General features: G+C 48.3%; 207 protein-coding genes and 1 tRNA gene (2 of these 208 running past the window's edge). 84 read left to right on the top strand and 124 right to left on the bottom strand.

All coding sequences use genetic code 11. From position 1 onward, the window contains the following. Window positions 1–437 carry the final stretch of an alpha/beta hydrolase gene (locus tag WBJ53_RS20785; protein ID WP_338869686.1) on the top strand. It extends 493 nt beyond the left edge of the window, so 437 of the gene's 930 nt are visible here — the last part of the coding sequence; the start codon falls outside the window, past its left edge; the stop codon is at window positions 435–437. 42 nt (window positions 438–479) lie between these two features. Here the strand turns inward: WBJ53_RS20785 and WBJ53_RS20780 are convergent, their stop codons facing one another. Further along, window positions 480–1229 carry a hypothetical protein gene (locus WBJ53_RS20780; protein ID WP_338869684.1) on the bottom strand — a complete coding sequence of 250 codons (750 nt, stop codon included), beginning with the start codon at window positions 1227–1229 and terminating at the stop codon, window positions 480–482. A 222-nt stretch (window positions 1230–1451) separates the two neighbouring features. On the opposite strand from WBJ53_RS20780, the gene WBJ53_RS20775 reads away from it, so the two are divergent. From WBJ53_RS20775 to WBJ53_RS20760, 4 genes are all read left to right on the top strand, one after another. Continuing rightward, window positions 1452–2594, top strand: coding sequence for a TlpA disulfide reductase family protein (locus WBJ53_RS20775; RefSeq protein WP_338869683.1), 1143 nt, complete (start codon window positions 1452–1454; stop codon window positions 2592–2594). A 95-nt stretch (window positions 2595–2689) separates the two neighbouring features. Continuing rightward, on the top strand, window positions 2690–3277 hold the full coding sequence (locus WBJ53_RS20770; protein WP_338869682.1) for a Crp/Fnr family transcriptional regulator: 588 nt from the start codon (window positions 2690–2692) through the stop codon (window positions 3275–3277). A gap of 156 nt (window positions 3278–3433) precedes the next feature. Beyond that, window positions 3434–4222 carry an alpha/beta hydrolase gene (locus tag WBJ53_RS20765; RefSeq protein ID WP_338869680.1) on the top strand — a complete coding sequence of 263 codons (789 nt, stop codon included), beginning with the start codon at window positions 3434–3436 and terminating at the stop codon, window positions 4220–4222. Between the two features lie 137 nt (window positions 4223–4359). Then, on the top strand, window positions 4360–5076 hold the full coding sequence (locus WBJ53_RS20760; RefSeq protein WP_338869678.1) for an SDR family oxidoreductase: 717 nt from the start codon (window positions 4360–4362) through the stop codon (window positions 5074–5076). A gap of 55 nt (window positions 5077–5131) precedes the next feature. Here WBJ53_RS20760 and WBJ53_RS20755 read toward each other — a convergent pair whose 3' ends face one another. Further along, a complete protein-coding gene (locus tag WBJ53_RS20755) occupies window positions 5132–5611 on the bottom strand; it encodes an ankyrin repeat domain-containing protein (RefSeq protein WP_338869676.1) in 480 nt (159 codons plus the stop codon). 122 nt (window positions 5612–5733) lie between these two features. Continuing rightward, entirely contained in the window at window positions 5734–6543 is an 810-nt protein-coding gene (locus WBJ53_RS20750; RefSeq protein ID WP_338869674.1) for a GNAT family N-acetyltransferase, read from the bottom strand. Window positions 6544–6626: 83 nt separating this feature from the next. Between WBJ53_RS20750 and WBJ53_RS20745 the strand changes: the two genes are divergently transcribed. Beyond that, a complete protein-coding gene (locus WBJ53_RS20745; RefSeq protein WP_338869672.1) occupies window positions 6627–7622 on the top strand; it encodes a hypothetical protein in 996 nt (331 codons plus the stop codon). 76 nt (window positions 7623–7698) lie between these two features. Next, a complete protein-coding gene (locus tag WBJ53_RS20740; protein ID WP_338869670.1) occupies window positions 7699–9069 on the top strand; it encodes a glycoside hydrolase family 88 protein in 1371 nt (456 codons plus the stop codon). 2 nt (window positions 9070–9071) lie between these two features. Here the strand turns inward: WBJ53_RS20740 and WBJ53_RS20735 are convergent, their stop codons facing one another. Both WBJ53_RS20735 and WBJ53_RS20730 read right to left on the bottom strand, forming a co-directional pair. Then, entirely contained in the window at window positions 9072–9839 is a 768-nt protein-coding gene (locus WBJ53_RS20735; protein ID WP_338869669.1) for a cupin domain-containing protein, read from the bottom strand. Window positions 9840–9935: 96 nt separating this feature from the next. Next, a complete protein-coding gene (locus WBJ53_RS20730; RefSeq protein WP_338869667.1) occupies window positions 9936–10730 on the bottom strand; it encodes an SDR family oxidoreductase in 795 nt (264 codons plus the stop codon). Window positions 10731–10974: 244 nt separating this feature from the next. Here WBJ53_RS20730 and WBJ53_RS20725 point away from each other — a divergent pair, with 244 nt between their 5' ends. Beyond that, complete coding sequence (locus tag WBJ53_RS20725) at window positions 10975–12060, top strand: winged helix DNA-binding domain-containing protein (RefSeq protein ID WP_338869665.1); 1086 nt, start codon at window positions 10975–10977, stop codon at window positions 12058–12060. 67 nt (window positions 12061–12127) lie between these two features. Here WBJ53_RS20725 and WBJ53_RS20720 read toward each other — a convergent pair whose 3' ends face one another. Further along, window positions 12128–13408, bottom strand: coding sequence for a hypothetical protein (locus WBJ53_RS20720; RefSeq protein ID WP_338869663.1), 1281 nt, complete (start codon window positions 13406–13408; stop codon window positions 12128–12130). Window positions 13409–13587: 179 nt separating this feature from the next. On the opposite strand from WBJ53_RS20720, the gene WBJ53_RS20715 reads away from it, so the two are divergent. Both WBJ53_RS20715 and WBJ53_RS20710 read left to right on the top strand, forming a co-directional pair. Next, the gene (locus tag WBJ53_RS20715) at window positions 13588–14127 is read left to right on the top strand and encodes a GNAT family N-acetyltransferase (RefSeq protein ID WP_338869661.1); all 540 of its coding nucleotides are present in this window, start codon (window positions 13588–13590) and stop codon (window positions 14125–14127) included. 63 nt (window positions 14128–14190) lie between these two features. Continuing rightward, entirely contained in the window at window positions 14191–14712 is a 522-nt protein-coding gene (locus WBJ53_RS20710; protein ID WP_338869659.1) for a RidA family protein, read from the top strand. A gap of 71 nt (window positions 14713–14783) precedes the next feature. Here WBJ53_RS20710 and WBJ53_RS20705 read toward each other — a convergent pair whose 3' ends face one another. Both WBJ53_RS20705 and WBJ53_RS20700 read right to left on the bottom strand, forming a co-directional pair. Next, window positions 14784–15095: a 2Fe-2S iron-sulfur cluster-binding protein gene (locus WBJ53_RS20705; protein WP_338869658.1), complete on the bottom strand. Its 312-nt coding sequence runs from the start codon at window positions 15093–15095 to the stop codon at window positions 14784–14786. A 24-nt stretch (window positions 15096–15119) separates the two neighbouring features. Then, entirely contained in the window at window positions 15120–16124 is a 1005-nt protein-coding gene (locus WBJ53_RS20700; protein ID WP_338869657.1) for an NAD(P)/FAD-dependent oxidoreductase, read from the bottom strand. Window positions 16125–16429: 305 nt separating this feature from the next. Between WBJ53_RS20700 and WBJ53_RS20695 the strand changes: the two genes are divergently transcribed. Beyond that, window positions 16430–17542 (top strand): glycoside hydrolase family 43 protein, encoded by a 1113-nt coding sequence (locus WBJ53_RS20695; RefSeq protein ID WP_338869655.1) that lies wholly within the window; start codon window positions 16430–16432, stop codon window positions 17540–17542. An 82-nt stretch (window positions 17543–17624) separates the two neighbouring features. On the opposite strand, the gene WBJ53_RS20690 is transcribed toward WBJ53_RS20695, so the two are convergent. Both WBJ53_RS20690 and WBJ53_RS20685 read right to left on the bottom strand, forming a co-directional pair. After that, entirely contained in the window at window positions 17625–18785 is a 1161-nt protein-coding gene (locus tag WBJ53_RS20690; RefSeq protein WP_338869653.1) for a heparan-alpha-glucosaminide N-acetyltransferase domain-containing protein, read from the bottom strand. A gap of 96 nt (window positions 18786–18881) precedes the next feature. Further along, the gene (locus WBJ53_RS20685; RefSeq protein WP_338869651.1) at window positions 18882–20156 is read right to left on the bottom strand and encodes a M20/M25/M40 family metallo-hydrolase; all 1275 of its coding nucleotides are present in this window, start codon (window positions 20154–20156) and stop codon (window positions 18882–18884) included. Between the two features lie 119 nt (window positions 20157–20275). Here WBJ53_RS20685 and WBJ53_RS20680 point away from each other — a divergent pair, with 119 nt between their 5' ends. Both WBJ53_RS20680 and WBJ53_RS20675 read left to right on the top strand, forming a co-directional pair. Continuing rightward, window positions 20276–21049, top strand: coding sequence for a hypothetical protein (locus WBJ53_RS20680; RefSeq protein WP_338869649.1), 774 nt, complete (start codon window positions 20276–20278; stop codon window positions 21047–21049). 136 nt (window positions 21050–21185) lie between these two features. Then, window positions 21186–21392, top strand: a complete 207-nt coding sequence (locus WBJ53_RS20675) for a hypothetical protein (RefSeq protein WP_338869648.1) — start codon at window positions 21186–21188, stop codon at window positions 21390–21392. A 91-nt stretch (window positions 21393–21483) separates the two neighbouring features. Here WBJ53_RS20675 and WBJ53_RS20670 read toward each other — a convergent pair whose 3' ends face one another. From WBJ53_RS20670 to WBJ53_RS20660, 3 genes are read right to left on the bottom strand one after another with little or no spacing between them, the layout of a single operon-like run. Continuing rightward, a complete protein-coding gene (locus WBJ53_RS20670; protein WP_338869646.1) occupies window positions 21484–24666 on the bottom strand; it encodes a CusA/CzcA family heavy metal efflux RND transporter in 3183 nt (1060 codons plus the stop codon). A 38-nt stretch (window positions 24667–24704) separates the two neighbouring features. Then, a complete protein-coding gene (locus WBJ53_RS20665; protein ID WP_338869644.1) occupies window positions 24705–25664 on the bottom strand; it encodes an efflux RND transporter periplasmic adaptor subunit in 960 nt (319 codons plus the stop codon). A gap of 2 nt (window positions 25665–25666) precedes the next feature. Beyond that, a complete protein-coding gene (locus WBJ53_RS20660; protein WP_338869642.1) occupies window positions 25667–26950 on the bottom strand; it encodes a TolC family protein in 1284 nt (427 codons plus the stop codon). Window positions 26951–27186: 236 nt separating this feature from the next. Between WBJ53_RS20660 and WBJ53_RS20655 the strand changes: the two genes are divergently transcribed. After that, window positions 27187–28254, top strand: coding sequence for a PLP-dependent cysteine synthase family protein (locus WBJ53_RS20655; protein ID WP_338869640.1), 1068 nt, complete (start codon window positions 27187–27189; stop codon window positions 28252–28254). A gap of 114 nt (window positions 28255–28368) precedes the next feature. Here the strand turns inward: WBJ53_RS20655 and WBJ53_RS20650 are convergent, their stop codons facing one another. Beyond that, window positions 28369–28764: a T9SS type A sorting domain-containing protein gene (locus WBJ53_RS20650; RefSeq protein ID WP_338869639.1), complete on the bottom strand. Its 396-nt coding sequence runs from the start codon at window positions 28762–28764 to the stop codon at window positions 28369–28371. A 314-nt stretch (window positions 28765–29078) separates the two neighbouring features. On the opposite strand from WBJ53_RS20650, the gene WBJ53_RS20645 reads away from it, so the two are divergent. Next, entirely contained in the window at window positions 29079–30674 is a 1596-nt protein-coding gene (locus WBJ53_RS20645; RefSeq protein WP_338869638.1) for a DUF1800 domain-containing protein, read from the top strand. Window positions 30675–30738: 64 nt separating this feature from the next. Next, entirely contained in the window at window positions 30739–32025 is a 1287-nt protein-coding gene (locus WBJ53_RS20640) for a DUF1501 domain-containing protein (RefSeq protein WP_338869636.1), read from the top strand. 72 nt (window positions 32026–32097) lie between these two features. Here the strand turns inward: WBJ53_RS20640 and WBJ53_RS20635 are convergent, their stop codons facing one another. Both WBJ53_RS20635 and WBJ53_RS20630 read right to left on the bottom strand, forming a co-directional pair. After that, window positions 32098–32679 carry a sigma-70 family RNA polymerase sigma factor gene (locus tag WBJ53_RS20635; protein ID WP_338869634.1) on the bottom strand — a complete coding sequence of 194 codons (582 nt, stop codon included), beginning with the start codon at window positions 32677–32679 and terminating at the stop codon, window positions 32098–32100. Between the two features lie 377 nt (window positions 32680–33056). After that, window positions 33057–37025: an ATP-binding protein gene (locus WBJ53_RS20630; protein ID WP_338877214.1), complete on the bottom strand. Its 3969-nt coding sequence runs from the start codon at window positions 37023–37025 to the stop codon at window positions 33057–33059. Window positions 37026–37760: 735 nt separating this feature from the next. Here WBJ53_RS20630 and WBJ53_RS20625 point away from each other — a divergent pair. Further along, entirely contained in the window at window positions 37761–37937 is a 177-nt protein-coding gene (locus WBJ53_RS20625; protein ID WP_338869632.1) for a hypothetical protein, read from the top strand. A gap of 735 nt (window positions 37938–38672) precedes the next feature. On the opposite strand, the gene WBJ53_RS20620 is transcribed toward WBJ53_RS20625, so the two are convergent. After that, window positions 38673–39356 carry a response regulator transcription factor gene (locus WBJ53_RS20620; protein WP_338869630.1) on the bottom strand — a complete coding sequence of 228 codons (684 nt, stop codon included), beginning with the start codon at window positions 39354–39356 and terminating at the stop codon, window positions 38673–38675. Between the two features lie 78 nt (window positions 39357–39434). Continuing rightward, window positions 39435–40907, bottom strand: a complete 1473-nt coding sequence (locus tag WBJ53_RS20615; protein WP_338869628.1) for an ATP-binding protein — start codon at window positions 40905–40907, stop codon at window positions 39435–39437. Between the two features lie 121 nt (window positions 40908–41028). Between WBJ53_RS20615 and WBJ53_RS20610 the strand changes: the two genes are divergently transcribed. The 3 genes from WBJ53_RS20610 (at window position 41029) to WBJ53_RS20600 (ending at window position 45746) form a co-directional block, all read left to right on the top strand. Next, on the top strand, window positions 41029–41841 hold the full coding sequence (locus tag WBJ53_RS20610) for a GLPGLI family protein (protein ID WP_338869626.1): 813 nt from the start codon (window positions 41029–41031) through the stop codon (window positions 41839–41841). A 23-nt stretch (window positions 41842–41864) separates the two neighbouring features. Next, complete coding sequence (locus WBJ53_RS20605) at window positions 41865–44636, top strand: TonB-dependent receptor (RefSeq protein WP_338869624.1); 2772 nt, start codon at window positions 41865–41867, stop codon at window positions 44634–44636. Between the two features lie 111 nt (window positions 44637–44747). Further along, window positions 44748–45746: an alpha/beta fold hydrolase gene (locus WBJ53_RS20600; protein WP_338869622.1), complete on the top strand. Its 999-nt coding sequence runs from the start codon at window positions 44748–44750 to the stop codon at window positions 45744–45746. Here WBJ53_RS20600 and WBJ53_RS20595 read toward each other — a convergent pair. Next, window positions 45743–46669 (bottom strand): cation diffusion facilitator family transporter, encoded by a 927-nt coding sequence (locus WBJ53_RS20595; RefSeq protein ID WP_338869620.1) that lies wholly within the window; start codon window positions 46667–46669, stop codon window positions 45743–45745. The genes WBJ53_RS20600 and WBJ53_RS20595 overlap by 4 nt on opposite strands. 136 nt (window positions 46670–46805) lie before the next feature. After that, window positions 46806–47063: a DUF6582 domain-containing protein gene (locus WBJ53_RS20590; RefSeq protein WP_338869619.1), complete on the bottom strand. Its 258-nt coding sequence runs from the start codon at window positions 47061–47063 to the stop codon at window positions 46806–46808. 145 nt (window positions 47064–47208) lie between these two features. On the opposite strand from WBJ53_RS20590, the gene namA reads away from it, so the two are divergent. The 3 genes from namA to WBJ53_RS20575 all read left to right on the top strand — a co-directional run bounded on the left by namA (window position 47209) and on the right by WBJ53_RS20575 (window position 50117). Beyond that, window positions 47209–48279, top strand: a complete 1071-nt coding sequence (gene namA, locus WBJ53_RS20585) for an NADPH dehydrogenase NamA (RefSeq protein WP_338869617.1) — start codon at window positions 47209–47211, stop codon at window positions 48277–48279. Window positions 48280–48390: 111 nt separating this feature from the next. Then, window positions 48391–49248, top strand: coding sequence for a neutral zinc metallopeptidase (locus tag WBJ53_RS20580; RefSeq protein WP_338869615.1), 858 nt, complete (start codon window positions 48391–48393; stop codon window positions 49246–49248). Window positions 49249–49475: 227 nt separating this feature from the next. Continuing rightward, window positions 49476–50117, top strand: coding sequence for a Bax inhibitor-1/YccA family protein (locus WBJ53_RS20575; protein WP_338877213.1), 642 nt, complete (start codon window positions 49476–49478; stop codon window positions 50115–50117). Between the two features lie 78 nt (window positions 50118–50195). Here the strand turns inward: WBJ53_RS20575 and WBJ53_RS20570 are convergent, their stop codons facing one another. From WBJ53_RS20570 to WBJ53_RS20545, 6 genes are all read right to left on the bottom strand, one after another. Next, on the bottom strand, window positions 50196–50549 hold the full coding sequence (locus WBJ53_RS20570) for a DUF5615 family PIN-like protein (RefSeq protein WP_338869613.1): 354 nt from the start codon (window positions 50547–50549) through the stop codon (window positions 50196–50198). A gap of 8 nt (window positions 50550–50557) precedes the next feature. Then, a complete protein-coding gene (locus WBJ53_RS20565; protein ID WP_338869611.1) occupies window positions 50558–50767 on the bottom strand; it encodes a DUF433 domain-containing protein in 210 nt (69 codons plus the stop codon). 117 nt (window positions 50768–50884) lie between these two features. Further along, window positions 50885–53506, bottom strand: coding sequence for an ATP-dependent chaperone ClpB (clpB, locus tag WBJ53_RS20560; RefSeq protein WP_338869609.1), 2622 nt, complete (start codon window positions 53504–53506; stop codon window positions 50885–50887). A gap of 250 nt (window positions 53507–53756) precedes the next feature. After that, window positions 53757–55007, bottom strand: a complete 1251-nt coding sequence (locus WBJ53_RS20555) for a DUF418 domain-containing protein (RefSeq protein ID WP_338869607.1) — start codon at window positions 55005–55007, stop codon at window positions 53757–53759. Window positions 55008–55177: 170 nt separating this feature from the next. After that, window positions 55178–56128 carry a TspO/MBR family protein gene (locus WBJ53_RS20550; protein WP_338869604.1) on the bottom strand — a complete coding sequence of 317 codons (951 nt, stop codon included), beginning with the start codon at window positions 56126–56128 and terminating at the stop codon, window positions 55178–55180. 49 nt (window positions 56129–56177) lie between these two features. After that, the gene (locus tag WBJ53_RS20545) at window positions 56178–57260 is read right to left on the bottom strand and encodes an SDR family oxidoreductase (protein WP_338869602.1); all 1083 of its coding nucleotides are present in this window, start codon (window positions 57258–57260) and stop codon (window positions 56178–56180) included. Window positions 57261–57482: 222 nt separating this feature from the next. On the opposite strand from WBJ53_RS20545, the gene WBJ53_RS20540 reads away from it, so the two are divergent. After that, a complete protein-coding gene (locus tag WBJ53_RS20540; protein WP_338869600.1) occupies window positions 57483–58031 on the top strand; it encodes a DUF4136 domain-containing protein in 549 nt (182 codons plus the stop codon). A gap of 54 nt (window positions 58032–58085) precedes the next feature. Here WBJ53_RS20540 and WBJ53_RS20535 read toward each other — a convergent pair whose 3' ends face one another. From WBJ53_RS20535 to pheS, 5 genes are all read right to left on the bottom strand, one after another. Then, complete coding sequence (locus tag WBJ53_RS20535) at window positions 58086–59156, bottom strand: SDR family oxidoreductase (RefSeq protein ID WP_338869597.1); 1071 nt, start codon at window positions 59154–59156, stop codon at window positions 58086–58088. A gap of 164 nt (window positions 59157–59320) precedes the next feature. Continuing rightward, window positions 59321–60685 (bottom strand): DUF937 domain-containing protein, encoded by a 1365-nt coding sequence (locus WBJ53_RS20530; RefSeq protein ID WP_338869595.1) that lies wholly within the window; start codon window positions 60683–60685, stop codon window positions 59321–59323. Window positions 60686–60839: 154 nt separating this feature from the next. Continuing rightward, window positions 60840–61028, bottom strand: coding sequence for an exodeoxyribonuclease VII small subunit (gene xseB, locus WBJ53_RS20525; RefSeq protein ID WP_338869593.1), 189 nt, complete (start codon window positions 61026–61028; stop codon window positions 60840–60842). Between the two features lie 54 nt (window positions 61029–61082). Continuing rightward, complete coding sequence (locus WBJ53_RS20520) at window positions 61083–62288, bottom strand: exodeoxyribonuclease VII large subunit (RefSeq protein WP_338869591.1); 1206 nt, start codon at window positions 62286–62288, stop codon at window positions 61083–61085. A gap of 91 nt (window positions 62289–62379) precedes the next feature. Then, the gene (gene pheS, locus WBJ53_RS20515; protein WP_338869589.1) at window positions 62380–63420 is read right to left on the bottom strand and encodes a phenylalanine--tRNA ligase subunit alpha; all 1041 of its coding nucleotides are present in this window, start codon (window positions 63418–63420) and stop codon (window positions 62380–62382) included. A gap of 368 nt (window positions 63421–63788) precedes the next feature. Here pheS and WBJ53_RS20510 point away from each other — a divergent pair, with 368 nt between their 5' ends. Next, window positions 63789–64220 carry a LytTR family DNA-binding domain-containing protein gene (locus tag WBJ53_RS20510; RefSeq protein ID WP_338869587.1) on the top strand — a complete coding sequence of 144 codons (432 nt, stop codon included), beginning with the start codon at window positions 63789–63791 and terminating at the stop codon, window positions 64218–64220. A 256-nt stretch (window positions 64221–64476) separates the two neighbouring features. Then, complete coding sequence (locus WBJ53_RS20505; RefSeq protein ID WP_338869585.1) at window positions 64477–64896, top strand: LytTR family DNA-binding domain-containing protein; 420 nt, start codon at window positions 64477–64479, stop codon at window positions 64894–64896. Between the two features lie 158 nt (window positions 64897–65054). Here the strand turns inward: WBJ53_RS20505 and WBJ53_RS20500 are convergent, their stop codons facing one another. After that, entirely contained in the window at window positions 65055–65729 is a 675-nt protein-coding gene (locus tag WBJ53_RS20500) for a porin family protein (protein ID WP_338869583.1), read from the bottom strand. A 212-nt stretch (window positions 65730–65941) separates the two neighbouring features. On the opposite strand from WBJ53_RS20500, the gene radA reads away from it, so the two are divergent. Together radA and WBJ53_RS20490 are read left to right on the top strand one after the other, a co-directional pair. Then, window positions 65942–67327: a DNA repair protein RadA gene (radA, locus tag WBJ53_RS20495; RefSeq protein ID WP_338869581.1), complete on the top strand. Its 1386-nt coding sequence runs from the start codon at window positions 65942–65944 to the stop codon at window positions 67325–67327. 64 nt (window positions 67328–67391) lie between these two features. After that, entirely contained in the window at window positions 67392–67949 is a 558-nt protein-coding gene (locus tag WBJ53_RS20490; RefSeq protein ID WP_338869579.1) for a GNAT family N-acetyltransferase, read from the top strand. On the opposite strand, the gene WBJ53_RS20485 is transcribed toward WBJ53_RS20490, so the two are convergent. Continuing rightward, window positions 67916–68416 carry a DinB family protein gene (locus tag WBJ53_RS20485; RefSeq protein WP_338869577.1) on the bottom strand — a complete coding sequence of 167 codons (501 nt, stop codon included), beginning with the start codon at window positions 68414–68416 and terminating at the stop codon, window positions 67916–67918. The two genes, WBJ53_RS20490 and WBJ53_RS20485, sit on opposite strands and share 34 nt — an antisense overlap. A gap of 122 nt (window positions 68417–68538) precedes the next feature. Between WBJ53_RS20485 and WBJ53_RS20480 the strand changes: the two genes are divergently transcribed. After that, window positions 68539–69426 carry an alpha/beta hydrolase gene (locus WBJ53_RS20480; protein ID WP_338869575.1) on the top strand — a complete coding sequence of 296 codons (888 nt, stop codon included), beginning with the start codon at window positions 68539–68541 and terminating at the stop codon, window positions 69424–69426. A gap of 619 nt (window positions 69427–70045) precedes the next feature. On the opposite strand, the gene WBJ53_RS20475 is transcribed toward WBJ53_RS20480, so the two are convergent. Together WBJ53_RS20475 and WBJ53_RS20470 are read right to left on the bottom strand one after the other, a co-directional pair. Then, on the bottom strand, window positions 70046–70309 hold the full coding sequence (locus tag WBJ53_RS20475) for a hypothetical protein (RefSeq protein WP_338869573.1): 264 nt from the start codon (window positions 70307–70309) through the stop codon (window positions 70046–70048). A 52-nt stretch (window positions 70310–70361) separates the two neighbouring features. Then, window positions 70362–71234, bottom strand: a complete 873-nt coding sequence (locus WBJ53_RS20470; protein WP_338869571.1) for an AraC family transcriptional regulator — start codon at window positions 71232–71234, stop codon at window positions 70362–70364. A 136-nt stretch (window positions 71235–71370) separates the two neighbouring features. Here WBJ53_RS20470 and WBJ53_RS20465 point away from each other — a divergent pair, with 136 nt between their 5' ends. The 3 genes from WBJ53_RS20465 (at window position 71371) to WBJ53_RS20455 (ending at window position 77292) form a co-directional block, all read left to right on the top strand. Continuing rightward, on the top strand, window positions 71371–72249 hold the full coding sequence (locus tag WBJ53_RS20465; RefSeq protein WP_338869569.1) for a sugar phosphate isomerase/epimerase: 879 nt from the start codon (window positions 71371–71373) through the stop codon (window positions 72247–72249). Window positions 72250–72304: 55 nt separating this feature from the next. Beyond that, a complete protein-coding gene (locus WBJ53_RS20460; protein ID WP_338869567.1) occupies window positions 72305–73417 on the top strand; it encodes a Gfo/Idh/MocA family oxidoreductase in 1113 nt (370 codons plus the stop codon). A 101-nt stretch (window positions 73418–73518) separates the two neighbouring features. Continuing rightward, window positions 73519–77292 carry a PVC-type heme-binding CxxCH protein gene (locus tag WBJ53_RS20455; protein ID WP_338869565.1) on the top strand — a complete coding sequence of 1258 codons (3774 nt, stop codon included), beginning with the start codon at window positions 73519–73521 and terminating at the stop codon, window positions 77290–77292. Between the two features lie 66 nt (window positions 77293–77358). Here the strand turns inward: WBJ53_RS20455 and WBJ53_RS20450 are convergent, their stop codons facing one another. The 3 genes from WBJ53_RS20450 to WBJ53_RS20440 form a co-directional block, all read right to left on the bottom strand. Beyond that, a complete protein-coding gene (locus WBJ53_RS20450; RefSeq protein WP_338869563.1) occupies window positions 77359–78291 on the bottom strand; it encodes a HAMP domain-containing sensor histidine kinase in 933 nt (310 codons plus the stop codon). 166 nt (window positions 78292–78457) lie between these two features. Beyond that, a complete protein-coding gene (locus tag WBJ53_RS20445; protein WP_338869561.1) occupies window positions 78458–78916 on the bottom strand; it encodes a hypothetical protein in 459 nt (152 codons plus the stop codon). Between the two features lie 74 nt (window positions 78917–78990). Beyond that, complete coding sequence (locus WBJ53_RS20440) at window positions 78991–79521, bottom strand: TrmH family RNA methyltransferase (RefSeq protein WP_338869559.1); 531 nt, start codon at window positions 79519–79521, stop codon at window positions 78991–78993. Between the two features lie 254 nt (window positions 79522–79775). Here WBJ53_RS20440 and WBJ53_RS20435 point away from each other — a divergent pair, with 254 nt between their 5' ends. Continuing rightward, window positions 79776–80390, top strand: coding sequence for a 3'-5' exonuclease (locus WBJ53_RS20435; RefSeq protein WP_338869557.1), 615 nt, complete (start codon window positions 79776–79778; stop codon window positions 80388–80390). Window positions 80391–80393: 3 nt separating this feature from the next. On the opposite strand, the gene WBJ53_RS20430 is transcribed toward WBJ53_RS20435, so the two are convergent. From WBJ53_RS20430 to WBJ53_RS20385, 10 genes are all read right to left on the bottom strand, one after another. Beyond that, complete coding sequence (locus WBJ53_RS20430; RefSeq protein ID WP_338869555.1) at window positions 80394–81035, bottom strand: hypothetical protein; 642 nt, start codon at window positions 81033–81035, stop codon at window positions 80394–80396. 45 nt (window positions 81036–81080) lie between these two features. Further along, on the bottom strand, window positions 81081–83891 hold the full coding sequence (locus WBJ53_RS20425) for a CHAT domain-containing protein (protein WP_338869553.1): 2811 nt from the start codon (window positions 83889–83891) through the stop codon (window positions 81081–81083). Next, complete coding sequence (locus tag WBJ53_RS20420; protein WP_338869551.1) at window positions 83833–85248, bottom strand: S8 family serine peptidase; 1416 nt, start codon at window positions 85246–85248, stop codon at window positions 83833–83835. The genes WBJ53_RS20425 and WBJ53_RS20420 overlap by 59 nt, the downstream gene beginning before the upstream one ends. A gap of 59 nt (window positions 85249–85307) precedes the next feature. Beyond that, entirely contained in the window at window positions 85308–86051 is a 744-nt protein-coding gene (locus WBJ53_RS20415) for a tetratricopeptide repeat protein (RefSeq protein WP_338869549.1), read from the bottom strand. Further along, entirely contained in the window at window positions 86048–86638 is a 591-nt protein-coding gene (locus WBJ53_RS20410) for an RNA polymerase sigma factor (RefSeq protein ID WP_338869547.1), read from the bottom strand. Before WBJ53_RS20410 ends, WBJ53_RS20415 begins: the two co-directional genes overlap by 4 nt. A 159-nt stretch (window positions 86639–86797) precedes the next feature. Beyond that, window positions 86798–87379 (bottom strand): pseudouridine synthase, encoded by a 582-nt coding sequence (locus WBJ53_RS20405; protein WP_338869545.1) that lies wholly within the window; start codon window positions 87377–87379, stop codon window positions 86798–86800. A 57-nt stretch (window positions 87380–87436) separates the two neighbouring features. After that, window positions 87437–88207, bottom strand: a complete 771-nt coding sequence (locus tag WBJ53_RS20400; RefSeq protein ID WP_338869543.1) for an exodeoxyribonuclease III — start codon at window positions 88205–88207, stop codon at window positions 87437–87439. Window positions 88208–88235: 28 nt separating this feature from the next. Beyond that, window positions 88236–88724 (bottom strand): DUF6036 family nucleotidyltransferase, encoded by a 489-nt coding sequence (locus WBJ53_RS20395; protein WP_338869541.1) that lies wholly within the window; start codon window positions 88722–88724, stop codon window positions 88236–88238. Then, window positions 88715–88912, bottom strand: a complete 198-nt coding sequence (locus WBJ53_RS20390; protein ID WP_338869539.1) for a hypothetical protein — start codon at window positions 88910–88912, stop codon at window positions 88715–88717. The genes WBJ53_RS20395 and WBJ53_RS20390 overlap by 10 nt, the downstream gene beginning before the upstream one ends. Window positions 88913–88966: 54 nt before the next feature. After that, on the bottom strand, window positions 88967–90190 hold the full coding sequence (locus WBJ53_RS20385; RefSeq protein WP_338869537.1) for a nucleoside permease: 1224 nt from the start codon (window positions 90188–90190) through the stop codon (window positions 88967–88969). Window positions 90191–90384: 194 nt separating this feature from the next. Here WBJ53_RS20385 and WBJ53_RS20380 point away from each other — a divergent pair, with 194 nt between their 5' ends. Beyond that, the gene (locus WBJ53_RS20380) at window positions 90385–91104 is read left to right on the top strand and encodes a DUF4292 domain-containing protein (RefSeq protein ID WP_338869535.1); all 720 of its coding nucleotides are present in this window, start codon (window positions 90385–90387) and stop codon (window positions 91102–91104) included. Window positions 91105–91284: 180 nt separating this feature from the next. Further along, the gene (locus WBJ53_RS20375; RefSeq protein WP_338869533.1) at window positions 91285–93483 is read left to right on the top strand and encodes a M28 family peptidase; all 2199 of its coding nucleotides are present in this window, start codon (window positions 91285–91287) and stop codon (window positions 93481–93483) included. A gap of 37 nt (window positions 93484–93520) precedes the next feature. Here the strand turns inward: WBJ53_RS20375 and WBJ53_RS20370 are convergent, their stop codons facing one another. The 3 genes from WBJ53_RS20370 to WBJ53_RS20360 all read right to left on the bottom strand — a co-directional run bounded on the left by WBJ53_RS20370 (window position 93521) and on the right by WBJ53_RS20360 (window position 97994). After that, window positions 93521–94030: a Rad52/Rad22 family DNA repair protein gene (locus WBJ53_RS20370; RefSeq protein ID WP_338869531.1), complete on the bottom strand. Its 510-nt coding sequence runs from the start codon at window positions 94028–94030 to the stop codon at window positions 93521–93523. 277 nt (window positions 94031–94307) lie between these two features. Further along, a complete protein-coding gene (mutS, locus tag WBJ53_RS20365) occupies window positions 94308–97022 on the bottom strand; it encodes a DNA mismatch repair protein MutS (protein ID WP_338869529.1) in 2715 nt (904 codons plus the stop codon). Window positions 97023–97160: 138 nt separating this feature from the next. Further along, a complete protein-coding gene (locus WBJ53_RS20360; protein ID WP_338869527.1) occupies window positions 97161–97994 on the bottom strand; it encodes a universal stress protein in 834 nt (277 codons plus the stop codon). A 175-nt stretch (window positions 97995–98169) separates the two neighbouring features. Between WBJ53_RS20360 and WBJ53_RS20355 the strand changes: the two genes are divergently transcribed. Continuing rightward, window positions 98170–99012, top strand: a complete 843-nt coding sequence (locus tag WBJ53_RS20355; protein ID WP_338869525.1) for a S1-like domain-containing RNA-binding protein — start codon at window positions 98170–98172, stop codon at window positions 99010–99012. A 29-nt stretch (window positions 99013–99041) separates the two neighbouring features. On the opposite strand, the gene WBJ53_RS20350 is transcribed toward WBJ53_RS20355, so the two are convergent. Genes WBJ53_RS20350 through rpiB form a run of 3 tightly spaced genes read right to left on the bottom strand, consistent with a single transcriptional unit; the run spans window position 99042 to window position 103426 of the window. Beyond that, window positions 99042–101186, bottom strand: a complete 2145-nt coding sequence (locus WBJ53_RS20350) for an FUSC family membrane protein (protein ID WP_338869523.1) — start codon at window positions 101184–101186, stop codon at window positions 99042–99044. A 36-nt stretch (window positions 101187–101222) separates the two neighbouring features. Beyond that, window positions 101223–102983 (bottom strand): ABC transporter ATP-binding protein, encoded by a 1761-nt coding sequence (locus tag WBJ53_RS20345; RefSeq protein ID WP_338869521.1) that lies wholly within the window; start codon window positions 102981–102983, stop codon window positions 101223–101225. A gap of 11 nt (window positions 102984–102994) precedes the next feature. Further along, window positions 102995–103426 (bottom strand): ribose 5-phosphate isomerase B, encoded by a 432-nt coding sequence (gene rpiB, locus WBJ53_RS20340; RefSeq protein ID WP_338869519.1) that lies wholly within the window; start codon window positions 103424–103426, stop codon window positions 102995–102997. 143 nt (window positions 103427–103569) lie between these two features. On the opposite strand from rpiB, the gene zwf reads away from it, so the two are divergent. Continuing rightward, window positions 103570–105063, top strand: coding sequence for a glucose-6-phosphate dehydrogenase (gene zwf, locus WBJ53_RS20335; RefSeq protein ID WP_338869517.1), 1494 nt, complete (start codon window positions 103570–103572; stop codon window positions 105061–105063). A 96-nt stretch (window positions 105064–105159) separates the two neighbouring features. Further along, window positions 105160–105894, top strand: coding sequence for a 6-phosphogluconolactonase (pgl, locus tag WBJ53_RS20330; RefSeq protein WP_338869515.1), 735 nt, complete (start codon window positions 105160–105162; stop codon window positions 105892–105894). Window positions 105895–105959: 65 nt separating this feature from the next. Here the strand turns inward: pgl and trpS are convergent, their stop codons facing one another. Both trpS and WBJ53_RS20320 read right to left on the bottom strand, forming a co-directional pair. Then, window positions 105960–106940 carry a tryptophan--tRNA ligase gene (trpS, locus tag WBJ53_RS20325; protein ID WP_338869513.1) on the bottom strand — a complete coding sequence of 327 codons (981 nt, stop codon included), beginning with the start codon at window positions 106938–106940 and terminating at the stop codon, window positions 105960–105962. Window positions 106941–107023: 83 nt separating this feature from the next. Continuing rightward, window positions 107024–109291 carry an NADP-dependent malic enzyme gene (locus tag WBJ53_RS20320; protein WP_338869511.1) on the bottom strand — a complete coding sequence of 756 codons (2268 nt, stop codon included), beginning with the start codon at window positions 109289–109291 and terminating at the stop codon, window positions 107024–107026. A 153-nt stretch (window positions 109292–109444) separates the two neighbouring features. On the opposite strand from WBJ53_RS20320, the gene WBJ53_RS20315 reads away from it, so the two are divergent. Beyond that, the gene (locus tag WBJ53_RS20315; RefSeq protein WP_338869509.1) at window positions 109445–110020 is read left to right on the top strand and encodes a hypothetical protein; all 576 of its coding nucleotides are present in this window, start codon (window positions 109445–109447) and stop codon (window positions 110018–110020) included. Here WBJ53_RS20315 and WBJ53_RS20310 read toward each other — a convergent pair. The 20 genes from WBJ53_RS20310 to hisG form a co-directional block, all read right to left on the bottom strand. Then, window positions 110009–110938, bottom strand: a complete 930-nt coding sequence (locus WBJ53_RS20310) for a bifunctional riboflavin kinase/FAD synthetase (protein WP_338869507.1) — start codon at window positions 110936–110938, stop codon at window positions 110009–110011. The genes WBJ53_RS20315 and WBJ53_RS20310 overlap by 12 nt on opposite strands. Continuing rightward, window positions 110935–111654 (bottom strand): tRNA pseudouridine(55) synthase TruB, encoded by a 720-nt coding sequence (gene truB / locus WBJ53_RS20305; protein ID WP_338869505.1) that lies wholly within the window; start codon window positions 111652–111654, stop codon window positions 110935–110937. Before truB ends, WBJ53_RS20310 begins: the two co-directional genes overlap by 4 nt. Before the next feature lie 127 nt (window positions 111655–111781). Beyond that, window positions 111782–112627, bottom strand: coding sequence for an undecaprenyl-diphosphate phosphatase (locus tag WBJ53_RS20300; protein WP_338869503.1), 846 nt, complete (start codon window positions 112625–112627; stop codon window positions 111782–111784). Window positions 112628–112737: 110 nt separating this feature from the next. Further along, window positions 112738–113076, bottom strand: a complete 339-nt coding sequence (locus WBJ53_RS20295) for a DUF3098 domain-containing protein (RefSeq protein WP_338869501.1) — start codon at window positions 113074–113076, stop codon at window positions 112738–112740. Between the two features lie 104 nt (window positions 113077–113180). Next, window positions 113181–114062 carry a permease-like cell division protein FtsX gene (locus WBJ53_RS20290; RefSeq protein ID WP_338869499.1) on the bottom strand — a complete coding sequence of 294 codons (882 nt, stop codon included), beginning with the start codon at window positions 114060–114062 and terminating at the stop codon, window positions 113181–113183. Between the two features lie 152 nt (window positions 114063–114214). Then, a complete protein-coding gene (locus WBJ53_RS20285; RefSeq protein WP_338869497.1) occupies window positions 114215–115759 on the bottom strand; it encodes a glycoside hydrolase family 32 protein in 1545 nt (514 codons plus the stop codon). A gap of 98 nt (window positions 115760–115857) precedes the next feature. Beyond that, window positions 115858–116817: a methylenetetrahydrofolate reductase [NAD(P)H] gene (gene metF, locus WBJ53_RS20280; RefSeq protein ID WP_338869495.1), complete on the bottom strand. Its 960-nt coding sequence runs from the start codon at window positions 116815–116817 to the stop codon at window positions 115858–115860. 38 nt (window positions 116818–116855) lie between these two features. Continuing rightward, on the bottom strand, window positions 116856–117680 hold the full coding sequence (locus WBJ53_RS20275; RefSeq protein ID WP_338869493.1) for a phosphatase PAP2 family protein: 825 nt from the start codon (window positions 117678–117680) through the stop codon (window positions 116856–116858). A gap of 60 nt (window positions 117681–117740) precedes the next feature. Next, complete coding sequence (locus tag WBJ53_RS20270; protein ID WP_338869491.1) at window positions 117741–118589, bottom strand: phosphatase PAP2 family protein; 849 nt, start codon at window positions 118587–118589, stop codon at window positions 117741–117743. 39 nt (window positions 118590–118628) lie between these two features. Further along, a complete protein-coding gene (locus WBJ53_RS20265) occupies window positions 118629–121964 on the bottom strand; it encodes a UvrD-helicase domain-containing protein (protein ID WP_338869489.1) in 3336 nt (1111 codons plus the stop codon). Between the two features lie 55 nt (window positions 121965–122019). Continuing rightward, complete coding sequence (locus tag WBJ53_RS20260) at window positions 122020–122550, bottom strand: hypothetical protein (RefSeq protein ID WP_338869487.1); 531 nt, start codon at window positions 122548–122550, stop codon at window positions 122020–122022. Window positions 122551–122565: 15 nt separating this feature from the next. Continuing rightward, window positions 122566–123699 (bottom strand): histidinol-phosphate transaminase, encoded by a 1134-nt coding sequence (gene hisC, locus WBJ53_RS20255; RefSeq protein ID WP_338869485.1) that lies wholly within the window; start codon window positions 123697–123699, stop codon window positions 122566–122568. A 4-nt stretch (window positions 123700–123703) separates the two neighbouring features. Next, complete coding sequence (locus WBJ53_RS20250; protein ID WP_338869483.1) at window positions 123704–124078, bottom strand: RES family NAD+ phosphorylase; 375 nt, start codon at window positions 124076–124078, stop codon at window positions 123704–123706. Continuing rightward, complete coding sequence (locus WBJ53_RS20245; protein WP_338869481.1) at window positions 124038–124358, bottom strand: hypothetical protein; 321 nt, start codon at window positions 124356–124358, stop codon at window positions 124038–124040. The genes WBJ53_RS20250 and WBJ53_RS20245 overlap by 41 nt, the downstream gene beginning before the upstream one ends. A gap of 63 nt (window positions 124359–124421) precedes the next feature. Continuing rightward, on the bottom strand, window positions 124422–124928 hold the full coding sequence (locus tag WBJ53_RS20240; RefSeq protein WP_338869480.1) for a peptide deformylase: 507 nt from the start codon (window positions 124926–124928) through the stop codon (window positions 124422–124424). Window positions 124929–124952: 24 nt separating this feature from the next. Then, window positions 124953–126137 carry an aminotransferase class V-fold PLP-dependent enzyme gene (locus tag WBJ53_RS20235; RefSeq protein ID WP_338869478.1) on the bottom strand — a complete coding sequence of 395 codons (1185 nt, stop codon included), beginning with the start codon at window positions 126135–126137 and terminating at the stop codon, window positions 124953–124955. A gap of 47 nt (window positions 126138–126184) precedes the next feature. Continuing rightward, a complete protein-coding gene (locus tag WBJ53_RS20230) occupies window positions 126185–126493 on the bottom strand; it encodes a hypothetical protein (protein WP_338869477.1) in 309 nt (102 codons plus the stop codon). Then, the gene (locus WBJ53_RS20225) at window positions 126490–126732 is read right to left on the bottom strand and encodes a hypothetical protein (protein ID WP_338869475.1); all 243 of its coding nucleotides are present in this window, start codon (window positions 126730–126732) and stop codon (window positions 126490–126492) included. The genes WBJ53_RS20230 and WBJ53_RS20225 overlap by 4 nt, the downstream gene beginning before the upstream one ends. 30 nt (window positions 126733–126762) lie before the next feature. Next, window positions 126763–128052, bottom strand: coding sequence for a histidinol dehydrogenase (gene hisD / locus WBJ53_RS20220; protein WP_338869473.1), 1290 nt, complete (start codon window positions 128050–128052; stop codon window positions 126763–126765). A gap of 1 nt (window position 128053) precedes the next feature. Continuing rightward, the gene (gene hisG, locus WBJ53_RS20215; RefSeq protein ID WP_338869471.1) at window positions 128054–128914 is read right to left on the bottom strand and encodes an ATP phosphoribosyltransferase; all 861 of its coding nucleotides are present in this window, start codon (window positions 128912–128914) and stop codon (window positions 128054–128056) included. Window positions 128915–129359: 445 nt separating this feature from the next. Here hisG and WBJ53_RS20210 point away from each other — a divergent pair, with 445 nt between their 5' ends. Both WBJ53_RS20210 and WBJ53_RS20205 read left to right on the top strand, forming a co-directional pair. Further along, window positions 129360–130886: a DEAD/DEAH box helicase gene (locus WBJ53_RS20210; protein ID WP_338877212.1), complete on the top strand. Its 1527-nt coding sequence runs from the start codon at window positions 129360–129362 to the stop codon at window positions 130884–130886. Window positions 130887–130893: 7 nt separating this feature from the next. Continuing rightward, a complete protein-coding gene (locus tag WBJ53_RS20205) occupies window positions 130894–132000 on the top strand; it encodes a Gfo/Idh/MocA family oxidoreductase (protein ID WP_338869469.1) in 1107 nt (368 codons plus the stop codon). Between the two features lie 10 nt (window positions 132001–132010). On the opposite strand, the gene WBJ53_RS20200 is transcribed toward WBJ53_RS20205, so the two are convergent. The 3 genes from WBJ53_RS20200 to WBJ53_RS20190 form a co-directional block, all read right to left on the bottom strand. Further along, window positions 132011–132598, bottom strand: coding sequence for a hypothetical protein (locus WBJ53_RS20200; protein ID WP_338869467.1), 588 nt, complete (start codon window positions 132596–132598; stop codon window positions 132011–132013). A 141-nt stretch (window positions 132599–132739) separates the two neighbouring features. Further along, window positions 132740–133984: a BamA/TamA family outer membrane protein gene (locus tag WBJ53_RS20195; RefSeq protein WP_338869465.1), complete on the bottom strand. Its 1245-nt coding sequence runs from the start codon at window positions 133982–133984 to the stop codon at window positions 132740–132742. A gap of 135 nt (window positions 133985–134119) precedes the next feature. Continuing rightward, a complete protein-coding gene (locus tag WBJ53_RS20190) occupies window positions 134120–134860 on the bottom strand; it encodes a hypothetical protein (protein ID WP_338869463.1) in 741 nt (246 codons plus the stop codon). 166 nt (window positions 134861–135026) lie between these two features. Between WBJ53_RS20190 and WBJ53_RS20185 the strand changes: the two genes are divergently transcribed. The 4 genes from WBJ53_RS20185 to WBJ53_RS20170 all read left to right on the top strand — a co-directional run bounded on the left by WBJ53_RS20185 (window position 135027) and on the right by WBJ53_RS20170 (window position 141464). Continuing rightward, window positions 135027–138080: an amidohydrolase family protein gene (locus tag WBJ53_RS20185; protein WP_338869461.1), complete on the top strand. Its 3054-nt coding sequence runs from the start codon at window positions 135027–135029 to the stop codon at window positions 138078–138080. 115 nt (window positions 138081–138195) lie between these two features. Continuing rightward, window positions 138196–139488, top strand: a complete 1293-nt coding sequence (locus WBJ53_RS20180) for an amidohydrolase family protein (protein ID WP_338869459.1) — start codon at window positions 138196–138198, stop codon at window positions 139486–139488. A 110-nt stretch (window positions 139489–139598) separates the two neighbouring features. Then, the gene (gene corA / locus WBJ53_RS20175; RefSeq protein WP_338869457.1) at window positions 139599–140549 is read left to right on the top strand and encodes a magnesium/cobalt transporter CorA; all 951 of its coding nucleotides are present in this window, start codon (window positions 139599–139601) and stop codon (window positions 140547–140549) included. 90 nt (window positions 140550–140639) lie between these two features. Then, window positions 140640–141464: a mechanosensitive ion channel domain-containing protein gene (locus WBJ53_RS20170; RefSeq protein ID WP_338869455.1), complete on the top strand. Its 825-nt coding sequence runs from the start codon at window positions 140640–140642 to the stop codon at window positions 141462–141464. 66 nt (window positions 141465–141530) lie between these two features. Here the strand turns inward: WBJ53_RS20170 and WBJ53_RS20165 are convergent, their stop codons facing one another. The 4 genes from WBJ53_RS20165 to WBJ53_RS20150 all read right to left on the bottom strand — a co-directional run bounded on the left by WBJ53_RS20165 (window position 141531) and on the right by WBJ53_RS20150 (window position 144529). After that, window positions 141531–142178: an NAD(P)-binding domain-containing protein gene (locus WBJ53_RS20165; protein WP_338869453.1), complete on the bottom strand. Its 648-nt coding sequence runs from the start codon at window positions 142176–142178 to the stop codon at window positions 141531–141533. A 205-nt stretch (window positions 142179–142383) separates the two neighbouring features. Next, a complete protein-coding gene (locus WBJ53_RS20160) occupies window positions 142384–142950 on the bottom strand; it encodes an NADPH-dependent FMN reductase (protein ID WP_338869451.1) in 567 nt (188 codons plus the stop codon). 57 nt (window positions 142951–143007) lie between these two features. Further along, on the bottom strand, window positions 143008–143859 hold the full coding sequence (locus WBJ53_RS20155) for a pirin family protein (RefSeq protein ID WP_338869449.1): 852 nt from the start codon (window positions 143857–143859) through the stop codon (window positions 143008–143010). Window positions 143860–143926: 67 nt separating this feature from the next. Next, window positions 143927–144529, bottom strand: coding sequence for a TetR/AcrR family transcriptional regulator (locus WBJ53_RS20150; protein ID WP_338869447.1), 603 nt, complete (start codon window positions 144527–144529; stop codon window positions 143927–143929). 185 nt (window positions 144530–144714) lie between these two features. Between WBJ53_RS20150 and WBJ53_RS20145 the strand changes: the two genes are divergently transcribed. The 3 genes from WBJ53_RS20145 to truA all read left to right on the top strand — a co-directional run bounded on the left by WBJ53_RS20145 (window position 144715) and on the right by truA (window position 147448). Further along, window positions 144715–145167 carry a hypothetical protein gene (locus WBJ53_RS20145; RefSeq protein WP_338869445.1) on the top strand — a complete coding sequence of 151 codons (453 nt, stop codon included), beginning with the start codon at window positions 144715–144717 and terminating at the stop codon, window positions 145165–145167. A 100-nt stretch (window positions 145168–145267) separates the two neighbouring features. Next, the gene (locus tag WBJ53_RS20140) at window positions 145268–146590 is read left to right on the top strand and encodes a DUF6600 domain-containing protein (RefSeq protein ID WP_338869443.1); all 1323 of its coding nucleotides are present in this window, start codon (window positions 145268–145270) and stop codon (window positions 146588–146590) included. A gap of 87 nt (window positions 146591–146677) precedes the next feature. Next, entirely contained in the window at window positions 146678–147448 is a 771-nt protein-coding gene (truA, locus tag WBJ53_RS20135) for a tRNA pseudouridine(38-40) synthase TruA (protein WP_338869441.1), read from the top strand. Between the two features lie 91 nt (window positions 147449–147539). Here truA and WBJ53_RS20130 read toward each other — a convergent pair whose 3' ends face one another. Next, window positions 147540–148103 (bottom strand): type 1 glutamine amidotransferase domain-containing protein, encoded by a 564-nt coding sequence (locus WBJ53_RS20130; protein ID WP_338869439.1) that lies wholly within the window; start codon window positions 148101–148103, stop codon window positions 147540–147542. Window positions 148104–148283: 180 nt separating this feature from the next. Between WBJ53_RS20130 and WBJ53_RS20125 the strand changes: the two genes are divergently transcribed. Beyond that, on the top strand, window positions 148284–149306 hold the full coding sequence (locus tag WBJ53_RS20125) for an SDR family oxidoreductase (RefSeq protein WP_338869437.1): 1023 nt from the start codon (window positions 148284–148286) through the stop codon (window positions 149304–149306). 128 nt (window positions 149307–149434) lie between these two features. Here the strand turns inward: WBJ53_RS20125 and WBJ53_RS20120 are convergent, their stop codons facing one another. Both WBJ53_RS20120 and WBJ53_RS20115 read right to left on the bottom strand, forming a co-directional pair. Further along, window positions 149435–151807, bottom strand: a complete 2373-nt coding sequence (locus WBJ53_RS20120) for an ABC transporter permease (RefSeq protein ID WP_338869435.1) — start codon at window positions 151805–151807, stop codon at window positions 149435–149437. Between the two features lie 419 nt (window positions 151808–152226). Then, window positions 152227–153552, bottom strand: a complete 1326-nt coding sequence (locus WBJ53_RS20115) for a M20/M25/M40 family metallo-hydrolase (RefSeq protein WP_338869433.1) — start codon at window positions 153550–153552, stop codon at window positions 152227–152229. Between the two features lie 179 nt (window positions 153553–153731). On the opposite strand from WBJ53_RS20115, the gene WBJ53_RS20110 reads away from it, so the two are divergent. From WBJ53_RS20110 to WBJ53_RS20100, 3 genes are all read left to right on the top strand, one after another. Next, window positions 153732–155309, top strand: coding sequence for an amidase family protein (locus WBJ53_RS20110; protein WP_338869431.1), 1578 nt, complete (start codon window positions 153732–153734; stop codon window positions 155307–155309). A 160-nt stretch (window positions 155310–155469) separates the two neighbouring features. Continuing rightward, window positions 155470–157143 (top strand): M14 family metallopeptidase, encoded by a 1674-nt coding sequence (locus WBJ53_RS20105; RefSeq protein ID WP_338877211.1) that lies wholly within the window; start codon window positions 155470–155472, stop codon window positions 157141–157143. A gap of 7 nt (window positions 157144–157150) precedes the next feature. Then, window positions 157151–157636 (top strand): nuclear transport factor 2 family protein, encoded by a 486-nt coding sequence (locus WBJ53_RS20100; protein ID WP_338869429.1) that lies wholly within the window; start codon window positions 157151–157153, stop codon window positions 157634–157636. Window positions 157637–157649: 13 nt separating this feature from the next. On the opposite strand, the gene WBJ53_RS20095 is transcribed toward WBJ53_RS20100, so the two are convergent. From WBJ53_RS20095 to WBJ53_RS20085, 3 genes are all read right to left on the bottom strand, one after another. Then, window positions 157650–157880, bottom strand: a complete 231-nt coding sequence (locus WBJ53_RS20095) for a hypothetical protein (protein WP_338869427.1) — start codon at window positions 157878–157880, stop codon at window positions 157650–157652. 7 nt (window positions 157881–157887) lie between these two features. After that, window positions 157888–159585: a DUF262 domain-containing HNH endonuclease family protein gene (locus tag WBJ53_RS20090; RefSeq protein ID WP_338869425.1), complete on the bottom strand. Its 1698-nt coding sequence runs from the start codon at window positions 159583–159585 to the stop codon at window positions 157888–157890. Between the two features lie 89 nt (window positions 159586–159674). Next, entirely contained in the window at window positions 159675–161372 is a 1698-nt protein-coding gene (locus WBJ53_RS20085; RefSeq protein ID WP_338869423.1) for a glutamine--tRNA ligase/YqeY domain fusion protein, read from the bottom strand. 192 nt (window positions 161373–161564) lie between these two features. On the opposite strand from WBJ53_RS20085, the gene WBJ53_RS20080 reads away from it, so the two are divergent. From WBJ53_RS20080 to WBJ53_RS20070, 3 genes are all read left to right on the top strand, one after another. After that, the gene (locus WBJ53_RS20080) at window positions 161565–162908 is read left to right on the top strand and encodes a TolC family protein (protein ID WP_338869421.1); all 1344 of its coding nucleotides are present in this window, start codon (window positions 161565–161567) and stop codon (window positions 162906–162908) included. 96 nt (window positions 162909–163004) lie between these two features. Further along, entirely contained in the window at window positions 163005–164117 is a 1113-nt protein-coding gene (locus tag WBJ53_RS20075; RefSeq protein WP_338869419.1) for an efflux RND transporter periplasmic adaptor subunit, read from the top strand. 81 nt (window positions 164118–164198) lie between these two features. Continuing rightward, window positions 164199–167438, top strand: coding sequence for an efflux RND transporter permease subunit (locus tag WBJ53_RS20070; RefSeq protein ID WP_338869417.1), 3240 nt, complete (start codon window positions 164199–164201; stop codon window positions 167436–167438). A gap of 58 nt (window positions 167439–167496) precedes the next feature. Here WBJ53_RS20070 and WBJ53_RS20065 read toward each other — a convergent pair whose 3' ends face one another. Continuing rightward, on the bottom strand, window positions 167497–168597 hold the full coding sequence (locus tag WBJ53_RS20065) for a hypothetical protein (protein ID WP_338869415.1): 1101 nt from the start codon (window positions 168595–168597) through the stop codon (window positions 167497–167499). Window positions 168598–168845: 248 nt separating this feature from the next. On the opposite strand from WBJ53_RS20065, the gene WBJ53_RS20060 reads away from it, so the two are divergent. Beyond that, window positions 168846–169883, top strand: a complete 1038-nt coding sequence (locus WBJ53_RS20060; RefSeq protein WP_338869413.1) for a spore photoproduct lyase family protein — start codon at window positions 168846–168848, stop codon at window positions 169881–169883. 33 nt (window positions 169884–169916) lie between these two features. Here WBJ53_RS20060 and WBJ53_RS20055 read toward each other — a convergent pair whose 3' ends face one another. Together WBJ53_RS20055 and WBJ53_RS20050 are read right to left on the bottom strand one after the other, a co-directional pair. Further along, entirely contained in the window at window positions 169917–170114 is a 198-nt protein-coding gene (locus WBJ53_RS20055; RefSeq protein ID WP_338869411.1) for a hypothetical protein, read from the bottom strand. Window positions 170115–170148: 34 nt separating this feature from the next. Next, window positions 170149–170583 carry a DoxX family protein gene (locus WBJ53_RS20050; protein WP_338869409.1) on the bottom strand — a complete coding sequence of 145 codons (435 nt, stop codon included), beginning with the start codon at window positions 170581–170583 and terminating at the stop codon, window positions 170149–170151. A 262-nt stretch (window positions 170584–170845) separates the two neighbouring features. Between WBJ53_RS20050 and WBJ53_RS20045 the strand changes: the two genes are divergently transcribed. Then, window positions 170846–171556 (top strand): DUF2461 domain-containing protein, encoded by a 711-nt coding sequence (locus WBJ53_RS20045; protein WP_338869407.1) that lies wholly within the window; start codon window positions 170846–170848, stop codon window positions 171554–171556. A 14-nt stretch (window positions 171557–171570) separates the two neighbouring features. After that, on the top strand, window positions 171571–172014 hold the full coding sequence (locus tag WBJ53_RS20040) for a RidA family protein (RefSeq protein WP_338869405.1): 444 nt from the start codon (window positions 171571–171573) through the stop codon (window positions 172012–172014). Between the two features lie 96 nt (window positions 172015–172110). Here the strand turns inward: WBJ53_RS20040 and WBJ53_RS20035 are convergent, their stop codons facing one another. From WBJ53_RS20035 to folP, 7 genes are all read right to left on the bottom strand, one after another. Then, complete coding sequence (locus tag WBJ53_RS20035) at window positions 172111–173601, bottom strand: glutamate synthase subunit beta (RefSeq protein ID WP_338869403.1); 1491 nt, start codon at window positions 173599–173601, stop codon at window positions 172111–172113. A gap of 12 nt (window positions 173602–173613) precedes the next feature. Next, the gene (gene gltB / locus WBJ53_RS20030) at window positions 173614–178227 is read right to left on the bottom strand and encodes a glutamate synthase large subunit (RefSeq protein WP_338869401.1); all 4614 of its coding nucleotides are present in this window, start codon (window positions 178225–178227) and stop codon (window positions 173614–173616) included. A gap of 425 nt (window positions 178228–178652) precedes the next feature. Continuing rightward, window positions 178653–179033, bottom strand: a complete 381-nt coding sequence (locus WBJ53_RS20025; protein ID WP_338869399.1) for an SxtJ family membrane protein — start codon at window positions 179031–179033, stop codon at window positions 178653–178655. A gap of 59 nt (window positions 179034–179092) precedes the next feature. Beyond that, window positions 179093–179242 carry a DUF5989 family protein gene (locus WBJ53_RS20020; protein ID WP_338869397.1) on the bottom strand — a complete coding sequence of 50 codons (150 nt, stop codon included), beginning with the start codon at window positions 179240–179242 and terminating at the stop codon, window positions 179093–179095. A gap of 91 nt (window positions 179243–179333) precedes the next feature. Then, window positions 179334–181196: a carbamoyltransferase gene (locus tag WBJ53_RS20015; RefSeq protein ID WP_338869395.1), complete on the bottom strand. Its 1863-nt coding sequence runs from the start codon at window positions 181194–181196 to the stop codon at window positions 179334–179336. A gap of 273 nt (window positions 181197–181469) precedes the next feature. Then, window positions 181470–181542, bottom strand: a tRNA-Lys gene (locus WBJ53_RS20010). 75 nt (window positions 181543–181617) lie between these two features. Then, entirely contained in the window at window positions 181618–182460 is an 843-nt protein-coding gene (gene folP, locus WBJ53_RS20005) for a dihydropteroate synthase (protein WP_338869393.1), read from the bottom strand. A gap of 93 nt (window positions 182461–182553) precedes the next feature. Here folP and WBJ53_RS20000 point away from each other — a divergent pair, with 93 nt between their 5' ends. The 3 genes from WBJ53_RS20000 to WBJ53_RS19990 all read left to right on the top strand — a co-directional run bounded on the left by WBJ53_RS20000 (window position 182554) and on the right by WBJ53_RS19990 (window position 184883). Continuing rightward, a complete protein-coding gene (locus WBJ53_RS20000; protein ID WP_338869391.1) occupies window positions 182554–183108 on the top strand; it encodes a DUF1599 domain-containing protein in 555 nt (184 codons plus the stop codon). Between the two features lie 37 nt (window positions 183109–183145). Further along, window positions 183146–184288 (top strand): BT_3928 family protein, encoded by a 1143-nt coding sequence (locus WBJ53_RS19995; protein WP_338869389.1) that lies wholly within the window; start codon window positions 183146–183148, stop codon window positions 184286–184288. Between the two features lie 88 nt (window positions 184289–184376). Continuing rightward, window positions 184377–184883, top strand: a complete 507-nt coding sequence (locus tag WBJ53_RS19990) for a shikimate kinase (protein ID WP_338869387.1) — start codon at window positions 184377–184379, stop codon at window positions 184881–184883. A gap of 78 nt (window positions 184884–184961) precedes the next feature. Here the strand turns inward: WBJ53_RS19990 and WBJ53_RS19985 are convergent, their stop codons facing one another. Both WBJ53_RS19985 and WBJ53_RS19980 read right to left on the bottom strand, forming a co-directional pair. After that, window positions 184962–186530: a hypothetical protein gene (locus WBJ53_RS19985; protein ID WP_338869385.1), complete on the bottom strand. Its 1569-nt coding sequence runs from the start codon at window positions 186528–186530 to the stop codon at window positions 184962–184964. 170 nt (window positions 186531–186700) lie between these two features. Continuing rightward, window positions 186701–187969, bottom strand: coding sequence for a hypothetical protein (locus tag WBJ53_RS19980; RefSeq protein ID WP_338869383.1), 1269 nt, complete (start codon window positions 187967–187969; stop codon window positions 186701–186703). A 226-nt stretch (window positions 187970–188195) separates the two neighbouring features. Between WBJ53_RS19980 and proS the strand changes: the two genes are divergently transcribed. Beyond that, the gene (gene proS / locus WBJ53_RS19975; protein WP_338877210.1) at window positions 188196–189668 is read left to right on the top strand and encodes a proline--tRNA ligase; all 1473 of its coding nucleotides are present in this window, start codon (window positions 188196–188198) and stop codon (window positions 189666–189668) included. A gap of 143 nt (window positions 189669–189811) precedes the next feature. Then, entirely contained in the window at window positions 189812–190303 is a 492-nt protein-coding gene (locus WBJ53_RS19970) for an NUDIX domain-containing protein (RefSeq protein ID WP_338869381.1), read from the top strand. On the opposite strand, the gene WBJ53_RS19965 is transcribed toward WBJ53_RS19970, so the two are convergent. Next, the gene (locus WBJ53_RS19965) at window positions 190294–190839 is read right to left on the bottom strand and encodes a hypothetical protein (protein ID WP_338869379.1); all 546 of its coding nucleotides are present in this window, start codon (window positions 190837–190839) and stop codon (window positions 190294–190296) included. The two genes, WBJ53_RS19970 and WBJ53_RS19965, sit on opposite strands and share 10 nt — an antisense overlap. 41 nt (window positions 190840–190880) lie before the next feature. Continuing rightward, the gene (locus WBJ53_RS19960; RefSeq protein WP_338869376.1) at window positions 190881–191252 is read right to left on the bottom strand and encodes a PadR family transcriptional regulator; all 372 of its coding nucleotides are present in this window, start codon (window positions 191250–191252) and stop codon (window positions 190881–190883) included. 266 nt (window positions 191253–191518) lie between these two features. Between WBJ53_RS19960 and WBJ53_RS19955 the strand changes: the two genes are divergently transcribed. Further along, entirely contained in the window at window positions 191519–192154 is a 636-nt protein-coding gene (locus WBJ53_RS19955) for a thioredoxin family protein (RefSeq protein WP_338869374.1), read from the top strand. Between the two features lie 60 nt (window positions 192155–192214). Next, complete coding sequence (locus WBJ53_RS19950) at window positions 192215–192667, top strand: peptidylprolyl isomerase (protein ID WP_338869372.1); 453 nt, start codon at window positions 192215–192217, stop codon at window positions 192665–192667. 73 nt (window positions 192668–192740) lie between these two features. On the opposite strand, the gene WBJ53_RS19945 is transcribed toward WBJ53_RS19950, so the two are convergent. After that, window positions 192741–193154, bottom strand: coding sequence for a hypothetical protein (locus WBJ53_RS19945; protein ID WP_338869370.1), 414 nt, complete (start codon window positions 193152–193154; stop codon window positions 192741–192743). Window positions 193155–193550: 396 nt separating this feature from the next. Between WBJ53_RS19945 and uvsE the strand changes: the two genes are divergently transcribed. After that, window positions 193551–194447, top strand: a complete 897-nt coding sequence (gene uvsE, locus WBJ53_RS19940) for a UV DNA damage repair endonuclease UvsE (RefSeq protein ID WP_338869368.1) — start codon at window positions 193551–193553, stop codon at window positions 194445–194447. 147 nt (window positions 194448–194594) lie between these two features. Here the strand turns inward: uvsE and WBJ53_RS19935 are convergent, their stop codons facing one another. Together WBJ53_RS19935 and WBJ53_RS19930 are read right to left on the bottom strand one after the other, a co-directional pair. Next, on the bottom strand, window positions 194595–195200 hold the full coding sequence (locus tag WBJ53_RS19935) for a T9SS C-terminal target domain-containing protein (protein WP_338869366.1): 606 nt from the start codon (window positions 195198–195200) through the stop codon (window positions 194595–194597). Window positions 195201–195529: 329 nt separating this feature from the next. Then, window positions 195530–196546 (bottom strand): bestrophin family ion channel, encoded by a 1017-nt coding sequence (locus WBJ53_RS19930; RefSeq protein WP_338869364.1) that lies wholly within the window; start codon window positions 196544–196546, stop codon window positions 195530–195532. 158 nt (window positions 196547–196704) lie between these two features. Here WBJ53_RS19930 and WBJ53_RS19925 point away from each other — a divergent pair, with 158 nt between their 5' ends. The 3 genes from WBJ53_RS19925 to solA all read left to right on the top strand — a co-directional run bounded on the left by WBJ53_RS19925 (window position 196705) and on the right by solA (window position 201471). Continuing rightward, entirely contained in the window at window positions 196705–197514 is an 810-nt protein-coding gene (locus tag WBJ53_RS19925; RefSeq protein WP_338869361.1) for a glucose 1-dehydrogenase, read from the top strand. Between the two features lie 127 nt (window positions 197515–197641). Next, entirely contained in the window at window positions 197642–200281 is a 2640-nt protein-coding gene (locus WBJ53_RS19920; RefSeq protein WP_338869359.1) for a glucosidase, read from the top strand. A gap of 20 nt (window positions 200282–200301) precedes the next feature. Then, window positions 200302–201471: an N-methyl-L-tryptophan oxidase gene (gene solA, locus WBJ53_RS19915; protein WP_338869357.1), complete on the top strand. Its 1170-nt coding sequence runs from the start codon at window positions 200302–200304 to the stop codon at window positions 201469–201471. Here solA and WBJ53_RS19910 read toward each other — a convergent pair. The 10 genes from WBJ53_RS19910 to aroQ form a co-directional block, all read right to left on the bottom strand. After that, window positions 201452–201817 carry a DUF1304 domain-containing protein gene (locus WBJ53_RS19910; RefSeq protein ID WP_338869355.1) on the bottom strand — a complete coding sequence of 122 codons (366 nt, stop codon included), beginning with the start codon at window positions 201815–201817 and terminating at the stop codon, window positions 201452–201454. The two genes, solA and WBJ53_RS19910, sit on opposite strands and share 20 nt — an antisense overlap. A 57-nt stretch (window positions 201818–201874) precedes the next feature. After that, on the bottom strand, window positions 201875–202423 hold the full coding sequence (locus WBJ53_RS19905) for a GNAT family protein (RefSeq protein WP_338869353.1): 549 nt from the start codon (window positions 202421–202423) through the stop codon (window positions 201875–201877). A 201-nt stretch (window positions 202424–202624) separates the two neighbouring features. Next, window positions 202625–203167, bottom strand: coding sequence for a DUF6580 family putative transport protein (locus WBJ53_RS19900; RefSeq protein ID WP_338869351.1), 543 nt, complete (start codon window positions 203165–203167; stop codon window positions 202625–202627). A gap of 8 nt (window positions 203168–203175) precedes the next feature. Then, the gene (locus tag WBJ53_RS19895) at window positions 203176–203817 is read right to left on the bottom strand and encodes a histidine phosphatase family protein (RefSeq protein ID WP_338869349.1); all 642 of its coding nucleotides are present in this window, start codon (window positions 203815–203817) and stop codon (window positions 203176–203178) included. A gap of 90 nt (window positions 203818–203907) precedes the next feature. Beyond that, window positions 203908–204690, bottom strand: coding sequence for an adenosylcobinamide-GDP ribazoletransferase (locus WBJ53_RS19890; protein WP_338869348.1), 783 nt, complete (start codon window positions 204688–204690; stop codon window positions 203908–203910). A gap of 94 nt (window positions 204691–204784) precedes the next feature. After that, entirely contained in the window at window positions 204785–205792 is a 1008-nt protein-coding gene (gene cobT / locus WBJ53_RS19885) for a nicotinate-nucleotide--dimethylbenzimidazole phosphoribosyltransferase (RefSeq protein WP_338869347.1), read from the bottom strand. Window positions 205793–205878: 86 nt separating this feature from the next. Further along, complete coding sequence (locus WBJ53_RS19880) at window positions 205879–206343, bottom strand: nucleoside triphosphate pyrophosphohydrolase family protein (RefSeq protein WP_338869345.1); 465 nt, start codon at window positions 206341–206343, stop codon at window positions 205879–205881. Between the two features lie 5 nt (window positions 206344–206348). Next, complete coding sequence (locus tag WBJ53_RS19875) at window positions 206349–206927, bottom strand: MarC family protein (protein WP_338869343.1); 579 nt, start codon at window positions 206925–206927, stop codon at window positions 206349–206351. Window positions 206928–206954: 27 nt separating this feature from the next. Further along, the gene (locus tag WBJ53_RS19870) at window positions 206955–207986 is read right to left on the bottom strand and encodes an aminotransferase class V-fold PLP-dependent enzyme (protein ID WP_338869341.1); all 1032 of its coding nucleotides are present in this window, start codon (window positions 207984–207986) and stop codon (window positions 206955–206957) included. A gap of 92 nt (window positions 207987–208078) precedes the next feature. Next, the gene (aroQ, locus tag WBJ53_RS19865) at window positions 208079–208501 is read right to left on the bottom strand and encodes a type II 3-dehydroquinate dehydratase (protein WP_338869339.1); all 423 of its coding nucleotides are present in this window, start codon (window positions 208499–208501) and stop codon (window positions 208079–208081) included. Window positions 208502–208604: 103 nt separating this feature from the next. Between aroQ and xerD the strand changes: the two genes are divergently transcribed. The 5 genes from xerD to WBJ53_RS19840 all read left to right on the top strand — a co-directional run bounded on the left by xerD (window position 208605) and on the right by WBJ53_RS19840 (window position 213721). Beyond that, a complete protein-coding gene (gene xerD, locus WBJ53_RS19860; RefSeq protein ID WP_338869337.1) occupies window positions 208605–209513 on the top strand; it encodes a site-specific tyrosine recombinase XerD in 909 nt (302 codons plus the stop codon). A 163-nt stretch (window positions 209514–209676) separates the two neighbouring features. Further along, on the top strand, window positions 209677–210015 hold the full coding sequence (locus tag WBJ53_RS19855; RefSeq protein WP_338869335.1) for a PadR family transcriptional regulator: 339 nt from the start codon (window positions 209677–209679) through the stop codon (window positions 210013–210015). Continuing rightward, entirely contained in the window at window positions 210012–212651 is a 2640-nt protein-coding gene (locus tag WBJ53_RS19850) for an ABC transporter permease (protein WP_338869332.1), read from the top strand. The genes WBJ53_RS19855 and WBJ53_RS19850 overlap by 4 nt, the downstream gene beginning before the upstream one ends. Window positions 212652–212791: 140 nt before the next feature. Next, on the top strand, window positions 212792–213196 hold the full coding sequence (locus WBJ53_RS19845) for a glyoxalase superfamily protein (RefSeq protein WP_338869330.1): 405 nt from the start codon (window positions 212792–212794) through the stop codon (window positions 213194–213196). A 126-nt stretch (window positions 213197–213322) separates the two neighbouring features. Continuing rightward, window positions 213323–213721, top strand: coding sequence for a VOC family protein (locus tag WBJ53_RS19840; RefSeq protein WP_338869328.1), 399 nt, complete (start codon window positions 213323–213325; stop codon window positions 213719–213721). Between the two features lie 89 nt (window positions 213722–213810). On the opposite strand, the gene WBJ53_RS19835 is transcribed toward WBJ53_RS19840, so the two are convergent. Beyond that, window positions 213811–214347, bottom strand: a complete 537-nt coding sequence (locus WBJ53_RS19835; protein WP_338869326.1) for a hypothetical protein — start codon at window positions 214345–214347, stop codon at window positions 213811–213813. 97 nt (window positions 214348–214444) lie between these two features. On the opposite strand from WBJ53_RS19835, the gene WBJ53_RS19830 reads away from it, so the two are divergent. Further along, window positions 214445–215638: an aminotransferase class V-fold PLP-dependent enzyme gene (locus WBJ53_RS19830; protein WP_338869324.1), complete on the top strand. Its 1194-nt coding sequence runs from the start codon at window positions 214445–214447 to the stop codon at window positions 215636–215638. A gap of 64 nt (window positions 215639–215702) precedes the next feature. Here WBJ53_RS19830 and WBJ53_RS19825 read toward each other — a convergent pair whose 3' ends face one another. The 4 genes from WBJ53_RS19825 to WBJ53_RS19810 form a co-directional block, all read right to left on the bottom strand. Further along, window positions 215703–216092 carry a VOC family protein gene (locus WBJ53_RS19825; protein WP_338869322.1) on the bottom strand — a complete coding sequence of 130 codons (390 nt, stop codon included), beginning with the start codon at window positions 216090–216092 and terminating at the stop codon, window positions 215703–215705. Window positions 216093–216094: 2 nt separating this feature from the next. Continuing rightward, window positions 216095–216298: a hypothetical protein gene (locus tag WBJ53_RS19820; RefSeq protein ID WP_338869320.1), complete on the bottom strand. Its 204-nt coding sequence runs from the start codon at window positions 216296–216298 to the stop codon at window positions 216095–216097. Window positions 216299–216359: 61 nt separating this feature from the next. Then, the gene (locus WBJ53_RS19815; RefSeq protein ID WP_338869318.1) at window positions 216360–216866 is read right to left on the bottom strand and encodes a histidine phosphatase family protein; all 507 of its coding nucleotides are present in this window, start codon (window positions 216864–216866) and stop codon (window positions 216360–216362) included. 373 nt (window positions 216867–217239) lie between these two features. Beyond that, window positions 217240–217686: a hypothetical protein gene (locus tag WBJ53_RS19810; RefSeq protein ID WP_338869316.1), complete on the bottom strand. Its 447-nt coding sequence runs from the start codon at window positions 217684–217686 to the stop codon at window positions 217240–217242. Window positions 217687–218085: 399 nt separating this feature from the next. Here WBJ53_RS19810 and asnS point away from each other — a divergent pair, with 399 nt between their 5' ends. From asnS to WBJ53_RS19795, 3 genes are all read left to right on the top strand, one after another. Further along, on the top strand, window positions 218086–219525 hold the full coding sequence (gene asnS, locus WBJ53_RS19805; RefSeq protein ID WP_338869314.1) for an asparagine--tRNA ligase: 1440 nt from the start codon (window positions 218086–218088) through the stop codon (window positions 219523–219525). An 80-nt stretch (window positions 219526–219605) separates the two neighbouring features. Continuing rightward, a complete protein-coding gene (locus WBJ53_RS19800) occupies window positions 219606–220688 on the top strand; it encodes a complex I subunit 1 family protein (protein ID WP_338869312.1) in 1083 nt (360 codons plus the stop codon). A 163-nt stretch (window positions 220689–220851) separates the two neighbouring features. Beyond that, complete coding sequence (locus WBJ53_RS19795; protein ID WP_338869310.1) at window positions 220852–221538, top strand: phosphatase PAP2-related protein; 687 nt, start codon at window positions 220852–220854, stop codon at window positions 221536–221538. Here the strand turns inward: WBJ53_RS19795 and WBJ53_RS19790 are convergent. Beyond that, complete coding sequence (locus tag WBJ53_RS19790; protein WP_338869308.1) at window positions 221517–222656, bottom strand: BamA/TamA family outer membrane protein; 1140 nt, start codon at window positions 222654–222656, stop codon at window positions 221517–221519. The two genes, WBJ53_RS19795 and WBJ53_RS19790, sit on opposite strands and share 22 nt — an antisense overlap. Window positions 222657–222834: 178 nt before the next feature. Between WBJ53_RS19790 and WBJ53_RS19785 the strand changes: the two genes are divergently transcribed. The 6 genes from WBJ53_RS19785 (at window position 222835) to WBJ53_RS19760 (ending at window position 227937) form a co-directional block, all read left to right on the top strand. Then, a complete protein-coding gene (locus WBJ53_RS19785; RefSeq protein WP_338869306.1) occupies window positions 222835–223650 on the top strand; it encodes a phytanoyl-CoA dioxygenase family protein in 816 nt (271 codons plus the stop codon). A 96-nt stretch (window positions 223651–223746) separates the two neighbouring features. Beyond that, a complete protein-coding gene (locus WBJ53_RS19780) occupies window positions 223747–224520 on the top strand; it encodes an SDR family oxidoreductase (protein WP_338869304.1) in 774 nt (257 codons plus the stop codon). A 202-nt stretch (window positions 224521–224722) separates the two neighbouring features. Then, on the top strand, window positions 224723–226078 hold the full coding sequence (locus tag WBJ53_RS19775) for a DEAD/DEAH box helicase (RefSeq protein WP_338869302.1): 1356 nt from the start codon (window positions 224723–224725) through the stop codon (window positions 226076–226078). 96 nt (window positions 226079–226174) lie between these two features. Then, complete coding sequence (locus tag WBJ53_RS19770) at window positions 226175–227071, top strand: helix-turn-helix domain-containing protein (protein WP_338869299.1); 897 nt, start codon at window positions 226175–226177, stop codon at window positions 227069–227071. 72 nt (window positions 227072–227143) lie between these two features. Beyond that, window positions 227144–227563 (top strand): ester cyclase, encoded by a 420-nt coding sequence (locus tag WBJ53_RS19765; RefSeq protein WP_338869297.1) that lies wholly within the window; start codon window positions 227144–227146, stop codon window positions 227561–227563. A 29-nt stretch (window positions 227564–227592) separates the two neighbouring features. Next, on the top strand, window positions 227593–227937 hold the full coding sequence (locus WBJ53_RS19760) for a YciI family protein (RefSeq protein WP_338869295.1): 345 nt from the start codon (window positions 227593–227595) through the stop codon (window positions 227935–227937). Window positions 227938–227988: 51 nt separating this feature from the next. Here WBJ53_RS19760 and WBJ53_RS19755 read toward each other — a convergent pair whose 3' ends face one another. Together WBJ53_RS19755 and WBJ53_RS19750 are read right to left on the bottom strand one after the other, a co-directional pair. Then, window positions 227989–229299 carry a hypothetical protein gene (locus WBJ53_RS19755; protein WP_338869293.1) on the bottom strand — a complete coding sequence of 437 codons (1311 nt, stop codon included), beginning with the start codon at window positions 229297–229299 and terminating at the stop codon, window positions 227989–227991. A 169-nt stretch (window positions 229300–229468) separates the two neighbouring features. After that, window positions 229469–230686 carry the 3' portion of a DUF5009 domain-containing protein gene (locus WBJ53_RS19750; RefSeq protein ID WP_338869291.1) on the bottom strand. It continues 9 nt past the right edge of the window, so 1218 of the gene's 1227 nt are visible here — the last part of the coding sequence; the start codon falls outside the window, past its right edge — the gene reads right to left on this strand; the stop codon is at window positions 229469–229471.

Below are 230686 nucleotides of genomic sequence, written 5' to 3'. Positions count from 1 at the left end.
GCGGTGGGCTGGCAGCGTTGCTGGCTACTGATGAGTTGTTATTTGCAAAACTCGGATTGACAAAAAACCCGATCAGGGGTGCTATTCTGGACGATCCTGCCGGATTGGATATGTTTGATTATCTGACGAAAATGGAGTATCCCGGCGATGAACAATACCTCATTCCGTGGGGTAACGATCCGGCTATCTGGCGGGCAAATTCGGCTTTGTATCATCTGGACGCTGGTAGTCCACCTATGTTGTTATTTGTTGGTGAGCGAACGTACCCGAGTATCATTGGAAGTAGCCGCCGATTCAACCAGCGGCTACAGGAGCTTAAAATTGCGCATTCGTTCACTATTTTGCCCGGCAAAAAGCACGTGGCAATGGTAACGCAGTTGTTCTGGAAGTCAAACATTATTTACCGCGACCTGCAGAAATTTATTAGGGGGAATTAATCACCGGAAACCAACGGTCGGGAAATACGCACGAGCAACCCACTAAAACAGCTTGACTTTGTAGCGGTATCGTCCCCGAAAATATTCTTTCATTTTGAGCACCTCGCGGGCCTGGTCCGAAATCCAGAACGTAGCGTAGGCCCCTTGTCCGTAGTCTATTTTCAGAAGCCAGCAATTAATTTTTGTGTTACCGCTAATGAGCAGATCGTTCCGACCCGTAACGGTCAGATGGTAATAATTGGCCGAAGGCGAGCCGGGTTCATAAAAGGCTATCGCAAACTCCTGGCCAACTTTTCTGAACGGAAGCAACGGGAAAATCTCCAGATCCATCGGAAATTCGAATGCAGGCGGATTCATGACTACCCGGAACGTGCTGTCCTGGCTGGTTTTTCGACTGTCGATCGGAACCGTCACCGTTGTTCCGGTAAAAATGAAGTTTCGGCTTCCTCGTCTGGTATAGGTAGCCTGGTGGGTCAGGGGCGCAAGCGAAGGGAGTAGCCCCGTTGCCTTAACATCGGCAAGCAACGAATCCCGACGAAACCACTGCCAGCCAAATTCGTAGGTTTTCTGACCGCCAGATGATTCGGAAATGCGAATGGTACGATCCCAGATGTCGGCCGATGTGAGCCGGTTGCCAAGGCTGTCTTCAAAAAATACGGCGTACGAACGCTTTCCTTCTGTAAACGCGGCTATATTCAATTTTTGGGTTGTGGTGTTGATCGTATCGATCTGGGCTTTGGCCGACAGGTTGGTGCCAAACAGCAGGAAGGTTGCAAGTAAATACCGTTTCATTGATGAATCTGTGATGGTAATTGGTTGGTTGTTACCGCAAATTATGCGTTGCCCACTTGTCCGTTCCTACTTTTTCTTTCGTCGAACGCAACATCGGATAAAACCGGAAATTTGCAGGATAAGCGGTTTTAATTGGATTGCCTTGCCCTCGGGTGAAAAAAAAGCCCGATCGTGTTTGAAACCGCGTTTTTATCCCTTATTTCGTTAAAACGACTTATCAACATGAAAACCATTAGTTGGGTGGCGATAGTAAGTCTGTCGCCATTGCTGGTATGGGCTCAGGGGGGCTCATACACAATTCAGGGGAAACTGAATGCGGTGCAGGCGCCTGCCAAAGCCTACCTGCGCTACCCGGTGAACGGAACGGTAAAAATGGATTCGGCCACCATTCAAAATGGCAGTTTTGCCTTTAAGGGTACTACCGAAACCCCGGTAAAAGGCACATTGCTGGTCGATAAACAAGGGCAGGGCTTTAGCAATCGGAGGCCCATTCCGGCTATTTCCATCTATCTCGAACCCGGCGTTATTACGGTTTCCAGCCCCGATTCGTTGAAAAATGCTGAAATAAGCGGTACTCCGCTCAATGTCGACAATCAGAAACTGGAACTGGCGCTGAAACCATCGCAGGAAAAAATGGACCTGTTGATGAAAGAATACCGTTCGGCAACACCGGCGCAGCGGAGCAGAAAAGAATTTGAAGAGTCGATCGACAAACGTTATGAAGCTATTGAGGCCGAGAAAAAGGGCCTTTATGAGCAATTTATTAAATCGATGCCGCAGAGCCTGGTAAGCCTCGATGCACTAAAACAATTTGGTGGTTATACACCCGAGTATAACGAGGTGAAACCGATATTCGACGGCCTGAGCGATGCCGTTAAAACGAGTAGGGCAGGGGAGGAATATGCAGCCACACTCAACCGCATCAAAGCAACCTCCATTGGCGAACTGGCGCCCGACTTTATGCAGGCCGATACGGCAGGGAAAATGGTTGCACTGCACGATTTCAAAGGGAAATATGTGCTGGTCGATTTCTGGGCGAGCTGGTGCGGACCCTGCCGGGCCGAAAACCCGAATGTGGTGAAAAACTACAACGAATATAAAGGCCGAAATTTCACGGTTCTGGGCGTTTCGCTCGATCGCCCAACTGCAAAAGAGGCCTGGCTTCGGGCTATTCATAAGGATAATCTGACCTGGACGCACGTATCAGATCTGAAATTCTGGGATAATGAAGTGGCCCGGCAATATAACATCCGGGCAATTCCGCAGAATTTTCTGATTGGACCCGATGGGAAAATTGTGGCCAAAAACGTAAGGGGCGAAGCTCTCGGCAAAAAACTGGCTGAAGTGCTCGCCGGACAACCGTAATCGTTTAGAAAATCAGAGCAACGGTTTGTCAATGAGGTGAGTAGCGAACCTCTCCGCAAGTCGTTGCTCCTTGCCTGAATAGCTGGTTTTACGCTATGACCGATCTTGATATACTCCGGCAGGCCCTGCGCGTTTTTGCCGATATCGATGAGCAGGCTTTTGCCTTGTCGATACCGTTCTGGCAACCAAAACAGTATCGGAAAGGCGAGTTTTATAACGAGTATAAAAACGTCTGCAAACACCTTGGCTTTATACTGGATGGCATTTTCAGGGCTTACTGCGTAGATGGTGAAACGGGCGTTGAGAAAAACGTTTTTTTCTTCTCGAAACATCAGATTGTGGTATCGTACAAGAGTTTTATCAACCAGTCGCCCTGCAATTATTATACGGAAGCCATGCACGATTCGTCGGTTCTTTATATTCATATTAATCACCTGACGGAGCTTTATCAGCAGTCGCACCAGTGGGAACGCTTTGGTCGGCTGGTGGCCGAAAAGGCCTTTAATACGACTATGGGCCGGATGGAGGATTTTTTGTTCCAAACTCCCGAACAACGGTATCTGGACCTGATCGAACAGCATCCCGATATTTACAATGCCATTCCGTTATATCACCTCTCTTCTTATCTGGGTATTCAGGGGCCCTCGCTAAGCCGAATCCGAAAAAGATTATCGGCCCGGTGAACGATTTTAACCTGGGTTAAAATTGTTCTCGACGGCTTTGCTGACTTTTGTATTGTTCAACGCGTAAACGACTCAACAGCAGTGGTATGTGGCTGAGAGTTTCCAGCGCATACCGAAGTGTTGCGTTTCCTTTTTTCATCATAACACGTTACAAACATGGAAGTCAGTAAAACACAAACCGTCGTCTTCGTTACCGGAGCTTTTGTCTCAAACCTTAGCTGGAAGCCCTGGCAGGCGTATTTCGAAAGTAAAGGGTACAAAACCATTGCACCAGCCTGGCCCTACAAGGAGGGAACTCCTGCCGAACTGCGGGCCCGTAAACCGAATGATACCGACCTGGCCCGGCTAACCCTGGCCGAATTGGTCGATCATTATGCTACCATCGTCAAATCGCTACCCGAAAAACCAATTATCATTGGTCATTCGCTGGGTGGACTGGTCACTCAGATTCTGATCAATAATGATCTGGGTGTGGCAGGAGTCGCCATTCACTCGGTGCCACCGCAGGGTGTTTTCCCCTACGAATTCTCGTTTCTAAAAGCAGGCTGGAAAGCCCTCGGCCTGTTTACGGATCTGGACGAAACGTATCTGATGTCGTTTGAAGACTGGCAGTATGCGTTCGTGAACGATATGCCGCTGGAAGAGCAGCAGAAAGCTTACGACGAAAATACCATTCCCGAATCGAAAGTAGTAGCACGCGGTGGTTTAACCAGTGCTGCCCATGTCGATTTTGCCAAACCTCATGCTCCACTTCTCTTAACGTCGGGTAGTATCGACAACATTATACCCGCACACCTCAATCACCGTAACTACGAAGCCTACAAGCCAAGTGGCTCCGTGCTGGATTATAAAGAATTTGCCGGGCGGAACCATTTCGTGCTGGGACAGCCTACCTGGAAAGAAGACGCTGACTATATTCTGGACTGGCTCAAAAAGAATGCATAAATGGATTGTGAAGTAGTTAAGCAAACAGAAACCCTACCCAATGGGCAGGTTACGAGAACCGTTGACCGGCGAATTGGAAACCTTCAAACCTGCACCGGAGTTATGGGCTGGTAAGACATTATTAATCCCATTGATTCATGGCAGATACTAGTAAAGTGGCCCTCGTTACGGGTGGGTCGAAAGGAATTGGATACGGCATTGCCGAAGCTCTTGTTCAACAGGGAGTTCATGTAGCCATTACGGGCCGCTCGGCCGACGGGGTTCAGGCGGCTGCTGAAGCACTTAACAAAATCAGACCCGCTAGTGCGCTGGGGATCATGGCCGACGTGCGGGATCTGGTTTCGCAGCAGCAGGCGGTCGATACGTTGTTGAAACAGTGGAACCGTCTGGATTATGTCATTGCCAACGCCGGTGTCGGACATTTTGCCTCTATTCAGGAATTAACCCCCGAAATGTGGCTCGAAACAATTGATACAAACCTTACGGGGGTGTTTTATTCGGCCAAAGCAACCATTGCGGCCCTGAAAGAAACGCAGGGGTATTTTATTACTATATCGAGTCTGGCCGGTACAAATTTTTTTGAAAAGGCATCGGCCTATAATGCCAGCAAATTCGGATTAGTTGGCTTTTCGCAGGCCATTATGCTCGATCTGCGGAGTGAAGGCATCAAGGTAACAACCATTATGCCGGGGTCGGTGGCCACGCATTTCAACAATCATGAACCTAATGAGAACGATGCCTGGAAAATTCAGCCAGAAGATATTGGCCAGTTGGTTATTGATCTGATCCGTATGCCTGCCCGAACCTTACCCAGTAAGATCGAAGTACGACCTTCGCGGCCGGGAGGTAAGTAGGAGACGAACAGGAGGGTATTTGGGTAATTGTCAGTGAATTACCCAAATACCGTTTTTACTGAAGCCAGGACAGCGCTTCTTCGTTGCCTTGTTGAATGGCCAGGTCAAGGGCCGTCAGGCCCCGTATATCGCGCAGGGTTGTATCGGCCCCGTAGTCGAGCAGAAGTTTTACCAGTTGATTGCGCCCAAACAGTGTAGCGAACATCAGAGCCGTACCACCATTACCATTCTGAATATCCAGTGCAGCTCCGTTGTCGATCAGCAACTGGGCAATATGGGCATAGCCTTTAAAACTAACACCCATCAGGGCCGTATTGCCACTTACATCCTGCCTATCGACATCGGCACCGGCTCCAATTAACGCCTGGGCAATGGCCAGGTTGCCGGTGTAGGTGGCAATAATCAGCGGAGTAAAGCCTTTGCTGTCCTGGAAATTTATGTCAGCACCAGCCGCAATCGATTGATTAAGGGAATCGAGATCACTCTTTCGGATGGCATCCAGAAGCCCATCTTGGGGATGAATAGAATAGGACATAGGTGTAAAAAAAACAAGTTGTATGCTTCCAATAACTCCTTTTGATCGCGTTTGCTGCCAGCACACTCAAAATCTTCCTGTGCGGCTCCATATCGCTGGAGAGTGCCAGGCTGGGAAACTTGCTATACAGCAGAAACGTGCCGATTGCCAAATACCCGAACCAGGCCCACTTCCAGAAAACCCGCCCGTTTATAAATGCCAAGTCCGTCGGCCGATGCCTGCAACACAACCTGGGTTGCTGAATGCTGCGTGGCTAACCAGATCAGGTGCTGAAATAGCTGAGAACCAAACCCACGTCCACGCCAGGCTGGCCGGGTAGCAAGGTCATAAATGCCTGCTGAGGTGTCGCTCAGAAACAATGTTCCTGTGGCAACTACGTTGCCATCGGCTATACCAATATGGAGTTTCATGGGTTGAGTAGCTGAATGAACGCGGCTGATTTTCTGATGGTACAGTCGAATCTGATCGGCTTCGGATGAGTCGCCAAAAAGTTCAGCGATTACGTCGGCAAACTGTTCATACTCCCCGGATGTTTGCACCGGATGGATCTGAAGCCCCTGGAGCGTCGGTTTGGCGATGGCAGCGTTTTGCAGATTGAGCCACATGGCTACATCGCTTTCTTCGCTATAGAGTCCATATTGCGTCAATAGATGGGCGAGTTCGGGGGAGAGGATGTCGTTCCAGCACCAGAGAGCAACCGGAAAATGCTTGCCGGTAAAGTGCTGCAACTGGTGGCAGAGCGGGCTTGCCAGGGCCTCGGTGGGCATTGGTTTCGGTACAATTACATTGAACGTATCAGTAGGCAGACCACTGTCTACAACGGCCAGAGCTTCCGTTTCAACGAAAGCTGTATCAGGCAAACCCAGTTGGGCATAATAAGAAACTTTAGCAATGAAGTTCTGGCGAACCAGGTCGATGTGAGACGCATTCATAATGGCGGCTATCGGGCAGTTTTGATTTTGATGCCAAACTGGGTAATTTTTCGGAAACGATGGCGTACTGACCTATGAACCGAATGCTTACTGTACCGTATCTGGCCAGTTTCCTGCTCATTTTTATGCTCGCTACCCCAATGTGGGCTCAACCGCAGAAACCCGATTCGCATCGGAGTGCGGTGGCGTTTCAACTCCCCGAAGCAGGATTGATAACCGAAGGCGTTGCTTACGATACAAAATCGGCAACCTTCTTCGTCGGCAGTGTTCATGAGCGTAAAATTAGCCAATACAATCGTCGTTCGGGAGCGAGAACGCTTTCTCAACCGGGCGATAGCTTATGGGGGATTTTCGGGCTCAAAGTCGATGAACAACGACGCTTGTTGTGGGCTTGTAGTTCGGCACTGCTTCAGGCAAAGGGGGTTACTACTACCCAGGACGGGCAGACCGAACTGGTTGCCTATGATTTGAAAACAAACCAGTTACTTGGGCATTACCCGATTCTGAAAGATGGTAAACCACATTTGCTAGGCGATCTGACAACGGCAAAAAATGGGACAGTTTATGCGACCGATAGCCGTACGCCCTGGCTCTATCGGCTTGTGCCCGGCAAACCCACCGTTGAGCCGTTCCTGACCGATAGTCTGTTTTACTCATTGCAGGGACTTGCCCTATCCGACGATGAACAGACCCTCTACCTTGCCGATTATCGACAGGGGCCACTGGCCATAAACCTATCGACCCAACACACAGCGCGGTTGTCGTGGCCTGAGGGAACCATCCTGAACGGAATCGACGGATTGTATTATTACCAAAACAGCCTGATTGGTATCCAGAACCGCACACCCCCCTTCCGGATCATCCGGATGTATTTGTCTCAATCGCACAAGGCAATTGAACGGGTCGAAACGCTGGAGACGAATCATCCGCTTATGGGTGAGCCAACTTTAGGTGTTATTGCTGGAAATCAGTTCTATTACATTGCCAATAGCCAATGGGATGCCTTCGATCGGGCAGGGAGGCCTGTGCCTGGATATACGGCCCGGCAACCTATGATTCTAGTCCTGAAGCTGAATTAAGTGCATTGTTACGAGTATCGACAAGCCTGGAGTGCCTTTTAGGGGAGTAAGCAAAATTACTTATCCTTGCCTTTTGATGATAACACTACGTAAGCGTTCGGCTGGCTATGCTGGAACCGCACTTTTGGTTTCTACGCTAGCACTGGGACAGGCTACGCCACCCAAAGCAAACGATTCGACTACCCCGCTGCATTTGTTGCAACCCGATTATCCAGTGCCCTATGGTCAGCCCCGCATTGCGGAGGTTACGAATGTTTTGCGCCGGGTATATGACTACCTCGACAGTTCGACCCCAACGCAGGTTATTGACCGCCAAACCAATCAGGAACTAACCGATTTTTCGACGTTTAACCCGAATGCAATCATTAAACCCGGCGATTTTCGCTTAACGAGTTACGAATGGGGAGTTACCTATGCGGGCATGCTACTGGCCAGCGATGCCACGGGCGATTCCCGTTTTGCCGACTATACCAACAAGCGACTGGCTTTTCTGGTAGGGCTTGTCCCGTATTTTCAGAATCAGGTCAGTGCCGATCCCAAAGCAACTACGTCGCTTCGGCCGCTGCTGGCTCCGCATGCTCTCGATGATGCCGGGGCTATGTGTGCCGCCATGATTAAAGCTACCCGCGCCGGGGGAGTTAAAGCCGATCTGCGCCCGCAAATCAACCGGTATATGGAGTATATTACCAAAAAAGAATACCGATTGGCCGATGGAACGCTGGCACGCAACCGCCCTCAGCCCAATACGCTTTGGCTTGACGATCTGTTCATGAGCGTTCCGGCCCTGGCGCAAATGGGTAAATTAACCGGCGATCGGGCCTATTTCGATGAAGCTGTGAAACAGGTGACGCAGTTTTCGAAGCGGATGTTTAACCGCCAAAAAGGACTTTATATGCATGGTTGGGTAGAGGGCATGAGCGTTCATCCGGAGTTTCACTGGGCAAGAGCCAATGGCTGGGCCATTATGACCAATGTCGAACTGCTCGACGTATTGCCCGAAAACCATCCGGGTCGTGCGGTCGTGCTGGATTTGCTGCGGGCACACGCAAAAGGATTGGCTGCCTGCCAGTCGGGAGCGGGTTTCTGGCATCAATTGCTCGACCGAAACGACTCCTATCTGGAAACGTCGGCAACGGCCATCTATGTTTATGCCATTGCCCGTGCCATTAACCGGGGGTGGCTCGATCCGCTGGCCTACGCGCCTATGGCCTTACTGGGCTGGAATGCCGTTTCGACGAAAGTGACCGATAAAGGGCAGGTCGATGGTACTTGTGTTGGCACTGGTATGGGCTTCGATCCGGCATTTTACTACCACCGGCCCATTAATTTGTATGCGGCCCATGGCTATGGGCCGGTGCTGCTGGCTGGAGCCGAAGTGATCAACCTGCTGAATAAGAAAACGTTTGAGATAAATGATAGTTCGCTGCAACTGACCCAGAAGCGATAAGGCTATTCGAACTGGAATGCGAAATACGTGCAATTACCCTGACTGGTGTTCTGGATGGCATGCGGTACGTTGGATTCCAGAAAAATCAGGTCGCCGGTCCGGGCCGGAAGGAGCGCACCATTGATGCTTTCCTGAGCGTTATTATGGATCATTAGCAGAATTTCGGCGGCTCGGTGGGTATGGGGCGGATGACTCCATAAGCCCTGTTTCAGGGTTGTAACGTGCATTTCGAATCGTTTGGTCATGGCAGTGGCCCGGTCGAACATACGTCGGATACCACCCTGAGCGTGTGCCTGAAACGGTACCTCTGCCCAGTCGACCCAAAACGACCCCCCGGCAGTTTTTCCGCGTTCCAGATCAACGGGTGCTCTGGCTGTGTATCGCATCACATAATAAGTAGTGGGCGTATCGCTCTTGTTTTCAAAACCGTGTTTATCGCCCGGCATCATCAGCGCAATGCTGCCAGTGCCCAGCGTTTTCGATTGTCCATTGATGGTTACGGTGAGCTGCCCCTCTTTAATGATGATGAGTTCTTCGTCGTCGTGGTTATGAGCAGGATGCGGAGCCTGATGGGGGAGGAGAGTTGTTGCGTGTATGTTGATATGACTAAAATCGGTCGAACTCCCTTCCAGGATAACCCGTTGTTCGCCCGTAGTTTTTTTCGTGACGCGCGCTTTATCCCATTCATACACAGCCGATGCAATGGGCCGAATGTCGACAAAGGCAGTAGCCAGATTCAGAAAAACGAACAAAAATAACAGGTGCTTCATCGGTTTGGTTAGTAGCCAGTTTCCCTATAAAGCGCCTGTTATCAGGTACTTACTCAAAGAGCTGCGTAATCATAGCAGGTACTATTGGCCAGGAAACTACACGATGGCTTTAACCACACCACCATCGACCCGAACAGCGGCACCGTTCGTAGCCGAAGCCAGCGGACTGCTCAGGTAGACGATCATATTGGCGACCTCGTCGGTTGTGGCAAATCGTTGCAGAAGCGAGGTTGGACGTGCCGATTGAAAAAACTCCTGTTCCACTTGTTCGCGGGATTTGTTTTGATGCTGAGCCAGTCCGCTCACAAAATCCTGCACGCCTTCCGACGCTGTTGGACCGGGCAGCACCGCATTGACAGTGATAGCCGTTCCTTTGGTGAGTTCGGCCAGACCTCGTGCTACGGCAAGCTGGGCCGTTTTGGTCATGCCATAATGAATCATTTCGTCTGGAATCTGCAACGCCGATTCACTGGAAATAAACAAAATACGGCCCCATCCGTTGGTGAGCATCGTTGGAAAATAGTGACGCGCCAGTCGGACACCGCTCATCACATTAACCTCGAAGAATCGGAACCAGTCTTCGTCGGGGATATCGACAAAAGCTTTAGGTTCAAAAATACCTGCATTATTGATCAGAATATCGACCGATGGGACCTGTTCGATCAGGTTGTCGACTTCGGCTTTTTGCCCAAAATCGACAGCAATACCTTCTACCGATGCATTGGGATGTTCTGCTTTCAGTTGTTGAACTACCGATTGAACACGGACGTTCGTACGACCCGTAATAATAACATGGGCTCCTTCTGCCAGTAGTTTGCGGGCTGTTGCCAGTCCAATTCCGGCTGTTGAGCCAGTAACTAAAGCCGTTTTGTTGTTGAGTTGTAGATTCATGGTTGTATTCGGGCGCTGATTGTAAGAAAAAACCAGGGCTTTTGAAGAACCGTCATTAAGAAAAGCAAGTTCGTTTTCGGCCGGGGAGGTTGCTAATCTGGAAATTCTTTCTGTTGGCAGGAAAGGGGCAACGCTATGAAACATTGCCAGAACTTTTTAAAATACACCGAACCTACTGACATAGGGCTGTCATTGAGTACGTGTTATTTTGTAAGAAGTTGTTTGAGTTAATCCTGTTTTGTTAATGACCGATTCCGTAATTGTCCGCCACCGGCTCGCCTATCAGATGATTCATCAGCCCCGATTGACCAATCCGGCCGATATGGTCAGGTGGCTTGGTGCAGTCCAGGCACAGGACTTTCTGGCCGCTAAATGGGCGCTGGGACTTCGGTTGCCCGGCTCGACCGAAGCCGATATTGAGCAGTGTATTGCCAATCGGTCGGTTGTCAGAACCTGGGCCATGCGCGGAACCCTACACCTGATTGCCGCCGACGATGTACGATGGATACTGGATTTGCTGAGGCCACGGCTACATCAGATTTCAAACGGCTACCTCCGTCGACATGATTTGTCGGCTACCGATGTAGCGAAAAGCTATGATGCGCTGAATCGGGTCCTGGAAGGGGGACAACAATTAACGCGACCAGAATTGAAAGTTGCTCTCGAACAGGCTGGTATCCGTATCTACGACATTCGTATGAATCTGTTGCTCAATCGGGCGGCTTTCGATGGGCTTATCGGTTGTGGAGTCAGGCGAGGAAGCGAAAATACGTACGCCCTGCTCGATGAATGGATTCCGTCGACCCGGCCTATGGAGCGGATCGAAGCGCTGGCTGAGCTGACAAAACGGTATTTCAGAGGGCATGGACCGGCCACACTTCAGGACTTTGTTTGGTGGTCGGGGCTTACCATAACGGAGGCCAAAGCCGGAATACACGCAGTTAAATCACAGCTTGCTCAGGAAACGATTCATGGACAACTCTACTGGATGGACCCATCGGGGTTCTATATGCACGATGCGTCGCTGGCGATTCATCTGCTGCCGGCTTTTGATGAGTATCTGGTGGGTTACAAAGATCGTAGTGCTGCACTCGGTCCGCTCGATTTTAAGCAGGTCATAAGTTCTGCCAATGGAATTTTTTATCCGGTTATTCTGATCGATGGAAAAGTTGTTGGCACCTGGAAACGAACTGTCAAAAATGATACCGTTCAAATCCAGCCCGAATTCTTTTACCCCTTAACCAGCCGGCAGCACGACGAAATTATAGAAGTCGGCCATCACTATGGCCACTTCAAACAGCTTCGTGCCAGTATGGTTGGAGGTCATTAGTTTATTGGTTGATTAGTCATTGGTGTATTGGCCGTTGGAAAGATCAATACACCAATGACTAACTAACTTAATGGGCGCAATCGAGGCATTTGACCCGGAAAACGCCCCGAATTGGGGCTGTGGCTATAACCGGGGGGAACGTAGTCTGATAAAGACCGGCGGGCTGAACATCAAACGACCCGACCAGATAGCCCTCCAGCATGCCATCAACCTTTAACGAGCCACCGCTAATGTCGGGTTTCTTGCCATACACGTGTTCATAAAGGGTGTAGGGATTTGTCCTATAGCTAAACGTGATAGTACTCAGGGTCCAGTTAAAAATGCCGAGCGCATTACGGATTCCAGAGCCGCCCTGCCAATGTAGATGAGCCGAAGCGCCATCGCTCTTTTCGGCATCTACGCCTTTGATACCCTGCGATAGATTGGCTCCTGAACTGGGCAGGGTGATCCAGTCGCCCCCGTCGACCTGTAGCGAAATGCCAACCGGCAGCACATAAATCCGGGCAATTAGCCAACCCACTGCCTGATCGACGGGCGAATGTAGTTTCACCGTAACCAGCGCCGGATTCGTTGCGGGTATGGAGGCCGGAGCCTGATAAACAGCAGTTTTTCCGTTTGCCTGCAAAGTCCCGGCTCCCTTCAACTCCCAACCGTCGATATAATCGATGCTTAAAAGTCGTGGAGCCGGTAATTCCCGATCAGTGCCTTTGGGAACTGCCTTTGCGGTTAATCCCAGGAGACCTAACGTATAAAATTTCAACTCGACCGACTTGCCCGGATCAATTATCGATAGCTCAGGATCGAGGTATGAATACTCAAAAAAGCTGAAATCTGTGAAATGATTAACGTCTATCGATACGCTTTTCCGGGCTGTATCCAGCGCTACTCCACCAACACCCATCCAGACACCTTTGCTGTTCTGGTAGGCAATGCCGAGGGCTTCGGGCATTGCCTGTCGGGTTTCGTCGTCGGTGTAGTTGACCGTTATAGAAATCGGTTTGGCAAATTTCTGGCCGTCGGGCAGCATCCGATAGGCTGCGCCAAGACCGCTGCCATTGGTATTCGTAATAGGCTGCAAAGAAATGGCTACGTCACTAGCCAACGCTCCCGCCGGAATCGATACCGTAAACCGGTCGTCGTCGGACTGGATAACACCCCCTGCCGGGCCAATGGTTTTGACGACAGCCGTACCGTTGGGCACACCAACCGGTTGCACGGCTCCGGGTTCTGGCGTATCGGTGGGTGGAGGGGTTATGTCGACATCGGGGTCAAGATTGCCCGGATGTTTACAATCCGTAAGGCATCCGGTAAGAATCAGGCTGAAAAAGAGGTAAGAAAGACGTTTCATGGATCGTAAAAGCGATTTTCGCATCGAAGATCCGACTCAATGAGTGGGTTTGGCCAGAGTCAGGTTTTTGAAGCGATAAACAAAGGCCATAAACCGGTAAAAAAAACGGCTGATCGGTAACCAAAAGGAACGGAAACAGACCGCTGCTCATCTCGCTAAACCTGATATATTTGCAGATTATGAAGAATACGCTTATTGCTACGGCCACCTTCGACGATATAACTACACTCAATATACTGGTCAATAGCGCCTACCGGGGCGACAGTTCGCGTAAAGGATGGACAACCGAAGCCGACCTTCTTGGCGGTATCCGAACCGACGAAGAGGGTATCCGGACTATGCTGGAGAATCCGGCCGCAAGAATACTGAAATACGAAGCGGATGGTGAACTGATCGGCTGTGTTTATCTGGAAAAGAAAGACGGCGATCTCTATTTGGGGATGCTTACGGTTTCGCCCGAATCGCAGGCTGCGGGCATTGGTAAACAACTGCTCGAAGCGGCCGAAACCTATGCGCAGCAGCAAAACTGCCGGGCTGTAACCATGACGGTCATCACACTTCGGCACGAACTGATTGCCTGGTATCAACGACGGGGTTATGCACCTACCGGCGAAACAAAACCGTTTCCTGACGATCCGCGTTTTGGCATTCAAAAACAACCGCTTGAGTTTATTGTGATGGAGAAGCGGTTACCCGTGTCAGCTACTCCGCTGGTTTAGATAATTGTGTAGGTTATTCGCTTAGTTATGAGTCTTTTATAAACCAAACGCCATCCTCTGTAAATGCGCTACACTGTTCTTACGTTCTTATTGCTTGTTGTGATCAGCCAGTCCTATGGTCAGGCGCTGGAAGAAACCCTGAAGAAAATGGGAATCGAGTTGTATCCGCCCACCAAATCGGCTGGAAACTATCTAAAAGCAGTGCGCACGGGTAATTTGCTGTTTCTGGCCGGACACGTATCGACCCGCGCCGATGGTACACCCATTACGGGCAAGCTGGGAAAAGATCTGACGATTGAGCAAGGGTATGAAGCCGCTCGGATAACGGGTATTTCGCTGCTGTCGACCATTAAAAACGAAGTTGGAGAGCTAGGTCGGGTTAAGCGCATTGTCAAGCTGACGGGTTTCGTAAACTCTACGCCTGAATTTACCGACCATCCGAAGGTTGTGAACGGCTGCTCCGACCTACTGGTAGCTCTTTGGGGCGACAAAGGTAAACATGCTCGCTCGGCAGTTGGTATGGCGGCCTTACCCTCCAACTACGCCGTCGAAATCGAAATGATTGTCGAACTGGAAGACCAGTGAGGGGAAGTTTTTGGTTTGTGGTTGCTCCGCCTGTTAGAATTCCACTCAGCGGAGAAACTACAAACCAAAAACTACCCTCTAATCCTGAAAACTGCACCTTCCAGCGTTTCGTCGACGCGGATCTGGCAGGCTAGTCGGCTGTCGGAATCGGCATCGGGCAGGGTGTCGAGCATGTCCAGTTCAGCATCGCGCATGGATGGCAGTGCGTCGGCTCCGTCGAGTACCTGAACGTGGCAGGTTGCGCAAAGGGCCATGCCACCACAAGTGGCCAGTATGTTATAATCTGATGCTTTCAACACTTCCATCAGGCTCAGGTTGATGCCTTCGGGGATTTCCAGATGTTGACGGACGCCGTCGCGGTCCTCGATCGTGAATTGAATCATGGTTGATTTAGTGCGGTGAGGTTATTAAAAAGCGGGTACACCGTTAACGGTGGTATACTTAAAGCTCAGTTTTTGATTTGGGTATACGTAGTTGAACGCGCTCTGACACATAAGGGCTGCTTCATGAAAGCCGCAAAGAATGAGCTTCAATTTACCCGGATAGGTGTTGATGTCGCCGATAGCATAAATCCGTTCGATATTGGTTGAATAATCGGTCGTATCGACATTGATTGCCGATTTGTCGATGGTTAGCCCCCAGTCGGCTATAGGGCCGAGCCTGGGTGTCAGGCCAAACAGCGGAATCAGATGATCGGTGGGCAGATTCAGGACCGTTTTGTCTTTGGCCGTAATACTGACTTCCTGCAAATGGCCATTGCCGCTGATGCTGGTAATGGTTGATTGAAGTGCCAGATTGATTCGGCCTTTTTGGGCTAGTTCCACCACTTTTCCGGCCGAATCGGGCGCTCCCCGAAAACTATCGCTCCGATGCACCAGCGTCACTTCCTTCGCTATATCGGCCAGAAAAATTGTCCAGTCGAGCGCTGAGTCGCCACCACCTGCCAGCACTACCCGCCGGTCGCGGAATTGTTCGGGATTTTTTACCATATACGAAACCCCTTTTCCTTCAAATCGCTCCAGATTCAGGATATCGGGCTTGCGCGGTTCAAAACAGCCCAGGCCACCGGCAATCACTACAACCTGGCAATGAACTGATGTTCCGTCGTTGGTGGTAACGACAAACGAATCGTCGGCTTGTTGATCGAGGGATTCAACCCGTTCGCCCAGGGTGAATGTTGGATGGAAAGGTGCGATCTGCTCCATCAGGTTATCGACCAACTCCTGTGCTTTTATTGCCGGATAGCCCGGAATATCGTAAATGGGCTTTTGAGGATAAATTTCGGAAAGCTGCCCACCCACCTGCGGCAGTGCATCGATGAGGTGACAACGCATTTTTAATAAGCCTGCTTCAAAAACGGCAAACAGCCCAACCGGGCCAGCGCCAATGATGCATATATCAGTCGAAATCATGGTTGTATTGTGTAAATCAAGTGAAGGATTAAGCAATTCGTTCAATCGCTAATAAGGGCAAAGGTAGATTCAGGGCGTTGATGAGAGGTCTCAAAACGTGATCACAAATTGTAATGAGCGATAACCAGGCGGAATGTAAAGTTGCCCGCCTTACTCACCGAAATATTAGCAATGTGGAAATAGAGCGAAGTAGGAAGAATGTTGGTTTTCTTTCTATTTTGCGAAAATTTTGAGGTATTATATAACGGAACTGCCGTTACGGCACCCCTCATCTAAATTCCTGAAACCAATAATAAACTCGCCCAATGCCAGCCTATTCTAAAACCAGCCTTTCATTATTCGCATTTGCTATGTTGGGTCTGTTGTTCGGAGCCTGTCAGAGTAGTTCTAAAAAAGATACTGCTGACACCGAAACAGCCGCAACAGACTCTGTTAAAGAGCATTCATTGTCTGAACCCCTGGTTCGTGATATATACACCGCTGATCCGTCGGCCCATGTTTTTGATGGCAAAATCTATATTTATCCGTCGCACGACATCGATGCGGGTGTAAAAGAAGACGATGAAGGGGCACACTTTGCCATGAACGACTACCATATTCTGTCGATGGATAGCATCAACGGGAACGTTACCGACCAGGGTATAGGGTTGTCGATTAAGGACATTCCATGGGCTGGACGACAATTGTGGGCGCCTGATGCGGCTTACAAAAACGGTACATACTATCTCTATTTTCCTGTTAAAGACAAGCAGGACATTTTCCGGATTGGCGTGGCAACCAGCAAATCGCCCAGTGGCCCATTCAAAGCCGAACCGAAGCCAATTGAAGGGAGCTATAGCATCGATCCGGCCGTTTTTACTGATTCGGATGGCAAGTCGTATATGTATTTTGGTGGAATCTGGGGCGGGCAATTACAGCGGTGGATTACCGGTAAATTTGATCCTAACGGTTCGAAAACGGATCTGAAAAAAGATAACGAACCCGCTTTGAGCGCCAAGGTTGCTCGTTTGAGTAACGATATGCTGCACTTCGACGAGCCCGCTCGGGATGTGAAAATTGTTGATAAAGATGGCAAACCATTGTTAGGTGGCGATCATGACCGACGTTTCTTCGAAGGAAGCTGGATGCACAAGTATAATGGGAAATATTATTTCTCGTACTCTACCGGCGACACGCACTACCTGGCCTATGCAGTGGGCGATTCGCCGTATGGTCCCTTCACCTATCAGGGTGTTATCATGAATCCTGTGAAAGGCTGGACAACGCACCACTCCATAGTAGACGTCAACGGCAAGTGGTACATTTTTTATCATGATACCGAACTGTCGGGTAAAACTCACCTGCGGAATATCAAAGTAACCGAACTGAAGCGCAACCCCGACGGCACAATTCAGACCATTGAGCCGTATAGCAACTAAGCGACAGATTGTTTTTCGACAGGATGGACAGGATGATCTAATAATAAATAATCATCCTGTTAATCCTGTCGAAAAAACTACATTAGATATATCGAAGTAAACCGTTTTCCGGATGGGCCGATTTGTAGCGGCCATACCAACGGCACAACGGGTATAGGGCCACAATCAGGCCAAACCAGATCAGATAAACAGTTACGAGATCAACACCAGCCTTCTCTGGCCGTCCAAAACTCAGGGTGCCAGCCTGTATGTCATTCCAGCTATAGCCCTGTAGCAATACCATGGCAATCATCAGCAGGTGGACAGAATACCAGTGAATGATGTAGTAGAACATCGGTACTTTTCCATAGACGGTAAGAATGCGGGTGAGCCAGTTGTCTACTCCGTCGGCAAGCCAAAGAAATTTCAGGGCAATTCCGAGCATCAATAAATCGTATTGCAGCGAGGGGGGATACTTTGTTACATTAAGGAACGACAGCACCGAAAATAATGGGCTTTTCTGAACCGACCAGGGTACCGGATCGCCGTAGATGTTGATAAAGCGAAGCACGACGAATAAGCTTAATGAGCTTACCGCAAGCCAGAAAAGTAACGGTTTTCGAACCTCAATCGGTCGCTCCATCAGCTTACCGCAACCATACCCAACCAGCAGAATGCCCAGCCACGGAATCAGTGGGTAGCCTACCAGCAGTGCAAAACCCGGCGTTAGCTGAAAAAAATTGACCTGAAACAGCAACGAGCTAATCAACCGACCAGTGGGATTCGTAATCGGCGGAACAAGCTGAAGCAGGTTATGACCGAAAATAATGACCAGCCCGATAATACCTATCGTTCTGGCGGGTAGCCGCGCCAGAAGCGACAGGATTACCAGTCCGCCCCCAATGGCATAGATAACCTGCAACAACATACTCCTGAACTGAAGATCGAACCAGAAGGCAAAGTTGACGATTGTGAGTTCCAGAATGATCAGAACCAACCCTCGTTTTAGCAAAAAACGACGTGCTTCGGCCGAATTATGCCCTTTTTTTAGCGACAAATAGGCCGACATGCCCGACAGAAACACGAATGTTGGCGCGCACAGGTGCGTTATCCAGCGCGTCAGAAATATAGGCGCGGTAGTGGTAGCCAGATCGGTTGGATTCTGAGTGAGAGCAGGCTGGTGAAGCAAGTCGCGGATATGGTCTAGTGCCATAATGACCATCACGAGTCCACGTGTTACATCAATTGTCGTTATTCGGTTCATAAGGAGAGGGGGGGGATGGTTTATAGTTTATAGTTGCTCCACTGATTTAGGTTCAGAACAGGCGGAGCAACCATACCCCATAAACGATAAACTAGTTTACCTCGTCAAACGGTAAATGAATAAGGCGGTACGCTGAATCAGGAGCGGGTATTCTTTGAGATTCATGGTTTCTTCAATACTGTGTGCGCCTTTTCCCGATGCACCCAGCCCATCGAGACAAGGCATATACTGGGCTACAAATGAAACGTCGCCCGCACCGCGTGCGCCCGGATCAAATGCCTCTACGGGACCTAAACCCATATCCTGGCTCAGTTTATCGACTTGTTTGCGCAGTTCATCGTTAGCCGCTGTTGGTTCCATGCCCGGTATGCCGTCGGTAAAGGAAATGGTGGCTTTGGTCAATGGTAAACTTTTATCGACAATTTCGCGCATTTTGGCGCGGGCGTTTTCTTTTTGCGTTTCGGTCAGGAATCGTAAATCGCCTTTTACGAGTGCCGTACCTGCCACAATGTTTGTTTTGCCAACGGTTTCGGCCTTAGCAGTTTTGTCGTCGTAATGTACTTCTGAACCGCCAACAATCAGGCCGGGGTTGAAGGTTAGGTATTTTTCCTGACCAAGTGTCCGACGAAATTCGGTCAGAATACGGGCGGCTTCGTAAATGGCACCGTACCCCAGATCGCTAAATACGCGGGATGAATGGCCCGAACGAGCCTTTACGTTTAGGGTCCAGCCGCTGGCTCCCCGTCGTCCGGTGGTTACGCTGCTGAGCTCCTGCGCGGTTTCGAAAGCCAGCGCAATGTCGCATTGTCTGGCGCGTTCGATGAAATCGCGCCGACTTTCGGGGCCACCCGAACTTTCTTCATCGCCGGTGAAATAGACCGTGATCGATGTGTCGTCGAGCAGTTTGTTTGTATGCAGTGCTTTAAGGGCCGCGATAACGAGCACATCGCCCCCCTTCATGTCGTTAACGCCCTGACCCGACGCCGTGGAATCATTAAGTCTTCTGAACGGCTCCATTGGCAATGCTTTCTCGAAAACGGTATCGAGATGGCCAATTAGAAATAGTTTTTTACCCTTTTTACCCTGGCGCGTTGCTACCAGATGCCCGGCGCGGTTTAGCGAATCGGGTAGGGTTACCCATTCGGTTTTGAAACCGAGTTTGTCCAGTTCATCGGCCATCAGTTTACCTACCGCACGAACGCCTTCGATGTTGAGTGTGCCGCTATTGATGTTGACAACTTTTTCCAGAAAAGCTTCAGTTTCCGGCAGTTGTTTCTGTACGGTGCCAATAATCGTTTTTTCGGGTTTCGAGAGCGACTGCGCAAATGCACCGTAGCTTCCTAACAGAAGAAGTAAAGCGATTTTTTTCATGAGAGGACTGCTAAATCAGGTTGTATAAAAAGCTAAAATATAAAAAGTTAGCTAGCATTGAATGACGGGAATTGCATAATTTAGTTGTAAGAACTAAGTTACGTTTATAGCCGATCCACATGCGAAGCCTTACTGTTCAGATTCCGAAACCCTGCCACGAAAACTGGGACCAAATGCCGCCTAACGAGCGTGGACGATTCTGTGCCAGTTGCCAGAAAACGGTTGTGGATTACAGCAATTTGTCCGACCAGGAACTGGTGCGGTTACTTAACAAAGTGCCCGAAGCCAGTTGTGGACGTCTACGACAAGAACAGCTTGATCGATTGCTGGTTGCCCCCGGTTCTAATTATGGTTTAGTCTGGCGCCGTTGGGTTAGTTTGCTGACAATGGGGTTGTTGGGTTGGCAATCTGCGCAGGCTCAAGTAAATCAGGGTAAAAAAACAATGGCTACCGAACCGGCCAGTCAACGTCCGGTATTATTGGAGTTGGCGGTTAAAAATCTGCCAATCCGGGCCGAACTTAACCCAACAAAGGAGTTGATCATCAGAGGACGGGTTATGCTTGCCGACTCGGTTAATAACCTGAGTCCTGTTTATAACGCCAATGTGATGACCATAGGCGGAGCCACGAAAACAGATAGTACTGGAGCTTTTACGCTACAGACGGTTGTAAAGGAAAACATCAAGGAGCTTCCTGTTCAAATGCATGCCTCCCATCGTATTTTGGAGAGGGTTACTATAACTCTTGAGCCAGCAACAAAATCAATTGAGTTAAATACTATTGTGCTGTATAAGCCTGCACCGATGAAAGAAATTATTGGGGGAGGGTTAGCTATTATAAAACCACCAACACGCTGGCAGAAACTGAAACGTAAGTTGTTTCATCATGGATGAAAACAACTCTGCTGTGCGGCTTTAAACGACGCTTTCTTAAAATTGAATTAAAAAAGTACAATTGATGCCGAGAGCAAAGGTTACCTATTGACTGGGAGAGTATTAACAGTAAAACCAATATTTACTGTACAATACCATGAAAAATACGATCAAAGGCGCTCTCTTTTTTGCCGCTATGCTTTCGTTTGCCGTTGCTTGCCAATCTAAGAAAAGTGAAACAGAAGAAACTGCTGCTACAACCGATACGGCTACTGTAGTTGAAAGTGAAACGATTGTTAGTGGCGATAGCGCTGAAATTATTACTGACTCTGCTAAAATTGCTATTCCAGATTCAGTGAAGTAATAAGGAGTGATAGAATGGATGGCGGCAACCGCCACCCTCAAAATAGCACGGCCGCTTACAGAATCTGTAAGCGGCCGTGCTATTTTGAGGGTTAAATTTCGGTTCCTTCTTCGATAGGTTGTGGCAAGTGCTTCCCCGTTGAGTCTAGTGGCGTGGGTCTGGGTCGGTTTCGATTGACGAGGTAAAACAACGGCGGTATAATAAGCGGAGTAAAGAATAGAGTAGTCGTTAATCCGCCAATGATCACCGTTGCCAGTGGACGCTGTACGTCGGAACCAATGCCACTTGATATGGCTGCCGGTACCAGGCCAATGATTGCCACAACCATAATGGCCATAATAGCCCGAAATTGCTCCTGAGCCGTTTCGATCGTAATGTCGAGTAGCGGTTTTGAACTAACCAGCAGATTTCGGTTCAGAGCCGACACCAGCAATACACCCGCCATTACCGAAATACCAAAGATAGACACGAACCCTACCCCCGCCGAAACATTGAAATTATAACCTCGCAGCAGCAACGACCCGATACCGCCCGCCAGGGCAAAGAGCAGGCAGGTCAGCGTCAGCAGTGTATCGCGGACATTGCCGTAGAGCATGAACAAGAACAGAAACACAACCACAATAGTCAGCGGAATCGAGATGACTAACTGGCCGCCTGCCCGTTCAAGGTTTTCGTACTGACCGCCATAAATAACGCTGTAGCCTTCCGGAATTTTGACGTGCTGACGAACTTTGCGGCTGATCTCCTTCACAAATCCACCCTGATCGCGCCCTCTAATATTGGTTCGGACCGTCACCATTCGTTTGCCATTAATTCGATAAATGTTCGTTTGGCCCTGTACATAGCGGATGTCGGCCAGTTCGCTCATTGGGATCAGTGCTCCCGACGCCGATGGTACCTGTAGTTGTCGAATGGCGTCGATACTGCCGCGACTTTCGGGCGTGAAACGTACTACAATGTCGTAGCGCTTGGCTTCGTCATAAATTGAACCAATGGCTTTGCCACCAATAGCGGCTTCGATCATATTCTCAATTTCGGCCACGTTGATACCGTATCGGGCCGCAGCCGGGCGATTGATCCGAATGGCTAACTGGTCCTGTGGCCCTTCCTGTTCGATGTTTACCGATACGGCACCGTTCATGCCACGTACCAGTGCCGCAATACTGTCGGCTTTTTCGCGCATCAGCGTCAAATCGTTACCTACAATAGAAATGGCGAGGTCGGCCGCGCTACCCGTCACAATTTCCATAACCTGATCGATGATCGGCTGGCCCGACGAAAAGAACGCTCCGGGAAAGGCTTCCTGAAGGTCGTTTTGCATGAGCCGAATCATTTCTTTTTTGGAAATGCTATCAGACCAGGTACTGTAATCTTTCAGACCAATCAGGATTTCGGTGCGGTCGGATGGAAACGGGTCAGTCCCATCGTCGTTGCGTCCCGATTGCGTAATGACAAAACTGACCGGTTTGTATTTAGCAATAATGTCGCGGATTTTAGGTGCAATTTTGGCGTTCTCCTGAATTGTGATACCCGATGGCATGAATGCCCGCATAAAAATCGAACCTTCGTCCAATTCGGGTAAAAATTCAGTGCCGAGCTTTGCGCCGAAGCCAATCAAAACGAGAACTATCGCCAATCCAACGCCAACTACCAGACGCGGACTACGGAACAGCACCGACCGCAGGAGCCATTGATAGCCTTTTTCGAGGGGCGATAAGAGTAGGTTTTTGTGCTCTTTGAGAGGCTTGCCATCGGGAGCCAGGGCTTTGCGGAAAGCAAATGATATCAGAACCGGAATGACTGTCAGGGCGCAGAGAAGCGATCCGATAACGGCAAAAGACAGCGTTAGTGCCATTGGACTGAACAGCTTGCCTTCAACCCGTTGCATAAGCAGAATAGGCATATAGGCCAGGATAATGATCGTGACCGAGAAGAAAATTTCCCGCGCTACTTCGCCTGCCGAATGGATCGTAACGTTCACAATCCCCTGATTCCGGTCGCCCGGCCCCGATGATCGGTATTTTCGAATCAGGTGTTCGGCCATCACGCTGGCACCATCGACAATAATGCCAAAGTCAATAGCGCCGAGCGACAGCAGGTTGGCCGGGATGCCCACCAGTTTCATCAGAATGAAGGCAAACAGCAAAGAAAACGGAATCGTAACCGTAACGACCAGAGCCGCCCGCAGGCTGCCCAGGAATAGAACCAGCAAAATGACAACAATCGATATACCTTCAATAAGGGTATGGGCAACCGTTTCGAGCGAGTGATTGATGAGGAAGCCCCGGTCGTAGAGAACCCGCAGATGAACACCCTTGGGAAGCTCGCGGGCTTCGAGGTCGGCAATTTTAGCTTTCAGCAACTCCAGTACTTCACTTGGGTTTTCGCCCCGCCGGAGGAGCACAATTCCCTCGGTTGCTCCAACGGCATCGAGCTTTTCGTCGGGAATTCGGTAGCCCAGAATACCCGAAGGAGAAGGAGGATTGATTTCAACACTGGCAACATCGCGGATAAGTACCGGAACTCCTTCGTTAGCTTTCAGAACGATATTCTGAACGTCTTCCGGCGTTTTCAGCGCTCCCAGCCCCCGAACCGCAAACCCCTGGCCTCCCCGCGCAATGATATTACCACCCGTGTTCTGGTTGTTGTCCTGTACGGCCTGAATGACATCCTGCAACGTAAGGTCGAACTTCCGAAGTTTGGCCGGGTCGGGAATTACCTGAAATTGCTTGATTGGTCCACCGAATGTGGTTACGTCGGCCAGGCCCGGCACCTGTAAAAGTTGCGGAATAATGGTCCAGTCCTGCAAATCGCGCAGTTGCATGGGCGTCATGCTAAGGGGCGCTTCGATCACGTATCGGTAAATTTCGCCCACGGCTGTTGTGAGCGGTGCCAGTTCGGGGACGACACCCGCCGGAAGTTGTGCGCTGCTCAGTCGTTCGATAATTTGCTGACGGGCAAAATAATCCGTTACGGTCTCGTCGAAATTGAGCTGTACGACCGATAAACCAAAAATGGTTCGCGACCGTCGATCGGTTACATGCGGTACGTTGTTTAGCACCCGTTCAATGGGTATGGTTACCTGTTGTTCGACCTCCTCAGCGGCTCGCCCGTCATATTTGGCAATAACAATGACGTTGGTGTCGGCAATATCGGGATAGGCTTCAATCTTGAGCAGTTTGAAGCACCAGAGCCCCAGGCCCATGACAACAATGGCCAGACCAACAACAAGCCAGCGATTTTTAAGCGAAAATGTGATTAATTTCTGAATCATACAGACAAGCGTCAGACGCCGGAGATTAAGTCAAACGTCTAATAGCCAAAGCTTAAGCCTTTCAATTGTAGCGTATTAGCTACCGTTACGGGGTCATTTTCTTTAAGGCCACTGAGTACCACAATGCGGTCGTCCCGCTGTTGTCCGAGCTGTACGGGTCGGCGCTCGATGGTCAATGGGCCGGTTTTAACAAAAACATAGTCGCGCCCCTGCACCGTAACGACCGCATTCCGCGAAACGGTCATGAACTTCCCTTCAACCACACCAAAACTTGCGGTAGCAAACATACCTGCTTTCAGCCGACCGTCGGGGTTTGGTACCGATATGCGGAGTTTGATCTGGCGGGTTGTATTGTCGACGTAATCGTTCACATTGTCGATCCGGCCCGCAAACCGTTCATTGGGAAAGGAGGTGAAATTGAGTGTACAGGGCAGCCCTTTTGTGATCATACCAAACTGGTTTTCGGGAATTTCGCAAACCACCAGAATGGTATTAGGTCGGGCACGACGCAATTCTTCGGGGTCGAAACCTGCGAGTTTGAGCGTTGCTTCGTCCGAAATAATGGCGGCTTCTTCGTTGGCTAACTGGGTTTGGGCTTCAATCACTTCTTTGCCCGATGCGGCTCCATGCGCCTGCAAATCCTTCACCCGGTCCAGGTTGCCGCGCTCCGTCTGGATATTGATTCGGTGCTGCAATATGGCCGTATAGTTATTCGAAAGGCCAGGATCATCGAAGAGGACCAGTCGTTCTGCCGGATTTTCGCTTGATTTCAACACCATAGCCGCTACATGACCCGGAGCTGCAAAATCGGTTCGAATGACCTCCGTCTGCGTAGGCTGGGTGGTAAATGAACTAATCATGGCCGGGTTCGGAAATGTGATGCGAAGGCCATCGGTGCTAACTGTAGGCCGTGGAACTGCCCGAACAACGGGCCTGGTTTTTTCTTTACAGCCAAAAGCCAATAAGGCCAGAAGAGCTAATGAATAGGCAAGTTTCATGATTAGTAGGAGTTGATAGCACCAGTTGCATAAAGCAGACGGACGTAATTCTGGCGATACGTATACAGGGTTTGGTAATAGGAGGTTTGGGTGTCGAACCAGGAACGCTGCGCTTCGAGCAGGTCGATGAGCGTTGTGGCCCCACGCAGGTAGGCATAGCGCACCGAAGCCAGCACCTGATCGGCATCGCGCCGGATAGACGCATAGCGATCAATATTCTGCCGACTCGTTACGAACGATTGGTAAGCTGTTTCGACTTCCGACCGGATGCGGGCCTGTAGCAGAACTGCTGCCTGACCTGTCTGTTCCTGCAATACGCGCGCTTTCTGAATCTCGCCCTGGTTGCGGTTATAGACCGGCAATTCAAGCGTTAGGAAAACTCCGGCATAGGGTATCGCATTCTGAGGGTTCCAGATAAGCCCCGCTTCGTTGCGGGGTTTGGCCGAAATCTGTTGTAAATCCAGATTCCGACGAGCTGCTTCCTGACTTGCTGCGGCTACCCGTACATCGGACCGGGTAGTGGTAGCTAATCGGAGCAGGCTATCGGCACTAACCGTGATGTTTGGAAAAAAATCCAGTGGGTGCATGACATTAGGACTAACGGCCGAGTCGTTAATAGCTACGTTGATGCTATCCGTAGTTCCCAACACTAATTTTAGTTCGTTTATCCGATTCCGTAAATCCTGCCGGGCCGTTCGGGTCTGAATATCATACTGGTCCGAAATGAGTTGCGTTCGCGTAAGATCGGTTGTGCTGATTACGAGGTTTTTCAGCCGTACCTGATTCAACTGTACCAGCGTATCGACATTGGCTTTCGCCCGTTGCAGCAACGTAAGCTGAACACGGGCATACCAGGCATCCAGAAACCGATTAGCTGCATCGAATAGCAGATTGCGCTCAGTTTCGGTTACGCTTTGCGTTGCCAGATTGGTATTAGCTTCGGCAAACCGATTGCGATACGAACGTTTATTGTAGATGTCGAATTCTTTGGTGGCCTGTAGCCAGAATTGTCGTCGCTGCCGACTGAAGGGGCCAACGGCTTCGGCTCCTGGGGTTGGAGTCAACTGAAATAAGGTCTGATTGTTCAGAACAGGATTTGGGCGTAGGTTAGCCGTTGTCTGATCGGCCTGAGCTACGTTTATGTTCATGCGTTCGACACGCAACGCCGGACTATTCGTGCGGACCTGTTGTAAAGCCTGTCGTAGTGTTAGCGTACTTTGCCCCGAGGCCGAAAGGCTTAAACTGCCTGCTAACAGCAAACAGTTCACTAATTTATTTACCTGCATTTGGTGCGAGAAAAACTCAACAAAATAACAGAGACCGGCTCCTAATGTTGTCAGGATCGCAATTAAAAGGTTGTTAAATGTACTTACTACTTACGTGCACCAATTGCTTAACAGATTGAGCGTCGACAAATGAGTGCTAAATTTCGTAATATTGTATTTTTATAATATCCGCCACTTGTTATAGCTGCCGGGGGCTGCTATCTGTTGTATTCATAGGAGATTTTTGGTTGAATTATATGCATTCATCAATCGAAACCGGCTTAAAACCGGCCATTCAGGAAAAATTTGAACACTTGTGGCATCTGGTTGGAAACACGCCCATGCTAGAGCTTTTTTACACCGATTGTGGTCAGCCACGATCGGTCTACGTAAAATGCGAGCATTATAATCTGACCGGGAGCATGAAAGATCGGATGGCTCTTCATGTGCTCCATCAGGCATATCGGCAGGGGAATATTCGACCGGGCGACCGCATTGTTGAAGCAACCAGTGGCAGTTCGGGTATTGCCTTTTCGGCGGTTGGTCGGGCGTTGGGGCATCCGGTCACGATCATTATGCCAGCTGGCATCAGCCAGGAGCGGATCGACATCATTCGGAGTCTGGGTGCCGATATTATTCTGTTTACGAAAGAAGAGGGTGGTTTTTTGGGGGCAATTCGGCGCTCGGAGGAAATGGCTGCTGCTGATCCAACGGTTTTTTTGCCTCGCCAATTTGCCAATCAATATAATGCTGAAGCACATCGGTTGACTACGGGGAAAGAAATCTGGCTGCAACTTCAGGGTGTTGATAGTACACCCGATGCATTTGTGGCTGGCGTGGGTACTGGCGGTACGGTTATGGGCGTGGGGAGGTACCTCAAATCGCGCAGACCCGATATTCGTATCCATCCTCTCGAACCGGCTGAGTCGCCAACGCTATCGGTTGGTTATAAAACCGGAACCCATCGGATTCAGGGCTTCTTCGACGAATTTATTCCCGACATACTCAAGTTGGACGAACTGGACCGGGTGGTTCAGGCCAGCGATGGCGATTCGATTCTGGTAGCGCAGAAACTGGCTATGCAACTGGGTGTGGCGGTGGGTATTTCGTCGGGTGCAAATTTGATTGGCGCTATTAATCTCCAACGGGAAATGGGGCCTGATGCACGGGTTGTGACGATTCTCTGCGATAGTAATAAAAAATACCTGAGTACCGATCTGGTAAAAGAAGAGCCTATTAAACCAGGCTACGTTGCCCCCGATATCGAATTTACGGACTACCGGCCTATCAGCCGGTTGTTGGTAGGTCGACCGGGAGTGTTCTGAGTTGGTCATTAGTTATTGACCATTGACCCTCACTTATCCAATGACTAAATGAAGAAAAGCCCTCGCTATTGGATATGCGAGGGCTTTTACTGCTATCAGGTGCAAACCAAATTATTAGTTCAGCGCAATCACACGACTGGGTGTTGTTGGTTTTTGGGTAGAAAGATTAACCATATGGGAGCTAGTCTCAGCGCCGTTTGTGATTTCTACCTGATAGGTGCCGTCGGGCAACTCGCTCAGGTTTAACCGAGTACGATATTTGGTGTCGTTTTTGCCAATGTGATGCGTGTAAAGTACCTCTCCGGTTGTGTCTTTCAGCCGAATGTCGACCGCACCTCCCGATTGCTTATCTAAAGCAATGTTTAACTTACCATCAGCGGTAGTGTAGATACCTGCTTTGTACGAAGCAACGTTGGCGGGGTGACCGGGTTTTGCCTCGGCGACTGAACCAAGAGTTGTAACAAGGGCCAGAGAGAAGGCTACTGCGAGAGATTTGATGAGCGTTTTCATGAGTATGTTGTTTTTTGTCTGTTTACTATTCGAGCCGGATTAGTTCCGATTGGTGAAACAAAGATATAGGTTGTGGATGGTACTATGCATTGCAAACTACCGGAACGGTTCGTTTGCTGGATGAATGGTTATTAATTAATGCGATTGATCGAACGGGAAACAGTGGGCAGTTAGCAATGGGGCAAACTTACTTCAAATCTGTACTGTACTAACTACAGTTAAATGTTTATTAAAAATTGGGTGGTGGTATAACACAGCTTGTTAATTATGAGTAAGTATAGTCGTAATTTGAAACAGCGCGATCCCTGACAGACATGGCTGTAAAAAAACGACTGGAACCCTTTCGGGCAAAATGGCGGGAAGAAGACGTCCGGCATTTGCTCAAGCGAATCATGTTTGGTGCCAAACCCGGTGATGTTGCTTATTGGCAGGAGATGTCGCTTCGAAAAGCATTGAATGAATTGTTGAGCGACCAACCTGCTCCGGCTCCACCCATCAATAACTACAACGACGATAAATTCACCGACGACGAAATTCTGCCTGGCGAAACCTGGGTAACATCGATCAATTATGACGGTATGAATAATAGTCGGCGTAAAAACTCCTTCAAAGCATGGTGGCTTGGGCTAATGCTGAACCAGAATCGAAACCTTCGTGAAAAGATGGTGCTGTTCTGGCACAATCATTTCGCTACCGAAACCAATACTATTGATCATGCGCTGATGTGTTATCGGCATAATGCCTTGCTTCGGCAACATGCATTAGGCAATTTCAAAGACCTGGTAAAAGCCGTAACCAAAGACCCAGCTATGCTCAAATACCTGAACGGTACGGCTAACAACAAAAAGGCACCCGACGAAAACTATGGCCGTGAGCTTCAGGAGCTATTTACGGTTGGTAAAGGATCGGGCTCGCACTATACGGAAGCCGACGTTAAGGCTGCGGCCAAAGTGCTGACGGGTTTTCGTAACGACACCACCACCTATGTGAGTATCTTCGATCCAGGGCGCCATGATAGTTCTGATAAAACGTTTTCTGAGTTCTACCAAAACACAATCATTAAGGGACGACGCGGCCCCGAAGGCGAGCAGGAACTCGACGATTTGCTCAACATGATTTTTGCTCAGGACGAAGTAGCTCGTTTTGTATGCCGCAAGCTTTACCGTTTTTTTGTGTATCATCAGATTGACGAAGCTACCGAAACGAACATTATCGCTCCGTTGGCCGACTTATTTAGAGCCAGCAATTATGAGCTGAAGCCTGTGATGCGAGAACTGCTGGGAAGTCAACATTTCTTCGAGGCAGCCAACCGAGGGGCAATCATCAAAAGTCCGGTCGATTTTACGGTTGGGCTGTGCCGGGAGTTTGGCATTGCGTTTCCCGATTCGGCCAGTGCTGCCGATCAGTATGCGTTATGGTTGAGTGTTCAGGTACAAACGGCGGGCATGCAACAGAATATCGGCGACCCGCCAAATGTAGCTGGCTGGCCAGCCTACTATCAGGAACCCATGTTCGATAAATTGTGGATAAACTCCGATACATTGCCGAAACGAAATGTATTTTCTGATGGCATGATCAACGGTAGTATTGGGCGGAATGGGAAGAAACTGATTATTGATGTGATAGCCTATACACGGACGTTACCAAATCCGGCCGATCCGCTTGCGTTGATCAATGATGCCGTTCAGCGGCTCTATATGATAGAGCTTTCAGATCCCGATAAACAGTACATTAAGAGTAGTATTTTGTTGTCTGGCTTGCAGGACACGATAGCAGATCACTATTGGACCCAGGCCTGGAATAATCTAACGGCCAGACCTGACGACACTGTTAATAAAAATAATGTAACTCGTAAACTTAAGAGCTTATACAAGTACCTTATGAATTTGCCTCAATATCAACTTGCCTGATTCGAGGTAGTTGAATATTGGGCCCTGTATAATTAGTCAGAATGTTGGCTTACAGCCCCCGATCATGAAACGCAGAGATTTTATTCGAAAGGCCGCCATCGGTGGTGTTGTGCTGCCTCAGTTCATAAATGGCTATTCGCTCAAAGCTACGGCCGATACGTCGCTCTTGCCTACTGTTAGTCACGATTTGCCGAACGACCGTGTACTGGTATTGATTCAACTGACTGGAGGAAACGATGGGCTGAATACCGTTGTTCCCGTTGATCAATATGGGGCTTATCAGGCGGCACGGCCTACGATTGCTTTACCGCAAAATAGTCTTCTTAAGCTTGCTGGATATGATGCAACAGCCCTTCACCCGGCTTTGTCAGAATTTCAGCAATTGTTTAACGAGGGCAAAGGGGGGCTTGTGCAGTCAGTGAGTTATCCCAAGCCTAATTTCTCCCATTTTCGGGCAACTGATATCTGGATGACGGCTTCAGATTCTGACAAAGTATTAAACACTGGTTGGGCCGGGCGCTACCTGAACGACCTGTTTCCGGGCTTTCCTGACAAGTATCCAAACGAAATTATGCCCGATCCGCTGGCCATTCAGATTGGATCGGTAGTAGCATCGGCTTTTCAGGGGCCTTCTTTTACAATGGGACTAGCCATTAGCAATCCATCTAATTTTTATAACCTGATTGAAGATAAAGTTGAGGTGGCTAGCAACACCCGGTGGGGCGAACAGCTTGCCTATCTCGAAAAAGTATCGCAGAAGACCGATCAATATGCGGGTGTGATTAAGAAAGCTGCGATGAAAATAACGAAGCAGTCTGACAAATACCCGGCTCCGGGCAAGAATCAGCTTGCTGATCAGTTAAAGATCGTTGCCCGATTGGTTGCCGGTGGGCTGCGCACAAAAGTTTATCTGGTAAGTATTGGCAGTTTCGATACGCATTCCAAACAAGCCGAAGCCGACGATACCACCACGGGTACACATGCTCAGCTATTACGAAAAGTATCGGAAGCGGTAGGGGCTTTTATGGATGATCTGACCAAATTGCAGGTAGCAGATCGAGTCGTTGGGATGACATTCTCGGAGTTTGGACGTCGGATTAAGTCGAATGCAAGTGGCGGAACAGATCATGGAACCGCAGCTCCTGTGCTATATTTCGGTAATTCGGTCAAAGCGGGTATTATTGGCACCAATCCTCAACTGCCTACAACTATAACAGTAAACGACAACGTGGCCATGCAATACGATTTTCGGTCGGTCTATGCTACGGTTCTGCAACAATGGCTCAATTTCTCTTCTGACCAAATCCGGCAGATACTCTTTGGGCAATATCCACTATTACCGATGGTATAATGGCCATTAAAAAGCCCTATCCGGCTTCTTGGAGGCCAGATAGGGATTACAAGCTGTGGTGGGTATGGTACGTTATGAGTATACAGGTTTTTTAAACTGTTGCTCTGTATCTGAGATAGCGGCCGAGCATAAGATACGCAGTTTATCGCGACTACGTTTGAGTCGCATTTTTACAGAGCTTTCGGAAAGATTGTATTGTTCGCTGATAAACTTTACCGACAGGCCCTGCTCGTATTTAAGCCGTAGCAGGTTCACTTCTTCTTCAGGTAAATTATTCAGAAAAAGGCTTAATGCTTTCCAGGGAGTTACTAAAGGTTCCGTTTGTTCGGGTTCGCAGATCTCCCGGATAACGGTATCGCTTAATGACTCGGTTCGCTTACACGACCGAAGGTAATCCAGGCAATAGTTATGCGAAATAGAGTAGAGCCAGGTTGAGAAAGTAGAGCGATTCTGGAACGTACTAAGTTTGGCATATACTTTAATAAAAATATCCTGCGTGAAATCTTTAGCCATTTCAGGATCGTTCGTCATGGCCAGGCATTTTTGATAGACTTTGCCTACATAGCGCTTGTAGATGTTTTCAAAACTATCGATAGTTTCAATGCCCGTATAAGCATGAAGAGTTTGTTCATTAGACAGAGGTAATTTTTCCATGATGAGGATTTGATTTAAGTTCGGTAGGGTACTACATTCCTTTTAAGTTACGGTACTGAGGAGGCCTCTGGTTCTGGTCTCTGACTTGCAACAGTAGATCAGGCGTCAAGGTATTTTCTTAAGAGGGTTCTTTCATAGACAATTCATTTGCGGTTAAAGATGACTGCGTTTTAGTTAGGTAAATATCTTACCAAAACCCATGGTCCATTCGTTATAAGAATTGCCTTTGGGTATTGTATAACGTCAGTTACAAATTTCCTTGAATCGCCCCAGATAGGCTGGTATTTTTATATCAAAAACCGGTACTTACGTACCATAGGCATGAAATTATACTAAAAAATATACTATAAGTACATTAAAATAATTTTTTTGTATATTCACTTGCTACTACTTGAAAATGCGGAGGGAGTCATCTGATACACCTTTCGGAACGATCGGGCGAAATAAGAAGGGTCTTCGAAGCCTACCATGTAAGCTGTTTCGGATACGGTATGCCCCTGGCGCAGTAGCTGCGCAGCACGTTTCAGCCGGTAATTACGAATAAATTCGCCCGTAGATGTACCCGTTAATGCTTTGAGCTTACGATGTAAATTCATTCGACTTAAGCCGCTTTCCTGAATAAGTTCTTCGGTGCCGAAGGCAGCCTCATCGAGATGTAATTCAATTAATTGATATAGTTTGTCCAGAAGGGGGTCTGCTTGGGCTGGGGTGTCCGAAACGGGTTCTGGATTCGTTGTGTTTTTCTGGGCCCACTCTCTTAACTGCCGCTGATGATCTAACAGGTTACGCACTCGTAGCTGAAGTTCCTGTACGTTAAAAGGTTTCGTAATATAATCGTCTGCGCCCATAGAAAGCCCTTCAATCCGGCTATCGACCGACGCTTTTGCGGTGAGCAGGATAACGGGTATATGGCTTGTGCGTACATCATTTTTCAGGTTGCTGCAAAGCGTATAACCGTCCATTATGGGCATCAGCACATCACTAATAACCAAATCAGGGATCAAGGCAAGTGCTTGCTCAAGGCCTTCAGCCCCGTTTCGGCATTGATGAATCTGATAGTGAGCAGGTAAGCTATCGGCTATGAATTTATTGAGTGCTTCATTGTCCTCAACAAGCAATATTACAGGCGCTTCGTCGGATGGTATGTCTTCCGGAATAATTGGTTGCTGGTCCTCAGCCTGGGTATTATCTATTAACTCAATTGGCTCCTCAGAATCTGCCGAACGATACGGAAGCATTAAGGTGAAGGTGGTACCAATGCTTACTTTACTGGTTACCTCTATGGTGCCTGACTGGATTTCTACCAGTTCTTTAACAAGAGCCAGGCCAATGCCACTCCCCTCGGCCTGGCCTGCACTGGACGTATCTACCTGGTAGAACCGGTCAAAGATATGCGGGAGTTGTTCGATAGGTACGCCTAAGCCATTATCGGATACAGTCAGTTTTATTCGGCTGGTTGATGTGGCTCTTTTGTTGTCTATACTGCTGAATAATAAACTATTAATAGCTTTTACTTCTATGCTAACTTTACCACCAAGAGGAGTGAATTTTATTGCATTGGCAAGCAGATTCGCAACAATTCGTTCCAACTTATCGGCATCGAACCAATATTCTGTGTGTATGTTTTCGGCTGTAAAAACCAATTGGATTCCTTTTGTGCTCGCTTGTGAGTCAAAGGAATGAACTAATTGGGTTAGAAAGTCGACTAAATCGCCTTTGCTTTCATTTATACGAAGTACGTGCGCTTCTGCTTTGGCTAATTCCATCAATTGATTGATTAAGCCCAGTAGCTGGTTTGCATTTTTTGTTATCAAATCGACCTGATGCTGATCGTCGGGGTTAGTCAAACGTTGTTTCAGTTTTTCGGCCGGCGCAAGAATAAGTGTCAGAGGGGTTCGGAAATCGTGGGTTATGTTCGTGAAAAAGCGTGCTTTTATCGAATCGATCTCTTTCAGTTGCTTCGATTCCTGCTGGGTCAAATACGTACGAACTAATCCGTAGATCAGCCCTATCCCGGCAACCACATAAAACAAGATAGCCCACCAGGTTGCCCACCAGGGCGGGCGTATGATGAGTGTCAGCGTACGAATATGCTTGCTCCATATCCCTGAGGTGTTTGACCCATTGAGCCTTAATGTATATGTTCCCCAGCGCAAATCCGTGTATTCGGCAATAGGTCGGTTGGTTTCAACCCATTGCTCATTAAGCCCTTCTAACTGATATCGGTAGCGGATAGAAGGTTGGTTGTTATATTGTAAAGCGGCAAAACCAATCGTTAAAAAGTTCTGGTCGTAGGGAAGCTTCAACTGGCTGAGCGCATGTACGGGCAAGGAATCGGTTAATGGGCCAGCCAGAAGCGGCTGATTATTAATTTTTATGGTTGTTATCTGAACAGCAGGCTGGTAATTGTCGTCCCGTAGTTGATTTGGGTAGAAAGACGTAATTCCTCCTAATCCCCCTAAAATGATTCGATCGTTGGGTAGATGGATAAAATGAAATCGATTAAACTCATCTTCCAGTAGCCCATCTTCATGTGTATACGTGCGCGTTTTGTAGGTTTTTCGGCTCATCCGGCAGACACCCTGGTTAGTGGCTATCCACAGAAAACCCTGCTTATCTGGAATTGCGGCATAAATAACATTGTTGGGCAGACCGTCTTTGGTGGTGAATCGACGGCACAGTCCTGTTCGTTTATCGAAACGGCAGAGGCCATTGCCAAATGTTCCAACCCATAGAATCGTATTGTCGATAGGATCTGTGAATACGCAAAACAACTGATTACTACTCAGCGACTCAGGATTATTGGGTTGGTTTTTGAACTGTTTAATTTCGCCACTTGCCTGATCGACCCGAAAAAGCCCATGAGTACTCGTTGCTACCCACAGTGCCTGCCTGTCGGTAACCATCTGAAGAATTTTGCCTTCAATTCCTTTCTGACCCCGGCTGCCAGATGAACGGATAGGATGCCTAAATGAATGCCATTGGTCTTTCTGGTACCACATGGCCAACGAATCGGTCAGTAACCATATTCGGTTTGAAGGATCTGTATCAAGACAAATTACAGGATCTGTCCAGGCATGTTGTAAGGCAACCGAAACGGGAAACGCAATTTCATTCAGGCTCTTCGTTTGCAAATCGGCCTGATAGAGCCGATTGTTACCCATATTGAACCAGAGTTTTCCCGATTGATCGTATGTATATCGAAAATTATACGCCAGAAGATCTTTAGCAATGTTTTTAATTTGGCTGGCAGGAAGCCCCAGATTATCGATCAGCAGGTCATGATAAAAGTCTTTTCGATACGGATTCGCGCTAAATCGATTTGTTCGTAGGTTATACTTCACCACGCCCGCCCGGCTGGTGCCTCCCCACAAAACATCCGATCGGTCAATCAGTAATCCGCGATATGCTGTCTGATTGTCTAACTCATCTAAGAGATCGACCGTATTGTTTTGATTAAGACGGAACAGTTGATTATATACGTTGAAATAGTTTGTTCCTTTGCTATCAGACACAATACAGCTATGATGCCACACGGCGTCGATGTTTGTATGTACTGATAGCTTAATCGTATGCATCTGGCCCGTTTGTGGATTCAGTAGCAAAATAGATTGAGGAAGCAGCAAAAGCAGTTCATTCGACGAACGGAAATGAATGGCCCGAACATCGTTTTTGGGAAGATTATATTTTACGAACTGGTCGGTATGCACATCGAGTCGGTATAATCCGGTTTTGTTCGACATCCATAGAGTTCCCTGCTGGTCTTGCAGAAAAGCGCTGAAGGTGGGGAAATAGCCCGGCGTTGGCTGTCGTTTGTATTGGCGCAGTCGTTTGCTGATGGGGTCGAAACAGAGAATTTTATCTGACAAAAAGCTTAACCATAAACGGCCCTGACGATCGATGTAGTGGGCATCGATAATATCTCGACTATACTGACTGGCAAAAAAAGGTTGCCGGGAGATGTTGGTAAAGCGTTCCTGAACGGGATCGATAATGTCAATATCGTTCTGATCGCTAAATATCCATATACGACCCTGAGGGTCGAGACTCAATCCAAACAAACTGGATGAGGTAATGCCGGGTCTACCATCGGCAGTAGGTTGAAAAACTTTGAAATTAGTACCATCATAACGACAAAGGCCATCGCGGGTTGCCATCCAGATAAACCCCTGACGATCCTGAATAATAGACGGAACAAAAGCCTGAGGGAGCCCTTGCCGATAGGTTATGGCTTCGGCTTGAGGTAAGGCTAGTGTCTGACCATGTACTGATCTGAGAAAGATGGAAACTATTAGCAGCGCTGATAACGCTTTCCACCAGTAATTGATCAAGTTTAGAGGGCGCACTACTTTCAAAATGTTACTTTGTTACGGGTGTTAAATCTACTCTTCAAAAAGTTGGTAAATATAAGGCTATCGTTAATAATATGCCTCAATAGAAAAGTAGTTTATTTATTAGTATATACAAAAAATGTATGATTTACTAATGCCTTCTTATTTTAAGGTAACACAATACCTGGAAATAGGCTTTCAACAGAATGCCCTGTTCTGACTTTGTCGTACACATTTCTGTTGTTATAGTAAGTAACGGCCAATTTTTATCATTGATTTACAGATAAGTTTACCCTACCCAAAAGAATGATATGAATTATTTATAGTCGCATTTTTAGTGCCACTTTTACTGGTTTTAATGAAAGAAAACAGTATCTAAGCCTATACATGGTGAAATGTAAATACACCTGATGGCTTTGTTTAATTTTTTTGTGTCTAATTAATTATTTTTGTCTATTTAATATTATTTCGTTTTAGTATTTACTAGCTTCCGCCTTTATATAAACACTTTTTTTTGGATAAATTAATCGCTTTTTTAGGTTACTTGTACTGCTGCGGAACGATTGTACTTCGGGGCTTTGTCGGCGATAGTTACAATCTGCTACTATGGGGGAATGTATTGTCAGAGACAATGACTATTTTTAATCGGCATTTTCAATAGAATGCGAATAAAGGATCATTTCCTGCCAATGACCTTATGTTTGTGTTGGAAACGCTTTTGTGACTCTGTACCTATTTTCTTAACCTACTATGAATAATCAATTTGATCACATTCGTCTTGCTATTACGCAGCGATATATTGAACTCGCCGAGTCGGGTTATGTCGACAACAAATGCCTGGAGCGTGCCCGTCAGGTTGCGGATGCACTGAAGCACGCAGCTAAACCTCTGAAATCGGAAAGCGTTCTGCTGAAAATAGAGAAGTAATGGGTTTTACGGTGCGTTTTGCCGCCTATATAAAAACGCCGAACGGAGTTAGTTCGGCGTTTAATCAATCTATCCACACCATAGTAGACTACCTGAGCTGAAGGGTCCACTATTCCCCATTAACTACGCAACGAGAGGGCTTACCGTTGCTGTTACACGAAAAAACGCCCAACTATCCGTGTAGGGCTGGGCGTTTACACTCTAATTGTCTTGTTACAAAGAGACAAAGGATAGACGTCAATTGTTTTAAATAAACAATAATTTAACGAAGGTTTAATTCCGTCAGATTTTTGCCGTCTATGAGCGGTTGTCTGGCTTGTAGAATGCGCAAACAAACGCCAGACTCATAAAAGGTCTGGCGTTTGCTCACTACTTACATTTACCCAACGGCATCTAGCGCCCTGGTATCGTCCTATACGCTGATAGGAGTTCTAAGGTTGCGTAGTATATATAAATTCGCTGATTTAATAGAGTACAAAAAACGCCGGATGCAAGCCGACCCGGCGTTTAGCCATCACACTCTACTTGAACAAAAACAGGATAAGTGGATGCTTTGGAAAGCGAGCGTTTTAAACGCTCAATGATATATCCTGAAATAGATCATCTACTCTCTTTACGCAGAGAGTAGGGTAAATCGTTTCAGTTTAATCGTAACTTAATTTGGATGTTTCTGAAAAACAGAAGCTTTAACGATCTGAGGTTGCCTTCGCTATAAAGGCTGGAAAAGGTAAACCGCTAAACAATAAGTTTGTAGCCAATACCCCGTACATTCACTATTTGTATCTGTGGATCATTGCGTAGATGCCGTCGGAGCCGGGTAATGAACACATCGAGGCTTCGACCATTAAAAAACGAATCGTCGCCCCAAATATCAATCAGAACCCGACTACGTTCGAGAACCTGGTTTCGTTGTTCATAAAGTCGCCGGAGGAGTTCGGCTTCACGATAGGAGAGCAGAACATCGTCGCCATCAAATGTTAGTTTCTGTTTCGGTGGATCGAACTGATAACGCCCAATGGTCAGGAATTGGGTAAGCGGAGGAGTTATTCGGGGGGCTACCGTACGCCGGAGAAGTGCATTGATGCGAACAATTAATTCGTCGAGACTAAACGGCTTTTTCAAATAATCGTTGCCACCTAGTTCAAAACCTTTCACAACATCGGCAGTTTGTGAGCGCGCTGTCAGAAACAGAACCGGAGTGTCAACATTGCTTTGGCGAATGTGCTCAACAAAGGTAAAACCGTCCATTTCGGGCATCATCACATCGGCCACAACAATATCGGGGCATTCTTGCTGAAACATGCTTAGACCTTCGGCACCGTTTGTGGCATAACGTACCGTAAAACCCCGTACTTCCAGACTGTCGCGAACGATCATGCCCAGCGCGGCTTCATCTTCAATCAGGAGTACAGTTGGCATAATGGAGCTGAACGGATTTCAGTATACGGTGATTATGAACAGATTTCATGAACTCAGTTGCTGAGGAGCAAACAATCGTTAGTCGGTAGTAAAAAACATAGTAAACTCGCTCCCTCGTTCGGGGTCGCTCTGAACGGCAATGCTTCCGCCGTGGCGTTCCACTACCTGCCTAACATAGGCCAGGCCGAGTCCAAAGCCTTTAACAGGGTGAAGATTGCCGGTAGGGACTCGAAAAAAACGGTCGAAAATAGCCGTCTGGTAACTTTTCTGGATGCCAATACCATTGTCGGCAACCGAAACGCTCCAGTCAGAAGAATGTCGATGAAAGGCCAGCCTGATGGTAACCTGCTCTCGCGAATACTTGATCGCATTGTCGATGAGGTTATTGAGCGCATTGCCAAAATGTACCCGATCGACCGTAACAATGGCATCGGCTGGAATATTGGTTTCGAAAGACACGGGTTTGAGCGCCCGGAGCCGATGGTTTGTAATCAGATCGTTGGCCAGTTCGTACAGGTCGACCGGCTCCGGGTGTAGTATCAGTTCATGCTTTTCTTCGACTGCCAGATTGAGAACTTTTTCGACCAGATCGGAGAGCCGCTGCAAGTTCGTTTGTGAAATGGCCAGATACGTTTGCGTGCGTTGCGGATCGTTCAATGCCCCAAAGTTCTGTAAGGCTTCGACGGCCGCTGTGACGGTAGCAATGGGCGTTTTTAGTTCGTGGGTCATGTTATTTATAAAATCATTCTTGACCTCCGACAATTTCTTTTGCCGCATTATTGTCGATAGCATAAACAGAAAGCAGCCCGTTGTCAGCACAAGTAACAGCAATGATGCGCCCAGCAGCCAGCCCATCCGACTGAGCAGGTAGAAGCCCGGAGCCGTAAAGGATGCCTGCACAAACAGGTTTTTGACGGGATTGACCGGTACCGGAGCGGTATGGATCGAACTGATAGCACTAGCCGACTTTATATTCCGGGAATCGGTTCGAACGATGAAAACGTTATTTTGGGCCTGTTTAGGTTGTATGGTAATGGTATCGAGCTGGAAATCAGCATCTATGCCTCTCTGTTTGAGCTCTGCCTGATAGAGTTTCTTAAGTTTTGGCAGGGCGATTTTGCTCCGATCAGTCCAGTCGAGCATAACCAGACTGGTTAGCCGCCGGGCTATGGAATCGGGATTTAGCGAGGAGTTGGTATTCAGCGCCGAATTCAACGTAACGATGACTCGTTTAGGTTGTTTATTTGCCGTTTGTTTCTGATTGGTCGTGTCGGGGTGATTTTGAAAGAATACACGCACCTGCCGACTACCGGGAGCGTCGAACTGACGGATAATGAGCTGCGAAGTGTCTTTTAGTTTCTGACCGAATAACTGTTTTGCTTCGCCAACCTGTTGCTGTTCCAATGCCTGAAACAACGCATCCTGAGCCGACGACGCAAATTGCTGACGGTCGATCTGGTAGGTTTTCCAGAGCCAGTATGCCTGAAACGCATTGATGCCAACAATGCAGGCGGTCATTAACCAGAAAATAGAACGAATTCGCCGATTCATAGACAAATCTACATTGGGTGGTTGGCCTTTGCTATACCGTTAACACTGTTTAACACTAAATAGCAGTGCCTTACAGAACGTTGCTGGAACTTTGACCCATCAAATTAAACCAGACATTTTTATGAAGACGTTCTCTTTCCTGATACTATTATTGGCCATGCTTGCTGGCGGTGTGGCTCCCATTTTTGCCCAAACATCATCTGCTGCTACCTGGTCAGGGCAAATTGCTTACGAAGTGGTTCGCAAAATTGATCCGAACAGTATGCGAATCGTGATCAATGGCGAACAGGTGAAACCTGGCGATCCTAACTTCCCCAGCGACATACCAGATACCCGTACCTTCGGGCAAAAGACACTGATTGCCGGGACTTTTGCCAAAGTGAATCGCGAAGGCGAAAACACGGCCGTTCGGACAATGGTAACGTTAGGGGCCGCAGGCCCAGGGCCGACCCAAACGTCAACGGCGGGCCGTCCGTTCGAAGAGCAGGTTTACGTCGATCTGGCTGCCCAAAAATCTATTACAGTTTTAACAATTGGGAAAGATAAAGAAGCCAGAACCTACCGGGCCGAAACATCAATTACGCGGGCTACTGACTGGAAACTGACCGATCAGACAAAAAAGATTGCTGGCTATGTTTGCCGCAAAGCAACAGTTCCGTTTCGCAAAGAAACCTATACGGTTTGGTACACAACAGATCTGCCCGTTACGTATTCGCCCATCAATGAACTAACGCCCGAGGCAGGTGTGGTGCTGCTAATTGAAAGTAGTCGCGAGCAGTTCCGGGCTACCAAAGTGAGCCAGGATGCCGTCGACATAAAAGATATACAGCCGACAACCGCAGCCGAAACCGTTTCGGCTGATCGATTAGCGGATCTGCGTCAGAAAGCACTGGCCGATTTTCGTCAACAACTGATGATGGGTGATCGGAATTAACCCCCAATCTCCAATCTCAATTCATGAAATCCTTCCTGCTTTTTATTACGCTCCTGGTTGGAGTGTTGACAAATGCTTTTGCCCAGAAATTGACCAGTAAACCAGAAATTCGGGGAACAGTTGTCGATTCGGTAAGCGGCAAACCGCTTCGGCTGGCATCGGTAGCACTACAAACCGCCCGCGATTCTGATTATGTGACAGCTACCGTAACGGATGGTGATGGTCGGTTTCGATTCCGCAACCTGGCTCCGGGTAAATATCGACTGCTCATTACCTTTCTGGGCTATCGGAATGCAGCGTATTTCATATCGGTCGATCGCAACAATCCGCTAATCGATGTTGGATCGTTGCTAATGACTGAGCAATCCAGTACACTCGATGAAGTGATTGTTCGGCAGGAGCGGGCACCCATTGCGGTGCGGGGCGATACGCTGGAATTTAATGCCGGTTCGTTCAAGACGCAGCCAAACGCACAGGTAGAAGAGTTGTTGCGTAAACTGCCGGGTGTAGACGTCAGTCGCGATGGTACAATCCGGGTGCAGGGGCAAACCATCAGCCGGGTGTTGGTCGATGGCAAGCCTTTCTTTGGTAATGACCCCAAAATGGCAACCCGGAATCTGCCCGCCGATATTGTCGATAAGGTGCAGTTATACGACCAGTCATCGGATCAGTCGCAGTTTTCGGGCATTGATGATGGTAATCGCGAGCGCACAATCAATCTGACCATCAAACGCGACAAACGTCGGGGCTATTTTGGTCAGAATGCCGTGGGTGCCGGACCGAATCGTGAGACTGGACCTGCTCGCTATCAGGGTCGGTTAAGCCTGAACCGATTCAACAATGGCCGTCAGTTATCGCTGATTGGGCAGGCTAATAATCTTAATCAGCAAAACTTCACGTTAGGCGATGGGGGGGCTACTGGACCCGTTATTGTGGGTGGGCCGGGTAGTTTTGTTGTGGCTGGAAATCAGTCGCCAACCAATATCATTGAAACAAAAGCGATTGGCACTAATTATCGCGATAAACTAGGGAAGAAAGCGGAGGTGTCGGCCAGTTATTTTGTCAACCAGGCCATTACGACCACCGATCAGCAAAACCATCGGCAGAGTATTCTGCCCGAGCAGTCGTTTACTACCGATCAGCATTCGTATTCGCAGAACCGGCAGACAACCCAGCGATTTAATGGACGCCTGGATTGGCAACTCGATTCTTTAACGAGTCTCCGGCTAACGCCCAATATCTCATGGCAGCATACGGGGTTTGAAAGTGCCCTGACCAGCCGGTCGGTTTTGCCCATTGGGCCGACTGCCGACTCTCAACTGCTCAACACGGGCGAAACTAGCTACAACTCATCCGGGAATGGGCATAATGGATATAGTAATCTGTTGCTGATGCGGAAATTTCGACGTGAGGGTCGGACATTTTCGGCCAATCTGAACACGATTCTGGCCAATGGCGAAACGGGAGCCTTAAACCAATCGATCAATAGGCTTTACGATTCAACAGGGAGCAATCCAACCCAGATTCGACTCAATCAACGAAACGATCAGCTAAGCCAGGGGCTACAAAACACCGTAACGCTATCGTATGTAGAACCCTTATCGCTGACTCGAAAGCTTGAGTTTAAGTATGCGTATGCCAATCACCAGAATCGGGCCGAGCGCAACACGGTTGATTTCGATGAAGCTACCGGTCTATATGACCGACCAAATTCGGCATTGACAAATCGCTTCAGGAGTATTTTTGCAACGCATCAGGCTGGCGCTACCATGCAGACGCGCCGATTGCGGTACACCTATGCGTTAGGCTTTGATGTGCAGCAGGCCCAACTCCGTGTCGAAAATCGCTCGATCGATACTAGTTCAAGTCACCGCTACCTGAATCTATTACCGAATGCACTGTTTTCGTATACCTTTCCGGGTAACCGTAGCCTGCGACTGCAATATCGGACGCGATTGACAGCCCCTACAATAACGCAATTGCAGCCGGTTGTCGATAACACCAATCCGCTCAATGTTCGTTTGGGCAACCCGGCGCTTCGTCCCGAGTATTATAACACAATTACGCTGACGTATAATGGTACGGGTACGGTGATGGGCAGGAGTCTATTTATGTTTGCCAGTTTAAACCAAAGTACTAACCGCATTGCTTCGGCCACAACCATCAACAGTGCTGGTGTGCAAACCACTCAACCGGTCAATGCAGGGGGCTATTGGTCGCTCAATGGTACAATGTCTATCAATCGACAGATTCAGCCCGTAAAACTAAATCTCATACTGACAACCAATGCAGGTTATACACGCGCCATGAGCTTCATTAACGACCAGATTAATGCCTCCCGAACTGGAAGTGTTGGACAGGGAATACGGTTGCAGTCGAACTACAACGGCAAACTGGAATATGGGATAAGTGGAACCGTAACGTATCAGACGGCTACGTATTCGTTGCTGAGTCAACAAAATACGTCTTACTGGGCGCAGTATGCAACGGCCGATCTGCACTGGCAATTGCCGTTCCGGTTTGTTCTGACCAGCGATCTGACCTATACGGCTACTTCTGGCCGGTCGGCGGGTTATAATCAGCAGTTTACACTCTGGAATATGGCGCTGGCCCGGCAGTTTTTTAAAGGTAATACGGGCGAGATACGTATTCAGGTTTTCGACCTGCTGAATCAGAACCGTAGTCTGGTTCGCAACACTACCGACTCATATATCGACGATGTACAAAGTCGTGTGCTGCGTCAATATGTGCTATTGAGCTTTGTATATAATCTGCGGAAATTCGGGGTGAAATAAATTCAGCGAACGATGGTATGCAACCAGCTTTAGGTTGAGCTTATGCTAAACAAAGGGGCGGCAAAGTAAGAAATCAGGAAAGCTCCCTTTCTTGCGGAAACGTAGCTTTCTATGCCTCGATATTCATTTGTCAACCTAATCGTATTCTTTCTTCTCCTGGTTTGCTCTGGCTATGCGCAGCAACGCTTTGCCGACCTGGGCGATTTTCAGCTCGAAAATGGTCAAACCATTCAGAACTGCCGTCTGGGCTATCGAACATTTGGTCGGTTAAATGCCAATCGGTCCAACGCAATTCTGGTGCCAACCTGGTTTGGTGGTACCTCGCAGGGGAAAGCCTTTGTAGCCAATCCGGGGGGCATTGCCGATAGCACACAGTATTTTACGATTGTGGTCGATGCGCTAGGCAATGGTGTGTCGTCGTCGCCATCGAACAGTACGGCGCAGGCCGGAGCTGAGTTTCCGCAGTTTACAATCCGCGATATGGTCCGCTCTGAATATGAGCTGGTTACGAAGTACCTGAATCTGACCCATCTGTATGCCGTGATGGGTATTTCGATGGGCGGTATGCAGTCGTTCGAATGGCTGGTGTCGTACCCAACCTTTATAGATAAGGTAGTTCCTATTGTTGGAACACCAAAACAAAGTAGCTACGATAAGCTAATGTGGGGCACGCAGCTTACTATTCTGGAACGGGGCAATTTTTCGCCCGAAGCCATGAAAACTACCGGTGATCTTCACGAACTAAATCTAACAACACCAACCTATTTTCTGACCCATCTGAAAGCCGACGATGAACCCGCTTTTGTACAGCAGAAAGAAAATGGCTATGCAAACACAAATCCGTATAACTGGGCTTCGCAGCTTCGAGCTATGATTGGTCAGGATATTTACCGGGGCCGAACGGTAGCTGAGCTGAAATCTACGATTAAAGCAAAGCTGTTGGTTGTCGTCGCTACGCAGGACCATATGGTTACCCCCGGAATGGCTACCGAACTGGCCAGATCGTTGCAGGTGCCGTTGGTTGAACTTACGGGCGATTGCGGCCATTTGGCCACATCCTGCGAAGAAGACAAAGTAAAGCAGGCTGTTCGGCAGTTTTTGCAGAATTAAGCACCATTCGCCTGGGCGTCCGAGGCTGCTACGCCCGGTTCAATAAAAACATGCCTGACAATCGGGAATTGCTGCTGAATGGTTGCCCGGATTCGACTGATGGCCAGATTAATGTCGGTAGTTGACAAGGTGCTCTGAAAAGCAACAACTAGCATGATGATGGTTTCTTCCGGACCCAAATACATAGATGGCGAGTTGAGAACCTGATCAACGGTTTTGTCCTGCTCTGTTAGTGCTATAATCTGGCTTAAGGTTGATTCTTCGAGGCTTTCACCCATCAGAAGGCTACGACTTTCGCGGGCCAGCACAATAGACACTGCGGTGAGCAGTAAGCCAATAATGATAGAAGCGGCTCCATCGAAATAGGGATTCTGGAGTTGATGACCCAGAAAAACGCCCAGGAAAGCCACAATTAGCCCTAATAGGTCCGATGCATCTTCAAACAGAACCACAAATGTAGATGGATCTTTGCTGCGCTTAACGGCCGACCAGAACGGTTGCTCACCGCGTTGCCGGTTAAATTCCTTGAAGGCTGTAATGAACGAAATACCATCGAAACAAAAGGCTACACCCAGCACGATATAGTTCCAGAGCGGATTTTCGATAACCTCAGGGTGTTGTAGGTGCGTAATGCCCTCATAAAATGATACACCACCACCCACCCCGAAAATCAGGATCGAGACAATAAAGGCCCAGAAATATTGCTCTTTCCCATACCCAAAAGGACGTTTTTTATCCGCAGGTTTTTGGCTGCGGGCAATTCCCAGGAGTAGCAGAACCTCATTTAGCGTGTCGACCATCGAATGGATTCCTTCCGAAACCATTGCCGAACTTCCCGTTATACTGGCCGCTATAAATTTGGTGATGGCAATGGCCAGATTAGCGGCTAAGGCACTGTAAATTGGTGTTTTAGAGGCTGGCATGGTCGATCGTGAACTAGGCGGAGGAGGTTAGGTAGTTAACTGAATTCATTCTGGAAAGGTTACTGCTTTTAGAAAACCAGTTAAGCAAAAACCCGCCATATCGACGGGTCTTTGGTAGCAGGAAGCTTGAACCGAACTACTCACTTTCTATAGCGACGTGATGTTTTTCTGCGGCTTTCTTAATGCGGTTTTTGATGACATCCACTTCATCGGCGTCATATTTGGCAGCATTGTCTTTATGATTTATATAGCTCCACGCTGCCCGAACGTGCTCAGGGGTGTCTATGGGATACTTTTTGTTTGTTCGGTCTGCAAACTCTACATCACCGTATTTGTGCTCTCCTTCGGTCGGTCTGACATCGTCGCGCCGATCAATTTTCGTGTCCTTTGTCATGATTGTTGAGTTTTATGATTGTATGCATAGCAACTGATTGATTCAGGAAATGTTTTTCGGGTGAATAATCGGCCAAAATGGAAACCTCACTGGCTTGCCCGCAGTTGGTACATACAGTGCTGGATTCTCAACAGCACGTTAGCCTATGTCTGTTCTTTTTTCTCCGATCACCATTCGTAGTGTTCAGCTAAAAAATCGCATTGTTGTTTCGCCCATGTGTCAGTATTCCAGCGAAAACGGGTTTGCCAACGACTGGCATCTGGTACACCTGGGCAGTCGGGCGGTAGGAGGGGCCGGATTAATCATTACCGAAGCCACTGCCGTTTCGCCCGAAGGCCGAATTTCGCCCCACGATCTGGGAATCTGGAGCGACGACCATATTGCCGGGTTGAAACGAATTACGCAGTTTATTAATCAGCAAGGCGCTGTTGCGGGTATTCAGTTAGCTCATGCCGGTCGTAAGGCCAGTCACCATCGGCCGTGGGACGGCGGTAAGGCTATTGCCTCTACCGAACCAAAAGGCTGGGAGACCGTGGGGCCGAGTGCCATCCCATTTTCAGAGGTCGATCCGCGCCCGCTGACCCTTACGGCTGAGGGAATCAAAAATGTACTGATCGATTTTCAGAATGCTGCCCGACGGGCAGTGGACGCCGGTTTTCAGGTTGCCGAAATCCATGCTGCTCATGGCTATCTGCTGCACGAGTTTTTATCGCCGTTGAGCAATCAGCGAACCGACGACTATGGGGGCTCGTTTGATAATCGGATTCGAATAGTGGTTGATGTAGTTGAACGAGTTCGGGCTGTCTGGCCCGAAGAGTATCCACTGTTTGTTCGGATTTCGGCCAGCGACTGGACCGAGGGAGGCTGGACTATTGACGATTCGGTTGCGCTGGCGGCTGTTCTGAAAACGAAGGGTGTCGATGTGATCGATTGTTCAAGCGGTGGCAACGTGGCTCATGCCAAAATACCACTCCGGCCGGGCTATCAGGTGCCGTTTGCCGAACGCATCAGGCAGGAAACCGGTATGCTGACCGGTGCCGTTGGGCTTATTACGAGCGTTGAGCAGGCCGAAGCTATTCTGGCCGATGGGCAGGCCGATCTGGTGTTGCTGGCACGGGAATTTTTGCGCGATCCGTATTTTCCACTTCATGCTGCTCAGGCATTAGGGGAGGAAATTGCATGGCCATTGCCGTATGAGCGGGCAAAGCCAAAATAAAAAAAATGAAGGTTCGCTAAGTAAAACTATCGTTGGTATAAGCCGATTTACTTACTTTGGAGTTATATCATCATCGTAACCATTGTTTTACTTAAAAATCAGTTAACAACCATGCGTTGGTTAGGACAAAGAGAAAGTGATAACGTCGACGATCGGCGCGGAGGTGGGGGTGGCGGTTTATTGGTTGGCGGGGGCATAGGCACCGTCGTCATAGCCGTCATTGTTATGCTTCTGGGCGGAGATCCATCCGATATTTTGAACCAGAGTGCTCCAACTCAGCAGGTGTCGGAAGCACCTACCGGCCCACAACCCGACGATGCCGCTGCTCATTTTACGCGGAAAGTACTGGGTAGTACCGAAGACGTCTGGACACAGTTATTTGCGAAAGAAGGCGCTCAGTATCGCAAGCCAACGCTGGTCATGTTCCGGGGAGTAACCTCGTCGGGCTGTGGTACGGCACAGCAGGCTATGGGGCCGTTCTACTGCCCGCTCGATGAGAAAGTATACATCGATCTGTCGTTTTATGATGAGTTAAGCCAGCGCTTCGGGGCTACTGGCGATTTTGCCAATGCCTATGTCGTTGCGCACGAAATTGGCCATCACGTTCAGAAACTGATGGGTATTATGGACAAAACCGATGCCCTTCGGGAACGACTCAGCCAGCGGGATTATAACAAAGTATCGGTTCGGTTAGAACTTCAGGCCGATTTTCTGGCCGGTGTTTGGGCACATTATGCACAGGGAAAAAGTTTTGACTTTGACCCTGGCGACATTGAAGAAGCGCTGACAGCCGCCAATGCCATTGGCGACGATAAAATTCAGGAAGAAACGCAGGGACGTGTAGTGCCCGATGCCTTCACCCATGGCACATCTGCCCAGCGCGTATACTGGTTTAAGAAAGGGCTTAAAACCGGCGATATTAACCAGGGCGATACCTTCAATAGCCGCGAAGATGCCAATTTGCAGTAACACATTGTTTCTTTTTTGTCAATTTTACGGCAAGCCGGAACCCAGAAGGTTTCGGCTTGCTGGCTTTACAGAAAAATGGTGTCGGAAACCTGCGAACTTTATTATATTCGTTTGTTTAATGCTCTTTCCTACCTAAATCAATGTCTTTTATGGAATCACAATCCTATCCTCAGCAACACCACCCTTCGCTAACTGCCGAACAAATTAGACAAGAGCAGGCTGCTTTTATGACCCAGGTATATGGCTGGATGTCTGTTGCGCTGCTTGTTACGGCTGCTGTTTCAATCTGGGTTGCCAGTTCGACCGCTGTGCTGGAAATTATTTTTGGTAATCGAATTGTCTTCTACGGGTTGCTGATTGGCGAATTTCTGATGGTTGTGTCACTGTCGGCGGCAATACAGCGGTTGTCAGCTCGTATGGCCACCATTCTGTTTATGGCTTATGCTGTAATGAATGGTCTGACACTGGCGTCGATTTTCCTGCTTTATACCGGTGGTTCGATTGCTTCTACCTTCTTCGTGACGGCCGGAACCTTCGGCGCTATGAGTGCTTACGGCTATTATACTAAGCGCGACCTGACTTCGCTGGGCGGTTTTCTGCTTATGGCGCTAATCGGATTGATTATTGCCTCGCTGGTCAATCTGTTCTGGCAAAATGAAACACTCTATTGGGTATCGACCTATGCGGGTGTGCTGATTTTTGTTGGACTGACGGCCTACGATACTCAGAAAATCAAGGAAATGAACATTATTGGCAACGCAGGCACCGACGAAGACCGGAAAGAGGCTATTATGGGGGCGTTGCGACTCTACCTGGACTTTATCAATATGTTTCTCTACCTGCTACGGTTGTTTGGCCGTCGGCGCTAGAAATTCACCTATTTTGTATTAAAAAAGCACTCCAGATGGGGTGCTTTTTGTTGCTTTTTGGAGGTTGGTCCTTTCCTGTTATTGATATAATTCCAGACAACCGTGTTCCCTTTCCAATTTCATAAATTCTTTAATCTGGTCGGCATGACTAATTAGCAACTTTGCTAAATCGTCAGTTGTAATGTTGCCTGTTCTGAGCCATATTACTTTTGGGGGAACGCCCCGTAAGGCGCTTAGTTCATCGTAATCCTCATCATGCGTCACGATAACATAGTTGTTATGTTTAGCATATTCCCAAATTATTCCATCCTTTTTGCTAAGTAATCCTAACCGTTTCACCTGTTCTCTATCTGGATAAAGGTGAGCTATTTTCCTGACTATCCGGTAGGGAATATTCTCATCAAACAGTAGTTTGAAAGCTGGGACGCTCATACGATCACTCAGATTTTGCGCTCTCGGTCGGCTGCGTAGAGTAAGCAGGCTCTAATCTGTTCTTCTGTTAATTCTGGAAAGTCGTCTATAATATCTGGAACGCTCATTCCTAATCCTAACCAGCCTAGAACGTCATAGACACTTATACGAGTGCCGGTGATACAAGGCCGCCCAAAACGGATTTCCGGATCGATGGAAATATAATTTTGATACGTCATAGTTATTGACTATTCATAAAGCGACTGTTTTTTTATAAATATACACAAAAACACCCGGCTACGAAGCAGTGCCGGGTGTTTCAACTTGTCTATCAGTAATTACAACTCTCTATGAACTTATAATTCGATTTCAGCATCCAGATTCGTGAATGCGATTTCGCCGTCGTGGTTCAACTCCATCAGCACCACCGAGTCTTTTTTGACTTCGCCCGAAAGAATTGCTTTCGAGAGTTCGTTCAGAACCCGGCGTTGCAATACCCGTTTCAGCGGCCGAGCCCCAAACTGCGGATCGAAACCTTCTTCGCCGAGTTTGTTCAGGGCTTCGTCGGTGGCGTCGAGCTGTATGCCGTTTTCGGCCAGCCGTTTCTTGATTTCGTTGAACTGAATGTCCACAATCTTGCGGATGTTTGCTTTCGTCAGTGGCTCGAACATCACAATCTCATCGATCCGGTTCAGAAACTCGGGCCGAATGGTTTGTTTCAGTAATTCCATTACGGCAGCTTTCGCTTCATCAAGTACCAGCGAGTGGTTCCAGCCTTCATCTTCGGCAAACTTCTCTTGTATCAGATGGCTACCGATGTTCGACGTCATGATGATGATCGTGTTCTTGAAGTTAGCCACGCGACCTTTGTTATCGGTCAACCGGCCTTCGTCGAGCACCTGCAACAAAATGTTCCAGACGTCGGGGTGCGCTTTTTCGATCTCATCGAGCAAAACGACTGAGTAAGGTTTCCGGCGAACGGCTTCGGTTAACTGACCACCTTCGTCATAACCAATGTATCCCGGAGGAGCACCAATCAGCCGACTTACGGCATGACGCTCCTGATATTCCGACATATCGATCCGCACCATCGAATTCTCATCATTGAACAGGTATTCGGCCAGCGTCCGCGCCACTTCGGTTTTCCCAACCCCCGTTGTGCCGAGGAAGATAAACGAACCGATGGGCCGTTTTGGGTCCTGCATACCGGCCCGGCTCCGCCGAACGGCATCCGACACCACTTCAATGGCTTCCTGCTGCCCGGCTACGCGTTTGCCTAATTCTTTTTCCAGATTCAGCAGTTTTTCGCGGTCGCTTTGCAGCATTTTCGATACTGGAATGCCCGTCCATTTAGCCACCACTTCGGCAATATCTTCGGCGGTTACTTCTTCCTGCATCATGCGGTCCGACGAATCGCTGTCGCCACCTTCTTTGGCTAAATCATTCAGTTTGGTTTCAATTTCAGGAATCCGGCCATAGCGAATTTCGGCTACTTTACCATAATCGCCACTACGCTCGGCCTGTTCGGCTTCAAAGCGTAGCTGGTCGAGCTGTTCTTTCAGCGTACGACCTTCGTTGACCGATGCTTTTTCGGTTTCCCACTTGGCTTTAAGGTTGTTGCGTTGTTCGCTCAGGTCTTCAATTTGTTTGTTGAGGACCGTTTCTTTCTCCTTGTCGTTTTCCCGACGAATGGCCTCGCGTTCAATTTCGAGCTGCATAATGCGCCGGTTCAATTCGTCGAGTTCTTCGGGAACCGAATCCATTTCCAGCCGTAGTTTAGCAGCCGCTTCATCCATCAAATCAATGGCTTTGTCGGGCAGGAAACGATCTGTAATGTAGCGCGTCGAGAGTTCAACGGCGGCAATCACCGCATCGTCTTTGATGCGAACGCCATGGTGTAATTCGTATTTTTCCTTGATACCGCGCAGAATCGAGATGGCATCGGGCATGTCGGGCTCATCGACCATAACGGCCTGGAACCGGCGTTCGAGTGCTTTGTCTTTCTCGATATACTTCTGGTATTCTTTCAGGGTGGTGGCACCAATGGTATGCAGTTCACCACGCGACAGGGCTGGTTTCAGCAAGTTAGCCGCATCCATAGCTCCTTCGCCACCGGCACCGGCACCAATCAGCGTATGGATCTCATCAATAAACAGAATGATCTGTCCATCGGAGTCGGTTACTTCTTTGATTACGGCTTTCAGCCGCTCCTCAAACTCACCTTTATACTTGGCGCCTGCAATGAGCAGGCCCATGTCGAGCGAGACAATAGTTTTGGTTTTCAGATTTTCGGGTACATCGCCCGAAACAATTCGCTGGGCTAGTCCTTCAACAATGGCGGTTTTACCAACGCCCGGTTCGCCCAGCAAAATTGGGTTGTTTTTGGTCCGACGGCTCAGAATCTGCAACACCCGCCGGATTTCTTCATCGCGGCCAATAACCGGGTCGATTTTGCCAGTGCGGGCGCGTTCGTTGAGATTAATACTGTACCGCTCCAGCGATTGATATTTAGCTTCTGCGTTTTGGTCTTTCACAGAGTTTCCTTTTCTAAGTTCGTTGATAGCCGCTTTCGTTTGTTTTTCGGTGAAACCGGCATCTTTCAATAACGTTGCAATTTGGTCTTTACCGGCCATAAGGCCAAGCAACATCAGTTCGACGCTCACAAATTCGTCGCCGAATTCTTTGGTATAACTGCTGGCTTTGGCAAATGCTGCGGCTGTATCGTTACTCAGGTACACACCACCATTGCCCCCCGAAACTTTTGGGTAAGTGCTCACGATGGCCTGTAATGCTCCCGTTGTATTTTTTAGATTGACTCCCAGTTTTTTCGCGATGAAGCCAATCACGTTTTCGTCTTCCGACAGAATCGCCTGAAGTAGGTGACCTGTTTCAATAGCTTGCTGGCCGTTGCCCAATGCAATTTCCGATGCTTTTTGAACGACCTCCTGCGCTTTTACGGTGTAATTCTTGAAATCCATGATCGTTAAGGAGTGAAGAGTGAAAAGTGTAGAGTGAAAAACATACGCTGGTCGATATAACCTATCTTTCACCGCTTCTTTACTCTTTAGTAACAAATCATGGGCCGGAGTGGTTTTTCGGACATTTTGGCTTGTTTTATAAGCCCGGATTAACGAATCAGGAAATTATGGCATAGGTAAGATAAAACGGTGCTTTGGACCTAACAAAACGACAGATTATTTTAGACGAGCGGGCTTTACGAGCCAGTCTTTATAACCGCATCGGTTGCATTTTAAAATACGTCAACGAACGCCAGAGCCATTCGAGTGGGCCATATCTGAACTGCGCAAGCCAGATGCGGCTGAATAAAACCTGAGCCATAAAGATTGGTATGGCAGTTAAAGCCGCTATCCATAAATCAACTTCGGCCAGCAGGCTTAGCCCGAATCCGAAGAAGAGCGCAGTGCCAATGGCCGTTTGCAGGATGTAGCTCGTAAGCGCCATTTTCCCGACCGATGCCAGGGGTGATGCAATCCATTGCCAGGAGTTTTTTTGAAAGAGAAGCGTCAGGCCAGCTATGTAAAATACGGTCATTAACGCGCTATGGATGTCGAAAAGTGTCATAAACAGCAGTTCGATGGCTTTGGGCGGTTGCTGTGTATTGCCATAAACCGCAATTAGTGCTCCGCCAACGGCCGTAATACCCAATACGCTAAAACCACTAAACCGGGTAAGCTTTCGGAAGAATGTGCGGTTCTCGGCTAGTTGCTGGAATAACCGCCGTCGACCGGCATACAGACCTAACAGGAAGAATCCAAGCGTAATATAAAGCCGACCGCTTTCTACCTGAAACTGCATTTTATCGTCGAACGCTTTGAAATTGAACGTTACCAGATCCTTATAGCTGCCATGCTTCAGAACATCGTAATAGGTTTTGGCTTCCTGCTCAAACTGTTTCTGAGCTGGCTGGGTTTGCGCTTTTACGGGTGGGCTGATAAAATCATTATAAACACGGGTAAGTCGCGTAGGCAGGTTCATGACCAGTAAAATAGCTATAACCAGAATCACTTTGTTGGAGGCCCGGCTTAGTAGAAGCATGGCAAATCCAAGCATCGCGTAGATCGACAGAATATCGCCCCGCCACATCAGATGATGCAGAAAGCCAATTACACCCAATATGATCAGCCGCCAGGCAAACCTGCGGTAAAAAACGCCCGGTGAATCCTGGTTGCGAGTGAGCATGAGGGCAAAGCTAAGTCCGAACAGGAAGGAGAAAAAGGTGTAAAATTTACCATCGAAGAATAAGCCGACAATGGTTTGAGCAATGCCATTATCAATACCATTTGCATGTTTTTGGTAAATAGTATCGGGCAGCGGACCGGCCGAAAACCATTGAGCACAATGCACCAGTAAAATGCCAAATAAGGCAAATCCGCGAAGGGCATCTACTACCTGAATGCGAGCAGGTTGGGCATGTTCGGCAGATCTGAAGCCCAAATGAGTATCAACTGTAGGTATCATGGCGATGAATTAGTCGCCGAAACTACTGATAACAGATACTGCGGACAATCGGAATAGGATGAAGCGAATAAAAAGATGGACGAATGGGGATAAATGATTTGCTAACCGTTTGCTAAACAAAAAGAGCCGACCTGCCCAGGCAGGTCGGCTCTTTTTGCTATATAAATTACTTAATCTAATCCTTCTGCTTCGATTGGCTTCATGCGTTCACGTACAATTTCGGCCTGATGTGGTTCCGATGTTTCAACCTGCTCGGCAATAACTTCGGCTTCGGCATCATGAACTACAATACGGTCGGGATCGTGAAATTTGCCTTTGGGAAGCCAATAAGCCAACAGCCCGGCAAACGTTGCCGCCAGGCTCGCGGCTGTCCAGGCAACAACTGGCTGGCGATGCCACTGACGCGAGGCAATTCCGCTGAAGCCTGCTACAAACGGCACCATATACCACGGATCGTTTAACCGGCGGGCAACCAGATAACCGACTCCGGCGGTAGCGCTCAGAATGCCAGCGGCCACGGGTTGGTCGCGTTTTTCGTCGGGTTTCCACCAACCCAATGTTAACAGTGTATTAGGCGTTCCGACAACCGTTGCCGCAGTAAGCCAGCCTGCATACAGACTTACCGGAATGCGTAGGTAATGTTCCGGAGCCGGTACATCGGTCCTGCCAATTTCCAGACTATTGTGCAATGCCAGGGCTGCAGGCAGGTTGAATTTGGTGGTCAGATCCGAGATAACAATGCTCTGTGGGTCGTTTTGCGAGAAGAACCGGCCAAAAATAGCATTGAGTGTCCAGCTTGCCCACCACCACGGCAGCGCTTTCTGGTAGCGCGGGTTCATAGCCTGTGAGGGTAATGCCTGATGCACCAGCAATGCGCCCAGCCCTGCGTAAATCGTCGACCAGACAACGCCAAACGTCCAGCCTGCCGGAACAATCATGTTTTTCTCGAAAACGTTCTGGTATTCTACTGGTACGTCGAACTCTCGGTCTTGTCTGTCGGGAGCATTCTGCTGGCGTTTCCGACTTTCCTGCCGCGACTGGCCGCTGGATAAAGAGGTGTAGAGAATACTGCCAACGGCAAAAACAGCCGTAGCAATACGCCAGAATGATGAATTTTTCATAACAGAGTTGTTAGATATAAGGAAAGAATCTTGTCTGATTGGTTAACCGTTAGGCTACTTCCAGTTCCTTCTCTACGACTTCTTTTTTAGGTACTACCTGATCTGCCTTTGCTTTCACATTTTCATAGGTATCAGCAACTGTATCGATAACCGAAGCGAATGTATCAGCCAGGGCGTTTCCCCATGATTTCGCCTTATACCGATACCGGGCTTTGTCATAGGCACTTAGGTTGTTATAGGCAACGCCAATGGCAACGCCTGCCAGTACGGCGATTCCAAACCCAATACCCCAGGCTAAAGTCGATGACTTTTCTTTTTGCGTTTCCTCGGCTGGATCGGGTTTAAGCGACATTTTTTCGTGCATAAGTGAGGCTAACGCTTCCTGCGGAGCAACATAGGCCAATACTTCATAAGACTTGTTTTTCAGCCCGCCGGGAACAACCTTTGGTTTACCTGCCATCAGGGCTTCATAGCCATCTTTGGCTACCATAACGGGGTCCTGAACTTCGTCGGTTACCTTAGTGTTTTCGGCCCCGGCTTTATGAAAGAAATCGGTATCGGTTGCGTTGGGTAGTAGAGCCGTAATGGTTACGTTGGTGTCTTTCAACTCATTGGCAAGCGATTGGGTAAAATTATAAACGTAGGCTTTGGTTCCTGCATAAACAGCCATTAGTGGAGTGGGTGTAATTGACAGTAGCGAGGCCAGATTCAGGATTTTGCCTTCATTCCGGGCCAGCATGTCATACAGGAAGAGCTTGGTCAACTGGGTCAGTGTGAGTACATTCAGGTGAATCATCGCTTTTTCCCGTTCCCAATCGGTATCGGTTGCAAAAAGGCCATATAACCCAACGCCCGCGTCATTGACGAGTACATTTACTGTAATTCCTTTTGCCTTGACCTGATTATAGACATCCTGAGCGGCATCTTCTTCGGCCAGGTCTTTTTTTATGACCGTTACCTGTTGGGTTCCATAATTACTTTTAAACACTTCGGCCAGCCGATCCAGTGTATCGTCGCTACGAGCAACCAATACCAGATTATAGCCATCCTGAGCGAAAAGTTTAGCCAATTCCTGGCCTATACCGCTGGAAGCGCCTGTGATCAAAGCCGTTTTTCCGGTTCCTGAATCCATGTCATTCGAATGGTTAGTGAGTAACTTATTGAACTACGGCGGCTGAAAGTTGTTTTGATTATTCGGTCTTTATACGTGACGATTTATGTAGTAGCTACCAGTTTTATGGTAGAGGTTTGCCGGATGGCAGTTTTAAAAGTAGCGATAAAGGACCGGGCGTTTCGTTGCGGTCCATTGCGTATCGGGCAAATTAGCCGCTGTAGTAAACACACGAATAAGTTTATGAGAAGGTTGTTCACTATGTTGATGGTAGCCTGTATTCTGCTGGCAGGTTGCTCATCGTCGTACCGAATCATTCGGAACGAAACCGACAAGTCGGCTACCTGGGCCGATTATCGAACGTTTGCTTTTATCGATACGGCCCGGATTGACCCTATGCCTGGTGGTACGTATCGGGTTGTGGTTGAACAGGTACGGCAGGCTGTTGCGACTGAATTAAAAAATCGGGGTTATCAGCAAACAAACGATAATCCTGATTTGCTCGTGAATATTGGCGCAGTTGTGAAAGAAAAAACGCAAACACGGCAGACTACCATCTACGAAGCACCAATTTATACTGGCCAACGACGATATCATTGGCAAAGCCAGGATGTGCCTGTTGGTACGTATCAGGAAGGAACGGTTAGCCTACATTTTGTTGATGCTCAACGGAATGAGCTTGTGTGGGATGTTGCCATCTTGAGTGTGTTGGGCAGGGGAGAAGTGGTACCGACACAGGTACATGACGCAATAAAAAAAGTATTTGATAAATTTCCTGGAAAGCATTCGTAATAAAACAGCTCCCTTGCCATAAGGGAGCTGTTTACAGATTGAACTGTATTGGGCTTAAGCCAGCACTTTTTCGGCTTTTGCTTTACCATTGGCTATAGTTCCGTTCACTGACTCCATCGCCGATTTAATGGCATCTTTGGCCGAATCAACAACCTCGTTTGCCTTGTAGCGATAGCGTGCCCGATCAATAATATTACCTAATTTGACCCCTTCGGCCCAGCCGTTTCGCTTAGTATACGTAGCTGCAATAACAATTCCGGCCAGAGCAATAGCCGCAATGCCAATGCCAAGAGCCAGATTGGCCGATTGCTTTTCCTGCTCGGCATCAGTACGTTCTTTCATTTGTAAACGGGCTGCCTGACTAACCATTGAGTCGGGTAGAACACGGAAAGCAGCGGCCTGCATTTTAGTAGAGAAACCGGCAATTGCTTTGTCTTTCCCTTTCATCAGCGCCGTATAGCCCTCCCTGGCAACGTCGGCCGGGTCATTAGCGCGGGCCGTTTCCTGGGCTACTGTATTCATGGCCCCGGCTTTATTAAAGAAATCAGTGTCGGTGGCAGGAGGCATCAGAACGGTAATGGTAATATCAGTGTCTTTAACCTCGTTGCGAAGGGCTTCTGAAAACGAATAAATGAACGATTTGGTAGCCCCATAAACGGCCATCAGTGGGTTGGGCATAATCGATGCTATGGAGCCAAGCATCAGAATTTTACCTTCGTTTCGCTGTACCATATCTTTCAGAAACAACTTGGTCAGATGCACCAGCGCTGTCAGATTGACCTGAATGATATTGAGCTCTTTTTGTAGATCTGTTTCGGTAGCGAACTTGCCGTATTCGCCAAAGCCTGCATTGTTTACAAGGGTGTTAACGGTAATGTTTTGCCGAACTACTTCGTCATAAATTTCCTGTGGTGCTTCCGGATTCGACAAGTCCTTTTCAATTACGCTAATCTTCGATGTTCCAAACTGCTGCTTAAATTTATCGGCTAATTCGTGTAGTTTTTCTTCGCTACGGGCTACTAATACCAGGTTATAGCCATCTTTGGCAAATAGGGTTGCCAACTCTCGACCAATTCCGCTTGAGGCTCCCGTGATAAGGGCCGTTTTTCCAATGTCAGTTGTCATAGCTTTTCAGTAAGTAAGTCAATAAGCTTTCCTTTACTGAACCCTATGGTAGCAAAGTTGTTCGACAGCTTCGGAAAATACCGAAGTAACAAGGGCAATCATGCGAATGGGTACAGAATCGGTCTATATCGATTCTGTACCCATTCGCATGATTCGATTTAAACCTATTTCACAACAACTTTCACGTCAATTTTTCGGAGGGTTGGCTTGACAATACCTGATGTATCGGTCTTCGAAACACCAGTGCCCCGGCCAATAGCATCGACGCGAACAAAGTTGATACCCGACGATATCAGTTGTTGTTTTATCACATTTACCCGCTTGAAAGAAAGGCTTTTGTTGGTTAAGCCGGTAGCTGGCAGTGCACTGGCATCGTTGGCATAGCCTACTAGTTGAATCTGCAACTGCGGATAGGTTTTTAGAAGCGTGGCCAGTTCGCCCACTGCGGCCGTTGAACCCGGTGTGAGCGAAAGCGATCCTGGCACGAACGATACACCCGCTAAGGGGAAAACACGACCTTTAGGTAAAGTTGGATTACCCAGGTAAGGTGTCATCGATTGGGTCAGGCTCCCGGTTGGTGCCGTAGCGGCACTGGCCGCTGTTGTCGAAGAAGGAGGTGACGTCGGTTTGGGCTTTGCTGTTGATTCGACCGGAACGGCCAGTGATCGGGTTACCGTGTCGGCCTGAATGGTATCGCTTGAGATCGTTACTTCGTCAGCGACATCGCCCGAGGTTGCCGAATGATTCTTTGTATTTTGATAAATGTAGTAACCGCCAGCCGAAAGTGCCAGCACAAACAAAAGTCCTACACCCCACTTTGTGAGTGCTCCATTGTCGTTGTCTGATTCGTCAACCGGGTCATAGCTAACAGGGGGGCGGCTAACGGTTGCCGTTGAGCGCGCCCCAGTACCTGAAGCCGCTGCCTGACGTCCTGTTGTTTCAACGGAGGTGCGCCGGGCGGGTGTAGCGAGGCCGCTTACAACCTGATGAAGGCCTATCTTTTCAATAAGCCGGGGCATTAACTCTTCCGGAACCTCATTGACAAACGCTTCGCGTTCGCTAAACAGTGAGGCCGCCAACCCGTCGGCATCAAGTTTTCGATCTTTCACCTGTTTTCCCAATACATTCAGAACAATCGTACTGGTGAGCCCTAAAAGCGAAATGGCAGATGAGTTACGGATACCGGCATAGCCCGAAATCATGCTACCGATTGAGCTTTTCATGGCTGGCAGCAAATGACTGATTACTTCATCGCCCTGTGTAATTAAGGCGTTTGTCTGACTAGGCTCGCGTAGAATAGTACTCAGATTATCGGTAAGCGAACCATCGAAGCGGCCTTTTTGAATATGGTTAAAAAGCTGATTGACGCCTATTTCGGTTGTGGTCCGTTTCATAAGACCACCCACAATGGTATAAACAAGACCATTTACGGCCTTGTTGGTTTTTTCGGAAGGTTCGTCGATATATGCGGCAATTCGAGCCAGAACATCCGAATTCAGTACTTCATTTAACGTGGCAAACAAATTCATACAGAAAGTCTCAATCAGGCAGTAAGCAGGGGATTATAACTCACATCTCTTCAGGTATTGGCACAAACACATCCCCTTAGGGTTCTACCCCGGCGATAAAATTAGGCAAGGTTTAGCAAAGGTCACAAAAAGCAGAGCGATAAATACTCTTTTTTTATCGCTTTGGTAATCGCTCGATAACCTCCTGATATTCCGTTTCAACATCGCGAAGCCGATTTTGACAAAAGGTAATCAGTTCACTTGCCAGTCGGATCTTGGCCGGAAGTTCGTCGAGTGGAACCTGCTCATTTTCAATTTGGTCGACAAGTGTCGTAAGCTGGTCATAGGCGTCCTGATAGGTCATACTATAAATGGTTTAGCAGCTAGTCTGTAATTTCCTGAAAAACAGGTTATTAATTCAAAAGGCTGATTGCTCACTAATAACCGTTACCTGCCCATCATATAATTGTATCTGAAGGGTATCGCCGGGTTTAATGGCAGAACGCTTCGTGATAATTGACCCATTGCGCTGGATAAGTGCATACCCACGACGGAGTACATTGGACGGGTCGAGATGGCGAATCGTCACGGCTTTTTCGGTCAGATCGGTATGCCGGTCCCGAAAATAATTGTGCATAACAAACCGAAGTCGTTCTGTTTCACTATCTACCTGCTCCCGAGCGGTTTGCAACGCTTCCCGTGCCACAACGGTTAACCGTTCGCGAAGAATTAGACAGCTTTCTTCAAATTGCCGATTATGGTCAATTAGAAATGCGGCTGCTTTGGTTGGCGTTTTTACGCTTTCATGACAAAGCATATCCGTTATGCTGACGTTCCGTTCGTGACCAATGCCCGCCAGAATAGGAATACCAAACCCCGCAACGGTTTTGCCCATTTGATAGGTATCAAAAGAACCGAAGTCCAGTTGTGAACCACCACCGCGAACGATCACAACAGCATCGTAAGGAATGGTGCTGGCCTGAATTTGTTCGAGCTGGGCACAGATGGCTTTCTCGGCCCCTTTTCCCTGTATCTGAGTGAGGTATTCGTCAACAATGAAAGCATACCCATATGGATTCTGTGCTAATTCATGCCGGAAATCGCGCCAGCCATCAGAGCCGGGGGCCGCAATCAATGCCAGTCGCTGGAACACAGCCGGACGAGATACTAATTGATTGGCAGTAATGTATTGGCCTGCTTCGACCCAAACCAGCTCGGGATGATTCTGAACGAGCGCATCCAGAACCGCCTGTCGTTCACGTTCAAGATTACCAAGTGTATAGGATGGGTCAATCTGAAGAATTTCCAGGCGTAGGCCGTAGACCGGACTAAAACTAACGGCTACCTGTAATAAGAGCTGGATATTACGGGCAAAGGCTACGCCGGTAGCCCGTTCAAAATCCTTTATGGTATGGTAATTTCGGCGCCAGATGCAAGCATCGAGTTTTGCCAGCGTTTCCCGACCAGCCTCTCGCTCCACCAGGGTCAGAAAACAGTAGCCACGGTCGGGATAGTTTTTAATATCACTCGTTTCGGCAATAACCCATATAGCTTTCTGACCAAAGGCGTCGTCAAGAACGGCTTCAAGCGTAAAGGCTAAGTCTGATAAACGAATGGGAGACATAGGTAATGAGTGAATGAGCGAATGAGTGATTGAGCGAATAGCAGCGAAATAGTTATTTGCTCATTCACTCAATTACTCATTCGCTCATTAGTTAAAGTCCTTCAAACTGTCGCAGGAAACGGACATCGTTTTCGGTATAAAGACGCAGGTCATTGACAACGTACTTCAATTGGGTGATTCGTTCAATTCCCATTCCGAATGCGAAGCCGGTATATTCTTCAGAGTCGATGCCACAATTGGCAATAACCTGCGGGTCGACCATACCCGAACCTGCAATTTCGACCCATCCTGAGTGCTTACAGATGTTGCATCCTTTGCCACCACAGATCTGACACGAGATGTCTATTTCGGCACTTGGTTCCGTAAATGGGAAATACGATGGTCGGAAGCGGATTTGAGTGCCCGGCTCAAACATTTCTTTGACGAAATGATACAATGTGTCTTTCAGATCTTTAAAGCCCACATTGCGGTCGATATAAATCCCTTCAACCTGATGGAACATACAGTGTGCCCGCGCCGAAATGGTTTCATTTCTATAGACCCGCCCCGGCATAATGGAGCGAATGGGCGGTTGTTGCCGTTCCATAAGCCGTATTTGCACGTTAGAGGTGTGTGTCCGCAGAAGCATATCGGCCGATGGATTACTTTCGTGCTTTTCGACGAAAAAGGTGTCCTGCATATCCCGGGCAGGGTGATTATCAGGAAAATTTAATGCGCCGAAGTTATACCAGTCCGATTCTATTTCCGGGCCATCGGCAACGTTGAAGCCGATCCGTTCAAAAATCTGGATAATTCTTTGTCGAACCAGGCTCAGAGGGTGTTGGGTACCCGTCAGGTTCGGAACCGTTGGCAGAGTGAGGTCGACAGGGGGAGCGTTATTTGCTAAATCCTGCTGATTTTCAATGTGTTGACTGAATGATTCAAATCGTTCCTGAGCAAAATTTTTCAGACCGTTTAGCTCCTGTCCAACGGCCCGTCTATCAGCAGCCGGAATAGTTTTTAACCCGTCAAATAATTCGGTAATAACCCCTTTCCGACTGATAAACCGCATTCTGAACTGCTCTAATTGTTCTTTTGATGCGACGTTATATTGATTAATTTCTTCGTATATGGCTTTGACGTTCTCCAGCATAAGCTACAGGTTGATCAGTCTTTGAGTGACAAAGGTACGTAAATCCCGTCAGAGGATATTAGTATATTGATTCACCTGATACACTGGGTGGGGTTTTTCTTACTCAAAGTTGAGAAATTAAGTACGAACAAGCCAGTAAGAAATCGCCGTCTGTTTTGTTGAGTAAGCGGTGAAAGGCTGCTGAAAAATAGTATGTTATAAAATATAATGATGAAAATGTCTTCTAAAGCGCGAAGTAGGTCTGATTGTTGTGACAAGAAGTTAGTAGAATACACGTTGAAACCACGGCTTTTGTCAGCGTGTCGGCGTAGTAAGTTCCTGAATTTCAATTTCAAACCAGTATTCATCAAACCTCACTCACAGCGGCTATGAAAACACTCGCCAATGACTCAATTTTCGACCCAATGTCTATGCCGTTCCACAAAAGTGTGGAAAAAATTGCCGACTCTTCCTGTTTGCAGAAATTACTTATTCCTTTTTATGATCGTAAACGCACGGTTTCTGTCGATGAAATTGTTCGGCTGGAAGGGTGCGGTAACTACACCAACTTTTTCCTGAAAGATGGTACGAAAATGTTGGTATCGCGGACGTTAAAAGAATATGAAACCCTGCTCGACGGACAAGCTTTCGTTCGGGTTCACAAATCGTGCATCGTAAATCTGGGCTTTGTACGGAAATTTTTTGTTAAAAAAGAAGGAGAGTTAGAGCTAATGGATGGGCAACAGGTAAAAATATCACGTCGTCGGGCGCAGATGTTTATGGACCGCATCCGCGATTTTCAACCTATCGCACTAAATTAATCCATAGGCAAGGTTAATTCCTTGCCTGACGCCCGTAGACCTCCCATTTACTCGACTACGTAGTTTTACGTATTGGGTTGAGTAAATCCACGCGAAGATTTTGATTGTTTTAAGTGTAATGGTTTGGTTATTAGCTGGTTATAGTCAAATATCGCCTGTTGATAACCAAACCATTTGTTTTTGAAACCATACGAAGAGGGTAGTTTTGTTTCATCAATCATGAACCAAATACACTGAACCAAAAACTGTTTTCGATATGGAAGCCACTGCTATTACCTCTGTTCCATCGCTTGCGATCCTACCTCAGTTTCCTGCCTCTTATCAGCGTGGTACCCAGCGCATTGCGCTGCCTTACCTGAACCGTACCATTTTTATTTCTGTAGACGATATTTTGTGCCTTCAGGGCGAAGGGAATTATACGTTCCTGTTTACCCGCGACCGTAAACGGTATCTGGTATCGAAAACGCTGAAGGAGTTTGAAAAAACACTGGATGGCTCTATGTTCCTGCGTATTCACAAATCGTATATTGTTAATCTGGCCTATGTTCAACGGAGTGTGTTTAACAAGGATCGGCAGGTTCAACTGGCCGACGGCCGCGAAGTCGCTATTTCGCGTCGGCGCATGAAAGATATTTCACAACAACTGACACAGTTCTGGCAAAAACTGCTGAACTAAACAAGGGTAGCCCCAAAGTCTACCTCTTTATCTAATTTAGTGGGTTAATTGAAAGAACAACCGTTGCTGCAACCCTAAGGTGGATAGCAACGGTTTTGTTTTAAACACGAACGGTCGCCTGTAGTGGCGACCGTTCGTGTTTAATGTACTGAATTAGTTTAGAATAACCGATAGGCCAATGTAATTTGCCACGATTTCAGACGCTGGTTAAATTTACCATAATCGTTCTGAATCTGAGCAACATCAGTCAAATTGCCTTCATACCGAACATCGAGGCCGAATGACCCAAGGTCAAGTCCACCACCTACCTGGTAGCCATAATAAGCCTGCGACCAGGCATCATTCAGCGATCCGTTTGTATATTGGCGTACGGCATCGCCTAGGCTCTGATTGTCGTTTATACGAAACGATACTATTGGCCCAGCCATTACACGGATAGGGCCCCCTTTTATACCCAGCAATACGGGTACATCGAAACTAGTCGTTTTGACCGTCACCGATTCTGTTACGCCATTGCGAACGACTTCAAAAGACCCTGCTTTGGTCGAATAAAGTAATTCGGGCTGCAGAAATAAATTTTTCCCGAAGCGCATGTATATGCCAAACGATGTGCCCGTTTTGCTATCGAGACTGGCTTTTAAATTATCGCGAAATGTTTGGCCATCAACACCTACCTGAGGAGAACCGTTAGAGTTTGTGCCGGTTGTGACAAAATCGCCAAATGTGAGTTTCGACAGATTGACTCCTCCCTTAATCCCGATCTGAAACCCTCCCTGCGCAAATGTTAAGGCCGGAAGCAGTGTGAGTGCAATAAAGAATAGGCTCTTTTTCATAATTGGTTGTAAAATAGATGAACCATTGGGTTTAACGCGAATTCATGATAGACGGTATGGACGGTCAACTTATTTCGATTAAACGGCGTTTTACTAGTGAATAATGACGAACGTAATCCGAAGCGCTTCGGGGGCTTTGACTGGCAATTGCGGTTGGGGTTTAATCTGGTAAAAAAATCATTATTCAATATCCATAATTCATTGTATCGGGGATGGCCAAATTTAAAACTTCTTATTTCTGTCAGAATTGTGGCCATCAGTCGGCCAAATGGCTGGGCCGCTGCCCGGCGTGTGGCGAGTGGAATACGATTGTAGAGGAGGTGGTTCAGAAAGATGAACCTGAAAAAGGAGGCTGGCGAAATCCATCGGCAGGGCCCGGCGGGACAAAAGTTGCAGCAAAGCCTAAAGCACTCCATGCGATTAATTACGAAGAGCAGCCCCGTATTCAGACGGTAGATGCAGAGCTAAACCGGGTGTTGGGTGGTGGAATTGTACCAGGATCGCTTGTCTTGATCGGAGGGGAACCCGGCATCGGAAAATCGACTTTACTCTTACAGATTGCGCTTAGCTTAACCGGAATGCGTGTTTTGTATGTCTCGGGCGAAGAGAGCGAACAACAGATAAAGATGCGGGCCGAACGTCTGGTTGTACCCCAAAGCGACTGTCATGTTATGACCGAAACCTCTACCCAGAATATATTCCGGGTGGTAGAGCATTTTGAACCCGAAGTGCTGATCATCGATTCAATTCAGACCATGCAGTCGTCGTTGGTTGAATCGGGGGCGGGTAGTGTTTCGCAGGTTCGGGAGTGTACAACCGAACTCATGAAATATGCTAAGGAGAGCGGTGTGCCGGTATTTATGATTGGCCATATCACAAAAGAAGGGTCGCTGGCCGGTCCTAAAGTGCTGGAGCATATGGTTGATACGGTGTTGACTTTCGAAGGTGATCGGCATACGACCTACCGAATCCTTCGAACCACTAAAAACCGATTTGGCAGTACCGATGAGCTCGGCATTTATGAAATGCTCGGCACAGGTTTGCGGCAGGTGACGAACCCATCCGAAATTCTGATCTCGCAACGCGACGAAGCGCTGAGTGGGGTTACGATTGGTTCAATGCTGGAAGGAAATCGGCCACTGATGATCGAAACGCAGGCATTAGTGAGCATTGCAACCTATGGAACCCCACAGCGTAGTAGTACGGGGTTCGATGCCAAACGATTGAATATGTTATTGGCAGTGCTGGAAAAACGGGGAGGATTCCGACTCGGGCAGCAGGATGTATTTCTGAATATAGCGGGTGGTCTGAGAGTCGAAGATCCGGCAATTGATCTGGCAGTTTGTGCGGCTGTGGTGTCGAGTTACGAAGATATTGCTATTCCACCGTCGGTTGCTTTTGCGGCCGAGGTGGGGCTGGGTGGCGAAGTTCGGGCGGTAAGTCGGATCGAATCGCGAATTGCCGAAGCCGAAAAGCTGGGCTTCAAACAGATTTTTATCTCTAAATTCAATATGAAAGGACTCGATACCCGCGGTTTTACGATTAATGTAAAACCCGTATCGCGCCTGGATGAGGTATTTCAGGGCGTTTTGATGTGATGATCACTAATAGGGCCAATTCTTTTTGGAAATTGGCCCTTGTGTAAAACTTTAGTTGGCTACCATGGAGTTGCTACGAATCACTCAGGAGCACCCTTATTTAGGCATCATACAACCTTGGTATGAAGTATCGTTCCCACCCGAAGAAAGACGAGAGTTTGCACAATTGCGCCAGCTACTTGGCTGTTCAGAAATGTATATGAATGTTTTGCTCGAAGAACAGCGACCCGTTGGATTCATCATTTACTGGCGTTGGGACGATTTGCTATATATCGAACATTTTGCTATTGATCCCGAACTGAGGGGAAAACAAGTAGGGCAAAAAGTATTGCCATTGATCATAAACCTCGGAAGTCGCTACATGATCCTGGAAGTTGAATTGCCCAATGATCCAGTTAGCCAGAGCCGGATTCGGTTTTATGAGCGGGCTGGTTTTGTTCTCAATCAGTTCGAGTATCTGCAACCGCCCTATAGATTGGATGGTATTGGGGTGCCTATGAAACTGATGTCTATGCCTGCAATTGCCGACATAGCCATGTTTGATCGATTAAGTTCTTTTCTGAAAGAAAACGTTTACGAACGCTTTTATCAGGCCGACAGTACATACAAGCCCATTGGTTGATGAGGCTTCCGAAAAGCACCTCCAAGTTGAAGTATAGTGAAATAATGATGGGCTTCGTGTAGCAAAAAGAACTCGGTCCAGCCTTCAATAGTCATCGGACCGTAAGCAGAATGGAGGCCTGTTCGGAGGAGTTGCTCTGCCCGTAAAATACTCAGAAAGGCGTTCAGGGTGGCGCGTTCACCGCGGAGCCGTCCAAGTAATTCATTGAAGGCAAGCGATTTCCAGCCAGCAAAACCTGGGTCATTTTCGGCCACATATCGACTGAATTCTGGTAAATCGTCCGTAATAATCTGCTGAATTCGTTCGGTAAATACTTCCTGATAGCGCCCCAAATGAGCTAGATTTTCGAGAATCGACCATTTGCCCGGTTGGGACCGCTGACGAATCTGGTCTTCAGACAGGCCAGCTAACAACTGAGAAAGCGCATCAGGTTGGCTGGCTAGTCGAGCAAGGAGCGGTTGTTTCATGGCCTAATGATAAATCAATGAACAAAAACATCCAAACGCTGACGAAGGGAAAACTATTTTTTGTGCCTATAGTTGAGTAAATAAATAGAGTAAGTTGTTTAATAATTCATCAATTTAACGTTATGAGCTATATTAAAGCAGGTACGGATGCGTCCGGCAATGATATTAAACTTTTCTATCAGGATTTAGGCGGCCCTACAACTCGCCAAACGGTTGTGCTGATTCATGGCTGGCCTTTGAGTCACGAAATGTGGGATTATCAACTGACCGAGCTTCCGGCGCATGACCTGCGGGTTGTAGCCTACGACCGTCGTGGTTTCGGGAAGTCTTCTCAAACCTGGGATGGCTATGATTATGATACCTTAGCCGATGATCTGAAAGCTGTGCTCGACACACTGGATCTGCAAAATGTTACGCTGGTTGGCTTTTCAATGGGTGGGGGCGAAGTAGCACGGTATATGAGTCGTCATGGCGGAGCACGGGTTGGAAAAGTTGCTTTTATTAGCTCCGTTACACCTTATCTGCTCAAGACCGACGATAACCCGGATGGGGTCGATCAAAGTGTTTTCGACGAAATTATAGAAAATCTGCAAAAAGATCGTGCTGATTTTCTGCAGACATTTAGTAAACAGTTTTATGGCGTCAATCTGATCAGTAAACCTGTGAGTCAGGCACACCTTGATGGCGATTTTGCTCGTGCATATGTAGCTTCTCATAAAGCTACACTTGATACTGCAAATGCATTTGCCACAACGGATTTTCGGAATGATCTGACACAGATCCACGTGCCAACGCTCATTATTCACGGAGATGCCGATAAGACCGTACCCATTGAGTCGTCGGGCGAGTTAACGGCTAATGCGCTACCAAATGCGCAGTATATTGTATATGACGGGGCTCCACATGGTTTATTTATGACCGAGAAAGACCGTCTAAATAGCGATTTGCTGGCTTTTATTCTGGAAGGGGTGTCGGTTCAGGAGCCAGTAGGTACAACCACGTTGTACTAGACAGACAAGATCAATAAACTAAAAGCAGAGTTGGGGGCTATTATTATTCATTGGCTTCCTGGCTCTGTTTTTAGGTCTTCTACAAATTCGATAGAGACATGGGCCAATCGGGCTATTTCGGTTGATGAAAAAAATGTTTCTTTCAACAGATTTAGAACAACTAATCGCTCTTTACTAGCCTTACCTTTTTTTGCTATTTCCCAGGCCAATGCGTTGACCCTTTATGTAAAAAGGATCTCCCTGCTCCTTTAAGTATTCGGTCAACTTTTCCATAACTGTTTCTAATACTGGTTGTAATTTACGTAATTGAACTAAAACCCGCAACTGACTCATGTATCGCTCGAAGGCTAAAGAACCTGTTGCCGTTTCATAGATTCGGATAATCAACTGTTCTAAAACAAGCTCGGGGGCTTTGTTTCATAATTACCTAATAGAGCAAACAAAATTTCTTCTGGTTTGCTGGAATTAAGAAAAAGTTCGTGGCTTATTTCCCGAAAAGACAGCAGATTAAAGCGAAACAGCGAATCGCCAGTATTGAGTTCTCGGACCATTTTAGGAATAATGGCCCCAATAAATAAAACGTACTGTTTCATGGGTAAACGATACATACGAGCAAGCATTACACAATATTCGCCCATACGATAAACCATATCCGGGTCGTTGCTAACCTGAAATTCGAGGTGCAGGATGAAGTACCGCTTTTATCTCTGATTCGTTTCAGTGCATCGGGTTTACGTTCCTTTGTGTGCTGTAAATCGTCGGGAATTTCTTGCGGATGGATACCTGGCAGATGCTCAATCAGGGCAGGAATAGCGGCTTCAAGGTTTTTCTTGATTATTTTTTCATACTGACTGATTGAAAAGGGTTTACGGTAGGATTTCATGCACTGGCAAAGTAACACGAAATCCTTTAGTAAATAAAATTTAATCTATTGCTTATAAGTGCCGATAGGTTTTGACATAGCTTGAGGGTGTCTGGCCAGTAATTTCTTTAAACTGCCGGTTAAAATTCGACAATGTCCGAAAACCACTCTCGAAACTGATCTGAGTAACGCTTAATTTGCCGTTAAGGAGTAACTTACAGGCATGACCGATACGTACTTCTGACACAAACTCAGAAAACGTTTTATTGGCGCGTGCTTTAAAATAACGACAGAAAGCGGGTGGCGTCATACCGGCCAGATCGGCAACTGTTTCAAGGCTAAGGTTATCCGGAAAGTGACCAAGTACATAGTCGTGTACAAGCTGCATCCGATCGGTTTCAGTTGGTTTTACGGTATTTGTGTAGCCTGGACTGGTTAAGTATCGGTAATCAGGGGCATGAGAAAGCGCATTTAATAAGACAAGCAAGCTTATTACCCGATCGAAACTGCCTGTCTGTTTGGTCATAGCTCGTAGGGCTGCTTCAACATAACTTCGGGTTGCTCCTGTCCACTCTAACCCTTGCCGGGCATGAGTCAGCAACTGCCGCAGAGGAAGCATCTCCTGTTTGTCGAAGAAATCGCTGCCCAGAAAATCGTCGGCAAAGTAAACAACAATGCCACGGGTAATCAGTCCGGAATGTTTGTCGAAATAAGCCTGATCGCTCCGCCACAAATGCGGCAGGTTAGGGCCAAGAAAAACCAGATCGCCGGGGCCAAATGGTTTTATCGAATCACCGATAAAACGAGTGCCAGTTCCCTCTTCTACCAGAAATAACTGGTAGTGTGGATGGAAATGCCAGTTTGGGTCGAAATGTGACTCAACCAATTCTTTTACGATGAATGAAGTAGCAACTGGCTCAAGGTCTTTACGGAGTGGTTGTTTCATTCAATTATTTCTTTTTTAACGCGAATGGGCGTTCCCTTTGTGGTTTTGTGTAAAAATAAAGTCGGTATTCGCTAATAAAAGCCGTACACCTGTATTCGCTACTCGTTACATTTGTTTAATTTTTTATGGACTGAATATGAATAAGCTAGGAATGAATATGTTCGTCTGGACAATGTCGATGGATGAAGATCTCGCTGAGACATTGTCATTCTTGAAGGCGAGCGGCTTTGATTTTGTTGAAATACCCATCAACGACACAAATTTAGCCAAATGGCAGCAAATTGGTCAGCAGTTGGCCGATGTAGGGCTGGATGTACAGGCCTGCACGCTCTGTAGCCATGACTATAGCCTTATTAGTTCTGATGCTTCGGTTCGAGAGGCTGGTGTTAATTATCTTAAATCAATTATCGATTGTGCTTCTTTAGCCGGAGCTACCATCCTGATGGGGCCGTTCTATGCCGGTTTTAAAGTGTTTACGGGTCGGCCAGCTACGGCAGATGAGTGGAAATGGTCGGTCGAAGGAATGCGTGATGTGGCAGCTTATGCACAAACGAAGAATATTGTACTGGCAATTGAGTATTTAAACCGGTTTGAGACTTATTTGCTTACTTGTGCCGATGAGTTAGTACGGTATGTAGAAGATGTTAACCACCCCAACTGCCGGGCCGCTTTCGACACTTTCCATGCCAATATGGAGGAAAAAAATATTGGAGATGCCCTACGAAAGGTTGCTCCGTATCTGGTACATGTACAGATTTCAGAAAATGATCGGTCAACACCCGGGAAAGGACACATTAATTTGGAAGAAGTCTTTACGGTATTGAAAGAAGTCGATTATAAGGGGCCAATTGCTATTGAAGCCTTCGGACCAAATCCTCCTGAACTGGCTGCTGCAACCCATATTTTCAGACCCATGTTTGAGTCGCCAGAACAACTGGCTGTTGATGGACTGGCGTTTATTAAAAAAATGAACAAACGAGTAATTGAGCGAAAGAGCGAAGCTATCGTGTCCTGACTTACTCCATTCGCTCTTTCACTCCTTCGTTTTTTCACTCTTTCACTCTTTAACTATGTTAAATATTGCCATTGTTGGCCTTGGATTCGGGGCCGAGTTCATTCCCATCTATCAGCGTCATCCGCAGGCGAATATGTATGCCATCTGCCAGCGTAACGTTGAGAAATTAAACGAAATTGGTGATGCCTATGGTATTGAAAAACGATACAGTAATTATGATGAGTTACTGGCCGATCCTGCCGTTGATGCTGTGCATATCAATTCGCCGATTCCGAACCATGCCGAACAGAGCCTGAAAGCACTACGAGCTGGTAAGCACGTTGCCTGCACGGTGCCAATGGCCACTTCTGTCGAAGATTGTATGGCCATCGTAAAGGCTACAAAGGAGAGCGGCAAGAAATACATGATGATGGAAACGGTAGTGTATAGCCGTGAATTTCTGTTTGTTAAAGAGTTGTATGAAAAGGGGGAACTCGGCAAGGTGCAGTTTCTGAAAGCCAGCCATCAGCAGGATATGGATGGTTGGCCCGACTACTGGCCGGGGCTGCCTCCCATGCATTATGCTACACACTGCGTTGGGCCTGTTGCCGGACTATTGAAGCTTCAGGCTGACTATGTATCCTGTTTTGGATCGGGTACAATTCGCGAAGATTTGGCCAAAATTCATAACTCACCGTTTGCGGTCGAGTCGGCGCACATTAAATTCAAAAACAGCGATTTGTCGGCCTATGTCTATCGATCATTATTTGATGTAGCTCGTCAGTATCGTGAGAGTTTTGAGGTATATGGCGATAAAAAGTCGTTCGAATGGCAACTGATCGAAGAGGAGTTGCCGGTTATTCATACGGCTAAAAAGCCTGAACCCGAAATTCCCGAGAAAGTACGTGTTCCAGACTTCGCTCATTTGTTGCCCGAGCCCATTCAGCGCTTTACAACAAAAGGTGTTTATGACGCCGACGAGCAGCAGCACCTGTCATTTACGCAGGGAGGAGGCCATGGCGGGTCACACCCGCATATGGTTCATGAATTTGTGTCGGCAATTGTTGAAGACCGCGATCCATTCCCGAATGCGGTTCAGGCTGCCAACTGGACAAGCGTGGGTATTCTGGCGCACGAATCGGCGCTTCAGGGTGGACAGATAATTAAGTTGCCGGATTTTAATGGTTAATAAGAAGTTGAATCAGATGAGTTGAGCAGACAGAAACTGATCCGTATCGATCGATTCAATTGGTCTGATTCATCTTCTTATTCCTTTCCCTTCTCATAACAATGAACAAGATTTGGATTCTTATTAGCCTGCTGGTTTTTGCGCAGTGTGCCCGGCAATCGGCAACGCAAACAACCGCCCGCACTGAGTCGATGAAACCCGGTAATGACCAACCACGGCGGACCGAAATCCTGTTTCTGGGTGATAATGGCCACCATCGACCTATTGAGCGGGTGCCGCAACTGATGGCTGCGCTGGGTAACAAAGGCATAAACATCACTTACACCGATAAACTTGAAGATCTTAATCCCGAAACGCTCAATAAATACGACGGGTTGCTGATCTATGCTAACTGGGACAGTATTCCGAAACCGCAGGAAAAAGCCCTGCTTGACTATGTGGCATCGGGCAAAGGCCTGATTCCGGTTCACTGTGCATCGTATTGCTTCCGCAACTCGGCCGAATATGTTGATAAAGTCGTTGGCGGGCAATTCTGGCGGCATCGAATGGATACCATCCAGACACGGTTTACGCAACCTAACAACCCAATCGTTGCTGGTCTACATTCGTTTAAAGCCTACGACGAAACCTATTTGCATTCGCACCTTCAGCCCGACAACAACGTGCTGGCCGTTCGGGAAATTAAAGCCGACCAGGCCAGCGATAAACCCGGCCAGAAAGAAGAACCTTATACCTGGACACGTCAATACGGTAAGGGGCGGGTATTTTATACGGCCTATGGGCATGATGAGCGCACCTGGAGCCAGCCGGGTTTTCAGCAATTGCTGGAACGTGGGATTTTATGGGCTGTTGGCGACGACGTAAAGAAACTACACGATGCGCTCAATCCGCAGCCGTTTGCCTACCACGAAGCCAAACTGCCCAACTACGAAAAACGCCCAGGCCCTCAACTGGAGCAGGAACCGCTTTCGCCGGAGGAATCGATGAAGCATATTCAGGTACCGGTCGATTTTACGCTCGATCTGTTTGCGCACGAACCCAACGTGATGCACCCTATCGCCATGACCTGGGATGAGCGCGGACGGCTTTATGTGCTGATCACTAAAGACTATCCAAACGAACGCAAAGAGAGTGGTGGCTCAGATTATATTGTCATCTGCGAAGACACCGACAAAGATGGAAAGGCCGACAAGTTCACAAACTTTGCCGAAGGGTTGAGCATTCCCACTGGCATGACGTTTGGAAACGGTGGTTTATATGTATCGCAGGCTCCCCACATGCTGTTTTTACAGGATACCAATGGCGACGATAAAGCTGATGTGAAGAAAGTTGTATTCACCGGCTTTGGCACATTCGATACACATGCTGGGCCAAGCAACCTGCACTATGGATTCGACAACTGGATTTGGGGCAGTGTTGGTTACTCTGGATTTAAGGGCAAAGTAGGGGCCGACAGTGTGAAATTTAGCCAGGGATTTTTTCGGTTCAAGCCGGATGGCTCACAGCTAGAGTATGTGACAGGCACCTCGAACAACACCTGGGGACTTGGCTTTAACGAAATGGGCGATATTTTTGGCTCAACGGCCAATAATTCGCATGGCTGGTATATGGCCATCCCGAACCGTTATTTTCATGGTGGATCGCACATTCGGGAAAACGGTAGTCGCAGTACCGATACCCATAAAGACATGAAACCAATCACCGAAAAAGTTCGTCAGGTCGACGTATTTGGTGGTTTTACCGCAGCAGCAGGGCATAATTTCTACACGGCGCGGGCTTTTCCGAAAAAATACTGGAACAAAATTGCCTTTGTAGCCGAACCGACAGGGCATATTCTGCATCAGAACGTTCAGCAGAAAAAAGGTACCGACTATGAAGATGCCGAAGGGTTCAATCTGATGGCGGGAGCCGATGAGTGGTTTTCGCCAGTGTTTGCCGAAGTAGGACCCGATGGAGCCGTTTGGGTAGCCGACTGGTATAGTTTTATCATTCAGCACAATCCTACACCTACTGGAGCTACCAATGGATCGGGCAATGCCTACGAAACTCCGCTTCGCGATTTTACACATGGCCGTATTTATCGGGTAGGATATAAAAATGCGCCGACTTATACGCCAATGACCCTCAGCAAAGACCGGCCCGAGGAGTTGATCGCTGCGTTGAAAAATACGAATATGTTTTGGCGGATAACAGCACAACGGCTACTTATTGAGCGGAACAAAAAAGATGTGGTACCGCAACTGGTTGCTCTTGTGAACGATAAGTCGGTGGATGAAATCGGAATCAATCCAGCCGCCATTCATGCTTTACGGACATTGGATGGACTAGGAGCGCTGGAAGGCGATGCGTTGCAGGCAGCACTGGCCGCCCTGAAACATCCGTGTCCTGGCGTGCGCAAAACGGCCGTGCAGGTGCTTCCTAAAAACCAGTCGACAGCATCAGCCTTACTTCAGAACGATTTGTTGAACGACCGTGAACCCGTAGTTGCCCTGAATACCTTGCTAGCCCTATCTGAGCTTCCTCAAAGTGACGCTGTTCAGACCGCAATTCTAACTCGTCTGGATAAGGCAACGGAGGTCAATGATCGGTGGTTGCCCGATGCGTTTGCCTGTGCTCTGACTGGCAACAACGGCCAGTTGATGAAGCGTTACTTAAAACAGATTGCCCGGAATGCTCCGGCTCAGCCAAAGCCTGCACCAGCGCACGACATGAGTAGCCACCAGCAGGCACACGGTTCCAATGCATCATTGGCCAAAGCAGTGGTAGCAACCAGCAGTAACCTGCCCGATCTGGTTATTGCAGCTATTCGCACAACGCCAGAGTCGCCATCGGTTCGCGAACGGGCTCAACTCTTTGTCGACGTAACCAATGCTGGTGGAGACGCTATTCCGGCTGGAACACCTATTCCATTGTCGGTACGGGTAGAAGGCCCCAAAGGAGATTTGGATGGTGCCAAGATCGATTTTGTGAGCGTTACACATAACACAGGTATAAAACCTGGCGAAACCGTTACGATCAGCAAGGCTAATAATGGCCCGTGGGTGGGCGATATGGGGGTTATGTTCGAACGGGCCGGGCAATACACCATTACGGCTATGCTCGATCGGGAGAATAAAATTGCCGAAGGTAATGAGCAGAATAACAATGCAACCCACACGCTCACCTATCGGGCTCCACAAAGCCTGAGTGCCTATGTCCTCGAGCGGGCATCGCGTAGCTATGCATCCGTGGCTCCGGTCGATTCGGTGGTTATGCTACTTCGGCAGGCACAAAAGCTGGAGTCTTCGCAGAACGAAGCAATTGTGAAGGGGGTAGCAGAAGGCTGGAATCTGAAGACAAAAGGCCAGGTCAACCCTGTCGACAGAGAGTTTCTGGCGAGCCTGAATGAAGCCGTTTCGTCTGATAACCGGGAGCGCCTTGCCCGGCTCTATGAAGCCTGGGGATTGGCCGCCGAAGCACCCGTTGATCCGAATGTTGAGGTTGTACGATTAAAAACGGTGCGGGAAGAGATGCGGTACGATAAGAAAGAATTTACCGTTACGGCCGGTAAGCAGGTAGAAATAGTACTGGAGAATCCCGATGCCATGCAACACAACCTGGTGATTGGTAAACCCAAAAGCATGGAAATAATTGGGGCTGCTGCCGATAAGCTGATTACGGCGAAAGATGGTGCCGAGAAAAACTATGTGCCTGCCATTCCGCAGGTAATTGTGGCTACTCCGCTGGTAAATCCTGATCAGACGTATCGGCTGAAATTCACGGCTCCTGCAACGCCTGGCGATTACCCATTTGTGTGTACCTTTCCTGGGCACTGGCGAATCATGAACGGTGTCATGAAAGTGGCGAAGCCTACAGCATCTGTCAGCGCCAAGTAAGGCACGTTCTGTTAACCATTAACCGCGTCGTTCATGTAATTTTTGCAGGACGATGCGGTTTGATGTTTATTCAGGCGTTGTCTGGTTGGCCCGAACTGAGTCGGGTTCGGCAGGAAGCAGAGCCGATGGAGGAATCTGAATAATAAATTCGCTGCCTTTGCCTATTTCACTTTTTACCCAGATGTCCCAATTATGCGCCTGAACGATACGCTGAACGTAACTGAGCCCTAAACCAAACCCTTTGACACTGGGCTGATTGCGGTCGTGAACCCGAAAAAAAGGCTGGAAAATTTGCGGTAAAAGCTTGGGCGAAATGCCAACCCCTTTATCGCGGACAGTAATAGTCAATCCGTCGATATTGGTTTTTGTCAGTAAGGTAATTTCGGGCTTATCGGCACTGTATTTTACTGCATTGTCGAGCAGATTATGCAAGACATTTGTCATATGGAGTCGATCGGCCAGGATGTGCGGATCGACTCCATTTAAATTAAGCCCTAAATAATCGCCGTGGCGCTCGGCTATTGAATGAAGAAGCTGGTGTACCTGAATTGGCTCAGGGTTGAGAACGAGGGTATTTCGATCGGCGCGGGCCAGCGTGAGCATGGTTTCGACCTGGTGTTGTAATCGTTCGGTTTCTTCCCGAATGATACGCACATACTTGTCTGTTCGTTCAGGCTGATTCCGGGCAATTGGCGAATCCAGAATATCGGCAGCCATTCTGATTGCCGTAATTGGTGTTTGAAATTCATGAACAATAGAGTGCAGCACTTCTGTTTGTACCATTGAGCGCTGACGTCGGCGCAGGAGCCACCAGAGCGAAAAACCAAGCAGAATCTGAGACAGCAGAGCAAGCAGAAACACAGCCAGCCAGCGTAGCGAAGAAGCCGAAGTTGCAGCATCAGAAAATACAGCCCAATTCCCGTAAATCAGTCCCGCCGTAATGACAGACAGGACTAATGCAACGATAAAAAGAGGATAGGCTGAGGAACGGGGTAACATAACGCCGTCTGGTATAGGTTAGCAATGAAACTCTATCAAATAAGTGCTAAGTGGACGCGGCTTCTATGTAAATGTCACAAAAAAATGACTAAAAAAGCAAGAGATGGAAACAAAAAAGCCCGCTTTGTGCGGGCATAAAAAAAAATAGTATCAGATTTAGTTGTTTTTATGCATTATCGACCGATGTATCAGTCGTTGCTGGAGCGGTTGTGCCAGTGGTTTTAGATGCTGTTTTTCGGGCGGTTGTGGCTGGCTTCGAGGCTGGCGTTTTCCGACTGGTGGGGCGGGCAGGGGCAGGAGAGGATGTAACGGTAGAGTCAGCAACGGCATCAGCTATTTTGTTTACTGCCCGTTTGGCATTTTTCTCGGCTTTCTCAGCGTTTTTTTTTGCTTTCGCTAAATCCTTCTTGGTTTTCTTTTCCGCATTTTTCTGGGGCTTAACTTTCTTATTCTCAGTCTTGGCGATAATCTTGGTAAGTTTTTTGGCTAACTTGTCTGCCGATTTTTCGATCGACTTCTTCATCTTTTTTGTAGCCTTGCCTGCTTCGCCAATCTTAGCTTCAATAGAACTGACGATATCGGCGGCCAGTGACTTCTGCTTTGTTTTTGCGGTTTTGTTTGCCATTTGTTCGATATGAAAAAATTTACAAATAAATACGAATAAATCGTGACAATCAAAAGTCCAATGTTAAGTTTTTGTTATCTTTTCTGGAGGAAATCCCAACAGATGATCCCGGCTGTCACGGCTATATTGAGCGAATGTTTGGTGCCAAATTGGGGTATTTCGAGTACCAGATCTGCTTTTTCAACAACCGCGTCCCGAACACCAGTTACTTCGTTACCAAATACAAAAGCGTATGGTTTGTTTGGGATCGGAATAAAATTGGTAAGTGATATACTTCCTTCGGCCTGTTCCACTGCGGCTACAATCCAGCCGTTTGTCTGCAAATCAGCAATAAGTGACGTTATATCTGCAACGTATTCCCAGGTAACTGATTCGGTAGCGCCCAGAGCTGTTTTGGTAATATCGCGGTGGGGCGGCTGTCCGGTTATGCCACATAAATAAAGCTTTGCCGCTCTGAATGCATCAGCAGTACGGAATACAGAACCAACATTATTCAGACTCCGAATGTCGTCTAAAATCAGGCAGTACGGAAATTTCTCGACTTCTTTAAATTCATCGACAGAAAGGCGATTTAGCTCGTCGAGAGCAAGTTTACGTGGAAGCATAGCAATAAATGGAAATCCAGGCGCAAAGAACGGGAATTGTATCTGTAGATCTTACATTCGTTGGTAGCTTTGCCGCTCAGAAGGACTAATCACCACACAAAAGAATGCGTGCCATATTACATCCGATTAGATTTTGTCTATGGTTTTGGTAGGTACCATTTACTAGATAAATGCAAAACTGGATAATAATTTTCCAGTATATTTTTTAAAAATAAATCCGTGAACGTTTTTGCAAATTAGTTAACGAAACATACATGCCATTTTTAGTACTTGATCTTGAAATGACTGGCCCTGAGCCAGACTATAATGAAATCATTCAGATTGGCGCTGTACTTTTCGACGACAATTGGGTCGAGAAAGGACACTATCTGACCAACGTCTATCCTGAGAATGAAGAAGCCTTCTCTTCCTCGTCTGAAAAGATTCATAACCTGTCGCTGGCCGATCTGCAAGATGCCCCTATGATTTACGATGTATTGCCCGAAATGGAAGAATGGGTTTGTCAGAAATTAGGTATTCGGGTACCTAAAGACCAGTTAGACCGAACGCCTTTTCTGCGGAATGTGATTATCTGCGGGCAGAGCGTAATAAACGACATTAATTTTCTGAAAGAGGCTTATCGGTATGAAAAGCTCAAATGGCCTTACTCACGCGTATTGCTCGACTTACACACGCTGGCTTATTTTACCTTTCGGGTTCTGAAAGCTAACGGGCGAAAAGTGCCCGACCGCCTGAGTCTGACGGCTATTGCCAATTATTTTGGTTTTGCCCGCGAAGACGGCTTTCATAATGCACTGGAAGATGCTGTGCTGACGGCTAAGTGCCTGAAAGAAGTGTTTACGCTGGGAGAGGCTATGAACGTTGTCTGAGAATTACGTTTTCTTTCGGCGGATAACAAAAAAGCCTATAAACCCAAACAAACCTTCCAGAAAGCATAGCAAGAGCCAGGTCATTGGGTTTTCGCGATTGCCGAACGAAAGTGACGTGAGCAAAAGCAGTATGCCCAGACCTTGCCAGTAGAGAGGCACAGAAAGCTGGTCGGATTGGGTAGTTATGGTTAACTGGCCGGTTTGGTTAGGATAAAATACGGGACTGATTTTTTGATAATCCCATAGTAGTAATCCTAGATTTCCGGCCAGGATGAGTACGGTGATTACAGGAGTAAAATGAAAATTCATTGAAATAGTTATCAGAAAAATATTCAGGCTAACCGGCAGAAAGGCCAGTGCTCCCAGGGTTGCAAACCGTTGAGTAACCAGTAGTGCTCCCGGAATCACCTGAGCTATTCCGAGAAAATTCCACCAGATGCCGGTTCTATAGAGTGTTTCAAAAAACAGATCGATCGAAATGCCATGATCGGGTGGTAGTTGCAGCGTTCCGGTGGGCATAAAACGTCCGCCAAGCGCTTTTCCCCAGCCTGCATAAACAAACGCTCCGCCAATCAGATAACGCAGGAAAATAACAAACAGACAAGCCCAGGTTTTCGAATGGAGTCGGTCGATTACTTGCAACATACTTTGGTTCTTTTTGAGTTAGACCTAAACGGTTTTTAAATCCGTTTAGGTCTGTTTATCAACTGCCGCAATAAGCTTTGGCCGACGCTTCCAGCGGTAGTACCATAGGCTAAGTCCGGCAAAACATATCCCTATTGCTGCAATAATCCATAGTCCAAAGTTGATTCGCAACAGTGGCGTCGAATCACCAACTATAATAAGGCCAGCCCAATAGTTAGGCAGTTGGTTAATGCCTTCGGTGGTTTTGAGCCACTCCTGTTTTGCTCGTTGTAAGGCTAAATCCTTGGGTAGCCCTTCATCGAGGTATTGGTAGAATAAATTCGTTAGCTGATAAGTTGCCTGGTTCTGAACGCTCCAGAGCGTTGTTAACACACTCGGCACGCCCAGGGCCGAAAATCCTCTGGCCAGACTAAACACGCCTTCGCCCTGCTGATTGGCACCAATGCCTGTTTTACAGGCTGCCAGTGCTACCAACTGAGCCTCTGGCAAGGCCCCATTGCCCAATTCAGAGAGTCGGAGGGTCGAATCGGCAAAGTAGAGCGTTGGTTCCTGATCGGTACTGTCGGCCTGAGCGTGTGTAAACAGAAGCACAACCGGGTAGTTGACGACTTCGCGTTGAAAAGCAGCGCGTGTAGCCAGTTGATGGGTTAACAGTTTCGGTGCCGTAAAATGGTCCGCTATCGACTTCAGCGCATCGTCAGAACCCGACAGCATGACCTGATTTAGCTTTGGCGCAAAATCGACGGGAGCGACGCCTAAAAAACTGGCTTTATGCGTGGCAGAATATTGTTCATGAGGGTGCTCTCTAAGCAATAAATTAGCCGAATAGGCATAGCTAAAGGCATATTCATTCAGGGCATAATCTGGCTGTTTGTCGGAACGACTCAGGGCATCGAACGGAATAAAATACCCGTCGGGCGAGACAATGACCCGGCCTTGAGGTAGCGAAAACGGAGCCAGCAACTGGCGGTATAACTGATTGCTAGAGGTCAGAAACCGCTGAAAGTTTGCCCGCCTGCTCATCGCATCTGGATTGCTCAATAGTTGAGCGAAGGGTTCTATAGATCGATTATACTGGCTGATCGATTGCTTACGGAGTAGAAGCTTATCGGGCGTAATGCTCATCACATACAAAGCACTATCGCCCACAAAATACGTGATGAGCGCACTCTGGTTTTTTCTTAAAAATTGTTGCGTCTGAGCGAGCGTTGGGGTAGTGTTATCGTATTTGTAGTGATAGTAGGCAGGGTTGTAGGCTTCCAGTTCTTTCAGAAACGTATCCAGACTATCCTGTTTTGTTAGAAGTGCTGACCGAACCCGCAGATAAGCCGCACTATCGGGCGATAGACCCGCCAGTTTTTGTTGCTGGCTTTCGACGGCCTGTCTTAGTTTCTGTTCCTGAGCAACTAACTGGGGGGCAAGCTGTTGCCGTGCTCCCAACTCATTGAGTTTATCGGCTAGCATAACGGCCCGGCTTTTCTCCAGAAACCGGAACGCCTGTTCAGTGTCGTTGAGCAAAAAACAGGTTTCGAGCGCACGCTCATACATACCCCGTGTTTTTTGACGCCAGTAGAGTTTCGATTGCTGGCCCGAATGTTCCCAGCGCATAACATCGATCATCTGATCGGCAACGGTATAGGTTTCGAGCGCATGCTGTAGTCGCTGCCTGTTTTTAGTGGCTTTGGCATAATCGAGCCAGGTGTCGGCTTTATCCTGGATGAGGGTCAGCAGAAACTCTTTCTGAGACGCGACTCGAATCATGTCTGCTTTGGGCAGGGCCGTAATTTGCCGATTTGTAAATCCGAATGGCAATACCGTAAGCCCATCCTGATAATACTTCAGAGCAGTTGGATAGGCTTTCTTCTGCCAGTAAACAGCAGCTATGTTATCTAATATGCGAAGTTTAACGAACGGGTCAGTAGCAAGTTTATAGGCTTCTCTGTAATAGGCTAAGGCGTTGCCATATTGCTTGAGTTGGTAAAGAAGGTGCCCAATGTCTATTTGGCTGTTTATGATGCCAGGTTTATTGTCAAGCAGCAGATTGATCTGTAAGGCTTTTTTATAACTCGCCAACGCTGCCTGAGCATCTTGGTTCGCAATTTCCAGAATTGCTTTATACATCAATAAAATGGCTAAGGAGTACTGATCGCTTTTTTGGGCGAGTGCAATACTCGTAGTAAGGTTTTTACGTGCTTTTTCGTATTCACCAAGAGCTATTAAACTTTTAATCTCTTCAACTTGAGCTTCCAGATAAGCCACATCGTCATGTACAATTAATGCCTGGGCCATCGCTTTTTCAGCATATTCGATTGCCTTCTGGTATTCACCCATCGAATAATCTGCATATGCCAATGTTCTGTAGGCAAAGGAAGTCCAACTACTGCTAGGTAGCCGCTCACCAAGTTTGATGGCTTTTTTTGAGGCCAGAATCGCATTACCAAACTGATTACGTTCTTTCCAGTAAACGCCCAGGCGGTAATAAGCCTTTACCTGATCTTCCGGCTTCAGATAAGCAGACGGTTTATTGTAGATAGGTAGAATGTGTTCAATTTGGTTGATGGCAGCCTGCGTATTCCCGTCTCTGAACATGGCTTTAGCCAATTCTAAATGCAGATTGACATAGGAGGAGTCCTGAAGATAATGGCAATTTTGCCAGGTTTTCAGGATCGATGAAATAGTAGTGACCTGCTTCGAATAGGGTTGGCTTAAACAGGAGTCGAATAAAGCTAAAAGCTCAGTGCGGTTGATGCACTGAGCCTGACAAATAAACGGAAAGCAACAGAAGATCAGTGCAACTCTATACCACAACGTAGGAGCCACCATTCCGAATTTCCGACGATAGACAAGATTCTTCATGAAATTCCCGAAGTCGATGCAACATAGCACGTTTGCTGATATAACCAGGCGTACTACTTAGTATTCGGGCTATTTGAGCGGCTACATAGGGTGTGGCAAACGAACTGCCTCGATAGCTACCGATAAAACCGGGTATGCGAAACTCGCCAATTGGCGTTGAAGCAATACCATTCGTTAAGGCACCGGTATCGACAAATTCGGAAGAAAAATTCTCGAAAACAGAAAAAGGAGGAGTCGCACCCTGGACTATAGTTGTCACGGTAACGACATTGTCCTGAATAGAACTGTAGCAGGCCGGATAAATGTTGGGTGCTCCGTTGAGTCCAATATGGCCATTCGCAGCCGGTGTATACTGATTTCTGTTGCCCGCAGCCGCTACCACCACTACGCCCGATTCTTCGAGGTCGCGAATGGCCCGCAGTAATAACGGAAAATCTTCCTCAGGTCGATTATTTCCATTAGACGTGAATGACCAACTGGCATTGACTACACGGGCGCCGTGGGTCCGGGCGAACTCCAGACCGCACAGGGCATCGTATAAACTTAACTGGCCGTTCTGATTGGAGACTTTTACGGGCAGTATGCCAACTTCCGGGGCCACACGTTTAATAATGGAACAGATTTTGGTGCCGTGCAAACCATAATGATTGTCAACGGGAAATGGGTCGCCTTCTGGGGTGTTGTCATCGGACACGAAATCCCAACTTATGTCACTGCTGATGGTTAGCCGTGGAGTTGGGGTAGTAAAACGAATGCCTGAATCTAAAACAGCTATGGTCGCTGTGCCTAGAGCCGCATCGTTTTCGTAAGCCGCAATCTGTGCTGTTTGCTGTATCTGTATCCCATTATTCAACAGCGGAATGACCAAAGAAGCTACGCCATAACTATTTATTTGCCCGGAGTGATCTCTTCCGTCAGGATTCGAAGTGCCGGGATGAATAACACCAATACTATTGGGCGATGTTGGGCCGGTATAAATCTGGGTTTCTGTATCTTCTAAATGGACTAGCTCCTCGCCCGACAAGGTTTCGACCAATACGTATCGTTTGCCCGTTACCGACGGCTTACGCGATTTCAATACCCGTACACCAATTCGTCCCGGCGTACCTGACGATTCCAGCCAGAAAGTTCGCCCTACTACCAATCGGTCAATGGCAGCGCCCTTATCGGCAATAATAAATTGTTGAGGATTGATGATGCGCCCTCGCCGATCCAGCCGAGCAGCAGCCGGAAAAATTCTGTTATCTAATCGTTCCTTATCAATTTTTAAAAGTTCTTCGTTGGATAACTGATAAGGGATTTCCTCATAGGGGAGCGGGCTGGGTTTGCCCTGATTCTCGTTCGGGTACTTTTGCATGTTGGGTATGGATTATTGGTGGGTTAAATAAATGGCCACGCATACAGTTGCGAATGAGGCTATAATGTTGCCCTGATTTGTTCCGCTTCGGTTTCCCCTTCTAAGTTCTTCTGAATTACTTCGTCAAGCAACTCTTTTGCCTTTGCCTTATCCATCGGTTGTCCGCGTTTCAGCAAAGCCAGACTTTCGTAGAACAAACCCGGATTTGAAAACAGATCGCTGCGCTGGCTCAGTTGGTGAAATTGTTCAATCGCTTGGTCGTAATTGCCCTGCCGCAGGGAAACAATGCCCGCATATTTTAGTGCGCTGTCGGTATCGGGGTGGCGTTTCAGAACATCCTGAAAAATAACTCCGGCTTCGGCTAGTTTCCCTTTGTTGAACAAATCGACACCTAGTTTCAAGCTGTCGGTACGGCCATCCATTGTGGTCGGAAGTTCAGCAAAATGAGTCGCTACGTAAGTATCCACAAACTGATTTTCGGCCACGGTCGATTCGGATGTTGGTCCGAAAAAATACCAGCCCAGGCCCAGTAAAATAACAATGCTGGCAGCCGCTGCATAGGTTATCCAGCTACCGAGCGGGCGCTGGCCTAAAGCGGGCTGTTGTTGACGAAGTGCGTCGAATTCGGCCATGCGTTGCTGGCGGGCCTGCTCCTGAGCGGCCTGTTTCGACATAATGTAGAACGCAAGGGCGTCAGCAACCGCAGGGTCGGAGCGGAGAGCCTGCTCAAACGTCGCCCGTTCTTCGGCCGAGAGTTGGCCGTTTACGTAGTTTTCAATTGTTTCCAGATCGGTGGTGTTCATAGTATATCGCGAAAACGTTCACGGAGTTTTTCGAGGCACCGCAAACGACTCGTTTTAGCCACTGCCGCCGAGTTATAGCCCATTGCCAGTGCAATTTCATCGTCCGAATAGCCTTCGCCCCACGACAGAATCATGGCTCTGCATTTTTCGCCCAGGTCGCGCAAATGGCTATGCAGTTGCTCAATGGCGCTTTGGGTAACCAGATGCTGAATAGCGTTTCGGGCTACATCGGGCAACTGGAACAATGAGTCGTCGAGCGAAAAGGTATCATGGACACTACTTCGATTAGTCGTCTTTTTTCGAATAGCGTCAACACATTTGTTCGTAAATATTTGATAAAGATACGTTTTAAGCTCCGAGCGCCCCTCAAAACGGTCGCTGGCGACGTGCTCGATCACGGTCAGAACAGCGTCGGAGTAGGCGCTGGCGCATTCGTCTTCGGTGAGCCGGTGCTTTCGGGTACCATCGGCAATGAGGTAAGCGTATTTCTCGTATAATTTATTTTCGAACAGCCGACGCTGTGTTCCGCCCGCTCGAATGCCTGTCATCAGGTCAGCGTCAGAAAGTTGTCGGGAGAAAAGAGGCATAGTGTGCTAAATAAAACCTGGCAGTAAGGTACTAAAAAAGAGTGTTTCGTAATTATGAAGAATGCGTAATTGATGAAAAGGTTTTTATAACGAATTGGGGCTGCTTCCAGCATGGAAACAGCCCCAATTATCAGTAATAGATCAATGGATAACTAGTTGTTATCGAAGCCGTAAGCCGTGTATCATATCCGTTCTGTTAAGCGCCTTAATCTCACCAGAAGTCATATCCTGAGCGGTTAGGTCTTCGATGGCCCAGCGCACCAGCCGAAGCGTCGGAAAGCCAACGGCGGCTGTCATTCGGCGCACCTGCCGGTTTTTGCCTTCATGCAGCGAAATGGATAGCCACGATGTCGGAATGTTGGCTCGGTAGCGAATCGGTGGATTTCGTTCGGGCAGCGTCGGTTCGGGGATGGCTATGGCCGTGGCCGGAAGTGTATCGTACGGTTTGCCATCGACCGAAATCGTAACGCCCTCCGACAGTTGTCGACAGGCTTCCGGCGTTAGCGCTCCATCGACCTGCACATAGTAGGTGCGGTTATGCCGAAACTTCGGATTCAGCAGTCGGTGGTTGAGTTGCTTGTCATTCGTGAGTAGTAACAACCCTTCGCTGTCGGCATCGAGCCGACCAACCGGATAAATATCCTTCGGAAAATCATAATCCAGATCGGCCAGGGTCGGCTTGTCGCCCTCCCGCGAAAACTGCGACAGCATGAGGTAGGGCTTGTAGATGAGGAAATACATTTTTAAAGAGTGAAAGAGCGAAAGAATGAAAGAGTGATTAGCTACCGCATGCTCTGGTTACACTCTTTCGCTCATTGACAACCAAACCGGGCAGTGGTCGGCGTGGACGGCGTTGGGGAGCATCTGGCAATCGATAAGTTGCGGACGAAGGGTATCGGTGATGGATGCGTAGTCGATACGCCAGCCTTTGTTGTTTTTACGGGCACCAGCGCGGTAGCTCCACCAGCTATAGGCAACTTCGTCGGGGTGAGCGTAGCGGAACGAATCGGTCATGCCAGCGCCAAACCACTGATCCATCCAGGCTCGTTCTTCGGGCAGGAAACCTGTTGTGTTTTTGTTGCGGATAGGGTCGTGAATGTCGATAGCATTATGCGCGATGTTGTAGTCGCCGACGACAATCAGGTTAGGCCGGGTTTTCCGCAGTTCCTGAACATAGGCAAAAAAATCGCGCAGAAACTCCATTTTTACCCCCTGCCGTAGTTCGCCGGAAGTGCCGGAAGGGAAATAGCAGTTCAGTAAGGTTACGTCGCCAAAGTCAGTACGGAGAATGCGGCCCTCGCAATCGTATACGGGCAGACCGCAGCCAATGACTACATTGGTTGGGGCAATTTTAGAAAATGTGGCCACACCCGAATACCCTTTTTTTTCGGCTGCGTGCCAATGGTATTGATAGCCCAGTTGCTCAAACAGTGACAGGTCGACCAGATCGACGGTCGCTTTCACCTCCTGAAAACAAAGAATGTCGAATTGATGCTGGGCGAGCCAATCGGTCAGGCCATTGCGCATGGCTGCACGAATACCGTTTACGTTGTAGGAAATAAGTTGCATTCGGTAAATGGAAAGATAACGGGATGCATTAATCCTGAGAAGGATTTTGTTTTTTCATTTCGTCAATGATTTCATCAATCATCAAAACATCATTCAGGTCTTTCGTTCGACGGGCCAGAATTTTGGCTTGGCGCAGGTCGTTTATATGTAGAAAATAAATGGTTTGGCCACCTGGCATGATGAAAGGTCTTGCCCGTTGGCGGCATTCGTCATAATTCAATCGAAGATGCACACGGGTCAGAATGTCGATGTGTTCTTCCAGACGAATGATTTGAGGCTCCGTAAAATCAGCCAATTTGAGTGGAATTAACTCGTCTTCCGTAAAATCTAATTCGAGTAAGGTGGCCACTAAGTTATCCCTATTTTCATTTGTGGGTTTCATCCAAACGTCGGCATCTTCTGTATAGCGAACACCCCCATTTAAAATAAGTGCCAGACCCCCAATCAGTATATAATCGAGCTTACTGTGATCGGCTGCTACGACAAAGCGAACAAAGTTATCATCATCTAGATCCATGATGGTTTTTCGATACTGATGCGTTGCTTTCGTTTTAGTGGTTTTCCCAATAGGCCGTAATGCCGTCTTTTCAGCCGCAGAAATGCATTCCATCGTTCTTCTAGCGTCATGCTGGCATTTCTACGAACCTGCTCCTGATGTGGGCCATTCAGGTCGGTATAAAACGTAATTCTCGATTTCTTTTCCATAAAGAAAAGTAGAACAGGCGATGAACGTTTATCGCCTGTTCTCTTGAAAAATAGTTATAAATTCCCCGGCACCAGTTCGCCTTCGGTAGGTTGTATTTTCTTTCTGTCGTTGAACAACAGCACAAAAACGATCAGTACCGCAGCCGCAATACCGGCCGGAACGAGCCAGACCGACAGCCAGTCTTTCGAGCCGTCGGGGCGGGTGTACATATCGAGTACAATCCCGGAGATTTTCGACCCAATGCCCATGCCGATGCCGTAGGTTGCGAGCGAAATAAGTCCCTGCGCCGACGATTTGATTTTTTCACCCGCTTTGTTGTCGGTATAGATCTGGCCCGTTACGAAGAAAAAGTCGTAGCAGACACCATGCAGAATAATGGCAATATAGAGCATCCATTCGCCCGAACCACCATCGCCGTAGCCAAAGCCCAGGAACCGGATAATCCAGGCTACCAGACCTACGATCAGCATTTTTTTGACGCCAAGCCGGGTGTACGCCAATGGAATAAGCAGCATGAAAATTACTTCGGAAGCCTGACCGAGCGACATTTTGTTCTCTACGTTCTGCATACCGCCATCCGTGAGCGACGGGTTGGCCATGGCATAGTAGAACGATAGGGGAATACAGATCAATACCGACGACAGGAAGAAAATGGCAAACGACCGATCTTTGAAAAGCTTGAAGGCATCCAAACCTAAAATCTGAGAAAACGAGGTCGAGGTGGTCGCTTTGGGTGGCGTGTTCGGCAATGTGAAGGCAAAGACCCCCAGTATAGCCGCCGAATACATCGATAGTTGGAAGATCGTCACTTTATCGCCAAACCCGTAGTAACCGACAATATTCGTTACGATAATCCAGGCTACCGTACCCAGTACCCGAATGCCGGGAAATTCTTTCTCCGGGCTGGTCATCTGCTGCATGGCAATCGATGAGGTGAGTGCCAGCGTCGGCGCAAACGTAAGGCAATAACCCAGAATCAGCAGGAAGAAATTATCGGCATTGGTATTCTGTGTAATGAAGTAAAGAATAACCGCGCCAAGCAGGTTCAGAACGCCCAAAACCTTCTGAGCCGCAAAATAGCGGTCGGCGATCATACCCACGAAAAAAGGGGCAATAATCATTGCCAGTGAGAAAGCCGCATAGGCATTCCCGACCTGATCGCCGGTTGCGTGCAGCTCCGTCAGTAAATATTTGCTCATTTGGCCATACCAGGCTCCCCAGACAAAAAACTGGAGAAACATCATGACGGAAAGTTTGACGCGAGTCGATACGTGCATTGGAAAAATATATGAGGGTTGATATTTGAACCAATGAAGGTAGAAAACACTCGTCAGGCCTGCAAGCCGATTGGCCCTGAAAGTTTCCGCCTGTGCAGGAACATGTCTGCCTTTTCCAGAATTATGACGAAACTAGTATCAGATTTCAGGGCTCGTTCCTGTATATTTGATCTAATTTCTGACTAAACTTTTTCATGAAAAAACAACTGATAACCCTGGTTGCACTGGTAGCTATTCCGGCTTTAACCTTTGCTCAAACGGCCGATGAAATTATTGACAAAAACATAGCTGCCGTTGGTGGCGCCGATAAGATTGCTGCTATAAAAACGCTCCAGTACGACCAGAGTATGAACATCATGGGCATGGACATGACCGGAAAGGTAACGGTTATAGTAGGGCAGTCGTCGCGCAACGATATTTCGGTGATGGGGCAGCAGATCACGACCGTTGTCGATGGCGATAAAGGATGGACAATAAACCCGATGCAGGGTGGTGCCGCTGCCCAACCCCTTCCCGACGAACAGGTGAAAATGCAGAAAGGCAATACGTATGTTGTGGGTACGGATTTGGCCACTGCCAAAAATCAGAAGTTCCCGGTTGAGCTGGTCGGTAAAGAAAAACTAAACGACAAAGACGTTTTTAACCTGAAAGTAACCCGCCCCGAAGGAGAAGCCAACTATTATGTGGATGCGGGTACCTATCAATTGCTGGGTATGAAAGCAACGGTGAACATGCAGGGGCAATCGGGCGAAGTGAAAATGCAGTATGGCAACTACAAAACGGTCGGCGACCTGACCGTACCATCAACTATTGAGCTCAACAGCCCTGCCATGCCGGGTGCGCTGACGATGACATTGTCGAACATGACGTTTAACCCAACGGTTGATCCGGCAATTTTTGCGATGCCTAAGTAAACGCTAAAGGTGTCATAAACTAGCACACAGATAACACCGATTTGACTGACAAGACCGTGTTAATCCGTCGAATCGGTGTTATCCGTGTGCTATTTATTTTTACGGCCGAATAATAAGCAGTGATGTATCGGCTTTGCCGTAGTAAATTCCGATATTTGGAGGGAATGCAATCTAATCTTTATGAGATACTGCCCTCTACTCAAAACTACCGGCCAGATTTTAGCGATTGGGTTGGGCGCACTTGCTGCCCAGGCTCAGTCGCCAACGCTCACCGGCTTTATTCCTGCCCGACAGGAAGCCCAGCTAAAGCTCGAAACCGAGTTTAAGGCGAAACAATCGCAAACGGCTTTTAAGACCCATCTTCAGAAACTTTCTAGTGTTCCGCATATTACCGGCTCGAAAGAAAATGAGCAGGTGCGCGACTATATTGCCGAAACGATGCGGAAAGCAGGCTGGCAGGTCGACATTTACCCGCATGATGTATTGCTTCCCAAAGGACCCGGCGAAATTGCCGTTGAACTGGTCGAGCCGATTCGAGAGCCACTGAACATTCGGGAGTTTCTGTTTAAAGAAGACAAGTATAGCAGCGACCCTCGGTTAACCCCTGGCTATAACGCCTGGTCGGGCTCGGGCGATGTGACTGCCGAAGTGGTTTATGCCAACTACGGCCGTAAAGAAGACTTCGAGCAACTGAAGGCGATGGGCATTTCAGTAAAGGATAAGATTGTGCTGGCTCGCTACGGCGGTAATTTTCGGGGCTATAAAGCACAATGGGCGCAAGCCGCCGGAGCCATTGGCGTCATCATTTTTACCGACCCTGCCGATTCGGGTTATATGCGGGGCCTTACGTTTCCCGAAGGGCCATATTACAGCGAAAGTGTGATTCAGCGCGGCTCATTGCTCACAACGCCGTATACGGGCGATCCGCTCACACCGGGCGAGGCTGCTTTGCCCTTAGACGCGAAAAATACACCCAAACGACTCGACCAGAATGCTGTTGGATTGCATAAAATACCCGTAACGCCACTGCCCTATGGTTCGGCCACCGAAATTCTGAAACGCATGACCGGGGCTAAAGCTGTTCCGGCTGGCTGGCAGGGTGGTTTACCCTATACCTATCGGCTCGAAGGCGGAAAAGACCTGAAAGTGCGGCTGATGGTGAAGCAGGAAAAGACCATTCAGCGAATATATCAGGTAGTGGGCACGCTGGTTGGGGTCGAATTTCCCGACGAATGGATTATTGCTGGTTGCCATTATGATGCCTGGTCGTATGGCGCTACCGACCCCAACTCGGGCACTGCCATGCTGCTGAGTATGACCGAATCGCTGGGTAAACTGGCCAAAGCAGGGCAACGCCCGCGTCGGACCATAAAAGTTTGCCATTGGGATGCTGAGGAACCGGGCGTTATTGGTTCTGCCGAATGGAGTGAACAGTTTCGGGATGAGCTAACCCAGAAAGCGGTGGCTTACATGAACTACGATGCCGCCGTTTCTGGGCGTACATTCGGTGCCAGTGCATCGCCATCTATGAAAAAACTCATCATCGAAGCGACGCAGTCGGTACAGTATCCCGATTCGAACAAAACCGTTTATCAGCACTGGATGGGGCATAAAGCGGCCGGAAATCCTACGCGCGTAACGGGCTCATCGGCACCGGCAGTACTGGCTGGGGAGCCAACCATCGGTAACCTCGGTGGTGGTTCTGACCATATTGCGCCGTATATGCACATTGGTATACCATCCTTGAGCGCGGGTATGGAAGGGCCAACGCTCTATCACTCGCAATACGACGATCTGTATTTCTACGACAAATTTGCCGATCCAACCTATAAAATGGGACCAATGATGGAGCAGGTTGTGGGCACTATGACTATGCGGCTGGCTAATGCCGATCTGGTTCCGTATGATGTTACGCGCTACCCAACGGATCTGGCCATGCACCTGAAAGCGGCCGAAAAAGCAATTCAGGCTTATTCGCCTAATTACTCCATTGAACCAATGCTGGCAGTGGTGGCCGATTTGAAAAAGAATGCCGAAGCCTGCGAAGCGGCTCGCCAGAATTACCTCAAATTGGGACGGACCGATAAACTGGTCGAATTAAATAAAGAGTTGCGAATGCTCGAACGGTCATTTATCGATCCCAAAGGAAACGCCTTTGGCAGTTGGTACCGCTCCTTATATGCGTCGTCGGACCCAAACAGCGGCTATGCTTCCTGGATGTTGCCGGGGTTCCTGTACGAGGCATCCTTGAAATCGACAGCCAATCTGCCCGATATTGAAACCCGTTACAAAAAAGCGATTCAAACCCTGAGCGACAAACTGCTGACGTTATCGCAGGGAATGGGTTCGCCCGCTACTATGGGAGGGGGAAGTAAGTAGCAGACCGTATCATAAAGCAAGGCCCTAGGGCCTTGCTTTATGATACGGTCTTTGCTGGTGCTGCCTTCGCGTGTTCGGGTTTTAGTACGACAACATCGCGAACGGTTCCGCCAGCATTGATTTTATCGACCATTTTGTCGAGCAGCGGAATGGCCCAGTCCGGGATGTATTTGTCGGTTGTCTGGATAAGTACTTTCGGGAAGTCGTAGAGTGAACGACCCAGACCAAACTGCACGGCGCAGCGTTTCATGGCATCGCTTATACCACCTTTCACGGGTTCAACACTTGTACGACTGGCCCCGTCGGTTTTTCGGACGATTTCGCCACCGGAGAGTATGGCCGTTATCGTACACAGAAAACCGCCTTCAATTTCCTTGATTTCATTCTGCCAGCCAGCCCAGCCAAACTGATCATCGAAACGTTGCATCACACACCGGTTCGTGATGTAAGGCACCACTATAATTTTCTGACCGTCTTTGGTCTGGCTTTGTACGCGCCATTCAACTTCCTGCGCCGTTAGGGGGGCAGTCAATACAGTTAAGTCCATTGGTAATTGTTGTTAATTGGGTATTTGTCTTCCCTGGAAGGGGATTGCTTATTGCAATTGTCTTATGCTGCTACATGCCACTGCATTTCTGTTGTCTGGGTTAGTAACTCTCCAAGTTCATCTGTAAGCCTGTTTTTCATATCTACGAATTGGTCAATCAGAAGCATGTTGGGACTGTCAGTTTGCTGATGCCTACGAATCGCTTCATTCATTCGCTTTACCTGCTGTATGGAAAATCTGGATTTCCAGTTCATCGTTAATTTCCATAATCATTGCATTACTCCAGCAATTTCATCAGCTCATTCAGTTTCAGCAGGGCTTCGATGGGCGTGAGCCGGTTGACGTCGATGGCGCGTAGTTTCTCCTTGATGGCTTCCGATTTCGGGTCGCCGGATTCGATAATGCGCAGCGCCAATTCCCGCTCCTGCGGTACCGCTTCCCGGATTTTCTCGCGGTCCGTTTCCCGACGGTGCGACGATTCCAGTTGTTTCAGAATTTCGTTGGCGCGGCTCACGATCTGTGCGGGCATCCCAGCCATCTGTGCTACGTGGATACCGAAACTGTGCTCCGAACCGCCCTCTTTTAACTTGCGTAGAAATATAACTTTATTGCCTAGTTCCTTAACGGCAACATTGAAATTTTTGATTCGGGGATTATCCGTAGCCAGATCGTTCAGCTCATGATAATGCGTGGCAAACAGCGTTTTGGGTCGACAATCCGTCTTATTATGCAAATATTCGATAATCGACCAGGCAATTGATACGCCATCGTAAGTACTTGTGCCACGACCAATTTCATCCATCAAGACCAGACTACGCTCGCTGAGGTTATTCAGAATGCTGGCCGTTTCGGTCATTTCGACCATGAATGTACTTTCGCCCCGCGACAGGTTGTCCGAAGCGCCAACGCGCGTAAAAATCTTGTCGACTATGCCGATTTCGGCCTGAGTTGCCGGAACAAAACTACCCGACTGAGCCATCAGAACAATCAGGGCAGTTTGGCGCAACAGCGCCGATTTGCCCGCCATGTTGGGCCCAGTTATAACGATAATCTGCTGCGTTTCGTCGTCCAGGTAAATATCGTTCGGAATATAGGGTTCGCCGGGTGGAAGTTGTTGTTCAATAACCGCGTGACGGCCGTCTTTGATATTCAGGACTTTGCTTTCGCTGATTTGTGGCCGGATGTATTTGTTTTTAACGGCAACGCGGGCAAACGACGACAGAACATCGAGCACCGACAGTACACGGGCGTTCTGCTGAATGGCCCCCACATATTCACCTGCTGCTACAACCAGTTCGTTGAACATTCGGGACTCGATCTGAAAAATCTGTTCTTCAGCGTTCAGTATTTTTTCTTCGTATTCTTTCAGCTCGGGCGTAATATAGCGTTCGGCATTAACGAGGGTTTGTTTCCGAATCCAGTCGTCGGGCACGCGGCTTTTGTGTGCATGGGTTACTTCCAGATAATAGCCAAACACTTTGTTATAGGCCACTTTCAGCGATGAAATGCCCGTTCGCTGTACTTCCCGTTCCTGTAGTTGAAGCAGAAAATCCTTACCCGAATAGGCAATAGCGGTTAGTTCATCGAGTTCGGCGTTGATGCCCGGTTTAATCATACCGCCCTGATTCGCTTGCGTCGGCGGATCTTCGCGGAGTTCGGCCTCGATACGGTCAAGCAGAAACGAAACAGGATTGAGCTGATCGGCGTATTTTTGTAACCCCCTGCCTCCCAAAGGCGGAATTGTGGTCGCATCTTCGGATAAAGCTCCCCCTTTGGGAGCGGGAGGGGCTGCAAGTGCCGTGATGAGCAATTCTTTTATAGGCAAAACGTGCTGTAGCGACCGCTTTAGCTGCAATAATTCCCGTGGGTTAATCCGGCGTACGGCTACTTTCGAGACCAGCCGTTCCAGATCGCCAATTTGGCGGAGATGATTGACGAGCGTTTCCGATAAGTCGATGTCGTCGGTCAGTAGCTCGACCATGTTGAGCCGCTCATCGATCAGGGCTTTTTCTTTCAGCGGAAGGCTAAGCCATTTGCGAAGTAACCGGGCACCCATTGGCGTAACCGTCTGATCGAGAATCTGAATCAGCGGTACACCGCCTTCCTGCTGCGGGGCCGTTAGTTCGAGATTTCGGATTGTGAAGCGATCGAGCCAGACATACCGATCTTCTTCGAGCCGGGTAACGCGCGTAATATGCTGAAGATCTTTATGTTCGGTTTCGTTCAGATAGTGCAGGATGACTCCAGCCGCGATGATACCATCGGGTAAGCCTTCAATCCCAAAACCTTTAAGCGACGTAGTCTGAAAGTGCTGTTTCAGAAAATTATAGCCAAAATCGTAGGTAAAAGCCCAATCTTCGAGCGTATAGGTATGGAATTTGTCGCTGAATAGTGCGCCAAACTCCACCCGGTTACGCTTGCAGTAGAGCACTTCCGACGGATTGAAACTTTGCAGTAGTTTGTCGACATAGGCCGCGTTTCCCTGCGATGCCAGAAATTCGCCGGTCGAAATATCCAGAAACGATATGCCAAACTGGTCTTCCTGATTGCCGGACCCGCTTTTGCCGAAATGCACCGCTGCCAGGTAGTTATTCCGTCGGGTGTCCAGCACATTGTCGTTGAACGAAACGCCGGGAGTGACTAGTTCTGTAACTCCTCGCCGTACAATTCCTTTTGCCTGAGCGGGGTCTTCCAACTGGTCGCAGATGGCTACACGTTGGCCCGCCCGAACGAGTTTGGGGAGGTAGGTGTCGAGCGAATGATGCGGGAAACCAGCCAGATCTTCGTTCGATCCACCGTTGTTCCGTTTGGTCAGGGTAATGCCCAGAATCTTACTGGCTTTTACGGCATCTTCGCCAAACGTTTCGTAGAAATCACCGACGCGGAAGAGCAGCAACGCACCGGGGTACTTAGCTTTAATCTGGTTGTATTGACGGTTGAGGGGTGTTTCGGTTTTCTTCGATTGTGGCTTTGCTGCGGTGGCTGTCTTCACTGATCTTGCTGGAATGTAATAAACAAAAATAGTGATTTTCCTGGGCAAAACCGAAGTTTTGGACTACTATCTGAAAGCTGTTAAAGGCTTTTGTCAGTGTGTCAGCGCTCGACCGAAACAATAGGTTTTGCTACAGCATCAGTCATGATAAATTAACGTGGGCAACTGAGTATGGGTTATCATCCGGCTGGTAATGCTGGGTTTGAGGAGGCCATCCAGAAAGTCGCGTTTGCGGGTAGTCATCACCAGTAAATCGATTGGATGTTTCTCGAGGAAATCGGCCAGACCACCACTAACCGTACGTGATTTTATTGTATGAAGCCGGAATGCATCAGTTCCGAATGTATGCCGAAGGCCGGTAAGTACAGCGTTGTCATCGAACACATTGGGCTGATTTTCGGCTTCTACGTGTATCAGGTCCAGTTTGGCTTTAAAATCGCGAGCCAACTCCAGAATGGCACGAATCGTGGCATCATCGTCGCCTTCCAGTTGGGTTGCATAGGCAATCGTCTGTAGTTGTACAGAACCTTCGGGTACAGTTGTTGGAACGATTAGTACAGGACAATGGGCGTTTTTTGCTACACCAGACGCATGAGTACCCGCCAGCCGATCCAGAAAGGAGTGCATATCGCTCCGGCCCGTAACAATCAGGTCGGCGTTGGTGTGGTGGGCAGCGGCCAGAATCTGATCGTCGACATTGCCGGTTTGCCAGCTTGTCTGAACCACAAAGCCGTCGGTACGCAACTGGTTCGCTAAGGCTTCCAGTTGATTTCGGCTGTTGGCTTCGGCTTCCGATTCGGGCGTTGCCAAAAGAGGCCCTGCCATGCCGGGAGGAGGAACTACAGGCAGTAGTGGAGAAAATACGTGCATAACCTGTAACGTGGCGTTGTAGTGACGTGCGAGCAATTGGGCCCAGGCCAGCGCATGATCAGCCGATTGGCTGAAGTCGGTGGGAAATACGATCGTTTTCATGATGTATAGGGAGGGATTTTAGTCTCAAATGTACATGCCGTCTACTTGCTTTAGCGGTGTCTGGTAAAACTTCAAATTAATTTAATATGAGACGTAGTTAGTTGGCGGTTGTATGGTCAATGAGCGGGGGCGGGAATTTATCGTTACTTTTGCCTGAAAGCTCTAGTAATTTTTTATGCTTAGAATCGGCCGTATGAACCGACTTACGGCGCTGCGCGAAACCAGCGTCGGTTTTTTCTTAGGTGATCCGTATCTCAATAACCCCAACGAAGATGTATTGTTACCCAACAAATATGTCCCGGAGTCGCTGGCTGTTGGCGAAGAAATCGACGTTTTCGTCTATACGGACTCCGAAGACCGGCCGATTGCCACAACCCTGACGCCACACATCATGCGCGATGAGTTTGCGCCCTTGCCGGTTGTGTCGGTCACTGGTATTGGCGCATTTCTGAACTGGGGGCTCGAAAAGGATTTGTTTGTGCCTCATAAGGAGCAGAGCAAACCGATGGAGGCTGGGCAATGGTATGTGGTTTATCTGTATCTCGACCGCCGGACGAACCGATTGGTGGCTTCCAGTAAAATAAGTCGGTTTCTGGATATGGATGTGTCGGAGTTACGTGAAGGCGATGCCGTCGATCTGCTGGCTTACGAACGTACTGATCTGGGCTTCAATGTGATCATTAACGACCGCTATCAGGGGCTTTTATATCGGAACGAAATTTTTCAGCCTATTCAGGTTGGCGACCGGATGCCGGGCTATATTAAACGCATTCGCGACGATAATCGGATCGATGTTAGCCTTCAGCAGGAGGGGTATCAGAATGTTGAACCCAATGCCCAGCGGATTCTGGATACGCTTAAAACAAATAGCGGTTTTTTACCATTGACCGATAAAAGCGACCCGCAACTCATTTACCGCACGCTGGAAATGAGCAAAAAAACGTTCAAAAAAGCCATTGGTACCTTATATCGGGAGCGCAAAATCGTGCTGCGGGAAGACGGTATTGCGTTGGTATAGGAATCGGTTTTATACAGCTCTACAAAAAACTACTCCCGAATTTGATCAATTAGTTTGCCAATGTCGCTGCTGACCTGCTGAATAAAATTTAACTGTTCGGTCAGAAGTCGGTCTTCGGCCGAAAGGGTTATTATGGGAATGTCTGTCGGCGACGTGGTTTTGGCCGGTTTTTCCGTATCTGGTTTTGTCGGTTTGTTCTCTAATCGCCAAAGACTGTCGCTCAGCGTAAACAATGCACGTTTGACCGGGCGGATAGTTGCAGCAGGGTATCTTTTTGCGCTATCGCTAACGAGAGCAGAAGTAATGGTGGCTACGCTGGAAGACAGAATGTGATTCAGCACAACGAATTTATAAATCGTTTGTTCGTTTCGTTGCTTGTGTTTAGGCTCCGACACCATTCGTTCGAAGGCGGCCGCGAGGTTTGCCGAAGTGACATACACCTCTTTTCGGGCAAGTTTATACTCAACAATGCCAACCTGGTTGCCAGATAGCACATCGAGCAGAAGCTGTACGTAGCTTACATTGGCTTTCAGTATATTGTACATCGGTTTGGCTAACTGCTCCGATTCCCAGCGGGGGAAAATTAAATAACTGGCTGCAAAAGCAATAAAACCACCCAGTAGTGTGTCCAGTAATCGTTCTTCGGCAGCGCCAAAATAGCTAATGCCCAGAAAATTGAACAAAATAAGAATGAAGGGCGTGAGGCAAATAACCATCACGATGTAGTTGACCCGCTGGGCGCTGTAAGTACCAATCATAAACAGCACCATCAGCACAAAATGCACGGTTTTGTCAGGAATAAACCACAGAATCAGAATACCGACCACTCCGCCCGCAAACGTTCCGATAATCCGTTCCATATTCCGTTGTTTCGTCAGGCTAAAGGCTGGTTTAAGAATTACCGAAATCGTTAACAGCACCCAGTAGCTATGGTGTCCGTATTCAAGAAATTTCGTAACCACGAAGCCAATCAGCATCGCTAAAGCTACGCGTACCGAATGCCGGAATACCGACGAGTTGAGCGTCAGGTTGTCTACAAAAGCTTTAACGTCGATTTTTTGGTGAGAAACAAACCGCGTATATTCCAGATCTTCGAGCGATGCTGGATTTGACTCGGGAACGTTGATATGAGTTTGCATCGTTATCAGTCGCTGACTTATGTTTCGCAACGTAACCAGCACTTTCTTCAAAACCAGCGTACTGCCTTCCCGGTCGCCAAGTGCATCGATTTCATTTTTGAGCTTGTTTAGTGCATGGGTAAAATCGATAGGTTTGCGAGCCGGTACCACCGATTGCACTGTCAGACCAATGTGGTCGAGTTCGGTCGATAACCGACGAACAAGCCGGGCTATCGTGTCCAGAACGCCGGTTGGCCCGAATCGCTCGCGAATGGCCGCGTAGTCGTAATACATCGTTACGATTTGTTCGTAGAGGTCGACTACATCCACAAACGTCAGTACCAGTAACCGGCCGGTGCTGGTTGATTCGGCCACAAATTGCCGACTTTTGAAAAGCAACTCCCGAACTTCATCCTGTTTTTCACTTACCACGACCTGCTGGGTAACCAGTCGCCGATAGTCGCTTTCGAGCTCGGTTGTCGTATTATAGAAATCGGCCTTTATGGCCATGAACTTAGCAATTTCATGAATACATAATCCCAGTGCCTGCTGCGCCGACCGATAAGGCTGGAGCCGGAACGCCAGTAAGCTGATAACCGTATACCAGATACTACCCGCCAGAATTGCACCCGATTGCACCAAAATACCGTTTACGTCGAGCGGTCGGTCGAGGGTAAGAATCATGACCAGCAGCGCGGCTGTGCCAACCGAAGCCGCCCGGGCTCCGTAAACATTCAGCATGGAAAAGAGGAACCCGAACACCAGAATTTCGAGGCCCAGTGTAAACGCGTTCATGCGGGCAAACCCCGTGATAAATGCAATGATAAAGCCAGAGGCAACCGTAGCGGCCATCCCGTTTTGCCGATGCCGAACTGGGCCGGGAGCATCGCTCAGGCTAACACTCAACGCACCCATCGACATGGCCATCCCCATCGACAACTGGTCGATCTGAGCCAGCAGGAGCGAGGGTAGCAAAATGGATAGCGTGGTTCGCAGGCCATTGGAAAAATACTGGCCTGACAAAAAGTAGTTAACCTGTCGGGTACGTTTATTCATGAAACTGTTTTACGACGTTCAGACAAAATCCTCCAGTCAGGCCCGAACATCGTCCGTCTTTCGTTCGCCTATTTGCTGTCGCCACATAGCGTAATATAGCCCTTTTTGCGAAACCAGCTCATGGTGGTTTCCGGCTTCTACAATCTTTCCTTTCTCCAGCACAAAAATGGTATCGGCATGCATGATGGTTGATAAGCGGTGAGCAATCAGTACCGTTATCTGCTCATTCATGGCCGAAACACTGCGAACGGTAGCCGTTATTTCCTCTTCCGTAATGGAATCGAGCGCGGAGGTAGCTTCGTCGAAAATAAGCAACCGGGGGTGCCGAACCAGGGCTCGGGCAATCGATACCCGTTGTTTTTCTCCCCCGGACATCTTCAAACCTCCTTCGCCAATTTGCGTATCGAGACCTTTTTCGGAGCGAGCTAGCAATGGACCACAGGCCGCTTTAGTTAGGGCATCGAGCAAGTCGGCTTCGGTTGCATCGGGCTTCACAAACAGCAGGTTTTCGCGGATGGTCCCCGAAAACAGGTGTGTATCCTGGGTAACGAAGCCGATTTGCCGACGCATTGGATTGAATCGAAGGTCTTTGGTCGAAATGTCGTTGTAAAAGATTTCGCCATCCACGGGTCGATAGAGGCCTACCAGCAATTTTACCATTGTCGACTTCCCCGAACCCGATGGACCTACAAAGGCAATGGTGTCGCCCAGACTAGCCTCAAAAGATACGCCGTCGATTGCATGCTGACGAGCACCTTTGTGCTGAAACACAACATCAGAAAACCGGAGGTGCTCAATTGGTCCCACCTCAACGGGCGACTCAGGATTTCGTTCGATGGGTTTCTGCATCAACTGCTCAAAACTGTTCAGTCCGGCTTCGGTTTCGCGGTAGGCCAGAATAATATTGCCCATATCCTGCAATGGATTGAAGATCGATACCGAAATGAACTGCATCGAAATCAACTCACCCGTACTGAGCACATTATGAAAAATCAGCCACAGTAGCGTAAACAGGATCGATTGCTTCAGTACATTGAGCGTCGTACTTTGCCAGAAGGTTAGCAGCCGCACACGCCGAACCTTAAACATTTCCAGTTCGAAAATCCGGTTGGTTTGCCCTTTTAGCCGACGTATTTCGGGAAACGTCAGCCCGAGGCTTTTGATCAGTTCGATATTGTGCAGCGATTCGGTAATTACCCCCGACATCAGAGCCGTTTCGCGGTTGATCGACCGTTGCGTTGTTTTGATCTGCTTACTGAGCAAACCGGTCAGGCTTCCCAACACCAATACCCCAATCACAAACACCGGTACCAGCGCCCAATGTTTTGTGATGGCATACCAGACCAGAAACCCCATGCCAACGATAGACGAGAAGAGAATATTGACAAACGAGTTGATGAACTTCTCTGTATCGGTACGGACCTTTTGCAGAATGGATAGGGTGGCACCGCTACTCTGGTCGCCAAATTCCTGATACGACAAACGAAGTGTTTGTTTTAATCCATCGTTGAAAATATCGGTTCCGAATTTCTGGACAACCAACCGGGTTTGGTATTCCTGAAATGCTTTGGTAATATTCGCTACTACGGCAACACCCACCGCAATGCTCAGCAACTGCAACACCCCCGAAATCTTTTCAGAATCGGGTTTCGTTCCTGGGCTCGTAGCATATTCATCAATCAGTTTACCGAAAATGATTGGATCAATCAGCGCCAGAATCTGCGCAATGCCAGCCAGCAGCAGTGCGAACAATGCCAGCCAGCGATAGGGCTTCAGATAGGTCCAGAGAATGGCCATAGATGCCCTTTTTACTCGTCTAGCTCCTGAATCCGCGCCAGATGCCGACCTCCTTCAAAGGGCGTGTCGAGCCAGATCTGAACGAGTTTCAGGGCTGTTTCTTCCGACATCATTCGTTCGCCCAGCGAAATTACATTGGCATTGTTATGCTGGCGACCTAATCGGGCTGATTCTTCGTTCCAGCAGAGAGCACAGCGAACGCCTTTCACGCGGTTGGCTGTCATGGCTTCGCCATTGCCCGATCCTCCCAGCACCACGCCCCGTTCAACCTCTCCGGCAGCAACGGCTTCGGCAACGGGACGAATAAACCGGGGGTAATCGACGGGGGGGGTTTCGGCGTATGTGCCCTTGTCGACAACGTCGTGACCCAGGTCGGTTAACATGTTTTTGATGGCTTCTTTGTAGTGGAAACCGGCGTGATCGGAGCCAATGGCGATTTTCATAGCGTAAACAGTAAATAAGAAACAACGCTCAAATGTACTAGAATCATGGACTATGTTGAATCCTTAACAAGTTAAACTTGTTCAACAGAACGGACGCAGGTATCTTGCGCCGTCTTTCGGTTTGACAACAACCTGTTTACCAAATGATCCCTGCTACTAACCAGCGACCTCCTGCCACTGTTATTTTTATTTTTGGTGGAAGTGGAGATCTCAATTTGCGCAAACTTACACCTGCGCTCTACAATTTATTTATCGATACTTATTTGCCAGAAAATTTCTCCGTTGTTGGTATTGGCCGGAGCAATTATACAGACGAAACATTTCGCGAACGCCTGTTGGATGGTGTTAAAGAATTCTCCCGGCGTAAGGATGGGCCGTGGGATCAGTTTGCACCGCACATCTCCTATTTGCAGATGGACGGTGGCGACGAAACTGCGTATCCGAAAATTTCGGATTTTGTAGCGGCCCGAAAAGAGGAGTGGGGTGAAGAACCAAATGTGCTCTTCTATCTGGCCGTAGCGCCACAACTGGTGCCTGGCATTGCTACCAACCTATCGAAACTGCCGCTTTGCCACGATAAACCGCATGTTCGGATTGTGGTAGAAAAACCGTTTGGCCATGATCTGAAAACGGCTCAGGAGCTAAATACACTACTCGGTGGCTTGTTTGCCGAAGAACAGATCTACCGGATCGACCACTATCTGGGTAAGGAAACGGTTCAGAATATACTGGCCCTTCGCTTTGCCAATTCGCTCTTCGAACCGATCTGGAACCGGCGTTATGTCGAACATATTCAGATTACGGCGGCCGAAACCGTTGGTCTGGAAGGGCGCGGTGGCTACTACGAAGGTTCTGGCGCCCTGCGTGATATGATCCAGAACCACCTGTTGCAGGTGCTGTGTATGGTTGCTACGGAGCCGCCGATCAGTTTCGATGCCAACGAAGTTCGGAACAAAAAAGTAGATGTGCTGAATGCTATCCGCCGGATTCAACCCGATCAGGTCAATGAGGTTGCGGTGCGGGGGCAGTATGGACCAGGTAAAGTAAAAGATAAGGATATGCCCGGTTATCGGGAAGAAGAGGGCGTTAAACCCGATTCGGCTACCGAGACGTTTGCCGCCGTTAAGTTATACGTCGATAACTGGCGCTGGGAAAATGTGCCGTTCTATCTGCGTACGGGCAAGTCGATGCCCGAGAAAACAACGGTCATTACCATCCAGTTTAAACCCGCTCCAAACTATGCATTTCCGGGCGAAGCAACCAGTACCTGGGAGGCTAATAAATTAGTGATCAGTATACAACCCGCTATGGATATTCGGTTGCGTTTGCAGGTGAAGCGGCCTGGTCAGACGTTAGCTATCGATCCGGTCGAAATGGTATTTAGCTACAAAACGGCCTACGATGGTCAGGAGCCGGAAGCCTATGAAACCCTTTTGCTCGATGCCATGACGGGCGATGCAACCCTGTTTATGCGGGCCGACCAGGTAGAAGCTGCCTGGAAAGTGGTAACGCCAATTATTGAAGCCTGGGGTAGTGAAGCGCCAACCGATTTTCCGAACTATGCACCAGGTTCGTGGGGACCACAGGCGGCTATGGACCTCATCGAGAAAGATGGCTTCGAATGGATGACAAAATAATGTTGAAAAAGTTTTTAGTTTACGGTTTTCAGTGGCTCCGCGCAAGAGTTAGGTTCTAACCAAGCGGAGCCACTGAAAACCGTAAAACTCCTTCTGATGCAACTCATAACGACCAAGAATCCTGCTGATCTGGCTAAAACTGCGGCTGACTTTATTGCAAAGCGCATAACCGATGTGCTGAAGAAGCCAGGCTCCGATGGCCAGGAGCGGTTTACTATTGCCCTCTCGGGAGGGAGTACTCCCAAAGCCCTACACGAACTTTTGGCCAAATCGCCTTACCGGGAACAGATTCCGTGGGCGCAACTGCATGTGTTTTGGGGAGATGAACGCTACGTGTCTATTCATGATGAGCAGAGTAATGCCGGTATGGCTTACGATACGCTGCTTGGTCATGTTTTTACGCCTGAATCACAAATCCATGTCTGGAATACCGAACTGGAACCCGAAGCGGCTGCTGCCGACTACGACCGTATTTTACACGACTATTTTGGCGAAACCGGCCCAACTTTCGATCTGGTCTTACTCGGTATGGGCGACGATGGGCATACGCTATCCTTGTTTCCGGGCACAGAGGTTGTTCACGAAAAAACAGCATGGACAAAAGCGTATTTCCTGACTCAGCAGAGTATGTATCGGCTAACGCTAACGGCACCTATTGTGAATCGGGCGTCGTGTGTTGTGTTTCTGGTTGCTGGCCCTAAAAAAGCCGAGCCGCTAAAGGAGGTATTGGAGGGAGACTATAATCCAGACAAATATCCCTCGCAGGAGATCAAACCGATCAACGGTGAGTTAGTATGGCTCGTTGATGAGAAAGCGGCTGCGTTGCTGTGAATTGTTGAATGATTGAATTACGGTCAGCCGTTGCGGTTGAACAATTCAATCATTCAATCAATAATCTAGCAAAATCCTAGCTTTTCACGAACGCGGGTCATGGTTTTACTGGCCACTGCACGGGCTTTTTCTTCTCCTGCCTGTAGTTCAGCTTCCAGCGCATCAGGATTTTCAATCGTATAGTAGTTGAACCGTTCCCGTTCGGTGGCAAACTGTGCGATAATTAGTTCGTAAAGGGCTTTTTTTGCCATTCCGTAGCCATAATTTCCACCCTCATATAACCGGCGAAGTTCGTCTTTTTGCTCGTCAGATGCCAGTAGCGAGTATAGCTGGAATGTAATATCGGTATCCGGGTTTTTGGGGTCTTCGAGCGGGGTCGAGTCAGACTTGATCTTCTTGATCACTTTCCATAACTCATTTTCGGGCAGAAAAATGTCGATATAATTATTATACGACTTACTCATCTTTGCGCCGTCGATTCCTGGAATCGTCATTAGCCGGTCGTCAATCTGCGCTTCGGGCAGTATGAATATTTCTTCATCATACTGCCGGTTAAAGGTACTGGCAATATCGCGGGTCATTTCAATATGCTGGCGTTGATCCTTACCCACCGGAATGATTTCGGCATCGTAGAGCAGAATATCGGCAGCCTGCAAGACCGGATAAACGAAAAGTCCTGTATTAACCGCCCCCGTCGCACGATCCGATTTTTCCTTAAACGACGTTGCATTATTAAGCATCGGAATCGGCGTAAAGCAGCTCAGATACCAGCATAGTTCGGTATGTTCAGACACCCTGGACTGGCGCCAGAATGTATTTTTTGTCGTATCAAGCCCAAACGCCAGCCAGGTAGCCGCCACCGCTTTTGTAAATTCACGGCGCGTTGGCCCATCCTTAATTGTGGTTAGCGAATGAAGATCGGCAATGAATAAAAACGATTCATTGTCAGGGTGTTTAGATAAATCGATAGCGGGTTTAATAGCCCCCAGAATGTTTCCTAAATGCGGTCGCCCGCTGCTTTGAATACCTGTTAAAATGCGTGACACGTGATAGAATGATAAGTGATGAATGATGAATGATGAATGGTTTCGCGTCAGCCCATTCATCATTCATCATTCATAATTCATAATTACTTTCCCTGCGCTTCTACGACGGCGATGGCGACCATATTGACAATTTCGCGCTCGGATGAGCCTAATTGCAAAACATAAACAGGTTTGCGTATACCGAGCAAAATTGGACCAATGGCATCGAAACCGGCCGCTTCCGACATCAGGTTGTAGGCGATGTTTGCGGCCGACAGGTTCGGGAAAATGAGCGTGTTGGCTCCTTCGCCCACCAGCTTGCTGAACGGATGGTTTTGCTCCAGTAACTCGGTATTGAAAGCCAGGTGGGCCTGAATTTCACCGTCTACAATCAAATCAGGGTGTTTCCGTTGCAGGATCTCGACGGCACGGTTCATTTTTTCGGCGTCTTCCCCTTTGGCACTTCCGAAGTTGGAGTAGGTTACCAGTGCAATGCGCGGCTTGATGTTGAACCGCTCGACGGCTTTGGCGGTCATCTCGGTTATTTCCACAATTTCTTCGGCCGAGGGGTTAAAATTAACCGTAGTATCGGAAAAAAACAGTGGTCCCCGCTTCGTAAGCAGAATATACATACCGGCCACTTTCTGTACACCAGGCTCTTTTCCGATCACCTGAAGTGCCGGTCGGATGGTGTCTGGATAGCTGCGGGTTAGTCCGGAAATTAGTGCATCGGCTTCGCCCGTTTCGACCATCATCGCGCCAAAATAGTTGCGATAGTATATCATTTTACGGGCTTCGGTTGCATTGACGCCTTTTCGCTTGCGTTTCTCGAAGTATATGTTGGCAAATCGCTCGATCAAGCCATTTTGTTCGGGGGCACGTGGGTCAATAATCGGGATATTTCCCAAATCGAGACTGTGGTCCTGAATAATCTGTTGAACTTTGGCGGTTTCGCCAAGCAAAATTGGATAGGCAATGCCCTCATCACGAACTTGCTGGGCAGCCTTCAGTACTTTCAGATTTTCGGCATCGGCAAAAACCACTCGTTTCGGATTCGATTTGGCTTTGGTTAAAATAACCCGCGAAATCTGATTGTCCTGACCAAGCCGGCGGGCTAGTTGTTGTTTGTAGGCTTCCCAGTCTGAAATGGGTTGCCGGGCTACACCAGAGTCTATTGCAGCTTTGGCTACGGCCGGAGCCACAGTTGCCAGCAGGCGCGGATCAACGGGCTTGGGCAGAATATAAGTTCGACTAAAAACTATATTGTCTTCGCCATAGGCCAGATTCACAATATCGGGAACAGGTTTCTTGGCGAGTTCAGCAAGCGCATAGGTTGCTGCCAGTTTCATGGCCTCGTTGATTTCGGTAGCCCGAACGTCGAGTGCTCCCCGGAAAATGTAGGGGAAACCCAGTACATTGTTAACCTGATTGGGGTAGTCTGACCGGCCGGTTGCCATAATAATATCAGGACGAGCAGCCATTGCATCGTCGTAACTAATCTCCGGGGTTGGATTAGCCATTGCAAAAACAATGGCATCTCTGGCCATCGACCGGATCAGATCCTGGTTAACAATGTTGCCCTTCGAGAGTCCAACAAATACATCGGCATTGGCGAAGGCATCTGCCAGCGATTTAATATTGCGGGTGGTGGCAAACGGGCGCATAATGTCGCTGAGATCGGAGCGGTCGGTACGCAACGGCCCATTCACATCGAACATAACAATATTCTCGTATTGAGCACCCAGAGCCACATACTGCCGGGCGCATGAAATGGCAGCCGCGCCCGCCCCCAGAAACACAAACCGAGCCGTTTCGATCTGTTTACCAACCAGTTCGAGCGCATTGAGGAGTGCTGCTCCACTAACAATAGCCGTGCCATGCTGGTCGTCGTGCATGACCGGAATGTTCATTTCCCGTTTGAGTCGTTCCTCTATTTCGAAACACTCGGGTGCCTTGATGTCTTCCAGATTAACGCCACCGAAGGTTGGTTCCAGAATTTTGACTGTCCGGGCAAACTCATCAATATCTTTTGTATTGAGCTCAATGTCAAAGACATCAATATCGGCATAAATTTTGAAGAGTAATCCTTTACCTTCCATAACAGGCTTACTGGCCGAAGCACCAATATCGCCCAAACCGAGTACGGCCGTACCATTACTAATAACCGCTACCAAATTGCCTTTGGCTGTGTATTTGTAGGCATCGTCGGGGTTTGCCTCGATGGCCAGGCAGGGTTCTGCCACGCCTGGAGAGTAGGCAAGTGACAGGTCGCGCTGGGTACTGTATTCTTTGGTCGGGATAACTTCAAGCTTACCCGGGCGTCCCTTGGCGTGGTAATCAAGGGCATCTTCACGCCGGATTTTCTGTTGCATAACAGTTTGATTGATGATCGTTACTTGTACGGTTTGGAGGGCGAAAGTACGTAAAATAAATAAGTTGGTTTTATTAATCGCATAAGAAACCAGAAGCTATACTTTTCGTAAGTATAAAGGGCTATCCATTTCACTACAATAAATTTATATGATATGAATAATTCTTTATTAACTACTGCAAATTTTCTTATAGAGGAAAAATCATTAACTATAGCTAGCCAGATAACTGCTCAATCGGTTGCTTCTATTAAGCAAATTAACCGATTGGTATCTAGTATGTTGATGGCTTGTTTACATCGGCAGTTGCAGACCAATATTGGTAAAGGGTTGGTACAGAGTATACTACAAAAACATGCTCTGCAGGTGGGCGATATTTCTGAAATAAACAGGATCAATGCTGCCGATATAACCACGTTCATCGCCGAGGGAAACCGGTTGTTCAGCACTATATTGCCGGGTAAGAAAAGTGCCGTATTACGAATTGTAGGGCATTATGCCCGGCTATCGTTTTCTGAAATCGATCCGGTTGTAGGGTTATGTGCTTATTCGTTATTTTCAAAGCTGGCTCTCGACTTGTCGAAGCAAAATGATATAACAACTCTCATGTTACCCTTTGAGAATTTGGCAGAACTCGCACCTGAGCTAACCTATAAAGATTATATCGCTATTGGTGCGTATTCCATGCTATCGTTTCCTCGGCCGGTGCCGGTTATTGTATCAGTTGCGTAATACGGCTCTTGCCGATTCTTCGTCTAACTTCAATTGATTCACCAGAGCCGGTAAACCATCGAACTTCACCTCCGGGCGTAGGTACTCCCGGAATTTAAGGGTCATGTGTTCGCCATAGATGTCTTTGTTGAAGTCGAAGATGTAAGTTTCAATCGTTTGGTGAGTTCCGGCTACAGTAGGCCGAAATCCAATATTTAGCATACCACCATAGGTCTGGCCAGCATAGACCACGTCAACAGCATAGACTCCATTGGCTGGAACGAGCTTGACCGGATCGTCAACCTGCAGGTTTGCCGTTGGATAGCCAATTGTTCGGCCAAGTTGCCGACCTTTTACGATGGTGCCCGTCAGGTTGTATTGGCGACCCAGAAAGCGATTGGCCGTATGCACGTTACCCTCCTGAAGCGCTGTTCGGATTTTTGATGAACTAACCCCTACTGCTTCTACATCCTGGCGGGGAATTTCCTCGACCTCAAAACCGTATTCGCTCTGATGTTCCTGAATATAATCGAAGCCGCCCTCCCGGTCGCGGCCAAAGCGATGGTCGTAACCAATCACCAGTTTTTTTGTGCCAATTTTATCGATCAGAATCTGCCGGATATACTGTTCTGAAGTAAGCTCCGAGAACGACCTCGTAAACGGAATGACAACCAGATGACTGACGCCGGCCTGTTCGATTAAATCGATTTTTTCATCAAGCGTGGTCAATAATTTCAGGTTCTGGCTGTCGTTGGAAACCACTGTGCGGGGGTGAGGCCAGTAAGTAATAAGAACCGATTCGCCACCACTGCTCTGGGCTACTTCTGTGAGCCGGGAAAGTATTTTCTGATGCCCCCGATGAACGCCATCGAAGGTGCCGCTGGTAACGATCGCGTTGGGTAGCGGAGAAATATCGTCGAGTCCGTGATGAACTATCATAACTGAGGAGGAGATAAAACGGCGCGGCATCTGGCCACAAAGCTTTCGATTGTGTCGGCATCTTCTACCCGAAAATTACCGATGCGCGTCCGCCGAAGGCCACTCATATACGCGCCATTGTTGAGCAATAGTCCCAGGTCACGTACCAGGCTACGAATATACGTTCCTTTCGAACAAACTATTCGAAAGTCGACTTCTGGAAACCGGTCGGTCTGAACCTCAAATACGGAAACCGTAACCTGTCGGGATTTAATTTGATCGGAGGTTTCGCCACGGCGGGCTTTTTCGTAGAGCCGCTCGCCATTGACCCGAACCGCCGAATAAATGGGAGGAACCTGTAGAATATCGCCCGTTAGCTGCCGGGCAGCATCGCAGATTTGCTGAGACGTGATACCACTTACCTCGAATTCGGCATCGAATGCGGTTTCGAGGTCGACGGATGGGGTCGTTTTGCCAAGAACCAGGGTACCGGTATATTCTTTTTCCTGAGTCTGATACTGATCGATCTGCTTGGTCATTTTGCCGGTGCAGAGAATCAATAAACCCGTTGCCAGCGGGTCGAGTGTACCGGCATGGCCGATTTTTTTGAATTTGCAGGCATATTTAAGCTTATTGGCCACGTCGAACGAAGTCCAGGTAAGTGGCTTGTCGATCAGAATAACCTGACCCGGATCGGGTTGGCCGGGGGCTTGTGTTGATGCGTTCTGTTGAGACACGTAGTAAAAACAAAGAAGTGCAAAGATACACCGGGGATCGGTTCTCTGTGCACCTCAATGAATTCTTCTGATGATAACGATTGCCAAAGCCGAGGCCCAAGTAGTAAGAATTTGTTGACCGTAAGGCTTAAATAACATCTAATTTAACGCCAGCAGCCACTAGGCCCAGCAGCACCAGACCCAGTATGATCCGGTAATACCCGAATACTTTGAATCCGTATTTGGTTAAAAAGCCTACAAACCCACGAATGGCCAGCATACCTACGATAAATGCAATTACATTACCAATCAGCAACGTTTGGTAATCTGCTGGCTGAAGTAACTTATATGTTTTGAGTAGTTTATAACCCGAAGCGGCTGCCATTGTTGGCACCGCCAGAAAAAACGAAAATTCGGCCGCCTGTTTGCGGGTCAATCCCTGAAACATGCCACCAATAATTGTTGCTGCCGACCGCGATACGCCCGGAATCATAGCAATACATTGGAAGAAGCCAATTCGAATAGCATCGCCAACGGTAACATCACCATCTTTGGGCTGGCGATTGACAATTTTATCAATAAATACCAGTATGATACCGCCCAGGAGCAGAGTGATGGCTACTACCACAACATTTTCGAGCAGCGAGTCGATGAAATCATTCAGCAAAAAACCAATAACGGCCGCAGGGAGAAAGGCAATCAGGATTTTGCTGTAAAAATCGAGCATCGGCTGTAGGTGTGGAGGGAACGATTTCAGATAGGAAGGGACCACAAAAGTACCCGTGCGGGTGTTGGTCATGAAACGTCGGTGATACAGCACCAGTACCGACAGAATGCAACCGAATTGAACGTCGACTGTGTAAAGTTTGGTAAATTCGTTACTGGCAATGCCAGCCAGGGAGGAGTAGATAATCATGTGACCCGTTGAGGATACTGGCAGAAATTCAGTTAATCCTTCAATAATGGCCAGCGCAATAGCGTGAATTAAATCCATAGGTGGGAAATTAGTTTATGGTTTATGGTTTACGGTTTATGGTTGCTTCGCTTGGTTAACACCTAAATGAGCAGAGCAATCATAAACCATAGACGATAAACCATAAACCCTTAGGCCTTCGGTCGGGTAAGGATGGCGAAAAATTCAATAACAAATCCGCTCATAACAACAAGAGGGCCGAGCGTGAGGCCAAGGAAGCCAAAACCGAATTCTTCTTTGTCGAGGCTCATAATAAAGAAACCAGCCAGAATAGCCGCAATGCCGATCAGCATCAACACATAGTTCTGCCGGCCGAATGGCAATGTTGCCGATGTATCCCGACGAGCGGCTTCTGTTGTTGAAGCGCGAAGAGGGGCTGGCTTGGCAATCGGACTAACCGGCGCCGATGCCTTTTTGGCTGGTTCTTCGCGTGTTAGCGTAGCCGAGCCGTATGATTTGTCTTTTGCCATATTCGTAAGTCAGTTATACGTTTTGTGTAACTTTAAATTCAGACTGTAGTTTTCGGCGCAGGCAGATTTTGCCCGTGGTTGTGTGAAAACTCACCCTATGATAACTAATATAACTCATCAAGCGTTAGGCCCAGATATCGGTTAACAGCCTGAAAAGTACTCAGAAAACCAATAAGAATGCCCAAAGCCACAATACCAATCATCAGAAAAATAAGTTTCTCTGTATCCTGAAACATAGCCAGTTCGGGTAGGTTATGAATCGCTAGCTGCAAACCCGCCAGCAGCAACACTACAGCAATACCCCCTGCCAGTAATCCCTGCCACATACCACGGCCCAGAAATGGCCGGGTAATGAAACCATTGGTAGCACCAACCAACTGCATACTCCGAATAAGCATTCGCTGCGAATGCAACGCCAGTCGAATGGTGTTGTTCATCAGAACAACAATAATTAACAACAGAATCAAAGCAAAGGCCGACATCACAGCATAGATCTTAGTGATATTGCGGTTGATATTGTCGACCAGATTTTCCTGGTAAACTACTTCAAAAATACCATCGATTTCTTCAAGATCTTTCTTGGCCTGTTGCAGCTTTGCTTCTTCGAAATACTCTTCGTTCAATTTAATTCGATAACTGTCGCGCAATGGGTTTTCGCCCAGAAATTTGGTGAAATCTTCTTTGGTTTCAGCAATAAACTCTTTTGCCGCTACATCCTTTGGCACAAACGTCATTTGTGCGCTGCTGTTGGTTTTCAGTACATAGGGCTTTTCGGCAATTGCTTTCGATAACTTAGTCAGTTTAGCATCGCTCAGGTCTTTATCCAGAAAAGCCCGCATCTCGTAGTTTTCACGGATATAGGTAACTACCCGCTTCGACTGAATAGCCAGCAAACCGCAAAATCCAATCAAAAACAGGGCCAGCGTCAGACTAAACAAGATCATACCGCTGGGATATGCGCCTACTTTCTTTTTTGTACGAGCCATTCAGTGGGTTCGTGTTAATATGACAAAAATAACGCTTTATGTGGGCGAACCGCCTAATTTAAGAAAATTTAGGTTTTTGGGCTTCGCACAGGGCGTTACGGAGAGGGCTGGGAGTGATTTATCCTGAACCCCGCTCTCCCTGCACAAAGCCCCTACTTCCAGATCGGTTCCACCGATCGAATCAGAACCGAACGGAATCCATCACCAAAAAATTCAATTCCCCGGCTTTCGGGTTTAGGAAATATCTGATTCGTCAGCGTAACTTCACCATTATTGCCAAATACTTCAACCGACGAGCGATCTACCCAGATTTGTAACGAAATTTTACCGTTTTGTGGTTTAAGCGGTGCCGTAAATCGACCGGGAAATTCTTTTTTGAACGAAACATCGCCCGAGCGGCTCCGGTCAACATACAACTGTTGTTTCGACGGATCGTAGCCAATAATCGTTTCTTCGCCCTTTCCCGACGTAGCTTCGTCTTTTTTGACCCGAACACCTACGCCCGTTTTCGCGGCTTCAAATTCGAGTTGTAAGCAGTAGGTATCGCCTGATAAGCTGTTGCTGGCCAGGCTTTGGTTAAGCTGAGCTACGTCAGTTCCAGTCCATTGAAAGCTGGTGTTTAACAGCGGTTTTAGTTCCTGAATCGGCTGTTGGCGCAATTCATAACGTAAGGCCGGAGCCAGAATTTTGGCCAGACGCAATTCGCGGGGTAATGTCATCGTACCCCGAAAGGGAGTGGTCGGAATGTCGTTGGCATATTGTAGGTTGTTCATCCAGCCAATGCTAATGGCCCCGCGGTTGCCCCGTCGTGGCAGGTTATTAAATGTAATAGCTGCGTAATAGTCTTTGCCCCAGTCTACAAAGCGAATATCACCGGGTTTAGATTCGTTGATGAAGGTTGATCCATTGAATCGACCGACGTAATACTGGATTCCTGAACCACCGGCTGGTGCATTATTTCCCATCGATAGAAAAAGAACCCACTTCCGCTCCATGGTACCATCGACCGGAACTTCCACCAGATCCGGGCATTCCCAAACCGTGGCTGGGCTATCATTGGCCGTAAATTCGCCGGTTTTTGTCCATTCCTTCAGGTTTGTCGATTTATAGAACAAGGCTTTTTTGTCGGTTGGAAGCAACACAACCATAACCCAATGCTGGCTGGGTTCATACCAGAAAACCTTCGGATCGCGAAAATCTTTCTGTTTCAGATCAATAACCGGATTGCCCGCATATTTGGTCCAGGTGCGTCCCTTATCGAGGCTATAGGCGATGTGCTGGCTTTGGTTTCCTGTTTTCGCGCCCGTATAAACAGCAACCAGCGGAATATGGCCGTCCTGTCCGAAACCGCTCGTATTGGTTTTGTCGACAACACAGCTTCCCGAGTAAATCATGGTTCCATTTTCTTCGGGAATGGCCGAAGGAAGTTCCTGCCAGTGAACCAGATCCCGACTGATGGCATGCCCCCAGGTCATATGCCCCCAGCGAATGCCAAACGGATTATACTGATAAAACAGGTGATACTCGCCATCGTAATAAACCAGGCCATTGGGGTCGTTGAGCCAGTTGTTACGGGCAGAGAAGTGGTATTGCGGACGATAGGTTTGCTTATAGGTTGTATCGCTGGTTACACGCTGAGCTAGTAAGGCCGAAGTTGTTAAGTCAAACACAAGCAACACCACAAGGGCACGATTCATAACTAGTTTAAGAGGTCTTTAGGTGTGATCGTTTAGCAAGTTGACACAGTTTTCCGGGTTTTTACTTACTAAATTATCAACTGGTCGTGTTATTTTTTTTAAAACACTTCGCGGGCAATTTTCATGATGTTATCAGCCTTGCCCATCGTATAAAAGTGCAATACGGGAACTCCATGCGCAATAAGTTCGCGACATTGCTGAATGCTCCATTCAACGCCTGCCTGCCGGGCCTGCTGGTCGTTTTCGCAGGTGTCAACCGCTTTAACAAGATCCTGTGGCATTTCGAGATGAAAAATTTTGGGCAGAATCTGGAGCTGTTTCCGGGTGCTGATGGGCTTTAGACCGGGAATGATCGGAATAGTAATGCCTTCCTGTCGGCAACGGTCAACAAACGCGAAATATTTCTGATTATCGAAGAACATCTGCGTAACGATGTAGTCGGCTCCCTTGTCGATCTTGTGCTTCAGATAGTGGAAATCAATGTCATGATCAACGGCTTCAAAGTGCTTTTCGGGATAAGCTGCTACACCGATGCAAAAGTTGCTGGGTGCTAATGGCGTGTCTTCTTCGTGCAAATAAATACCCCGATTCATGTTGGCAACCTGCTCAACCAGTTCGCTGGCATAGGTGTAGCCGTTTTCTTTGGCTTTAAATGTCGTAAATGGTTTGGCTGGGTCGCCCCGAAGTACCAGCGCATTGTCGATACCCAGATAGTGCAGGTCGATCAGGAAATCTTCAGTCTCTTCCCGCGTGAAGCCACCACATAGCACATGGGGCACCGGATCGACATTGAACCGATGCATAATGGCCGAACAAATGCCAACCGTGCCGGGTCGTTTTCGGGTTACAATTTTCTGAATAGTGCCATCGGGTAGCGGGCGTTCGATGTACTCTTCGCGGTGATACGTAACGTCGATAAACGGTGGTTTAAATTCCATCAGGGGCTCGATATTGTTGAGCAGGTTTTTCAGATTGTCGCCTTTAATGGGCGGTATCACTTCAATCGAAAAAATGGGTTTGCCATTTGCGGCTTTAATGTGATCTGTAACTTTAGTCATTCAGGAAACGGCTTATTCGTTCACTTGCGAAGCATCCATTATCGCGAAAACACCAACAATCGTGCGTTGATTCCAGTAGCAGCACCGTTGTTCCAGGGCCTAATAGTAAGCCGTTGGCCCATAGCTGATTGCTTTTTTAGCTGATGTAGCCGGGGAATTCCCCAGCCTGCCAGCGAACCAAAAGCAGCCCCAACCAGAATGTCGCTCGGGAAATGATACCCGGCTTCGTAGCGCATCAGACTGGTAGTGGAGGCCAGCCCAAGCATCACAACCCAAACAACAGGCTTTAATTTTGATTTTGGGTAGAAATGACGAAACATTTCCGACGCAAATACGGCCGATGCAAAAGCGGTACCGGCGTGTCCCGAAAAAAAGGACTGGCGACCATTTGGCGCTAGCTTAGGGTCTAGTGGAGCATCGGGATTATACACATACGGACGTGTGCGTAACACAATGTTTTTTACTGTTTGCTGAACGAGCGTGGGCAAAGCCAGTACTTCAATATACATCAGTGGCACAGTAGCCCAGTTTTTATACCGAAACAAGGTTGGTGCGGCAATGAGTCCGGTGGCCACAAAGTTAGCCGTTAGGGTCTGATCACTCAGCGTGAAAGCTGCTGGCGACCATTTATACGTAGCCCCGCGATCAAATGCATTGACCTGGTTCCGATCAAAATGGCTTAGGTCATTTATGGTGAACGGTTGCACCTGTTGCTCCAGTACCAGCGACGTTAGGCCCGTAATACCTGACAGTCCCAGTAAGGCAGCATCGGTTTTCCAGCTTAGGCGATAGGGATTTTGTCGCAGTTTGGTTGCTGGCGCCGATAGAGTATCCTGCCCGTGTGCTACAGCTAGTTGCAGCATGAGCAGGCAGGTGAAAACAGTACGTCTGGTTTGCAAAAGGAATGGTATTTAGACGCAAATTTACGGATTAACCCGAGATGTTGAATGAAACCGATAACGGGCATAGAGACCGGTGGATGTTCCGTTACTCCAGGGCTGTATGTCGAGTCGGTGACCCCAGGAATTTCTGTTTTTTACTTCGTGTAATTTTGGTATTCCCCAACCAACCAACGAACCAAAAGCAGCCCCAACCAGCAGGTCTGTTTTATAGTGACGCCCACTTTCATACCGCATCACACAGGTTGCGCTGGCCAGGCCCAATGTGCCAATCCAGACCACTGGTTTGAGTTTTGATTTGGGAAAGTAATGCCGAAAAACTTCGCTCGTGAAAACGGCAGTGGCAAAGGCTGTTGTGGCATGGCCCGAAAAAAACGACTGGCGTGCATCGCGGGTGAGCTTTTTGTCCAGGGCAACATCCGGATTAAAAACGAAGGGACGAGGACGTTGCGACAGGGCTTTCACGGTACTTTCAACGCCATTGGCAATCAGTAACGTTTCCAGATACATAATACCCAGTGTTTTCACATCCTGCCGAAGTGGTTTCAGGCCAAGTGTGAGCAGAATAGGCAATCCAACGTTGGAGTAAAGCGTCAGGTCGCTAACTTTAGCAATAGACGGGTCCCAGTGCAGGGTGGCGCTTCTGTCGAAAGCGTTAATATTGTCGCGATTGAGCGCAGCTACGTCGGCAGGAGTAAGCGGATCGACCGATTGGTTCAGCAGAACAGACGCTCCATACGTAATAGCACCCGCGCCAGTGAGAGTTAATTCACGACTGGTTTTGAGTTGATAGGGCGATTCGGACGTTTGGGCAGTGCCGGTAAGTGATTGTAGCGTTAGCCAAATGAAAAAAATGGGGGTTGACGTTCTCAAGCTGATACTAAAAGCCATAAATATGAAAACATAAAACAGTTAAACTACCCGCACAACAGTGGGTTCGTCGGCCAGATAAACCAATCGGCCTTCAACTTCAGGAAATCCCATATCTCGATACAATCCGGTAAAATACCGGAGTGAATCAGTTGGGTTAGTTGGTAAAGAAGAGAGGGAGGAAGGGTCTGTCAATGATTCATATTGAACCAGTATAACACTGCCATCAGGATAATATACAACGCGGTGGGGGGCGCCATAGATACGTTTGTTGCTTAAAATACTTCGGTCGGTGTCGATCCGTAAGGTTGAATCGAACAGCGAAGCCAGCAACGGATGAGTGACAATTGCAATAAGCGTTTTCTTTAAATCGTCGCATTCGGCCTTTCGAACCAGCCCTTCGCCCACAAGTTTCCGTAGCGTTTGATCAATGGTATCGGGGCCTTTTAGCAGGCTCAGCGCAGCACAGAGCTTCCGGTCGCGTTCGCGGGTCCGTTCAAACGTTGCCACGTCGAAAACCCGCTCTGCCTGTCGCCGTAGTTGCAAATCCTGACCACGATGCCCACTAATAACGTCGTCAAGAATAATTTCATCGAGCGTTTCGGGGGCTTTCTGATGGTTAATGGCATCGGTACATAAACTCACCGTATAGCTATACTGACCATCCTGCCAGGCGCAACCGCAGTTGCGGGCAACCTCACTGTCGCGCAGAAACGCATGGAGCCAGTGGCTAATCGTGTTAGGTTGCCCTTTCCCAAACTCTTTAGCCTCGCTGATTATATAGAGCCGATCGGTCGGACGCGTAAAGGCAACGTAGAGCAGGTTCATGTTTTCCAGAAACGTGCGGGTTATTTCTTCTTCATATTGGGCGGCAATGGGTTCGGGAGCCCCCCGGAGTTTGCTGGTTGTGTTGGCCGGAGCTGATGTTAGTCGGGCAAGCTGGCCGGAGCCGTTTTCATGAGCGAGTACATCGGTTCGTAAGGAGGTAAGGTCGAGCCAGATGGTGCTATCGAGAATGGGTTCAACTTTCCAGTTGGCGAATGGGATGATTACAACCGGAAATTCCAGGCCTTTTGAGCGGTGAATGGTTTGAATACTGACCGAATTGCGGGCATTGCCCTCTACCGAAACTTTTTGCCGAACACTTTCCCAATACACCAGAAAATCGCTGAGATGGCCGCTCCGTTTTTGATTAAAGGCGAGCACTTCGTCCAGAAAACGAAAGAGGAATGGATTATGCTCAGCCTGGCTGAACAGCCCAAACTGAGCCGTTAGCCGCTCGGCCAACTCATACGGATTGAGTTGATTGAGTGCGTATTGATCAAGAGGGTATCCTTGTTGGGTCAGATACGCAAACACGCCCGAAACATCGCCCTCGGCTACCTGTTGGAGTTCTTCGGTTAGTGCATCGTCGGGAAAAATACCCTGAACGACCCGGTGGAATAGATACAATAATTCGTAGCGCAGTAGCGTATGGTCGGGCTGCTGGAGCACGTTCATGAGTGTAACAATCCACTTAACCGGGTCAGAAAACTCCAGCGATAGCGAATCGGCCGAAACCAGTGGAATCTGGCGGGCATTTAGTTCATTGGCCAGGGCTTTGGCATGGGCTTTTTTGCGGCAGAGAATTGCAATGTCGCCATAGCTATAACCATCGGCCAGCACACGATCCAGATGCTCTATTGTTTGCCGGAGCATTCTGGTGGTCAGATCCTGCTCGTTGTGTTCGTCTCGGGCCACAAAATCGATCTGAACGTGCCCCGCTTTTTGCGCATTCGGCTGGGCTTTCTGATGAAATTGCTGTTCTGTATCGAATACGTCGGCAAGTTTTGGGTGCTGGTGTTCGAACTTACGGGCCGTAAATTCAAAAAAATCGTTGTTAAACAGAACGATCGGTTCGGCACTTCGCCAGTTGGTATCCAGCATATCATCCTGTAAATGACCATCGAGCATGTCGATACGATCGGCAGTCCACGATCCTGGATTGTGAGCCTGTTTCAGCGAGTCGAGGTCTTTTCGATGGAGGGCTACAATCTGGTCCATGTCGCCCCCCCGGAATCGATAAATGGCCTGTTTCCCATCGCCCACAGCCAAATTGAAATGGTCGGCACCGAGGGCGTTTTCGATCAGAGGTAACAGATTGGCAAACTGTAGCCGCGAGGTATCCTGAAATTCGTCGATCAGAATATGATTGTATTTCGTGCCAAGGCGCTCGTAGAGGAAAGGTACCGGCTCCGAAGCAACAATGTTCAGAATTTTCTTATTGAATTCCGAAATATGAACCCGCCCATCGTTGCGGAGCAAATCGTCGAACTCAATGCGAATTTGTTTCAGGAGGGCAAGTTTTTGAAGGTGAGGCAGCAGGCAATCGAACAGCGCTACCTGTTGGCCATTAGCCTCACGAATGGCCTCGATTTGGGTAAGGCTGTCGCCTAAGTCGGCGGCCATACCATCAATCAACTCCTGAACGGGTTTAGGCGTTTTCTTTCCATACCAATCGCCATTGTTGAGTGCATTATACACCCGTGTGCCGGCTTCTTTTTTCGCGTTTCCTTCGGCAATCGCTTTTATATAGCCACCAACACCACTAGCTCCGTAGCTAAAATCAGTTTCGTCTAAGCCTGCATCAGTAATCCGTTTCCAGGCCCGTTGCCCATGACCGATAATATCGGCTTCGATCTGTTGGGTATAATTGATTAGTTGGATACGAATACCTCGCAGTGCATTGGGCGATAGTTCCTGAGCGGCATTAACGGCTTCGTAAAACTGATCCGATGTGAGATTTTTTCCGAATTCTTTCAGCAACTCGGGCAACTGGTTCCAGCTTTTGCCTTCGGCCGCCGTATGCGTGTAGTACTCGCTCAAAATGGTTGTGATCTCATCCATTTCGTCGGTTCCGGCCTTTTCGATCAGGTTGTCGATGGCCAGTTCGAGTACTTCGTCGGTTTCGAGCTCCACTTCGAACGAATAGGGAAAGCCCAGCTCGTCGGTAAAGGCCATGACTACCCGCTGCGTAAAGGAGTCGATCGTTGTTACGCTGAAATCAGCATAGCGATGCAGAATTGTTCGAAAAACCGATCTGGCTTTGGTCCGCAGGTTATCTGTTGCCAACTGAAAGGCATCGGTGCCAGGGGCAACGCCATAGAGTTCAGTAACCAGTTCGTCAAGTAAGGGTAGTTCTTTCCCATTGGCTATATCGGCCAGGCGTTCAAGAATACGATTCTTCATCTCATTGGCAGCGGCATTGGTAAACGTTACGGCCAGAATATGCCGGAAATAACTATCCGACTCGCCGGGGCGCAGTGCCAGCTTGAGATATTCTTTGGTGAGCGTATAGGTTTTGCCCGACCCCGCCGAAGAACTGTAAATCTTGAACATAGTGGTTAGGCATACGCCGTGAAAATACGCCGACCATCCTCACGGCGTACGCCCTTTAAAAATTATACCTCAAGCCCAGTCCGGTATTCAGATTCAGGAAAAATGGGGCCTGAAGCAATTCGACATAAAGTCCTGTTTCCAGAAAAAATGAATAAGGCTTACCGGTGGGGAAATATTCCAGTCCGGCAATGCCCGACCCGCCCAGCGACAGGGCTTTTTCATACTCTCCATTGAGTCGGGGTGGGTAATACCGGCGGGTGTTAATCTGTCCGCCAAAACCATAATAACCCCGAATGCTTTCGCTTTTAGTGAAAGCTTTGTGCCACAGGTAGTGACCCTGAACCGATAGCCCAACACTCTTGTAAACACCAGCCCGGTAGCTACGGTTCGTGCCATATAGCCCTCCAAAGGTGCCGATGTTCAGATCGAAAGCATGGTTATCGCCAAAATATTTTCGGATGTTGACACCCGAAGGCTCGCCAATCCGAAAGCCAACCGACCAGTTGTTGTATTGTGCCTGGGCTGTGTTCGAAGAGGCCAGCCAACCTAAAAAAACGAATGTTAAAATAAGAAGTGATTTTCGCATAGAGACCATAGCAAGCTACGTGTTGGATACTAACTCTGGTTTTGTGGCTTCGTCGCCCGTGCCGAGCGGCAAATCAGTTGATACGGGGGCGGTGTCCATCGTTCGAAGGACGGCTAAAAGGCGTTCATTTTCGTCATTTGTCCCGACCGAAATTCGTAGGCATCCGTCGCATAGCTTCACCTTAGAGCGGTCGCGGACAATGACTTGCTGTTCGATCAGGTGTTCGAATGTTGCCTTTGCCTCATTGAATTGCACCAACAGAAAATTCGCGTCAGATGGATGAATAGCCTGTACAAATGGCAAAGAACGAAGATTTTCGGCCAAAATCGCCCTTTCGGCTAAAATCTTAGTAACCATTTCCTCTTTTTCGGCCTCGTGGCTGAGGGCTTCGAGGGCCAGTGCCTGCGTAGGGGCCGATATATTGTAAGGAGGTTTAATCTTGTTCAGAACAGCAATTAGGTCTTCCGACGCAAAGCACATGCCCAGCCGTAGCGCTGCCAGTCCCCATGCTTTCGAAAACGTTTGCAGTACTACTAAGTTGGGGTAGTTGTCCAGTTCGGCCGTCCAGGAGGGTGTCTGCGCAAAATCTATGTACGCTTCATCAACAATGACCAGCGACTGTTGTGCGGCTTCAAGAATGGTACGAATGGCATCGGCCTGGAGCAGATTGCCCGACGGATTGTTGGGCGAACATAGCCAGATCAATTTTGTCGTTGGCGTGATGGCTGCCAGCACAGCTTCAATATCGACCTGAAAATTGGGCGTTAGTGGGATTTTTATGATGGCTACATCATTAATATTGGCCGAAACCTCATACATGCCATAGGTTGGTGGCATGATCAGAATGTTGTCCTGGCCGGGTGTGCAGGTTGCCCGAACCAGCAGGTCGATGGGTTCGTCGGAACCATTTCCCAGAAAAATCTGCCCAGGCCGAACGCCTTTGATCGGAGCCAGCCGTTGTTTTATGGCCCACTGATGCGGATCTGGATACCGGTTATAAGCGCCCTGGTCGACCGTTGAGCCGATGGGGTTTTCATTAGCATCAAGAAAAACGCCCTCTGTCCCGGTATATTCGTCACGGGCCGACGAATAGGGGGTAATGCTCAGAATGTGAGGACGTAAAAGCGATTGAAGATTAAATGACTGCATTAGTTTAATTTCTGAAAAAAGCGGGGATCAAATTCAAAAGGTTCAACCGCCAGTAATTGCACATTAGTAAACAGAGAATAGGCTGGCTTCCCGTTTGTTGGCTATGGGCTTCATTCGTTTGCCAGTTTTCGGGTAATTGATGCGTTGTCAGCATGGTTACAGGCAAATCGTCCGGGATATACAAGACCATAATCCGATAGTCAGTTGGAAGTTGCCGTTGACGCATATGAACCAATGTTTCCAGAAGGGTCAGTAACCGGCTGCTGGCTGTATAAAGCGCCGGTTGGCCTGGTTCGTTCCATCTGCCTCCATAAAGAGCAGCCCCATTACCTGATAAGTCAGTAGCATATTGCTGACGAGTTACCCGATATACCTCCATTAGGCAAAAATTCCGTGCTCAACTCGGCCAGCGCTACCATATGATCGGAAACAATTTCGCTCAGTCGATCGTGTTCCTGATACCGCTGGAGATTATGGGCCGTAACGGGCAGATAATTCATTAATTCTTTGGGGTCAATCTCCCGTGAATCAGCTAAATAACGAATGGTTGCTTTAGAAATTCCCTGTTCAATAAGGCCCATCAGATCGGCTTCATTACGAATAGTTTGCCCCAGTATCTGTTGCTCCCCCAGTCGATTCACAATGGCTAGTACTGTCATAACTGAGAATTATTTCCGTAAAAATAAAGTCATTTTTCTGTGGCGGCAAAAGAGAGCCGTCGTTTACGCCTTCGGATCGGGCGTTGGACGCCAGCGAAACGATTGCGCATCGATGGCACGCATCGTGCAAAGAACGCCGTTCAGGTGATCATATTCGTGCTGAATCAGCTCCGAAAGGCCCCAGTCGGTTACGTCCCACTCATGCGGTTGCCAATGTTCGTCCCGATACGACAACGTCAGCGTTCGATGTCTTCGTACACGTACCAGCAGGTTTGGAAAACTCATACAGTCGTCCCAGAGTTGGTCGGTATCGTCGCTGACGCTTTTCAATTCAGGATTGATAATAACTTGCGGACGGTCGACATTCAGGTAGATCAGCCGTTTCATAATGCCCAACTGGGGCGCAGCAATCCCCCGCCCGAACTTATATTTTGCCCGGATCTCTTCCATCACGTTGTGCAGATCGGCAACCCAGCCAGCAACCAGAGGTAGCTCCGACTCCAGCACCGGTTCGCAGGTTTCGTATAAACGAGGATCGCCTAAAAGCAATAGATCGGACAGGTGTTTCATAATCAAAATTGAATAAGCTCTGCGCTACGCGAGTAACTGTTTGAGCGCTTCGACCAGCGTATTGATTTCGGCTTCGGTGTTGTAATAATGGGGCGAAATTCGGAGGGCGGCTGTTTTCATTCCTTTTCGGTCATAATCCAGAATAGCCGCACCGTGCGTACTTAACGATGTGTTGATGCGTTCTGCCTGCAAACCAGCTTTTAAATCGGCGGCCGATTTACGCTCACTGAACATTGTGATGATGCTGGCCAGTCGTTCGCCTTCGTCGAGAAGCCGTACGCCGGGCAGTTCAACGAGTTGATTGATCAGTAGTTCACTAAGAATCGTGTTGCGTTGGGCAATGGTTTCCAGACCAACGGTCAGGGCATAGCGATGCGCAGCCGCAGCACCCAAAACGAGCGCATGAGGAAACTCCCAATCCTCAAACCGCTGGGCAGTTGGTGTCAGGCTGTATGTGTTGGCCGAGTCCCAGGAAGCGCCGTGTAGGTCGATAAACAGTGGGGCCAGTTTGCTCGATAGTACTTTATCGGAAGCGTACAGAAACCCCATGCCACGTGGCCCGCGCAGAAATTTTCGGCAGGTAGCCGTCAGAAAATCGCAGTGGATTTGTGCGACATCCACCGGCAACTGACCAACCGACTGGCAGGCGTCGACCAGGTAGAGTATGGTATGTTCCTGACAGAGCTGGCCAACTGCTTCCACGGGCTGGATCAACCCCGAATTAGTCGGTACGTGTGTAACGGCAACCAGTTTCGGCCGAAGTGATTTCATTTTATGGGCCATGTCGCTTACCGAAACCCCACCAAGCGGATCATCCTGAGCCCGTACGATCTTAACACCGAATCGCTTTTGCAACGACAGAAATGCGATCTGATTGGAAACATAATCGTTAATAGTAGTCAGGATCACATCGCCCCGCTCGAACGGAATCGACGACAGCGCCCGCGAATAGGCATCGGTTGCGCTGGATGTAGCCGCAATATGATTGGCGGTTGTGTTGAGTAAATCGGCCGTAGCCGCATAGAAATCCTGTATGGCCTCTTTCCGGGCCTCAGCGGCTTCGTAACCACCCATTTCGGCTTCGAGCGCAATATGGTTCGTTATGGCATCGATAATGGGTTGTGGCATCAACGACGCCCCTGCGTTATTGAAATGGGCAACGTGTTGAGTGCCGGGTGTTTCGGCGCGAAGCGTGGCGAGATCGAACATAATGAATGGTATAGAGCCTTACCCAATAGAGTACAGCGGAATGATTTCTAATCCGGCGATGTCTTCAAAATCAGTACTGTTATTAGTGAGGAGAGGCTTTTTATAGAAAAGGGCCGTAGCAGCAATAATCGAATCGCTTCGGTAATAATTTCTTCCGAAATGGGTAGCATGAAAGCGGCCGCCAGAAGCCGTTCTAGCTCTAGGTTGTGGTCTGATCGAAGTCGGTGAAACCCCAATACTTCTAGTTTTGTAATGAGCGAAACAAAAGGCGTGTCTTTGCGTTGGGCAAGATAAAGCCGTAAAGAGCTATATTCTGGCTGAACAAGGTAAATCAGGATGTTACTGTCTAGAATCATTCTTCACGACTGTCAAGTACCTGATCCCAACTACGAATTTCCCGTTGCCAGTCGGATAGATCGCCGAAAGAGTCGCCTATACCTCCTTTTGCCGCAATAGTTTCCGCCATTTCCAGAAAATCTTCCTTTTTCTTGTCGATACTTTCCTGGTTAACAACTCGGGCATTTAAGCGCGGTAATAAGGCAAGCAATAGTGCCTTGTCTTGTGGCGTATCTACTTCAATCAATAACTGCTCCATAGCGTTCTTGTTTTCAGTAAGATAACAAAATCAGGCTGGTTTTGCTTCGTTCAGACTAGCCAGCCGGAGGCTAACGGCCCGTTTATGCGCATCGAGCGATTCGGCTTCGGCCATTGCTTCAACAACAGGCCCAACATGCTGCAAACCGCTGGGCGTGATATGTTGCACCGTAATTTTCTTGACGAAGCTATCGAGCGAAACCCCACTGTAGGCGCGCGCAAATCCATTTGTTGGCAGGGTATGGTTGGTTCCCGAAGCATAATCGCCTGCCGATTCGGGCGTGTAATTGCCCAGAAAAATTGACCCGGCATTAATGATCTTATCGGCTACTACCTCAGCATGCTCAATGCTCAGAATCAGATGCTCGGCTGCGTAGGCATTTAACAGATCAATGGCGTCGGCCTGTGAATCAACCAGAATCGCTTTGCTATTACCCAGGGCCTTTTCGGCCAAGTCGCGACGGGGCAATTTATTGAGCTGAGTTGGCAAAACGAGATTGACCAGTTCAATAAGTCGTTTGCTGGTCGAGACGAGCAACACCTGACTATCTGCGCCATGTTCGGCCTGTGAGAGCAAATCAGCCGCAACAAACGCCGGTATAGCCGAATCGTCGGCATAAATTGCCACTTCGCTCGGTCCGGCGGGCATATCGATTGCCATCCCTTCTTTGGCAACCAACATTTTGGCTGCCGTAACGTATTGGTTGCCGGGGCCGAAAATCTTATAAACCTGCGGGACCGATTCTGTGCCGTATGCCATAGCAGCAATAGCCTGTGCGCCACCAATCCGAAAAACTTTGGTAATGCCAACGAGTTTAGCGGCAAAGTAAATTGCCGGGTGATTGCTTGGCGTACAGAGAACAACTTCACGACAGCCTGCCAGTTGGGCCGGAACGCCCAGCATCAGCACCGTACTGAACAGCGGAGCCGTACCGCCCGGAATATAAAGTCCCACCTTTTCGATGCCCACGCTTTTGCGCCAGCACACAACACCAGGCATGGTCTCAATTTTTTCGATGGGTTGTTTCTGCTGTTCGTGAAAGGTGCGGATATTTTGATAAGCCTGACGAATGGCGGCTTTTAATTCATCGCTAAGTGCTAACTCGGCAGTATCGAGTTCGGTTAGAGGTACTTCCAGACCCATGGCCGACAAATCGACCTTATCGAATTTTTGCGCCAGTTCGAGCAGAGCCGAATCGCCCCCGTTTCTGACCTGAGCCAGAATAGGGGCAACGGCCGCTTCGATCTGTTGCGTAGATTGCACCGGCCGAGCCAGCAACGCAGGCCAATCGGCTCGGTTAGGAAAAGGAATGATATTCATTCTAATAAATCATTTTCTCAATCGGAATAACCAGAATACCTTCAGCTCCAGCGGCCCGAATGGCTTCAATGTTTTCCCAGAATTCATTTTCGTTTAATACCGAATGAACGGAACTCCAGCCTTCGGTAGCCAATGGTGTTACGGTCGGGCTTTTCATACCGGGCAGGAGGGCCGTAATTTGATCGAGGGCATGGTTGGGTGCATTCAGAACAATGTACTTGTTGTTCTTGGCAGCCTGTACCGATTTAATTCTGAACAGCAGTTTATCAACTAATGCCTGCTTGTCGGCTGCCAGGTCGGGGCGGGCAATCAGGATGGCTTCGGAGCGGAAAATTGTTTCTACTTCCTTTAAGCCATTGCTCAAAAGCGTGCTTCCTGAGCTGACAATATCGCAAACGGCTTCGGCCAGTCCGATGCTTGGAGCAATCTCAACCGACCCGCTAATTTCGTGAATATTGGCCCGAACTTCCTGATCTGCCAGATACTGACCAAGTAAATTGGGGTAGGAAGTGGCAATGTTTTTGCCATCCAGACTCTTAATGCCCGCCCAGTCGCTGCCACGCGGAATAGCGATTGACAAACGGCATTTCGAGAAACCGAGCTTATGAATGATGGTTACCTGCCGGGCCGTTTCAACGGCCACATTTTCACCAACAATACCAAGGTCGGCCACGCCATCGTCTACGTAACCAGGGATATCGTCGTCGCGAAGAAACAGGAATTCGGCGGGAAAATTCGACGAAACAGATTTGAGTTTACCGGTCCCGTAATCGAAACGGATACCACATTCTTTGAAAAGCTGGTACGAATCTTCGCTCAGCCGACCGGATTTTTGTAGGGCAATACGTAATACAGAAGACATTACTGGGTATATGATATACGACTTAGGATAGGTAATTCATTGAATACAGTCCGTAGTTCGTTGATTGTGAATGATAAGCTAATCGTCGAATGAGATTTTCTATCGGGATTTGCTTAGCCAATGCTGGAGCAAAAGTACGGGATAAGTAGGAAACAGCGGCTTAGCAGCCGTGATGATAGCGACGATGTCGGAAAGGAGAAACTGTAGCCCGTTGGGAGATCATAAGCACAAAGGTAGGCAATAATTGCCTGAAAATAGCAAGAATGTCGCCTTTGACCTCGGCAAAATGATGGATAAGTAGTTTGTTTTTCGTTATATTTGTTTCCAAATCAAGCGGTTTGCTGACCCAGAAACCAAGGTCAGCGGTTTTTCACCCTCACTAGCTGTTACCTTGACATTTCAGGAATTTAATCTCCACGACGACCTACTGGCCGGTGTGGACGCCATGAACTACTTAAAGGCTACTCCCATACAGGAGATGGCCATCCCGAAAATCCTTGCTGGGCGCGACCTTATTGCCAGCGCTCAGACCGGCACCGGCAAAACTGCCGCCTACCTGATTCCACTTCTCGATCGAATTTCACACGCCGATCACGACCATACCAGCACGCTTATTCTTGTTCCTACGCGGGAACTGGCCAAGCAAATTGATGAGCAGGTCGAAGGATTTGGCTACTTTGTGCAGGCTAATAGCATTGCTATTTACGGCGGAGGTAAGGGCGATGACTGGGACAAACAGCGAAAAGCCCTTGAAACAGGTGCTGATATTATTATTGCGACTCCTGGGCGACTCATTGCCCACATGCAGCTTGGGTATGTTAAGTTCGATAAGATCGACTACCTGGTGCTCGATGAAGCCGATAAAATGCTCGATATGGGCTTTTCGGACGACATTCTGAATATAGTGGCCAAACTACCAACGAAGCGCCAAACACTGCTCTTCTCGGCTACGATGCCTAATAAAATCCGTGAGTTCTCGAAGCAGATTCTGGTTGATCCTGAAGAAATCCGATTGGCAGTTTCCAAACCGGCAGCCGGTATCGATCAGCAGTTTTATATGGCCTACGATAGTCAGAAACTTCCCTTACTCGTACACTTGATTAAAAACAGCCAGAAACCGGTGCAAAGCATGGTGTTGTTTACGTCGCGTAAGTCGGAGGTCAACAGCATTGTTCGGTCATTGAGTAAGCTGGGCTACGAAGCGCGTGGTATCAGCTCCGATCTCGATCAGGATGATCGTGAGGTGGTGTTACGGGACTTTAAAAACAAAGCCTTCCCGATTCTGGTAGCAACCGACGTCTTGTCGCGGGGAATCGATATCGACAACCTGACGCATGTCGTGAACTACGACATTCCCCGCGATGCCGAAGATTATGTACACCGAATTGGCCGGACCGCGCGGGCTGCCACAACGGGCACCGCTATAACCTTTATTAGTGATCAGGATCAGAGCCGGATTGTGAAGATCGAGCGACTCATAGAGCGTGAAATTGAAAAACAATCCATTACCGACGAGCTGGGTATGGGTAAATCGCCCGTGTTTGATCCCCGGCGCTATAGTGGCCGATCTCACGGTGGTCGTGGAGACAAACCGCGCGGTGAAGAACGATCGAAAGATGGTAGTGCAGGCCGGAATAAGAAACGGAAGAAAGTGCACAGTGTTCTGCAGCAGCCCGTTGCTGAACTTACGGCAGATGCGATAACGCAAACGGCAGACGAATCGGCAGAACAGGCGGACGTACGTAAAAAACGCCGACAACGGAACAGGAAACGTCGGGTTCGGCCAGAAGGTGATCTTGTTGCTGCGGTGCCGAACGCTGAGGTTGCCGAACCGCAGGGGAGTCTGCCAATGCCCGCAACTGCTGACGGGCAGGACGAAACCAAACCTAAACGTCGGAAAAAACGTCGGCGGAGTCCGGCTGCTGAAAAGCCTGAGGGACAATCCGTTGTGCCAGCAACAGTAGAAGAATAAAACCCCGATGATGGCTACCCGGATCTCACGTCGAACCACATTGCAGACCCTTACACTGGCAGTGGGGGGGATGTTCGCTAAGCCATCAGGATTGCTGGCTGAACAACCGGCTCCCAAAAAGCTAGGTGTTGCTCTGGTGGGATTAGGTAACTATGCCACCAACCAGCTAGCACCTGCATTGCTCGAAACACAAAACTGCTACCTGGCCGGTATCGTAACCGGAACGCCTGAGAAAGCTAAATCCTGGATGGAGAAATACACTATTCCAGCCAAAAATAGCTACAGTTACCAGACATTCGACCAGATTCGGAACAACCCCGATATCGACATTATCTATGTTGTGCTGCCCAATTTCCTACACGCCGAATACACCATTCGGGCGGCTCAGGCGGGTAAGCATGTTATCTGCGAAAAGCCGATGGCGATGAATGCCGAAGAAGCCCGGCAGATGATTACGGCCTGCAACAAAGCCGGAGTGCAACTATCGGTTGGCTACCGGCTCTATTTTGAACCGCATCATCTGGAAATGCGTCGGTTGGCTACCGAAAATGCTTTTGGCCATGTGAAAGTGATTGAGTCGGCGCTGGGCTTTACGGTGCCGGGCCCAAACTCGTGGCGACTCGACAAGAAGATAGGCGGAGGTGGAGCCATTATGGATTTAGGCGTATATGCTATTCAGGGGGCTCGCCGAACGCTTAATCTCGATCCGGTTAGCGTGACTGCCCAGGCCTTTACCTTCGATAAAGTACATTTTAAAGACGTTCATGAAATGGTGTTCTGGCAGTTTGAGTTTCCCGGTGGAACCATTGCCGATTGCCGGACAACTTATTCATCTTACATCGACCGGCTCTATGCAACGGGCGAACGGGGCTGGTTCAAACTGGAACCTGCCTATAACGCAACCGGTGCGCAGGGCATTACAAGCAAAGGGGCAATGGATGTTGCATCACCCCGTTTTCAGCAGATTGCCCAGATGGATGCCTTTGTTGAGTCGATTCGGGATAATACGAAACCGCTGGCCTCTGGCGAAGAAGGCTGGAAAGACATGAAACTGATTGGAGCCATTTTGCAGGCAGTCGACACGGGCCGAAAAGTAACGATTGACTGGAATTAATGCCGAATCATTAGCTAAGACTAATAGCCTTACGCTGTAGTTTGTTGGTAATCCAGAGTATAAATAACGTCTCAAAAACGAGTGTAAACGGAATCACCGACAGGTTTTTGAAAAAAAGTAATAGCGTCCACTCTGAAGCCGACTGGGCCAGAATACCGTCTTTTTTTAGTGTAAGATAAAGGCAGGTTTCATAGGCCAGCAGGTCTATCAAATAGTTGAGCGTCCAGGCAATGACGGCAAAGCCAATCAGGTTCAGTATGATCGACAGCCACTGTTTTTTCAGGTTTTGAACAGCAATGTCCCATTGCGCTTTTCGATTGGTTTTCTGTGTAAAAAAACGGCCAATTCGTATGAGCCCATTTCGGACACTAGCCAGGCCCAGAACGTAGAGAACCAACATAATTCGGGCGCTTTCGATGATAATTTCCAGCAAGAGGTGAGTTGTGGAAGAAATCGGACCAAAACCGCCCAGTTGAACCACTCGCCCAAAGCCCGCAACAAGGCCTGCACCAAGAACAACGATATAGTGTTTTCTGATGAAATAAAAGCTGTTTTGCAACCAGTTTAATTTTTCGGAAAGTTGGGGCTGGAGGTTCATGGCAATAGGCGATAAAGGTGCAGTGAATGCGACAGATATGGCTGGTAAATTACACAGATTTTCCCAGAATTTAATTCATTTTTGATAAGCAGTCTGACAAGTAAATGTTTGAGCACCAGGTAAGTAAAGTAAGGTGTCTGATTAAAAAACCTCACCTAAATTGAAGAAAAAACCACTCGACCCATCGAACCCAAACCCATAGTCGACCGAGAAGTTAACCCGCGAAATTTTGTTCATTTTCAGGCGAAGACCAGTACCAACTGATGGGATAATTCGTTCGAATTGACCACTACTTTGCTCCGTAACGGACTGCGCGTTGGCAAAAACTACTCCACCGATCAGCCGATTGTTGGTGATATGAAAACGGTATTCGGTTTCGGCATAGACTAGATTTTTTCCCCGAAAACGTCCCTGAATGAATCCCCGGCCCAAATTGCCGGTATAATCCCAGCCTGTGCTGGGTAAGTCCAGAAAAGGTGGATTACCATTTAACGTAAAGGCGTTGTAAGACCAGAGAGCCAGAATATTGTCGGATTTTGCCGGGAAATGGATGTATTTACGAGCGTCGATCAATAGCGACTGATAACTTTCATCGCTGCCCAACAGGCTCATGTTAGCACGAAATACGGCATTGACGTATAAGCCTCCGTTGGGATTGATCGCATTACGCCGACTATCGTAGAGCAAACTTAGTGTTGGTCCCGATGAAATCGAACTACCCGTAACGCCCAGCTTATAACCCGAAATAGACCTGATTTCCCGATGTGTAGTATAGCTGTCGATGTCCCAGTGATAATCCAGCGAGTAGCCAATACCTGCATATAAATTGCTTGACAACCGGCGGGAAAGCGTCTGGTACATGCGCAGATAGGCATAATCCATATTGACAAACCGGTCGGTTGTGGTGTACATACCCAACCCGTAGGTTGCCTGCGGATAATGCATCAGTCGCCAGTCGCTGCTCCAGAGAAATTGATTATCGGCACTCCAGACCAACGAATTGAGCATGGCAATAAGTTGGCCATTCTGTGTGTATTGCAGCGTTGCCGTGATGGACGACATATTGGCGTTCGGCTGCCGAAAAGCTGCATTGACCACAACCGCCAGCAGTCCACGCGTTTGGAGCGTATAGCCAATTTGCGGAATAACCAGTATAAATCGTTTACCTTCCTGGAGAGATTCCGAATCGTGGGGCGTAATCGGTAATCGGGGAAACCACTGTTTCAGCACATCGGCAATATCTTTATAGCCCGGCTTTACTATAGGGGTATCTATACTGTCGTTTTGTGTTGATGTGTCGGGCGGAGCCAGCTTTCCTGCCCGACAGTTGGTAAAGAACGAACTGATGAAGAATAAACCCGCAAAAACGATCGCGAGGATTTTCATTGAGTGGATAAGAGTCCGTAGTTGGTTGAGAGATAAGTCATTAAGCCTCTTTGTGGTCTGTGGCCAATATGTTACCCAAACGCAATTTAACCCCTTATTGTTGCAGCAGAAAATTGGTGACTGGTTTAAAAACGATTAAAGGGAATTGTAATAACTAAAAACGGAAACCAGGCCTGAGCGTGTTTTTAAATCGGGTTTTTCGTTTTTCAGATACGCTTCAACCGGTTCTTTTTTATCGGCCATCAATTCCAGCAATGCTTTTTTGCCCGGAGAGAATTTTTTTGCCTGTTTTCCCTGAGCAACATACCAATCGAACTTTTTCAGTAGTTCATCATCTTTCGAGCCCGTATTCATGGCAACGTTATAATTGGCCCGACGCAGATAAATAGATGGATGAAGCAGCAGTTGGAGTTTGCCCGTTGCGGTCTGCTCGAAAAAGCCAGTGAGATTATTTCCCTCTACCTGATACTCATGTACGTTCATGAAACGACTTTTGCCATTCGACGTATGTATGTCGACGTACAGAACGGCTGTGACGTTAACAACTCTGATGTCTTTGGCGCCAGCCCGGACCTCCACCTCATTGGCATTCAGGTCGATCCGAACCGGAATATTGCTCAGTGAGTCGGTAGTGAGCGAAGTTCCGATTCGGTTATAGAACTTTACGGTGCCGGTCTGCCAGGTGGTGTCCAGATAAGGATCGCCCAGTAGTTTTCCGGCAGGGCCTTTGATGGTAAATAACGAACTGGTAATCGACGACGTGACGTTGGTGTAGTTGAGCTTATCGCGGGTAGTCTGGTTCATGAACTCTTCGTTGCTTTGGGCAGCAGCAACAGTTGATGCCATAAGAAGGCCAAATAAAAGGAAATGACGCATGATTGCTGTGATATATTGGCCTTTAAAGTAACAATTTTTATCCATACTATAATATATCCATGATGATGCAGTTTGGCAAAATAATCTTTGGATTATGCGCATAAGCATACCTTAAATTCCGTATTTTTGGCAGTTAACCCCAATCATCAACTAATCAGTCAATTTCATGATGAGACATTTCCTGACGGCACTACTGGCGGCTGGTCTGGCTTATTCTGCTGTAGCTCAGACCACTTTTCCCCGCAATGGTGTCTACGATGAGCGCCCAGGATTGTATGCTTTCACCAACGCGACGATCGTCGTTGACCCCCAAACTACCTTACAGAATGCAACACTCTTAATTCGAGATGGTCGTGTCGAAGCTGTTGGCACGGCTGTCAGTGTACCTGCCGGAACTGTAATCGCCGATCTGAAAGGTAAACGAATTTACCCTGCGCTGATCGACATCTATTCAGACTATGGAATGCCCGAAATTCCCCGGGCAGCTCCCGGTGGCCGGGGTAGTGGCGCTCCGCAAATTGAATCGAACAAAAAAGGAGCGTATTACTGGAACCAGGCTGTTCAGCCCGAAAATAGCGGCAGTTTACTATTCAAGGTCGTACCTGCCAAAGCCGATGAACTTCGGAAACTCGGATTTGGTGCCGTTCTGACGCACCCGCACGATGGCATTGTTCGGGGAACGGGGGCTCTGGTTACGCTTTCCGACGACCGGGAAAACACACTGGTGCTCAAATCCGAAGCGGCTGCCCACTATTCGTTCAGCAAAGGAACTTCGCGGCAGAGTTACCCAAATTCTTTGATGGGGTCGGTAGCCTTGCTACGTCAGGCTATGTACGACGCCGACTGGTATAAGCGCGGAGGCAGCAAAGAACAGTCGAATCTGTCGCTCGATGCGTTGAATCATAACCTGGCTTTACCTGCCATTTTTGAAGCGGGCGACAAGCTGGGTATTCTGCGGGCCGATAAAATTGGCGATGAGTTTGGGGTCCAGTATATTATTAAAGGATCGGGCGACGAATATCAGCGGCTTAACGAAATTAAAGCAACGGGTGCTTCGCTGATCGTTCCGATCAATTTTCCACAGCCTTATGATGTTGAAGATGCCTGGGACGCCGACAATGTTGCCCTATCCGAACTGAAACACTGGGAAATGGCTCCCATGAATGCAGGGCGTCTGGCGAGTGCTAATGTTCCATTTGCACTGACAACCTCAGGTTTGAGAAATACGAATGAGTTTTGGGCCAATTTGCGCAAAGCTATCGAAAATGGACTGTCGGAGCAGAAAGCCCTGGAGGCACTGACAACCGTTCCGGCTAAACTGCTAAAGGCTGACGATATGGTTGGTTCGTTGCAGAAAGGTCGGATTGCCAATTTCATTATTACATCGGGCAATCTGTTCAGCCCCGATAATGTCATTTACGAAAACTGGATTCGCGGAAAGCAGTTTATTGTCAACCCAAAAGATGCGCTCGATCTGCGTGGAAGCTGGCAGCTTACTATCGGTAGTCAGAGTAATGTCAAACTGAACATTACTGGCAAAACGGCCGATAAGCCCGAATACCAGATTCTGGTCGACACAACCAAGATTACGCCTAAAGTGGCGGTTAGTGGCGAAATTATCTCGATTCAGACCCAGCTCAGCCGTCGTCCGGGTTCTGGTACGACCCGTTTGACGGGGTATTTTACGTCGCCAACCAGCATTAAAGGCGATGGCGAAACCCCCGACGGAAAATCTATAACCTGGTCGGCTACCAAATCGGGCGAAGCACCCCAGTCGACAACGGCCGTTACGGCGGCCCGGTCAACCTCGGCTACTTCATCCACGGCCGTTGTTTATCCATTTGTGGGCATGGGAAATCTGGAAAAGCCCAAAGCCGAAACGGTACTGGTTAAGAACGCTACAGTCTGGACCAACGAAAAAGAAGGTATCCTGACCAATACCGATGTGTTGGTTACGGATGGGAAAATTTCGAAAGTTGGTAAAAACCTGACGGCACCGGCCAATGCGAACGTGATCGACGGAACGGGAAAACACCTCACCACAGGCATTATCGACGAACACTCACACATTGCCTTGCTGACCATTAACGAAGGTGGTCAGACCAGCTCGGCCGAAGTACGAATGTCGGATGTCGTTAACTCCGAAGATGTGAACATCTATCGACAACTGGCGGGTGGCGTTACGGCCTCTCAACTGCTGCATGGATCGGCAAACTCGATTGGTGGGCAATCGGCCATTGTTAAGCTGAAATGGGGAGAATCGCCAGAAGGCATGATGATTAAAGGAGCCGATGGCTTTATCAAATTTGCGTTGGGCGAAAACGTAAAACAGTCGAACAATCCAAGTGCTGGCTACCGTTTTCCTCAATCGCGGATGGGTGTAGAGCAGGTTTATATGGATCATTTTACACGGGCAAAAGAATACGCCAAAAGCTGGGCTGATTATAATAAGCTAGGAGCAAAAGAGAAAGCTACCGCCGTTCCGCCCCGTCGCGATATCGAACTCGATGCCCTGGCCGAAATTCTGGCTGCCAAGCGGTTCATTACCTGTCACTCGTATGTGCAGTCAGAGATCAATATGCTGCTTAAAGTGGCCGATTCGCTGGGCTTTAAGGTCAACACATTCACGCACATTCTGGAAGGCTATAAACTGGCCGACAAAATGGCGAAACACGGTGTTGGGGGCTCGTCGTTTGCCGACTGGTGGGCTTATAAAATGGAGGTTCACGATGCCATTCCCTACAATGCAGCGCTGATGCAGAGCCAGGGCGTAACGGTATCAATCAACTCCGATGATGCCGAAATGGCACGTCGGTTGAACCAGGAAGCGGCCAAAACTGTCGAATATGGTGGTGTGGCGGAAGAAGATGCCTGGAAAATGGTGACGCTGAATCCCGCTAAACTTCTTCATCTCGACAATCGCATGGGTAGTATGAAAATCGGGAAAGATGCCGATCTGGTTCTGTGGAATACACACCCACTTTCAATTTATGCCCGCCCGGAATTTACCATGATCGAAGGGGCTATTTATTTCAGCCAGAAAGACGAAGAAGCCAAGCGCGATGCCATGCAGGCAGAACGGGCTCGATTGATTCAGAAAACGCTGGCGGCTAAAGCCAGCGGTACGCCAACCCAGCGACCAACATTCCGGCGGTCGCGTATGTGGCATTGCGAAGACATTGAAGGGGTTATGGCAGAAGGCGAAGAAGAAATTAAATAGGGGAGATGGTTTATGGTTTTGGGTTTATGGTTGCCCCGCTTATTGGTATACATCCTACTCATGCAGCGCAACCATAAACGATAAATCATAAACTTAACCTTTCCCACGAACGAACATGAAAAAAATACTTACATCAATACTCACTCTGGGCGTGCTTACGAGTTATGCCCAGAATCCCGCACCGGCCAGACCGCAGGAGCGGGCCATTGCACTAACTGGCGCGACCATCCATATCGGTAATGGACAGGTAATTCAGAATGGCGTTGTTGTCTTCGATAAAGGCGTTATTACCGCCGTTGGCGATGGCAGTACGCCAACGGCGGGTGCTGAGGTGATTAGTGTATCGGGTAAACACGTATATCCGGGCCTTATTTCGCCTGCTTCTACGGTTGGTTTGCAGGAAATTGGTGCCGTTAAGGCTACGGTCGATAAGCAGGAAATTGGTGAACTGAATCCGAACGTTCGGGCACTGATTGCGTATAACACCGATTCTGAAATCATTCCGACCATCCGTAACAACGGTGTGCTACTGACGCAGGCTATGCCCCAGGGGGGTACGGTATCGGGGAGTTCGAGCGTTATGATGACCGATGGCTGGAACTGGGAAGATGCCGTTCTGAAAAAAGACGATGGTATTTGGGTAAACTGGCCGAGCTATTTTGCCCGTAACTTCAATTTTGAAGATTTCTCGGTAACGATCCAGAAAAATGCAAAACGTGCAGAAGCCATTAGTGCACTGGAAGCCACATTTGCCGATGCCAAAGCCTACATGGCCATTAAGAATCCAACGCCTACAAATCTTAAATTTGAGGCCATGCGTGGTTTATTTTCGGGCAGGCAAAATCTCTACATCCGGGCCGACTATAGCAAAGATATTATCGAAGCTGTGAAGTTTGCGAAGGCTCTCGCAATTCCTAAAGTAGTGATTGTTGGTGGCGAAGAGGCTCATAAGGTGGTAACGTTCCTGAAAGAAAATAACGTGCCCATTATCTTGAGCGAGCTTCACCGGCTGCCCAACCGCGAAGACGAAGACGTGTACCTGCCTTATCGGATGCCCGGTATTTTGCACAAAGCAGGGGTGTTGGTGGGCTTGAGCTACGCCGATGGCTGGTGGCGGACCCGTAACCTGGCTTTTCTGGCCGGAACAGCTTCCGGATTTGGTATCGACAACCACGAAGAAGCGCTGAAGCTGATCACATCGAATAATGCAAAGATTCTGGGTATCGACAACATGGTCGGAACCGTCGAAAAAGGCAAACAGGCAACCTTGTTTGTCTCGGCGGGCGATGCGCTCGATATGCGTTCGAACGTGATTGAGCAGGCATTTATCCAGGGTCGTAAAGTTAATCTCGACGATCGGCATAAGCGGCTCTATAAGATGTATAAAGACAAATACGAGCAGAAGTAAGCGTTTTTGCCGGAAATACTTAGCGAAACGATAACGGGGCAGCTTTCGAGCGCCCCGTTTTTTTGTGAACTTTGCAAACTGCAAACCTATTAACGTCTTCGCTCAACTTCATGATTCGCATCTTTCAACTCGATGAAACGGCCGTTCGCAAAATTCGCGACATTGATTCTTTTTCTGATACCGAACGGACACTTTGGGTGGATCTTCAAAATCCGACTCCGGCTGAGATCAAGAGCGTAGAAGAAAAATTTGATGTCGATTTTTTGAGTCAGCAGGAGCAACTGGAAATTGAAAGTAGTTCGCGCTATATTGAGGAAGACGATTTTCTGATCGCCAATTCTAACTTTCTGATCCCCGACGCCGAACAACGCTACATAACGGTTCCTGTAAGTTTTATTCTGAAAGACGATACGCTGTTTACCTATCGGAACGCCGATCTGAAATCGTTTGCCGATACGGTCAAACGTATCAAATCGCGACGGGCCGTTTTCAGCGACGGTGCTCAAATCCTGATCTCCATTTTCGAATCGCGCATTGATTATGATGCCGATCTGGTTGAAATGGTTTCGGGCGAAATTAAGGCTATTAATCGAATGCTTGATCTGGATGCCAATCTTGATCGTGAAATGCTGCTGAATATTAACGATTATCAGGAGCTGACAATGTCGATTCGGGAGAATGTGGTTGATAAACAGCGCGTTATTTCGGCCATGATTCGTTCGGATGGGTGGTTCAATGATCTGGAACAGCAACGATTGCGAACGCTTATCAAAGACATTAACTCGCTGATCGATCATACTAATTTCATTTTCGAACGGCTGGAGTTTCTGCAAAATACCTACCTCGGTTTGATCGATCTGGAGCAGAACCGTGTCGTGAAAATATTTACCGTTGTGTCGCTGGTTTTTTTACCCCCAACCCTTCTGGCCAGCATCTGGGGGATGAATTTTGATGAGATGCCCGAAGTACACTGGAAATATGGCTATGTGTTTGCGCTGGCGATGATGGTGTTTTCATCAGCTCTCACGGTCTGGATATTCAGGCGCAAAAACTGGCTTTAAAAAGCTGTTTGTAACAAAACGTCTGCAAAAGCGTAGTTACTCTTTCTGTTTCTTCACGTCTGAGAGTCAAACCAATCCCATTCACCATTCATGGAACAGGCTCAGACAAACGCCCAACGCATCTACGATCAGGTGCTTACTTTTGCGACAGTTTACGGTGGCCGCATCTTGCTGGCAATTATAACCCTAATTATTGGGCTCTGGCTCATTGGCTGGATCATGCGCCTGCTCGCATCGGTGTTGACAAAGCGGCATGTCGACCGCGATGTTCAGCCGTTTTTGCTGTCGTTGGTTAATGCCCTACTGCGAGTTTTGCTGCTATTGAGTATTGCCAGCACTCTCGGGGTTGAAACTACATCGTTTGTGGCCATCATTGGAGCGGCTGGTCTGGCGGTGGGTTTAGCCTTGCAGGGAAGCCTGGCCAATTTTGCCGGGGGTGTTCTTATTCTGACCTTCAAACCTTTTAGAGTAGGCGATCTTATTTCGGCGCAGGGATTTACGGGGAATGTCGAAGCAATTCGTATTTTCGATACGGTTCTGCTTACACTGGATAATAGAACTATAATTCTGCCCAACGGTTCTCTATCGACTTCGCCCATCACAAACATTAGTACGAGAGGTATTATTCGGGTCGATCAGGTCTATACCGTTGGCAATCAGAACGGTCTGGATGCCACAAAAGCGTCTATCATGCAGGTAGTTAATGCCTGCCCTTATGCCCTGAAAGACCGCGACCACGATGTGTTAATTGCAAAACTGAACGCAAACTCACGCGATTACGATGTTCGGGTATGGACCAAAAGTGATACCTATTGGGATACGTATTATTATATGCTTGAAAACATTGCCCGGCAGTTTGGCAAAGATGGCATTGAGCCACCTAAACCCAGAATGTTTGTTACCAACGAAGATTGATTAGTGAATAGCATTAAAAAAAACGGGCCACGGTTCCAAACCGTGGCCCGTTTTTTTTAATGCTATTTAGAGTCTTACCAGTTTGAAGCTGACAGCCCAGTCGTTATTCAGCATACCACGGGCAACGTAGAGTTGGCCCAGTGGCTCAATAGCCCTGGCGGCTTCGGCTTTGCCCACGTCTTCGGCGTCCCAACCGAAACTTTCCAGAATTTCTGACACCGTTGCTTTGGCATCCTGATCATTACCAGCGATGAAAATGGTGCCTTTGCCGCCCTGGAAGTTCGGTTTGTACATTAGAAACGCTCCTACGCTGTTCAGTGCTTTCACCACTTTTGTTGTTGGCAATAGTGTCTGTATGCTTTCCATTAGCGACTCGTCGGGCGTTGTAAACTGCTTTGGAACCCCATTGACCGGCGCTTCGGCAGCTAATGGATTAGTGACGTCGATCAGAATTTTATTCGCAAAGTTGTCGACACCAGCCTGCTTGATACTACCCAGGGCAGCGATACCTGGGACGGCTAGAACCAGCACATCACCAAACGAGGCTGCCTTATCAGGAGTATCGATGGCAATTGCCGGGTTATCATTTTTAAAGGCAGCAACCTCTTCTTTTCCCGGACTTCTTGTTCCCATCATGACCTGATGGCCTTCGGCAAAAAACGCTTTTGCCAGAGCCTGCCCAACGGTTCCGGAGCCAATAACGCCTACTTTCATAAATTAAATGGTTAATTCGAGGATTGAACAATTTATTGAATTGAGTTAGCGAAACAAATGTAACAGGAATCTTCAGGTCTGAGGAATAAAGCAGCCAAAGACCTATTTGTCGGTAGGTTTGTTTTCCAGAAAGGCGTAAAAAAACGGAGTAAAGCAGTGCATAAATGAGCACTGCTTTACTCCGTTTTGTAGTCTTGTAGAATTGTTAGGCTAACCGCATTGGCTTCAGTGCTTTTGTCCAGCGAAGCAGTTCGGTTATCATATCGTTTGCCGATCTTGTGAGTGTTTCATCGGCAACGAAGCCTTCCTGATCGTCGAGATATCTGGCAAAGAACGGAATGTTAACCGCTTCGGCAAGCGGCACTAGTTTGAGTGCAGTAAGTACCGGTTTAAGTAATTGAACAGCCCGGGTACCAGCGGCAATACCGCCGTAACTAACCAGCCCTACAGGTTTATAGGCCCATTCTCTGGCCAGGAAATCCAGGGCATTTTTGAGCGGAGCCGAAAAGCCGTGATTGTATTCTGGCGTTACAATAATAAATGCATCGGCAGCATCGATTGCCCGGCTCCAATTTTTAGTATGCTCATGTTCGTACTGTTGCAGTCGTGGGTGATTGGGCTCATCCATGAATGGCAGGTTAATTTCGGCAAGATCGAGTAGTTCAACCGCGAACTCGGGGTGCTGATTAACAACATCCTGAATCCAGGCGGCAATGGCCGGACCTTTACGACCGGGACGAGTACTGGCAATGATAATTTTTAGTGTAAACATAGGGGTTAACTTGAAAATTGGTCACTGATTAGTTGTCATTAGTCAGTTGTCTGAAATTTATTGCCATGTGCCGAATTTACCCTTGCGGTAGTCGTCGTAGGCTTCCATAATTTCCTGTTGAGTGTTCATCACAAACGGTCCCTGCGCAACAACTGGCTCGTTGAACGGTTTGGCATGGCCAAACAGAAGTATGCTGTCTTCGTCGGACGTAATTGTCAGCGTTTCGCCAGCGTGATTGAATTCGGCTAAATTCAGGGCTTTTACAGTGGTTCCATTAGCCCGTAAAGATCCTTTGATTACGTAAAAGAAAATGTTCTGATCGGTTGGGATGTTTAGGGTAAGTGTGCCACCTGGCCGGAAATAAATAGTATTCAGGTGAATTCCAGCGAGTGATTCAAAAGCGGCTTTGTGACCATCCCAGTCACCAGCAATCAGGTTTACGGTTACCAGGCCATTGTCCAGCGCTAAGCTCGGAATAGCATCTTTCTGCAATCCCTTATAAAAAGGAGCCGTCATTTTTAGGCGGGCGGGAAGGTTGAGCCAGAGTTGCAGGATCTCCAGTTTGCCTCCTTCCTGCAAAAAATGCGCCGATGAAACCTCGGCATGAATTAGTCCACGACCGGCCGTCATCCACTGAACGCCCCCAGCATTAATAACACTTTCGTGACCACTGCTGTCTTTATGTGCAATGTCGCCTTCGAGAATAAACGTGACTGTTTCCATGCCACGGTGCGGATGCGGCCCGAATGGTAAACCTCGATTTGCTGAAGGATAGATCTGCGGGCCGTGGTGATTTAGAAAAAGAAATGGATCAAGGTAGCTAATCGATCGTGTTGACAAGGCTCGATAGGTGGTTAGATCTGCGATGGGAGCATATTCGGCTGAATGGTTTTTTTTGACGGTTAGCATAGGGCTATTGAACGTTGATGAATATCGATGATATAAAAAATAACAGTGTTAGGTATCAGGCAAAAAATTAACCTTTCAAGGCATAAATAAAGCCAGCAATGGCATCCTGAAGTATCATCTGTCTGGTTAAATTATGCCGTTCATGGTTGTCGATGAGCTGAATGGAAACAAGACCATGCAGAATCGACCAATAGGTATGAAACTTCAGCCAGTGGTCGGTTTGGGGCTGGCTGCTGATTGCAATGGCTTGTTTGAGTGATTCCAGAATCGTATTACTAAACGTCTGCATCTCTTCGACCTGATTAACCATCTCGCAGGCAGGAATACCTAGGCCAAACATCACCTGATAATATTCTTTGCTGGTAAAGGCAAAATCCCAGTAAGCCTGGGCCATTGCTTCTAGCTGTTGGTAAGGATCAGTATGCTTACGGTTAGCCTGGCCTAACTGCTGGCTTAACCGATGAAAGCCCTCTTTGATAAACTCCAGCAGAATGGCGTCTTTACTGGCAAAATGGCTGTAAATTACCGGAATGCTATATTCGATAGCATCAGCAATCTTTCGGATCGAAAGTGCCTGCCAGCCTTCCTGCTCAACAATTTGCCAGGCCGAATGAAGAATATTACTACGAACTTCTTCCTTTTGCCGCTGTCTACGTTCGGTAATTCCCATATGGGTGTTTTCTTTTATAACAGTGTTAACTTTTATAGCACCACTAAAGTTCATGTTGCTTCTGAAAAAGAGAAATCCGGGCGGCTTAGGAATCTAAACAACTTGGCGGCTAAGGTGTTGAATGGATCAATTGGGCCAGTGTGTCTGGCTCTTTTCGACAGAAACGATTACGGTTACTCAAAACTATGTCCATCTCGATCAATCCAGTTATTCCTCAATCGCTGGGCAGTGGCCTGGCTGGTGCCATTGCCCTAAACGTGCTTCACGAGACGGCCCGGCAGATTGTGCCGAATGCTCCTCGCGCCGATTTGCTTGGAATGCGCAGTGTTGCCCACGGTTTTGAGGTGGTTGATAAACAGCCGCCTTCGAAAGAAAAACTTTATAAAATGGCTATTCTGGGCGATGTGCTATCGAACGGCCTGTTTTATGGGTTGGTTGGCCTAAATCCTAACCAACCATTACGGACCGGAATTGCCCTGGGGGCGCTGGCTGGTATTGGCGCTGTCACCCTGCCGGGGCCGCTGGGTTTGGGCGAAGCATCAACGAAACGAACTACTGCTACTGCTATTATGACGGTCGGTTGGTATGTGTTGGGCGGTCTGGTGGCTGGGGCCGTGCTGAAACGGCTTACATCGTAATAGGAAGTGGTATTTTTTTAGTATGAGATTAAACGTTTGGCCGCTTCCATAATCTAACTGATGACGCATGTATGAATGCGTTGTACAACTGTTTGAAGCTATGACTATCCTGAAATCAATAAAACTACTTGGCCTCATTGCCGTGCTGTCTGCCAGCCCATTTCTGGTTCCGCAGACGGTGGCACAGCCGGGAGTTACGGTGTCGGTGGATATGTTCTATAACGAACTGGCACCGTATGGGCAGTGGATGCAGTATCCTGGGTATGGAAATGTATGGGCTCCTAATATAGGTCCTGATTTTCAGCCATATGGCACTGCGGGCCACTGGGTTGTGACTGAGTATGGAAATACCTGGGTCTCGGATTATCCGTGGGGCTGGGCACCTTTCCACTACGGACGCTGGATTTTCGATTCTGCTTATGGTGGCTGGCTTTGGGTGCCAGGAACTGACTGGGGACCTGCCTGGGTGGCGTGGCGCTCGGGTGGTGGCTATTATGGCTGGGCACCGCTTGGACCGGGAATGAACATTAGCGTTAACATAAATATTCCGGCTCCTTTCTGGACCTTTGTTCCGCAGATTTATATCACCAGCCCGCGCGTATATAGCTACTATGTGCCTCGGCCCAATGTGGTGAATATCTATCAGAATACAACATATATCAACAACTACTATCGCACCAATAACCGGGCGTATGCCTATGGCCCGCCACGGGGTGATATCGAGCGCGTAACTCGTCACAGCGTTCCGGTCTATCGAATCGATCATATGGATCGACCCGGACGTTCGGTGGTAGGTAATGGCTCCGTTGCTTTTTACCGACCCGATCATGGCCCGTCCAATCGTCCGGATTATGGCCGAAATGATCGTTACAACAATAACGGTCGCTATAATAACAATGGCCGTCCCGACAACGGTACTACTAATCCATCGGGTCGTGGATCGTACTACGATGGCAACTCATCGGGCCGGGGAAGTTATAATCCGAACCCTGACAATGCTAGCCGGGGGGGCTATATGGGCAATCCGAACTGGGACAACAATCGTAATTCGGTGCCAAACAATCGGGGAACCATGAACGATCGGTTCCCATCGAACCAGCATGGTGCCTATTCCAACCCGGCTAGTCCGGCTCCAACCCCTAATTCGTTTCCGGGCCAGCCCGACCGTTCGGGGGCGGGTCGTGGATCGTATCAGATGACACAACCAGGAAACAATGCACCGCAGAGTATTCCGCAACGGCCAGGTCGTTCATTCGAACAGCCCAGTCATCAGGCACCTGGCGCTATTCCATCTGCTCCAAATGCTCGGGGAAATGCAGAGTTTCAGCGCCCATCAGAAAATAGAGGGGGCCAATTTCAGCAACGTAGCGAACCGGGGCGACCTGGCCACGTTGGGCACGAAGGCGGACGCGGTCCTCGTTAAGTATCCGGTATATGAAGGCAGAAGTCGCCCGTCAGATCGACGGGCGACTTCTTTGCTTTGAACCGTTCGGTTGTACTTTTGCCTGGTATGCGTTATTTTATTGAATTGTCGTATCGGGGAACGGCCTATCGGGGGTGGCAGCCACAGGCTAAAGAAACAAGCGTACAGCGTACACTGGAAGCAGCCCTTACCCGCCGACTTCAGCAGCCTGTTTTTGTGGTTGGTAGTGGCCGAACTGATGCGGGCGTTCATGCCAGCCAGCAGTTTGCACATGTTGACCTCAATACGCCTGTTTTGTTTACCGATGCATTGCTCTATTCCATCAATTGCATTCTGCCCGAAGATATTGCCATTCATCGAATCTTTCCCGTACGACCAACCGATCATGCTCGCTTTTCGGCCGTGTCGCGCTATTATCAGTACCACATTACCCGGCATAAAGATGTATTTCAGTCGGGATTAACCTATCATTTTCGCCCCGAGCTGGATATGCAGCTTATGAATGAGGCCTGTCAGATTCTACTGCAATACAGCGATTTTAAGAGTTTTAGCAAAGCACGAGCCGATGTAAATCATTTTCATTGCCGACTCGATTTTGCCTATTGGGAGCGCAGCCAGCCCGATCGGCTGACGTTTCACATCAAGGCCAATCGGTTTTTATGGGGTATGGTACGGACCATTGTGGGAACCATGCTTGAGGTGGGGCAGAAACGAATGTTGCTAACTCGCTTCGATGAGATAATTGGTGCTAAAGACCGCACTCAGGCCGGACGATCTGCGCCCGCTAATGGACTCTATCTGGTAGAAGTGGGGTACCCGGCTGAGGTACTTAGCCAACGAAATGCAGAAAAAGCGTAATTGGGAGATGGGTAATTTACCCCTGTTCCCGATTACGCTTTTGCCTCCGTTGAGTGTAGTCTTTACTACGTCAAACCGCTGTTTAGATATACTATATCGTCTGTTTAACGCCTTCGTTGATTAGCTGGATCACTTCCCGATTAAACGCCGGAATATCGTCGGGTTTGCGGCTTGTTACCAGATTGCCATCGACCACAACTTCCTGATCGACCCAGTTGGCACCGGCATTTTTAAGATCTGTCTGTATCGATGGATAAGAGGTTAGTTTTCGTCCGTCGACCACATCGGCTTCAATGAGCATTGTGGGAGCATGGCAGATCGCGGCTACAGGCTTCTGTTGCTCAAAAAAATGTTTGATAAACTGAATGGCTTTAGGTTCCATTCTAAGTTTATCGGGATTCATAACGCCACCAGGCAGCAATAAGGCATCATATTGAGAGGGATCTGCACCCGCAAGTGGCAGATCGACATCAAATGTATCGCCCCAGTCGGTTTCGTCCCACCCCTTTATACTTCCGCCTTTAGGAGCAATGATATGAACGGTTGCGCCTGCCTCTTCCAATGCTTTCCGGGGATCGGTCATTTCTACCTGTTCAAATCCTTCAGTCATTAGGGCTGCTACTTTTTTGCCCTGTAGCGCTTGTTGCTTTTCCATGATCGTTGAGTTTGTAATAAATAGTCTGTTGTACTAGTAGAGTAACTACTCGTTTTGCCGGAAGGTTATCAGAAAGTTAATTTTTGGGGCATCGATCTGTTCTGATTCCGCTTGCTCAGAGTCGTCAACAATCGACTGAATCCGGTAGTTGAATGAGATAAATGCAAACAACAGACAGCTATGAGTGCATGGAATAGGAGCGGACTTTGGTGGACGCTGGCGGGGATAGGTGCCGTGGCCATTGCCAAAGTATGGACAAATAAAAGACGAGCTATCGATTTTCACGATAAAACAGTGATCATCACGGGTGGTTCGCGCGGTTTAGGTCTTGAGCTGGCACGTGCGTTTGCCGAAGAGGGTGCCCATGTCGCTATCTGCGCCCGCGATGAGGACGAACTGGAACGCGCCCGACAAGACTTGCGCATGAGAGGGCACGATATTTTTACGTATGCCTGCGACATTACCAGTAAACTACAGGCCGAACAGTTTGTGGCAGCGGTTGGACAGGTGCTTGGTCCGGTCGATGTGCTGGTCAATAATGCCGGAACCATTATTGTTGGGCCACTGGAGCACATGACCGAAGGCGATTTTCGCGAGACGATGGAAAGCAATTTCTGGTCGGCATTTACTATGGTCAATGCCGTGTTGCCGCAGATGCGGGCGCGAAAATCGGGCCGAATCGTTAATGTTACGTCATTTGGGGGTAAAGTGGCCGTACCGCATCTGGCTCCCTATTCGGTTAGTAAATTTGCGTTTGTGGGGTATTCAGAAGGGCTACGGGCCGAATTACTAAAAGACGACATTTACGTGACCACCATCTGTCCCGGCCTGATCCGAACCGGAAGCCCACGAAATGCCTTTTTTAAAGGCCAGAATGAGAAAGAATACACGGTATTCAAAATCAGCGATTCGATTCCGCTGTTAACGATTGCCGCCGACGACTGTGCGCGCGAAATTATTGATGCCTGCCGACTGGGTGAAGCCGAACGGGTACTTACGCTGCCTGCCAAACTGGCCACAGTCATTCATGGCTTTGTGCCTGGCCTTATTACGGACGCGTTTGCCTGGGCCAATACATTTCTCCCGGAGCCTGGTGGCATTGGCGACCAGCGAACAGTAGGTAAGGCCAGCGAAACCGCCTTGTCCGAATCTGTGTTAACACGCCTGACTGATGAAGCCGCTGTGAAGAATAATGAATTGTAGGTCTGGGAAAATACGGCACTGAGGTCTGGATAATTCATCGTTTATACCCGCAGTCTGCAAAGTTCTCTCAAGAAAGCGGAGTTATGCAACAGCCACGAGGGATTCATGAGAATCGCTGGTTTGTGAGGCTATTCACTTCTTAATGACTTCACTGGATTCATCAGGGCGGTTTTGATGCTTTGGAAACTAATCGTCAGCAGGGCAATGCCCACCGCCAGCAGACCCGCTACAACGAACACCCACCAATCAATGTTCACCTTATAGGCAAAGTTCTGCAACCAGCGATTCATGGCATACCACCCCAGCGGTGAGCTAATAACGATGGCGATAAACACCAATCTGAGAAAATCTTTACTGAGCAGCCCAACGATGCTCGGTACGCTGGCCCCCAGTACTTTACGAATGCCAATTTCTTTGGTGCGTTGCTCGGCGGTGAACGCTGCCAGTCCAAACAGACCTAAGCAGGCAATGAAGATAGCCAGACCCGCGAAAACGGTAGCTAGTGTCCCAACGATCGTTTCGCTTTTGTATACCTGCTGGTAGGCGGCATCCACAAACAAGTACGTAAACGGCGTGTTGGGGGCCAGTTGCCGACACAATTGTTCCATACTCGCCAACGCTTGTTTGGTTTGACCCAGTTGAGTGCGGACCAGAACCTGACCGTAGTGATTCGTTTTTTGTAACCGAAGAACCATCGGTCGGATGGCTACGTGCAGGGAGTTGAAATGATAATCTTCCAGTACCCCGACGATCGTGCCGGGCTTGTTCCAGAAGGTGAGTGGCTTGCCAATTGGGTCTTTATACCCAATGCGTCTGGCGGCTGCTTCGTTAATGAGATAGTTGCTTGAATCGGTACCAAACGCTGCGGAGAAATCGCGACCGCCCCGAAGGCGGAGGCCCATCGTTTTAACGAAGTCGTAGCCGATGGCCGAGTTATGAAACGAGATAGTATGTGTCGGGTCTTTGCCGATCCAACTCACTCCCTCCGTTGTATTGCCGTTTCCTAAGGGACTGGTTTGCGAAAACGTAACGTCTTTGATGCCCGGCATCTTGAGCAACCGCTCTTTAAACGTTTCGTATTTTTCCCCTAACGCGCTGTTGTTGCTGGAAAGTTGAATCAGGTTTTCGCGGTCGTAGCCCAGGTTTTTCGTCTGGATGTACTGAAGTTGCCGGTAGATAACCAGCGTGCCAACAATCATCAGCATCGACAACACAAACTGAAAGACCACCAACCCCCGCCGAAACAACTGCGCCCCTGCCCCAAATCGCAGGCTTCCTTTTAGCACCTGCACCGGATTCAGCGACGACAGAAACAAGGCAGGGTAACTGCCCGCCAAACTGCCCATTACCAGTAGCAGGCCCAGCAGCACTGCCCAGAACGAGGGTTGAGCCAGGGGTAAATTCAGTTGCTTACCGGTTAGTTGATTGAAGGCGGGCAGCAACAAGTCAACCAACGCTACTGCCAACCCCAGCGCGAGGGCAGTCAGCAGCAAAGCCTCGCCCATGAATTGCCCAATCAGCGCTGACCGTTCGGCCCCGACCACTTTCCTGACGCCCACCTCACGTGCTCGTTTTACGGAGCGGGCAGTGGCTAAATTCATAAAATTGATGCTGGCAATCAGCAACAGAAACCCAGCGACAAGGATGAACAGCCGCACGTAGTCGATACGCCCGCCGTTGCGTTGCCCGTCTTTGAAGGTGGAATAGAGGTAAGCTTCGGTTTCGGGTTGCAGAAATAACTCAATGTTGAAGCTGGGGCCAATGTCTTTGTTGCGACCTTTCAGAAACGTTTTCAGTTTTGCACTCACCTTATCCGGGTCAGCATCGGGTCGGAGTTGCAACCGGGTGCTGGGGCCGGCGTTACTCCAGTCGTTGAGCCAGGGTTCGCGTTTCAGATAGGCACTCCAGTTAAGCAGGAAATCGTACTGGTCAGGCGCATTAGACGGCAGGTTCTCGAACACGGCCGTCACCTGATAGTCGGTGTGATTATCCAACCGAATTGATTTGCCCAGGGATTGCTGAGGAGTCCCAAAATAGATGCCAGCCAGTTTGCGGGAGATCGCTATCCCGCTAGGCGAGGTGAGGGCGGTTTCCGGTGAGCCCATCGCCAGCGGAATGCCGTACATGCGGAGCCAGTCGGCTCCGACGGAACGCCCCGTTTGCCGTTCCACCTTGTTACCTACGGTCAGCACATGCTCTTCCCAGCCCGAGGACGCGGCTGCGTAAACGACTTCGGGAAATTGTTTTTTGAGTTCATCAGCTAGAATGCCCGGCGTGTCTTCATCGGTCACAATGCGCCCATCGGCCATTTCGTGTTCCATCACACGGTATAGCTGAGCTGCCTTGGGGTAGTGGGTTCCAATGCTTAGCTCATCCTGTACCCATAGTCCAATTAGCAGGCTACTGGCCATGCCCAGGGCTAGCCCAAGCATATTAATAGCCGAAAACGTCTTGTTCCGAATCAGGTTTCGCCCGGCAATCTTAAGATAGTTCCGTAGCATAGGGATACGGCTTAACCGATCTATTTAGTTTGATTGGCCCAATTATCGTACCATAGTATCGAAACCAGCCTGCTGCGCTTTAATCACCCTGTTACGGAAAGTACCTGTACGATTTCGGACATCTTTGTCCGCTAATGGCCCATTTATTCATCAGTATCTTCTTGAAGAGGCCATGTCCAGTAGTCTGAAACGTTGGTCCCACTTCTACAAGACACTCCATATTCAAGTGCCCTCTTAAATACCCGTTTTACGCAACACTAGCCAAACTTCAATTAATTGCGACAAGTATAGGTATGCTCTATCTCAAATTGTCATCCGTCGGGCGGTCCCATCACAAATCAAAATCTCCGTTTCACCAAGAGAGATGAATGTGTGAGCCTGTTTTCGCTAAACGACGAATTATAGACGTTTCCGTAGAATTATTTAGCAGCCGTTCCTCCTGATTTATCAATCCCGGCTTCGGCTAGCAGCAGGAGCAGAATTCGTTGCATGCCGAGGTAGCCTTTGTCGTTGAGCCACCACTCGTTCAGGGCGTGTTCGCCACCTCCAATGCCACCGCTGCCAATCGTTACGGTTGGGATGCCCAGCGAAATCGGTGCGTTGGCATTGGTCGACGCTACTTCGAGTTGTGGTTCGGCGTTCAGGTATTTCGATACGGCCATTGCCCGCTGCACAATAGCGGCCGTAGCGTCGGTTCGGCCCGATGGCCGATCGCCAATTTTTTTGACTTCTACCGTCAAATCTGGCCCTTGCCGTTTGAGGCTGTTTTCGTCTTTCAAGGCCCGCTGTACCGAGTTTTGCAGAATCTGATCGACTTCATTCAGTTTTTCGGGACTTTCGGAGCGCATATCGATTTCGGCCCACGATTCGTAGGGAATGGCATTGACCGATGTGCCACCGCCGATAACGCTCACGCTATAGGTTGTTTTAACCCCCTGCCGCGTTACCTTGTCGGCGTCGGTGGTGAAATAATAAATCGCCTTACCTAACGCACTATGTGGATTCACAATCCCAAACGAACCGTAGGAATGACCACCGGGCCCTTTGAAGGTAACCCGATAGCGATGCGACCCCAGCCCACGGTGCGTGATACTGCTGATGCCATCGCCATCGACGGCGATATAGGAGTCGGGTTTGATACCGCCATCTTTTCGCAATAAATGTTTGACACCGCGCAGATCGCCCAGACCTTCTTCGCCAACAGCACCAACAAAAAGCACATCGGCATCAGTTTCGATACCAGCTTTTTCCATTCCTTTCAATACAGCCAGAACGGCGGTCAGGCCGCGGGTGTCGTCGCCAACGCCAGGAGCATACAGCGTGTCGCCTTTTTGCTTCACCTTTACATCGGTACCTTCGGGAAACACCGTATCGAGGTGAGCTTCAACAATAATTGTTTTCTTCCCCGAACGACCTTTTCGTTTAGCCAATACATTGCTGACTTCATCGATCCAGACCGAATCAGCTCCGGCCTCTTTCATCATAGCCGCAAATTTTTTGGCGCGGACTTGTTCTTTAAAGGGAGGAGAAGGCGTTTCGGTGAGGGTGATTAAATCCTGTTTCGTTTGCGGCTCCAGGTCAATAAACGTCTGGAATGCTTTTTTTACCGCAGGCTGATCAGCCAGTTTTTTGATTTCGTCGGTATAGCGTTTGTCGATGGCAGGTGTTTGCTGGGCCTGGGTAAATTGTGCTGATGAGCCGAAGATGAGTAGTAGTAATGCAGTCGGAGTTATGAGTCGATGCATAAAAGAGATGTTAAAAACGTGTTGAAACGAATATGGACTTGTACTTTTTGTGGCTACTTGCTAATTATTCTGTTTTGAAGGCTAGATTTATAGGGAAAATTCGCCAAAACTGCCATAAAGTTACAGCTTATTCTGTTTTGGTTTGCTAAACTTCATTCACAGACACAACTAACTTGTACATGCGGAAACCTTACCTATCTCTGTTAATCATTTTTCTTCTGGTTGTTGAACTGGCTGATGGACAGTCGTTTAAGTCATATAAACTTCAGGAAGCTACCATCGGCAGTTTGCACGAAGCCATGCAATCGGGTAAACTAACGGCCGTTCAATTGGTACAGATGTATCTGGATCGGATTGAGGCATACGACAAGCAGGGGCCATACCTGAATGCTCTTATCATGGTAAATCCTAAAGCTTTGTCCGAAGCCAGCCGTTTAGATTCTATCTATAAGGCAACCGGAAAATTTGTCGGTCCGCTCCATGGTATTCCCGTGATCGTAAAAGACAATTACGACACCTACGACATGCCGACTACCAACGGAACGCTGGCGATGAAAAACTCGATTCCACCCGACGATGCGCATGTGGTTCATCAGATTCGTGAAGCCGGAGCGATTATTATTGCCAAATCGAATCTGGCCGAGTTTGCTACGTCGGGGCAGGTTTCGGTTAGCTCCATTTTGCCGGGCTATTCGCGCAATCCTTACGATACGAAACGTACAACAGCCGGATCGAGTGGAGGAACGGCGGCTGCTGTGGCGGCTAATTTTGGTGCCATTGGCTTAGGAACTGACACGGGCAGCTCAATTCGGGGTCCTTCGTCGCATCAGAGTCTGGTGGGTTTTCGGCCCACACTAGGTCTGGTCAGTCGCGATGGTATTATGCCGCTGGCCTTAACCAATGATACGGGCGGTCCAATTTGCCGAACTGTAGAAGATGCGGTGCGCGTGCTAGATGTGATTGCCGGATACGACAAAGCCGATACGGTGACTAAACGGAGTGAGGGAAAAATTCCACCAACATACCTGAAATTTCTTGACAAGGACGGGTTGAAAGGAGCCCGAATCGGGGTTTTTCGTCAGATGGTAATGCCCAAAAATTCAGATCCGCAGGTGTATGCCCTGTTCAATAAAGCACTGGACGAATTGCGGGCGGCAGGTGCTACAGTAATTGATTCGGTGCGCGTTCCTGAACTGGACACGATTAATAAATCGTTCGATACCATTCCGCAATTGCGTCGGGATTTTAATCTGTATCTGGCTAGTCTGGGGCCGAATGCTCCGCATAAAAGCCTGAAGTCAATTATTAAATCAAAGCAATTTCATCCCAGTATCGAGAAAACATTGCTGGATTCGGATGCCGATACACTGGCTCCCGAAGCGCATAAGGGATGGGCAAAAAATATGGCGCTGCGCGAACGGCTCCGCCAGCTACTGCTCCGGGCTATGGATTCGACGGGGGTCGATGTGCTTGTCTATCCGTCATTTAGCTATCCACCCCGCTTGTTGGGCGACCTCAATACGCCATCGGGAACCAATAATAATGCCCTTTCGCCACCAACGGGTTTTCCGGCTTTTACGGTACCGATGGGCTTCACCTATAATGATCTGCCTGCCGGTTTACAATTCCTTGGTCGACCGTTTAGTGAGCCGACATTAATCAAATTATGCTATGCCTATGAGCAGGCAACGCACCATCGGCATCCGCCCGCCAGTACGCCACCCTTACCCAAAAAGAAGAAAAAAATGAAACCGTAGCGTTAGGCATCGGTCATTGTGTGGTTAGGGAAGTAAAATCTGCATCAAATCCTGTTTGCTAATGACAGATGACCAATAACTATATCCTCTTTGGAAAATCTAAACAAAAATGATTAAACCCTTTTCGTTTCAGCTCGTACTACTGAATTTGCTTTTTTTAATGGTTGGAAGGGCGCAGAACAAAGCACCTGAGCGCACGCCATACGAACGCGATACGAACCAGACGGCCACTTACACGCAAATAATTAGCTGGTATCAGCAACTTGATAAACAGTATGAACAGGCAAAGCTGATCGAGATCGGAAAGACCGATGTGGGTAAACCGTTGCATCTGTTTTTGCTGGCTGCCGACAAACAATTTACATCACGACCGGACCGGCTTACATTATTGATCAACAATGGCATCCATCCGGGCGAGCCTGAAGGCATCGATGCCTGTATGATGATGGCCCGCGATCTGCTGAAAGCGAATAAATTACCTAAAAACGTACTGCTGGCTATAGTGCCTGTTTATAATGTAGGGGGGAGCCTGAATCGGGGCGTGTCGCGGGTAAATCAGAATGGACCGGAGTCGTATGGGTTTCGTGGAAATGCACGAAATTTGAACCTGAATCGCGATTTTATTAAGGCCGAGGCCGAAAATACGCGGGCTTTTCAAATGATGTATCAATCGCTGAAACCACAGGTTTTCATTGATAATCATACCAGCGATGGCGCCGATTATCAGCACGTGCTGACCTATTTTTCGACCCAGAAAGATAAACTGCATCCCATGGTGTCGGGCTATATGACCCAAACGTTTCAGCCCGCGTTGGATAACGTATTGCAGAGCAACGGTTTTCCGCCCGCGCCTTATGTGAACCACATGGGCGATACACCCGAAAGCGGCCTGTTTGGCTACAACGATTCACCCCGCTATTCGACGGGTTATGCAACGCTGTTCAATTGTTTTGGCTTTACGCTGGAAACGCACATGTGGAAACCGTATCCAGCGCGTGTAAAGGCTACGTATGCGTTCGATGAGGCTGTTTTGCGGTTGTGTGAACGCGATGCGCAAACGATTCTGGCCAACCAGAAACGAGCCAACAAGGCTGTTGCTGATCAAACGACCTTTGCGCTTAACTATAAACTCGACCGGAATCAGGTCGATTCGGTGACGTTTCTGGGCTACGAAGCTGCTTACAGACCCAGCGATGTGTCGGGCCTGAAACGGCTTTATTACGACCGGACAAAACCCTTTACGAAGCGCATCGCCTATCGGAACACGTTTGTAGTCGATGGGCAGATCGATAAACCCCGCGCTTATGTGATTCCACAAGCCTGGCCAGAGGTTATTGCCGAACTGAAGCGCAACGGCGTGAAACTACAAATGCTTACACGCGATACGCTAATGACGGTATCGGCTTATTACATAACGGATTATAAAAGCCCACAACGTCCGTATGAAGGGCATTATATTCATACGGGCGTAAAGCTGAGGACCGAATCACAGAAAATCCAGTTCTACAAAGGCGATTACGTGGTCAGAACCGATCAGCCAACGAACCGATACATTGTTGAAACGCTGGAACCGCAGGCAATCGACTCATTTTTTGCCTGGAATTTCTTCGATAGTATTCTCGATCAGAAAGAATATTTCGCCGATTATATTTTCGAAGACACAGCGGCCGAATTAGTGAAAACGAACCCGGCGTTGCGGAAACAACTGGAAGAAAAACGGGCCAGCGATAAGGCCTTTGCCGAAAGTGCCGATGCCCAACTGAATTTCATTTACCGACAGACGCCTTATTACGAGAAAACGCATAACCGTTACCCGGTTTATCGGCTAAACTAATTCGGATATGTTGTTACGAATTGCTTTGCTCTTGAACGTGCTGCTGGCACCCTATGCGCTGTTTGCTCAGCCAACGCCCAAATCGACCGACGAAGCGGCTATTCGGACGCTGCGGGCGCAATCGAACCGGGCGATTCAGGAACGTAATCTGACCGCGTTTGGGCAAACGATGCTTCCCGAAATAGAAGTAACGCGGGGGAGTGGTTCGCATGTGTCGGGCCGCGATTCGGTGCTGGCCTCGGTTGCTCCCCAATTTAACGATCCGAACTTTCTGGGTTATGTGCGTAGCACTGATCGCATTCAGCTCAGCTCATCGGCACCTTTAGCTGCAGAACACGGTCATTGGACAGGACGCTTCAAACGAGCGGACGGTATTCAAACCCTAACGGGTGTTTATCTGGCCATGTGGCGCAAAACGGATGCTGGCTGGCGAATCCGCTCCGAGCTTTTTGTAGTGCTTGACTGCAAAGGAAGCGCGGAGTGTGGGCAGTAAGGAAGGTTAGAGGTTAGGGCTCTAACATCGGTAGTTTTCGATGCTTAATTGGGCGGTTAGATTTAAGTACTTGTCCTCCATTGCCTAACGATGCATTCGCTGGGTTTGCATAATAAATTGCCTTAGCCCGTCGAATTAACTTCAGAGCGGCCGCCAGTCGTTCCTGAGGTGTTTTAGACCACCAGTATTCCTTGTCGTAGGCAGGAATGTCGTTGAAATTCTGGGATTTATGGATGGTGGACATAGCTAGTTTAGTCGAGCTGGGTTAAACGCCAAACAGCGGTTGCCGTATCGGCTAACCGCCCTTGTCTTATATCTACTGTATTAGGCGTCCATTCATTAGCCGTAATAGTTCTTGACATTGTATATTGACTGGTTTGGTATACCCTTTTCTTTTCTGTGAACGACTTTGTACCACAATCCCGGTTTTTATCTTCCTCTAACAGGGTGTCATTCCCAATTCGATATATATAGTTTTCCTGAATCGCTGGAGGAAAATCTACCAGCCAGTCCAGGTCTGAATTCTCTGGCAGAATATGTTCGATTGTTGCCGGATCGTCTTCGTAATCTCTGTCGGCTCCGCTTAATTGATTTTCAATTTTAAATAAAATATATCTCGCGAGTTTTCTGTTTTTACCTTTTGTTTTGACTGAAAGGGTCGAAAAGTCATTTTTAAAATCTAAATCGCTAACATATAATGGCCGAAATTCCTGAGCTATACTATATGAATTTTGGCACTCTCCACGGCTTACTTTGATCGCTGTTTGGCTATAATATTGCTCTTTGGGGTTAGTATTTAATCCGCTCACCACCGTATATCTAAATGTAATAATACTAACAATACGAAGTGTTTTAATAAATTCTTCCTGACTAAGATTATTGTAAACAGCTAATAATAATGGCAATGCCTGTCTTTCTTTAAATAATTCAAGCTCTTTTATTGCCTTTCTGGCTTCCCTTAATCCGATCCAAAAGGGATCTGATGAATTAGTCAACGCATTATACAATTGAGCATTTTTTTCTAGTTCATCCAAAAGATTAATAACATCTATGGATGTTTTGGTGATTTCTTTGACGGCTCTAAATAAATATTCCTGTCGTATTAGTTTGTATTTAGAAATCCAGTAATGACGCAAAAAAGCTGGGAATGTATCCAGCCCTACTGCATCGACAATCCTTTGCCATTTTTCTTTAACGTGAACTAAATCATTTCTGGTAGAAACGGAAAATAAATAATTTTTAAGTAAATCCGTAACCGTTAGATCTACTCCCCTTGAATTTAAAGTCTCAAAAACTGTATAGGCGCTAACTTCGTTCTCTACAACTATTTGTATGAACATTAAACGTTCTGCTATAATTTTATTTAGGAACGTTGCTATTTTTTCTCCATCAAAATTACTTTTGAAATGCTTCTGTAACGTATTTACGAAAAAATTATAGGCTTTCCATAGTAATTTATCAGAATCCCGTAATGTTCGTTCATTAATTGGAGGTCTGAATACCATCAAATGAGATTGGTAAAAGCTATTATTATTTTCGTTTAACGATAATTTTGATGAATAGGTTAATGAAGCTGGATCTTTATCTTCAAGAAATTTGCTACTGAGTAAACTAATTCTCTCCCTATTGGCAGCTTCGTCTATATGCTTATCGGCTAGCTCCTGAATTAACTTGATCACTGCAAAAACAATGATGCTTAGTGTTACTAATCGCTGCTGGCCATCGATAATTGTGTATTTTTTTTCGCCTTGATTCTGTAGAACAATGGAACCCATATAGTGCACTGACTCAGGTTCGGAAAGTGATACAATGTCATTCCATAAGTCTTCCCAATTATCTTCTTTCCACGAATAATTCCGCTGATAAACAGGGACCTGATATATCTTTCCGTTACCAATAATATCGCTAAAACTTACTGTATTAGTATCTAATAAATTATTAATAGCCATTATTGTATAATTTTATGTAAAAGGTAATTAGCCGTGCCTATTATTTTATACACAACTAATTACCTTCTCTAACTAGTCAATACGCTATACTACCCTTTCTTCACCTCTTTGGCCCAGCTATCTTTGAGCGTAACGGTACGGTTGAAAACCGGTTTGTCGGGTGTTGAGTCCTGATCGAGTACGAAGTAGCCTTTCCGCATGAACTGGAAATTGCGAACGGCACCCGAATGGGCAGCTTCAACCAGGGCGGGTTCGGCAAAAGCCCGTACCACTTCCAGCGATTTTGGATTCAGCAATTCGCGGAATTCACGCTCGTCGGCAGCCGGATTCTCGACCGAAAACAGCCGGTCGTAGAGCCGAACTTCGGCCTCTACCGCATGAGGAACCGATACCCAGTGAATCGTACCTTTCACACTGATGCCCGATGTGTCGGAACCGCTCCGGCTTTCGGGAATGTATGAACAGTGCAGTTCGGTGATTTCGCCCGCGTCGTCTTTCACCACTTCATCGCATTTGATAATATAAGCTCCTTTCAGGCGAACCATTCCACCCGGAAATAACCGGAAGAATTTCTTCGGCGGGTTTTCCATGAAATCGTCGCGCTCGATGTACACTTCCCGACTAAATGGTACTTCGCGTTCGCCCGCACCAGGGTCTTCAGGGTTGTTTTCGATATGCATGATCTCTTCCCGGCCAGCTTCGTAGTTCGTAATAACCAGTTTCAGTGGTTTTTCGTCGAGAATGGCCATCACGCGGGGCGTTGTCTTGTTCAGTTCCTCACGGATACAGAATTCCAGCAGCCCTACGTCGATCAGGTTGTCGCGCTTGGCAATACCGATCCGATCGGCAAATTCGCGAATGCTGGCCGGTGTATAGCCCCGCCGACGAATGCCCGCAATGGTTGGCATACGCGGATCGTCCCAGCCGCTTACGTGTCCTTCGGCAACCAGTTGTTTGAGTTTCCGCTTACTCATGACCGTATAGGTCAGATTCAGCCGCGCAAATTCGATTTGACGCGATGGAAACAGCTCCAGTTGGTCAATAAACCAGTCGTATAGCGGACGGTGAACCTCAAACTCCAGCGTACAGAGCGAGTGCGTAATGTGCTCGATGGCATCCGATTGCCCATGTGCAAAGTCGTACATGGGATAGATGCACCATTTGTCGCCGGTGCGGTGGTGATGCGCGTGTTTGATTCGATAAATAATTGGGTCGCGAAGCTGCATGTTTGGTGAAGCCATATCGACCTTGGCCCGCAGCACTTTGGCTCCATCGGGATAGTCACCGGCTTTCATCCGGCGAAACAGATCGAGGTTTTCGTCAACGCTCCGATCGCGGTATTGGCTCATCCGGCCCGGTTCGGTAGGCGTACCTTTCTGAGCCGCAATTTCTTCCGACGACGAATCGTCGACATAAGCCAGTCCTTTACGAATCAGCGTTTCGGCAAATTCATAAAGCTGATCGAAATAATCAGATGCATAAAACTCGTTTTCCCACTCAAAACCCAGCCAGCGTACGTCGTTCTTGATCGAATCAACATACTCGGTATCTTCCGTAACGGGGTTCGTATCGTCGAAACGGAGGTTGGTTTGTCCTGAATATTTATCGGCCAGGCCAAAATTTAAACAAATTGATTTAGCGTGGCCAATATGCAGATAGCCGTTAGGTTCGGGCGGAAAGCGCGTGTGAACACGTCCCCCGTTTTTACCGGCAGCAATATCTTCTTCTACAAACTGTTCAATGAAATTCAGACTCTTTTCAGAAGAATCTTTTGGTGCTTCCGTCATGTCAATTGTTGTACTGATAAGGTCCCGAAATTACGGGGATTGAATGGGTTTGACAAGCGAATAGTAGCTTTATAGACGAAAGCTATCTCATATTTTAGAGTATAAACGAACAAAACGATGTACGAATACAGTTGTAGATAGTACACGCCGTTGACTATTTATTGGAGCGGTTGTGGTGCCCTTCGCGAGGTTATGAAAAAAGGTTTTATTGGCTTTCTCTTTTTGGTAGGGGCCTGGCTCCCTGGTGGAGCTTTTGCCCAGAAAAACACCGACTCTCTGGCAAAACAAGCGTATCTGGACGATTGTATACGGTATGCACTCAGTCATCAACCCCTTATTCGTCAGTCACTTATTGATCAGGAAGTGGCTGAACGTACGGTTCAGAGTTCGCTGGCTGCCTGGTATCCGCAGATTGCTGCCGGGTATAATTTAGTACACAATCTGAAACTACCCGTTACACTTATCCCGAATGCTTCTGGCGAACGTATTCCGACAACACTGGGCGCAAAAAACACGTCTACGGTTTCGTTTTCACTGAATCAGAGTGTGTTTAACCGGGATTTGTTGCTGGCCAGCCAGACGGCCGACGCCTATCGATTACAGGCGGCTCAGACCACAACGAACAACAAAATTAACGTGGTGGTGAATGTCAGCAAGGCATTTTATGATCTGATTCTGACCCAGCGCCAGGTCGATATTCTGAGTGAGGATATCGCACGGCTGCAACGCAGTTTGCAGGATGCTACCAATCAATACCAGAGCGGCATTGTTGATCGAACTGATCCGCAGCGGGCTAAAATTGCGCTGAACAATTCAGTGGCCCAGCGGAAGCAGTACCGCGATCTGATTGGATCGAAATACCAGACGCTGAAACAGTTGATGGGCTATCCGCCCAATGCGCAGCTTACAGTTGCCTACGATACATTGCAGCTAACCAGTGAAGTAGCGCTTGACACGCTGCAACTCGTAAATCCACAGAATCGGATCGAGTATCAGCTTTTGCAGACGCAGGGGCGGTTGCTCAATGCCAGTGTGCGTTATAACCGATGGGCCTATCTGCCAACCGTATCGGCATATGGAACCTATAACCTGCTCTATCAGAACAATGCATTCTCGCAGCTTTATGCACAGACGTTTCCTAACTCTGCTATTGGTTTGGCCGTGGCCTTACCCATTTTTCAAGGGGGCCGACGAATTCAGCAATTGAAAATTTCAGAGTTGCAGGTACAGCGTCTGGACTGGGACCTGGCGGCTTTGACCAGTGCCGTCGATGCTGAGTATGCACAGGCCCTGGCAACGTATAAAGGCAATCTGGCTAACTACAGGGCTCTGCTCGAAAACCAGCAACTGGCCGAAGATGTATATCGGGTCATCAATCTGCAATATCGGTCGGGCATAAAAACCTATCTGGATGTAACCATTGCCGAGGCTGACCTTCGTACGGCCCGGCTGAATGTGTTTAACGCTTTATATCAGGTCCTGATCAGTAAACTGGACGTTCAGCAGTCGCTGGGTGCCATTCGGTTTGCTGAATAATTGGCCGTTCCGACAACGCAGTAAAATCCCCCAAAACTAACAACCACTTTGTCTCTGATGGAGATGTTTCGTAATCAGTCTCAGGTCGCTACTTCTATGAAATTTTATCCGTATATACTTTGTCTGGCTGCGGGCGTTGTGCTGGCTTCCTGCGGAGGCAACAAGAATGCACAACAGCAGGGGCCACCTCCGCCAACGGCTGTTTCGGTCGTGAAAGTGACCCGTGGCAGCGCCACGTATTATGACGAATTCCCTGCAACTGTAACGGCGTTGCGAGAGGTTGAAATACAGCCGCAGGTAGCTGGCAATATAACCGGAATCTTCTTTCAGGATGGCCAGCGGGTGCGGAAAGGTCAGAAACTGTATACCATCGATCCGCAACAGTATCGGGCTAGTTATGACCAGGCCGTGGCCAATCTGAACGTACAGAAAGCCAATCTGAACCGGGCGCAGAAAGATGCCGACCGCTACAACACACTGGCCCAGCAGGATGCTGTAGCCAAACAATTGGTCGACAATGCCAATGCTACCCTGGAAGCCGCAAAAATGCAGGTAGCCGCTGCCGAAGCCAGCATTCAGCAGGTAGCTACGAATCTGAAATATACGACCATTTATGCGCCAATGGATGGCACCATCGGTATTTCGCAGGTGCGTTTGGGCGCTGCTGTGGCTCCGGGTTCTACACCACTCAATACCATATCGTCCGACGATCCGATTGCGGCTGATATTCAGGTTGACGAATCGGAAATTTCGCGGTTTATACAGCTTCAGGGCGACAAATCGGCGGTTCGCGATTCGACATTTATTCTGATGCTGCCCAGTGGCGGGAAGTATCCATATCCGGGTTCGGTTCAGATTATCGACCGGGCCGTTGACCCCCAAACCGGAACACTGCGGGTAAGGATTGCCTTTCCAAATCCTCAAAAGCAGCTTAAAGCGGGGCTGGCCGCCAATGTTCGGGTAAAAAATAGTACGGGTAAACCTGAGCTACTAATTCCCTATAAAGCGGTAACCGAACAGATGAGCGAGTATTTTGTTTGGGCCGTTGGCGATAGCAGCAAGGCAACGCAGAGAAAAGTGACACTTGGGCCCCGAATCAACGAGAAGGTAGTGGTTCGAAATGGGCTCGACGAAGGCGAAACAATCGTTACCGAAGGCACGCAGAAAGTTCGTGAAGGCGCGAAGGTGAAAGTTAGTGATAAATTATGAATGATGAAGTATGAATGAACAAAACCAGCATAAGCTAGACATTCATACTTCATCATTCGTCATTCATAATTCGAAAAAGACGTGTTTGCAGAAACATTCATCAAACGACCAGTAACGGCAATTGTTATCTCTATTGTAATTGTTGCCCTGGGGATACTCGCTCTGCTGAGTTTGCCGGTTAGCCAATATCCCGATATTACACCCCCTGTTGTGCAGGTAACAGGTACCTACACGGGTGCCGATGCGCAGACCGTAGAACAAACGGTGGCCACGCCAATTGAAACCCAGGTGAACGGCACACCGGGGATGAGCTATGTACAAACCAACGCAACCAACGACGGGCGAATGACGATGAACGTGACATTCAACATTGGCACCGATGTAAATATTGCCGCACTCGATGTACAGAACCGGGTTGGAATTGCGCAACCTCAATTACCTGAGGAAGTTACCCGATTAGGGGTCGTCGTTCGAAAACGAAATCCGTCGCTGTTTATGCTGGTGGCCATGTTCTCGCCCAATGGCACCCATAATGTTTCGTTTCTGGATAACTACACCAATATTTATATCCGCGATGCCTTACTGCGGGTGCCGGGTGTGGGCGATATTTTCAGCCGGGCCGATGATTTTAGTATGCGGATCTGGCTCAAACCCGACCGATTGGCGCAGTTGGGTTTAACGCCCGACGATGTAGTTGCCGCTTTGCAGGAGCAGAACCTTCAGGTTGCTGGTGGTTCGGTAGGCGCACCGCCACAACCTGGTTCGCAGGCGTTTGAGTATACGGTATTTACGAATAGTCGGCTCAGCAAGGAAAACGAGTTCAACAACATCATTGTCCGTAGCGACCCGTCGCGTGGAGCGCTGGTTTATCTGAAAGATGTGGCGCGAGTACAGTTGGGTAAATTCTCGTATGCGAGCAACTCGTTCGTTGATGGTAAACGAGCTTCCTATCTGCTTGTTTATCAGCTTCCGGGTAGTAATGCAATTGAGACGGCAAAGGGGGTTTATGCCGCCATGGAAACTCTCAAAAAGACATTTCCGAAGGATGTTGAATATGTGGTTCCGTTTGAGTCGGTATCCGTAATTCAGGTGTCTATTTCTGAGGTAGTCGAAACGTTGCTCGAAGCACTTGGCCTTGTCGTGTTGGTAGTGTTTTTATTCCTGCAAAGCTGGCGGGCTACGCTCATTACCTTGCTGGCAATCCCGGTTTCGATCATTGGAACGTTTGCGCTGTTTGTGCCACTTGGTTTTACGGTAAATACCCTAACCCTGTTTGCGTTTGTATTGGCCATTGGTATTGTGGTCGATGATGCCATTGTGGTGGTAGAAGCGGTACAGGTGAATATCGATAAGGGAATGTCGCCGAAAGATGCCACCCGCGAAGCCATGCGCGAAATTTCGGCACCGGTAATTGCTATTGCCCTGATTCTGGCAGCCGTGTTCGTTCCTGTAGGGTTTATACCGGGTATTGTGGGCCGTTTGTACCAGCAGTTTGCCATAACCATTGCCGTATCAGTACTGATTTCGGCATTCGTAGCCTTGTCACTGACCCCCGCTTTGTGTACGATGCTGCTACGGCCAATGCACATCGACGAAAAAGCAACTGGCCTGAACAAGTTCTTCTATAAGTTTAATAACTGGTTCGAACGTGTTACAAACAGGTATTCAAATGCCGTAAAGCGCCTGATTAAAGCAACACCTTTGGTAATTGTTGGATTGATTGTATTGTATGTAGGAACAGCCTTAATGTTTAGGGCTAAACCAACCGGTTTTATTCCAACCGAAGACGAAGGTCGGCTGATTGTTACCTACGAGATTCCGGAAGCAGCTTCCACAACGCGGAGTCTGGAGGTATTGAATAAAGTCATGAGCATTCTGAAACAGCAACCTTATGTAGCGCATTTTGCTGCATTGGGTGGATTGAATGCCGTTACATTCGCATCTAAATCGAACAGTGGTACGGTGTTTATGCAGTTAAAACCCTGGGAAGATCGGAAAGCACGGAATATGCAGGCCGATTCGCTGGTTGGTAAGCTCCAGCGGGCTTTGGCGGGATTGAACGACGCACGTCCGCAGGTGTTGCAGCCACCGGCCATTCCGGGCCTTGGGCAGTCGTCAGGCTTTACATTTGAAATTCAGCAGCGCGAAAGCAACGACGACGTTCGGGCATTCGATAATGTGGTTCAGAACTTCCTGGCCGAACTGAACAAACGCCCTGAGATTGGTCGGGCTTTTACCTACTTCACCGCGAAAACGCCAGCTTATCGGGTCAATGTAGATCGGGAAAAATGTAAAAAGCTGGGCATATCGGTCAGCAATGTTTACCGGACTATGCAAACGCTACTGGGTAGTCAGTATGTCAACGACTTCATCATTTATGGGCGGAAATTCCGGGTAGTGGCGCAGGCCGATACCATGTATCGCGACGATATTTCGAAGCTGGGACAATATTATGTCCGTAATCAGGCTGGTCAGTTGGTACCAATCAGTGCCGTAATGACCACCAGCGTAATCGAAAATGCACCACTGATTTCGCACTTCAACCTATTCCGTTCGGTGGAGTTGAACGGTGCTGCCAAAGAGGGCTACAGCAGTAGTCAGGTAAATGATGTGTTGCGCGATGTGGCGGCCAAAGTACTTCCGGCGGGTTATTCGTACGATTTTGGTGGGTTGAGCCGGGAAGAAATCAATGCTGGCAATAGCTCCGTCTATATTTTTATGCTATCAGTTGGGTTCGTATTCCTGTTTCTGGCCGCTTTATACGAAAGCTGGTCGGTGCCATTTTCGGTTCTGTTATCGGTGCCTATTGGCGCATTCGGTGCCATTCTGGCTCTGATGTTATTTCCGTATCTGAGCAATAACGTATATGCCCAAATTGGTCTGATTACGCTTATTGGTCTGGCTGCCAAAAACGCTATTCTGATCGTCGAATTTGCCAAGGAGCGTGTCGACCGGGGCGAAGAACTGATTGCATCGACTATCGAAGCCGTTCGGTTGCGGTTACGTCCTATTCTGATGACCTCGCTCGCCTTTATTCTGGGCGTATTTCCGCTGGCTATAGCCAGTGGGGCGGGTGGTGTGGCCAGGGCTACCATTGGCCGAACGGTGTTGGGCGGTATGCTGGCTGCCACGTCGCTGGCTATTTTTGTTGTACCGGTGCTCTATGTAGGCATTACCCGCATTGCCTATGGCAAGAAAGGTCTTGAAAAACTGAGAAAGAACGCCGAGAAAAACAAACAGTCGGAACCATCAGCCGAACATGCTCCGCAACCTCTACCTGCCAATGGAAACGGACAAGACGGCAAGCATCACGAAGCGTAATTGGTTAGTGGTCATTAGTCATTGGTAACTATCTAATAGCCAATGACTAATGACCAATCTACGGAGTGAGCGTTAACCCGCTCTGATCGGCAATAATTCCCTGGAGGCCCCAGCCTCCAAAGTTTTCGGAAATGGCGAGCCAGAGTTCATTCTTACCTTTCTTTAAGTTGAGGTATATGGCATCGAAGTAGCCAATAGTGCCCAGAAACCGGTAATCCCGCGACATAAATTCATCGTGCCCCGCATAGAGTAGTCGGTCGTTGCAATAAACCTTAGCCCGGTCGCTAAAGCCGAACTGGAATCTTTTTACCTGATCCTGATCAGACTGTATAATCAGTTTGGCAAACACCGTATTACTGGTTTCGCTCAGCTTACTGATCGACGATACATTGACAACTCCTGTTGGCTCGGCTGCTAGTGTTTGCCAGGTCATTTGACTAACCAGGCCAGACGGCAGAGAAACTGCATTTTCGAGCTTCTTTTCATCGAACGTATTCGAAATCTGCCAATGCATTATTGTGCCGGGTCTAGGCGATCCTTCTGGTTTAAATGGCCCCTGCAAGGTCGGATTATCGGTTTTTGTGTATTGAAAATTGGCGAATCGGGTAGGGGCAGACGCTTCATTTTCCAGACTGATACGTCCGGCTTTTACACCGCGTTTTAACCGCTGGATTACCAGCGCAGGTTTAGCCGGGTTACCAACATATACTTCCGCCTGTGTGCCCCGAACGGCCAGCTTAATGTGAACCCATTCGTTAAGTGGGTAGGTTAGTGCCGTCGAATAGCCATCGCCATAATAGAGTTGCCAGGCAGACTGGGCGTTGAAAACTGGCGTGTATTGGATTGCGTCGGGATTACCTAACTGATGAGGCCGTAGATAGATGTGCTCATAGTTTTCTTTGTCCTGTAATCTGAAACCAACTCCTGGAAAATAACGATTCTTCGACAGGGTCATATCGAACTCAATAACACCATCCACAAACGTGTTGTCTTTCAAATAGAGGAACCCGTCTGTTAGCAGGATGCCGGCTTTGCTCTGATAGGTTTCGGGCGATACCTTACCAGCCATTTCCCAGTGTAGAGAGTCAAAGGGAGCCGTAGTTTGAGCAAGGCAGAAAGGGCTGGCCAGACTGAAAAGAGTAAGTAGTTTAGCGATCATGATTGTAGAAAAATGACTGTACGTTTACAAAGAAGTGATGTAAAACTGTGAACGATTTCATACAGAACCGATTCAAAGTTGTTCAACTTGGATTCAACTTCGTGCAAATCGGGGAAATATACCCAAAAGCATTAAGGTTGGGTTGTTTTTTAGTTTTTTTACTCTGTAAATCAGTGTGTTATGTAGTGATGCTGACGAACTATATGGCTTGTGCAACTGTTACTTAATAGCCATCTCAACGTACTTTTATGCCCGATTTCAATCCGACTACAATCCTCTATACGGCCGATGCGCTCAATGATTTGGGAAAGGCTGTGGTAGCCAGATTTCCGGAGGCTGAAACACTACAGGTCAAACAGCATAACCGCCTGCCCGAACTCGGTTTGAACCATTTCAAAGTGAAGTCGGATGTGTTGGTGTTGGGCAAGCTCAAAACGCAGGACATTAAATGGAGTGGTCGAAGTTCTGATTTTATAGCACCGAGCTTAGCCAACGGCTGCTTTGGTGCCTGTGCGTACTGCTATGTCGACCGCCACAAGAAAGTAAATCCGATCACGCTGTTTACAAACGTCGGCGAAATAATGACCACGGTCGATCAGCACATAATGAGCCAGGTTTGGCCCAAAGCTGCTAATCAGACCGATTCGGTTTTTTATACCTACGATATTGGCTGTAATTCCGACATCGCGGTCGATTATGATCTGTCGGATGGCGTGAAACAGGTGCTGACGTTTTTTCGGGATCACCCACGCGCCAAAGCGACCTTTGCTACCAAGTTTGTGAACCGGGCTATGCTTGATTTCGATCCGCAGCGAAAAGTCCGCGTCCGGTTCAGCCTAATGCCCGCTCAGGTCAGCAAATTAGTTGATGTTCGAACCGATAGCATCGAGAAGCGAATTGCGGCCATTAACGACTTTTATGAGGCTGGCTACGAAGTTCATGTGAATTTTTCGCCTGTTATTGTTTATGGCGGAAAAGAGTGGCGAAACGACTATCGTGAGTTATTTCGGCAACTTAATGCGGCTCTGCGGCCTGAAGTGAAGGCTCAGCTTAAATGTGAAGTGATTTTTCTGACGCATAACCAATGGCAGCACCAGGCCAACCTGGCTATTAATCCGAAGGCCGAAGAATTATTATGGGTGCCCGAAATTCAGGAAAATAAGGTGAGCCAATACGGAGGTTGGAATATTCGCTACGATCATCAGCTAAAGAGTAAAATGATTGCCGTATTCGAGCGAATCATGCGGGACGAAATTCCGTGGTGCGAGATTCGGTATATTTTCTGACGTGCACCGGCGGGCTGCCGGTGCACGTCAGATTCAGTTACTATGCCCCCCTTTATTTCCCTGGTTGGGGTGACCAGCGCTGTGGTTGCCTTTAGAATGTTTGGCGCTTTTGTGCGAAACCGAACTCCGTCCGTTTCCTTTTTCGCCGTGGTTTGTACCATTGTTCTGATTACCAGTTATGCGTTGATCCTGGTACTCTTTTTCGACTTTTTCAAGAGTTTTGTCTGCCATAACGTTGCTTGTTGAGTGTTAGCAAACTAACCCATCAACGAGCATTTTGTTTCATATACTCGTCCATTGAAAAGCGTCCAGACCCTAATACCAGAAAGGCTAACAGCAAGGCCAGCACAACCAGCGACAGCCAGAGTTCGGAGTTTAAGGGCGAAAAACCCTGACGAATATTAACGAAGAAAACTGCGCCAACCAGAATGGGAAGTTGCAGAATGATCATCAAACGGGTCAGGCAGCCAATAGCAATCAGAAAACCACCCATTAGGTGCGCAAAGGCAACGTAGTGGACAATCATAACCGACCACAGGTCGAAATGAGTACCGCCTACCAGTTGAGAAAGATACGTTGTGTCACTAATAAAACTGATTCCTTTCAGAAACAGAATAATCCCCAGCATAATCCGAAGTGCATCGGTCCAGGCGGGGTGATGTGTGTCGCCCCAGTGCTCGATGCGGTGTAACATATTCATAGCTGTAAGTGGTTTAGTGAAATTCAACCGAATTTACGGTGAGAGTAAATGAAATGCAAGCTGATATCCAGATAGTTGTAATAAAGTTTAATTAAATTTTACATTTTTTTATTGAAAATATACAGAATTTTCTGTGTGCCCTGCGAAGGAAGTTAAAGAGTCGATACAGGCGGATTAATAGCGCAGGCAATTGTATAAATTAACCGAAAAACAGGCATTGGAAAACTGAAAGAATTTCGCAATTGTCTATCTTTGGTTAGTTATGACAACAAAACCGACATCCAAAGCTGTCTTTACAGCGCAGACCTTTGATTTTCTGCGCGATCTGGTTCAGAACAACAATCGTGAATGGTTTCAGGCAAACCGCAGCCGGTACGATGGTGCTAAAAATGAGCTGTGTGGTGTGGTCGAACGCGTGTTGGCGGGGCTAAGTCCTTTTGAACCACTGGCAAACACAGCCGTAAAAGATTGCATCTTTCGGATTAACCGCGACATCCGGTTTTCTAAAGACAAGGCGCCGTATAAATCTAACCTGGCATTCGCTATTGGGCCAGGTGGGCGCCATTCGGGCCGAATTGATTATTATGTTCAGATTCAGCCCGGCAATCAGTCGTTTCTGGGGGCTGGTATGTGGCAGCCGACACCGACCAATCTGGCAAAATTTCGTCAGGAAGTAGATTATAATGTGGAGGAGTTAAAAAACATCATCGAAGCCGACGAGTTTAGGGCGTATTTTCCTGAAATTCATGGCGAAACGTTGAAGGTAATGCCGAAAGGGTACCCTGCCGATCATCCAGAAATTGATTTGCTCCGCCGGAAAGAACTTTTCTTTGTGCATCGGTATACAGATAAGGATGTATTGAAGCCAAACTTTGCCGATGAACTAGTACGTGGGTGTCGAATCATAAAACCCTACTGCGATTTTCTGAATTACCTGTTCTTTGACGAAAAAGAAGAATCTGTTACGTTATAACCAGCTAGTCTGTTATGAAACATTGTTTAACCATGCTCATGAGCGTATTTGCCTTTACGGGGGCACTAGCTCAAACTTCTCAAAAGCAACCAACGGGCTATCTCTACAAGGTCGAAACGGCTGGCCCTGGTCGGGAGGTGTATGTTAGTAATCAGCGTCCGCTAAATGATAACGGAGATATTGTAGGAGCAGACTTAACTACCCAAACACAGCAGGTATTTGAAAATCTGAAAACGGCTCTCGGAACCGTTGGCCTTACGTTACGTAATGTGAAGCAGGTAACGTACCACATTAAAGGCCAGACGAGTGAGGTTAATTCGGCAATGGCTCAGCAGCTCAATGGTGTTAGTGCTACGTATTTTACACAGGGTGCTCCTGGCATTGCTTCAATCAAGAGCATCCCCAAAATCGTAAATGACAATATTCTGGTGGAGATTGAGGTTATCGCCGAGAAATAAACATCGCCATTGCCCTGTGCTCAGGGTATTAAAAGTTGTAATACCCAAAAAGGAGACCAATTGGTCTCCTTTTTGGGTATATGATCTAATTAGATTCTAAACTTCGGCCAGTACTGAAACCGCTTTACCTTCCAGCACACTTTCGCCCATCAGGTAACTATCTGCTGCACGGGCAGCCTCGCGACCTTCCGAGATGGCCCAAACTACCAGCGACTGTCCCCGGCGCATATCCCCGGCAGCAAATACGTTGGGGTTAGCTGTTGTTTGGTAGTTAACGGCTTTCACATTGCCCCGTTCGTCATACTCAACACCAAGGTCATCGAGTAAGCCATTATGCTGAGGGTGCAGGAAGCCAGCGGCAAGCAGTGCCAGTTCGCAAGGCATATCGCGCTCGGAGTTGGGCACTTCAACCATTTGCATCCGGCCATTCTCGTTTTTCCATTCCAGATCAACAATTCGCAGCGCTTTCAGATTACCGTTGTCGTCGCCAATAAAAGCTTTGGTATTGATTGACCAATACCGCTCACAACCCTCTTCATGCGAAGTGCTGGTCCGGAGCATCATCGGCCAGTTTGGCCAGGGTGTACTGGCGGCCCGATCTTTGGGTGGCATTGGCATTAGCTCAATTTGAGTAACGCTGGCAGCTCCATGACGATTTGAGGTGCCAACACAGTCAGAACCAGTATCGCCACCACCAATAACGATCACATTTTTGTCGGTAGCCCAAAGCTCGCCATCGCCATACGGCACACCACGATGGTCGACCTGAACGGGTTTGTTAGCAATACGCTTGTTCTGCTGGCTCAGAAACTCCATCGCCGGATAAACGCCTTTTAGGTCACGACCCGGAATGGGCAGATCGCGCGGAACGGTTGAACCGCCCGTGAGCATTACCAGATCGAACTGGTCCAATAAATCTTTAGCCGTAATATCTACGCCAACATTTACACTGGTTCTGAACGTAATTCCTTCGGCTTCCATAACGGCCAGCCGACGATCGATAGTCCATTTTTCCAGCTTGAAATCAGGGATACCGTATCGAAGTAATCCGCCAATCTGGTCGGCGCGTTCAAATACGGTCACAACATGCCCTGCTTTATTTAACTGAGCGGCTGCTGCCAAACCCGCTGGTCCCGAACCCACAACGGCTACGCGTTTTCCGGTCCGTACCTTCGGTGGTTTTGGAATAACATGGCCACGCTCAAAAGCGGCTTCGGCTATCGATTTCTCAATAAACTCAATAGCAACTGGAGGTTTGTTAATTCCCAATACGCAGGATGCTTCGCAGGGGGCCGGGCAAATACGTCCGGTAAACTCCGGGAAGTTGTTTGTTGAGCTTAAGATTTCATAGGCATATGCCCAGTTTTGCTCATATACCGCGTCGTTGAACTCAGGAATAATATTTCCCAGCGGACAGCCACTGTGGCAAAATGGAGTGCCGCAGTCCATACACCGCGCGGCCTGCCGTTGCGAGTCCTGCTCCGAAAACGGCATTTCTATTTCTTTATAATCGTGAATTCGTTCCTGCGGGTCGCGCTTTTTAGGCAACTCACGCGCAAATTCTAAAAATCCGGTAGGCTTTCCCATATTACTTTGCAATTACCCCTGCGTCACATCCACTACAATGTTCTGATAAACAACGCTCTTGTCCCGAATCTGCTCGGCCAGCGAGATACCCCGATCGGCCAGTGCCTGACGGAAGTCACTTGGCATTACCTTCACAAACCGACCAATCTGCACATCCCAGTCCTGAATCAATGCCAGCGCTACGTTGCTGGTTGTGTATTGGAAATGCTTCTCGACATACTCCCGAATGATCGATTCGTCTTCGTTGGTGAGCCCATCCAGCGTAACCATTTCCCTGTTTACCTTCGAGGCAAAGGTGCCGTCCTGATCATACACGTAGGCTACCCCTCCCGACATACCAGCCGCGAAGTTGCGACCCGTTTTGCCCAGAATGATGGCCAGGCCACCCGTCATGTATTCCAGGCCATGATCGCCTATGCCCTCAACAACCACTTTCGCACCCGAGTTACGTACGCAGAAACGTTCGCCTGCCATACCGCGGATGAACGCTTCGCCCGAAGTAGCACCATAGAACGATACGTTACCAACAATGCTGTTTTCTTCTGGCTGGAACTGAGCCGTACGATCGGGATAAACGATCAGTTGGGCTCCGCAAAGCCCTTTTCCGAAATAGTCGTTGGCATCACCTTCCAGTTCGAGTTTAATGCCACTGGTAGCAAATGCACCGAAACTTTGGCCCGCAGTGCCCCGTAGCTTGATATGAATCGTACTTTCGGGTAATCCTGAGCCGCCATAGACTTTCGAAATTTCGTTCGAGAGCATGGTACCAATGCTGCGGTCGATATTCTGAACCGTAAACTCTGCGTAAACCGCTTCGGCCGATTCGAGTGCTGGTCTGGAAACCTCGATCAACTTCCGGTCGAGCACATCGTTCAGGTAGTGATTCTGTTCTTCCTGTTTATAAAGGGCTACATCCAGATTAGTTGGCTCTTTGTAGAGGAGGGCGTCCAGATTGATATTCTTGTATTTCCAGTGCGGCAGATTGTTCCGCAGTTTGAGCATCTGCGACTGACCAATCATCTCATTAACCGTCCGGAAACCAAGTTCGGCCATGATTTCGCGCAGCTCCATTGCCAGGAACGTGAACATATTCACCACATGCTCAGGCTTACCGGTAAACAGCGCACGCAGTTCTTTATTCTGAGTGGCAACACCAACCGGGCAGGTATTCAGATGACATTTACGCATCATAATACAGCCGGTAGCCACCAGAGCCGCCGTTGCCACGCCAAATTCTTCGGCACCGAGCAGGGCCGCAATGGCCAGATCCCGGCCCGTGCGCATCTGGCCATCAGTCTGTACCGTAACCCGACCCCGTAGTTTGTTACGAACCAGTGTCTGATGGGCTTCGGCCAGGCCTAGCTCCCAGGGCAGACCCGCATGGCGGATCGATGAAAGGGGAGAGGCACCTGTACCGCCATCATGACCCGAAATCAGGATATGATCGGCATGGGCTTTAGCTACTCCGGCTGCAATGGTACCAACCCCTGCTTCTGATACCAGCTTGACACTGATGCGAGCCTGACGGTTGGCATTCTTGAGGTCCGAGATTAGCTGAGCCAAATCCTCAATCGAATAAATGTCGTGGTGAGGTGGGGGCGAAATCAATCCTACACCTGGTGTAGAGTGGCGCGTGCGGCCAATCCAATCATCGACTTTATGGCCTGGCAACTGACCGCCTTCACCGGGTTTTGCACCCTGCGCCATTTTAATTTGTAGCTCCTGCGCATTGGTCAGGTAGTAGCTTGTTACACCAAAACGGCCCGAAGCAACCTGTTTGATGGCCGAGTTCATGCTGTCGCCATTAGCCAGGGGCTTGTAGCGCAACTCGTCTTCGCCACCTTCGCCAGAGTTGCTCTTGCCGCCAATGCGGTTCATGGCAATCGCCAGCGTTGTATGGGCTTCCCACGAGATCGACCCGAACGACATGGCACCCGTAGCAAATCGTTTGAAAATGCTTTCAATCGGTTCTACTTCTTCCAATGGAATCGGATTGCCTTTTTTGAACTCCATCAGGCCACGCAGCGTAATGGCTTTCTGCGTCTGATCGTTGATCAGTTTCGAGTATTTTTTGAAGATCGAATAATCGTTCTTCTGAGTCGACTGCTGAAGAAGGTGAATCGTGTCGGGATTGAAAATGTGTTTTTCTCCCCGCTGCTTCCACTGATAAATACCACCCACTTCAAGGCGTGAGATCGACGCTGGTGTATCGGGGAAGGCAATGCTATGGCGAACAAGAATTTCTTTCGCAATTTCATTGAGCCCCATACCGCCAATGCGCGACACTGTGCCAGTGAAATAGCGACTTACTACATCCTGATTCAACCCCAGACACTCGAAAATCATAGCACCCTGATACGATTGCAGGGTCGAAATTCCCATTTTCGAGAAGATCTTCAGCAATTCGCCATTGACGGCCTTTACGTAGTTCTTATAAAGTTTGTCGAGGTCATAATCAACCTGCAACATGCCTTTTTCTTTCATATTGGCAATCGTCTCGAATGCCATATAGGGGTTCACCCCTGATGCGCCATAGCCAATGAGCGTAGCTACGTGATGGGTTTCCCAAACATCGCCCGCTTCGACCACAATGCCTACTTTTCCGCGTAGCCCCTGACGAATCAGGTGGTGGTGAACTGCGGCTGTCGAAAGCAGTGATGGAATAGGAGCGTGGCTCGAATCGATGGCCCGGTCAGACAGAACCAGAATCGAGTAACCGTCTTCAATGGCATCTTCGGCATAACGACAGATGCGATCAAGGGCGCGTTCGAGCGATTTGCCATCGCCATCGGCTGTAAAGAGGCAGTTGATGGTTTTTGCCTGAAAGTTTGGCTTGTCGATAAACCGCAGTTTATCGAATTCCTGCGTTGTCAGAACCGGTTGTTCCAGTTCTACCTGGCGGCAATGTTTGGGCGATTCGCTCAGGAGGTTATAGGTAGCGCCCACAAACGAAATGAGCGACATGATCGACCGTTCCCGAATTGAGTCGATAGGTGGGTTGGTTACCTGGGCAAACAGTTGTTTGAAATAGTGGCTCAGGTGCTGGCTTTGTTCAGACAGGATTGCCAGTGGTATATCAATACCCATTGAGCCAAGAGCCTCTTTACCCGTTTCGACCATAGGCGCCAGAATCATCCGCAAGTCTTCGGACGTGAAGCCGAATGCCTGTTGCATCCGAAGCAATTTGGCCGGTTCGTACTTGTGATAAGCCCGAACCGGTGCTTCCAGATCCGAAATTCTAAGCTTATTGGCATCCAGCCATTCCTGATAAGGCTGGCGCGAGGATATGTCTGCTTTGATTTCTTCGTCGGCAACAATACGGCCCTGCTCCATATCGACCAGGAACATTTTGCCAGGTTGCAAACGGCCTTTTGAAACGACTTTAGCTGGGTCGATATCAAGAACGCCAACTTCCGATGCCATAATGACAACATCGTCGTTGGTTACCCAGAATCGTGAGGGACGTAGTCCATTCCGGTCGAGGGTAGCGCCCACAATACGGCCATCAGTAAATGAAATCGAGGCAGGGCCATCCCAGGGTTCAATCAGGGCAGCGTGGAATTCATAAAAAGCCTTCCGAACCGGGTCCATATGATCATTGCCATCCCAGGCTTCGGGAATAAGCATCATCATAACATGCGGCAACGACCGGCCGCTCATAACGAGCAATTCGATGGCATTGTCGAGGTTGGCCGAATCTGATTGTTTGGGGTCGCAGATAGGCAATAGCATGTCCATCTCCTCTTTCGTAAACTTCGACGATTCCAGCAAACCTTCGGCCGCTTTCATCCAGTTAACGTTACCCCGAACAGTATTGATCTCACCATTATGCGCAATATAGCGGAATGGCTGTGCCAGTTTCCAGGATGGGAAGGTATTGGTTGAAAAGCGAGAGTGAACAACGCCCAGTGCCGAAACCACTTCGTCCTGCTGAAGATCCGGGAAGTAGGGTTCTAACTGGAGTGTCGTTAACTGACCTTTATACGTAATGGTACGACACGACAGCGACGAAAAATAAAAATGATCGACGCCAGCTACCGTTTCGTTGATGATACGTGTACTGTAGTTACGGAGAATGTAAAGTTTACGCTCAAAATCGTCGGCGTTGGTGATTTCGGAAGGACGCTTGATAAACACCTGTTCCATTTGTGGTTCGGCCGAGCGCGAACCATTACCCAGATCGCTGTTGTTGACCGGTACTACCCGATAACAGAGCAATTCCAGCCCAAGCGTTTTCATCTTCCGGTTCAGAATAGCCCGGCATTCTTCCCGAAGCCAGACATCTTTCGGAAAATAGACCATGCCCACGCCATATTCGAGAGCAGGGGGTAGGTGAACGCCTAACTTACGAGTCTCGTCGAGAAAGAACTCGTGAGGAATCTGAATCAGCAGACCTGCGCCGTCGCCAGAGTTTGCTTCTGCTCCTACTGCACCACGGTGCTCCATCCGGCGGAGCATTTGAAGAGCGTCGGAAACAATCTGGTGGGATTTTCGGCCCTTAATATGGGCTACAAAGCCAATCCCACAGTTGTCGTGTTCAAATTCGGGACGGTAAAGTCCCTGATTGGATGGATTTTGTCCGGATTGTTCCGGGCATTCCGTGATTTGGTCAACCTGATCAGACATGGTCGTAACAGCGTTGGGTTATGTTGCCGTTTTTAAGGCTCTGATTATCAGAGTTACAAAAAACAGCAACTTATATTGGGAAATTCTTAATTAAAGAACGTACTGGCTGGAAAATTAATAGAAGTTGACAGCCAGGGGACGGGCGTTTGCGACAAAGTCACGCAATATACTACCAAAAAAATTTGGTAAAAACCGCTTTTGTCGGAATTTAATAGTAACTGGGCGTAATTGTGAAATTGATTATACTTCTTCTTGGAAAGTGAATATGATATTCTGCAAACAGAACCGGATTCTACCCGATCTTTTACTCGATAAGCAGCATAGGAATAAATTGAAATGACAAAACAGGGCTTGTTTAGTTACATAGTGGACGGGCTGGTAGGCTACAGGCTGGCTCAAAAATGATTCTTATTTTTTGTGAGGCCTTACCAGATGTTTTCCATGTCTTTAGCCGAATAGGTCTGATTCCGTTCGGAAAATAGGGAGTTTGCCCGGCGTCCGTTTCGTAAGGCTAAGGGGTTTCGGTTGGCCAGCCGATATAATAGAGCAACGGGGAGTAGAAATAGAAAAAAAACGATCGATAACAGGATACGGGAGTTAATGTAGCCTAAACCTTCGGCTAGCTTAAACCAGCCAAAACTAATCCAGCGGGCCAGTGTGGGCAACAATAGGGTCAACGCGCCAACGCCGAGTGCTATAAAGAGAAGGCTCTCTTTTTTGCCAAAGATAAAGTAGAGTGCAAGAAACCCCGTTGAAATGGCCAGATTGGCCTTATACATATCCAGGTCCGAAATACGCTTTTGCATACGATAGGGAGTAGTAGAGAGTGGGCCGGTTCAGATGCATCTGAACCGGCCTGAAACTATTAAAACAGCGTGTAAATAAAAGGAGCAATTGCCGAACCTCCACCTATAACCAGGATGATACCTAACAGCAGCAGTACAATGATCATGGGGGCAAGCCACCACTTTTGGCGTTCCTTCAAAAAGAGGAACAGGTCTTTAATGAAGTCCATATTATGAGTAAGAGTTTACAACGTTGTAATAAAGGTAAAGATAAAATTAAAATAGTTATATTTGATGACTGTCTTCGATTAGCGCAGTTCATTAGTCCAGCACGAATTCTTCTTTCCAGTTATCTTTTTCCTGCCAGGTGGGCTGTTCTTTTTTTGAAAACAGGTAGTTTCCTACTACCAGGTAGTCCATTTCGGTTCGCATGAAACACCGGTAGGCGTCTTCGGGAGTACAGACAATTGGTTCGCCACGCACGTTGAAACTGGTATTTACGATTACGCCATAGCCCGTTAGTTTTTTGAAGGACTGAATCAAGTCGTAATATCTGGGATTGGTTTCGCGATGAACCGTTTGAATGCGGGCTGAAAAATCTATGTGTGTTATGGAGGGCAGGTCAGAACGGAGGAAGTAGAGTTTATCCCGCAAGGGCAACTGGTGATAATAGGCAGGTAACGATTTTTGTCGACTGGAAGCAACTGGATGAACGAGGAGCATATAAGGCGAAATGCCCCGGTAGTCGAAATATTGATGACAATCTTCGGCCAGAACGGAAGGCGCAAATGGCCGGAACGACTCGCGGTATTTGATTTTAAGGTTTAACTTTTTCTGCATTTCCGGGTTGCGGGGGTCGCCCAGAATACTTCGCCCGCCCAGTGCCCGTGGCCCAAATTCCATACGTCCCTGCACCCAGCCAACCACATTGCCTTCTGCCAGGAGTTTGGCTGTTTCTGTACTTAAGGCAGCACTATCCGGAAAATAGCGATAAACACCTTTATACCGGCGGGCTACCAGCTCAACATCGTTGTCGGAGAAGTCGGGCCCAAGATAAGAACCTGTCATTTCGTCCTGAAGGCCGCTTAGTTTGCGTTCCTGTCCAAAATAAATATAATAGGCGGCCAGGGCTGCGCCCAAAGCTCCTCCGGCGTCGCCAGCGGCTGGCTGGATAAAAATATCTTCGAATACACCCGATTCCTGGAGTTTTCCGTTAGCTACACAGTTAAGCGCCACACCACCGGCCAGACACAGGTATTTTGCCCCAGTGAGTCGTTTGGCTTCCTGCGCCATTCTGATGACAATGTCTTCGGTGATGCGCTGAATGGCCAAGCCCAGATTGCAATGATGTTCCTGAAGTTCGTCTTCGGGCCGACGGGCCGGAAAGCCAAATAGTCCTGCCCACTTCGATTCGTGAACCATGCGCAGGCCCGTTGCATAAGTAAAATAGTCCTGATTAAGCCATACTGACCCATCGTCCTTTATCGAAACCAGTTCGGTTTTAATAATGTCGATGTAACGGGCTACATCGGGCGAATCGGGGTTGCCGTATGGCGCTAATCCCATCAGTTTATACTCGCCAGAATTTACTTTAAAGCCCAGGAAATAGGTAAAAGCTGAATAGAGTAGGCCAAGCGAATGCGGAAAGCGTAACTCTTTCAGAATGGAAAGATTCTTTCCGGTGCCTTTACAGATCGATGCGGTAGCCCATTCGCCAACCCCGTCGATCGTTAAAATGGCTGCTTCCTCAAAGGGGGATGGGTAGAAAGCACTGGCAGCATGGGACAGATGATGTTCAGGAAAAAGCAGCTTGACGGCTTTGGCTTCAGGTCCATAAAGTTTTTCAAGCTCTTCCCGAAGAAGTCGCTTTAAAAACATCTTTTCTTTGATCCAGACCGGAATCGCTGTAATAAACGAGCGTAGGCCCTGCGGAGCAAAAGCATAGTAGGTTTCGAGCAATCTCTCGAATTTCAGCAGTGGTTTGTCGTAGAAAACAACTGCATCAAGATCGTTTAATTGAAGACCATTGTAACGCAGGCAATATTGAACTGCCTGCGCTGGAAAAGCTGGATCGTGTTTGCGTCGGGTAAAGCGTTCTTCCTGCGCAGCGGCAGTAATCTGGCCGTCAATAATCAGAGCGGCTGCTGAATCATGGTAGAAGGCCGAAATACCAAGAATTGTCATGGTTCTGGCTAGGGAGTAAATTTATTTTTGTGCAAATAAATAAAAATATATTTCTATGGAAATCTACCGTTGGCACTATACGCAGAGAAAAATCTGTTTGGTAGTTGCCATAAAAGAATAAATTGAAATGCCGATGAGAATTGTAAGGTAACGCTGGTTAAGATGGAGGCTACTTTGATCCGATAATTGGAGAATCAAAGCGTGAAAATTCTAAACACTATCAATCAGAGGGCAACAAAAAAGCCGCTCAATTGAGCGGCTTTGGCATTTTTGTGATTCGGCTGGGATTCGAACCCAGGACCCATACATTAAAAGTGTATTGCTCTACCAGCTGAGCTACCGAATCATTTCCCGTTGATCAAACAGGTCGTTGTCGTTTGGGAATGCAAAAGTAGAAGTTTGATTTTCTAAACGCAAGTATTTATTCAGAAAAATTTAAACGTTTGGTTAGCTCAACGGCTTCAACAGCTTCCCGAACATCATGAACACGCAGAATAGAGGCCCCTTTTAGCAAGGCTACTGTGTTCAGAACGGTGGTGCCATTTAAGGCCTGATCGGCACTGATGTTCAGCGTTTTCCAGACGGTTGTTTTGCGAGAGAGACCAACCAGAACCGGCTCTTCAAAGAAGCTGAACTGATGGAGCTGACTGAGCAGTTGAAAATTTTGCGATGGCGTTTTGGCAAAGCCAAATCCAGGGTCAATTAGTACGTCTTTTTGGCCAAGAGCCCGTAATTCGGTTAACCGAACGCCTAATTCATCAATTACATCGAGGGTAAGATTTTTGTAGGAAGTCATCGATTGCATGGTTTGTGGAGTACCGCGCATGTGCATCAGTATGTAGGGAACACCGAGCCGGGCCACTGTTTCGAACATAGTGGTGTCGAGTGTTCCGCCCGCTACATCGTTGACGATGGCCGCTCCTGACTCAATAGCCTGCCGGGCTACCGAAGCTCTGAATGTATCGACAGATAGAATAGCATCAGGAAAAGCCGCCAGAATAGCTTCAATGGCCGGTAAAATTCGTCCGGCTTCTTCAGAGGGGCTAATTTCGGCCGCACCAGGGCGGGTAGAATAACCGCCAATATCGAGAAAAGTGGCTCCTTCGGCTAGCATTTTTGCGGCTACATCAACCGTTTTTTCGATAGAAACGCGACTATCGGCAAAAAAAGAATCGGGTGTTACGTTCAGGATTCCCATAACGGCGGGATTTTCCAACGAAACAATTCGGCCCCGGCAGTTCAGTGATTTTTTCGTAATTTTCAATGTTAATTGAGTTTTCAGCTTTTAGTTTGCAGCTTTCAGTGAAGATGCAACGGCAAATTGTACACTGAAAACAGTAAACAGAAAACTTTTTTCATGTCTCAAACAGAAACCGAATATCGGCAGGTCATTCAACGCTGCAAAGATTTATTTCTGAAAAAAAATCAGGACTACGGCACCGCCTGGCGAATTTTACGTCTTCCCAGTATTACGGATCAGATTTTTATTAAAGCGCAGCGGATTCGCACGCTTCAGGAAAAAGGCGTTAGTCGGGTGGGCGAAGGAATTGAGCCCGAATTTGTCGGAATCATTAATTACTGCGTAATGGCGCTAATTCAGATGCATCTGCAAAACGATTCGCGTACCGACATTCCTACCGACGAACTCGAAAAGTTGTATGACGAGCAAATTGGCCAGGTTATTGATCTGCTGTTTGCCAAAAACCACGATTACGGCGAAGCCTGGCGCGATATGCGCGTGAGTTCGATGACCGACATCATTCTGATGAAACTGTTACGAACCAAGCAGATTGAAGACAATCAGGGAAATACACTCGTTTCGGAAGGTGTTGAGGCCAATTATATGGATATGATCAACTACGCCGTTTTTTGTTTAATAAAATTGAACAGCGCGGCTGGAGTTCCGCGATGAGGCTATAAAACGGCGGGCGATTGCCCGCGTTATCTGCATGAACACAGCAACTTCTCAACCTAACATTAAAACCGGAACACCGCCCATGTTGATTGCCGCCCGGATTGCTCGCTTTCTGGTTGGTGTGGTTTTTATTTTTTCGGGCTTAATCAAGCTCAACGATCCGGTTGGAACACAAATCAAATTTGAAGAATATTTTGAGGTCTTTGCGCAGGATGTGCCGTTTCTGCACGAGTTCTTTATGGGGCTAGTGCCGTTTACGCTCGTAATGTCGGTGCTGTTCTGTGCAGCCGAAATCGTGTTAGGGGTAGCGCTGTTGGTAGCTTATAAACCGAAGGTAACTACCTGGCTGCTGTTTTTCCTGATCGTTTTCTTTACGTTTCTGACCTTCTATTCGGCCTATTTCAACCGCGTAACTGATTGCGGCTGTTTTGGCGATGCCATTAAGCTCAAACCCTGGACATCGTTTGGAAAGGACGTCGTACTAACGGTGCTGATTCTGTTCATTATTGGGCACCGCAATCGCATTAAACCGCGTAAGACCGGTTGGGTTGTTATGCTGACCATTATCCTGACGTTGGGGCTGGGTATTTACGCCGTTTCGTTTCTGCCTCCGCTCGACTTACTGCCCTACGCGATTGGCAAGAATATTCCGGCCGAGATGAAACCGTCGGAGCCGTTACGCTATGAGTACGTCATGGAAAAAGAGGGGAAAACTCAGACATTTGAGCAATATCCGACTGACCCGAGCTATAAATTCAAGGAAATGGTGCTGGTCAATGAAAACGCCAAGCCCAAAATCACCGACTACCGCGTCTGGAACGACGAAGGCGATTTTACGCAGGAGACCTTTCAGGGCAATAAGCTATTTATTATTGTCAAAAACATTAAAGACATTGACGTGGGTAGCCTGCCTGCCATTCGGGCATTGGTCGAAGGCTTAGCGGGATCGACCGTAAAAACCTACATTCTAACCTCGACCAGCGACGACGAAATTAAAGCCTTCCGCAAGGAGTTTCAGCTTGAAAATGTGCCATACTATAAGGCCGACGCTACAGTGCTGAAAACCATTATGCGCTCGAACCCTGGAACCTGGCTGCTGAGCAATGGCATTGTTCGGGGTAAATGGCATTACAACTCCACGCCCGACGCGGAGGAGGTTATTGAGAAAGTAAAATGAGCGAAAGAGTGAAAGAGTGCAAGAGCGAAGGGAGCTAGATCCCTTATTTTCACTCTTTCACTCTTTCGCTCTTTCACTCTTTCAAACAATGAAAAACATTTTCCTGATCGGAATGCCCTCTTCGGGTAAGACTACGCTGGGAAAGCGGATAGCCGAAACGCTCCATTACCGTTTTGTTGATACCGATAAGCTGATTGTTCGTGACGAGTCGCGGTCGATTCCCGACATTTTTACTGAATCGGGTGAAGACTATTTTCGGGAGCTCGAACGGCGTGTTCTCCGAACGATTCGTCCCGGCGATAGTACCGTTGTGTCGACGGGGGGCGGAATGCCCTGCTTTCATAACAACATGGACTACATCAATGCATCGGGCATTTCGGTATTTCTGGATGTTCCGGTAGAAGTATTGGTCCGGCGGATACTGGCGCACGGAGCCGACGACCGACCGCTCAACAACCCAACCGATCCTGATTTACTGAATACCCTTCAGCAGCGCTACATCAATCGATTGCCTTTTTATAGTCAGGCACATATTACGATTACCGGCGAAACTACCGAAGATCAGGTGTTGAGGAAACTGGGCGAATGGCTATAAACAGTCATTGGTCAATTCTTATTGGCATGCTCTCACTACCAATAAGAATTGACCAATGATTGCAAATGAATGGCTTTTTTAGAAAAATACACCAAACGACAGCATCAGGTTCGTGTTGCTGTTGGTGGTTGCAACAGTGGGTGTGTCGCTATCGTTGGGTAATTGATAAGGCGTAAAGCCTGATTTATAGGTCAGGTAAGAACCGGATAGATCGGCGAAGAACCGCTCGTTCCGAACGCCCAGACCCGCCGAGAAGAGAAGTTTATCGCGGTCGGTCTTTGCGACCCGGTCGAGGTCGATTTTATAGGCGCTTGGCAAATAGCCAATTCCTGCCCGGATCCGTAACAAACCCGCCCGAATTTCGGCACCAGCTTTCACGTTAACTACATTCTGGTAGGTGGTTTGAACCACCTGTTTCACATCTGTTTTGAAGTCTGAATTGTCCTGCTGAGTGCTGAAATAGGACGTCCGCGCACGCAGACCGCCATAACCAACATATTCGGCCGTGGCGGTAATGAAGCCAATTTTCCCTTTTCCAAGAAAGTAAGTAGCTCCTCCCGATGCTCGTAAGGGCGTTTGTATCGAATAGTCGAAATTGTCGTAGGGTGAAACCACATCAACATTCGTTGTATTGGGTTGAATATTGGCCGTTGGGCTCACCGTTAAGGTTTGTCCGAAGGTTTCATGAGCGCTGCTAAACGTTGGCGATACCAGTGTGCCGCCTACCTGTAGATCGGGGCTGAGCTTATAAATCAGCCCTATGGTTGCATTGACGCCATTACCGGTTACGTCAAACCGGTTTATCTGGCTATAGTTGACATAGTATTGTCCGTTGATGGGCGCTTCCAGGAAAATAAATTCCGATGAGTAACGGAGCCGGGTCAGGGCAATCGATGCGCCGATGTATAGTTTATCATCCAGATTACCAGCATAGGCAAATGTCCATTGGGAGTGGGTGCCCGACCGGCTTAAGGTAGCCCGTTGATCTTTGGCATTGGCCACGTCGAAACGGAAGTATGGAGGGCCTGAACCATTATTGCCCAGATCAGTTGGGTTAATCAGAAACAAACGGTAGGCACCCGCTTCACGAAAGCTAACTGTGTTGGTATTTGGGTCGTAATCGTCGCTCAGCTCGGCTTCGCTATATTGAGCTGCATTAGCTTCATTAACGTACGTTTGTGCAATGGATGAGTTTGGGTTTCGGTTCGTTCCGCGGGCGTCGACATAATCATAAAAATTGGTCGATTGCGAGTAGGTGACGCCAAATGCGGTTCTGCGCCAGCGCCGGTTTGTATTGGAACTGCCAGCCAGAATAAGCCCTAACTGACCAATATTGAACTTGCTGCCCGTGCTGGTTAGCTGGTTGCCCAGAAACGTATTCTGATTACTGACAAGGTTCAGGGAAGGACTTATACTCAGTTCAGAACGATTGTAGAACGCCAGTCCGGCAGGATTACCGAAAATATTGCTGGCATCGCCACCGAGTGCTGCCTGATTGCCGCCGAGGCCCCGGAAACGAGCCGTTCCGCTTTGTGAAAAATCAGAAAATCGGAACGCATCATCTGCATAATCTGCAGCAGGTCCTTGCCCGAACGCCAGCCCAGTACAGCTCAGAAATAAGGCCGAAAGAAGGAACTTTGTATTCATATATATGTGGGATTAAGCCAGCGAATGATACTTTGGCTATTAGAGTACCATCGCGATAAAACGTTTAACCAAATTGCTCAAAATATGTGGGCCAATTGGTTAAATACACAACGAAAAATCCCGCCGATTGTCTATCAGCGGGATTTATTTTTACTGGAATAATTTTTCAACTAGCGCGGACCACGGCCACCACCACCCGTGTGACCACCGCCACCCGAGAAACCACCACCGCTTGAGTGACCACCACTGTAGCTGGGAGTTGGTGAACTGAAGCTACGGCTTGGCGCGCTCTGCTGAAAGCTTGGCTGGCTAAAGTTACCACGGCTCTGGCTTTGGTAGGAAGGCTGTTGGTAGCTTGGTTGCTGATAGCTCCCCCGTGCACCACTATTTGAGCCAGATGGCGTGTAGCTGCCGCGGCTGTTGGTACTTGGGCGAGCATAATACGTATTACCGCTGTTATAGGAGGGCGTATTGTTCGAATAAGCACTAGTGCCATTACTTACGCGGCCACCCCGGGCGCTATTGTCATAATAATAGCTACCACGGCTGTTCGTGCTTGGACGGGCATAATAGCCATTCGAACCCGATGACGTTGCTCCACTACGACCACCGCTAGGATTGTAGTTACGGGCCGAGTTGTCGAAAGCCGACGAATACCGTCCGGCCGAGCGCCCGCCACTATGTACATACGACCGATTCCGATATGGATCAGCGCCCGTCACGTAATTACTCACGTATACAGGGCTGCCATAATAGCCGCCGTAATAACTACCGTAAAATGGCGAATAGAAGGGGCTATAGAATCCGCCGTAACCCAAACCACCATAAGCATACGATCCGTAGAATGGGTCATAGAATGAACTATACCCAAATGGGCTGTAACCATAGCCAAATGGCGAATAGAACGGACTGTAGGCATAAGCACCTCCATAGTAGGGCGAGTAGAATGGGCTACCGAAGCCAACACTCATGCCCATCATGCCTAAACCGCTATAGAAGCCCATGTTGTTGTAGCCCCAGCGATTCCAGCTATAAGCCGATGTTAAGGCTGAATTGTAGCCGTTTGCAAAGCCAGAATTATAGCTGTTGGTTGTATTGTCGCCCCAACCCGGATCGGGCGACAGGCCACGATTCAGTTTACGAGTACTCAACTCCGAGTAATACTCATCGGTGTTAGTGCTGTAGCCTTGCTGATCATCATTATAATCAGGGTTGGCATTGCGAAGAGAACGTTGTTGACGCCGAAGCTCGCGCGAGTTTTGCGGAGCCACCGACGAAACGTCTGACGAATTGCTGGCATAAACAACGGCGTTGCCGGAGTTGCCGTACAAATCGTCTACTTCACCGGCATTCTGGGCAGTCTGGCGGCTCGATGAGCAGCTCCAGAATCCCATCAACGCGGCAAAGGTTAGGTATCGGTACATGCGTTGCGTTATCATATGGCCAAGGATTAACAGTAATAAAGCCTCATATTAAAGTGTCATCTACTCTTATAACAAAGGATTGACACGTTTGATTACAAAAATAGAGCAAAAACCTATCTTTGCAAGTCTTCAATACATTAGATTCTGATTAGAACGTAATGGTTTAATCCATTTTAAAAAAAATCTGCGAAAAAGTAGCGTATCTACGTGCATGATCGGCTTTCTCGCGGCATTCAGCAACATGGCAAAAGCAATTCCATCCCGTAGTGAAAATTATTCTGAGTGGTATAACGAATTAATCAAAAAAGCCGATCTGGCCGAAAACTCAGCCGTTCGGGGCTGTATGGTCATTAAACCCTATGGTTTCTCCATCTGGGAAAAAATGCAGCGGGCTCTCGATGATATGTTCAAGGAAACCGGGCACGAAAACGCTTATTTCCCGCTGTTTATTCCTAAATCTTACCTCAGCAAAGAAGCATCGCACGTTGAAGGCTTTGCCAAAGAATGTGCTGTTGTGACGCATTACCGTCTCAAAAATGCGGAAGATGGCTCGGGCGTTATTGTGGACCCAGAGGCAAAACTGGAAGAAGAACTGATCGTTCGGCCAACGTCCGAAACCGTAATCTGGAGCACCTATAAAAACTGGATTCAGTCGTACCGCGATCTGCCTTTGCTCATTAACCAATGGGCCAACGTTGTTCGCTGGGAAATGCGGACACGGATTTTCCTGCGTACGGCCGAGTTCCTGTGGCAGGAGGGCCATACCGCACACGCAACCGCTGAGGAAGCGATGGCCGAAACGCGTCAGATGCTCGATGTGTATGCCACGTTTGCCGAAGAATGGATGGCGGTGCCGGTCGTGCGTGGTGCCAAAACACCGAACGAACGCTTTGCCGGGGCCGACGATACGCTTTGTATCGAAGCCATGATGCAGGACGGTAAGGCGCTACAGGCTGGAACGTCGCACTTCCTGGGGCAGAATTTTGCGAAAGCATTCGATGTGCAGTTCCTGAACAAACAAAATCAACTCGATTACGTTTGGGGTACATCGTGGGGGGTATCGACCCGGTTGATGGGGGCGCTGATTATGGCTCACTCCGACGACGATGGGCTGGTACTGCCACCCAAACTGGCTCCAATTCAGGTGGTTATTGTGCCCATTTACCGGAGTGAAGAACAACTGGAACAGGTTTCGGCGAAAGTGAAACCGCTGCTTCAGGAGTTGCGCAAAGTGGGTATTTCGGTGAAGTTTGATGATTCGGACGCTAACAAACCCGGCTGGAAATTTGCCGAGTATGAGTTGCGTGGTGTACCTGTTCGGTTGGCAATGGGTGCCCGCGATCTCGAAAATGGTACGGTTGAAATTGCCCGCCGTGATCTGAAAACGAAAGAAACGGTACCATTCGAAGGCTTAACGGAGCGGATCAAAAATCTGCTCGATGATATTCAGCAGAGCATCTATAACAAGGCGCTCAGGTTCCGTCAGGAAAATACGTTTAAGGTCGATACGAAGGAAGAATTTGAGGAACAGATTGAAAAAGGCGGTTTTCTGCTGGCGCACTGGGATGGTACTTCAGAAACCGAAGATGCCATTAAAGAAGCTACAAAGGCAACTATTCGCTGCATTCCGTTCGATCAGGAACCCGAAGATGGAGTCGATATTTTTTCGGGCAAACCATCAAAAGGTCGTGTTGTGTTTGCCCGCGCTTATTAGCGGCTGTTCATAGCTTTTTTTACCGCAAGGGATGCGAAGATTTTCTTTGTGTTCTTTGCGAAAAACATAGCGTCCTTTGCGGTAAAAAAGTTACGCTACTCTCACAAAATAACTGCATACCCCCCCCGATTACATACGTTTAAATGACTATTCCAGAAGGGTTAAAACGAACGGCTGTTATCTGCATCCTGCGTAATGGGACTAATTTTTTATTGCTCAGGCGGTTGAAAGAGCCAAATCGGGATCAATATACGCCCGTAGGTGGCAAGCTCGATCCTTTCGAGAGCCCGCTACGGGCGGCATATCGTGAAACCTGGGAAGAAACTGGAATCAAGGCTGAAAAAATGACATTTTGTGGAATGCTGACGGAAAGCTCGCCCACAGCCTACAACTGGACGAGCTACGTCTATGTAGCCGAGATCGACTTTATTCCGCCACCGGCCTGCAATGAAGGCACTCTGGAATGGATTGCTTTTGCTGATGTATTACGGGTTCCAACCCCCAAAACAGATTGGTTTATTTACGATTATGTACTCAGGAATAAGCCGTTTGCTTTCAGTGCCGACTACGATGCACAACTGAATTTGCTGAATATGCACGACGAACTGGAAAACGTGCTTTTGTTTCAGGCATGATCGGGTAGCGATTGCCGCATCGTTAGCTGCTGTTGCCGCATATGTTGTAGGTACCAACTCACAACGGCGAAAGTAACCGCACTCAGCCCAACAAGCCATACTACACCCCACGGACTTAGATACGACCAGGTTCGACGGCTAAGCCCATCCATCATGGCCATGAGCATCATGAACAACCCGATTGCCATGATGAACGCATTGCGCAGGGTAATTCGATACGCCCGTCGTAGGTCGTAGGCTCCGTAGGCTTTGTTCCGAAATTCGAAAACGATATCATCAAGACTAGCCTGCTGAAGCTGCTCGTCGGTCATGGACAGAGCCACCTGATAGGTTTCGCGCAGATGACGTACGGCTTTAATGTTAGCCTGTTCGAGCACAGTGTTCATTGCCGATTCGAACGGAAGGCCAATCCACATGTAATATTCTACCTCACAGGCAAGGTGGTCGAGTAATTCATCGATAAGAGCATCGCTGGAACCGCTACTGATCAGGTGATTGTGCAATATGGTTACTTGTTGCGGGCTGAGTTTTTCCATGACTCTATCTATGTTTAAAGGTTGAGTTGATTTAGGATGGTTCAGTGGTCGGTAGCAAGTTGGATTGGCGGATTTAGTAACGTTTGCATAGCTTCGATAAAGCGTTCGAAATCAGAGACTTTTCTGGCAGCAGCTTTGTTTCCGTTAGGCGTCAATGAATAATATTTTCGAAGGCGACCATCAACTTCTTCGGTTTCTGTGATCAGCAGGCCTTCCTGTTCCAGCTTGTGCAAAACTGGATAAAGTGCACCAAAGGATAAGGTTATTTCTCCTTTGGTGCGCTCTTTCACTGCCTGCGTAATTTCGTAGCCATACATACGTCCCCGGCCAGAAGGCGATACCTGCTCGGTCAAAAGTTTCAGAACGATTGTTTTTAACGTTCCTCGGAGAAATTCATTACCAGTTGCGTCCATTTTCTGGAAAGTAGGGCTGTGTTGAACGAGGGTAAAAGCCAGCAGCACTATGCTGCGGTTATTCGCTGTAAATATATATAAGAATCCGATATATACAAGTTATTGTCAGCTATTGGTGATTTGCTATCCATAATTAGCCTTTTCCAACTGGATAATTGAATTGCAAACCACTCCATAGCTAAGCCTGATGACCCATGTTCAAAATGATCTGGCGAACGAAAATGGGGCATGGTAATGTTCGAATAAAACAAAACAACCTGCTGAATATGACCACTGAAAAAAGGCCGCTTATCACTCCTGAACGGGTTGCATCGGCGCTGACATACGAACAGTACGTTAGTCTTTCGACGGAGTTGCTGGCTCAGGGACGAACAACCTCAGAGGCAACGACTTACAACACACCCGAAATTCTGGGGTATGCCAAATTGAATCTACACCGGATGAATCGATTGGATAAATTGACAACCATTAATACCGAGTTGCAAGGGGCAATGAAAGCCATACCTGAACCCTGGACTTGGCTGGTTCTGACCGAATCGTGGTGTGGCGATGCCGCTCAGTCTATACCCGTTATGCATCATGTTGCGAGCCTGTCGACGAAGGTGTCGCTTCGTTTTCTGTTGCGCGATAAAAACCCCGACCTGATGGACGCCTATCTGACTAACGGTGGTAAATCGATCCCAAAACTCATCGCATTGCGATCGGCAGATTTAACCGAACTGGGCACCTGGGGCCCTCGGCCGGCTGCGTTGCAAACGCTGTTCTGGGAATGGAAAAATGCCAAACGGCCCTATGCCGAAATAACAGAAGACCTTCAGCGGTGGTACAATAATGATCGTACGGTTTCGATCCAGCGTGAACTTTTGACCCTGGTAACGAGTTGGTCAAAAACTAGTATGTAGTCTGCTCCTTACCGGAAGATCCGGTACCTTTGTGGCTACGTTTATCAAACCAATATTATTATGGCACAAGCAAAAGCCGGTGATAAGGTTCAGGTCCATTATACGGGCACGTTAACCGACGGTACAATATTTGACTCCTCCGCAGGAAGAACACCGCTGGAATTTACAGTGGGTAGCGGCCAGGTCATCAAAGGTTTTGATGACGGAGTTGCGGGTATGAGCCAGGGCGAGAAAAAAACCATCAATATCCCGGTTGAGGACGCCTATGGTCCAGCAAACGAAGAAATGATTTTTACGTTGAACCGCTCCGATATTCCGGCCGATATACCACTCGAAGTTGGTATGACGCTCAATATGCATGAAGATGGAAATCCGCGACCTATTCCAGTGATTGTGCGCGATCTGACCGATGCAAGCGTAACGCTCGATGCCAATCATCCGTTAGCGGGTCAGGATCTGGTGTTTGAAGTTGAATTGGTAGAAGTAAAATCGCCTTCAGGATTGATTCTATAAACAGAGAAACGAACGAGCAAAGCTCCCGAAAGTTGCAACTTTCGGGAGCTTTGCTCGTTCTGATAAGTTCCGGTTAGTATTTCTCTCCTTCTTTATCCAACAAAAGCAGTTCGCTTAATTCGCGCAGAGCGGTCTGGATACCACGCATATTTGCGCGCGCAACATAGGACGCCAGCGCAACAATGATTGCTCCAATGTTGAGTGCCACAGTTACATTATGAATATGATTAATGCCCGCCCTGGCTTCGTCAGAAGCGCGTCGAATGGCGCTGGCCATGTCGGTTGCATTAGTAAAAGCTGGCCGGGCTACTAACGTCAGCAAATCCTGGGCCCGATTGAGCAAGCTATTCTGATAGGCATTTAGATCTAACTGCTGTTCATGCGAAAGCTCGGCCCAGTGCACCACCTGATATTCGTTCAGGGTGCGAGCCATCATTCGGTAGCCGTTCGCAATGCTGACGATATGTTCAGGAGTGAAATCTTCCATAAATAGGTGTTGATTGATCCCAATCGGAGCGAATATGTCTCCTACAGTTAAATACGCTCCAACCTGGGCTAATGATGCTATATGATGTTGCTAGTGATATTTTTTACAGAGCTAGTCTGTCTACGGTGCTTTTACTATTCCTAATGGGCATGAATTGTCGTTGATAGTGGTGTAAGTTATTAACAGCCGATGGATTAAAGGTGTTGACAGTTTTTTATAAAATATAAGTATTCTAGCATGAATTGTATGCGATAAATACGAATGAATAAAGTTGTTTCATACGGAAGAAGAGCCGTGGTGCGGTAAGATAAAACGATTGGTAAATTGTTTCCGCAACTTTTGAACGAACGGTCATTTTTGGGAAAACCTCTGTATACTCTTTAGGGTTAGGGGATTATGGAATTGACACCGCTCAATATTGGCTACGCCTGTATTAATCTGACGCTTCAGGCCAATAAAATCACAACCAACCGGGGAATGATCAAAAAAACATTTACTGAACGGGGTGTTACCTATGCGTCGGAACTGGCCCTTAAAAATGTACAGGACCTCCTCAAAATTGTGGAATGGAACCTTGAGCATGGATTTCGATTATTTCGCATTTCGTCAGATGTGTTCCCCTGGCTATCGGAATACCGAATCTCGGATCTGCCCGATTTTTCGGAAATCCGGGCAATGCTCGAAGACATCGGGAGCCGTCCCATTCGGCTCACCTTGCATCCGGGGCCTTTTAATCAGTTGGCTGGTCAGGGAAGGGTACTCCACAATACGATCCGGGATCTCGAATCGCAGTCAGAAATTTTTGATCTGATGCGCCTGGAGCCCTCACACTGGAATAAAATCAATATTCACGTTGGCGGAACCTACGGCAATAAAAGCGCTACCCTGGCACGATTTTCTCAGAATTTTAAGCTGCTTTCCGAAAATCTGCGCGCCCGCCTGACCGTTGAAAACGACGATCGCCCTAGCCTCTATACGGTGGCCGACCTGGTGTCGCTCTACGAAACAGTAGGTACGCCCATTGTCTTCGACTATTTTCACCATGCCTTAAATCCCGGCAGCCAGACCGAAGAAGATGCTTTTCTGACGGCCTACCATACCTGGGACGTTCGACCTGTATTTCATTATTCGGATTCCCGAAAGGACCATGAAGACCCAACAGCCCGTCGCGAAGCCCACGCCGACTGGATTTATTCGCCCGTTAACACCTACGGCAAAGAGGTCGATATTGTCTTCGAGTCAAAAATGAAGGAACTGGCTATTCTGCAACTGCGGGAATTGATTGGAGGCTGAAAGAAAAGGTATTTCTACTATGGTGCAATACCATAAAAAAGCCCGCTGTATTCTTCGAATACAGCGGGCGAGGAGAAGTGGGTGAATAACCGGGCCCGTCCGAAAAGCCTGATTACTTGATTAAAGCGTACTGATTACGCCCGAAAATTAGTGTTTAATATCGACGCGGGTTGCAAACTGCTTCTGACTAGGGCCAACCACGAAAGTGTAAGCCCCATCGGGCAGACCCGACAGATCGAACCGGCGGGTCGAGCCTTTGAACGAATCGGTCTGAACCAGCACGTTCTGCGAATCGTAGATAGCCACGTTGGCTTCGTCGACGTTCTTGGCAGGCAGGTTGATTTCAAACTTATTTTTTTCGTAGGCCAGAACCGTTGGTTCCGTAACCTGTTGTAGGTTTCGCTCGTCGATGCTCAGCGCGTTGCCTTTGATAGTTAAGCCCTGCGACATCCACCAGGCGCTGTTACCCGCCGTCAGATAATACTGACCATCGGGCAGATTATTGAGGTTGAACGACGTAATCCCTTTCTGGTTTTTAGTGATCGTTCCCCGGTACAGCAGATTGCCGTCGGCATCAATAAGAGCCACGTCGATCGGATGTGCGGTTGGTGTATAAAGGCGTACTTTCTTTTGTTCGGACTTTTCAATTTTCACCCCATTCGCTCCTGAACCATTGTCGGCTTTGGCATCTCCCATGCCAGCCAGACTCCATACAGTTAGTAGTACGGCAATTGATAAACGGAACTGTTTCATTGGTTTGAAATTTTTGTTTTACCGTGACAAAGGTGTGCCGTAAAGCATATTTAATGCAAGTGGTCAGGTCTTGATTGCCAGCGGTTTAAGAAAAATTCTTCCCAAAAGACAATTCATTCTGAGTAAATTAGGTCGTTTATTGGAAAAGTACAAAAAGTCCCTATAAAGTACTTATGATTTGTATTTTTCTAATAATTCTAAAATTTAGCACTATCTAAATTTATATACCAAATTTTCATCTGTAAAGTGCAATTCTATCAAATTGGTCAGTTGTCATTAGTCATTAGTAAATAGTTATTGGAAAACTGAACTGACCAAGTACCAATCGCTTACATCAGGATATTTTCGACCGCCTGAACCCGTTTGGGGAGGTTTGTTTCGCCCAGCATATCGCGAAGGTCGATTTCGATATTGCGGCAGATGGCCGTCATCGGAATATCGTTGATGCTGTTTTCAAATGGGTTTTCGCTGGTGTCGCCCACAATTTCCATCGTGTTGAAGATCCAGGCAATAATGGTATAGAATGGAACCGTGAGCCAGATGTGCCAGCCACTCACTTTAGCCATTTCGGTTAGCAGACCATAGGGAAGTACCACAATGAAAACCCAGGTGAATACATAGCTGAAGAAGGCATATTGGCGCGGAAACGGAAACGTTTTGATCCGTTCGCAGGCACCTTGCTGGTTGTAAAACTCAACCAGCATCCGTTCAAGATCGACATGATAGTATTCGGTCAGACAATCTGCTTCGCGGAGTTCGCGAAGTTGCTCCGATTGCTGCCGAAGCAGATAAGTAGCTGGATTGGGGTGTTGAATTACGGCTTCAATCTCTTCGTCGGACAAGAAGCGGCTTAATTCTTTGTCGAGGCTACATTGCTTAAAGGCGGCAATCCGCTCAATAACTTCATGCGCCGGATTATGATGAAGGTCCCACACGGGTTTTTGCCGAAGTTGAACCCGTATTGCCGTTATATAGGCCAGATGGCGATAAATGAGTTTTTGCTGAATTTGTTTCAGCTCGGCAGGTTGTATCGGCAAATCACCCATACGTTTTGTATTGAAGTAATCGAGCACCATAATACCCCACGACCGGCTGGCATTGGTAATACTTCCCCAGATGCGCCGGGCTTCCCAGAGCCGGTCGTAGGATGAATTATTTTTAAAGCCAACATAAAAAGCAACGGCTGTTCCTATCGTTGCTACCGGAACGAAGGGAATAGCCAGAAACGTCCAGCCGACTACGGAGTAGAGCAAACAAACAAGGGTTGAATAGACGATAAAAAGCAGGATAGCTCGCCAGGTAAATGGAAAAACAATATGAAATGGAACGCGTTTGGTTGTAAACATGAGTAGATGGAATTTATAGAGGATGGAAAAACATAGAAATTCCAACTAAAATACGACTGAGATTAACGCGAGATTAATCCTATCATGTAAACAGTCGCCTTGGGAGCGTGACAATGTAATTTTCTTATCTTGCCGCCTGCAAAATCTGGTTTTTTTTCATGGAGAATGTATTAAAAGGACAAATTGCCATCATTACTGGAGCTAGTAGTGGTATTGGCACGGGCGTTGCCAAAGCACTGGCAGCGGCCGGAGCCACCGTAGTTATAAATCACCCTGTAGAAGCTACAAAGCCTGCAGCAGATGCCGTTCTGAAAGAAATTATCGATGCCGGAGGTACGGGTATGGTAGCGCAGTGCGACGTTAGCAAAGAAGATCAGGTGATTAAAATGTTTGCCGATGTAGTGGCTCAGTATGGCACCGTCGATATTCTGGTGAACAATGCAGGATTACAGCGCGATTCGAAGTTCGATGAAATGACGCTTGACCAGTGGAATACAGTTATCAATGTTAACCTGACGGGGCAATTTCTGTGTGCACGCGAAGCCATTCGCGAATTTCTGCGTCGGGGTCCGCGCCCGGAGGTGTCGGTGGCTACCGGAAAAATCATCTGCATGAGCTCAGTACATGAGCTTATTCCGTGGGCAGGACACGTAAACTACGCTACCTCAAAAGGAGGTATCAAGATGCTCATGCAGTCGCTGGCCCAGGAATACGGCGACCGTAAAATTCGGGTCAACAGCATCTGTCCGGGTGCCATTCAAACACCCATCAACCGGGCTGCCTGGGAAACTCCGCAGGCACTAAACAGCCTGATGTCGCTGATTCCGTATAACCGCATTGGACAACCGTCTGATATTGGTAATCTGGCCGTTTTTCTGGCTTCCGACCTGTCTGATTACATAACAGGGGCCAGTATTTTCATCGACGGAGGTATGACCGTATTCGAAGGTTTTGCTACGGGGGGGTGAAAAAAAGTTCATGGTTTACGGTTTATGGTTTACGATGACTTCGCCTGTTCGCATACATTCGTCTGATGCGGAACTACCGTAAACTATAAACCGAATACCGTAAACCAGACAGCTAAAAACCGATAGCATGACCATCGAACAACAACGTTTAGACGATCCGGCCTGGCGGCAATGGGGCCCTTATGTGTCGGATCGGCAATGGGGAACGGTTCGCGAAGATTATAGCTCCAACGGCGATGCCTGGAACTATACAACCCACGATATGGCCCGCAGTTATACCTATCGCTGGGGCGAAGAAGGAATTGCCGGCTTCTGCGACGATAAACAGCAGCTTTGTCTGGCTTTGGCGCTTTGGAATGGAAAGGATGCTATTCTGAAAGAGCGCTATTTTGGCCTGACCAATAGCGAGGGCAATCATGGCGAAGATGTTAAGGAACTCTATTATTACATCGACAATACGCCTACCCATTCCTATCAGCGGATGCTCTATAAATATCCGCAGGCAGCCTATCCCTACCAGCAACTCATTGACGAAAACCGTCGACGGACCCGGCAAGACCCTGAGTTTGAATTACTGGATACGGGCCTGTTCGACAATGATCGCTACTTCGACGTGTTTGTTGAGTACGCCAAAGTTCGCCCGCAGGATATTCTGATGTGTGTTACCATCCATAATCGCGGTCCCGAAGCGGCCGATTTGCAGGTGCTACCCACACTCTGGTACCGGAATACCTGGATATGGGGAGACGACTCCGATGGGGTTCCGAGCCAGAAACCAGGCTTGTCGCTTCAGCCCGATGGTACTGTTTTGGCCGAACAGGTTCAATTGGGCCGGTATATTATTCAGGCCTATGATCAACCCGAATGGCTATTTTGCGACAATGAGTCGAATCTGGAGCGGCTATATAATACCCATATTGGCGCTCGCTACCCGAAAGACGGCATTCATAATTATGTTCTCTTTGGCTGGGAAACAGTGAATCCGCAGAAAAAAGGAACGAAGGCAGCGGCCCGTTATAAGCTGACAATTGGCGCAGGAGAATCGGCTACCATACGGTTACGCATATATGCCGAAACAACCGACAACCCTAATTTTTTGCCCAATTTTGATGAGCTTGTGGCAACGCGAAAAACCGAGGCCGACGAATTTTATACCCATGTTCACCCGGCTCAGGCTACTGCGGACGAAAAATTGGTTCAGCGGCAGGCGTTTGCCGGCATGCTCTGGAGTAAACAGTTCTATTATTACGATGTGACACGATGGCTGGCTGGCGATCCTAATAGCCCGCCCCCTCCGCCCGAGCGGGCCAAAGGGCGCAATCATACCTGGCCCCAACTCATCAATGCGGGTGTTATTTCGATGCCCGATACCTGGGAATATCCGTGGTATGCCGCCTGGGACTGGGCATTTCACTGTGTTACACTGGCGGTTATTGATCCGGGGTTTGCCAAAGATCAGCTTATGTTGCTCACCAACGAATGGTATATGCACCCCAATGGGCAATTGCCAGCCTATGAGTGGTCGTTCAGCGATGTGAACCCGCCGGTTCATGCCTGGGCTGCCTGGCGAATTTATCATATGGAACTGGAGCGCAAGCCCCCCGGCGAAGAAGATATGCCGTTTCTACGAGGCATTTTTCATAAACTGTTGCTCAACTTCACGTGGTGGGTGAACCGCAAAGACGAATCGGGGAATAATATTTTTGAAGGCGGTTTTCTTGGGTTAGATAATATTGGCGTTTTCGACCGGAACGCGGTGCTGCCCGATGGTAGCCATCTCGAACAGGCCGATGGGTCGAGCTGGATGGCTATGTATGCCCTGAATATGATGCGGATTGCGCTCGAACTGGCTCAGCATGATCCCATCTATGACGAACTGGCTACCAAATTTTTCGACCATTTTCTCTACATCGCTGGAGCCATAACCAACATTGGCGAAACCAACACCGGCCTATGGGATGAGCAGGACGCTTTTTTCTACGATCAGATCCGGATGTCGGACGGGAGTGTAAAACGAATGCGCGTTCGAACCATGGTTGGCCTGATTCCAATGTTTGCCGTCGAAATTCTGGACGATCAGCTATTGCGGCAACGTGCACCGTTTCTAAAACGAATGGAATGGTTTCAGACGCACCGGCCCGATCTCTACAATCAGGTGTCACGCTATACCGAAACGGGCGTGAGTGAAAAACGCCTTCTGAGTTTGTTACGAGGGTTTCGACTTAAATCGTTGCTTAGTAAAGTATTAGACGAAACTGAGTTTTTAAGCCCTCACGGTGTGCGGGCCGTTTCGAAAATATACCGCGACCATCCCTATGAGTTTACTCTCGATAGCACAACTTTTCGGCTGGCCTACACACCCGCCGAGAGCGATAGCGGTATGTTTGGCGGAAACAGTAACTGGCGTGGGCCCGTCTGGATGCCGTTAAACTACCTGATGATTGAAACGTTGGAGCGGTTTTATGACTATTTCGGCGATGCCTTCACCGTAGAATACCCGATTGGTTCGGGGCAGCAGATAACCCTGAAAGATGTTGCCAGCGAACTGATGAACCGGCTGATCAGCATCTTCACCATTGACGAAAACGGCCGCCGGGTTACCTTTGGTCAGCATCCGAAATATCAGGACCCGCATTTCAGAGATTATGTGCTGTTTTATGAATATTTTGACGGTGATAATGGACGGGGTGTTGGGGCTAGTCATCAAACCGGCTGGACCGGCTTGGTGGCCGAACTGATCGACCGGAAATACGATAGTTTGCAATAGGGTTTATAACACAGATCGTCATGATTTTTGATGCCATTGTTGTGGGGTTGGGGGCTATGGGTAGTGCTACACTCTATCAGCTTTCCAACTTAAATGCTGATGTTCTGGGAATCGATCAGTTTGCTCCGCCCCACACGATGGGCTCTACCCATGGCGACACCCGCATTACGCGACAGGCTATAGGCGAAGGGACTTATTTTGTGCCACTGGCACTACGGTCCTACGAAATCTGGCAGGAACTGGAAGCAAAAACCGGGCAACAGTTGCTGGTGAAAAATGGTGGCCTGTTTATCGGTAAAGAATATTCCGACAGTCAGATGCACAATAAACCGGGTTGGTTAACAACAACCATTCGGGCCGCCGAACAGTTTGGCATTGCGCATCAGCTTCTGGATAATGAGGCCCTTCGCACTCAATACCCGCAATTTCGTGTTCGACCTGACGATGTTGGCTATTTTGAGCCTGATGCGGGTTTTTTGAATCCAGAACGATGTATTTCGGCTCAACTGGAACTGGCTGCCAGGAACGGAGCTACGGTTCGGACCTACGAACAAATGCTGTCGTTTAGCGAAACATCGTCGGGCGTACTGGTTCGTACAAGCCAGGCCGACTATAAAACCCGACAACTGATTCTGACAACAGGCCCATGGATAACCACGGCTTTGGCCAATACCGCTTATCAGAATTTGCTCAGGGTATATCGGCAGGTTCAGTATTGGTTCGATGTTGAGGACAATTATACGGCCTTTATCCCCAACCGGTTTCCGGTCTTTATTCTGAGCGACCGGGATATGTATGGTTTTCCGGCCGTAGGTGGCCCGGCCGATGGACTTAAACTGGCTATGGAAACCTATGCACAGCCAATAACAGCCAATAAGGTGAACCGGTTAGTTTCGACCGCCGAAACGCAGCAGATGTATGAACGGTATGTCGTGCCAAACTTTAACGGGATTGGGCCTAAATGTATTCGGTCGGCTGTTTGTATGTATACCATGACGCCCAATGGCGATTTTTTAATTGACCGTCACCCCGATCATCAGCGGGTTCTGCTGGCTTCGGCCTGTTCGGGACACGGGTTTAAGCATTCGGCGGCTGTAGGTCAGATGCTGGCAGAACTGGCATTACAGAATCGGACGGATTTCGACAGCCAACCGTTTAGTCTGACGCATTTCAATTCGCCAGCAGCGTAAAAATTAAGGCCAGAATAGCCGGTAAGGCCTGCACAAAAAAGATAGACCGCTGAGCCGTAAGGGCGCCATAGATCCCGGCAACGATCACACAGCTGAGGAAAAAATAAGCCACATTCGTGCTCCAGACCGGATCGCTGATAAGCCGTGACCAGATCAAGCCTGCCGCCAGAAATCCGTTATATAGTCCCTGATTGGCAGCCAACGCTTTGGTTGGTTCAAATAATTCCGGGGCTAAAGAGCGAAACGTTTTACGGCCTCGGGTGGTCCAGGCGAACATTTCCAGCCAGAGAATATACAGATGCTCTACGGCTACAAGGCCAATTAGAAGGTGGGCGATTAGGGTCATTGTCGGTAGGGTACTCTTGATGGGTTTTAAAGGTAAGCAATTGTCATTAATACCTGCTTATGGTGCTAACAGCGAATAGTGAACCGTGTCGTGGAAACAATCATTGTAGAATTGATTCTCTTTGAAATGCGCTTCTTTCATAAAACCAGCCCGTTCGAGAACCCGGGCAGAGGTCGTATTGGCCGGATCAATAACGCCTTCGATCGAGTGGAGTTTCATAACCTGAAAACCATAATCGATTACGGCCTGTAAGGCTTCCTGCATAATCCCCTTCCCCCGATAATCATTGCTCAGCAGATACCCTACCTCGGCCCGGTAGTGCTGTTTTGCCATCCGAACATAGCCAATTGTGCCAATAATTTTAGGGTCTGATTTCTGTGAAATTCCCCAGGTGATGTGCTCGTTCTGGCGAATACCATTATTGATATTCAGAATAAGTTGAGCGGCATCGGCAACGGTGCGGGCAATAGGGCGAGGAATAAACCGCATTATTTCCGGGTTAGATCGTAACGCAAAAAAATCGTTTTCATCCTCTAGCAGTATCTGACGAAGTCGCAGCCGTTCGGTCGTTAATTCCGGAAAAGGATTGAGGTTGACGATGAGCATACCAGATGGTGATTTTACGCGAAAGCTAGCAAAAAAACAGCGAGTCATCAGCAATTAGTCATCAGGCGTAGGCATAAACAGACCTAAACGGTTTTCGAAACTTTTTAGGTCTAGGCTGGTCATGGAACAGCCAATGACAATGAACCAATAAAAAAAGCCTTCCGACGAATCAGAAGGCTTCCAATATTTTTTGGTTGACTGTTAAGCCCGCACGGGTTTTAGCACACCAAAGCGTTGTTGTAACAGATAATAGCCTCCAAAGAGAACACCATTGAAAAACAGGTCGCCCAGCAGGCCATTCAGAAAGAAAGACGTACCGTCATAGAACGCCAGCCCCGCTGCGTAGCAGCCCATCAGTCCCGCCATTGTTTGTGGGTAAAATGTGCTGCCATACCAAACGGCAAAATTAGTGATCAGGAAAAACAGAACCGATGCCGTAACCGAAACAGCGGCAATTCGCCCGGCCGACGGCCGACGCAGTGCCCATAGTCCAAGCAGCCAGGTCAGGCCAAAACTTACATAAACTGAAGCCATGTTCCCATGGAAACCAATCAGGGCATCGCTCAATAGCATGGCCAGTAATGGAACTGCCAGACCTAACCACCTGCGTTCGAAAGTGGCCGCTCCAAACAAGGCCAAAGCAGCAATGGGAGTGAAGTTAGGCCAGTGCGGCAGCAGGCGAAAGAGTGCAGTAGCCAGCACAATGGTGCATAAAGTAATCAGACGAATTTGTAGCGATTTCATGGGTGTCTTCAGCGATTTATATATTGGACCGTGTATGACGATCCGGTTAATGTCAGTTTTGTTACAGCTCCATAATCGAGATTGAGCCGGTAGGCGTTTTGCAAAGATAAATCCAGAAACAGACACAGCAAAGCCCGAATAACACCGCCGTGTGATATGATGAACACGGGCTGAGCAGTTTGAGTTTGCGCAATAGGCAAAATCGTCGACTGCCAGAACGAGCCCACCCGCTCGAACACATCATTGAAATTTTCGCCGTTGGGTGTTCGAACGTTCACAAAATCGGCCATCCACGGCTCCAGAACCTCGCGGCCAATATCGTTCCAGGGCACCATTTCCCAGTCGCCGAAGAAAAATTCTTTCAATCGATCATCGGTTTTGACCACTAATGGTTGGGCATCTGGTACTGACGTTTGTCCGGGTGCGATTTCTATTGAGCTACCCGGCGAAAAAGTATTGGCCAGATCGTTGGCTAACTGGTAGCACCGGCGCAGGGGAGATGAAAAAATAGCAAACGGATCGTCGGGTAAGTGGTTAATCAGTCGGTCACGTTGGTCTTCGTAGGTTTCGGCCAGATCGACATCGGATTGACCATAGGCCACCCCACGCCCAACAGCAACTTCGGTATGACGAATCAGATAAACATCCATTAGAAACAAGTTGGGTATTGTCCTCAGAGCTACAGAGATTACAAAAAGATTCAGAAACTGTTTCTGTATTCTCTGTGGACAATAAAATGATTAAACCGAAACCCACAGCAATGAAACGAATGACAGATAAACTACAACTTCGGTAACTTGTTGGACGGCCCCCAGACAATCGCCGGTATAGCCACCGAGCCATTTGTTGAAAAACCAGATGAATCGCCAGCGAACCAGCGCCAATGGAATCAGAAAGAGCAAATAAATCCACAGTGTCGTATAAACCACAAGCGCCAGCAATGGGGCTAAACCAAACAGAGCCGCTATGGTGAGTTGGCTAGCGGTGATACCCTGCGCAATGGGTTTTGCTTTGGCATCAAGATCGTCGCGGGCATAGGGGAGCGCGCTGATAACTGTAGCGGCAGTTAACCGACTCAGGCTATGGGCCGAGATGTATTTGAGTGCAACAGCCCAACCAAAGGTTTCGACACCGAGCAGCGATTGCAGGGCAAAAAATTTAACTGCCAGGAGCAATACCAGCCCAATAGTACCATAGGTGCCCAAACGGCTATCTTTCATGATCGCCAGGATTTTTTCTTTTGTCCAGCCACCCCCAAAGCCGTCGCAAACGTCGGCAAAGCCATCTTCATGAAAGGCTCCCGTTACCCAAACCGTAGCAATTATGCTGAACAATACGGGAAGATAGGTTGGTGGAAACAGCACCGTTCCAAGCCAATAGATGCCTACGCCTATGCCACCCACTATCCAGCCGATCAACGGAAAGAACATGGTAGATCGGTTCAACGCGTCGGCCGAGTGGTCGATATTTTTCGGAACCGGTAAGCGGGTATAAAACATCAACGCCGTAAAGAAGAGTCGCATAAAGTTCATCGTTTATCGTCTATGGTTTATGGTTGCGCTGCTCATTTAGATGTTGACTAGGCGAAGCAGCGATAAACGATAGGCCATAAACGAATTAAAGCACATCCATCGTTGCCATTTCGTTCAGCATACCAACAGCAGCCTGCACAAGCGGGTAGGCCAGGGCGCATCCTGTGCCTTCGCCCAGGCGGAGGTCGAGCGTGAGCAGTGGCCGGGCATTGAAGAAATCGAGCATGTGTCGATGACCTGCTTCATTAGACTGGTGGCAGAAAATGCAGTTTTGTAATACAGCCGGATTCAGCGCCTGGGCAACCAGCAAGGCTGAGGTGGCAATGAATCCATCGATCAGAATAACCATCCTGTTTTCGGTAGCCTGAAGTATTCCACCCACAATAGCCGCAATTTCCAGACCTCCCATTGCGGCCAGAATTTCTAATGGATTCGTGAGTTGCTGGTACTGCGCTGCCACCGTTTCGAGAATCGACAGTTTGTGCGCCAACCCCGCATCGTCGAGCCCTGTGCCGCGACCAACGCATTGATCTAATGGACGTTTGGTGAATCGGTGCATCAACAAGGCGGCTGGCGACGTGTTGCCAATCCCCATTTCGCCAAAGCCAACTATAGTACAATTTCGGTATTGAATGCCATTGACCAGCGTTTTTCCGGCATCCAGAGCAGCCGCACATTCATCGGCCGTCATGGCGGGTTCGTACCGCATATTGCGGGTGCCAGGACGAATTTTGTATTTGACAAAACTCTCAGTGTTCTCGTCAAAGGTGCCATTTACACCCACATCGCACACCAATAGCTCCAAGCCATTTTGCCGACAGAAAACATTGATGGCGGCTCCGCCAGCAATGAAGTTTTTTACCATGCCATGGGTAATGTCGGCAGGGTAGGCGCTGACGCCTTCGGCAGCCAGCCCATGATCGCCCGCAAACACGAGCATATGCGGATTGCTCAACACCGGCGTTTCGGTCTGTTGAATTAACGCTATTTGCAGAGCCAGTTCTTCCAACCGTCCCAAAGCGCCCAGCGGTTTGGTTTTATGATCGATTCGTCGCCGAATAGCGGTTTCGAGTGTAGTTGCTGAGGAAGTCATAAGGGTTTTTCGGTATTCGGTTTATGGTTTACGGTGGCTCTGCCAGTTAGCATACCATTGCTGCAAAGCAACCGTAAACCGAATACCTATCTCAGTATCGTTTCCAGGTCGGCGGGAGAGTAGTTGATGCTTTTGAGTGTTTTGTGGTCGGCATCGCGGAAGACCAGAAATTTGCCCTCCGACTCGATGTAGTGGCAGGGAAAGCCTTTAGCCTGATACTGCGCGACGGTAGCTTCGGCTTCTTCGACGGTCAGGCAGGCTTTGCTCATGTTGGAGCGCTGGACCTCTTCGAATAAGGCTTTGAATTTATTGCCAAGGCCAAACTCCAGAACCGCTCCCGACAACACATATTGCAGATCGCAAAGTGCATCGGCCACTGCTACAATGTCGCCAGCCGCAATAGCCTCGCGAAATTCATCGAGTTCTTCGGCCAACAGCGATACTCGCAGGTTGCAGCGGGCTTCGGATGGAATCTGGGGTGTGTCGAGAACTGGCGCATGGAAGGTGCGGTGAAATTCTGCTACCTGAGCAAGTGAATCGGGTGAGTGCATATCAATTAAAAATCAGAAATCAGGTTGGTTTTAAACAGTTTTATGGCAATGGCCAGCAGAATAATGCCAAATATTTTGCGAAGAACAGCCAGACCACCAGAGCCCAGCCGGGTTTCGAGCCAGCCCGACGATTTCAGGACAACATAGATCAGAATCAGATTGATAATGATACCGATAATAATATTGACGATCTGATACTCGGCCCGGAGCGAAATTATAGTTGTTAGTGTTCCGGCTCCGGCAATGAGCGGAAACGCAATTGGAACAATGTGCGTAGCGCCACCCGTGCTGCTTTCTTCTGGTTTGAAAATGGTGCGTCCTAAAATCATTTCAAGACCGATCAGGAAAATGATAAGTGCCCCAGCCACGGCAAAGGAAGCCACATCGACGCCAAACAACTTTAGCAGCCGTTCGCCAACGAACAGAAAGGAAATCATCAGCGCTCCCGATACCAGGGTTGCCCGTTCCGATTCAATTTTTCCGACTTTTTTGCGAAGATCGATCAGAACCGGTAACGAGCCGATCACGTCGATAACCGAAAAAAGAATGAGCGTAACAGAGGCAATTTCTTTTATATTAAACATGGTGGTTAACTGTCATTCGACCAATTCTTATTGCTGGAATGACAAAAGGAATTGCGTTAAGGTTTCAATTTCGGCATCGGTGATGGCCGGAAAATTAGCAATGCGAAACGTGGTCGTTTTCCAGTCGCCATACCCGTTTCCGAGCATAATACCTGCTTGTTGGGCCGCAGCCTTCACCGCCTTGATGTCTGTCTCGGAGCCTTCAACGGCAATGACGGTATCGGACCGTTCGGCTGGAGTATCGACCAGCAGCCGGAAAGGGGAGCTGGCCATTTTTTGTTCGAAAAACGAATACCAGTTTGCTGCGCGTTTTTTTGTAATGGCGTCAACCTCGGCAATGGGAGCTACCTGTTGCATCACACGCATGAGCATGTATATGCCCAGGCCATTGGGTGTGTAAGGCGTCTGGTATTTCGAAAAATTTTCGTGAATGAACAGCAGGCTGTTATAATGTGCGTTTTCGCCAATGGCCTGCGCCCGGTTGAGCGCTGCCGGGGAGTATATAAGTACGGCTAACCCGGCCGGAAGGCCAAAACATTTTTGAACGGAAGCAAACCAGACATCGGCCAGCGTCCAGTCGAACGCAATTCCGGCCATCGACGATACGGCATCGATAGCAATAATTGGCGAGCCGTCGGTGCTGGTAAATTCCCGCCGAAACTGAGCGAGCGTATCCATCGATACCTGCGTGCCGTTGGAGGTTTCGTTTTGAACCAGACAGAGCACATCGGCCTGGTTTAACTCCGTGGGTGGTTTGATGCGATAGGCATATTCGGCCCATTTTTTGCCAAACGCACCGCTGTAGGGGTGAAGACTGGCTTCGATGGTCAGCGATTGTGCCACAATTTCCCAGCATTCGGTAGCCGACGACACAAAGGCAATGTGATACTCGGCCGGGATAGCCAGCTTTTGATGCAGGAGGTTGATGGTTTCTTTCACCACATCCATAAAACCGGCACTCCGGTGATTCTGGCTCACAATACCTTCCCGAATGGCTTCGGCGGCATAATCGGCCACCTGTGGATATATTTTTGACGGACCTGGGTAGAACGTGATCATAAAAGTGCGTTTTAGGTATTCAGTATTCGGTTTATGGTTGCTCCGCTTATTTGCATACATCCTTCTTATGCAGCGTAAACCATAAACCGAACTTAAACCGTCAGCAGATAGCGAATGGCCATTTCGTAACCTTTCAGGCCGAGACCTACAATAATACCCTTACATTTGGCCGACAGATAGCTGTGGTGACGGAACGACTCCCGGGCGTGAACATTGGATATATGGACCTCAATGGCCGGAGCCGTGATGGCCGAAAGTGCATCAGCAATGGCAATCGAAGTATGTGTATAAGCACCAGCATTGATCACGATACCATCTACCGTAAAGCCCAGTTCATGAATTTTATCGATTAGTTCACCCTCATGATTCGACTGAAAATAGCGAAGTTGCACGTCGGGAAACTGTTCTTCCAGCGTTTTCAGATAGTCGATGAACGAGCGATTTCCATAGATGGTTGGTTCCCGCGTACCCAGCAGGTTCAGGTTGGGACCATTTATGATAAGAATCTGTTTCATGTTTGGTTTGCGTTTACGGTATTCGGCATGCGGTTAGCTGGTGCAAGAATGGCTGACACGTTCGCCAACCGTATACTATAAACCATAAACCATAAACCGTCCTGTGTGGCAAAGTTATATAAACGCATTTAAGAACTATCTCAAACTCGAACGGTCGCTGTCTGAAAACTCCGTAGAGGCATACCTGCACGACGCCGAAAAATTGCACGAATACATACTACTGACCGATCCGGCCATGTCGCCTATGCAGGTGGGAGAGAAGCAGTTGATGAATTTTCTGAAGTATCTGGGCGAACTTGGTCTTTCGGCCCATAGCCAGGCCCGGATGCTCTCGGGACTGAAATCTTTTTTTAAGTATCTACTGCTCGAAAATCTGATTCAACACGACCCAACGCAGTTGCTGGAGTCGCCAAAATTGGGCCGTAAGCTTCCCGATACGCTGAGTTTTCCCGAAATTGAAGACATGCTGGCCGCCATCGACCTGTCTACCCCCGGCGGAACCCGCGACCGGGCCATGCTCGAAGTGCTCTACAGTTCGGGCTTACGGGTATCGGAGTTGCTGAACCTTCGCCTAACAAACTGTTATTTCGACGCGGGTTTTATTCGGGTATTGGGCAAGGGAGATAAGGTACGGCTCGTACCAATTGGCCAGGATGCCATGCACTATACGCGCCTTTATATCGAACACGTTCGGTCGCATTTGGACGTGCAGAAAGGCGATGAAGATACCATTTTTCTCAATTTGCGTGGTAAACAGCTTTCACGCATTTCGGTTTTCACGACTATCAAAAAACTGGCCGATGAAGTTGGTATTCAGAAAAATATCAGCCCGCACACATTCCGACATTCGTTTGCTACCCATCTCATCGAAGGAGGTGCCGACTTGCGCGCAGTCCAGCAAATGCTCGGTCATGAATCCATAACGACAACCGAAATTTACACTCACCTCGACCGCGATTATCTGCAACAAACCCTTCGGGAGTTTCACCCAAGAAGCCGAAAACGGGGCTAATAGTATCACTTTCGGTTGTCCCACGACGGACAGCCGATGTCCAGTTACGGACAATCATTAGCTTCTGAAAATGATGAAATTGGCTGTTTCAGGCCGTTAGGGCAGCTTGTTGATGTTTGGCCGCAGATTTGTACGATAAAATATAAACTAATTGATTGGGCATATGCGTCGAACCTATTTGGGCGAGTTTGAAGAGATGGTGTTGCTGATGGTCGCTATTCTGGATGGCGAAGGCTATGGCGTCACGGTCAGTCAGGCACTGGAAGAGCACACGGGCCGGATTGTTACCTTCGGCACGGTGCATAATACACTCATTCGGCTGGAAGAAAAAGGGTTCGTAAAGTCGGAGTTGGGCGGAGCCACAACCGAACGTGGAGGCCGACGCAAGCGATTGTTTCGGATCACGGCGCTGGGTAGTCGGGCATTGCAGGAAATTCAACAACTGCGTCAGGATCTTTGGCAACTGGTTCCTCCCAATGCACTCCAACTTAGTGGCTTATGAAACAGTTCAGTCAACCTCTACCACCCCGGTTTGCCCACTGGCTCCTCACCCGACTTCATCCCGAAGAAACGCTCGAAGAAGTAGAAGGTGATCTGGACGAGCTATACACCTACTGGTACCATCGGGCGGGCCAAACGCAGGCTACGCTGCGCTATATGCTCAACGTCGTATCGGTGCTGCCGCCCTTTGTGCGACAACGCAAACAAGCTAATCAACAAAATGAACAACACTCAAGACCAGGAATTACAATGATTCGGAATTATGTCAAAATCGCGTTTCGTAATCTGCAACGGAACAAGGGCTACACACTGATTAATGTGGCCGGATTGGCCTTAAGTATGGCCTGTAGTATCCTCATTTTTACGTTGGTTAGCCATCATCTGAGTTTTGATAATTTTCATTCAAATAGTAACCGCATTTATCGGGTTGTGACCGAAATGCACCGTGACAACATTGGCTATGCCAGTAGTGTCCCGTCGCCATTGGGCAAGCATTTTCGTAACGATTACACATTTGCTGAAAAAATAGCCCGGATTATCAGTGTTGACGATCAGTTGATTACCTTAAAAACAGAAGGGGATCTTAAAAAAATCAAAGAAGAAGCGGGCGTTGCGTTTACGGAGCCTGAGTTTTTCGACATTTTTAATTACCCCTTACTGGAAGGCGATAAAAAATCGGCATTACTGGAACCCAATACCGCTATCGTAACCGAACGAATAGCGAAAAAATATTTTGGTGATAAAAATGCTGTAGGCAAGTCGTTCTGGCTGAATAATCAGATTCCGTTTCGGATCACGGGCATTTTAAAGGATTTGCCAGCCAATACCGATCGGAAAAACGAAATCTTTGTGTCTTATCCAACATTGAAAGCGTTTGATCGGTGGCTGGCCGATGATATTGATGGCTGGGGTGGTGTTCGTGATGGGGTCGAGTGTTATGTCTTGCTGCGTCCTGATGTGGCGGTCGCTCAGGTCGAAGATGTATTGTCGGCTTATGTTAAAAAATACCGCCCAACCAGCAAAAACGTGCACCATTATAAATTGCAGCCACTGATCGATGTTCATTTTGATGCCCGGTATGGTGGCGCTATGGAGAAAAAGAACCTTTGGGTATTATCGATCATTGGCCTGTTTTTGCTCATTACGGCTTGTGTTAATTTCATTAACCTGGCAACGGCGCAGGCGCTGAAACGATCTAAAGAAGTTGGCGTGCGTAAAGTGCTGGGCGGAGTGAGGGGGCAGCTTTTCTGGCAGTTTATTGCTGAAACCGCCCTCATTTCGTTTTTCGGGATTGCCGTTGCGCTGCTACTTACTTATTTGACCTTACCAGTCGTCAATGATTTTTTCAGCACGCAAATAGTAATCAATCCGTTTCAGAATGATCGATTGGCCTTGTTTGTTGCTGGACTGGCCGTAGTAATTACCTTTTTGGCGGGTTCTTATCCGGGGCTTATTCTGGCTGGTTTTCAGCCCGTAGTGGCCCTAAAAGGGAAGTTATCGCAGCAGAACATTGGTGGTTTCAACACGCGCCGGACGCTGATTGTTGTTCAGTTCGCTATTTCGCAGGTGCTGGTAATTGGTATGTTGGTCATTATGAGCCAAATGCAATACACAAAACAGGCAAGCTTAGGTTTTGATAAGGATGCCATTGTGATGGTACCGATGGGTGACGACTCTACCCATGTTAAAATGAATACGTTGAAAAACGAATTCTTACGGATCAAGGGTGTTAAAAAGGTATCGCTTTGTTATACACCACCTGCATCTAATTCGAGTTGGGGCAATCTTGTGAAAATTAACAATGAGGAAACAAACTTCAGAACCAGCATCAAATCGGCTGATGATCAATACCTGTCAACGTTTGGGCTGGAACTGGCGGCTGGTAAAAACCTGTTTCCGTCCGATAGTGTACGCGAATTTCTGGTCAACGAAGCCTTTCTTCGAAAACTAAACCTGAAGCCCAATGAAGCCATTGGGAAAATTATTGCTGCAAACGGCGGCAATATGGTAGCCCCTATTGTGGGAGTTGTGAAAGACTTTCATGATGCCTCGTTTCATCAGGAAATCAGCCCAATTCTTTTCGCATCATATCGGAACGATTATTCGGAATATGCCATCAAGCTAAACATGGCTCAGGCAAAAACGACCCTTGCGGCCATTGAAAAAGCGTGGCTGGAGCAGCACCCCGACCAACTGTTCGAATATCAGTTTCTCGACGAGAGCATTGCCCGCTTCTATGCAACCGAAGAGCGGATTCTGAAGCTGGTAGAATTCTTTTCGCTCATCGCCATTTTTATCGGCTGCCTGGGTCTTTATGGGTTGGTATCGTTTATGGCGGCTCAGAAAACCAAAGAAATCGGTATTCGAAAAGTATTGGGTAGCAGCCTGACACAAATTCTCTGGATTTTTGGCAAAGAGTTTTCCCGGCTGGTTATCATCGCTTTTCTTCTCGCGGCTCCTGTTGCCTGGTGGACAATGAATCAGTGGCTACAGGGGTTTCAGTTTCATATCGAAATAGGGCTCGGCGTGTTTGTGATAGCTATAAGTGGTACATTGTTAGTGGCTGCTATGACCGTTGCCTATCAGGCCATTAAAGCCGCTATGTTGAACCCAATTCGCTCTCTGCGGGCAGAATAGCAGGCGGCCTGGGCAGGGTTGATCACGATAGGTGACTTTGATTCCTATGTTTCATTGGGTGTTCTCAAAAGTTTGCTTCCTGGTCACGAATCGGTTACGAACCTTTTCAGAATTGGTCCATAACGTAAAAAGATTACGTTATGGACCAATTAGTATTGGGAGTGCTAACCAATACGGCTATGAAACTGGAGAAAACGGTACCAATTCTGTATTCATCGGATATTAGACAGAGTCTGGCGTATTATACCGATACGTTAGGTTTCTCTGGAAAATGGGAATGGGAAACGCCACCTACATTTGGCGGGGTAGTGAAAGACGATGTTGAAATTTTCTTTTGTAAAGAAGATCAGGGGCATCCCGGCACCTGGATCTCTGTTATGCTCGATGATGTCGATGCCTATTATGCTCAGATAAAAGCTAATGGAGCTACCATTGTTTCTCCACCCGACAGCAAACCCTGGAACATGCGGGAAATGTTGGTCAAAGACCCTGATGGGCATATTATTCGGTTTGGCCATCGGATCGAGTGCGAACCGGAAGCATGAAGCCGTTTAAACGGTTGTGTTCTAAACCACAAAGGACGTAGCATCTGCGGAATGGCTTAATTCTGTTCCGAAAAGTTTAAAACAACGTCAATACGAAAACCCCAACTAGCCAATAATAACTAACGAATGGAACCAACCCAAGCAATTCTGAAAAATGTCTGGCCCTATCAGCAGGATAAAATGAACCTGCCGGTCAATGACCTGGAAACTGCCATCCCGTTTTATGAAAGGGTTATGGGCTTTAGCGTTATTTCCCGAAGCAATGCCCCCACGGCAAAAGCGATTCTTAGTCGTGATGACATACAAATTGGTCTTGCCGAAAACGGGGGCGACCCTACGCAGGATGGTTGTTTCTTCGACGTCGACCATGTTGAAAACGCCTATGCCGAATTGAAAGCCAATGGGCTAACAACGGAGCTATCGGGCTTCAGTATTCAGAAATATGGAGAGACTACCTGGCGAGTCTTTTTTGTGGTTGCCCCCGATGGTCTTTGCTATTGCTACGGCCAACGGCAGGTTGGTTGATGCCCGGAAATTGTGGGCTAAAAAAGTCCCCGCTACCGAATCAATAGCGGGGATCTCTAAACCTACTAACCCAAAATTACATAATACGGTTAAGTATCAGCTAATGCCTTCTCGCCCACAAACTGCTGGTTCTGATTTTTGAAGAGCAGATTGAAGGAGGTCATGCTTCCGTATATTTTCGTGATGTATTGCTGAATATTTATTTTCTCTTCGTCGTCCAGGTTGCTGGCATTGATCCGTTGCTCAAGCACTCTGAGCCGGTCGCGGACCATAACGATTTTATGAAAAAAGCTATCGATTGCTATTTCTTTCTGAGCCAGATCTGGCCGACCTGGTTTTAAGATCAGTTTGCCTCCTTTCCACTTATCGCCTAGCGGAACCACTTCCGTTTGGTCTGCCCAGCGTTGTAGAATTCGCGTCAGGGCTTGCTCCACATCGAAGAGGCTAACCTGATCTCCATCGGGTTCAATACCTTCGATAACCGTCAGCGGAGTGTCAAATTTTAGAACTTTCACACCATGCTGCACAAACGTAATGGTATAGCCACTACTTTTAAGATTAATCACAACGCCATCGCCAAATTCGGCGTGGCAAACGCGGGAGCCAATTCCTAATAGGGCTGTCATTGAGGTTACGCTGTTTAATAAACTACACTAACCATAAACAAACCTCATGCCAGACCCAATTAATGATGGTTCAAATTTCATCAACTAGTGAGTTTATATGTCGATCATAGATACAACCCTACTGAATTGTCAAAACGATCAATTTTCCCTTCCCGAAGGTCTTCATTATTTAAACTGCGCTACGCGGGCTCCGCTTAGCCAGGTAGTAGAACAGGCAGGATATGAGGCCATTCGACGGGAAACCAACCCGTTTGGCCTTCGACCCGATGATTTTTTTTCGGGAGCTATTCGGGTTCGGGAGTTATTTTCGGAACTGATCAATAACCCTGATCCCGATCGGGTTGCCGTGATTCCATCGGTGTCGTACGGCATGGCCGTTGTTGCCCGTAATTTGCCGAATAAGCCAGGAATTCGGCGTGGACAGACAATTCTACTGGTCGGTGCTGAGTTTCCGAGCGATGTTTATGCCTGGGATGAGGTTTGCCGGGAGTTGGGTTTGCAAATCAGAACGATCGACATGCCGACGGAATTTCCGAAAGGCCCGCTCTGGAATGAGCAGATTCTGGACGCAATCGGACCTGATACGGCGCTGGTTGTTGTGCCTCCTGTACATTGGATGTATGGAATCCGCTTCGATCTGGAAACAATAGCACAACGGGTTCGGGAAGTAGGCGCGTGGCTGGCTATCGACGGAACGCAGGCTGTTGGGGCATTACCGTTCAGCCTGGCAACAATTCGGCCAGATGCACTGATCTGTGCTGGCTACAAATGGTTGATGGGCCCTTACTCAATGGGACTGGCTTACTACGGATCGGCGTTCGATGATGGCATACCGCTCGAAGAAAGCTGGATGAATCGGCTGGACAGCAATCTGTTCCACCGGCTTACCGACTACCAACCGGCTTATCGGCCTAAAGCCTACCGATACAATGTTGGCGAGCATACGCATTTTGTGCTAATGCCAATGCTGGAAGCCGCCCTGACACAACTCCTGAACTGGACACCCGAACGAATACAGGCATACGATCAGGAACTGATGAAAGATGCCTGGCCCGCTCTGGAAAAACTTGGTTGCCGGGTCGAACCCATCAACAGCAACCAGGGGCGCAGTTGCCATCTGGTTGGCTTGTGGTTACCCGACCATGCCGATCCAATGGCTGTTCAGCAGGCGTTGCTGGCTCGGAAAGTGTCGGTTTCTGCTCGGGCACGTGTATTGCGCATAGCTCCCCATCTCTACAACACCCCGGACGATGTTGACGCGCTGGTTGGTGTGCTGACTGAGGTGCTTTAAGGGCAGGGAGGGCTAATGGCAGGGGTAAAAAAAGCAGAAACGATTACCCCATGCTCTTCATCCCTTAGCTCTCATACAGTTCCAGTGGAAGCTCGTCGGGGTCGGCAAAAAAAGTGAATCGTCGGCCCGTATGTTCATCGACCCGAATGGGTTCTGTTGCTACGCCGTTCTTGTTGAGATGCGCAATTGCGATTTCAATGTTCGCTACAGCGAAGGCCAGATGGCGCAAACCAGCCGATTCGGGTCGGGAAGGGCGTTTGGGCGGGTTCGGGAACGAAAATAATTCGATTACATACTGACCGTTTAGAGCCAGATCGAGCTTATGGGAATCGCGTTCAGCGCGATAGACTTCGTTGAGAATCGTTAAGCCAAGTATATCGGTGTAAAATCGTTTCGAAACTTCATAGTTCGAACTGATAATAGCAATGTGATGAACGGCAGATAAATTGAGCATAGTTATTTCGGCGCGAGTAGTGTATCGTCGTCGGTAACAGCCGTATCGATGGCCGTACCATCTTGTTTGGTCGGGAGTGCGCGCTCAACTTCCCGTTTTTTGTTCCAGGGAGCAGTAGTTCGGCGGGCCATGTCGATCGTAAACAGAATAACGATAGCCGTGAAGACGATGAAAACAATAATAAACAGGCGACGGTTACGGTTCACTTGATGTTAGGGGTGTTTAAGGGTTGACAAGTGGCACACCAGGCCAACCCGCTATAGAAACTCATTCATCTTTAGGTAATTGCTTCGGTGCAATCTGAAAGGCAATTGTACCCGTTCGGCTCGATACTTCCGGCCAGTCTACATCCGTAAAAGAAACTGCCACAACGGCTCCTTTGCTCATGCTACCGATACTTTCGTGGGTTAGAAACTCTGCAAAATAAGACACATCAGGATTATGCCCAACAATCATGGCCGATTGAATGCCATTGGGTAATGTGTTGACCGCAGCCATATAGGCTTTGGCGCCACCTTCATATAAGGTTTCGTTCAGTTGAATCTGAGCCAGATCGTAGCCCAGTTGTTCGGCGATAACGTTGGCCGTGTCTTTAGCCCGTGGTGCGGTACTACTGATAATTATATCGGGCCGAATGTGTTTTCTGAGCAGATAACGACCCATGCGGGCGGCTGCCATAATACCATCGGAGGTAAGTTCCCGACTATGATCCGTCATGAAAAGCGACCGGTCTTCGGCTTTGGCGTGTCGGACTATATACAGAGTAAGAGACATTGGGAGCGAAAAATAGAATTTGAAGTGTAACCCGATCTTTCAATCGAAAGTTGGTTTGGTCGTAAAAAAAGTCAGTTTGATGAGACTTTATTAAACAAAAAAGGTGTTTTAAACGGCCTGCCCTGCAAAAACAATGGGTTTAACATCCCAGGCAGTTAGCGATACGGTTGTTGATGCCGAAAGATAGAAGATTTCAATACTAAAACTGCACTTTAGAGGTTGACATTTAGGATGAACACCAGTACTCCCAACGCTCTGGATACGGGCTATACCCACCCACTGAGCACTGCCTTTTTCTGAGAGAACATACCAGAAACCTTGCTGAACATTGCTTCCCGCTGAACCGAAGATGAGCAATTGTTTGCAGGAATTCTTAACGGATCGGGAATCGGTTTAGCTGACTCGTCAGATGGTTAATGGCATCGCGCAATGCATGGCGACTACACTCAATCGATAATCGATATGGATTGTCGAGCGGCATCATCCACCAGGGAGGTGTTGCTTCGTAGGACAGTAGAAAAGAGAGGCAAAACACATCCTTTTGGGGGTTTGCTTCCGTTAACTGAATAGCCAGACAGGGCTCCGAAAAGGTAAGCTGATGGGGAGTTTCATGGCCATCAATAATGTTGTTCAACCAACTCACAAAATGTTGAATTTCCCAGGTATGCAACATAGGCGTTATTGTTTCCCACCGACGATTTTTATCGACAAGTTGCAGACAGGTCAGTAGCAGATTGCGATCTTCGCGGGTTTGTCCACCCCTCGGCGATTCGTAGTTGATAACCTCGAGGTTAAAGGTTGCCTGAGTGGTATGGAACATGGTAACTAACGTTGAGAGGGAACAAAAGTCGTCTGATTTACTGGAAAATACGGAGATGCAATGTTAATGAAATCCGGTGGCAATAAAGATTGACCAGTTGGTTACGGCTTTTGCAGAGGAGCAATCCGATTACTTAGACGAATATACGTTAAAAGTTTACAAATTGGGTGATCTGCTCTCGTTTTGATGAAAAAAAATACATCCCTGATGTCTTTGTTGAAACTTTGATGGAAATGGTTAGACAAAGCAGGTAGTTTAACTATATATGTTCCACACTTCCCCCTATACGTCCGGAAGTATGAGTTTGTTTAACTTATCTTCACTAAATATTTGCAGTGGGCTATTCGCGGGACAATCTGTATTTTTGCGGACCGAACATCATCCGGTCGCCGTTTACGTATGAGTTATTTACCCATTCAGCAATTATTGAAAGCCGCACCCATTGGTACTACGGTTACCATTAAGGGGTGGGTCCGCACCAAGCGCGAGAGTAAAAATGCCGTTTTCATCGCTATCAACGATGGCTCAACGATCAATACGATTCAGGCGGTGGCCGAAGCAGGTCAACTTCCTGACGATACACTGAAACTGATTACTACGGGTAGTTGCGTTGCCATTAGGGGCGAGCTGGCCGAGTCGTTGGGGGCCGGGCAGGCTGTGGAGATCAAAATTGATGAAATCCAGATTTATGGTCTGGCCGATCCTGAAAAATACCCGTTGCAGCCCAAACGGCATTCGCTGGAGTTCCTGCGCGAAATTGCCCACCTGCGTCCACGCACCAACACATTTAGTGCGATTTTGCGGGTTCGGCATGCATTAGCGTTTGCCGTCCACAACTATTTTAATGAAAACGGATTCTATTACCTCAATACGCCAATCATTACAGCCTCTGATGCCGAGGGCGCAGGGGAAATGTTCCGCGTTACGACGCTCGATGCGATCAAGCCTCCCCTCACCGAAGAGGGAAAAGTCGACTACAGCCAGGATTTCTTTGGCCGCGAAACCAACCTGACCGTTTCGGGGCAGTTGGAAGGTGAGCTGGGCGCTATGGCACTAGGCAAAATCTATACCTTCGGGCCAACCTTCCGGGCCGAAAACTCGAACACGACCCGTCATCTGGCCGAATTCTGGATGATTGAGCCTGAGATGGCTTTCTACGAGCTGGAAGACAACATGAACCTGGCCGAGGATTTTGTTAAAACCGTTATCCGTTATGCGTTGCAGCATTGCGCCGATGATCTGGCGTTTCTGGACAACCGCCTGAAAGAAGAAGAGAAAACCAAAAAGAAAGAAGAGCAGAGCGAACTGGGGCTGCTGGAAAAACTTCAGTTTGTGATCAACAACGAATTTGTCCGAATCACGTATACCGAAGCCATTGACATACTGTTGAATTCGAAACCGGCTAAAAAAGGCCAGTTCCAGTATGAGGTGAGCTGGGGTGTCGATCTGCAATCGGAGCACGAGCGGTATCTGGTCGAAAAACACTTTAAAAAACCTGTTATTTTAACCAACTACCCTCGTCAGATCAAGGCGTTCTATATGAAGCAGAACGACGATGGGCAAACCGTTCGGGCCATGGACGTGCTGTTTCCTGGCATTGGTGAAATTATTGGTGGCTCGCAGCGCGAAGATGACCTGGATAAACTCGTAGCCCGGATGGTTGAGGTGGGTATTGACCCCAATGCCCTGTGGTGGTATCTGGATACCCGCCGGTTCGGATCAGCGCCACATGCTGGTTTTGGCCTGGGTTTCGAACGGCTCGTTCTGTTTGTGACGGGTATGGGTAACATTCGTGATGTAATTCCATTCCCCAGAGCGCCCAAATCAGCCGAGTTTTAATCTAATTATAAATGATGGATGATGAATGAGGTGGTGCAACGGCACAGTCATTTATCATTCATCATTCATCATTAACGAACATGCTTGCTCTTCCCATTTTCCTGGCGATTGCCTCGGGTTTTGTGGTGGTTGGGGTCTATACCGAACGAAAGGTATCGGCGTTTATGCAGGATCGCCTTGGGCCGATGGAAACCGGAAAGTGGGGACTGTTGCAATTATTTGCCGATCTGCTGAAGCTACTTCAGAAAGAAGACATTGTTCCGGCTGCGGCCGACCGACGATTGTTTCTGCTGGCACCTGCCGTGATTTTTGCCTCGGTCTTTGCTGGCTTTGCCGTTATTCCGCTCACTCCCGATTTGCAGGGCTCGGGAGCTGCTGTCGGTGTATTTTACCTGATGGCAATTGTTTCCTTCGATGTGGTGGGTATTCTGATGGCAGGCTGGGGTTCCAATAATAAATATTCGTTATTTGGGGCTATGCGGTCGGTGGCGCAGATTGTTTCGTATGAAATTCCGCTGGGGCTAATGATTCTGTGTGCCGTAATGATCTGCCAGACGCTGAACCTTCAGGAAATCAGTTTTCAGCAGGGCATATATACCCCCGAAACCAACTACCTCTTTGGCTTGAAAGCGTTAGGAATAAACGTAACGGATTGGGGAGGAATTTTTGCCTGGAACATCGTTCGAAACCCCTTTTTACTGATCGCATACGTTATCTTTTTTATCTGTACGCTGGCCGAATCGAACCGCGCCCCGTTCGACCTGCCCGAAGGAGAGTCGGAAATTGTGGGCGGCTTTCATACCGAATATTCCGGAATGCGCTTTGCACTACTGTATTTATCGGAGTATGCCATGATGCTGCTGGTTTCATTTCTTGGTGCCATTTTATTTCTCGGAAGCTGGAATACACCCTTACCCAACATGGGGCCCATTCGACTGGCCGACTGGACGAGTGGCGTGCCCGGCACTGTTTGGGGAAACCTGACGGCAGCCTTCTGGCTATTATCCAAAGTGTTTCTGGCTGTGCTGTTGCAGATGTGGGTACGCTGGACATTCCCACGGATACGTGTCGATCAAATGATGTTTCTGTGTTGGAAAGTGCTCACACCGGCTGGGCTGATTCTGCTCCTGCTTTCGGGAGTTTGGCGGTTGCTGATGATTTAGGGTACGATCATTTCTGGATACATATTATCAATATGCTAAAACAACCATCTGTTCAATTTGGTTGAAAACAATAAGCGTTTCCTCAACGCTATAGCGTCTACTTTAACATTGACGTAGCTAAAAACGTCTCTGATTCGTACTTTTGCGCCCTTTTACGGCACCAATGTCAATACTTACTCCTAATCCAACTGGCGATCTGATCTGGCAAACGGCCTGGCGATCTTCGGTATTTCGCAGGAAATTCACGATCGGTATGGTTTGCGTTATGGCACTCCTTCTGACGTTTCCCTACTTTTTTCAAACCATTGAGCAACATACCGGCCCCGTGCTGAACGACTGGGTGTTAAGGCGGCTTGGCCCAAACGACGTCTCGTTGTGGATCTTTCTGGTTATTTGGGCAACGGCATTGTTATTGCTGATTCGGGCCCGGTTTAGTCCCGCCATTTTTATGATGTTTGTTTATGGCTATGTAATTGTCAGCCTGTCGCGGATGTTGAGCATTAATCTGCTGCCTCTGAATCCACCGGTTGGCCTTATTCCGTTAATTGATCCACTCAGTAACGCTTTTTACGGCAAAACTTATATTACCAAAGACCTATTCTATTCGGGCCATACTTCCACTATTTTCCTGATGTTTTTGTGCCTGCGTCGATGGTGGGACCGGCTGTTTGCCCTCGTTGGATCGGTACTGGTTGGCGGATTACTTCTGGTGCAGCACGTACACTATACGATTGATGTGTTGGGTGCTTTTATATTTACTTATCCCCTTTACTGGCTGGGTAAATGGCTGGCCTTGAGCGGATGGAATAATGTGGAGCATCCCGTCGATCAGAACGCTTCGCCTAACTGAAAATACAGGCCATGAGACGTGCTTTCGCCAAAGCCCCAGCCATAATCGACCCGGAGATTCAGGCGTTCTTTTCGATTCAGCGCTACGCGCAGACCGCCACCATACGAGTATTTTAGCTCCTGGAAATTCAGATCGCGAAAACGGTCGCCTACATTGCCGATTCCGACAAAGCCAACGGCACCAATGCGCCAGACAATGGGAACCCGGTATTCGGCTTGTAGAACAGCCTGGTTTTTGCTGCGGAAACGCCCATCGTAAAAACCGCGCATACTGTTCGACCCGCCGAAACTGGCCAGGCTCCGGAGCGGAACAGCCCCAGCGTTGAATTGCCCAAATGCCTGCAAGGCTAGTACCTGATTATGAAACATGCGGATAAATCTTCGCAGATCGACCGTATAGGCGGTGTAGCGGAAATCGGAACCAAATACAGGATTAAAATGATTAAAAAATACCTGGATCAACGAACCCCGATCAGGAGCAAATGCATTGTTGCGGGTGTCGTAGGTAAGGCTTAAACCCGCTCCCGAAATATGGTAAGGCTCACGCCCAACAACCTGTTGCTGATCGAATAAGCCACCAGGCCGATGGTCTACAGCTAGTAATCGTTGGTATTCGTAAATAAACCCACCGAAAAAACGGTCTTTTAACTTGCGCTGAAGGTGAAGGAAAATATAATATTGCTTAAACGTGTACGACTCTTCGTTATGGTCGGGGGCCGCTTTAGCCAGTCCCCAGAATTTATCGGGGAAATAACTATACGAAAGTTGATGGTTTAGGATATATCGTTCGCCCGGAAAATAAGTCGTTCCGTTAACGGCTGTGATAAATTGTTTACGAAGGGAGTATAAAATTAATGCCTGCGTGTTAGAGGTTCTGGTGAGCGTATCGAACCGGTTAATTCGGAAGGTAAACGAACCCGCAACTCCCAGTGACCAATCAGTCTCGATCGATCGGGCTACTAATGGTAAAATTAGTATATGGCGGCTTTGTGCTGCTTTAGGTATTAATACCTGAACGGCCGCTCCCGCACTATCTGGCTGGGCAGAAATTTGCCTGGATTGGCTTATTAAAAGGCTGATAAGCAGCAGTTTAAGTGAGAGGTAAATAGAAGGGCGCAAAAGTAATGATTAAACCGTTAATTAAACACAGATTAATTAAATGTCCGTAATGTAATCTGAAAATTGTAAATTTAGTAGATTTGGGGGTTAAATAAACCATTATGTTTTTCCTTGCCTGACAAGGCGTAACAAACCGGCTGGCACCTAAAGCGGACACCCCGAATTGTAAACCACCGATATGAGCAAAATCGATTTACCGCCCTTTACGCTGGGCGAAACCATTACCCCAGAACAACGTCAGTTTTTTAACAAATATGGCGTGATTGTTTTTCGTAATTTTATTCACCCCGAAACGGTCAAATTATTCATTAGCGAAGTTGAACGAATCGAGAAGCAGTGGCTTGATGAAGGCCGTGACAAAGTTAACGGAGTTCCGTTGAAGTTTGGCATGGACGAGGCCGGTAATCCGATGATACAGCGGATGTGCTTTCTGTCTCAGCATAGTACAGCTTTACATGAATTTTTGCAGGACCCTCGTTTGCAGGCTGTGGTCGACCTCCTGCAGCCCTACGAAGGCCGGATTGCCGAAGTCGAAAAAGATGGGCTTATCCTCAACCACTACGTGCGTACGCCCAACAGCAAATTCTCGCAAATGGGATGGCATACCGATAGCCCCCGCGATATTTTCCTGGGACAACGGATCATGCCGATGCTGAACGTTGGCATTCATCTCAACGATACGCCGTACGAAAATGGTGGCCTGCGGGTTATTCCGGGCACCCATAAACAGGGTATTCTGAAGATGCTGTTCCGCAAGAAGTATTTTGTGGACAATGATCCCGACAAACACGAAATTGGTTTCGATATGTTTGCTGGTGATTTGAGTGTTCACGATGGTCGGCTTTGGCACCGGGCGCAGCAATCGCCCCATTTCGGTGAAGCCAGCCGTCGTCGGGTTATGTATGTACCTGTTGTAACTGGTAAATATATGCCCAAAAACGAAAACAGTAAAACCCCATTCTACCACCGGTTCATCTCCAAAGTAAACATTTAAGTTTATCGTTTAGGGTTTATGGTTTTTGTGTGATGGAGAAATCAAGTACCTAATGCGTCAAAACTATAAACCTTTAACCATAAACAAAGAACTTTTATGCCATTTGCCCTCATTACGGGAGCCAGTAAAGGAATAGGTCTGGCAATTGCGGAAGAACTGGCCCGCCGTAAGTTCGATTTGCTACTGGTTGCCCGCTCGGAATCAGTATTGCGGGCCGTGAGTCAGCGATTAGCGACATCCTATGGAGTTAAGTCCGATTTCCTGGCTATTGACCTGGCCGAAACAGGGGCCGCTCAACGTGTGTTCGACTGGACACAGCGTAGCAACTACCCGGTTCAGTTTCTGGCCAACAATGCCGGTTATGGTTTAAGTGGATTGTTTGAAAAACATACACTGGCCGAGCATACCGATATGATGCAGGTGAATATGACGGCTCTGGTTGAACTGACGTATTTGTTTTTACCCCAGTTGCGGCAGCAGCCGAAAGCCTATATTCTGAATATTGGCAGTTCGGCCGCTTATCAGGCCGTGCCTCGGCTGAGTTTGTATGCTGCTTCGAAGGTTTTTGTGCTACAGTTTAGCCGGGGGCTGCATCAGGAACTTAAACGGTCATCAGTGTCAGTTACCTGCGTTTGTCCGGGAGCCACAGACACCGGCTTTGTTGATCGGGCGCAGATTGGAGAGAAGGGGCGAAAAGCAGCCGAACGGGTGAATATGACTCCCGAAGAAGTGGCGCAGCAAGCCGTAGAAGCAACACTGGCTGGAAAAACCGAAGTAGTAACGGGCCTACTCAATAAGCTTGGCAAATGGATGGCCTGGCTGTTGCCTAAAAGCCTCGTCGAATCAACGGCCGGCAGTATTTACGAATAGACCAATCCTACCTTATACATACATAGTACGAATGCCATTACAGCGAGTAATGGCATTCGTCGTTTAGAACAATGGCACTTTATTTGTGATTAAGCGGTTAACTGTAAAACTTCTATTTAGACGTGGGCTGTTGGAGGCTGGATTAGTTGTTAAATAAATCTGGCCAATTAGTAGAAAATAGATCTCAACGTCAACTCGTTACATGCAATTTTCCGACTTATTATTAATTGAACCGATCCAGAAGGCACTTGCCGAGGAAGGATATACTACCCCAACGCCCATTCAGCAGCAAGCCATACCAATTTTGTTGAGCCGCCGTGATTTGCTGGGCTGTGCGCAAACTGGTACCGGAAAAACCGCTGCCTTTTCAATTCCAATTCTGCAACTGCTTTATCAGGAGCGCCAGAAAAATCCGGCTGCTCCACGTCGTATAAAAACACTGGTATTAACGCCAACCCGCGAATTAGCGATTCAGATTGGCGAAAGTGTAGCCGCTTACGGACGCTATCTGAATCTCCGTCATACGGTTATTTTTGGTGGGGTGTCGCAACATGCACAGGTGATGGCCCTGAAGGGAGGCATCGATATACTGATTGCTACCCCCGGCCGTTTGCTCGATCTGATGAGCCAGGGACTGATCTCACTTCGGGATGTACAATTTTTCGTGCTCGACGAAGCCGACCGTATGCTGGATATGGGCTTTATTCACGATGTTAAAAAAGTAATTGTCCGGCTACCCGAACGTCGGCAGTCGTTGTTTTTCTCGGCAACCATGCCGCCCGATGTGGCTAAACTGGCCGATACGATTTTGAATAACCCCGCCAAAGTGGAAGTAACCCCCGTTTCATCGACGGCCGATACCATTCAGCAGGCTATTTATTTTGTAGGAAAAGAAAACAAACGCAAATTGCTGGTGCATGTGCTTAGCGACAAGCATATTGCCTCGGCGCTGGTTTTCGCCCGTACAAAACACGGAGCCGACAAGGTTGCTAAAGATCTGCTGAAAGCGGGCATTCAGGCCGAAGCCATTCATGGTAACAAATCGCAGAATGCACGGCAACGGGCGCTCTCGAACTTCAAATCGCGGCAAACCCGGGTATTGGTAGCTACCGACATTGCGGCCCGTGGTATCGATGTCGATGAGTTGTCGCACGTGATCAACTACGAATTGCCAAATATTCCTGAAACGTATGTTCACCGCATTGGTCGGACTGGCCGGGCTGGTAATGAAGGGGTGGCGCTGTCGTTCTGCGACGAAGAAGAAACGGATTATCTGAAAGACATTCATAAACTGATTGGCAGACAGGTGCCAGTAATCGACAATCACCCGTATGTGCTCGATGTGTCGGTTGCTGCCGTTACACCCGCAGCCCCACGGCCGCAGCAAAGTCGGCCGGGGGGAGGTAGCCGAAACGGGAATTCCGGACAAAACCGGCCCAATGGTAAACCCCGGAATGGTTCTTTCCGCCGGGACAACGACCAGCCCCGAAATGGAAATCCTGCCGGACGAAACAACCCGAATCGCCGTTCGGGAAAACCGCGCTCCGAGCGGTCGTAGGTTAAACACATGTCGGCTATACTGTGGTCTCATTGAGATGCAGTATAGCCAATTTTTATGACGGGAGTATGTGAGCTAATGTTGCTATATTGACCAATGATTGTAGCACCGGATAAGGAAGTAGGTATTCCAACTTATTCGCTCCAGCAGAGCAGTAGCCTGGGGAACCGCATTTTTGAAATTGTCGAATCGAAGGGCGAGGTGCGCAGACATCGTTCCAATTTTCTGATACCACACCGTAAAGATTTTTATTTTTTGTGCCTGGTTAGGGATGGGAGCAGCCGCCATTGGGTCGATTTCGTGCCTTATACGCTCCAGCCGAACACGTTCTATTTTGCCGTTCCGCACCAGATTCAGGTAAAAGAAGCAACCAAGCCGATGGACGGGATTATGCTTTCGTTCACGGAAGAATACCTGCAACTGGAAGAAAACCGGTCGTTGCGGCAACTACCCATCATTCAGAACCCTGATAATGGGCATGAATTGACACTAACCTCCGAGAATCGACAGTTTCTGGACGATCTGCTTCAGAAAATCCTGGTTGAATTCAATTCGAGCCATAGCTGGCGAAACAGCATGCTGCAGTCGTACGTCAGCGTGTTGCTCATTTATCTGAGCCGATTATATGTCGAACAGATTCAATTAGTGCGCGTTTCGCCGGACCGACGGCTTTTGAATGAGTTTCGGGCTTATATCGAAAGCCATTACAGCCAACTGCACCAGGTTGCCGATTACGCCGATCTGCTGAACATTACACCAGGACATCTGAACGATCGTATCAAACAGCAGAGTGGCAAAACGGCTATCGGCCACATTCACGAACGGCTGGTTCTCGAAGCCAAACGGCTGCTACTGCATACCGATCTTTCGGCCAGGGAAATTGCCTGGCAACTGGGGTTTGAGGATGCGGCTTATTTTCATCGGTTCTTTAAACGCCTGACGGGCGAGACGCCGACGGCCTTTCGAACAGCAATCCGCGAAATGTACACCTAAAACCGATATACGGCCAATAACCGCAGCGGACCAGTTCTCTAACTTTGTTGTGTTAATGAACGCACAGGTTATATGAACACAGAAGCTGAGAAAAATAAGGCTATCGTACTACGGTTTAATCGGGAAGCTATCGAACAGGGGCGACTGGAAGCTTTCGACGAGTTAATTGCCCCTACCTTTATTAACCACACGGCACCTGCCGGAATGCCAAAAGGAAAAGATGGCATGGTACAGTTCATTCTGGATGTGCTGCGTCCTGCTTTCTCCGATTTACGCGTCGAAATTTACGATCAGCTTGCCGAAGGCGATAAGGTCGTTACACGCAAAGCGTTTCATGCCACGCATTCAGGACCGTTTATGGGATTTCCGGCTACAGGAAAATCTATCGTTTTCCCAATTATCGACATCGTACGGTTGCAGGATGGTCAGTATGTCGAACACTGGAATATCCGTGATACCTATACCGTGCTTCAGCAGATTCGCGAGGCATAACCCGTTATTGGATGTTAGTCAGTTTAGCTATGAAAACATACCTTGTTTTAATTCGCGAGCCCGATGGACGAGCAACGGTTCCTTCGCCAGAAGAAACACACCGCCATCAGTTTCACTGGAAAACCTGGATTGACGAAATGATAGCGAAAGAGCACTGGCAAGGTGGAAACTCACTCTCGCTAACCGGTAAAGTGGTTCGTTCTTCAACGGGTAATTTGGAGGTACGTGATGGCCCTTACCGGGTTCATGAACAGGAAATTGTAGGAGGCTATCTGCTGATTCGTGCCAACGATCTTGATGAAGCCACCACGCTCCTGCAAACTTGCCCGGTATTTGACGCCGATGGGTTTATCGAAATTCGGGAGATGATGTAAAAAACGCACCAACCGGTATCATTACCTACCTGATACCGGTTGGTGCGTTTTTTATTGGGCGTTTTCTACGGTTGGTGGGGCTCCAAAACGCTTTTGTGCCCCTTTCAACTCTCCGTGAGAATGAATAAGCAGAAAAGTAAGCACCGCGAAAAAGACAAGTAACCCACCAAAATTGATTGCCCATTTTTTCGGAATAAGGGGCAGGGGCGTATAGATGGGCTGCGTTTTGCCGATCAGCAGAGCTACCAGTATCCAATTAGCGATATACAGATATTGCTCAATGCGGTAGTTACTCATAAAGGCACCCGTAATCAACAAACTAAACACGATATATAGCCCCCAAAGGCCCAGAAATAGAGCCACAATATCGTTTTGTGAATACGAGACCAAAGTGGCTCTGGTTTGGTAGAAATAGAACCAGCACCAGCCTGTCATGGCAAGTACCATTCCAATAGAAACCAATTGGACATACCCATGGATCGGGCTTTGGGGAGCTATGTTGATTTTGCTATAAATACCCTGAAGGCGTTCTAAATCAAACGATTGTTGCCAAACAATAAACGGAATCGCCAGCACAACCATCAATAATGGAAACCAGACCTGACTTTTGGGTTGCGTTGTCTCCGTCGATTCCCATTCGGATGTAAGGGTGCCGTAGGCCATGCCGAGGCCACCGAAAAAGCCCAATGAATATTCCATAACGTTCCAGAAGTTGAAGCTGATTTGAGACAGGTGGCCGAGAACCTGAAGAAAGTTGCCGAAGGCAAAACCAAAGCCCCCGCCTAAACCCGTGAAGATGGCTACCCGTAAGGCCGAACTATGTCGGTGACGGGCCAGATACCAGGTCAACGCTACGGCGGCTCCAAAGCAAACGGCCCAGGTTTCGGAGCGGGGTGGTGTCATGCGCCAGTCGAATTCTTCGATCATGAAAAAGTAGAAGACTACTGCGCCAACAACCATTTCGACAATTACCTCATTCCATTTTACCGGTTTGTCTTTTGAGTCGGTCAGCACTAATCCAAACAGTCCACCCCCCAAAAAGCCATAAAGCCCGCCAATAACAAACAACATGAAAAGCCCATAAAAAACGTTGATAAACTCGGTATCGCGGCCATAGCCAACCACAATGCCATAGCTCGACAGGCCACCGAGTCCCCAGCCAACAGCACCCGCAAGGGTAGCCGAAAACACTTTTGCATACCAACTGGAGCGTTTAGCAACCAGCAATACACTCAGAGAACCAATGGCACCGGCCCAGGCTGCGCCATATTCATGACCAAATTGCCCACGAATAGCCCAGGCGGTTCCGAGGGATAAGCCTGCCATCAGCATGGCAAACGAAAGAGGGTGGTTTTTTAGCATAAACACAGCCAATCAGGAGTTTAGGAGCATTTTCCTGATATACTGGTTTCGGCTACGATCAGGCTATTATTGAGCCTATTTGCACGTTGATTGCTATGAACCATCGCAAAGGCCGCAGAGAAGTTTTGCTTTGCGAATAACTTTGTGCTCTCTGCGGTAAAATCAAAAATTATAATTTAAGCTTAATACGAAGCTTTCCTAAAACGGCTGTGATGCCGATAACGACCAGCGCAAAAAGGAATGATTTGAGCAGACCAATGCCGCCGACCTTCAGGGCATCGGGGAGCGAAATGCCTGATAGGTTCGCGACGCTGTAGTACACATACGGAATCAGATAGCAGGTTAAGGTGCTGGTTCCGGCTGGTTTAATCGGGTCGAACCAACGGGCTTTTCCCTGCATATCGACCAGCCAGTAAACAAAGGCATACAGGATGAAGGCAATGCCACAACACAGGAAAATCCAGGTAGGGGTTGCATGAATTTTGGAGATGATAAAAAAGGTACGGGCACTAAATCCCGCCAGCAAAAACAACACACCAATACCCACGAACAGCAGCGGCAACTGGCTCGTTTTTTCGGTTTGCTGCAATCGGGTGAGTAGGAGCGTAGCCAGTATACCCGCAAACGTAAATGAGCTAAAAGCACCATTACCCAATATCCAGTCATGGGGGCCGGTTGGCCAGAGCGACCGTAACCAGCCCGAATGACCAGCAATGGTGAACAGGCTGAAAAAGGCCCAGGCGGTTATGAGTAGTGCGGGTTTATCTCGCAGAAAGAGATAGAGAACCGCGCAGGTAAGATAGGTCCAGCCGATCAGCCCCAGAATACCCCACCATTGCGGAGTCATGCCGGTCAGATTATTGGCGGCACCTCCTTTGAAGGTCAGGGCGAGATAAACCAACAGGGCTACACCAGCTAGTTGTAAGGCTCTGAAAATAGGTTTTGTTGTTCCGTTTTCCTGTGGATATTGGTTCCAGACCAGCAGGAAGCCCAGCACCATCAGAATCTGAAACCACTCCTGGCTCATGCCCATTGCCTGTGCATTCAGATCAGGAATGTTGACCGTAAAAACGCCCATAACCAACAACGCAATCGACCGCAGGGCAATGTGGACCAGTATCTGCCCGTAGGATTCACCCTTACCGATTCGCTGCTGGATCGCAAAGGGAATCGACATACCCACAATGAATAGAAAACAGGGGAAAACCGTATCCGCAAACCCCAGGAAATCGTCGTCGGCGCTGGCGTGTTCGAGCCAGGTCGGAATTCCCGAAAGGCTCCACAAGTCATTGACGAAAATCATGGTGAGCATCGTCAGGGCTCGAAACACATCGATCGAAAAAATGCGTTTTCGGGTAGTCGTAAGCGTAGGGGCTGTTGTTTCGGT

The organism is Spirosoma sp. SC4-14 (assembly GCF_037201965.1).
Taxonomy (GTDB): Bacteria; Bacteroidota; Bacteroidia; order Cytophagales; family Spirosomataceae; genus Spirosoma.
Note: the sequence above shows the minus strand (reverse complement) of the source record. Positions and strands in the feature narration are given on the sequence as shown.

Excerpts from the sequence above, each read along its gene's own strand:
- WBJ53_RS20780 (WP_338869684.1), bottom strand. The coding sequence starts at position 1,229 with ATGAAACGGTATTTACTTGCAACCTTCCTGCTGTTTGGCACCAACCTG.
- WBJ53_RS20775 (WP_338869683.1), top strand. The coding sequence starts at position 1,452 with ATGAAAACCATTAGTTGGGTGGCGATAGTAAGTCTGTCGCCATTGCTG.
- WBJ53_RS20770 (WP_338869682.1), top strand. The coding sequence starts at position 2,690 with ATGACCGATCTTGATATACTCCGGCAGGCCCTGCGCGTTTTTGCCGAT.
- WBJ53_RS20765 (WP_338869680.1), top strand. The coding sequence starts at position 3,434 with ATGGAAGTCAGTAAAACACAAACCGTCGTCTTCGTTACCGGAGCTTTT.
- WBJ53_RS20760 (WP_338869678.1), top strand. The coding sequence starts at position 4,360 with ATGGCAGATACTAGTAAAGTGGCCCTCGTTACGGGTGGGTCGAAAGGA.
- WBJ53_RS20755 (WP_338869676.1), bottom strand. The coding sequence starts at position 5,611 with ATGTCCTATTCTATTCATCCCCAAGATGGGCTTCTGGATGCCATCCGA.
- WBJ53_RS20750 (WP_338869674.1), bottom strand. The coding sequence starts at position 6,543 with ATGAATGCGTCTCACATCGACCTGGTTCGCCAGAACTTCATTGCTAAA.
- WBJ53_RS20745 (WP_338869672.1), top strand. The coding sequence starts at position 6,627 with ATGCTTACTGTACCGTATCTGGCCAGTTTCCTGCTCATTTTTATGCTC.
- WBJ53_RS20740 (WP_338869670.1), top strand. The coding sequence starts at position 7,699 with ATGATAACACTACGTAAGCGTTCGGCTGGCTATGCTGGAACCGCACTT.
- WBJ53_RS20735 (WP_338869669.1), bottom strand. The coding sequence starts at position 9,839 with ATGAAGCACCTGTTATTTTTGTTCGTTTTTCTGAATCTGGCTACTGCC.
- WBJ53_RS20730 (WP_338869667.1), bottom strand. The coding sequence starts at position 10,730 with ATGAATCTACAACTCAACAACAAAACGGCTTTAGTTACTGGCTCAACA.
- WBJ53_RS20725 (WP_338869665.1), top strand. The coding sequence starts at position 10,975 with ATGACCGATTCCGTAATTGTCCGCCACCGGCTCGCCTATCAGATGATT.
- WBJ53_RS20720 (WP_338869663.1), bottom strand. The coding sequence starts at position 13,408 with ATGAAACGTCTTTCTTACCTCTTTTTCAGCCTGATTCTTACCGGATGC.
- WBJ53_RS20715 (WP_338869661.1), top strand. The coding sequence starts at position 13,588 with ATGAAGAATACGCTTATTGCTACGGCCACCTTCGACGATATAACTACA.
- WBJ53_RS20710 (WP_338869659.1), top strand. The coding sequence starts at position 14,191 with ATGCGCTACACTGTTCTTACGTTCTTATTGCTTGTTGTGATCAGCCAG.
- WBJ53_RS20705 (WP_338869658.1), bottom strand. The coding sequence starts at position 15,095 with ATGATTCAATTCACGATCGAGGACCGCGACGGCGTCCGTCAACATCTG.
- WBJ53_RS20700 (WP_338869657.1), bottom strand. The coding sequence starts at position 16,124 with ATGATTTCGACTGATATATGCATCATTGGCGCTGGCCCGGTTGGGCTG.
- WBJ53_RS20695 (WP_338869655.1), top strand. The coding sequence starts at position 16,430 with ATGCCAGCCTATTCTAAAACCAGCCTTTCATTATTCGCATTTGCTATG.
- WBJ53_RS20690 (WP_338869653.1), bottom strand. The coding sequence starts at position 18,785 with ATGAACCGAATAACGACAATTGATGTAACACGTGGACTCGTGATGGTC.
- WBJ53_RS20685 (WP_338869651.1), bottom strand. The coding sequence starts at position 20,156 with ATGAAAAAAATCGCTTTACTTCTTCTGTTAGGAAGCTACGGTGCATTT.
- WBJ53_RS20680 (WP_338869649.1), top strand. The coding sequence starts at position 20,276 with ATGCGAAGCCTTACTGTTCAGATTCCGAAACCCTGCCACGAAAACTGG.
- WBJ53_RS20675 (WP_338869648.1), top strand. The coding sequence starts at position 21,186 with ATGAAAAATACGATCAAAGGCGCTCTCTTTTTTGCCGCTATGCTTTCG.
- WBJ53_RS20670 (WP_338869646.1), bottom strand. The coding sequence starts at position 24,666 with ATGATTCAGAAATTAATCACATTTTCGCTTAAAAATCGCTGGCTTGTT.
- WBJ53_RS20665 (WP_338869644.1), bottom strand. The coding sequence starts at position 25,664 with ATGAAACTTGCCTATTCATTAGCTCTTCTGGCCTTATTGGCTTTTGGC.
- WBJ53_RS20660 (WP_338869642.1), bottom strand. The coding sequence starts at position 26,950 with ATGCAGGTAAATAAATTAGTGAACTGTTTGCTGTTAGCAGGCAGTTTA.
- WBJ53_RS20655 (WP_338869640.1), top strand. The coding sequence starts at position 27,187 with ATGCATTCATCAATCGAAACCGGCTTAAAACCGGCCATTCAGGAAAAA.
- WBJ53_RS20650 (WP_338869639.1), bottom strand. The coding sequence starts at position 28,764 with ATGAAAACGCTCATCAAATCTCTCGCAGTAGCCTTCTCTCTGGCCCTT.
- WBJ53_RS20645 (WP_338869638.1), top strand. The coding sequence starts at position 29,079 with ATGGCTGTAAAAAAACGACTGGAACCCTTTCGGGCAAAATGGCGGGAA.
- WBJ53_RS20640 (WP_338869636.1), top strand. The coding sequence starts at position 30,739 with ATGAAACGCAGAGATTTTATTCGAAAGGCCGCCATCGGTGGTGTTGTG.
- WBJ53_RS20635 (WP_338869634.1), bottom strand. The coding sequence starts at position 32,679 with ATGGAAAAATTACCTCTGTCTAATGAACAAACTCTTCATGCTTATACG.
- WBJ53_RS20625 (WP_338869632.1), top strand. The coding sequence starts at position 37,761 with ATGAATAATCAATTTGATCACATTCGTCTTGCTATTACGCAGCGATAT.
- WBJ53_RS20620 (WP_338869630.1), bottom strand. The coding sequence starts at position 39,356 with ATGCCAACTGTACTCCTGATTGAAGATGAAGCCGCGCTGGGCATGATC.
- WBJ53_RS20615 (WP_338869628.1), bottom strand. The coding sequence starts at position 40,907 with ATGAATCGGCGAATTCGTTCTATTTTCTGGTTAATGACCGCCTGCATT.
- WBJ53_RS20610 (WP_338869626.1), top strand. The coding sequence starts at position 41,029 with ATGAAGACGTTCTCTTTCCTGATACTATTATTGGCCATGCTTGCTGGC.
- WBJ53_RS20605 (WP_338869624.1), top strand. The coding sequence starts at position 41,865 with ATGAAATCCTTCCTGCTTTTTATTACGCTCCTGGTTGGAGTGTTGACA.
- WBJ53_RS20600 (WP_338869622.1), top strand. The coding sequence starts at position 44,748 with ATGCCTCGATATTCATTTGTCAACCTAATCGTATTCTTTCTTCTCCTG.
- WBJ53_RS20595 (WP_338869620.1), bottom strand. The coding sequence starts at position 46,669 with ATGCCAGCCTCTAAAACACCAATTTACAGTGCCTTAGCCGCTAATCTG.
- WBJ53_RS20590 (WP_338869619.1), bottom strand. The coding sequence starts at position 47,063 with ATGACAAAGGACACGAAAATTGATCGGCGCGACGATGTCAGACCGACC.
- namA (WP_338869617.1), top strand. The coding sequence starts at position 47,209 with ATGTCTGTTCTTTTTTCTCCGATCACCATTCGTAGTGTTCAGCTAAAA.
- WBJ53_RS20580 (WP_338869615.1), top strand. The coding sequence starts at position 48,391 with ATGCGTTGGTTAGGACAAAGAGAAAGTGATAACGTCGACGATCGGCGC.
- WBJ53_RS20575 (WP_338877213.1), top strand. The coding sequence starts at position 49,476 with ATGACCCAGGTATATGGCTGGATGTCTGTTGCGCTGCTTGTTACGGCT.
- WBJ53_RS20570 (WP_338869613.1), bottom strand. The coding sequence starts at position 50,549 with ATGAGCGTCCCAGCTTTCAAACTACTGTTTGATGAGAATATTCCCTAC.
- WBJ53_RS20565 (WP_338869611.1), bottom strand. The coding sequence starts at position 50,767 with ATGACGTATCAAAATTATATTTCCATCGATCCGGAAATCCGTTTTGGG.
- clpB (WP_338869609.1), bottom strand. The coding sequence starts at position 53,506 with ATGGATTTCAAGAATTACACCGTAAAAGCGCAGGAGGTCGTTCAAAAA.
- WBJ53_RS20555 (WP_338869607.1), bottom strand. The coding sequence starts at position 55,007 with ATGATACCTACAGTTGATACTCATTTGGGCTTCAGATCTGCCGAACAT.
- WBJ53_RS20550 (WP_338869604.1), bottom strand. The coding sequence starts at position 56,128 with ATGAAAAATTCATCATTCTGGCGTATTGCTACGGCTGTTTTTGCCGTT.
- WBJ53_RS20545 (WP_338869602.1), bottom strand. The coding sequence starts at position 57,260 with ATGGATTCAGGAACCGGAAAAACGGCTTTGATCACAGGCGCTTCCAGC.
- WBJ53_RS20540 (WP_338869600.1), top strand. The coding sequence starts at position 57,483 with ATGAGAAGGTTGTTCACTATGTTGATGGTAGCCTGTATTCTGCTGGCA.
- WBJ53_RS20535 (WP_338869597.1), bottom strand. The coding sequence starts at position 59,156 with ATGACAACTGACATTGGAAAAACGGCCCTTATCACGGGAGCCTCAAGC.
- WBJ53_RS20530 (WP_338869595.1), bottom strand. The coding sequence starts at position 60,685 with ATGAATTTGTTTGCCACGTTAAATGAAGTACTGAATTCGGATGTTCTG.
- xseB (WP_338869593.1), bottom strand. The coding sequence starts at position 61,028 with ATGACCTATCAGGACGCCTATGACCAGCTTACGACACTTGTCGACCAA.
- WBJ53_RS20520 (WP_338869591.1), bottom strand. The coding sequence starts at position 62,288 with ATGTCTCCCATTCGTTTATCAGACTTAGCCTTTACGCTTGAAGCCGTT.
- pheS (WP_338869589.1), bottom strand. The coding sequence starts at position 63,420 with ATGCTGGAGAACGTCAAAGCCATATACGAAGAAATTAATCAATATAAC.
- WBJ53_RS20510 (WP_338869587.1), top strand. The coding sequence starts at position 63,789 with ATGAAAACACTCGCCAATGACTCAATTTTCGACCCAATGTCTATGCCG.
- WBJ53_RS20505 (WP_338869585.1), top strand. The coding sequence starts at position 64,477 with ATGGAAGCCACTGCTATTACCTCTGTTCCATCGCTTGCGATCCTACCT.
- WBJ53_RS20500 (WP_338869583.1), bottom strand. The coding sequence starts at position 65,729 with ATGAAAAAGAGCCTATTCTTTATTGCACTCACACTGCTTCCGGCCTTA.
- radA (WP_338869581.1), top strand. The coding sequence starts at position 65,942 with ATGGCCAAATTTAAAACTTCTTATTTCTGTCAGAATTGTGGCCATCAG.
- WBJ53_RS20490 (WP_338869579.1), top strand. The coding sequence starts at position 67,392 with ATGGAGTTGCTACGAATCACTCAGGAGCACCCTTATTTAGGCATCATA.
- WBJ53_RS20485 (WP_338869577.1), bottom strand. The coding sequence starts at position 68,416 with ATGAAACAACCGCTCCTTGCTCGACTAGCCAGCCAACCTGATGCGCTT.
- WBJ53_RS20480 (WP_338869575.1), top strand. The coding sequence starts at position 68,539 with ATGAGCTATATTAAAGCAGGTACGGATGCGTCCGGCAATGATATTAAA.
- WBJ53_RS20475 (WP_338869573.1), bottom strand. The coding sequence starts at position 70,309 with ATGAAATCCTACCGTAAACCCTTTTCAATCAGTCAGTATGAAAAAATA.
- WBJ53_RS20470 (WP_338869571.1), bottom strand. The coding sequence starts at position 71,234 with ATGAAACAACCACTCCGTAAAGACCTTGAGCCAGTTGCTACTTCATTC.
- WBJ53_RS20465 (WP_338869569.1), top strand. The coding sequence starts at position 71,371 with ATGAATAAGCTAGGAATGAATATGTTCGTCTGGACAATGTCGATGGAT.
- WBJ53_RS20460 (WP_338869567.1), top strand. The coding sequence starts at position 72,305 with ATGTTAAATATTGCCATTGTTGGCCTTGGATTCGGGGCCGAGTTCATT.
- WBJ53_RS20455 (WP_338869565.1), top strand. The coding sequence starts at position 73,519 with ATGAACAAGATTTGGATTCTTATTAGCCTGCTGGTTTTTGCGCAGTGT.
- WBJ53_RS20450 (WP_338869563.1), bottom strand. The coding sequence starts at position 78,291 with ATGTTACCCCGTTCCTCAGCCTATCCTCTTTTTATCGTTGCATTAGTC.
- WBJ53_RS20445 (WP_338869561.1), bottom strand. The coding sequence starts at position 78,916 with ATGGCAAACAAAACCGCAAAAACAAAGCAGAAGTCACTGGCCGCCGAT.
- WBJ53_RS20440 (WP_338869559.1), bottom strand. The coding sequence starts at position 79,521 with ATGCTTCCACGTAAACTTGCTCTCGACGAGCTAAATCGCCTTTCTGTC.
- WBJ53_RS20435 (WP_338869557.1), top strand. The coding sequence starts at position 79,776 with ATGCCATTTTTAGTACTTGATCTTGAAATGACTGGCCCTGAGCCAGAC.
- WBJ53_RS20430 (WP_338869555.1), bottom strand. The coding sequence starts at position 81,035 with ATGTTGCAAGTAATCGACCGACTCCATTCGAAAACCTGGGCTTGTCTG.
- WBJ53_RS20425 (WP_338869553.1), bottom strand. The coding sequence starts at position 83,891 with ATGAAGAATCTTGTCTATCGTCGGAAATTCGGAATGGTGGCTCCTACG.
- WBJ53_RS20420 (WP_338869551.1), bottom strand. The coding sequence starts at position 85,248 with ATGCAAAAGTACCCGAACGAGAATCAGGGCAAACCCAGCCCGCTCCCC.
- WBJ53_RS20415 (WP_338869549.1), bottom strand. The coding sequence starts at position 86,051 with ATGAACACCACCGATCTGGAAACAATTGAAAACTACGTAAACGGCCAA.
- WBJ53_RS20410 (WP_338869547.1), bottom strand. The coding sequence starts at position 86,638 with ATGCCTCTTTTCTCCCGACAACTTTCTGACGCTGACCTGATGACAGGC.
- WBJ53_RS20405 (WP_338869545.1), bottom strand. The coding sequence starts at position 87,379 with ATGTATTTCCTCATCTACAAGCCCTACCTCATGCTGTCGCAGTTTTCG.
- WBJ53_RS20400 (WP_338869543.1), bottom strand. The coding sequence starts at position 88,207 with ATGCAACTTATTTCCTACAACGTAAACGGTATTCGTGCAGCCATGCGC.
- WBJ53_RS20395 (WP_338869541.1), bottom strand. The coding sequence starts at position 88,724 with ATGGATCTAGATGATGATAACTTTGTTCGCTTTGTCGTAGCAGCCGAT.
- WBJ53_RS20390 (WP_338869539.1), bottom strand. The coding sequence starts at position 88,912 with ATGGAAAAGAAATCGAGAATTACGTTTTATACCGACCTGAATGGCCCA.
- WBJ53_RS20385 (WP_338869537.1), bottom strand. The coding sequence starts at position 90,190 with ATGCACGTATCGACTCGCGTCAAACTTTCCGTCATGATGTTTCTCCAG.
- WBJ53_RS20380 (WP_338869535.1), top strand. The coding sequence starts at position 90,385 with ATGAAAAAACAACTGATAACCCTGGTTGCACTGGTAGCTATTCCGGCT.
- WBJ53_RS20375 (WP_338869533.1), top strand. The coding sequence starts at position 91,285 with ATGAGATACTGCCCTCTACTCAAAACTACCGGCCAGATTTTAGCGATT.
- WBJ53_RS20370 (WP_338869531.1), bottom strand. The coding sequence starts at position 94,030 with ATGGACTTAACTGTATTGACTGCCCCCCTAACGGCGCAGGAAGTTGAA.
- WBJ53_RS20360 (WP_338869527.1), bottom strand. The coding sequence starts at position 97,994 with ATGAAAACGATCGTATTTCCCACCGACTTCAGCCAATCGGCTGATCAT.
- WBJ53_RS20355 (WP_338869525.1), top strand. The coding sequence starts at position 98,170 with ATGCTTAGAATCGGCCGTATGAACCGACTTACGGCGCTGCGCGAAACC.
- WBJ53_RS20350 (WP_338869523.1), bottom strand. The coding sequence starts at position 101,186 with ATGAATAAACGTACCCGACAGGTTAACTACTTTTTGTCAGGCCAGTAT.
- WBJ53_RS20345 (WP_338869521.1), bottom strand. The coding sequence starts at position 102,983 with ATGGCCATTCTCTGGACCTATCTGAAGCCCTATCGCTGGCTGGCATTG.
- rpiB (WP_338869519.1), bottom strand. The coding sequence starts at position 103,426 with ATGAAAATCGCCATTGGCTCCGATCACGCCGGTTTCCACTACAAAGAA.
- zwf (WP_338869517.1), top strand. The coding sequence starts at position 103,570 with ATGATCCCTGCTACTAACCAGCGACCTCCTGCCACTGTTATTTTTATT.
- pgl (WP_338869515.1), top strand. The coding sequence starts at position 105,160 with ATGCAACTCATAACGACCAAGAATCCTGCTGATCTGGCTAAAACTGCG.
- WBJ53_RS20320 (WP_338869511.1), bottom strand. The coding sequence starts at position 109,291 with ATGCAACAGAAAATCCGGCGTGAAGATGCCCTTGATTACCACGCCAAG.
- WBJ53_RS20315 (WP_338869509.1), top strand. The coding sequence starts at position 109,445 with ATGAATAATTCTTTATTAACTACTGCAAATTTTCTTATAGAGGAAAAA.
- WBJ53_RS20310 (WP_338869507.1), bottom strand. The coding sequence starts at position 110,938 with ATGATAGTTCATCACGGACTCGACGATATTTCTCCGCTACCCAACGCG.
- WBJ53_RS20300 (WP_338869503.1), bottom strand. The coding sequence starts at position 112,627 with ATGGATTTAATTCACGCTATTGCGCTGGCCATTATTGAAGGATTAACT.
- WBJ53_RS20295 (WP_338869501.1), bottom strand. The coding sequence starts at position 113,076 with ATGGCAAAAGACAAATCATACGGCTCGGCTACGCTAACACGCGAAGAA.
- WBJ53_RS20290 (WP_338869499.1), bottom strand. The coding sequence starts at position 114,062 with ATGGCTCGTACAAAAAAGAAAGTAGGCGCATATCCCAGCGGTATGATC.
- WBJ53_RS20285 (WP_338869497.1), bottom strand. The coding sequence starts at position 115,759 with ATGAATCGTGCCCTTGTGGTGTTGCTTGTGTTTGACTTAACAACTTCG.
- metF (WP_338869495.1), bottom strand. The coding sequence starts at position 116,817 with ATGACTAAAGTTACAGATCACATTAAAGCCGCAAATGGCAAACCCATT.
- WBJ53_RS20275 (WP_338869493.1), bottom strand. The coding sequence starts at position 117,680 with ATGCTGCAACTAGCTGTAGCACACGGGCAGGATACTCTATCGGCGCCA.
- WBJ53_RS20265 (WP_338869489.1), bottom strand. The coding sequence starts at position 121,964 with ATGTTCAAGATTTACAGTTCTTCGGCGGGGTCGGGCAAAACCTATACG.
- WBJ53_RS20260 (WP_338869487.1), bottom strand. The coding sequence starts at position 122,550 with ATGCGAAAATCACTTCTTATTTTAACATTCGTTTTTTTAGGTTGGCTG.
- hisC (WP_338869485.1), bottom strand. The coding sequence starts at position 123,699 with ATGCAGTCATTTAATCTTCAATCGCTTTTACGTCCTCACATTCTGAGC.
- WBJ53_RS20250 (WP_338869483.1), bottom strand. The coding sequence starts at position 124,078 with ATGGAGGTATATCGGGTAACTCGTCAGCAATATGCTACTGACTTATCA.
- WBJ53_RS20245 (WP_338869481.1), bottom strand. The coding sequence starts at position 124,358 with ATGACAGTACTAGCCATTGTGAATCGACTGGGGGAGCAACAGATACTG.
- WBJ53_RS20240 (WP_338869480.1), bottom strand. The coding sequence starts at position 124,928 with ATGAAACACCTGTCCGATCTATTGCTTTTAGGCGATCCTCGTTTATAC.
- WBJ53_RS20235 (WP_338869478.1), bottom strand. The coding sequence starts at position 126,137 with ATGTTCGATCTCGCCACGCTTCGCGCCGAAACACCCGGCACTCAACAC.
- WBJ53_RS20230 (WP_338869477.1), bottom strand. The coding sequence starts at position 126,493 with ATGATTCTAGACAGTAACATCCTGATTTACCTTGTTCAGCCAGAATAT.
- WBJ53_RS20225 (WP_338869475.1), bottom strand. The coding sequence starts at position 126,732 with ATGGAGCAGTTATTGATTGAAGTAGATACGCCACAAGACAAGGCACTA.
- hisD (WP_338869473.1), bottom strand. The coding sequence starts at position 128,052 with ATGAATATCATTCCTTTTCCTAACCGAGCCGATTGGCCTGCGTTGCTG.
- hisG (WP_338869471.1), bottom strand. The coding sequence starts at position 128,914 with ATGTCTTCTGTATTACGTATTGCCCTACAAAAATCCGGTCGGCTGAGC.
- WBJ53_RS20210 (WP_338877212.1), top strand. The coding sequence starts at position 129,360 with ATGAACTACTTAAAGGCTACTCCCATACAGGAGATGGCCATCCCGAAA.
- WBJ53_RS20205 (WP_338869469.1), top strand. The coding sequence starts at position 130,894 with ATGATGGCTACCCGGATCTCACGTCGAACCACATTGCAGACCCTTACA.
- WBJ53_RS20200 (WP_338869467.1), bottom strand. The coding sequence starts at position 132,598 with ATGAACCTCCAGCCCCAACTTTCCGAAAAATTAAACTGGTTGCAAAAC.
- WBJ53_RS20195 (WP_338869465.1), bottom strand. The coding sequence starts at position 133,984 with ATGAAAATCCTCGCGATCGTTTTTGCGGGTTTATTCTTCATCAGTTCG.
- WBJ53_RS20190 (WP_338869463.1), bottom strand. The coding sequence starts at position 134,860 with ATGCGTCATTTCCTTTTATTTGGCCTTCTTATGGCATCAACTGTTGCT.
- WBJ53_RS20185 (WP_338869461.1), top strand. The coding sequence starts at position 135,027 with ATGATGAGACATTTCCTGACGGCACTACTGGCGGCTGGTCTGGCTTAT.
- WBJ53_RS20180 (WP_338869459.1), top strand. The coding sequence starts at position 138,196 with ATGAAAAAAATACTTACATCAATACTCACTCTGGGCGTGCTTACGAGT.
- corA (WP_338869457.1), top strand. The coding sequence starts at position 139,599 with ATGATTCGCATCTTTCAACTCGATGAAACGGCCGTTCGCAAAATTCGC.
- WBJ53_RS20170 (WP_338869455.1), top strand. The coding sequence starts at position 140,640 with ATGGAACAGGCTCAGACAAACGCCCAACGCATCTACGATCAGGTGCTT.
- WBJ53_RS20165 (WP_338869453.1), bottom strand. The coding sequence starts at position 142,178 with ATGAAAGTAGGCGTTATTGGCTCCGGAACCGTTGGGCAGGCTCTGGCA.
- WBJ53_RS20160 (WP_338869451.1), bottom strand. The coding sequence starts at position 142,950 with ATGTTTACACTAAAAATTATCATTGCCAGTACTCGTCCCGGTCGTAAA.
- WBJ53_RS20155 (WP_338869449.1), bottom strand. The coding sequence starts at position 143,859 with ATGCTAACCGTCAAAAAAAACCATTCAGCCGAATATGCTCCCATCGCA.
- WBJ53_RS20150 (WP_338869447.1), bottom strand. The coding sequence starts at position 144,529 with ATGGGAATTACCGAACGTAGACAGCGGCAAAAGGAAGAAGTTCGTAGT.
- WBJ53_RS20145 (WP_338869445.1), top strand. The coding sequence starts at position 144,715 with ATGTCCATCTCGATCAATCCAGTTATTCCTCAATCGCTGGGCAGTGGC.
- WBJ53_RS20140 (WP_338869443.1), top strand. The coding sequence starts at position 145,268 with ATGACTATCCTGAAATCAATAAAACTACTTGGCCTCATTGCCGTGCTG.
- truA (WP_338869441.1), top strand. The coding sequence starts at position 146,678 with ATGCGTTATTTTATTGAATTGTCGTATCGGGGAACGGCCTATCGGGGG.
- WBJ53_RS20130 (WP_338869439.1), bottom strand. The coding sequence starts at position 148,103 with ATGGAAAAGCAACAAGCGCTACAGGGCAAAAAAGTAGCAGCCCTAATG.
- WBJ53_RS20125 (WP_338869437.1), top strand. The coding sequence starts at position 148,284 with ATGAGTGCATGGAATAGGAGCGGACTTTGGTGGACGCTGGCGGGGATA.
- WBJ53_RS20120 (WP_338869435.1), bottom strand. The coding sequence starts at position 151,807 with ATGCTACGGAACTATCTTAAGATTGCCGGGCGAAACCTGATTCGGAAC.
- WBJ53_RS20115 (WP_338869433.1), bottom strand. The coding sequence starts at position 153,552 with ATGCATCGACTCATAACTCCGACTGCATTACTACTACTCATCTTCGGC.
- WBJ53_RS20110 (WP_338869431.1), top strand. The coding sequence starts at position 153,732 with ATGCGGAAACCTTACCTATCTCTGTTAATCATTTTTCTTCTGGTTGTT.
- WBJ53_RS20105 (WP_338877211.1), top strand. The coding sequence starts at position 155,470 with ATGGTTGGAAGGGCGCAGAACAAAGCACCTGAGCGCACGCCATACGAA.
- WBJ53_RS20100 (WP_338869429.1), top strand. The coding sequence starts at position 157,151 with ATGTTGTTACGAATTGCTTTGCTCTTGAACGTGCTGCTGGCACCCTAT.
- WBJ53_RS20095 (WP_338869427.1), bottom strand. The coding sequence starts at position 157,880 with ATGTCCACCATCCATAAATCCCAGAATTTCAACGACATTCCTGCCTAC.
- WBJ53_RS20090 (WP_338869425.1), bottom strand. The coding sequence starts at position 159,585 with ATGGCTATTAATAATTTATTAGATACTAATACAGTAAGTTTTAGCGAT.
- WBJ53_RS20085 (WP_338869423.1), bottom strand. The coding sequence starts at position 161,372 with ATGACGGAAGCACCAAAAGATTCTTCTGAAAAGAGTCTGAATTTCATT.
- WBJ53_RS20080 (WP_338869421.1), top strand. The coding sequence starts at position 161,565 with ATGAAAAAAGGTTTTATTGGCTTTCTCTTTTTGGTAGGGGCCTGGCTC.
- WBJ53_RS20075 (WP_338869419.1), top strand. The coding sequence starts at position 163,005 with ATGAAATTTTATCCGTATATACTTTGTCTGGCTGCGGGCGTTGTGCTG.
- WBJ53_RS20065 (WP_338869415.1), bottom strand. The coding sequence starts at position 168,597 with ATGATCGCTAAACTACTTACTCTTTTCAGTCTGGCCAGCCCTTTCTGC.
- WBJ53_RS20060 (WP_338869413.1), top strand. The coding sequence starts at position 168,846 with ATGCCCGATTTCAATCCGACTACAATCCTCTATACGGCCGATGCGCTC.
- WBJ53_RS20055 (WP_338869411.1), bottom strand. The coding sequence starts at position 170,114 with ATGGCAGACAAAACTCTTGAAAAAGTCGAAAAAGAGTACCAGGATCAA.
- WBJ53_RS20050 (WP_338869409.1), bottom strand. The coding sequence starts at position 170,583 with ATGAATATGTTACACCGCATCGAGCACTGGGGCGACACACATCACCCC.
- WBJ53_RS20045 (WP_338869407.1), top strand. The coding sequence starts at position 170,846 with ATGACAACAAAACCGACATCCAAAGCTGTCTTTACAGCGCAGACCTTT.
- WBJ53_RS20040 (WP_338869405.1), top strand. The coding sequence starts at position 171,571 with ATGAAACATTGTTTAACCATGCTCATGAGCGTATTTGCCTTTACGGGG.
- WBJ53_RS20035 (WP_338869403.1), bottom strand. The coding sequence starts at position 173,601 with ATGGGAAAGCCTACCGGATTTTTAGAATTTGCGCGTGAGTTGCCTAAA.
- gltB (WP_338869401.1), bottom strand. The coding sequence starts at position 178,227 with ATGTCTGATCAGGTTGACCAAATCACGGAATGCCCGGAACAATCCGGA.
- WBJ53_RS20025 (WP_338869399.1), bottom strand. The coding sequence starts at position 179,033 with ATGCAAAAGCGTATTTCGGACCTGGATATGTATAAGGCCAATCTGGCC.
- WBJ53_RS20020 (WP_338869397.1), bottom strand. The coding sequence starts at position 179,242 with ATGGACTTCATTAAAGACCTGTTCCTCTTTTTGAAGGAACGCCAAAAG.
- WBJ53_RS20015 (WP_338869395.1), bottom strand. The coding sequence starts at position 181,196 with ATGACAATTCTTGGTATTTCGGCCTTCTACCATGATTCAGCAGCCGCT.
- WBJ53_RS20000 (WP_338869391.1), top strand. The coding sequence starts at position 182,554 with ATGTCTCAAACAGAAACCGAATATCGGCAGGTCATTCAACGCTGCAAA.
- WBJ53_RS19995 (WP_338869389.1), top strand. The coding sequence starts at position 183,146 with ATGAACACAGCAACTTCTCAACCTAACATTAAAACCGGAACACCGCCC.
- WBJ53_RS19990 (WP_338869387.1), top strand. The coding sequence starts at position 184,377 with ATGAAAAACATTTTCCTGATCGGAATGCCCTCTTCGGGTAAGACTACG.
- WBJ53_RS19985 (WP_338869385.1), bottom strand. The coding sequence starts at position 186,530 with ATGAATACAAAGTTCCTTCTTTCGGCCTTATTTCTGAGCTGTACTGGG.
- WBJ53_RS19980 (WP_338869383.1), bottom strand. The coding sequence starts at position 187,969 with ATGATAACGCAACGCATGTACCGATACCTAACCTTTGCCGCGTTGATG.
- proS (WP_338877210.1), top strand. The coding sequence starts at position 188,196 with ATGGCAAAAGCAATTCCATCCCGTAGTGAAAATTATTCTGAGTGGTAT.
- WBJ53_RS19970 (WP_338869381.1), top strand. The coding sequence starts at position 189,812 with ATGACTATTCCAGAAGGGTTAAAACGAACGGCTGTTATCTGCATCCTG.
- WBJ53_RS19965 (WP_338869379.1), bottom strand. The coding sequence starts at position 190,839 with ATGGAAAAACTCAGCCCGCAACAAGTAACCATATTGCACAATCACCTG.
- WBJ53_RS19960 (WP_338869376.1), bottom strand. The coding sequence starts at position 191,252 with ATGGACGCAACTGGTAATGAATTTCTCCGAGGAACGTTAAAAACAATC.
- WBJ53_RS19955 (WP_338869374.1), top strand. The coding sequence starts at position 191,519 with ATGACCACTGAAAAAAGGCCGCTTATCACTCCTGAACGGGTTGCATCG.
- WBJ53_RS19950 (WP_338869372.1), top strand. The coding sequence starts at position 192,215 with ATGGCACAAGCAAAAGCCGGTGATAAGGTTCAGGTCCATTATACGGGC.
- WBJ53_RS19945 (WP_338869370.1), bottom strand. The coding sequence starts at position 193,154 with ATGGAAGATTTCACTCCTGAACATATCGTCAGCATTGCGAACGGCTAC.
- uvsE (WP_338869368.1), top strand. The coding sequence starts at position 193,551 with ATGGAATTGACACCGCTCAATATTGGCTACGCCTGTATTAATCTGACG.
- WBJ53_RS19935 (WP_338869366.1), bottom strand. The coding sequence starts at position 195,200 with ATGAAACAGTTCCGTTTATCAATTGCCGTACTACTAACTGTATGGAGT.
- WBJ53_RS19930 (WP_338869364.1), bottom strand. The coding sequence starts at position 196,546 with ATGTTTACAACCAAACGCGTTCCATTTCATATTGTTTTTCCATTTACC.
- WBJ53_RS19925 (WP_338869361.1), top strand. The coding sequence starts at position 196,705 with ATGGAGAATGTATTAAAAGGACAAATTGCCATCATTACTGGAGCTAGT.
- WBJ53_RS19920 (WP_338869359.1), top strand. The coding sequence starts at position 197,642 with ATGACCATCGAACAACAACGTTTAGACGATCCGGCCTGGCGGCAATGG.
- solA (WP_338869357.1), top strand. The coding sequence starts at position 200,302 with ATGATTTTTGATGCCATTGTTGTGGGGTTGGGGGCTATGGGTAGTGCT.
- WBJ53_RS19910 (WP_338869355.1), bottom strand. The coding sequence starts at position 201,817 with ATGACCCTAATCGCCCACCTTCTAATTGGCCTTGTAGCCGTAGAGCAT.
- WBJ53_RS19905 (WP_338869353.1), bottom strand. The coding sequence starts at position 202,423 with ATGCTCATCGTCAACCTCAATCCTTTTCCGGAATTAACGACCGAACGG.
- WBJ53_RS19900 (WP_338869351.1), bottom strand. The coding sequence starts at position 203,167 with ATGAAATCGCTACAAATTCGTCTGATTACTTTATGCACCATTGTGCTG.
- WBJ53_RS19895 (WP_338869349.1), bottom strand. The coding sequence starts at position 203,817 with ATGGATGTTTATCTGATTCGTCATACCGAAGTTGCTGTTGGGCGTGGG.
- WBJ53_RS19890 (WP_338869348.1), bottom strand. The coding sequence starts at position 204,690 with ATGCGACTCTTCTTTACGGCGTTGATGTTTTATACCCGCTTACCGGTT.
- cobT (WP_338869347.1), bottom strand. The coding sequence starts at position 205,792 with ATGACTTCCTCAGCAACTACACTCGAAACCGCTATTCGGCGACGAATC.
- WBJ53_RS19880 (WP_338869345.1), bottom strand. The coding sequence starts at position 206,343 with ATGCACTCACCCGATTCACTTGCTCAGGTAGCAGAATTTCACCGCACC.
- WBJ53_RS19875 (WP_338869343.1), bottom strand. The coding sequence starts at position 206,927 with ATGTTTAATATAAAAGAAATTGCCTCTGTTACGCTCATTCTTTTTTCG.
- WBJ53_RS19870 (WP_338869341.1), bottom strand. The coding sequence starts at position 207,986 with ATGATCACGTTCTACCCAGGTCCGTCAAAAATATATCCACAGGTGGCC.
- aroQ (WP_338869339.1), bottom strand. The coding sequence starts at position 208,501 with ATGAAACAGATTCTTATCATAAATGGTCCCAACCTGAACCTGCTGGGT.
- WBJ53_RS19855 (WP_338869335.1), top strand. The coding sequence starts at position 209,677 with ATGCGTCGAACCTATTTGGGCGAGTTTGAAGAGATGGTGTTGCTGATG.
- WBJ53_RS19850 (WP_338869332.1), top strand. The coding sequence starts at position 210,012 with ATGAAACAGTTCAGTCAACCTCTACCACCCCGGTTTGCCCACTGGCTC.
- WBJ53_RS19845 (WP_338869330.1), top strand. The coding sequence starts at position 212,792 with ATGGACCAATTAGTATTGGGAGTGCTAACCAATACGGCTATGAAACTG.
- WBJ53_RS19840 (WP_338869328.1), top strand. The coding sequence starts at position 213,323 with ATGGAACCAACCCAAGCAATTCTGAAAAATGTCTGGCCCTATCAGCAG.
- WBJ53_RS19835 (WP_338869326.1), bottom strand. The coding sequence starts at position 214,347 with ATGACAGCCCTATTAGGAATTGGCTCCCGCGTTTGCCACGCCGAATTT.
- WBJ53_RS19830 (WP_338869324.1), top strand. The coding sequence starts at position 214,445 with ATGTCGATCATAGATACAACCCTACTGAATTGTCAAAACGATCAATTT.
- WBJ53_RS19825 (WP_338869322.1), bottom strand. The coding sequence starts at position 216,092 with ATGCTCAATTTATCTGCCGTTCATCACATTGCTATTATCAGTTCGAAC.
- WBJ53_RS19815 (WP_338869318.1), bottom strand. The coding sequence starts at position 216,866 with ATGTCTCTTACTCTGTATATAGTCCGACACGCCAAAGCCGAAGACCGG.
- WBJ53_RS19810 (WP_338869316.1), bottom strand. The coding sequence starts at position 217,686 with ATGTTCCATACCACTCAGGCAACCTTTAACCTCGAGGTTATCAACTAC.
- asnS (WP_338869314.1), top strand. The coding sequence starts at position 218,086 with ATGAGTTATTTACCCATTCAGCAATTATTGAAAGCCGCACCCATTGGT.
- WBJ53_RS19800 (WP_338869312.1), top strand. The coding sequence starts at position 219,606 with ATGCTTGCTCTTCCCATTTTCCTGGCGATTGCCTCGGGTTTTGTGGTG.
- WBJ53_RS19795 (WP_338869310.1), top strand. The coding sequence starts at position 220,852 with ATGTCAATACTTACTCCTAATCCAACTGGCGATCTGATCTGGCAAACG.
- WBJ53_RS19785 (WP_338869306.1), top strand. The coding sequence starts at position 222,835 with ATGAGCAAAATCGATTTACCGCCCTTTACGCTGGGCGAAACCATTACC.
- WBJ53_RS19780 (WP_338869304.1), top strand. The coding sequence starts at position 223,747 with ATGCCATTTGCCCTCATTACGGGAGCCAGTAAAGGAATAGGTCTGGCA.
- WBJ53_RS19775 (WP_338869302.1), top strand. The coding sequence starts at position 224,723 with ATGCAATTTTCCGACTTATTATTAATTGAACCGATCCAGAAGGCACTT.
- WBJ53_RS19770 (WP_338869299.1), top strand. The coding sequence starts at position 226,175 with ATGATTGTAGCACCGGATAAGGAAGTAGGTATTCCAACTTATTCGCTC.
- WBJ53_RS19765 (WP_338869297.1), top strand. The coding sequence starts at position 227,144 with ATGAACACAGAAGCTGAGAAAAATAAGGCTATCGTACTACGGTTTAAT.
- WBJ53_RS19760 (WP_338869295.1), top strand. The coding sequence starts at position 227,593 with ATGAAAACATACCTTGTTTTAATTCGCGAGCCCGATGGACGAGCAACG.
- WBJ53_RS19755 (WP_338869293.1), bottom strand. The coding sequence starts at position 229,299 with ATGCTAAAAAACCACCCTCTTTCGTTTGCCATGCTGATGGCAGGCTTA.